Genomic DNA, 225,895 nt, shown 5'->3' on the forward strand with positions numbered 1-225,895 from the left:
GCCGGGGTCCCCTCGCCCAGCCGCCGCGCCCTTGCACAAGGGCGCTGGCCGGAGTTCCCGCGCGCTGCTACGACCCGTTCGGCCAGATTGGAGCCATAGGCGGGAGAGGCAGAACGTGGCGATTGACGAGAGCCGGGCATTCAAGCCGATCAACATCGCCGTTCTGACCGTTTCCGACACGCGCACGCCAGAGACTGATACCTCGGGCGATATCCTCGCGGGCCGAGTGACCGGCGCAGGCCACATCCTGGCCGCGCGCACCATCGTGAAAGACGACGCCCACCTGCTTGCCGCCCAGTTCGAGGCGTGGATCGACGATCCGCAGATCGATGCTGTGGTCAGCACCGGAGGCACCGGCCTGACCGGGCGCGATGTCACGCCTGAGGCACTGGCGATGATCAATGGCGCGCGCGACATTCCGGGCTTTGGCGAGCTGTTCCGCTGGCTCAGTTTCAAGAGCATCGGCACCAGCACGGTACAATCGCGCGCCTGTGCGGTGGTGGCGCGCGGCACCTACATCTTCGCGCTCCCCGGCTCGAACGGCGCGGTCAAGGATGGCTGGGACGGCATCCTTGCCGAACAGCTCGACAGCCGCAACCGCCCCTGCAACTTTGTCGAACTGATGCCGCGCCTCAGGGAAATCTAGGCCGCGTTACCCGAAACCCTCCCCCGCCTCGCCGGGTGCAAATCGCACCAACCGGCTGTCGACGAGTGCGGCGGTGCGATTAACCACCGCGATCTGGTAATCGGGGTCCTTGATCATGGCGAAGAAGGCGCCGGCATTGGGGTACTGGGCGATGAAGGCATCGTGCCAGCGTTCGCCTTCCGGCCCCGTCACCATCGTCTCGAACCGTCCGCGCCACAGGATCTGCCCGCCGAGCTTGCGGAAGATCGGGCCGCTCGTGACGCCGTATTCCTCATAGGCGCGCCGCCCGCTCCAGCCTTTGCCCGCGTGTTCATGACCCTCCGGGTATTCGGCCTGATCACGATAGAGCAGCAGATTCAGCATGTTGATCGGGGTATCGCGCGGCAGGTCCTTGAACGCCTGAAAATTGTCCGGCGAGGGGTCGATATAGGTCTGGCAGGTCATGGGCTGGGGTCCTCCTCCCTCAAGTCGCGTTGCATGTAGACGGTATCGAGCAGCCGCCCGAACTTGAAGCCGACATTGCGCATCCGCCCGGCGTGAGCAAAGCCGCACTTGCCGTGGAGTGCGACCGAGGCCGGCTCGCCCCCGCCGATCACCGCGATCATCTGCTGGAAACCGCTCGCACGCGCCGCCGCGATCAGGGCGAGGAGCAGCGCCGTTCCGATCCCGCCCCCGCGCGCATCACGGGTGACATAGATGCTGTCCTCGCAAGTGTGCGCGTAAGCGGCGCGGTCACGGAAGCGGGCGGCATAAGCATAGGCGACCACGTCACCCTCACGCTCGGCGACGAGAAAGGGAAATCCGCGGGTGGCGAAATCGGCAATCTTTGCCGCCCATGTCGCTTCATCAGGCGCGACGGTATCGAAGGTCGCCGTGCCATTGGCCACGTGCCATGCGTAGATCGCGGCGATGGCCTGCGCGTCGGCGGGACACGCAGGCCGGACGCCCGCATCAGGCAAGCTTGTAATCCGCAAACCGGTCGCGCAGATCCTTCTTGCTGATCTTGCCGGTGGCGGTGTGCGGAATGTCGTCGACGAATTCGACCGCATCGGGCAGCCACCACTTGGCGATCAGCGGCTTCAAATGCTCGATGATTTCGCCGCCGGTCACCTCGGCCCCGGCCTTCTTGACCACGAACAGCACCGGGCGCTCGTCCCACTTGGGGTGATAGATGCCGATACAGGCGGCCTCGGCCACTGCCGGATGCCCGCAGGCGGCGTTTTCGAGCTCGACCGAGCTGATCCATTCGCCGCCGGACTTGATCACGTCCTTGGTGCGGTCGGTCAGTTGCAGCGTGCCGTCGGGATGCAGGATGCCGACATCGCCGGTGTCGAACCAGCCTTCGTTGTTCACCGCGTCCTGTTCCGCCTTGAAGTAGCGCTTGATGATCCACGGACCCCGGATCTGGAGCGCGCCCGAGGTCTTGCCGTCGCGCGGCAATTCGGTGGTCATGTCGTCGAGATCGACGGTGCGCAGCTGCACGCCGAAGATCGGACGGCCCTGCATTGCGGTCTTCTCGATCTTTTCCTCAAGCGTGAGCTGGTCCCAGTCCCAGGTCGGCCCGCCAACCGTGCCGATGGGCGAGGTTTCGGTCATCCCCCAGGCGTGCTGGACGCGGGTGCCGTTCTTCATCAGCCGCTCGATCATGAACTTGGGCGCCGCCGAGCCGCCGATAGTGGCGGCTTTCAAAGGCGGCAGGTCGAGGCCGTTGGCGTCGCAATACTGGAAATGCGCCAGCCAAACGGTCGGCACGCCCGCGCTGTCGGTTACCCCTTCGCGCAGCATCAGATCGTGCAGCACGGCCGGGTCATTGACCGCCGAGAACACGAACTTGATCCCCGCCATCGCGCCCGCATAGGGCAGGCCCCAGCTTGCCGCATGGAACATCGGCACGACAGGCAGCATCACCGAAGCCGCGCTGAAATTGAACGCCGCCGGTTGCAGTCCGCTCATGGCGTGCATCACCGTCGAGCGGTGTTCGTATTGCACGCCCTTGGGATTGCCGGTGGTGCCGCTGGTGTAGCAGATCATGCAGGGGTCGGTTTCCGGCCCGGTGACCCATTCGAAATCACCGTCCTCTGCGCCGATCCAGTCCTCGAAGGCCGGGGCGTTAGCGCCAGAATCATAGCAGATGTAATGCTCGACCGTGGTCCAGCGCGCCTTCATCCGGTCAACGATAGGCTGGAACGCCGCGTCATAGCACAGCACCCGGTCCTCGGCGTGGTTTACGATATATTCGAGCTGATCGTCGAACAGCCGAGGGTTCACGGTGTGGAGCACCCCGCCCATGCCCGCCACGCCATACCAGCTCACCAGATGGCGCGCATGGTTCATGGCGAGGCTTGCCACTTTGTCGCCAGGCTTGATGCCGAGCCGCTGGAGCGCCTGCGCCATCTTGAGCGCATCGGCGCGGATGCCCGCCCAGTTGGTACGCGTCTCGCTGCCATCGGCCCAACGGCTGACAATCTCGCGATCACCCGCCTCGCGCGCGGCGTGATCGATCACTGCGGTGACCCGCATCGTCCAGTCCTGCATTGCTCCGAGCCGAGCCATGTCCGTCATCCTCTCTCGTTAAAGCGCATTGGGCTGCGCATGTTGTAGGTGAATCAGAGCGATTGAATGCCCGCAGCCACCGCGCTTGGCAATCGGGCAGCATGACCTGATATCAGGCAACCAGCCGCAGATTGCCGCGTTTCTTGAGCGGGACAAGCGCCACGCGGGAAATACCTTCGACCGCCGCCAGCCGTTCGGCCAGTTCGCCGGTCAGCACGAAATTGCGCCCAAGCCGTACCTCGGCCTCGCCCCCGCCCGTCAGCATCAGGCGCACCACCACCTCGCCCGCCCCGGTCGGGCGGTCGCCCTTGGCCGCCTCCAATTCGATCTGGAGTTCGCGCAAGGCCTCGACCGAGGCGATTGCAGCGGTCAGCTCCATCGCCGTCGCCCCGCTCACCGCTGCCAGCGGCCGCGCCCCGCGCACGGTAAGGCGGGGTGGCTCATCGGGGTTGGGGCTGTCGAGTTCGACCGTGAGCAGCAGGCACTCACCATCCGCTGCCCAGCGCTCGAAATCGGGCACCAGCGCCTCTTCGAAGCAGGCGGCCGAAAACTGCCCTGAAGCGTCCGAAAAGTCCGCCCGCACGAAGGTTCCGCCCTTGCGGGTGCGCGCCTTGGTGATGCCTTCAACCAGCACCGCCATGACCGCAGAGCCCCGCCCGCCCGCAGGCGCGCCGGCTTCCATCAGGCTTTGATACGTCCGCGCACCATTGGCCGAGGCGACTTCGCGGTATTGCTGAACCGGATGAGCGGAGAAATAGAACCCGAAATTCTCGCGCTCCTTGGCCATGCGATCATTGCGGCTCCAGGCCTCCGTCGGCTGGAGCCGGAGCTCTTCGGCCGGCCCCGCATCACCGCCAAACAGCCCCGCCTGCCCACTCGACCTCTCGCGGATCGCTGCATCGGCCACCGCCATCAGAAGATCGGCATTGGCAAACAGCAGCGCGCGATTGGGCTCCAGAGCATCAAAGGCACCGGCACAGATCAGCCCTTCCAGCTGACGGCGGTTCATGGTGCCTTGCGGCAATCGTTCAAACAGGTCCTTGAGGCTGTCGAAAGGCCCGTTCTCGCGCCGCTCGGCCACGATCGCATCCATCGCCTTTTCGCCGACATTCCTGATCCCGGCGAGCGCATAGCGCACGGCATAGCCGGTATCGGTCTGTTCGACGGTAAATTCAGCCTCGGAGGCGTTGATGCAGGGCGCGAGCACCTGCACACCCCCTGCGCCATTGGGGTAACGCCGCGCATCATCGACAAACACGTTCAGCTTTTCCGACTGGTGCATGTCGAAGCACATCGAGGCGGCGTAGAATTCTTCCGGGTAATGCGCCTTCATCCACGCGGTCTGGTAAGCGAGCAGCGCATAGGCAGCGGCGTGCGACTTGTTGAAGCCATAGCCTGCAAACTTGTCGATCAAGTCGAACAGCTCGTTGGCCTGCTTGGCCTCGATATCCGATACAGCCTTGCAGCCTTCGACGAACCGCCCGCGCTGGGCGTCCATCTCGGCCTGCACCTTCTTGCCCATCGCGCGGCGCAAGAGGTCTGCGTCCCCCAGCGAATAGCCCGCCAGCACCTGCGCGGCCTGCATCACCTGTTCCTGATAGACGAAGATGCCGTAGGTTTCCGCCAGAATGCCTTCGAGCTTGGGGTGCGGATATTCGATCGGCACCTGCCCGGCCTTGCGCTGGCCGAACAGCGGGATGTTGTCCATCGGGCCGGGACGGTAGAGCGAGACGAGCGCAATGATGTCGCCGAAATTGGTCGGCTTGACCGCCTTGAGCGTGCGCCGCATCCCTTCGGATTCCAACTGGAACACGCCCACGGTATTACCCGCTTGCATCAGCGCATAGACCTGAGGATCATCAAGCGCGAGCGCGCCGAGATCGATGGTGATGCCGCGAGCCGCAAGCAGGTCGACGGCCTTCCTCAACACCGACAGGGTCTTAAGGCCAAGGAAGTCGAACTTCACAAGGCCGCTGGATTCGACATATTTCATGTCGAACTGCGTTACCGGCATGTCCGAACGCGGATCGCGATAGAGCGGCACCAGCTTGGCCAGAGGCCGGTCACCGATCACCACACCCGCTGCGTGGGTCGAGGAATTGCGCGGCAGGCCTTCGAGCTGCATCGCCAGATCGACAAGGCGCTTCACTTCCTTGTCGTTGTCATATTCGCGCTTGAACTCGGCCACCCCGTTGAGCGCGCGCGGCAGCGGCCAGGGGTCGGTCGGGTGGTTTGGCACCATCTTGCACAACCGGTCGACCTGGCCATAGCTCATCTGCAGGATCCGCCCGCAATCGCGCAGCACCGCGCGGGCCTTCATCTTGCCGAAGGTGATGATCTGCGCGACGTGATCCGCGCCATATTTCTGCTGGACGTAGCGGATCACTTCGCCGCGGCGCGTTTCGCAGAAGTCGATATCGAAGTCAGGCATCGACACGCGTTCGGGGTTCAAAAAGCGTTCGAACAGCAGCCCCAGCCTGATCGGATCGAGATCGGTGATGGTCAGCGCCCATGCGACTGCCGAGCCTGCCCCTGACCCACGCCCCGGCCCAACCGGAATCCCCTGCTCCTTGGCCCACTTGATGAAGTCGGCAACGATCAGGAAGTAACCGGGAAAGCCCATCTTCACGATCACGTCGATCTCGAATTCGAGGCGGTCGAAATAGGCTTTGCGCTCCTCCTCGGTCAGATCGGGATAGGCGGCGAGACGCGCCTCAAGACCCGAACGCGAATCCTCCGCCAGCATCCGCGCCTCGCCCGCCAGATCGCCCGCAAGGCTGGGAAGGATCGGCTTGCGATAGGGCGGCGCGAAGGCGCAGCGCTGGGCGATCACGAGGGTGTTGGCGGTCGCCTCGGGCAGATCGACGAAGGCCTCATCCATCATGCTCGCTGATTTGACGAAGGCCTGAGGGTTGGAACGCGGGCGCTCTTCCGCCTCGATCTGGGTCGAATGGGCAATGCACAGCATCGCATCATGCGCCTTGTGCATATGCGGTTCGGCAAAGTTGGCCGGGTTGGTCGCAACCAGTGGCAGGCCTCTGGCATAGGCGAGATCGATCAGTGCATCCTCGGCGCGTTCGCACACCGGATCGCCGTGGCGCGCGATCTCGACATAGAGCCGCCCCGGAAACAGCGCCTCCAGCCGGTCAGCGAGCCGCTCGGCAGCGTCAAACTGCTCCTCTGCCAGCAGCCGCGTCAGCCCGCCCTCGCCCGCACCGGTGAGCGCGATGAGGCCATCGGTGCGCCCTTCGAGATCGGTCAGCGTGACATGGGGATCACGTTCCAGCGGGCGATCGAGATGCGCCGCCGATACCAGGTGGCACAGGTTGTCATAGCCCGCGTCATCCTGCGCAAACAGCGGCAGGTGGTCGATGGTGCTGCGGCTATCGTCCCGCGCCACACCCAGCAGCGCGCCGATGATCGGCTGCACGCCTTCGCTCTTGCAGGCGGCTGCGAAGGCCATGATGCCGTAAAGCCCGTTACGGTCGCAGATCGCCACCGCCGGAAAGCCGCGTTCCTTCGCCAGCTTGGCAATATCCTTGGGATCGACCGCCCCTTCGAGCATCGAATAGGACGACAGCACGCGCAGCGGGACGAAGGGGGCAAACGGCATTCGCGCAGTTTAGGAATTCGGCGCGATTCTCAAAGCGGGCAGAGCGATTAATTCTCCACAGGCCGCCCTCTTACAGCAGGGCTTCGATGTCCTTGGCAATCGCTTCGGGCTTGTCGGTCGGGCCATAGCGCCTCACGACCTTGCCATCGCGTCCGATCAGGAACTTGGTGAAGTTCCATTTGATCGAGGTCGACCCCATCAGCCCCTTCTTTTCCGACTTCATCCAGTCGTAGAGCGGCGAGGCATTGGCGCCGTTCACATCGATCTTGGCCATCAGCGGAAAGGTGACGCCGAAATTGACCTTGCAGAACTGGTCGATTTCCTCGGCAGAACCGGGCTCCTGCGCGCCGAACTGGTTGCACGGGAAACCCAGCACCTCGAACCCGCGATCCTTGTATTGCTGGTAGAGTTTCTCCAGCCCGTCATACTGGGGGGTAAAGCCGCACTTGGAGGCGGTGTTGACCACCAGCAGCACCGTGCCGAGCTTGCTCGACAGGTCGAGCGGCTCGCCCCGGTTGGTCGTGACGGTGAAATCGGCAATCGTCGTCATGGCTTGCAATCCCCTGTCAAAGCCCTTCGATGAGCACGCCTTCCTTCAGACGCACCACGCGGTCCATTCTGGCCGCAAGGCGTTCATTGTGCGTGGCAACCAGCGCCGCGCTACCCTCGCCCCGCACCAGCGCCAGGAACTGCGCCAGCACCGCGTCGGAGGTGTGTTCATCAAGATTGCCGGTCGGCTCGTCCGCCAGCACCAGCGTCGGCTGATTGGCGAGCGCGCGGGCGACGGCGACGCGCTGCTGTTCGCCGCCGGAAAGCTGGCTTGGGCGATGAGACAGGCGGGCGCCCAGGCCAAGGCTCGTCAGCAAGCTGTCAGCCCGCGCTGCGGCATCCTCGCGCGACTGCCCACGGATCATCTGCGGCATCACCACATTCTCGCGCGCGTCGAAGTCGGGCAGCAGATGGTGGAACTGGTAGACAAACCCCAGATGGTCGCGCCGAAGCTGGGTGCGTTCATCGCCGGACAGATGCTCCGCCCGGCTTCCGGCAATCGTGATCGATCCTTCGAACCCGCCTTCGAGCAGGCCCACGGCCTGAAGCATGGTCGACTTCCCCGACCCCGAAGGCCCAAGCAGCGCAACGATCTCACCCGGCATGATGTCGAGATTGACGCCGCGCAGCACGTCGATCCGCTCCCCGCCCTGCTCGAACGAGCGTCTGAGATCGCGCAACGCGACGATGGGCTGGATGCTATTCATAGCGCAGCACCTGCACAGGATCGGTATTGGCCGCCTTGAAGGCCGGATAGAGCGTTGCCAGGAAGCTCATCCCCAGCGCCAGCGTGACAATGCCCAGAATCTCCCACGGATCGGTGCGCGAAGGCAGGGTGGAGAGGAACCGCACCTCAGGATCCCATATCTCCTGCCCCGTGGCAAAGGCGATGAAGTCGACAATCGGCTCACGGAAGAACAGCACGGTTGCGCCCAGCATTAGCCCGGCCAGCGTCCCGATCGCGCCGACCGTGGTGCCGGTGGTCACGAAAATCTTGAGCATGGAACGCCGCGTCGCGCCCATCGTCCGCATGATCGCAATGTCACGTGTCTTGGCACGCACCAGCATGACAAGGCTCGACAGGATGTTGAAGGCCGCGACCAGCACCATGAAGGACAGCGCGAAGAACATCGCCACCCGTTCGACCTGCAAGGCTTCGAACAGGGCCGAGTTGATGGTCTTCCAGTCGGCCACCACCGCGCGACCGGTCAGCGCATCGGCGACGGGGCGAAGGATCTCTCCCACCTTGTCGGGATCTTGTACGGTAACTTCGATCATTCCGACCGAATCTCCCATCAGAAGCAGGGTCTGCGCCTCCTTCATCGGCAGGACGACAAATTTCTCGTCATAGTCATAGATGCCGACCTCGAAGATCGCCGCGACTTCATAGCCAACCTGGCGGATCGAGGTGCCAAAGGGCGTGGCGCGGCCCTGCGGGTTGATGATGGTGATGGTATCGCCCACCCTAACGCCGATGTTCTGCGCCAGACGGCTGCCGATCGCGACCCTGTTCGCCCCGGCCCGTAGCGCGCCGATATCACCGAGCAGCACTTTCTCGCCAAGTTCGGCAATGTCCTTGTCGGTCTGCCCCCGCACGAACACCGCCTCGGTGCGGCCTTCGTACTGGACCAGCAACGGCCGTTCGATCAGCGGGGAGGCATCGGTCACACCCGGGGTCGCCTTGACCCTGGCGAGCACATCCTCCCAGTTGTCGAGCCGCCCGCCATAGGCCTGCACCACGGCATGGCCGTTCAATCCCACGATCTTGTCGAGCAGTTCGGCGCGAAAGCCGTTCATCACGCTCATCACGATCACCAGCATGGCAACCGACAGCATCACCACGCCCACCGAAATCCCTGCGACAAGCGCAATGAATGCCTCGCCCTTGCCGGGCCAGAGGTAGCGTTTGGCGATCATCCATTCGAACGGGGAAAGCATGAGTGGTAAGATCTGCCCTGTCTGCGCTGAACCAAGCCTGTAGTGGCAGGGCGCCAGCGCCGCAATCCCGCGACGGGGCAATCTCCCCGGCTTGCACCCGCTTGCGGTCCGCGCGTGTCACACGCCGGTCAGCAAAAAGACCGGGTCCACAGACGTGCTTTGACTTGTAATTGATCCGTCACATCGCCATTGGGGGCCTGCCCACTCCGCGGCAGGCTTGCGGACAGGTCTGGTGATGCCGATGACACCCCTCAATGTGACCCATCCCTTTCTTGATGCAGATGGCGACAAGCTGCGCGAGGAATGCGGAATTTTCGGCGCGATCAATGCTGCCGATGCTGCTGCGGCGACTGCGCTCGGCTTGCACGCGCTCCAGCACCGCGGACAGGAAGCCGCCGGGATCGTCAGCTTCGATGGCAAGGAATTCTACGCCAGCCGCGGGCTTGGCCATGTGGCCGAGAATTTTTCCAGCTCCGAAGCCATCGCTGCCCTGCCCGGCCACATGGCGGCAGGCCATGTGCGCTATTCGACAACCGGCGGATCGGGGCTCAGAAACGTCCAGCCGCTCTATGCCGATCTGGCCAGCGGCGGTTTCGCCGTGGCGCATAATGGCAACATTTCCAATGCGATGATGCTGCGCGCCGATCTGGTGGGCAAGGGTTCGATCTTCCAGTCGACCTCCGATACCGAAGTCATCATCCACCTCGTCGCCACAAGCCGCTACCCCACCATAGCCGACCGGCTGGTGGACGCGCTGCGGCTGGTCGAGGGCGCCTATGCGCTGATCGTGATGACGCCCGAAGGCATGATCGCCTGCCGCGATCCGCTGGGCATTCGCCCGCTGGTGATGGGCCGCCTGGGCGAATCGATATTGTTCGCCTCCGAAACCGTGGCCTTCGATGTGGTCGGGGCCGAAGTGATCCGCGAAGTCGAACCGGGCGAACTGGTGCTGGTCGATTTCTCGGGCGAGATCCGTTCGGTGCGCCCCTTCGGCAGCCCCGCCGCGCGGCCCTGCATTTTCGAACACGTCTATTTCAGCCGCCCCGACAGCGTGTTCGCGGGCCGCTCGGTTTATGAAGCGCGCAAGGCGATCGGGATGCAGCTTGCGCTCGAAGCTCCGTGCGAGGCCGATCTGGTCGTGCCTGTCCCTGACAGCGGGGTACCCGCCGCGCTCGGCTTTGCGCAGCAGTCGGGCATCCCCTTCGAACTTGGCATCATCCGGTCGCACTATGTCGGGCGCACTTTCATCCAGCCGGGCGATGGAGCGCGCCATTCTTCGGTCAAGCGCAAGCACAATGCCAACCGCGCCCTCGTCGAAGGCAAGCGCATCGTGCTGATCGACGATTCTATCGTGCGCGGCACGACCTCTCTCAAGATCGTCGAGATGATGCGCGAGGCAGGCGCGGCCGAAGTGCATTTCCGTGTCGCCAGCCCGCCGACCGCGCATTCCTGCTTCTATGGCGTCGACACGCCCGAACGCTCCAAGCTGCTCGCGGCGCGCATGGAGCTAGAACCGATGCGCGAATTCATCAAGGCCGACAGCCTCGCCTTCATCTCGATTGACGGCCTCTACCGCGCCGTCGGCAAGCAGGGGCGCGACAAGGCCTGCCCGCAGTTCTGCGATGCCTGCTTTACCGGCGACTACCCCACCTCGCTCACCGACCTCGCGCTGGCCGAGGCCAAGAGCGCCGAACTCCCCTTTGCCGATCCGAAAGCAGCCTGATCCCATGACCGACACTTCGAAACCGCTCGCCGGGAAGACCGCGCTCGTCACCGGTGCAAGTCGCGGGATCGGTGCCGCCACCGCCAAGGCTCTTGCCGCAGCGGGCGCACACGTCATCCTCGTCGCGCGCAAGGTCAAAGCGCTGGAAGAGGTCGAGGATGCGATCCATGCCGCCGGCGGCACCTCGACCATCGCGCCCGTCGATCTGACCGAGCCTGATGCCGTCACCCGGCTTGCCAATGCCATTGCCGGGCGCTGGCAGACGCTCGACATCATGTTGCTCGCCGCCGCCTATCTGCCCGAGCTGACCCCTGCCTCGCAGATGGAGCCCAAGCAGTTCAATCAGGCGTTGCTGACCAATGTGGTCGCCACCCAGGCGCTGATTGCCGGGTTCGACCCGCTGTTGCGCCGCGCCGAGGCGGGCCGCATCATTGGCCTCACCAGCAGCGTCGGCAGCGCGCCGCGCCCCTATTGGGCCGCTTACAGTTCGACCAAGGCAGCCTTCGAGAACCTGCTCGAAACCTACGCAGCCGAAGTCGAACGGCTGAGCCCCTTGCGCGTCGCGATCATCGATCCCGGCGCCACCCGCACTGAAATGCGCGCGCGGGCCTATCCCGGCGAAGACCCCGAAACGGTCAAGCCGCCCGAGGCGGTGGCCGACCGGCTGGTCGCGCTGCTGGCCGAGGGATTCGATACGCTTCACCGCGAACGCATTGGCTGATTTCCGGACTACTTACCCACGCGTTAACCCTTTCTTGTGACCTGCCCTTAGGGATTTTCGGCCATCAACGGTGCCGGACCAATCCGCCAGAGAGACCGCAGGCACGAGACAAGGTTAGCAAAAATGCCGCTCAGTTCAGATCCCTACCGCACGGCAGCACAGGAAGATCGCTGCGGGCCGCGCACGCGTCTGACCATCCCGGCGACTCTCAGGGCCTCGGGCGGCCGCGCGTTCCAGAGCGTTGTGCATGATCTTTCGATTTCGGGCTTTTCGGCGGCTTCGATCAACCGGATGCACGAAGGCCAGATGTGCTGGCTGACCCTGCCCGGCCTCGAATCGCTGCAGGCCGAGGTCGTGTGGTGGGACAATTGCATCGTCGGCTGCGCCTTCAGCGAACTGCTCAGCCCGATCGTCCATGACAATATCCTGCAACGCTACAGCAATATCGGGGCTTACCGTCAGGTGATCTGATCCAGCCCCGGCCCGGACTGTTTCACGTGAAACCGTGCCGCAAACCCGCCGCAAGCAGGGGCCGAATTCCGGTCAAACATCCCGCAAAACGGGGCTAGAGGGGGTCTGGCCCCAGGTAAGACCCCCTCAAGCGCGCGCCTGTCATTCCACGCTGGCCGCGATCTTGCGGGCGAGATCGAGAAACTGGCCACGCTCCGGCCCGCCGCTCGCCTGCGCCCAGTTGCCGACATAAGCGAACACCACGCGCTCCTTAGGGAAGATCGTGATCGCCTGCCCGAAGATCCCCTGCGCGCCATAGGTGGCTTGCGGATAGGTCCACCACTGGTAGCCATAGCCAAACCCGCTGTCGCCGAAATCGACCGCGCTATCGGTCGCCTCGGCGAACCAGCCCTCCGGCACGACGCCCTTTCCGCCTTCGAGCGCGAACTGGCCCATGCGCGCATAGTCGGCGAGCCGGATCGAAAGGCAGCACCCGCCGATATTCCCGCCGCGCGGATCGACCATCCAGAACAGCCCGCCTTCAAACCCCGCCGGATCGACGATCCTGGTCTTGGCATATTCGGCAAGCGGCATGCCGACCGCGTTTTCCACCAGCAGGCCGATGAGGTTGGTCTCACCGGTCTTGTAGACCCACTTGGCCCCCGGCTCCGCCTCGCGCGGCAGCGCCTTCATCTGCGCGACGATGGCATCGGGGCCATATTCGATGGTGAAGCGGTTCATCTGTGCGACGTCGGAATTGGGATCGGTATAGTCCTCGTTCCATTTCACGCCGCTCGTCATGGTCGCGATCTGCCGCACCGTGACGCCTTCATAGGCGGAGCCTGCAAGGCCCGGGATATACTTCGTCACCGGATCATCGAGGCTGGCGATATGCCCGTCCTTCACCGCCGCGCCGAGCAGGGTGGAGGTGAAGCTCTTGGCGACCGAGAAGCTCGTCCAGCGGTCCTGCGGACCAAGGCCAAGACCATACCCCTCGTAACGCACCTTGCCATCGACCAGCACCATCACGCCTGCGGTGCCGGTTTTGGCCATCAAGGCGGCGATTTCGGTCTGGAGCGCCTCGGACAGCGGATCGCCGTCGATCAGAGTGCGGGGCATGGCTGCACCGCTTACTTCGTGACCGGCGAACCATTCCTCCATCGCGCGGAAACGCTGGCTGCGCTGTTCATCGTTCCAGAACAGCACCTGAAGTTCGGACGGATCGCGCGGTGGGGGTTGCGTGAGGGTCGCGGTCGGTGCGGCGGGGCCTTGCTCCTGCGCCTGCGCACCTGCGCCCACCAGCAATGCCGCCAGCGCCAAGCCCGAAACCGCGCTTCTGATCATGCCCATAATGTCACCCTCTCGCCGTGTTGTTGGCAGGGGCATAGGCGGTGCGGAGGCCTGCGGGCAAGCCCTGCCTATCCGGTCTTCAGCGTCTTCAAAGCCGCCAATGCCCGCTCGCGCGCGGCCTTGTGGGGGACGATCTTGCGCGGATAGCCGGATGGCCTGCGCCCGAATTCCTCGGGATCGTGGACGTAGGGTTCCTCCAGCCCTTTGAGTTCAGGGACATAGGTGCGGATATAGCGCGCGGCGTCGAATTTCTCAGACTGGCTGAGCGGCGCCATGATCCGGCTGAACATGTTGCTGTCCACCCCTGTCCCCGCGGTCCACTGCCAATTGGTCGCGTTCGACGCATAGTCGGCATCGCACAAAGTGTCCCAGAACCACTTCTCGCCCTCGCGCCAGTCGATCAGCAGGTGCTTGATGAGGAAGCTGGCGGTGATCATCCGCACGCGGTTGTGCATCCAGCCGGTCTGCCACAGCTGGCGCATCCCGGCATCGACGATGGGGTAGCCGGTTCGGCCCTCTTGCCATGCCTTGAGGTCACGCGCGGCGGCGGAATCGGTAGCGGGATCGCGCCACGGGAAACGGTCGAAATCCTCGCGGTAGTTCTGGGTGGCATAGGCGGGGAATTGCAGGATCGCGTTGGCGGAGTAGTCGCGCCAGATCAGCTCACCCTCGAAGGTTTCCCAGCCTTTCGAGCGCCTGTCCTTGAAGCGGTGCCAGATCTGGATCGGGGAAATCTCGCCGAAGTGCAGATGCGGGGAGAGGCGCGAGACCTTGTCGACGCTGGGGAAGTTCCGCTTGTCGTCATAGTCGTCGACGTCGGCCTCCCATGCGGCGAGGCGGGCATGGGCGGCGTCTTCGCCGACCTGCCAGAAATCGCGCATCCCGCCTGCCCAGTCGGGCTTAGTGGGGAGGAGGTTCCACGCGGCGAGATCGTCCGAAGCAGGCCATTGGGCGGGGGCTTCGAGCTTCTCGGGCGCGGGGAGTTCGGCGCGTGGCGGGAATTCGGCCCGCACCGCGCGGGAGAACGGAGTGTAGATCTTGTACTGCCCGCCGGTGCCGGTGGTGATCGAGCCGGGCGGCATCAGGTAGTTGCCGTGGTGGAGTTTCAGGTCGAGGCTCTTGCCCAGCTTGCGCTCGGCATTGAGCCACCAGGGTTCATAGTGGCAATTGGCGTGGATTGTCGTCGCGCCGGTTTCCTGCGCCAGCTTGGTGAGCTCTGCCACCGCTTCGCCGCGCCGGAGGATCAGGCGGCTGCCCTTGGCTTCTAGGCTCCGCGCAAGGTTCGCCAGCGAGTGATGCAGCCACCAGCGCGAGGCCCCGCCATAGGCGTGGTGCTTCGGGCTCTCGTCGTCGAGGACGTAGACGGCGACGACGGGGCCAGCCTTGGCGGCATGATAAAGCGCGGGATTATCGGCCAGGCGCAGATCGCGCCGCAGCCATACGATTTGAGGGGAACTCAAGAAAAACCTCCGTTCGCCCTGAGCTTGTCGAAGGGCTGTCCTTGTTCTTCACCCGTGGCTCAAAGAGAAGTGCGGGGCTTCGACAAGCTCAGCCCGAACGGGTGTGGGGAGGTAATGCGCTTACCTGCCCGGTAGTTCCTCGCACTTCACATCCGGCAGCGCGACCGAGAACCGGTCCCGCGCGCGCGGATCGTAGAAGCGGGCGTCGTAGAGGATCACTGATCCGTCCGCCGCGCGGGTCGCAAAGGGTGCGCGCGACCAGAACAGGAAAGCGTCGAGCTGGGAATTGGTGCGGCGGGCGGCGGTGAGGTCGGGGAGGCGGCACATATCAGAAGCGATCGGCTTCAGAGTGTAGGACAGAACCACAGGTTTCTTCGGTTTGCCGCCGGGCCCAAAGACGGGAAGCACCTGATCCTCGTCGGACTCGATACTCCAACTTCCGTCGCCACCCCCGCGGACCAAGACCTCCCGCTTCCAAAACTCGAGTGGCACTGGGTTCGCGATGGTATGCGTTTCCCAGTTCATGCCAGAAAAACCGTTCGTCATGGTGATGAGGCCATTCACCCCGATATACGCCAACCCCACCGCGATCCCCACCCGCGCAGGCCTCGTCCAATCGCCGCCAGCCTTCTCCCGCCGCCGTGACCACCACACACTGCCGATCAACATCGCCCACAGCCACGGGTCGATGATGAACAGCGTATCGCCGTAGAACCATTGCGAGGAGAACGGCTCCAGCAGCCGGATGCCGTAGACGTTGAGCCAGTCGAGCGCGGGGTGGCTGAGGCAGCCGATGAACGCCATCGCATAAAGCCAGCCAAACCGCACCGGCAGCCGCCCCTCGGGCCGGGTGCCGCGCTTCGCCTGCCAACGGTCCCAACCCCACAACAGACCCGCCAAGATCAACGGCAGCAGCACCAGCGCGGGCGGGCCGTGGGTGATGCCTCTGCGGAAAGCGAGATGCTCGGTGCCCTCCAGCCAGAAGAAGCACGCCGCGTCCACGTCCGGCAGGTTCGCGCCGATGATGAGCGCGGGCATGGCGAGGCCGGTGGTGCGCTTCAGCCCCGCCTGCCCCAGCACCGCGCCGACAAGGCTATGTGTCAGATTGTCCATATGTTTGAGGGTCTAGCGCGCCGGATTGGCCCATGCGAGCGGAAATGCGCTTGGAAATCCGACCTTCTCTCGCCTATCGCACCGCCAAACACACCGGAGAGAACCACGATGACCGACGCGCCCTTTATCCGCCCCGACATGAAGGCCTTCCTCGACATGATGGCGCAGGTGAACGGGCCGAAGCTGGTCGACATGACGCTGGAGGAAGCACGCGCCTCCTATATCGCGATGCATAACCTCGCTGATCGGCCCGCGCGTGATCTGGCGGTGATCCGCGATCTTGTTTGCCCCGGCCCGGCAGGCGAAATTCCCCTGCGCCTTTATGACGCGCGCGAGAGCCGCGACGAGGCCTCGCCGGTGATCACCTTCTACCACGGCGGCGGGTTTGTGATCGGCGATCTCGACACGCACCATGCGCTCTGCACCGAAATTGCGGCGCTGATGGATCTGCCGCTGGTTGCCGTCCACTATGCCCGCGCGCCTGAAGCACCCTTCCCCGCCGCGATCCTCGATTGCGAGGCGGCGACGCGCTGGGTGGCCTCCAGCCCTGCGGAACTGGGCCTGACCGCCTCCGGCATTATCACCATCGGCGATTCTGCGGGCGGCAATGCCACGGTGGTTGTCAGCCAGATGCTTGGGCAGCGCCCCGCCGAAGTCCCCGTGGTGCTGCAAGTGCCGATATTCCCGCTGGTTGCCGACGCCGTGGGATCAGCCAGCATGGCCGCCTTCAGCGAGGGCTTCCTGCTCACCGCCGACACCATGGGCTTCTTCGATGCGGCCTACGGCGCCGACCGCGCCGACCCGCGCGGCTTCCCGATCCTGGGGGACCACAGCAACGCGCCCCCCACCATCGTCGTCACCGCCAGCCTCGATCCGATCCGCGATTCGGGCCGCGCCTATGCCAAGGCGCTGGTCGATGCCGGGCGTGACTGCGTGTTCCTTGAAATGCGCGGCGTCACTCACTCCTTCACGAACCTCAGGCAGATGGTGCCGAGCACGCAAACCGATCTCGAACGCGTCATCGCGGCGATGCGCTTCATGCTGGCCAACCCCGCATGAGCTTCGACCACCTGCCCTATCGCCCCTGTGCCGGCTTCATGCTGGTGAACCATGCAGGCCTTGTCTTCGTCGGCCAGCGGATCGACCCGACTGCGCATGGCTATTGGCAGATGCCCCAAGGCGGGATCGACAAGGGCGAGGACGTGCGCGAAGCCGCCTTGCGCGAACTCCACGAGGAAGTCGGCGTTGCCGCCCACATGGTCGAGGTGATCGCAGGAACCTCCCGCCCAATCCGCTACGACCTCCCGCCCGAATTGCAGGGCCGCGTGTGGAAGGGCAAGTATCGCGGACAGGAACAGCACTGGTTCCTCGGCCGCTTTCTCGGCGAGGATGCCGATATCGACCTCGAAGCCCATGACCCGCCCGAATTCAACGCCTGGCGCTGGATCGAGCCGGGGTTGCTGCCCGAACTGATCATCCCGTTCAAACGGGCAGTCTATGAGGAAGTGCTGGCCGAGTTCCGCGACCTGATCTGAAGTCTCAGTTCGCCGCCGCGCTGTCGGCCTTGCTTTCGACCGCCAGCCTTGCAGGAACGCCGCGCGCGATGGTCGATTGCAGCGCAACGGTCTCCGGGCAGGCATCGCCGCACAGCGATTGCAGCTTGGCAAGATTGCGCTTGGCCTTTTCGAGCGCGCCCTTTTCCACCAGCGCCGCGCCTTCGCCCGAAATCGCGGCGAAATTGCCCGGATCACGCTCCAGCGCCTCACGGTAGTACCGGATCGCCTTGCCTTGTAGCCCGCTCTGACGCGCGGCTTCGGCAAGGTCGATGAAGATCGGGGTGTAACCCGGATCGACGGCCAGCGCCGCCTCGAAGGCGTCAATCGCGGCCTGAGTCTCGCCCGCCGACAATGCGGCCTGCCCCTGCGCGATCAGCACCTCGGCGCGCGGATCGGGCGTGCCGGGGCCACCGGCGCTGGTGATGCTCGCGGTGATCGCAAGACACAGCGAGAGAGCAGCGGCGGCAGGCGCAAAACGCATCAGAAGCTCCTTCAGGGCTTGGTTCCGGGAACCGTCAGGCTCGTCCATACCATGCTAAGCTATCATGGTGAACGCAAGCAGGCGATGAAAAAACCATCCGTGCCGTCGCGGTGCGGATCCATCCGCCATCCTTGCCCGCGCTGCCGTCCGAGCGGGAGCTTCAGCGCCTCGCTGCGCCAGCCGGGATGGCGGGTCAGGAAGGCGGCGATGCGGTCCGCCCCTTCGGCATCAAGCACCGAACAGGTGACGAAGCTGATACTGCCACCGGCACGCACCAGCTTCGCGGCCGTATCAAGCACGTGATCCTGAAGCCCGCTCAGCCGCGCCAGTTCGCCCTTGTCGAGTCGCCAGCGTCCCTCCGGGCTCCTGCGCCACGTCCCGCTGCCCGAACAGGGCGCGTCGACCAGCACGTGATCGGCCTTGCCCGCCCATGGCCCAAGCGCCGCCATCTCCCGGCCCGGATCGAGCAGCACGGTGTGATCGATGGCCGCCCCGGCGCGGGCAGCACGCGGCGCGAGATTGCCGAGGCGGCGCTTGTCGGTATCGGCAGCGACAAGGCTCGCCGCATTGCCGAGCCTTGCGGCGAGCGCCAAGGTCTTGCCCCCGCCGCCGGCGCACAGATCAATGATGGTGTCGCCGGGGCTGACGGGCAGGGCCTCGACGATCAGCTGGCTGCCGAGATCCTGAATTTCGATCAGGCCATCAGCGTAAGCCTCCCACTGTTCAACGGGCGTGCCGGTTTCGAACCGCAGTCCTTGCGCGCTCGCGAGCGGCTCGCCCGGTTCGGGGAGCGCCAGCCCCGCGCGGTCGGCTTTCAGCGCATTGACCCGCACATCAAGCGGAGCGCGGTCCAGCAGCGCGGCGATTTCGCGCCCGCCGAGGTCCGATGCGCGCAAGGCCGCAGCGAGCCACTTGGGCGCAAGACCGGTGCTGGCGGCCTCCTCGCCCTCGGCACGCGGCGCAGGGCCGTGGGGGGAGCCATCGAACAGCGCGGCAAGGCTTGCGTCCTGCCCCGCCACCGCCAGCATCGCCGCGCGCCCGCTGGCCGGCACCGGCCCGCACAGGCGGATCGCGCGATAGACCAGATCGCGCACCGCCCGGCGGTCCTTGGAACCGGCATAGCGGCGGGCGCGGAAATAGTCCGCAATGATGCGGTCGGCCGGCGCACCCTTGGCGCGTGCGGACGTGATGATGGTATCGAGCAGCTCGATCGCCGCCTGGACTCTAGCGGCGGGTGTCATGTCGAGGCCTCAGCGCGTCGGATAATTCGGCGCCTCACGGGTGATGGCGACGTCGTGAACGTGGCTTTCCGAAAGGCCCGCATTGGTGATCCGCACGAACTGGGCGCGCTTCTGAAGATCGGTGATCGTGGCCGAGCCGGTATAGCCCATCGCCGCCTTGATCCCGCCGACCAGCTGGTGGACCACGTCCGCCGCCGGCCCCTTGAACGGCACCTGGCCCTCGATGCCTTCCGGCACCAGCTTCATCGCCGAAACATCCTGCTGGAAATAGCGATCCGCCGAGCCGCGCGCCATCGCGCCGACGCTGCCCATGCCGCGATACGCCTTGTAGGAGCGCCCCTGATAGAGGAACACCTCGCCCGGGCTTTCGGTGGTGCCTGCGAGCATCGAACCGATCATTACGGAGGAAGCACCTGCCGCCAGCGCCTTGGCCGCATCACCGCTCGTGCGCAGGCCGCCATCGGCAATCACCGGGACGCCGGACTTGGCGGCTTCGGCGGCGCTTTCCATGATCGCGGTCAGCTGCGGCACGCCCACGCCTGCCACGACGCGGGTGGTGCAGATCGAGCCCGGCCCGATCCCGACCTTGACCGCGTCCGCTCCGGCATCGACCAGCGAACGGGTCGCCTCGGCGGTGGCGACATTGCCCGCGATCACCTGCACCGCGTTCGAGAGCTTCTTCACCCGCTCAACGGCGCGGGCGACTTCGATATTGTGGCCGTGGGCGGTGTCGATCACGATCACGTCGACCTCGGCATCGACCAGCGCCTCGGTGCGGGCGAAGCCGGCATCGCCAACGGTGGTCGCGGCGGCGACACGCAGGCGCCCGGCGGCGTCCTTGGTCGCGTCGGGATAGTTCACCGCCTTTTCGATATCCTTGACCGTGATGAGCCCGATGCACTTGTAGGCATCGTCGACCACCAGCAGCTTTTCGATCCGGCGGGCGTGGAGCAACCGGCGTGCTTCTTCCTGCCCGGTGCCGAGCGGCACGGTGGCAAGGTTATCGGTGGTCATCAGCTCGCGCACCGGCTGGAGCGGGTTTTCCGCAAAGCGCACATCGCGGTTGGTGAGAATGCCGACCAGCTTGCCGGTCGCGTCGGTCACGGGAATGCCGCTGATGCGGTGCTGGTTCATCAGCACCTGCGCCTCGCCCAGCGTGGCATCGGGGGTAATGGTGATGGGGTTCACCACCATCCCGCTTTCGTACCGCTTCACCGCGCGCACTGCGGCGCATTGTTCGGCGATATCGAGATTGCGGTGCAGCACGCCGATCCCGCCCAGTTGCGCCATGGCGATCGCCATGTCGGCCTCGGTCACGGTGTCCATCGCGGAGGAGAGCACCGGGATGTTGAGCGCAATGTCGCGGGTCAGCCGGGTGGAGGTATCGGCCATGCTCGGCAGGACGCTGCTTTCCGCCGGGCGGAGCAGCACATCGTCAAAGGTCAAACCGAGCGGGATATCCATGCTTGCCACTTTCTGCATCGAGAGGAGGAGGTTCTCCTTTTGGCGGAGAATCGTGGCGGCCCATGTAACCGCACATTCCCGATTGCGCTAGGGTGCCTCAGCGGCGGGTGGCTGATAGCGCGCCGGATCGGCGATTTGGCGGATCAGGGCCTCGTGCAGCAGCAGATCGTCGATCGCTCCACCGAGCTCAAGCGCTCCGGCCTCGTCCGAGGGGCGATGGTAGCGGGAGGAGAGAAAGGGGTTGAGCACCCCACGGCTGCCATAGGTGCTCGACAGCAGCACCGTCGGCACACCGGCTTGCAGCAGCGCCCAGCCGTCCTGCCGCCGCAGGAAACTGTCGGCCAGCGCCTGATCGCCGAGCGCGCGGCCGCTGCGCGCGACGTGATCGAGGATCATGCCGTCGAGCGGTGTTTCGCCGCCTCCGATGAAGCCTAACGGACTGCCCGCCGGGGCCAGCGCGACCATGTCGAAGTTGAATGCCGCAACGATGCTTTCCAGCGGCACGGGCGAATCCCTCACAAAGGCGCGCGCGCCCAGCAGACCGGCTTCTTCGGCAGTGGTCGCCAGCACATAGATATCGCGGCCCATGGCCGGGCCACCCTTCAGCCGCCGCGCCAGTTCCAGCATCGCCGCAATCCCGCTGGCATTGTCGGCAGCGCCGTTGCAGATCCTATCGACCGAGGCAGGCGGGCCGCATTCGCCAAGGTGATCCCAATGCCCCAGCAACAGCACCGCGCCCGATCCCGGCACAGCGCCGGGAATGCGGCCGAGGATGTTCTGGCTGGTGAACTCGCGCCGCTCGGCGCTTGCTTCGATATTGACCGCCAGATTGAGTTCGAGCGGAGCGAAGTCTGGCGCACCCGCATCGCGTTTCAGCCCTTCCCAGCGCCGCGCGCCCAGCACCCCGGCAATGGCACCATCAGTGATATAGGCCGACAGCGTATCCTGTTCCTCGCTCGCGAGGGCCACCCTCTCGCGGTCTCCCGTACGGCGCACCACCGCCAGCGCCGCGGCATCGGGCAGCACCGTCACCACCGCCGTCGCGCGCTGGGCGAACAGCGCCTCGCGCCGGGCGGCATCCTTGCCCGGATCGGCCAGCATCACCGCCACAGCGCCTGCCATCGCATCGCCAAGGACAGAGCCATCGCCAAAGCCCACGAACACGACCGGAACGCCAGTGCCGGGGCCGCCGATCGCCAGTGCGCGGCGGCGCGGCGTATAAACGACGGCATCATTGTCAGGCACGGTCACTGCCTGGCGCCCCTGCCCCAGCGTCAGCCGCCCGCCCAGCGGCATGGTCGCCACCAGATCGACCGGCATCCGCCAATAGGCACCGGGATCATTGGTGCCGGTGACAAGGCCGATCTCGCCCATGCGCCTTTCGAGATATTCGTACGTCGCCTGCCCGCCCGGCGTGCCGGGCTTGCGCCCCTGAAAGTCGTCGCTCGCCAGCACCCGTATATCGGCCATCATCCGTTCGGCAATGGCGCTGCGGGTGACATCGGGCGCGCTGGCAACCGGGGTGCGGGCGCAGGCGGCGAGCGTCAGGCTCGCCAGTACCAACACCAGCATCCGGGCGCGGGCAAGGATCATTCGGCGGTCCAGCCCCCATCGATGGTATAGTTGGCTCCGGTGATCCCCCGCGCCGCATCGCCGCACAGGAACAGCGCCAGCGCGGCGACATCATCGGGCTGGATGAACTGCTTGGTCGGCTGCTTGGCGAGCAGCACGTCGTTCATCACCTGCTCGCGCGTCATCCCGCGCGCGGCCATGGTATCGGGGATCTGGTTTTCGACCAGCGGCGTCCAGACATAGCCGGGCGAAATGCAGTTGGCGGTGATCCCATGCGTCGCCAGTTCCAGCGCGATGGTCTTGGTGAAGCCCGCCAGCCCGTGCTTGGCCGCGACATAGGCGCTCTTGAACGGCGATGCGGCGAGCGAGTGGGCGCTGGCGGTGTTGATGATCCGGCCCCAGCCCTTCGCCTTCATCCCCGGGACCGCTGCCCGCGTGGTGTGGAACGCCGCCGACAGGTTCAGCGCCAGAATCGCATCCCATTTCTCCGCCGGAAACTCCTCCACCGGCGCAACGTGCTGCATCCCGGCATTATTGACGAGAACATCGACCGGGCCGACTTCCTCCATCATCGCCGCAATGGCGCGCGCATCCATCAGGTTTGCCGCATGATGGCTCGCCCCCAGCTCATCGCACAGGGCAGCAATGCTATCGGGGTCGCCAAAGCCGTTGAGGATCACATCGGCCCCTGCCCCGGCCAGCGCGCGGGCTATCGCCAGTCCGATTCCCGAAGTCGAGCCGGTGACGAGAGCACGCTTGTCCTTGAGCATTCAGCCTATCTCCTGCAGGTTCGCCCTGTTTGTGCATCGCTTTTGCCTTGCGATGTGCGGCTGTCCAGCAAATTGCTGTCGGGGACAGCGCGGGAGGGAGGATTATCCATGCGGTTAGGCCCGTTCGACACATCCAGCATCAAGGTTCGCTCCAGCGACGGCGGCGGGGGCGGCGGCGGGGGCGGCGGCGGGGTTGGCCGTGCCGGGGGGATCGGCTGCGGGACACTGCTGATCGCTTTGGTCGGTGCGCTGGTGTTCGGGATCGACCCGATGGCAACCATCGGTCTGGTCGAGAATGTCCAACAACAGACCGCACCGGCAGGCTCAGTAACAGGCGGCAGCGGCGCAAGCGCCCTCAGCGAGACCGAGGTCTGCACCAGCAGCCCCTATGCGACCGAAGCCTGCAACGCGCTCACCAGCCTCAATGCCACATGGGAGGCCAGCTTTGCGCGCGCCGGGATCCCCTTCCAGCAACCGGTGCTCGATCTCTATCGCGGCGGGCGAGTGACCACCGATGGCTGCGGCAGCGCGACATCGGCGGTGGGGCCGTTCTACTGTCCGGCGGACATGGGCATCTATATCGATACCAGCTTCTATGACGAGCTGGCGCGGATGGCTGGCACGGGCGGTGACTTCGCGCGGCTTTACGTGATTGCCCATGAATATGGCCACCATATCCAGAACATCACCGGCCTTGCCCGCGAAGTGCGCGCCGCGCAGCAGCGCAACCCGGCCATCGCCAACCGCCTGCAGGTGGCGATGGAGTTGCAGGCCGATTGCTATGCCGGGATGTGGGCGGGCAAGAACCGCGAACGGATCGAGCCGGGTGATCTGGAGGAAGGCCTCAAGGCTGCCAGCGCCATCGGCGACGACACGCTCCAACGCAATGCCGGACGCGCGATCAATCCCGAAAACTTTACCCACGGCACCAGCCGCCAGCGCATGGCCGCGCTCAGGCTGGGGCTCGACGCGCGCAGCGACCGGGCGTGCGATGTGTTCTTCGAAGGAGGCTGAAGCCGCCATGCGCCCCGCACCCCTTGCTTTCGCTTTGCCCTTTGCACTGATGGCCGCGCCGCTTGCCGCACAGGTCATGCCCGAACCCGATGCCGAAGAAGTAGCCAAAACCCCCTTGCGCGATCTCAACGTTGCCCGCCGCGACATTCCCGACGTGCTGCGCGCCGCTGCACGCGATCCCTACAGCATGGCGGGCCTTGGCGATTGCGATGCGATGGTCACCGCCATCGCGGCGCTCGATCAGGTGCTGGGCGCCGATTACGACATTGCCGATGATGACGGCAATGACCGCTTCAGCGAAGGGCGGATCGGGCAGAGCGTGGTTGGCTCGATCCTCCCCTTCCGCGGCATCGTGCGCGAGGTGACAGGGGCAGCGGGCAATGACCGCGCGCTGCGGGCAGCCTATACGGCGGGCATGGTGCGGCGCGCCTTCCTGAAAGGCTGGGGGCTTGGCAAGGGCTGCGCCTACCCCGCCCGGCCCAAGGCGGTGGGCGCAGGCGGGAACTGACGCAGGCGCGCCCCGCCCGCGCTTTCAAGCAGGTCAGCCTCCCTTTTCCTTCCAGCGCGCAATCTGCCGGTCGAGCGTTTCCAGAACCTGCTTGCGGGTGTCTTCGGGGATGGACTTGTCGCTCGCGATTTCGGCGCGGGCCTGTTCCAGCCCGAGCCGCGCGGCCATGGGCATGCGCGGCTGGCAGATCATGATGGTCTTTTTGCCATCCTTGCCATTGATGATCTGCGCCTGGCCTTCGAAGGCAGACGTGCATTCCTTCATCACCATCACGTTGGGCGCAGCGCGCAAGGTCAGCACGTCGGCGCGGGCTTCGGCGAGCGCACGCGGCAGGTCGGGCGGCAGGCGCACGCCTTCGGCCAGTTCGGCGCGCAGTTCGGCGATCATCGCATCGCGCTGCGCCGGATCGAGCGCGCCCGCGCCATCGCCGCTGGAGCGCAAGACCATCCTGAAACGGCGTTCCTTGCCGTCCTTCTCGCGCCAGACCTGTTCGGTAACCTGCTCCTGATCGCGGCCTTCCTCGCCCGCCTCGGCAGCGGCATCGTCGTCTGGACGCGCCATCCGCTTGATCACGAAGACGGCCACATCGTCTTCGGCCTCCGGTGCCTCGGGCGCTTCGGGGGGCTGCGGCGGCGTGGGAGCATCGGGCGCAGCAGGGGCCGCCGGAGCCTCGGGCGGCGCAGGGGGTTCGGGTGCTTCGACCTGCGCTTCGGACGCTGCGTAGCTGATCGACGCGGTCAGCGGCAACGCCAGCAGGCCCGCGCCAAGCAGGGCGCGGCCCGCCAGACGGCGAGGCGGGGTGGGATCGGACATGGACAGGCTCCTCAGACGGTGAATGATCGATGTTTCCCCCAGCACCGGACAGGCCATCGGCGCGGCAAGCGCGGCATGGCCCGTCGCGCCGGGGGCTGCCGCGAAACCGGCGATAAGCGTGGCGTAGGTCGCGCGTTCCTGCGGGGTGCGCCGGGCCATCACCCGCGCATCGCAGGCCGCCTCCTGATCGCGGCGCAGCGCCAGCCAGCCATAACGCCCGAGCGGATTGAACCAGTGCAGCGCGAACAGCGGCTGGACGATCATGTTGACCAGCAGATCGCCGCCCCGGTGATGCGCCAGTTCATGCGCCAGCGCGAGATCGCGCGCCGTGCGGTCAGGCAGCGCCATGAAGCCGGGCGGCAGCGCGATCACCGGATCGAGCACACCCATTGCCAGCGGCGCGGCCGTGGCCGGGGTCTCGACCAGCCGAACCTTGCCCAGCAATCCGCCAAAACCGCCCTCAGCGCGGCCGACCTCGCGCCCCTCTGCCAGCACATCATCACGCAGCGTGAAATAGGCACCAAAGCGCAAGGCAAGGGTCAGCATCGCCCCGCCCAGCCAGATCAACAGCAGTGTTTCAAGGATCGGCCAATCGGCCAGCGTCGCCAGCAGATCGAAGCCGCCGGGATCGGCAGCGGCAGAAGGCGCTGGCACAGGCTCCAGCACCAGCACATCGGCTGCGACCGAGTCCGGCACGGCATCAGGGCGGGAGGGCGCCATCCATGCCGGCAGCGTCAGCGGCGGCAGGATCAGACGGGCAAGCGGCAAGGCCCACAGCGCATAGGCCACCTGCGGGCCGAAATGCCGCGTCACCGGGCGGCGCAGGATCAGCACAGCGGCGATCAGCACGCCGGTCCACACCAGCGTGTGCAACAACGCGGCGGTCATGGCCGCAGCTCCTTGAGCAGCTTCTCGATTTCGGCGAGGTCATCCTCGGTGAGCGCCTCGGTCTCGGCCAGATGCGCCACGAGCGAGACCGCACTGCCCCCGAACAGCCGCTCGACCAGTCGCCGACTCTCCCCGCCGACATAGGCCGCGCGGGCGATCAGCGGGCTGTAGAGAAACCGGCGCCCGTCAGGCTCGGCGGCCAGCGCACCCTTCTGAACGAGACGCGAAAGCAGGGTCTTGACCGTGGCGAGGCTCCAGCCGCGCTGCGAGCCGACTTCCTCGCAGACCTCGGCCGCGGTCTGGCGCGGACGATCCCACAGCACGTCCATCACCGCCAGTTCGGCCTCGGTGATGCGTTCGCCCGGCCCTTCGCCGGGATGGTCGCCTGAAGGGTTCACGCAGCGTCTCCCTCGCTTTCGATTACGCCTGTAGTCATTACGATTACAGATGTAAACCTTGCCCCTGCCTGAACAGCCCCCTTGCCCGCTTGCGCCTCGACAAAGCGCCGATATGCTGCGGCGAATGTCAATCCGCGCTGCCTTTTCCGCTCTGTTCCTCGCCCTTTCCGCCCCCGCGCTGGCGCAGACGGAGGAATTCCTGCCGCTGACCGAGCCGGTGGAACTGACCGCTGGCGAACCCGATCGCGCGGTGGGCGATCTGATTTTTCGCGGCGGCGTGGCGATTGCGCCCGACAAGGCCACAATCGGCGGCGTTTCGGGGCTGGAATGGCAGGACGGCGCCTTGTTTGCTGTCACGGATGATGGTCGCTGGCTGGAAATCATCCCGGACGAGAGGGGTCTGCGCCTGGTCGATGTTGCGCAGGTCGTGATTGGCCCGATGGCTGACGAGCGCGGGCGCGACCTCAAGGACAAGGCGCGCGGGGATGCCGAAGCGCTGACCCGCCTGCCGACCGGCGAATGGCTGGTCGCGTTCGAGCAGGAGCACCGGCTGTGGCGCTATGCCGATGCGGTGCCTGGCGCGCTGGTGACTGGCGTTGATCCGCGCGCTGCCCCGCTGATCGCCGCAATCGCCCAAGCCAATAGCGGGATCGAGACCCTCGCCGCCTATGGCGAGGCCTTGCTGGCCTGCGGCGAGTGGGTCGATGCGGCGCGCCCCAACTGCCTCAGGGTGACCGAAGCGGGGGCGCAGGCCTTCCACCTCCCCGCGCCCGAAGGCATCGCCGAGGCCGGCGGCGTGCCGACCGATGCGGCCTGCAAGTCCGATGGCACCTGTTTCGTGCTGTTTCGCAGTTACCGGCAAGGCGAAGGCAACCGCGCTGCGATTGTCGAACTGGCTGCCGACAACACCGCAAGAACCCTTGCCGTCCTTGCCCCGCCGCTCATGCTCGACAATTTCGAAGGGCTGGCCCTGCGCGAGGAGACCGGGCGGCAGTTCCTCTATCTCGTTTCGGACGACAACTTCCGCAATTGCGACACCAGGCCAGGGGTCGGCTGCCAGCGCACCTTGCTGATGAAGTTCGAAATCGCCGCAGTACCCGCCACCGGGCCGCAGCCGGTTACGCCCGCAGATTTTGCCCCCACTCCCGCCGCGCGCCCCGGCACGCGCCCCTTCCCCGATGCCGCAATTGTCAAGGTGGTGCTGGAAACCAGCCTCGGCCCGGTCACCATCGCGCTGGAGACAGAGCGCGCGCCTGTCACCGCCGGCAATTTCCTGCGCTACGTCGAGGAAGGGCGGCTGAATGGCACGACCTTCTACCGCGCGATGGACATGGCGGGCGATCGCCAGCCGGCCGGGATCGTGCAGGGCGGCACGCGCAACGACGCCAAGCGCGTGCTGCCGCCGATCCCGCATGAGCCGACCGACCAGACCGGCCTGCCTCACAGCCACGGCGCCCTGTCGATGGCGATGAACGCGCCTGGTCTGGCCGACGGCGATTTCTTCGTGATGATCGAAGATCAGCCCGGCTTTGACGCCGATCCTTCCGCCACCGAACCGGCCTGGCGCGCAGGCTTTGCTGTGTTTGGCTATGTCACCGACGGCATGGCAGTGATCGCCAGCATCCACGCCGCCGCGCGCGATGCCGATGCGGGCGAAGGCGTGATGAAAGGCCAGATGCTGGCCGAGCCGGTGCGGATCATTTCCGCCCGGCGGGTTGTGGCGGAGTGACCTGAGCCGGATCGAAAGCGGGCCGCCCCACCGGCGCGCTGGCAATGCGCGGTGCCTTCGCCTCCAGCGCAGGCAGCCAGCCGCCGACCTCCGGCCCAATGCTGACCTGCGGCAGCGAGGCGAGGAACTGCGCCTTGGCCTCCCACTCCGCGACCGAACGCCCCGCCATCCGCGCCGCCTCGTCCAGCGCCACGGGCTGACGCAGCGCGCGGTTGATCAGCGCATCGCCAAAGAAGGTCCAGTCATTTTCCGCCACGCAGCCGAAGGACGACCGGTTCCCGGCAGCAGCGGTAAGGATCGCCGTGTCGGCACTTGCGAGCACCGGCACAAACACGCCCGAATAGCAGGCTGACAGGATCAGCACCCGCCGCCGGATGCCTGCATCCTCAAGCGCCGACTTGAGGGTTGCCGGGCTCAGGATGCCATAGCCGCTATCGCCGTAGTGATAGGCCAGCCCCAGATCGAGCCCATGGCTGGTGGTATAGAGCACCAGCACGTCCTCTTCGCCATCCATCAGCGTGCCAAGATGCGCAATCGCCAGCAGCAGCGCGGTGATCGAACCGCGTGGGGCATCGTCGCGGGTGCCATCCGGCCCTGCCAGCGTCAGCGTGCGCCCCTCCGCCCCGTACCGCGCGCCCAGCACCCGCGCGGCCTCACGTGCCTCCCGCGCGAAGACGGGATCGCTGTCCAATGCGACGGTAAGGACATAGGCCTCGCTCGTCCCCGGCGTGTGCGGCGGCAGGGCAGCAAGCGCTGCATCGAGCCTGCGCTGCTGGGCGCGCACCTCGGCGGCGGACAGGCCGCGGTGCAATTCCGGCGAGGCATCATAGGATGCACGCCGCTCGGCCCGGCTCTCGCCATTGCCGAGATCGGGCCAGGGCGCGGTGTGCGGCGGCGGCTGAAAGGGATTGGGGGCGGAGGACTGGGAAAGCGCGGGGGCAGCAAGCAATGCCGCCAGCACCCCTGCGATGATCCTGCCCCTGTTCATCGGAGAGCAAGGTGGCGGCGCACAGCCCTAGCGTCAAGCGCGCTCTTGTCAGCGCCGCGCTGTGCGCCACGCCGCCAGATCGAGCGCCATCTTTGCCGGGCGCAGGCCCTTGCCGGTGATCAGCCGCTTGAAGTCCGGCCAGTTGTCGAAATGCTGGAGCTGGCGGTGGTAGTAATTCACATATTCAGCCAGCGCGAGCAGCGCCGCCCCCAGCGATGCCCAACGATTGGCCGCATCGCTTCCCGATATCGGGACGAAGAAGCCGCCCACGCCTAGCACCAGCACGATCGCGGTCAGCACAAGCAGGGGCCGCTGCGCGCGGTCGGCGAGCGCCAGCACTGTGTCCAGCGCACGCCCGTCACCGCGCAACGCGTGCAGCTTGCCGCGCCAATAGAGCCCCCCGATCACCAGCAGGCCGATAACCGGCAGCAGCGTCACCAGCGTCGCCCAGCCTGCACCTTCGCCATAGACCCGGGTAATGAACAGCACGAAGGCAGGGACAAGCACGGCATTGCCCAGCTCGACCTGCCAATACCATGACAGCCGACGCTCGACCCGTCCGCCGGTCTGCATCAGCAACACCTGCGGACGGGTCGGCAAACGATCAGTACACCCGCGCCTTGGGCTCGATGTACTTGATGTCGTCGGTCAGCGTGTATTCGTGGACCGGACGGTAATCGATCCGGCTGTTCGAACCGCGCCCGCCCCAGCCGTCGAACCAGGCGATGGTGTGCTTCATCCATTCCTTGTCGTTGCGATCGGGGAAGTCCTCGTGCGCGTGGGCGCCCCGGCTTTCCTTGCGGTTGGCCGCGCTCGCCATGGTCACATTGGCCTGCGCCATGAGGTTGTCGAGCTCGAGCGTCTCGATCAGGTCAGAGTTCCAGATCAGCGACTTGTCGGTGACGTGGATGTCTTCCATCCGCTTGTTCTGCTCGGCCAGCTTGGCGACGCCCTCGTCCATCAGCTTCTGGTCGCGGAACACGGCGCAGTGCTTCTGCATCGCCTTCTGCATTTCCGCGCGGATCTGCGCGGTGGGCGAGCCGCCCTGCGCGTAGCGGAAGTGATCCAGACGGGTCAGCGCGAAGTCGGCACTGTCGGCCGGGAGTTCGGGCTGCTTGGCATTGGGCTTCAGGTTGTCGCGCAGGTGGTGGCCGGTTGCCCGGCCGAACACCACGAGATCGATCAGCGAGTTCGAGCCCAAACGGTTCGCCCCGTGCACCGACACGCAGGCCGCCTCGCCCACGGCATAAAGCCCGGGGATGACGGTATCCGGATTGCCGTCCGGGCCGAGAGTGACGACCTGCCCGTGATAGTTACACGGAATGCCGCCCATGTTGTAATGCACCGTCGGGGTAACCGGCAGCGGCTGGCGGGTCAGGTCGACACCGGCGAAGATCTTGCCGCTCTCGGTGATCCCCGGCAGACGCTCGGCCAGCACCTTGGGATCGATGTGATCCAAGTGCAGGTAGATGTGATCGCCCTCCGGCCCGACGCCGCGCCCTTCGCGCATTTCCAGCGCCATCGAGCGGCTCACCACGTCGCGCGAGGCGAGGTCCTTTGCGGACGGGGCGTAACGCTCCATGAAGCGTTCGCCTTCGGAGTTGGTGAGATAGCCACCCTCCCCGCGCGCGCCTTCGGTGATCAGCACACCCGCGCCGTAGATGCCGGTGGGGTGGAACTGGACGAATTCCATGTCCTGCAGCGGCAGGCCGGCGCGCAGCACCATCCCGCCCCCGTCGCCGGTGCAGGTGTGGGCCGAAGTGGCGGTGTAGTAGCAGCGGCCATAGCCGCCGGTCGCCAGCACCACGGACTGCGCGCGGAAGCGGTGGATCGTGCCATCATCGAGGCACATCGCCATCACGCCGACGCACTGCTTCACGCCGTCGCGTTCGTCCATGATGAGATCGAGCGCGAAATATTCGATGAAGAAGTCCGCGTCATACTTCAGGCTCTGCTGATACAGGGCGTGGAGCATGGCGTGGCCGGTGCGGTCAGCCGCAGCGCAGGTGCGCTGCACCGGCGGGCCGGCACCCATGTTCTGCATGTGGCCACCAAAGGGGCGCTGATAGATCGTGCCATCGGCATTGCGGCTGAACGGCACACCGGCGTGCTCCAGTTCATAGACCGCCGCCGGAGCTTCGCGCGCGAGATATTCGATCGCGTCCTGATCGCCCAGCCAGTCCGACCCCTTGACGGTGTCGTACATGTGCCAGGTCCAGTGATCGGGCGAATTATTGCCGAGCGACGCGGCGATCCCGCCCTGCGCCGCGACGGTGTGCGAGCGGGTCGGGAAGACCTTCGAGATGTTCGCGGTGCGCAGGCCCGCCTCGGCCGCGCCCATCGTGGCACGGAGGCCCGATCCGCCCGCGCCCACCACCACCACGTCATAGGTGTGATCGACGATGGTGTAGGCGCCCTTCAGATGCGCGCCCCCCACATCATTGGCCGTTCCCTTGGGTGCTGCGGTTGCCATCAGGCGTTACCTCCGAATGCGAGCGCGGCGACGCTGAAAATCCCGAAGGCGCCGCCGCCAATGGTTGCAAGATTAAGCGCGGCAATGGCCGCAAACTTGGTGCCGGCATCGTGGAGATAGTCCTCGATCAGCACCTGAAGGCCGAGCCGCGCGTGCCAGAACAGGCTGACGACCAGCAGGATCATCGCGGTCGCGTTGAGCGGGTGCGTCAGCCACTTGGCGACATTGGCGTGGCCGTAATCACCAAGCAGCACGAGGCTGACCAGCAGCCAGCTCATCAGCACCAGATTGCCGATCGCGGTGAAACGCTGCACCAGCCAGTGATGCGCGCCTTCATGCGCCGGGCCGAGCCCGCGCACGCGTCCGATGGAAGTTCCGTTACCCATGTCTCGCCCTCCCTCAGCGCAGCATGATCAGGGCCCAGAAGGCCGCGGTGAGCAGAACAGCGATGATCGGCGCAGCGATCGACCACATGCGGTTGGTATCGAGTTCATAACCCGCACCAATATCGAGCACGAAGTGACGAAGCCCGCTCATCATGTGGGTGAAGAAGGCCCATGACAGGCCCACCAGCACGATCATGCCGAGCGGCGATCCCATCACGCTCTGAAAGCTGGCATAGGCCTCAGGCCCGCTCGCCAGCGCGCCCAGCCACCACAGCAGCACGCCAAGGCCCACCAGCGCCATGCCGTCGCCGGTTGCGCGGTGGAGGATCGATATCAGCATATGCGGCCCCCAGCGCCACACCTGCAAATGGGGAGAAAGCGGTCTTTGGTTCATGGTGATCCCGTCTGGTCCCTGTTATGTGCCCCCCACTTAGCGCGGCTGTCGCCTGAGGCAAGCGGCCAGCGGTGGACAGGACTTGCAAAGTTTCGGATAGGCAATTGCATGGGACACATTCTGGTCACGGGATCAAGCCGCGGAATTGGCAGGGCGGCACTTGTCGCACTCGCCGAGCGGGGGCGAAAATCATCGGCCACGCCTCGCGTGCGCCAGCATCGGCGGGCGCGGTGCCGATCATTGCCGCCGATTTCGGCGATCCGCTGAGTGTCCAATCGCTGTGGGAACAGGCGCTTGAGATCGCAGGCGGCGAAATCGACGTCGTGGTCAACAATGCCGGGCGCTTCGAAGCCAACCGGCTCGACCGTTCCGATATCGAATGGCTCGATGCGTGGGAGGATACCTTGCGGGTCAATCTCACCAGCGCCGCGCAGCTTTCGCGCTTTGCGGTGCTGCACTGGCAGGAGCGTGGATTCGCCGGACGGCTGGTCCATGTCGCCAGTCGCGCCGCCTATCGCGGAGATTCGCCCCAGCACTGGCATTATGCCGCTGCCAAGAGCGGGATGGTGGGGATGCACAAGACCATTGCCCGTGCCTATGCCAAGGACGGGATCCTGAGCTTTGCCGTCACCCCCGGCTTTACCGACACCAGCATGGCGGGCGATTACCTCGCCAGCCGCGGCGGGCCGGGGCTGCTCGCCGACATTCCGCTGGGCCGCGTCGCCACGCCCGAGGAGATCGCCGCGATCATCACCTTCTGCGCCCTCGACGCGCCCCCGAGCATGACCGGCGCAGTGATTGACGCGAATGGAGCAAGCTTTGTCCGCTAGGCTATTTGCAGCGCTCGTGCTCGCCCTGCCCCTGCTCGGTGCGCGGGAGCCGACGACCGGCCCCCTGACGACCCATCCCTGGGTTACCGCCTGCAAGGACCGGGATGATCGGGACAAGCCGGGCCCCGCCTTTCAGGTCTATCGGAACACCTATTACGTGGGGACTTGCGGAGTCTCCGCAATCCTCGTCACCTCGCCAGAGGGCCATCTCCTGATCGACAGCGGAACCGAGGCGGGCGCGGAGGTGGTGCTCGCCAATATCCGCGCGCTCGGTTTCGATCCCAAGGACATCAAGCTGTTGCTGGGCAGCCATGAGCATTCCGACCATATCGGCGGATTGCTCACCATTCAGGAGATAACCCGCGCCCCGATCGTCACGTCATTCGAAGGGCTGAACGTCATTGCCTCGGGTCAGGCAACCAAAGACGATCCCCGCTATGGCACGCTCGAACCGATGCGGAGCCTGCCGGAATCAAGCTACACCATCGAGCCATCGCCGATCCTGCGCTATAATGAACCGAAGGCACAGTTCCTTCTCGACAAGTTCGGCGTATGGCCCATTCCCACTCCCGGCTACAGTCCGGCAGCGATGAGCTGGACCTGGCGCGATTGCGAGGGCGATGAATGCCTCACCATCATCTATGCCGCCAATCTCCTGCCCGTCAGCCGGGACGACTACAAATTCACCGATAACCCGCGCTACGTTCATGAATTCCTTGCATCACTGCAACGGATTGCCGATGCACCCTGCGACATTCTGCTGACCCCGCTCCCCTCGGCCAGCAAAATGCGCGACACGCTGCGGGCCGGTAGTTTGAACGCATCCTATGCCTATCGCTGCGACAGCTACACACGGTTCCAGCGCTCGTTGCTTATCGACCGCCTTCTTCAAGAAGATCCCGAATGGATGAAGAAGAACTTCCCGCAAGGTATCAAGTGAATACGTGGAAACTGTCCGCCCTCGCCCCCAAGCCCATCGTGCAGGCGGCGCTGCTGGCGCATGACCTCATCGAGGACTGGGACCCCGACCTCGTCATCGCCGGCCGCGAGGTGGCTGAAGACCGACCCGAGGACTGGGTGCTGGAAGGCTGGTATCCGAAGAAGCCCGGCAAAGCCGAAAAGCGGGCGCTCGCCGGACTGTTCGAGGGCAAGGCCCCGCTGATCACGGTCGAGGAATTGCCGCCCGAAGACTGGGTGACATTGAGCCAGCAGAACGCCCAGCCGATCCGCGCCGGGCGCTTCCACGTCCACACGCCGGAATTCCCCGCCGATCCCGATCTGATCGACTTCGTGATTCCTGCCAGCCAAGCCTTCGGCACCGGCCAGCACCGCACCACCGCCGGGTGTCTCGAAATGCTGGGCGACATGAAGGCGAGCGGCGTGATCGCCCGCAATATCGCCGATATCGGCACCGGCACCGGCCTGCTCGGCTTTGCGGCGCTCCGCCTGTGGCCGCGCGCCTTTTGCACCCTCACCGATATCGATCCGGTCTGCGTCCCCGTGGTCGAGGAGAACGCCGCCACCAACGGGATTCCCCTCGGCCCGCGCGCGGGCGAGGCGGTGATGATCGTCGCCGACGGGATGGATGATCCCTTGCTCCGCCTTCGCGGGCCTTATGATCTGCTGATTGCCAATATCCTCGCCGGGCCACTCGTCAGCCTCGCCCCCGATTTCGCCCGTGCGGTCAGTCCGGGCGGGAGCCTGCTGCTGGCGGGGCTCCTCGCAGGCGAACAGGAAGCGGCGGTCAGGCGCGCCATGCAGCGCGCCGGTTTCCGCATGGCCAAAAGGCTCCAGCGCGGCGACTGGGCGATCCTGTGGCTGCGGAGAAGGCGCGTGCGCTAGGCAGCAAGCGCGTCTTCAAGCAGCGCCAGCGCGTTGCGGGTGAAGGCGGCCATGTTGGCGATGCGGTCATCCGAGGCGGTTTCGATCAAGCGGGTGAACTCCTCATCCGGCCCGGCCAGCGCGGCGACAGAGCGACCTGCGGGCGCGCCGCTGGGGTGCGACGATCCGCCGACTGATCCGCTTTCGGCCAGCCCCCATTCCGCGCCGAAATTGTCCCTGATCGCGCGGGCCTGAAGCAGGGCATAGTCCTCGCTCGCCCCGCGCATCCCCTTGTAGGCCTCACGCGGGAGAGCGAACAGCACATCACGCGCGCGGAAGGAATAGACCACCCCGCCGCCGACGAAGAAATCAAGCGCGCCGGGGACGGTCAGCAGGCTCGCCGCGATCAGGCCGCCAGTCGCGCCATCGGCCACGGCCACCTTCTCGCCGCGGGCGCGCAACAGGGCCGCAATGCGCAGCGCCTGCGGCTGAAGCTCGGTCAGCAGGTCCATCAGCCGCCACCTCCCAGAGCTTCAGCGACAATCGCCGCCCAGCCGGCCTCGTCCACCACCTCGATCCCGAGTTCGGCGGCCTTCTTGAGCTTCGATCCCGCGCCTGGCCCTGCGACCAGCAGATCGGTCTTGGCGCTGACGGAACCAGCGGCCTTGGCGCCCAACCGTTCGGCCTGTGCCTTGGCTTCATCGCGGCTCATGGTTTCAAGCTTGCCGGTGAACACCACGGTCTTGCCCGCGACGCGGGATGCGACGGTCTGGACTTCATAGCGCGGCGGGGTGACCTGCGAGAGAAGGTCTTCCCACACCGCGACATTGTGCGGCTCGTGGAAGAAATCACCCAGTGCCTCGACCACCGAGGGGCCGATGCCGTCGATGGCGGTGAGTTCGGCCAGCGCCTGCGCCGCCACATCCGCGTTCGTGTCGAGCGCAGTCGAGACACTCTCACGCATTTGCCTCTCGACTTCGCTCGAGGCGAACGGCAGGCGCGGCGCATTCGCGAGCATTGCCATGGCCCTGAGAACGGGAAGCTCGTGCAGGTGCTTCATCAGATCGCGCGCCGTCACTTCGCCCACGTGCCGGATGCCGAGCGCGAACAGCAGCCGCGCGGCATCAGGCGCGCGCTTGGCCTCGATCGCGGCGATGAGGTTGTCGACCGACTTCTCCTGCCAGCCCTCCAGCGCGAGAATCTCGCTGCGCCGCTGCTTCAGCCGGAAGATATCCGCCGGGCTTTCGAGCCACCCCAGCGCAAAGAACTGGGCAATCGTCTTCTCGCCCAGCCCCTCGATATCAAGCGCCTTGCGGCTGACGAAATGTTCCAATCGCTGGGTGCGCTGCGCCGGGCAGATGAGGCCGCCGGTGCAACGCACATCGACTTCGCCTTCCTCGGCCACAGCCTCGGACTGACATTCGGGGCAGTGATCGGGGAACGGGAAGGCCGGGCGCGCCTCCTCGCGGGTGAGGTTCTCGACCACCTGCGGGATCACATCGCCCGCGCGCTGGATCACCACGCGGTCACCGACGCGAAGGCCCAGCCGCGCAATCTCGTCGCGGTTGTGGAGCGTCACGTTGGTGACTGTCACCCCGCCGACCAGCACCGGGGCGAGGCGGCCCACCGGGGTCAGCTTGCCGGTGCGCCCGACCTGAATGTCGATGTCTTCCACGATGGTCTCCGCCCGTTCGGCCGGGAACTTGTGCGCCAGCGCCCAGCGCGGGGCCTTGGCGACAAAGCCGAGCCGCTCCTGCCAGTCGAGCCGGTCAAGCTTGTAGACCACCCCGTCGATATCATAGGGCAGCGTCGGGCGCGCTTTCCCGATGGCGTCGAAATGCGCCACCAATTCGTCCGCTCCGCCTTCAACGCGGGTGAACAGCGGCGAGACCGGAAAGCCCCATGCCTTTAGCTGCGCCACGACCTCAGCCTGTGTCGCCCCCGGCACCGCCGAGGCCGCGCCCCAGCCATGCGCCCAGAACCGCAAGGGGCGCTTGGCCGTGACGTTCGCGTCCTTCTGCCTGAGGCTTCCCGCAGCCGCATTGCGCGGGTTGGCAAACAGCTTCCCGCCCGCTTCATGCTGCGCAGCATTGAGCGCGGTAAAGGCCTGTTTTTCCATATAGACCTCCCCGCGCACTTCGAAGATGGCGGGGCCATCCCAAACCCCGTTCGCGTCGAGCCCCTCGGCAGGCTCAGGGCAGGCTGCCGACATTCTGTGGTCAGTCGAGACGCCGTCCTGCCCCAAGTCTCTCGACTTCGCTCGAGACGAACGGAGGTCTTTGGGAATATCGTCGATGAACTGGACATTGGCGGTCACATCCTCGCCCACCTGCCCGTCGCCGCGCGTCGCGGCGCGCACCAGCACGCCGTTTTCGTAACGCAAAGAGCAGGACAGCCCGTCGATCTTGTCCTCCGCCGTCAGCGCCAGCGGCGCGTCTTCAGGCAGGTTCAAAAAGCGCCGCATCCGCGCGAGCCACTCGCCCACTTCCTGCGGCGAAAAGGCATTGTCGAGGCTCATCATGCGAACCTCGTGGGTCACCTTGCCGAGCGGCGAGGCGGCAATCGCATGGCCCACCTTGCGCGAGGGAGAATCCTTGCGGATCAGATGCGGGAAGGCCGCTTCCAGCTCGGCATTGCGGCGTACCAGCGCGTCATATTCGGCGTCGGAAATCTCCGGGCTGTCCTCGGCGTGATACAGCCGGTCATGCTTCGCGATCGCCCGTGCAAGGCGCATCAGCTCGTTGGCGGCATCCGCCTCGTTCAAGCCTTCGATTCCCATGGACGCAGCCTTTTCAGCGCCCGCCGGCAATGTCCAGCAGCGCCGGACCGATGGCAGCGAAATCCTTGGTTCCCGGCACCAGATGGTTGAAGTGCTGGTCCTGCGCCACGCGGATCACTTCGACCGCGATGCCCTGTGCGCGCAAGGCCTCGATCAGCGCCGGATCGGGATCCGGCAACGCACCGTCGACCACCAGCAGCTGCTTCACCAGCGGCTTGTTCACCAGCGGATCGAGCATCGCGTAACGCTCCGGCTGTTCGGCCGGGGTGCCGCCCATCATGGTGGCGATCACAGGCGCGCCGCACACCGCCTGATCGATCCCGACGAAATCGGCAATCCGCAACGGCCCGTCGAGCGCGACTGCGGCCTGGACGGCCGGCAGCTCAGCGGCGAGCGCCTCGTCGCCCTTGGCGCCCGTCGGCAGCCACATCACAGGCGTCACCCCGGCGGAATGCCCCATCACCGTAATCCGGGTGAGATCGAGTGGATAGGATTTGGCCAGCCTGGTGACATGCATCAGCCCTTGCGCCCAGTCGGCAAAGGTGTTGGGCCAGCCACCGTCAGACCCGATCTCGCGATAGCTCGGCGTCCAGGTCGCCACGCCGTTCTTCGCCAGAAAGCTGGCGAGCGGGCCGAGGTTGGCCGTGCCGCCCATCCCGGCCCAGCACCCGCCATGATAAAGCACCGCAAGCGGGAACGGGCCTTTGCCGGATGGGACACGCAGTTCGCCATATTGCCGTTCTGACGCGGTGCCATAGGCGATGCGCGCGGTCGGCGGATCGGCAGGGAGCGTGTTGACGCTGAAGGGATCATAGTCCGCGGCGTCGGTCACCGCGAAGCGCGCATCGGGCGCGGCCGAGGGCGCGGCCGAGGGCGCGGGCGGTGCCTTGGCAACCGGTTCCGCAGGTGCGCAGGCGGCCAGGCTAGCGGCGATCGCGGCAATTGCCGCAAACCGGTTCTTGGTCATGATCTCTCCCCTCATTCGTCCCCCCTCAGCACCGCCAGCATTGCGGCCTCGTTGGCTTCGTAGACCGGATTGCCGGGGGTGATAATCGCGAAGTGGCTCTGCCCGATGTTTTCGCGGACGCTTACCTGCGCCCCGCCCGCTGCCAGCGCGGCCTGCGTCGCGGCGGAGGGTGCGGGGAGCTTGGCCTGCACGAACAGCACTTCGGCGAGCTGGGGGGCAGCGGTCGCGGGGGAAATGGCGGTGTAGCGCGCAGGCGCAGCGGCGGGAGCATCGCCCATGAACGGCGCCACAGCCGAGAACTGGCACAGCGCATCGAAGGCGGGCTGTTCAGGGCCGACATCGCCCGGCCCGTCGAGCACGATCGCGGCGCGGGCCGCGAGCGCGGCGCGCTTGCCGACCGGGCCATCCTCGCCGCTCGCGCTCGCCAGCCACAGCGCCGGAAGTCCGCCCGCCGAATGGCCGACGAGAGTGATGCGCCCGCGGTCGATGGGGTATTTGCCTGCAACCGCGTCGATCAGTTTTTCGGACGCCGCCCAGTCTGCGAAAGACCCCGGCCACCCGCCGCCATCCCCCACCTCGCGGTAATCGACATTGAGCGTGGCGATGCCCTCTTGCTGCCAGCGTGTGGCGAGCGGGGCCATGTAGGCTTGGCTGGCAATGCCGGTCTTCCAGCACCCGCCATGATAGATCACCGCAAGCGGGAACGGGCCTTCCCCGGTGGGAAGCCGCAGTTCGGCAAACCCGCGCGGATGATCGGCATAGCGCAGGATCGCATCAGGCTTCGAGGCGGCGAGGTTGGCGTCGGTGCCATAGGTGGCGTTGTTGGGCTGCACGGTAGGCGGGGCCTCCTCAGGCGCGGGGGTGGCGGGGGCGCAGGCGGCGAGAAGGATGGGGAGCGGAAGAAAAGCTCTCACACCCCCTCCAGCAGCCGGTCCGCCTGCGCGCGTGCCTCGGGCGTCACTTCCGCGCCCGACAGCATCCGCGCGATCTCCTCCTGTCGCCCGGCGTGGTCGAGCAGCACCACGCTGGTGCGCGTCACCGTGCCGCTGGAGGCCTTGGCGATGAAATAGTGCTGCCCCCCGCGCGCGGCGACCTGCGGGGAGTGCGTCACCGCCAGCAATTGGCCTTCATTGGCCGCCAGCCGCGCCAGCCGCTCACCAATCGCGGAGGCCACAGCCCCGCCCACGCCGCGGTCGATTTCGTCGAAGATGATCGTCGCCGCCCCGCCCTTCTCCGCCAGCGCGACCTTGAGCGCGAGGATGAAGCGCGACAATTCGCCTCCGCTCGCAATCTTGCCCAAGGGCGCAAAATCCGCGCCGGGGTTGGTGGAGATCAGGAACTCCACCGCGTCCATGCCGCCTGCGCCCCAGCGGTCTTCGGGCAGCATCGCGACCTGCGTGCGGAACCGTGCGGAATCGAGCTTCAGGGGCGCCAGCTCCGCCGCCACAGCTTCATCGAGCCGCGCCGCGCCCGCGACCCGCGCGGCATGCGCGGCCTCGGCCTTTGCCACATAGGCGGCGCGCGCTTCCTTGGCGGCGGCTTCGAGCGCATCCAATTGCGCCTCCCCGCCCTCGATCGCGTCGAGCCGCGCGCGCATGGTGCGCATCAGTTCGGGCAGGTCATCGACCTCGCAGCGGTGCTTGCGCGCGGCGGCGCGCAGTTCGAACAGGCGGGTTTCGGCGCGCTCCAATTCATGAGGATCATGCACCAGCGCCTCGGCGGCGAGGCGCAGCTTGTCCTCGGCCTCGCTCGCCTCGATCACCGCGCGATCCAGCGCGGCCAAGGCCTCGGTCAGCAGGGGGTGCTGATCGGCGATCCGGTCCAGCTTGCGCGCCGCCACGCGCAGGGATGCGAGCGGCGAGTCCGATCCATCCCACACATGGCGCAGCGCCTCCAGCTCGCCAGAGAGCTTCTCGCCCTTCTGCATATCGGCCCGCGCCAGCGCGAGGCGGTTTTCCTCGCCCGCGACCGGCTCCAGCGCCGACAATTCCGCAAGGTGCGCGATCAGCAAATCCTGATCGGCCCTAGCCTGCTCGACCGCATCGCGCGCTTCGGCCAGTTGCGCCTCGGCCCGCGCCCACGCGGCATAGGCACGCTCCAGCCCGGCCACATCGGTCCCGGCATAGCGATCAAGCAGCGTGCGATGCCCGCGCGGGTTCACGAGGCCGCGGTCGTCATGCTGGCCGTGGAGTTCCACCAGCGCAGGCGCGAGTTCGCGCAGCAGGGCGACGCTGGCGGGCTGATCATTGATGAAGGCCTTGGAGCCGCCATCGGCCTTGACCTGCCGCCGGATCAGCAGCGGCTCGCCCGGTTCGATGGCGATCTCCGCCTCGTCGAGCGCAGCGGCGATACCGGCGGGCAGAGCGGCGAATTCGAAGCTGGCGGTGACGCTCGCCTTGTCCTCTCCGCTCCGCACCAGACTCGTCTCGGCGCGGTCGCCCAGCACCAGCCCCAGCGCATCGAGCAGGATCGACTTGCCCGCCCCGGTCTCCCCCGTAAGCACGCCCAGCCCTCGCGCGAAATCGAGATCGAGCGCTTCGATAAGGACGATGTTGCGGATCGAGAGGCGGGTCAGCATCGGCGGAACAGATAGCGCACAGCCTCGGGCGCGTCACCTGCGCAAGGCGCGCAAATCCCCAAGCCCGCCTGAATTGCGCAAAGTGCAACAAAGTGCGCGCAACCCGCGAGCCAATGCACATGACAAGCCGCCGCCCTGAAGCTAAAGCCGCCGCGCAAATGGGACAGGTGCGAACCCTTTTTCCGGCACATGGTCGCAGGCTGCTGAGTCTGGTGCTGGCCGCGCTGGCGATGCAGGCGCTGATGCCGGCCGGGCTGATGGTCGCGCCTGTCGCCGGGCATGGCGCGCAGATCACACTTTGCCCCCAGACCCATCCGCTGGCCCGCGCAGCAGCGACACAGGCGTCCGAAGCGCAGGCTGCCATGGCCGCAATGCACGCGGCGATGGGCCACGCCATGCCAGATCATGGCGCGCCCGATCATGCCGCGATGGGCCATGGGCCGGCCTCGGAGGATGACGAGGCGCCTGCCTCTGCCGCTGGTTCACCGGCACAGTCCTGTGCCTTTGCCGGGGCGGGTGCGCTTGCCGCGCTGCTGCCGGATGATCTTGCAATGGGCGCGGCGCGGCAGGCCAAGCCGCCTGCGCCCGCGCTCCCTTTGCAACCGCTGCGTCTTGCTGAGCCGCAGCGCCTGCGCCCACCGCTGCGCGCGCCTCCCGTTCTGATCTGACCCACAACGACAATCCGGCCGCCCGTCGCTGGCAGAGGCATACGTGCCTCTGCGCGTGACTGCGTGGCGGGCATCATATGCAGATACAGGACTGAAATATAATGACTATCACCCGATTGCTCCGGGCAAGCCTGCTTGCCGGATGCACCCTTGCGGCTGCGCCCCCGGCGCTGGCCGAACACGCCGCCACGCCTGCAACCCGCGAGGATGCGCTCACCGACACGATCATCGTCACCGCCCAGCGGCGCGAGACGATCGCCAGCGATGCTGTCGCCGCGCCGCGCCAGATTGCGCTCCCCGCCGATGCCGCCGCGATTGCCGCGCGCGTTGCCGGGGGCGACATCTTCGGCAATGGCGCGCTATCTGGCCAGCTCAGCTATCGCGGGCTGGCGGGCGAGCGCGTGCTGGGGCGCGTCAACGGGCAACGCTTCGCCACCGGCGGCCCCAATGCGATGGACCCGCCGCTGCATTACGCGCCCTCGATCCTGGTCGAACGCATCGACATCGCCCGCGGGGTCGCACCCGTGGCCGAAGGGCCTTCGCTCGGCGGCGCGATCAATGCCCAATTGGTACAGGCGCAATTTTCAGACAGCGCCAGCCTCACCCCGCAAGTGCGCATGGCGAGCCAGTACCGCAGCGTTGACGACAGCTATGCCGTCGGCGGCCTCGCCGCGCTGGCGAGCGAGCGCTGGCGCTTCGGCCTGATCGCCAGCCGCGAACAGGGCGAGGATTACCGCTTTCCCGGCGGCACCGCGGTCGGCACGTCATTCGAACGCAACCTCTACGGCGTCCATGCGGGCTTCCAGACGGGCGCGGGCGAGCTGTTCGTCGAATATCGCCGCTCCGAGACCGATCCTTCGGGCAATCCGCCCTTCGCGCTCGACATGGTCTATTTCAACACCGACTTCGTGCAGGGCGGCTTTCGCGGCCAGATCACCGAGGATCTCGGGCTGACGCTGCGATTGGGCCATGTCGCGGTGCGGCACCTGATGGACAACCAGACGCTGCGCCAACCGGCCGCCGCGCCGATGCAGGCACGCGCGACCTTTGCCGATGCCGACACTGTCACGGCCGAAGCAGCACTGCGTTTCGGCGGAAGCCGCGCCTATGTCGAAGTGGGCGCGGATGCGGAACTGACCGATCGCTTTGTCACCATCACCAACCCCACCAACCCGGCTTTCTTCATCCAGTCGCAGCCCAATGTGCGCGCCGAACGGATGGGGGCCTATCTGCAATGGCGTGGGCAGCTGGGCGCGGCGCAGTTCGAGCTCGGCGGACGGATCGACCGGACCGCGCAATCAGCAGGTATCCCGCAACTGGGCGCCGCCGTGCCGATGGGGCCGCGCGGGCTGGCAGCGGGCTTCATCGCCTCGGGGCGCGAGGCCGATGACACCACGGTCGATGCGGTCGCGCGGGTGTGGATCGAGGGCGGCGCTTTCGTCCCGCGCCTCACCCTCGCCCGCAAGACCCGCGTGCCGAGCGTGCTCGAACGCTTCGCCTGGCTGCCGACCGAAGCGAGCTTCGGGCTGGCCGATGGCAATATCTATGTCGGCAATCAGGCCCTCAAGCCGGAAGTCGCGTGGATTGCCGAGGCCGGGTTCGACTTTGCCAATGACTGGCTGACGCTGCGCCCGACGCTCTATTACCGCCGGGTCGACGACTTCATTCAAGGCACGCCTTTCGATGCCACGCCGGGCGTGATCAACAGCCCCGTCGAGATGGTGGCGAACATGAACGGCGATCCCACGCCGCTGATGTTCCGCAACACCGATGCCGAGCTTTACGGCGCGGATCTCGACTTTGTGGTCCGCCCGCTGACGAACCTCGAACTGGCAGGGACAGCGAGTATCGTGCGCGGGCAGCGGCGCGACATCGTCGATGATCTCTACCGCATCCCGCCGGCCAATCTCAGGCTTTCGGCCACCTGGGCCACCGGCGACCTGTCGCTGGGGGCCGAATTGTTCGCCGCAGCCGATCAGAACCGGGTCTCGCTCACCAATAGCGAGCTTCCCGGCGATGGCTATGCCACGCTGGGCCTGTTCGCGCGTTACGCCTTTGCCGAAGGGCTGGCGATCGAGGCCGGGGTCGAGAACCTGCTCGACGAGCAATACGCCCCGCACCTTGCCGGACGCAGCCGGGTGGCGGCATCGGACGTGCCGCTGCTCGAACGCCTGCCCGGTCCGGGCCGCGGCGTCTGGGCGCGGCTGACAGCGCAGTTCTGAGGCTGACACCGCAAGCGGCTTTCCTGTGTGCTGCGGCATGCAGGAAAGCCCGCTGGTGGCCTTACCTATGTCCGGATCAGGGCTGTTTTACGCCGCGCAGTTTCTGCGCCTTGATCAGGTAGGCATTGGCCTGCGCAAGATCGGGCTTGGGATTGCGGTCGGAGCGCAGCAGGTCGCTCGCCTTGGCGCAGGCGTCGGCGAGCGAATGCGTGTCGCAGGCCCGGCGATAGGCGGCGATGGCAGCCGGGAAATCCTTGGCTGACGCAAGCATCTCCGCCGGGTCGTGATGCTTGCCAAGCATGACGCAGCCCTCCCCGTCGCCAAGATCGCAGGCCCGGGCAAGCGCGAAGCCTTCCTCGCGAATGGCATCGGCGGCACCGAAGAAGCTGCTCATGCCCTGCGCTTCACGATAGCGGATACAGGCCTGTGCAAGGCCAAGGCGGCAGGCGGAATGGAGGGCCGAAAGCACGGCCTCCTTTTTCTCGCCGGAGAGAGTTTTGTTCTTCAGCTTCTCTGCCTTGGCGAGCGCCTCGGCCTCGGCGAGCAGGCGCTCGGCGGTGCCGGGTTCGGCCTGCGGTACGAAACCTTCCGCGTCCTCGACCCACCTGCCGCAGGCTCTGAGATCGTTGTTGTAGCGACCAGCCCCGGCAGTGCTTGCTCCCGCAGCGATCCAGCGCTTATCCGTCTGTATAGCGGCCTCGAGCTTTTCCTTGTCGGCAGCGGACTTGCCGGAGAGAAACTTGCGACCAAGGAAGCGGGCCTTGGCGAGCCAGGCCTCCGCCTCACGGGGCCGCGCCTCCGCCGCCCACAGGAAGGTCGCAAGGCACAGCTGATCGGAGATTTGGCCCGGCTTCAATCTGGCCGTGGTCGCGGGCTTCGGCTGGGCATTCGCCCCTTGCGCCTGCGCGGCCAGCGGCTGCACCAGCAATGTCGCCGCGAGCGCCGCAGCGAGCGTGATCCCCGAACGAAATTTCCTTGCCGTCATTCCAGTCCCCTCCTGCATGCGCTGCCTTTGGCGCGCCTCTGCCATCCCATCGGCTTTGGCAAAGCGCGTCGGCGGCGATGCGAGCACGCAGATGATGCCGCGCGAAATGCGGGGAAACCATACCCTGAACAGGGTAGGCGATGCCTGGCTGGCCTGGAACGCGCCGGGCGCGCGGCGCAGGTGCGATTACGACGCGGTGACGCCCTCGGCGTGCTTGTTCACCAGCTTGAAGGCGCGCTCGTACCAGTCGCTGCCGGGATAGTTTGCGCCCAGCACCGCGGCATACTTCACCGCCTCCTGCGGCACGCCAAGGGCAAGGCTGCTTTCGGTGAGGCGATACAGCGCCTCGGCGGTGTGGCTGGTGGTATCGAACTTCTCGACCACATTGCGGAACCGCATATCCGCCGCGAGCCACAGGCCCATGCGCTGGTAGTGGCGGCCGATCTCCATCTCCTTGCCCGCAAGGTGATCCGCCACCAGATCGAGCTTCAGCCGCGCGTCGGCGGCATATTCGGTCTGGGGAAAGCGCCGGTTGACCTCGCGCAGCGCGGTCTGCGCCTGCTCGGTGATCTTCTGGTCGCGGTTCACGTCGCTGATCTGCTCGTAATAGCTGAGCGCGATCAGGTAGTAGGCGTAAGGCGCATCCTTGTTCCCCGGGTGGATCGACAGGAACCGCTGCGCGTTCTGGATCGCCTTGTTGTAATCGCGCGCGATGTAATAGCTGAAGGCGCTCATCAGCTGCGCGCGGCGCGCCCAGGGCGAATAGGGGTGCTGGCGCTCCACCTCGTCGAACAGCGCGGCGGCCTGCAACGTGTTCCCCCGATCCAGCCGCTTCTGCGCCTCGGTATAGAGCGATTCGACATCGCGCGCGACATAGGCGACGTCCTTGCCCTTGGTGCTGCCCGAACAGGCGGCAAGAGCGGCAATGCTGGCGGCGACAAGTGCGGCGCGGGCGAGACGAGTGGTGAGCTTGGCTTGCATGGCGCGCGATATAGCGAGAGGGGCGGTGAATGGGAAGTGAAGCCGCACCGCCCTCCCCGCGCGCGCCCACATTTTCCTACTCGCGCAAAATGTGATCCAGAACGCTTGCGCCAGCAAGGACTCCCCATGACCCGCAAGAAAGACCCCCGCACCGCCCGCCTCCCCGTCCCCTTGGGCGAGCTGCCCCCCTTCACCCCCGTCCCGCGCCGGTGCAACCGCCACGACGGCTGGACCCCGGAACGCCAGCGCGGCTTCATCGAGGCGCTGGCCGACACCGGCAGCGTCGAGGCCGCCTGCAAGGCCGTCGACATGAGCAGTGTCGGCGCCTACCACCTGCGCCGCCAGCCCGGCGCCGAGGAATTCCGCGCCGCATGGGAAGCCGCCCTCCAGCTCGGCGTCCAGCGGGTCGAGGACGTGGTGATGGACCGCGCCCTCAACGGCGTGGAGGAACCGCTCTACTCCTACGGCAAGCTGATCGGCACCCGCACCCGCTACAATGACCGGCTGCTGATGTTCATCCTCAGAAACCGCGCCCCCGAACGCTTTGCCGCGGGCGGCGGGCCGAGGGGCCTCAACGCGGTGAGCCAGATGCAGCTCGACCGCCTCAAGAAGCAATGGCGCAAGGAATGGGAGGCCGAACAGCCCAACGTCACCGCCGAAGAGGTGCGCGCCAGCATCGACCGCAAGATCGAGGACATCCGCCGCCGCATCCAGCGCGAACGCCCCGAACGCCGCGCCGTGCTCAGCGAAGAAACCCTCGCCGCCTTCGCCCGCTTCGCCCAGCTACGCGACCGCGACCTCGCCGCCGCCGGAGCGGACGACCGCACGCGCAAGATGGTCGGCGGCGGCCACAGCACCCCGACAGACTTTTACGACCCGCCCGCGCCCCCTGCGCTGCCCGCGCCCGAGCGGGACGACGAGCAGGAGCCACCCCGGCACCCGCCCGAGGGGTATTCCTACGGCAAGCCCAAGCCCGCGCCGCCGCCTAAGACGGTGTGGACGCTCAAAGACGACAACTTCGACCCGTAGCGGCGAGGCCGCGCTGATCCTCCCCTGCAAGGGGAGGGGGACCACCAAAGGCGCTGGAGGGACTGGTGCGGTTGCTCCGTGTACGGCCTAACTTGATGGCAATCCGCCCGGCGCGTAGCTTGCGAGGTATGACAACGCCGAATCCGGATAACACACTCGATCCTGACGCTGCCGCGTGGCTGGGAGACAATCGCGAAGCGATCTCTTCGGCCAACGCATGGGTCGAAGCCCAAGGTCTACCTCTGCGCGATCTGCGGCTGTTCTGACCGCCTCCATCCCCCTCCCGCTTGCGGGAGGGGTTAGGGGTGGGAGCGAGCGATGCGAGCCTTATCACTGGCCCATCCCCAGCCCCTCCCGCAAGCGGGAGGGGAGTTATGCGTCCCGATGGCGCAGCTGCTCTCGGCGGTTGAGGTGCGGGAGTTGGAGGATTGTGTGGGGTCACTTGGGGGTCAGGGCGAGGCGGTGCTGGGGGCGCTGGATTTTCTGGTGACGGGAGTTGAGGCGGCGGAGGCGCCCAACACGGGCGATTGCTCAGCAATTGGCAACCTAGAAGCCGGTGGACGCCAGCTAGGGAGTTAACCCGCCAACCTCATGGCCGGGGCGTTCCAGTGGCTGGCTTACAATTTCCTTCTCTAGGGAGAAGGAACATAACGAACATCTGCAAGATGGCGAAACAAGGGAAGATCAAGGCATTGCTTGTGCACTTATTCCATCAGTAAGCATGTTTAAAATACGGACAAGCTCTTTTGCCATTTCCTTGTTCGCTTTAAATATAGTCACGTATTCTATCCCATCAGACCGATGACGATAAAGCAAAACCTCCTCACCTCTCCTGTAAACAAGAGAAAATTTCGGCTTCCCTGGTAGATTGAATTGCATTTTCTTTGCGTCAATCAATTGACTTATTAAGCAGGGATTTTGGCCTCTTGTACGCGCCGAACTGGCAAGAACAGCTTCTCTCGACTTATAGGATAGTAGCGTTAATTCATCCCTCTGCGCTAAATCAAACATCACCTTTGTGAGAGGCGGATGTTGGTAGATATAACTAAAATCTCCTGAATAAATTACAACTTTATCCGCTGACTTCATGTATTTTGCCATCTCACGCATGTCTTGATCCATCGTGACCACAACATTAATGAGATGCCCGTCGTCAGCAGCCATTTGCCAAAGTGGCCGAACAACGATCAAAAGTACCCCGGATATTGTACCTAGGGTCGCCATAAATTTTGACCATTCTGAAGTAAAAAATCCACCTGCGGTTGGATCAAATATCGTTAAATATGAACTGAATAAAAACAATATGATGCCAAATACGAGTACAACTAGAGAGGCGCCACGCACCATGACATTAGCCCGCGCCCTAAAAATGTGAAATTTGTTAACAACCCACGTCCAAATAGATTGCCCTATTGCCGTCAACATAAGCGCGACCTACCCTGTCAAAAAAGAGCTTATTTTGGTCCCGAAGAATGAAAATAAGCGAACCTGCCACCACCCCCTTCAATCAGATGGGATATTTCCTCTCCGGCATAGAATTCGATAACTCCAGACACAACGCGCAAGTCCATTTCCTTGGCAATAGGCTCCAACAACGAGATCAAAAAAGGGGTATCAATCAACGTGAACGTCTTTGATTTTCTAATAAGCTGAAGAACATCAAATTTCTCACAGACCGATTCCCCGAGCGCATATGAACAAATTACATCAAGGCCAGTTGTGTCTAACGATGAGAAATCGCCAACTTGATATTCAATATGCGATGGAAAATTCAATCTTTCGAATATTATCTTTGCGTTCTCGATCTGCCGATATGACCTATCGATCATCGTCATCGACTCGAGACGACAGATCATTGACAAAGCAATGCCAAACACCCCGGTACCTGCTCCTAAATCAGTGACCTGACTTATTCCAGCAAGGTGATGTTTCAGCAAATGCGATGCAATCAAACACTTGTATAGATTTTTGTAGAAATACGATCTTGTAAAAGCCTCAGAGTAATTCTCGTAAAAAAAATTCTCGGGAGCTCTTGGTATTTCTATCGGATTGATCACCTTGGGTTGCCAAAGGCCGCTCAAAATGCGCTCGACCGACAATAGATCAAATTCGGCTGTTTGAGCAATTTGAGGGGGGAGAGCCATTCTTATGGATTTGTTTGACGAGTTAACTGGTCGCCGAAACGCCTCAGACTCAAGGGACAACTTATCGCCCCGTGGCAGATGATGGGTGTGGGGAGCCATTCGTGTCACTTCGCGAAGCTGTGCATTGTCGTTTCCCTTTGAGAATCCGGTTCCAATTATGAAGCCGCTATTCAAGAGTTTATCGACTTTCCATAACCATAGGCCCAATTGGATCGTCCCGTTGATCCGGACATTAGTGCTAAGGTCAACGCATAGACAAGCCTAGAGTTCGTCAGGTACATGAAAATGTCGGCCTCCTCGCACATCATGAGTATGCGCATTCGATCGTCGCAAGGTAGCCGGGTCGAGCAGGCTTCACTCCTCCCCCATCCGCAGCGCAGCGATAAACGCTTCCTGCGGGATGGACACATTCCCATACTCCCGCATCCGCGCCTTCCCTTTCTTCTGCTTCTCCAGCAGCTTCTTCTTCCGGGTGATGTCGCCGCCATAGCACTTCGCGGTCACGTCCTTGCGCAGGGCGGCGATCGTCTCGCGGGCGATCACCTTGCCGCCGATGGCGGCCTGGATCGGGATCTTGAACAGGTGGCGGGGGATCAGGTCTTTCAGGCGCTCGCACATCCCGCGGCCGCGTTCTTCGGCGTTGGCGCGGTGGACGATCAGGGACAGGGCGTCGACCGGCTCGTTGTTGACGAGGATGTTCATCTTCACGAGGTCGCCCTCGCGCGTGCCGATCTGTTCGTAGTCGAAGCTGGCATAGCCGCGGCTGATCGACTTCAGGCGGTCGTAGAAATCGAACACGACCTCGTTGAGCGGCAATTCATAAGACACCTGCGCGCGGCCGCCCACATAGGTGAGTTCGGTCTGGATGCCGCGACGGTCCTGGCACAGCTTGAGGATCGCGCCGAGGTATTCGTCGGGGGTATAGATCACCGCCTTGATCCACGGCTCCTCGATCGACTCGATCCGGTTGGTGTCCGGCCAGTCGGCGGGGTTGTCGATGTCGATGGTCTTGGCGTCCTCGGTCTTGGAATGGCCGAGGTGGATGCGGTAGACGACGCTGGGCGCGGTGGTGATGAGGTCGAGGTCGTATTCGCGGCTGAGGCGTTCCTGGATGATCTCGAGGTGCAACAGCCCGAGGAAGCCGCAGCGGAAGCCGAAGCCCAAGGCTGCGCTGCTCTCCATCTCGAAGGAGAAGCTCGCGTCGTTGAGACGCAGCTTGGCGATGCTTTCGCGCAGTTTTTCGAAATCGGCGGCGTCGACCGGGAAGAGGCCGCAGAAGACCACCGGCTGGACTTCCTTGTAGCCCGGCAGCGCTTGCGCCGCGCCGTTCTTGACCGTGGTGATGGTGTCACCGACGCGGGCCTGTTCGACTTCCTTGATCTGGGCGGTGATGAAGCCGATTTCGCCGGGGCCGAGTTCAGCGAGGTCGGTGCGCTTGGGGGTGAAGCAGCCCACGCGGTCGACGAGGTGTTGCGTCCCCCCTTGCATGAACTTGATGTTGAGGCCCTTGGTGAGCTTCCCGTCGATCACGCGCACGAGGATGACGACGCCAAGGTACGGGTCGTACCAGGAATCGACGAGGCTGGCCTTGAGCGGTGCTTCGGTGGTGCCTTTGGGCGGGGGGATGCGCTCGACCACGGCTTCGAGCACTTCCTCGATCCCGATGCCGGACTTGGCGCTGGCGAGGACGGCGTTGGAAGCGTCGAGCCCGATGATATCCTCGATCTCGGCCTTGACCTTTTCGGGTTCGGCGGCGGGGAGGTCGATCTTGTTGATGACGGGGACGATTTCGTGATCGTGCTCGATCGACTGGTAGACGTTGGCGAGGGTCTGGGCCTCGACGCCCTGCGCCGCGTCGACCACCAGCAGCGCGCCCTCGCAGGCGGCGAGGCTGCGGGAGACTTCATAGGCGAAGTCGACGTGGCCGGGGGTGTCCATCAGGTTGAGCTGGTAAGTTTCGCCGTTCTTGGCGGTGTAGTTGAGGCGGACGGTCTGGGCCTTGATGGTGATGCCGCGCTCTTTCTCAATGTCCATGTTATCAAGGACTTGCTCGGACATCTCACGCGCGGTGAGGCCTCCGGTGAACTGGATCAGCCGGTCAGCGAGGGTCGACTTGCCATGGTCGATATGGGCAATGATCGAGAAATTGCGGATCTTGGAAAGGTCAGTCATCGCCGCGCGATGTAGCGCCCGGCCAAGGCATTGTCATTCGCCAAAAACGCAACACCTAGGCAGGCTGCATCGCATAGCCGAACTTGGGTACGGCCCCGCCCTGATCCATGCCGATGAACTTGCCCGGCGCCAGCGGTGCAAGCGGCGTTCCAGCCGCAGCAAGCGCATAGGGTGACACGCGGTTCCTAGTGCACAGCCCACCGGAGCCATCCTCGATCAGCGATTGCTCGAACTCCAGTCCCTGCACATCGCCGTTGGAGCGCGTTACCGTTGCCACGGCAAGCTGCCCGCCACCCAGATCGACCACGAATTGCGTACCTTTTGGCACATCGGCCAGCCCTTGAATCAGCGCGCCCGACTTCGACAGGTTGCGCAAAGTGACTTCGTAGGCATAGTCGTCGTGGATCACCTGTATCTTGCGGAACACCGTCCGGCGGCGAGCGCGGCGGGTTCGTTCAGAGCCGGGCTCGATTTTCCAGGAGCCTTGCGAGAGCTCCTGTTCCAAGGTCGCTTCGTCAAGCGGTTCGCTGAAGATCGGCCCTTCAAGATAGCGCACCCCGCAGCCCTTCAGCGCGGCGAGCAGATCAGCGCTTTCGATGCCGTTGGCGATCGTGTCCATCTCCAGCGCACCGGCCAGCGCCACGATCGCGCGCACCAGCCCCAGTTCGCGGCTGTCATGGCGTTCGGCTTCAGCCACCAGCTTTTCGTCGATCTTGATGCTGTCGAACGGCGCCCGGCGCAGATAGGCGAGCGAGGAAAAGCCGCTACCGAATTCATCAAGCGTCAAGCGCACCCCAAGCTTGAACAGCGCCGCCAGGGTCCTGTCGACCACGCTGGAATCGCCAAAGAACACCGCCTCGCTGATTTCGAGCTCAAGCCGTGAGGGCGCAATCCCAGCGGCCTCTATTGCAGCGGCAACGAGTTCCACGAAGTCATCAGCAAGGAACAACGGCACCGGAACATTGACAGCCACCCGCACGCTGTCAGGCCACATGGCGGCCCGCAAAGAGGCTGCACCGATCGCCCAGCGCCCCACGTCGCCGAGCAAGGCCGAGCCTTCCACGATCTGGGCAAATTCTTCCTCGTCAATCATCCCGCGATCAGAATGGTTCCAGCACACGTGCGCCTCAAGCGCGCAGACCGAACCGGCGACCGCCTCCACAATCGGCTCGAACCGCAGGAATAGCTGCTCATCGCGCAGCGCACTTCCCAGATCCTGTTCGAGCCTACGGCGGAAGATCGTCTCGTTCTCCAGCTCGCCCGAGAAAAAGCGATATTGCCCGCGCCCACCGTTTTTAGAGGCATAGAGCGCAAGGTCGGCCGCGCGCACGATCTCTTCGCGGGTCACGCCGTCATGCGGGGCAATGGCAATTCCCACCGACGCACCGATCACACAGCGCCCCTCGTCAAGCGAATAGGGCTGACGCAGCATGGTGATGATCTTCATCGCCATATCGCCCAGCACCCCGCGATCGTCGATATCGGGCAGCAGCACCTGAAATTCGTCACCGCCCAACCGACCAATTTCGCATTCACGATCAATCGCGCGGCTCAGCCGGTCAGCAACCTGCTTGAGCAGATCATCACCCGCAGCATGGCCCAGCGTGTCATTGACGTGCTTGAAGCGATCAAGATCGATCATCATCACGGCGCAGTTGCGGCGCGCCGCCTTGAAGGCCGTCAGCGTCGCTTCGATCTGATGCGCCATGCGGTGCCGGTTGGAGAGGCCCGTCAGCGAATCATAGCGCGCCAGCCGTTCGGTTTCTTCCTCGCGGTGATATTCGTCGGTGATGTCGGCGCCGGTTCCCCGAAATCCCGCAAACCGACCATCAGGCGTCGTCACCGGCTGGCCTGCAAGCCGCAACACCGCCCCATCGGAACGCCGTGCAGCGCGCACAGCAAGCCCGGCAAAGGCCTTGTGCGCACCAAGCATCAGTGCAAGCGATTTACCCCGCCCTTCACGGTCGGCGGCCGCAAAGATCGTGGTCAGCGGCTGGCCAAGCAACTCGTCCAGCGGCACGTCAAGTCGCGCCGCGATGGCTCCGGAAAGATAGGTCAGCTGGCCATGTGCATCCGATGCCCAGAACCAGCCAAGGCCGGACTGTTCAAGATCGTCGAGCATGGCAAGCCGCTCGCCATCGGACATGGCCGAAGCCACCTGCGTTCGCAGGTGCCGTGCGGCTGAGCCGCTGCGTGGGGACAAGAGACCCTTAAGGGACATCTCGTGGGGTGACCTCCAGACTTCAGGCGCAGCTCGGATCGCATCGCCGCGCCGCCCTGTTGTCCTAGACGTAAAGCCCGATGGTTATTTTTCCGCTAACTGAAAGTCCTTAGAGGTGTAGCTAAAGGCCTGCTAACCAACCCTTCGCTGTTACCACGCACCGCCGCTGCTGGCCTGAGCAGGCTGGCCTTTCAGCACAGTGAAGGCGCCATCGGCCCGGCGCTTGAGTGGCGCATGGAATTCAACCCCGACCCGGTTCTCGCGTGACCAGCGCACCTGTGCTGTCACGGTCTTGTCGGCGGCAAATTCGATCCGGATCGCGCTGCCGGCGGGCATGTTCCACAGGCCCTCAATCATCGCTCCGCTTTCCGAGATGTTGCGCAGCGTGGCATTGAGGCGATTGCCATTATGCACCACCACCACCTTGCGCAGCAGGTTCTGGCGCGGGGCGCGGGCGCATTGCGGGCCATCAGCTTCGGCCACCAGATCGCCCGACACCAGCGCGGTCGCATCCGATGCGTTCATCGGTTTGAAATAGATGTAGCCCTGAATGTGACTGCACCCCAGCAGGCGCACCAGTTCCAGCTCGTCGAGCGTCTCCACGCCCTCTGCCGTGGTGTCCATGTGCAGCGCTTCGGCGAGCGAAGTGATCGAGGCGATGATCGCGCCGTTGCGGCTGCCTTCCTCGGTCGCACCCTGCACGAAGCTGCGGTCGATCTTGATCTTGTCGAACGGCGCTTTCTTCAGATAGCCCAAGGAGGAATAGCCGGTGCCGAAGTCATCAAGCGCAAGCCGCACCCCGACCCGCTTGAGTGCATTGAACATGGCATCTGTGCCAGAGCTGTCGTTGAGGAACACGCTTTCGGTGATCTCCAGCTCGAGCCGCGAGGGCGCGACGCCGCTATGCGCAAGGGCATTGGCGACGATGGTCGGCAGGTCGGGATTGGCGAATTGCAGCGCCGACACGTTGACCGCACAGCGCACCCCGCGCGGCCAGCGGGCAAGATCGGCGCAGGCGGTGCGCAGCGCCCATTGACCGATCCGGTCGATCAGACCGGCATCCTCGGCAATCGGCACGAACTTGGCGGGGCTTACCCAGCCGCGCTTGGGGTGGTTCCAGCGCATCAGCGCTTCGAAGCCGACGATCTTTTCGTCTGCCGCATAGACCACTGGCTGATAGTAGAGTTCGAGCTCGCCCTTGGCGATTGCATCGCGCAGATCCTGTTCGAGCTCGGCGCGTTCTTCGGCTGCTGCGTGGAGGTCTTCGGCATAGAAGCGGAACACCCCGCGCCCTGCGTCCTTGGCCGCATAAAGCGCAAGGTCGACGTTGCGGATCAGCTCATCGCTGGTGGTGCCATGCTCCGGGGCCAGCGCAATTCCGACCGAGGCGCCAATCACAACGCTCTGCCCCTCGATGGAATAGGGCTGGGACAGCGAGTTGATGATCTCCTGCGCCATGTGGCCGAGTGTGTTGCGGTTCTGATTGCCTGGCACGATGACCTGGAATTCATCGCCGCCCAGACGGCCACAGCGTCCCGCCTGACCAATCGCGCGCTCAAGGCGCTGCGCCACCTGCTTGAGAAGCGCGTCACCTGCCGGGTGGCCGAGCGTATCATTGACATGCTTGAAGCGATCGAGATCGAGCATCAGCACCGCGCAGCTGCGTTCTCGCCCGCTAGGCGCAGCAAGGATCTGTTCGAGCGCCTGGCTCATCTGTACCCGGTTGGCGAGGCCCGTCAGCGAGTCGTAATGCGCAAGGCGCGAGACCTGCTGTTCGGAGCGGCGCTTTTCGGTCAGGTCGGTGCCGTGGCCACGAAAGCCGCAGAAATTCTTATAGCTGTCATAGACCGGGCGGCCCGCCAGCGCCCACCAGCGTTCATCGCCGCTGGTCGCCGCACGCACTTCCACATCCTGAAAGGCGGAACGCGCCGAAAGGTGGAAGGCTAGCGTGCGTTCGGCATCGGCAGCGCCCTGTGTGGGATCGACGATTTCACTCAAGGGCTGGCCGCACACTTCGTCAGAGGACTTGCCCAGCACCATCGCCGCCTTGGGCGAGATATAGGTGATGAGCCCGCGTCGGTCAGTTTCCCAGAACCAGCCCTGCCCGGTCTCCTCGAAGCTGCGCAGGATATCTTCGGCACGCGCCGCAACCCGTTCACGCGCTTCGCGGGCAAGGCGTCGCTTGGACGCGGCCCTGAGCTCAAGCCGCGCAATCAGGGCAAGGGTGATAATCGCCCCCACGATACCGGCGAGGGTCAAGGCATCTGGTGCCAGAACAGCAAAGCCGACCCAGCTGGCGATCTTGGCGCAGAACAACGAAATGATGCGCGTATCGAACAGAGCTGCCGCAGCAGCATTGATGCACACCAGCGTCGCCACGGCCCACTGCCACGGCAGACCTTCTTGCACCCAGCCGGCCAACGCATAACCGGCGAGCGCCATTGGCAGAATGATGGCCAGAACCACCGTCACGAGCCGCACCAGCCGAGAAGCCTGCGCGCTGCGCTCTGTCGCGGCGAAAAGCGATCCGCACGCAAACAGCGCGGCAGAAGCCAATGCGGCTGCCGCAGTGTTGAGAGACGGGAGCGCGTTTGCGACCAGTGCCCCAAGAGCATAGGCAAGCAGCAGGAAAACGGTCATGCCACCGGCTTGCCGGGGCAGGAGGAAATTCTGCTCGCTGGCGGGCTCGTCGCCGGTTTGCCTCAGGCCACCGGCATCTTCGATGTGATGGCGATCAGAACCGCGCCGCTCGCCGCGATTGCGCGCTTCGATCCCGCCTGTCTTGGCGCTCCCCAAAGGCCGGAACTCCCGCCCGCCGTTCAGCGGGCGCGGATTGGGTGTCGCAAACTTTCGTACAGGTTCCCCAGCCATTGCACCGCCATGCCGGAAACTGCTGAGAGAAGCGTTAATCGGTAGCCTTAATTCTTTTATGAATGCAGCCGTAAGGGCCAGTGCGCCGATGCTTGCAACTTGGCGCGGGGCGCTGCATTCTGGCTGTCAAGAACCGTAAACTGACCGGCATTGAAGCAGGCGGCGGCATAGCTGAATAAAAGGGGATCCTAATGGCCAGCAGGAAAGTAACGCTCGAAAACGAGGCAGCCCAGTCGACCAACGCATTGGGACCGCTGATCGGGGTGGCGCGGGAGGATTTCGTCAGCGCAGTCGCCCTGCTGCTGCGCGAGACCGCGTCCGATCCCTCGCGCTTCATTCGTCACAGCACGGCGATGGCGCAGGACATGGTCAAGATCATGACCGGCAAGAGCGAGCTTGCGCCCGATCCCAAGGACAAGCGGTTCATGGATCCCGCCTGGCAGTACAACCCCTTTTTCCGCGCCGGGGCGCAGTATTATCTCGCCGTCCAGAAGGGCATGAAGAACTGGCTGGAGGAACTGGAGCTCGACGAGCTTGAACGCAACCGCGCCAATTTCATTGCCAACATCATCCTGGATGGCCTTGCGCCCACCAACACGCTGGCGGGCAACCCCACGGCGCAGAAGCAGATCATCAATTCAGGCGGCCTGTCTCTCATCAAGGGATTGCAGAACGCCTATAACGACATCGTCCACAACAAGGGCATGGTCAGCCAAGTCGACAAGCGCCCCTTCAAGCTCGGCGAGAATATTGCGACGTCCAAGGGCGCAGTGGTCTATCGCGATGAGATCATGGAGCTGATCCAGTATGCCCCCACCACCGAGGACGTCTACGAAACTCCCCAGCTGACCATCCCGCCTCAAATTAACAAGATGTATATCAACGACTTGTCGCCAGACAAGTCAGTGGTCAAGTGGCAGGTCGACAATGGCATCCAGACCTTCGTGATCTCCTGGCGCAATCCGTCGAAGGAACAGGGCCACTGGGGCATGGCCGATTACATCGCCGCCTGCGAAAAGGCGCTGGAAGTGGTATCCGCGATCACCGGTTCCAAGACAGTCAATGTCTCGGCCGGGTGTTCGGGCGGGCAGACCGCTTCGGTGCTCGCCTCCAAGCTCGCCGCCACCGGCAACCCCATCCTCGGCACGCTGACCCTGATGGTCTGCGTGCTGCACCCCAAGCCGACCGATATCGAAGCCGGATCGCTGGTCAGTGAGAACGGGATGCAACTCGCCCGTCAACGCGCGATGAAGCAGGGTGTGATCAAGGCCGACGATCTGGCCCGCGGCTTTGCCTGGCTGCGCCCCAACGACCTGATCTGGAACTACGTCATCAACAATTACCTGCTCGGGCAAGACCCGCCAGCCTTTGATGTGCTGTTCTGGAACGCCGACGCCACCAACCTGTCGTCCAGCCTGATGGGCGATTTCCTGACCCTGTTCGAAACGCTCGCCTTCACCAAGCAGGGCGAGGTCGAGATGGCCGGGCACAAGGTCGATCTCAGCAAGGTGACGGCTGATCTGTTCATCCTCGGCGGGGTGACCGATCACATCACGCCGTGGAAGGCGACCTACCGTTCGACCCAGCTGTTCGGATCGAAGGACGTGACCTACGTCCTTTCCCAGAGCGGCCACATGCAGGCGATCCTCAACCCGCCGGGCAATCCCAAGGCCAAGTATTTCGTGCAGGCCAAGAAGGGCAAGCTGCCCGAGACCGCCGACGAATGGCTGCAAGGCACCGAAGAGGTCAAGGGCAGCTGGTGGCCGCTTTGGATGGAGTGGGTGCAAAAGCGTTCGGGCAAGAAGAAACCCGCACCTGCCACACTCGGCAATGACACCTATCAGGCGGGCGATGCAGCACCGGGACTCTACGTCGTCGAAGAAGTCTGATACAGCGAGCCCGCGTCGCGCCGGTTCCGCCTGCGGAACGGGCCAGCGCAAAATTTGTGGGCGCGCGCGCTTAGGGATCGGTGTGCGCGCCCAACCCGCCCCCTTCGCGGGGGCGCCTGAAAGGACGTGAATACGTGACCAATCCCATGGACGACGCGGTCGTTTCGATGGAGCAAGTGGGCGGTCGGACGCTACGGACTGCGGCCTGGCGGCTCGATATGCCTTCTGATCACCTGCCGGTTCTGTTCTTCAACGGCATAGGCGCGAATATCGAGGCGGTGGCCCCGCTGGCAGCTGCTTTGCCCGAACGCGGCTTCCTGATGTTCGACATGCCGGGAACGGGCGAATCACCCGACCCGCTGGTGCCCTACAATCCCTTCACCATGAGCTGGACTGCCGCTCAGTTGCTGGGGAGATACGGGCTCGATGAGGTCGACGTGATGGGCGTTTCGTGGGGCGGCGCGATGGCGCAGCACTTCGCGCTTCAGCATCCCGGCCGCACCCGCCGCCTTACCCTGATCGCGACCACGCCGGGGATGGTGATGGTGCCGGGCAATCCGGCCGCCTTCACCAAGATGGCCGACCCGCGCCGCTACATCGACCCGGAATTCATGAACGAGCATTTCGCCACGCTTTACGGCGGGATCGACCGTGACGGGGCAGAACACCAGAAGGACAGCCACATCGGCCGCCTCAAGCCCCCAAGCCCGCGCGGGTACATGTACCAACTGATGTGCATGCTTGGCTGGACGAGCCTGCCTGCCCTGCCCTTCATGAAGAAGGAAACGCTGATCATGATGGGCGAGGACGATCAGATCGTCCCGCTCGCCAATGGCAAGATCCTGAAGGCGATGATCCCCAATTCGCGGCTGGTGACCTTCGAGGGCGGTGGTCACCTGTTCCTGCTCACGCATTCCGATGAAAGCGTGGCCGCAATCCGCGAGTTTCTCGACGCGCCGGAGACCGACATCGAAACGCGGCGCTCGGCAGCATAAGGGCGGCTGGACAGCCCGCTCTGATTGCGACATCCTCCCGAAAAACGGGAGAGAGAGCATGGCGCAATACGACCTCATCATCCGGGGCGGCACGATCGTCGACGGCACCGGCGCGGCCGCCTTTACCGGCGATGTCGCGGTAAAGGACGGGCTGATCGCGGCCGTCGGCACGATCACCGGCAGCGCGGCGAAGGAAATCGACGCTGCCGGAAAGGTTATCGCCCCTGGCTTTGTCGACATCCACACCCATTATGACGGGCAGGCAACCTGGGATCAGGAGATGGCCCCGTCGAGCTGGCATGGCGTCACCACCGTCATCATGGGCAATTGCGGGGTCGGCTTCGCGCCCGCCAAGCCTGACCGCCACGAATGGCTGATCAGCCTGATGGAAGGGGTGGAGGACATCCCCGGCACGGCGCTCGCCGAAGGGATGACGTGGGACTGGGAGACCTTCCCCGAATATCTCGACGCGCTGGATAAACTCCCGCGCACCGTCGATGTCGGCACCCACGTCCCGCACGGCGCGGTGCGTGCCTACGTACTGGGCGACCGCGAAAAGCCGGGGGCGGTGCCGACCGAGGCAGACATCGCCGAGATGAGCCGGATCGTCGAGGAAGGCGTGCGCGCGGGCGCTCTGGGCTTCTCGACCTCGCGCACCGTGCTACACAAGTCGGTCGACGGCGAACTCGTCCCCGGCACCACGGCCACAGCCGAGGAGCTGGTCGCGATCGGCAAGGCGATGGGCCGCGCCAAGGCCGCTGGCGGCCATGCAGTGTTCGAAATGGCGAGCGACCTGAAGCGCGAATGGAACGAGTTTGAGTGGATGGGCAAGCTGAGCCGCGAGGCCGGCATTCCTGTAACCTTCGCCGCGCTGCAATCCATCGCCAAGGAGCTCTCGCTCGACGAGCAGATCGCCCAGATGCGCGCCGAGAATGACAATGGCGCGAACATCGTCGCCCAGATCGCGCTGCGCGGCAACGGGATCATCATGGCGTGGCAGGGCACCGTCCACCCCTTCCGCTTCCGCCCAAGCTGGATGGCGATTGCCGATCTGCCGTGGGAGGAACAGCGCGCCAAGCTGCTCGACCCCGCGTTCAAGGCGCAGATGCTGGCCGAACCCAACGACTACACCGATGCCCCCAAGGATATCGGTGGGGTGGTGATGGCGATCAGCATGGGCTGGACGCTGCAATACGAGATGGACCCCGATTTCGACTACGAGCCTGCGGCCGATGCCAGCATCAACGCCCGCGCCGCGGCAGCAGGCGTCGCCCCGCAGGAATATGCCTATGACCTGCTGTGCCGCGACGAGGGGCGCGGGTTCATCTACCTGCCGATCCTCAACTACGCCGACGGCAACCTCGATTTCCTCCATCCGCTCCAGCACGCCGAGGATACGGTGAACTCGCTCAGCGATGGCGGCGCGCATTGCGGGACGATCTGCGATGCGGCCTCGCCCACCTTCATGCTCGAACACTGGGTCAAGTCCCGCCGTCGCGGCGCGCGCATTAGTCTGGAGCAGGCGATCAAGCGCCAGTGCCGCGATACCGCGATGCTCTACGGTCTGGAGGATCGCGGGCTGATCGCGCCGGGCTATCTGGCCGATCTCAATGTGATCGACATGGAGCGCCTCAAGCTCGGCAAGCCGTGGCTCGCCTTCGACCTGCCCGCAGGCGGCAAGCGGCTGCTGCAGAAGGCCGATGGCTATGTCGCCACGATCAAGAGCGGCGTCGTCACCTTCCGCGACGGGCAATGGACGGGCGAGACACCCGGTGGCCTGATCCGCGGGCCGCAGCGGGTGGAGCTGGCCGAAGCGGCGGAGTAATCCTCCGCCGCGCGGCTCACGGCTCGATCACGATCCCCTTGGCCGGGTCGATCTGGCCGGCGACCATGGCGGCAAAGGTGTCGCGCGCCGCGGCGAGGCCGGGAAGGCGCTCGATGGCGACAGTACCATCGGCGGCCTTGAGGAATTCGTGCCACGCCGCCGCGACCAGCCTGCCGCCTTCCTCCGGGCCATGCGCCTTGAAGAAGGCGACCGCATGATCGGGCGCAAAGAACAGCGCAGGCTTGGGGCCGGGCAAGGCCTCGCCCCCGCCGCCCATCGTGGAGCGCGCTTCGATATGGGTCATGCCCACGAGCGCCGAATGGACCAGCGCGTCGTCGAAATGGCGGTGGATGCCCGCCAGCAACTCGGCATTGCCGGCAAAGTCGACGCTGACCGAGCGCAGCACTGGCACACGCTCCAGATCGTCATAGGCGACGACCTCATCATAAAGCCCGGTCGCCGTGACGAAGGCGACATTGCCCCGCGATGTCAGGCCGATGCGCTTCACCCCCGGCGAGGTCTGCCGCGCAACGCTGGCAAGGCCCAGCGCGGTCTTGGACGAGGCGCTGGTGACGATCAGCTGCTCCGCCCCGAACCAGTCGGCCCCGCGCAGGAAACATTCGATCAGGAAGCCGGTGCGGAACAGCGGGCCGAAGATCATCCGCTCCGCCTCGCGCGCGGGATCATGCTCCGGATCGGCGGCGAGGCGCGTGTAACTGTTGTAGACCGGGCTCATCGGCTGGCGATGGGCGGCGGTGTCCATGAAGCCGGAGGGCGTGACCTTGCCGGGGATCACATCCAGATGGCTCGCCATCGGCAGATAGCCATAGACCCGCTCGCCCACCGCGATCTCGGGGTGGTTGCTCTCGATCACCCGCGCATGGCCCCACATCGGCACGATGCCGTGGCCTTCTGGGGCCGGGAAGAAGTCCCAATAGCGGAAGCTGTCCCCCGCCACCGCGTAGGTGACGTTGTTGGCAGTGACCGAGAAACTCTCGACCGCAAGCCGCACGGCGCCTTCGGGGAGCTGAGCGAGCGGCACCTCGGCCAGCGTGGCCTCGGTCAGCGCGTCCTTGCGGACGTGCACCTGTACGGCATTCATCGGCATTCCCCTCCTTATCGGGCGGGGATCACACCCGCATCGGCATCAGCACATAGAGCGCGCGGCTGGCCTCGTTCTCGCGGATCAGGGTCGGCGCACCGGCATCGGCGAGGTGCAGTTCGACCGTGTCGGCATCAACCTGATCGAGAATGTCCTTCAAGTAATTGGCATTGAAGCCGATTTCCATGCCCTCGGCACGGTATTCGGCCGCCAGTTCCTCGGTCGCGGTGCCATTGTCGGGCGAGGTCACCGACAGCGTCACCCGGTCGCCATCCAACCCGATCTTGACCGCGCGGGTCTTCTCCGTGGCGATGGTTGCCACGCGGTCCACGCCCGAACGGAACAGCTTGGGATCGACCTTCAGGAGCTTGTCGTTGGCGGTCGGGATCACGCGGCTGTAATCGGGGAAGGTGCCGTCAATCAGCTTGGAAGTCAGCACCACCCCGCCCTCGCCGCCCAAGGTGAAACGGATCTTGCTGGCGGAAAGGTCGATCAGCACATTGCCGTCGAGTGCTTCGTCGAGAAGCTTGCGCAGCTCGCCCACGGCCTTCCGTGGGACGATCACGTCGGGCATTCCGGCCGCGCCTTCGGGACGCGGCAGGGTGAAGCGCGCAAGCCGGTGACCATCCGTGGCGGCGGCCTTGAGCAGCGGCTCGTCCTCGTCGGTGACGTGCAGGAAGATGCCGTTGAGGTAGTAGCGGGTTTCTTCCGTGGAGATGGCGAAGCGGGTACGATCAATCAGTTCGGCCAGCATCCTGGCTGGCAGTTCGAAGCTGGTCGGCAGGTCGCCTTCAACGATCACCGGGAAATCATCGCGCGGCAGCGTCGGCAGCTTGAAGTTGGAGCGCCCCGCCTTGACTTCCAGACGGTTGTCGTTGGTGGTGAGGCTGACCTGACTGCCTTCAGGCAGCTTCCTCGCGATATCGAACAGCAGGTGCGCCGAAACAGTGATCGCGCCCGGCTGATCGACCGAGGAGGCGCTCATCGTCTCGACTACCTGCAGATCAAGGTCGGTCGCCATCACCCGCACGCTGCCGCCGCCATCGGCGTCGATCAGCACGTTCGAGAGGATGGGGATGGTGTTGCGGCGCTCCACCACGGATTGCACATGGGAAAGGCACCGCAGCAGCGTCGCGCGTTCGATCGTGGCCTTCATCGCTTGTCCCTATCGTACCTGTGTGTGGCAGAGAGCCGAAGGAATCGCCCTCAAGCGCCGGAAAGTCCGCAAAACCTTAGCGCGCCCAACAATACGGGCAAGCAGGCGGCTTTGCGAGCGGCGACTCTATTGGGGATAAGGCAGCGAACTTGGCCCCGCCCTACCCCAGCATGGCCATTCCGCCGTTTACATGGAGGGTCTCGCCCGTCACGTAAGCGGCCTCGCGGCTGGCGAGAAAGGCGACCGCTGCGCCAATCTCTGCGCCTTCGCCCATCCGGCCCATCGGGATCCGGGCATTGATCGCAGCCTGCTGCTTTTCATCGAGCGCGGCGGTCATCGCGGTGCGGATGAAGCCGGGTGCTACGCAGTTGGCGGTAATCCCGCGGCTGGCGACTTCCTGCGCAAAGGCCTTGGTCATGCCGGTCAGTCCCGCCTTGGCAGCGCAATAGTTCATCTGGCCCGGATTGCCGGTCGCGCCGACGACGCTGGTGATGTTGATGATGCGCCCGAAACGCGCCTTCATCATCGGCTTGGCCGCTGCGCGCATCAGGCGGAAGCTGGCTTCAAGGTTGATGCGGATCACCTGATCCCACTCCTCGTCCTTCATCCGCATCCCCAGATTATCGCGGGTGATACCGGCATTGTTGACGAGGATGTCCATCGTGCCGAGCGTATCGAGCATCGCCGGGATCAGCTCCTCGACCTGGGTGGTGTTGCCCAGATCGCAGGTGATCTCGACATGCCCGTCATGATCGTGGTGGGGATAGGTCGCGTTCAGCTCATCGCGGAAGGCCCGCAGCTTGGCCGCGTTGGAGCCTGACAGGGCGAGACGCGCCCCCTGCGAGGCGAGCGCATGCGCAATGCTCGACCCGATCCCGCCACTTGCGCCGGTGACCAGCGCGTTCATGCCCTTGAGGGAAAACATGATCTGGCGTTCCTCTTACTGCTCGGCAAAGGCGCGACGGCTTGACCGCTGCATCGCCATTGCACCTAGAAAAGCGCCCACCTGCTCGCCCTTGGCCTCGTCGGTTCCAATCCCGAGTTCGAGCATGAAAGCGCCGAACAGGATCGCATTGCGCGGGCTGACCTCATCGGTCTGACCAGCAACGCCAAGTGCAACCTGTTCTTCGAGAGCCGTCCAGAGCGACGAACGATCGCCCTTGGCGAGCGCGGCGTCCACCTTTGCAACTTCATCGCGGGACAGCGGCCCATGGCGACGAATGGCCTGCTCCATCAGTCGGCCCAGTTCGAAGAAGATTGCAGGCTCGAAATCGGCTTCGCCCCATTGATGCGTCGCGGCACAGGTCAGAACCGCAGTGCCAGCCACCATGCCGAGCGCCTCCATAGCCGGGCTCTCAGCCTCAGACAGCATGTCGATCTGGGGCAGGAGCCCGTCGATCTGCCCGGTCTGTTCGTCAGTATAGCTGTTTGCCATGCAATCGAGCTGGGCCGGATCGGCCGCTTGCGCGCCCGAAGCCATCATCAGTGCCGCGCCCGCCAACCAGTATGCCCGCATCATCCAATCTCCTTCGCAAAGGCCTCGAGATCCTGCATGGTCACAAGGCTCGTCACCTGCGCATCGCGATCCGTCCGGCTGACCATCGGCCCGACCACCTTTCCGCCCAGTTCGACAAAGCTTTCCACGCCATCGGCCCGCATGGCAAGCACGCTTTCACGCCAACGCACGCGGCCGGTCACCTGTTCGACCAGAAGCGCGCGTTCTTCGTCGGGGTCGGTGACAGGGGCGGCGGTAACATTGGCGTAGATCGGCAGGGCCAGCGCGCCCGGCGGGGTTGCCGCAAGCGCGTGAGCCATCTTCTCCGCCGCCGGCGCCATCAGCGAGGAATGGAACGGGGCGGAGACATTGAGGACCATGCCCCGCTTGATCCCGAAGTCCTTCACCAGCTCCACCGCGCGCTGGATCGCGCCCGTGTGGCCAGAAAGCACGACCTGCGAGGGGTCGTTATCATTGGCGACTTCGCAGACTTCGCCTTGCGCAGCGGCTTCGGCCAGAGCCTTGGCCTGATCGATGTCCGCGCCCAGCAGCACCGCCATCGTACCCTCGCCAACCGGAACGGCTGCCTGCATCGCCCATCCGCGCAGCTTCAGCAGGCGCGCGGTGCTGGGCACCGTGAAGGCGCCGATCGCGGCCAGCGCGGTGTATTCCCCGAGCGAATGGCCCGCGACGCAGTTTGCCGTTTCGAGCAGCTTCACCCCGAAATCCCGCTCCAGCACACGCAGCGTGGCGATGGAATTGGCCATGATCGCGGGTTGGGCATTCTCGGTCAGAGTCAGGCGGTCCTCAGGCCCGTCTCGCATCAACGCAGTGAGGTTCTGGCGCAAGGCCTCGTCAACCTCGCCGAACACGTCGCGCGCTGCTTCGCTTGCGGCGGCGAGTTCGCTTCCCATGCCGACCTTCTGGCTGCCCTGCCCCGGAAAAAGAAATGCGCGCATCTGTGACCCTCGTTATCTCATCATTTTGGCGCGCGCCGTTACGTCCGCGCGGGCGGACTGGCAAGGCCGAAGGGCACAACCCTGTTGGCAGAGGTATGCCCGATCAGCGCCCGGCCGAGATAAGGGATGCCCGCCCGCGCGCACCAGTATTGCGCGATTTCCTCTTCGGTCTGGCCGAAATCGACATAGTTTTCCGGCACGTCGGTGACCGCCCCAAGCCTGAGGCCGGCAAGCCGCGGCAGCGTTCCGGCCAGGTGGAAGAACATCCGGTCGATGGCATAGAGGTGTTCGGACACTTCCTCTACCATCACCACATGGCCGGTAAGATCGGGCATCATCGGTGTGCCCGCCAGCATTGCCAGCGTGATGAGGTTGAAGGCAGCAGCGGGCGTGGTGCCATCAAGGCTCGGTTCGACCCCGCTGGTATCGCCTTCAAGCCAGCGCAGCACCCGCCGGATCGCCTCACGCCCGCCTTCAGAACGTGCGCTGACGGGCATATGGCCATGCACGCTTTGCCCGATGCCATGGCGATAGAGCGCCGCAAGCAGATAACCGGCATCGGAAAAGCCGACATAGGTCTTGGCCCGTGCGGCGGCGTTCATCCGCGCGACGGCGGCCTCGGCGATCCGGTTCGATCCGTAGCCACCCTTGGCGAACCACACGACATCGAAGGCCGGGTCATTGGCGCATTCGACAAACGCGGTCAGCCGCCGAAGATCATCGCCCGCAAAATGGCCCTGTCGCTCAAAGCATTGATCATGGAACATCACCCGATGCGACGGGAACTCGGCTGCAACCAGTTCCTCGAAGGCAGCCTGCTGCTCGCGCGTGATCGGGGTCGCAGGGGCGCAGATGGCGATATTCGTCATGCGTAACAGCCTATGGCGCTTGTCAGGCGCGCGCGCAAGCCAATAACCAAGCGAGGATATGGATAACGGGGTCATGTCCGGCTCGCTCGCAGGGCGACCGCTCTTCTTTTGCGGCATCGGCGGGTCCGGGATGCTGCCTCTGGCGCAGATTGCGCAAGGGCTCGGCTCGCCTGTCGCAGGCTCAGACCGGAGCCGTGACCAAGGCCGCACGCCTGAGAAATTCGCCTGGCTCGAGAGCCATGGCTTCACGCTGTTCCCGCAGGATGGCAGCGGCGTGACTTCGCCCGATCAGGTGCTGATTGCTTCGGCCGCGATTGAGGATACCGTTCCCGAAGTCGCCCGCGCTCGCGAATTGGGATGCGAACGTCTGAGCCGCGCCGAACTCCTCTCGACCCTGTTCAACGCCGCTGATTTCTCGATCGCGGTGGGCGGCACATCGGGCAAGTCGACAGTCACAGGCATGATCGCATGGATTCTCGCCGAAGCCGGTCACGAACCAACGGTGATGAACGGCGCGGTGATGAAGAACTTCGTCACGCCCGCCAACCCCTTTGCCTCCGCCCGGATCGGATCGCGCGACCTGTTCGTGAGCGAAGTCGACGAGAGCGACGGCTCCATCGCACTTTACCGGCCGACCGTCGGCGTGCTGCTGAATGTCAGCCTTGACCACAAGAGCATCGAGGAACTGCGCGTCCTGTTCGGCAATTTCGTCGCTACAGCAGGGACGGCGGTGATCAATCTCGACAGTCCAGAGGCCGGATATCTTGTCCCGCGGGCAGAGGCGAGCGTGACCTTCGGGGTCCGCAGCACCGCGGCTGACATCACGATTGATCCTGAATCCATCGACCAGAGCGAGCTCGGGATCCGGGCTGCGGTCATCGACAACCGGCGGCGCGAAGTATTCCCGCTGATCCTGCCGATGCCGGGACTGCACAACCTGTCGAATGCCCTCGCAGCCATTGCGGCAGCCAGCGCGGCGGGGATCGCGGTGGGCCATGCCGCCTATGCGCTGCGCAGCTTTGAAGGCTTGGCGCGACGTTTCGACGTGATCGGCACCAGCCCGTCGGGCATCTCTGTCATCGACGATTTCGGCCACAACCCCGAAAAATGCGCCGCCACGCTGCGTACCCTGAAGGCGACGCCCGGCCGCGTAATCGCCTTTTTCCAGCCCCATGGCTACGGCCCCTTGCGCCAGATGGGCGAGGAACTGGCCAAGACCTTTGCGCGCGAGCTTGACTCGGACGATATCGCGGTAATGTGCGACCCGGTCTATTTTGGCGGCACGGTCGACCGCAGCGTGGGTTCGGAACGGATCGTCGCGCAGATCAAGGTTTCGGGCGGGCAGGCCGAACACATTCCTGCCCGCGAAGCCTGCGCGGATCGCATCGCCGACCTTGCCCGCGCAGGCGACAGGATCGTGGTGATGGGCGCGCGAGACGACACCCTGACGGAGTTCGCCCGATCGATCCTCGCCCGCCTGCCCTGACCCTTTACGCCCGCGCCCTGCGCCATTCCCGGCGGATGCTGGGTGTGCTGACACTGGCCGTGCTGCTGGTGCTGACGGTTGACCGCCTTTACGGCCATTCGACCATCGCCTTTGCCACAGCGATCATCCTGCTGCTTGTCGCCAACGCCCCGATGCTGCGGTTCAACTGTCCGCGCTGCGGCAAGAACGCTTTCTTCCGGGGGGTCTTCGTGGTGCCTTGGCCGAACCGCATCTGCACGCGGTGCGCAGAGGATCTGGACAGCGTGCTTCCCAAAAACGCGGGTGGTTGAAGCGGACGCCTTTGGCTAGCCCTACTGTCATGAACCCGCGCGACTTTTCTCTCGACACGCTGCTGGCAAACTGCGCCCAGCGCCATGCCCATCGTCTTGCCACGGTTGACGGCACGCAGCGCCTGACGTGGTCAGAGCTTGATAACCGCGTCACCAGCCTTGCACGCTGGCTGCTGGCGAGAGGCATAGCGCCCGGAGACCGTATCGCGCTCCTGCTGACTGACGGCGCACCGTTCCTTACCACCCTGCTCGCCTGCGGGCGGATCGGTGCCATCGCAGTGCTGCTGAACTGGCGTCTCGCCCCGGCTGAAATCGCCTGGATTTGCGGCAATGCCGAGCCCGCTCTGACTTTCGTCAACCCCCGCTTTGCCAGCTTGCTGGCCGAAGCCGATGCGGGCGAGGTGCATGGGATCGACGAGGCCCACGCCGCCGACGGTTTCTTCGAAACCATTGTGACCACCCTTCATGGCCCCTTTGGCCACGCCTATGACCTCGGCCTCGGCCTTGCTCCTGAACGGCCGCTCTACATGATGTATACCAGCGGCACGACCGGCAGGCCCAAGGGTTGCCTGCAAGCGGGCAGCGCGGTTGCCGCCTCGGCGCTTGGCTTTGCTCAGCATCGGCGCTTCACCCCCGAGGAGGTGCTGCTCTCGGTCAACCCGCTGTTCCATGTGGTGGGGATGCAACAGGTCGCGGCGATGCTCGCCTGCGGGGGTACCAGCGTGTTTGCAGGGCGCGATGATGACAGCGCGGCGATCCTCGATCTGCTTCACCGCGAAGGCTGCACCACCACCAGCGCCTTCCCCACCATCAGCTTTCCGTGGCAGGGCATGAATCCCGTGCGCGATGGCCGGATGCCGCTTACCAATTACACTGGCGGCGCGGGCATGGGCCGCCCGCAGATCTACGAATTCATCGAGCAGGAGTGGGATGCGCGCGTGGTCGGCGGCTACGGCCAGACCGAAATCTGCGGCTTTGCCACCTTCATCGACTATGCCGATATGCTGGAAGCCCCGCGCTCGATCGGCTGGACATTGCCGCATGTGACCATGACCGTGCTCGATCCCGAAGGCCAGCACCTGCCACCGGGCGAGGAGGGCGAACTGTGCCTGCGCGGCCCTTCGGTGATGCTCGGCTACTGGCGCAACCCGGAGGCGTCCGAGGCGGCGCTGGGCCACGGCTGGCTGCGCACCGGCGATCTCGGCACCATGGACGCACGCGGGCGCGGCTATCTGCTGGGGCGCGCCAAGGAGCTGATCAAGACCGGGGGCGAGAATGTCTATCCCGCTGAAGTCGACGCGATCTTCGCCGCCATGCCCGAAGTCGCGGACGCCGGCTGTTGCGGGGTGCCGGACAGGCAATGGGGCGAGGCGGTCAAGGCCTTCGTGGTGCTGAAGCCCGGTCACACCCTCACCCGCGCCGAGATCACGGCGCGCTTCAAGGACCGGATCGCTGGGTACAAACGCCCGCGCTACATCGAATTCGTGGACAGCCTGCCGCGCGACCCGATCGGCAAGCTGCTGCGGCGCGAGCTTTCGGCACGGCCTGTGACGCCCGATCAGGCGGCCTGACTTCAGGCGCGCGAACGATCGTCACTCATTTCACAGCGTGCCTGCCACAGCTTGGCGGAGCCGCGCCGACCACGCGTCTTGCAATCCTTGCAAAGCGGCCGCGGAATTGCGATCTGTCTGGATCTTGGGCCTCATCTCCGGGGTGCAGCAAAGGGTGTTGATCCAGCGTGACAGGTTACGAGCTTTCGCAGCAACGCAGGCTCTCGCGCTGGAAGCGCAAGCTGCGGCAGTTCTTTGGGCCGTGGGGCGTGTTCATACAGGGTTTCATCGAACATCCTGTAATGGTCGGTTCGATCATCCCGTCATCGCGCTTCACGATCCGCAGGATGCTCGCGCCGGTGGATTGGGAGCACTGCCGCCTTTTCGTTGAATATGGCCCCGGCGTCGGTACTTTCTGTCGCCCGGTGCTCGACAAGCTGCGGCGTGACGGGACGCTGATCGTGATCGACACCAACCCGTTGTTCATCGACTATCTCAGGCGCACCATCGGGGACAGCCGCTTCATCGCAGTCCATGGCTCGGCAGAGGATGTCGAGGCAATCATCAGCGCCCATGGCTTCGAACACGCCGATTACGTGCTGTCGGGCCTGCCGTTCTCGACTCTGCCCGAAGGCGTCGGCCCGCGCATCGCAGCGGCCACGCACAGGGCAGTCCGCCCGGGCGGCGCGTTCCTGACCTACCAGTTCAGCAAGGTCGCGCGCGATCTGACGGCGCAATATTTCAGCCGGGTCGACGATGGCTTCGAATGGCTCAACATCCTGCCATGCCGCCTTGCATGGGGCTGGAAAAGCGAGGAACAGGCCTAGCTTTCAAGCGCCTTGCGGCCCGCTTCCTCCCGCGCAAAGGCCCGAATAAAGGCGGGGCGCGCGCTGAGACGGGCGCGGTAGGCCTTGAGGCTGTCCGGCACGCCCTCATCCAACCCGACGCTTTCCGCCAGGATCAGCGCATAACCGACGCAGATGTCGGCGACGGTGAAGCGGTCGGCACACAGGTATTCGCGAGATTGAAGGCGCTGCTCAATCTTCACCAACCGCTTGTGGAACCACTTGGCATAGGCCTGCCCTGCTTCCTGCAACCCCTTGTCCTTCTCGAACAGGCAGAAGCGCATATAGACCGTCTGGGGGAAGGTGATCGTCGCGTCGGCGTGGTAGGTGAAGTCGCAATACTCGCCGTAATCCCGCTCCCCGGGCGCTACCGCCAACGGGGTGAACCCCTCGCGCGTGGCGAGGTAATGCGCGATGGCGCAGCTCTCGGTCATCCGGGTGTCGCCATCCACCAGCAGCGGCACCGTGCCGAGCGGGTTCAGTTCCATGTAGTCCGGCGCAAGATAGCGGGGCGGAAACGGCAGGATCCTGAGGTCGATATCGACGCCCGCTTCCTCCGCCGCCCAGGTGGCGCGCAGGCCGCGCGAACGGGCGCAGGTGTAAAGGACAGGTTTGCTCATGGGCGCAGCCTTAATGCCCCTCGCCCGCGCCCACACCCAGCACTTTGTGCAGGACAAAGGCGATAATCGCGCCCAGCACAAGCCCGACAATCCCCGAAAGCGCCGCATAGGTCACCCAGCCCGCCACACCGCCCAGCGCACCGGTCGCCGCCATCACCGCGCCCTCGGCGCCGTGGATCAGGTCGTAAAGCGCGTGGAAGCCCACCTCGTGGGTGCCATGGACGATGATCCCGCCGCCGACCCACAGCATCGCAATCGTGCCGATGATCGACAACGCCACCAGCAGCTTTGGCACAAAGGCCAGCAGCAGGTGCCCGAAACGCTGCTTCCACGCCTCGCCCTGCTGGGTCAGATGGAGCCCGATATCGTCGATCTTCACGATCACCGCGACTGTGCCGTAGACCGCCACCGTCACCACGATTGCCACCAGCGCCAGCGCCAGCCCGCGCTCCCACCAGCTCGGCAGTTCGAGCGCGGCGAGCGTGATCGCCATGATCTCGGCCGAGAGGATGAAATCGGTGCGGATCGCCCCGCCCACGCGTTCGTTCTCGAAGGCGACCGGATCGGTAATCTCGTCCTCTAGCGTCGTGCCATGCTTGGCCGCGCCGAGCTTCTCCATCACCTTTTCCGCGCCTTCGTAGCACAGAAAGGCCCCGCCCAGCATCAGCAGCCAGATGATTGCGCCGGGCAGGAATTCGGACAACAGCAGCGCGCCAGGCAGCAGGAACAGGAGTTTGTTCCTGAGACTTCCCTTGGTGATCTTCCAGATGATCGGCAGCTCGCGCGCTGGCGAGAGCCCGGTGACATAGCTCGGCGTCACGGCCGCATCGTCGATCACCACGCCGGCAGTCTTCGTCCCCGCCTTGCCCGCGGCCACGGCCACATCGTCGATCGAGGCCGAAGCAGCCTTGGCGATCACGGCAATATCATCGAGCAATGCTACAAGACCTGACGGCACGGCAAACCCCCTTGCGAATCATGCAGGTCGGACAACCCGCTGATGCGCGCCTGCCCTTACGCTTGCGCACCGACAAGACTTGCAATTCACCCGCAAAGCTGTAAGGGGCCGCGCTTCGCATGGGAACCGCCCGGCGATGTATCGAAGAAAGCCGGAGGGGCCCCATCCATATGCGGACGGATCAGCCAGCGATCGGCAGGTAGTGAAAGGACGCAAGATGGCGCTCTACGAGCACGTCTTTCTTGCGCGTCAGGATCTGAGCCAGGCTCAGGTTGACGCGCTGGCGGCGCAAGCCACCGAAATTGTCGAAGCCGGCAACGGCAAGGTCACCAAGACCGAGACCTGGGGCCTCAAGTCCCTCGCCTACAAGATCGAGCGCAACCGCAAGGCACACTTCGTGCTGCTCAACATCGATGCCCCCGGCTCGGTGGTTGCCGAACTCGAGCGCCAGACCCGTATCAACGAAGACATCATCCGTTACATGACCATCCGCGTGGACGCCCACGAGGAAGGCCCCAGCGTGATGATGCGCAAGAACGAACGCGAGCGGAAGCGCCGCGAAACCCGTGAGGAGCGCGACTGATGGCCCGCCCGTTTTTCCGCCGCCGCAAGTCCTGCCCGTTCGCGGCCAAGGACGCCCCCAAGATCGATTACAAGGACGTGCGCCTGCTGCAGGGCTTCATGTCCGAGCGTGGCAAGATCGTGCCTTCGCGCATCACCGCCGTCTCGGCGAAGAAGCAGCGTGAACTGGCTCAGGCGATCAAGCGCGCGCGCCAGATCGGCCTGCTGCCCTTCATCGTGAAGTAAGAGGAGAAGGACACATGGATATCATTCTCCTTGAGCGCATCGAAAAGCTCGGCGCGATCGGCGACATTGTCACCGTGAAGGATGGCTATGCGCGCAACTTCCTGCTGCCGCAGAAGAAGGCTCTCCGCGCCAACGAAGCCAACAAGAAGGTCTTCGAAGCCAACCGTGAGCGTCTGGTGGCCGAGAACGCCGCCCGCCGCACTGATGCCGAAGCCATGGGCGAAAAGGTTGCAGGCGCAGAAGTGGTGCTGATCCGCGCCGCCTCGAACGCCGGCCAGCTCTACGGCTCGGTCAGCGTCCGCGACATCGTCGCCGGTCTCGCCGAACAGGGCCACAGCGTCGACAAGCGCATGGTCATCCTTGGCGCGCCGATCAAGAACATCGGGATGCACAACGTCACCGTTGCCCTGCACCCCGAAGTGCGCGTCACGGTGAAGGCCAACGTTGCCCGTTCTGACGACGAAGCCAAGCTGCAGAGCGAAGGCGTCGACGTGCTCGCGCAGATGTTCGAAGACGAACAGCGCGCGATCGAGGAACAGGCCGATGCCACCCGCATCGACACCAGCCTCGAACCCGGCGAGATCCCGGCCGAACTGCTCGAAGGCGGCGAGGACGCGTAAGCCTCCCGGCCTCCCGGCTGACACACAAGAAGGGCGCGAAGGTCATCTCGATCTTCGCGCCCTTCTTGTAAACAGCACCCGCAAACGCCAAGGTGCTGACACGCAACGATAACAACAAAGGAGCAGAGCAACTGCCATGATCGATATTCCCGGGATTCTCGCCCAGCTGCAGCAGCATTACGACGAGGCGGTGCGCACCTTGCGCGATGATGTGATCGCCTTTGGCAAGGATGGCACGATTCCCCCCGCTCGCAAGCGCGAAGACGGCTCCTACGCCTATCCCCTGATCACCCTGCGCTATGCCGGGGTCGGCGCGCCGCGTGATCGCAGCCGCGCCTTTGGACGGCTGGAGATGCCCGGTACCTATACCACCACGGTCACCCGCCCCGATCTTTTCGCGCATTACCTGACTGAGCAGCTCCAGCTGATCGCCGCTGAATATGAAATCGACGTCAGCGTCAGCCGGTCGCGGCAGGAGATCCCCTTCCCCTATGTGCTCGATGGCGAGGCGGGCGCAGCGATGGTCGGCATTTCCCCGCAGGACATCGCGGCGCACTTCCCCTCAACCGATCTGGCCCTGATCGGCGATGAACTGGCCGACGGAATCGAAATCGACGGCACCAGCGACATTCCCCTCTCGCTGTTCGACGGGCTTCGCACCGATTATTCACTGGCGCGGCTGAAGCACTACACCGGCAGCGAAGTCAGCGATTTTCAGGACTTCATTCTGTTCACCAACTATCACCGCTATGTCGATGAATTCGTGAACTGGGGCGCCGCACAGATCGGCCAGAATGGCTATGTCGCGCTGACCGGCGCGGCCGGGCTCGACATCCGTGAGCCGACCGTCCACGCGCAGGATCAGCTGAACGACACGGCATGGCGCCGCCACCAGATGCCCGCCTATCACCTGATCCGCGAGGACGGGCGCGGGATTACCCTCGTCAACATCGGCGTCGGCCCGTCCAACGCGAAGACGATCTGCGATCACCTGGCGGTGCTGCGCCCCCACGCCTGGCTGATGATCGGCCACTGCGGCGGCCTTCGTTCCACCCAAAAGATCGGTGACTTCGTACTCGCCCACGCATACCTGCGCGATGATCACGTGCTCGATCCCGTCCTGCCCCCCGAAGTGCCGATCCCGCCGATTGCCGAAGTGCAGCAGGCGATGGCACTGGCAGCAGAGGAAGTCAGCGGCGTGCAGGGCGCGAACCTGAAACAGCGGATGCGCACCGGCACGGTCGTGACCACCGATGATCGCAACTGGGAGCTGCGCTATTCTTCGTCAGCCAAGCGTTTCTCCCAGAGCCGCGCCATCGCCATCGACATGGAAAGCGCGACCATCGCCACGCAGGGCTACCGCTTCCGCGTCCCCTACGGCACGCTGCTGTGCGTCTCGGACAAGCCGCTGCACGGCGAGATCAAGCTGCCCGGGCAGGCCAACAAGTTCTACGAGGAGGCCATCGCCGCGCACCTGCAAATGGGCATCGTCGCCTGCGCCAAGCTGCGCGACGAGGGCGACCGACTGCACTCGCGCAAACTGCGCGCCTTTAACGAGCCGCCGTTCAGATGAGCCTCTCGCGCTCCATCGCGGGCCGGGTCGCCATCGTGACCGGCGCGGCCAGCGGCATGGGCCGGGCAACCGCGCGGCTGTTTGCCGCCGAGGGCGCGCGGGTGGCGGTGGTCGACCTTGAGGCCAAAGCAGCGCAAGCGGTTGCGACCGAATGCGGGGAAGGCGCGCGAGCCTATGCGCTCGATGTGGCGGACGGGGCGGCTATCACCAGCACCGTGGAGCAGATCGGCGCGGATTTTGGAGCGGTGGACATTCTGGTGAACAATGCCGGGGTCTCCAGCTTCTGCGCACTGGATGACCCGGCCTATGAGGACATCTGGCACCGCGCCATCGCCGTGATGCTGACCGCACATCAACGCATGGTGCGCGCCGCCTTGCCGTGGTTGCGGCAGAGCGATGCGCCGCGGATCGTCAACATCGCCTCGACCGAAGGATTGGGCGCGACCCCGGGGGATACGCCATATGTGGCAGCCAAGACCGGCGTTGTGGGCCTGACGCGCGGGCTGGCGGTCGATCTCGGTCCGGAAGGGATCACGGTCAACTGCATCTGCCCCGGCCCCATCCGCACCGCAATGACCGATGCCGTGGCCGAGGAGCACAAGGCAATCTTCGCCAAGCGGCGCACCGCTCTGAGACGCTATGGCGAGCCGGAGGAAGTCGCCCACATCACCCTGTCGCTGGTGCTCCCTGCGGCAAGCTACATCACCGGGGTCGCGATCCCGGTGGATGGCGGGCTGATGGCGCGCAATGCGTGATGCGCGCCAGCCCCCTTCAGCGCCAGCCAGACCCGGGTCAGACCCTGGTCAGACCCACCTCAGACCTCGCTCAGACCCCTCCCAGAGCAGCGTTTTTCAAGCGTTTTCACGTGAAACATCGCCCGGACGAGGGGTAAGCAGCGGCTAGCCTTTGCCCTTGGTCTTGGTCGCGCCGCCCTTCGCATTCGCCACGATGAACTCGATGATCTGGCCGGCAATATCCTTGCCCGTCGCGCTTTCGATGCCTTCGAGGCCGGGGGAGGAATTGACCTCCATGATGACGGGGCCATGATTGCTGCGCAGCATGTCCACCCCGCACACGTTCAGCCCCATGCGCTTGGCCGCCCGCACGGCGGTAGAGCGTTCTTCCGGTGTGATTTTAATGACTTGCGCGCTGCCACCGCGATGGAGGTTCGATCGGAATTCGTCCGGCGCACCGGTGCGTTGCATCGCGGCGACGACCTTGCCGCCCACCACCAGCGCGCGAATATCGGTGCCGCCGGCTTCCTTGATGAATTCCTGCACCAGAATGTTGACGTTCGCGCCGCGAAACGCCTCGATCACCGACTTGGCGCTGCTCATGGTTTCGGCCAGCACCACGCCGATGCCCTGCGTGCCCTCGATCAGCTTGATCACCACCGGCGGGCCTTTGACAGCGCGGATAATCTCCTCGGCTTGCTTGGGATCATTGGCATAGGCGGTCAGCGGCAGACCGAGGCCGTGCTTGGCGAGAATCTGGAGCGAGCGCAGCTTGTCGCGGCTGCGGCCGATGGCGACGCTTTCGTTCAATGACCAAATCCCGCGCATCTCGAACTGGCGCAGGATCGCGAGACCGTAGTTCGTGATCGAAGCCCCGATACGCGGGATCACCGCATCGTAATTGGCAATTGGTGCGCCGTTGTAGAAGACCTGCGGGCGATGGCTGGCGATATGCACCGTGCAGCGCAACGTGTTGAGAATATCAAGCTCATGGCCACGCGCCTCAGCCGCCTCCTTCAGGCGCTGGTGCGAATAAAGGTTGGCGTTGCGCGCCAGCATCGCGATTTTCATGGGGTACCTTTCGAAGCCGGTCTTCTACCGGCGGCCCGGCCCCATATCCGCATTCACCGGCGATTGCAGCCACGAATAACCGCTATCAACGACGAAACGCCTCCTGAGCGCCGTGCGCCCGATCAGCATCGGGAATTGCATCTGGGACCGGTCCGCCAGGCTTATTTCTGCCCGGAACGTCATATTACCGATCGACAGCGGCGTCTTTATGACAAAGCGTTCCTGCCTCTCGCCATTGGAACTGGTGATGCCACGCAAATCGACATGCACCGCTTCGCAGGTGTGCCGCATCCCCCCCCAGTCGACCGCAAAACGGACATAGCGTCTTCCATCGCGCCGAAAATCATCAAGCACATGGGCATGGAGCGAAGATGTGCGCGCGCCGGTGTCGATCTTGGCGGGGATGCCGACAAGGCCGAGTTCGGGCAGGCCGACAAGCTCGCGCCAACCGACGACAGTCAGGGGCTTTGCGTCCGTCAAGGCAGGATCGCCATCCCGTCTCCGCCCGCGCCGCCGGGGAGACGACGCAGTACCTTGCCGGTGGCGTAATCGACTTCGGCGACAGTGTCCGATCCGGTTTCGGCGACATAGATACGGCTGCCGTCAGCCGACCACAGGATGGTGACCTGAAAACGCGTCTCAGCCTCGGCGGGGCTTGAGACGACAATGGTGCGGATCACCTTGGCGGTGGCCGTGTCGATGACGCTCAGGGTGCCGTCCTGCAGGTCTGACGTGATCGCAACATCGCCTTGCGGGCGGATTGCGATGCGCAGGGGAAAGCGCCCGGTCGCCACGGTCTCGCGCACCTCCATCTTATGCGGATCGAGCGCGAAGGCCTGGTTGGAGCCCCGCGCCGAGACCCACAGGGTTTCGCCATCGGGTGACAGGGAAATGCCCTCCGGCTCCTCCCCCACCGTGACCGAAAGCGGCGCGCGGCGGGTGACGAGATCGATCCGCGTCACCGTGCGCGACCCGAGATCAGTGGTCCACGCCACGCTTTCATCAGGTGCGACCACGATCATGTGGCTGCCTTGCTGGGCGGTGGCGAACTCGGTCAGGGCGGGCTTTTCAGACAGGGGATGTTCGATCCTGAAGATCGACTGCCGCGCCTCGGTGGTGACATAGATCGTTCCGCCGGGATGCCAGACAATGCCATGCGGACGGGCGTTGCGGCCCACGGTGATGCTGACGACCTTTTCGAGAGAATCGGTGCGGAAGATATCGACACTCCAGCCGCCATAGCAGGCGAGCGCGACATGACGGCCATCAGGCGAGGTGGCAAGCTCGTGCGGATTGGCGCAGCTTGGCACCCTGAGCACTTGCCTGCCGGTCGCCAGATCGACCTTGGCCAGACTGTTGCCGCGCTTGGCCGCGACAAACAGCGTCGGTGGCATAGTAGCTGCCCCCGCCCTGTCCGGCGCTTCAACCGGCGTGCAGGCGGCGAGCACCAGCAGCGCAGCCCCCACGATCCATCCGCGCCCGCGTCGCATCACCAGCCGGCCTTCTCGCCCTTGTTCTGCTGATCGAGCCACTTCTTGAGCGGAGCAAAGTATTCAGCCATCGCCTTGCCGCTCATCTGTCGCTCGCCGGTGAAGGCTTCCAGAGCATCGGGCCAGGGCTTGGAGGCGCCCATTTCCAGCATCGCGTTGAGCTTCGCGCCGACCTCCTTGTTGCCGTAGAACGAGCAGCGGTGGAGCGGCCCCTTCCACCCGGCGGTGTCGCAGGCGGCCTTGTAGAACTGGAACTGGAGCAGCCGCGCGAGGAAATAGCGGGTGTAGCTGACGTTGCCGGGAATGTGATATTTCGCCCCCGCATCAAAGCCCTCAGGATCACGCGGCACTGGCGGCACCACGCCCTGATAGTCGCGGCGCGGATCGTTCCATCCGGTGTTCATCGCAGCTTCCGGGATCGACCCATCGTAGAGCCCCCAGCGATAGCGATCGAGCAGCAATCCAAAAGGCAGGAACGCGACCTTGTCCATCGCCTGCCGCAACAACAGGCCAATGTCCTTGTCCGCGCTCGGCACGTCCTTGGGATCGAGCATGTCGATCTGGACCAGATATTCCGGCGTGATCGACAGCGCGATCATGTCGCCGATCGCCTCGTGGAACCCGTCATTGGCGCCAGTCAGGTGCAGGAAATCCTGCCCGTTATAGGCGCGCTGATAATAGTTGTGGCCCAGCTCGTGGTGGATGGTGATGAAGTCGTCCGCGTTGGGCTTGATGCACATCTTGATGCGTAGATCATCGACATTGTCGACGTTCCAGGCCGAGGCATGGCACACCACTTCGCGGTCGGCGGGCTTGGTGAACTGGCTGCGTTCCCAGAAGGTGGCAGGCAGTGGTGCAAAACCCAGCGACGAGAAAAACTGCTCACCCACCTTGACCATGCCGACCGCATCAAGGTTCTTCTTCGCGATAAGGTCGGTCAGATCATACCCAATATCGCCTGCGCCTGCAGGCGCGACCAGCGGGTAGATGTTGCCCCATTCCTGCGCCCACATATTGCCCAGCAGGTCGGCACGGATCGGGCCGGTGCGCGGCTGGACGGCGTCGCCATACTTCTCGTTGAGCTTGCGCCGGACATAGGTGTGCAGCGCGATATAGAGCGGCTTGACCTCCTGCCACATCCGCTCCGTCTCGGCGGCGAACTGTTCGGGCGGCATATCGTACCCCGAACGCCACATGGCGCCGAAATCGGCAAAGCCCAATTCCTTGGCGCCTTCATTGGCGAGCGCAGTCATGCGAGCATAATCCGAACGCATCGGCGCGCCGACATTGTCATGCCAGCTTGCCCACATTTCCTTCAATTCTTCAGGCGTGCGGTCGAGATTGCCCATCTCGGCCTCGATATCGCTGCCGTTGATAGGCTGGCCGTTGAGCGTCCCCTTGCCCCGGCCATAGGCCGAGCCGAGACGGGTGGCGATGTCATTGAGTTCCTCGGCCGCGCCGGGGCGGTTCGGAGCGGGCAGTGAAATGCCGTTGCGCAGCATGTCGAGCTTGCGGGTAGTCTCGGCATCCAGTCCGGCAATGCGGGCATAGCGCGCCGCTTCGTTGGCATAGGCGACCTGCTTCAGCGTCAACTCGGCTCCATACTTGGCCGCGAGTGTGTCGCTGTCGTGGTTGATATAGGTCGCATTGATCCAGGAAATGTGGGCATAGGCCTTAGAGAAATCTGCAAAATCGGCCTCGACCATGGCGATCCACGCCTTCGCCCCTTCAGGCGTTTCGGGATATTCGGCGACGGTTTGCGCAGGTGCATCCTGCGCCGCAAGAGGCGCGGCAACGGCAATAGCTAGCGCGGCTGCGGCACTCCGCAGAAGGGGGACGGCAAGATTCATGATGGCAGGTTCCCGTCAGTCATGTGACAATGCTGGAGGGTTTGAACCCCTCGGCAGCGGGAATCAAGCCGCCAGAAAGCCTGTGATTGCCTCGCCGAGTTCAGGCTTGGTCACACTGCTCATATGCGTTCCGGGAACGGCGATATAGCGCGCATCGGGCAGCAGCGCGGCAAGTTCCTCGGCCGAGCCATTGTCCTGATCCGCGTCACCGCAGATCACGGCAGTTGGCATCGTGATGGAGGCGAGGCGCGCGACGTCGAAATCATCCATCGCATCAAGCAGCAGGCGCGCCGCACTACGGTCGACACCCTGCGACCTGAGAAAGGTGCGCGCGGCGAAGGCAGGGTCGCCGGGACGAATCGTGTCGAATTCGTCGATCACCCGCTTGAAGAAACCCGCACGTCGCTGCCATTCGGAAAGGCCTGCCAACCCCATCCCGCACACACACAAACGGCGCGGTTCGAGAATTCCGTAGGCCACCGCGTGGATTGCTGTGCGTGCGCCGAGCGAGAAGCCGACCAAGTCGAAACTTCCCGGTGCCAATTCCATTTGCTCCGCCAGCGCGGCCACATCGCGCACAAGCACGCCGACCGGATAGGCCGCTGGATCGCGCGGCGCCGCGCTCTCGCCGTGAACACGGAAATCGAACATGATTGCGCGGCAGCCCGCCGCCGCTAGCCGAGCGCCGTGGCCCCACTTGATCCAGTTCATCTGGGCCGAGGAAAACAGCCCATGGAGCAGGATCACGGGGCGGCCCGCGCCTTCAGTATGCACGGCAAGTTCGGTGCCGTCGAAGCTGGCGAAGCGGAAGGTCTCGGTCACCGGAAGAAACATTGGGTTCCGGCGTAGAGCATCTCCACCTTGTCGCCCGCAATGAACCCGCCGATGCGCTCTCCAAGGGCGAATTCCTCACCCAGCGTGCTACCCTCGACCAGCGCAAAGCCGGGTGCAGCCTCGGCATCGGCACGGGGGCTGCCGACCTGCACCTTGCCTGCCAGCCGGACAGTGCCGCTGGCAGGCGTATCGCCGTCCTGTGTCAAATGCCAGTTCCAGCCCACCAGCCGCCCCTGCTGGAAGTGAGCGGTGAGGCCACCGGGGAAGTCCGTGAAGGTGATCGCACCGGCCCCGCATTCAGGATTCTCGCCCGTACGCAGCACTGGCCCCAGCGTCCGGACAAGCGAAGCCTCGACCTCCTTCTGGCCGGCCGCGAAATAGAACGCTTCAGGGCCCGCAGACAGGCCTTCGGCACGCAGCTCAACGACGTCAACCGCAAGCGCCCGGTCGGCAGTTTCACCTTGCTGACGTTCCGCCGGGCTCGGCACATCGCCGTTGTCACAGCCCGCCAGCGCGAGCGCGCCTGCCAACATCAAGAGACCCACTCCGCGCGTCATTCCTGCATCCCTTTCCACCACCCGGCCCTGCGTACCAGCGGGGCGACCAGAATTGCTCCCAAGGCCGCTAGCGCCATATCCTTCTGCGCGTCAAACATGTCGCCCTGTTCGCCATTATAGGCTCGGGCTGCCTCAGGGGCGAGCGCGAGGGTGAGGCTCCATTCGAAGATTTCGTAGAGCCCGCCCACCGCAAGCACGAATAGCACACCGAAAACGAGCGCCATTCGTCGCGAAAGGCCCCAGTATCGCACACCTGCCTCCACCATGGGCGGCATGGCGAGCAGGCCGAAGGCGAAATGTACCACCCGATCGAACATGTTGCGCTGAAACCCGAAAGCTTCGTTGATCCCCCCGCTTAACCACGCATCATAGGGCACGAAACTGTAAGACCAGCGCGCGGCAAAGAGATGCAGAAGGACAAACGCGGCCATGCATCCGGCGGATAGATTGCTGATCGGCCAGCGCCGCAATGCCCGCCAGCCCACCGGCAGCAGCAGCACCACCGGCCCGACCTGAAGCCACGTATTGGCCGGATAAAGCGCGCCCCAAGCGCTCAGCGGCACGCCCAGTGCCACTGCCGCGAGCATCCATGTCTGCGCCAGCGGTAACCGCGCCACGCGCGCAGTCAGCCCTTCTTCAGGTGCCGCCGCCCGAGCAGTTCGGCGATCTGCACCGCGTTGAGGGCGGCCCCTTTGCGCAGATTGTCCGAGACGCACCACAGCGTCAGGCCGTTCTCCACCGTCGGGTCTTCGCGCACCCGGCTGACAAAGGTCGCGGCATCGCCGACGCATTCGATCGGGGTGATGTAGCCCCCGTCCTCGCGCTTATCGACCAGCATCACGCCGGGGGCTTCGCGCAGGATGTCCATCGCCTGTTCGGCAGAGATTTCGTTCTCGAACTCGATATTGACGGCCTCCGAATGGCCGACAAACACTGGCACGCGCACGCAGGTCGCGGTCAGCTTGATCTTCGGATCGAGGATCTTCTTGGTCTCGACCACCATCTTCCATTCTTCCTTGGTCGAACCATCGTCGAGGAAGCTGTCGATATGGGGGATGACGTTGAAGGCGATCTGCTTGGTGAACTTCTGCGGTTCGACCGGATCGCCGACGAAGATCGCGCGGGACTGGGCGAACAGCTCGTCCATCCCGGCCTTCCCAGCGCCCGACGTCGACTGATAGGTGCTCACCACCACGCGCTTGATGGTTGCTGCATCGTGCAGCGGCTTCAGCGCCACCACCAGCTGTGCGGTCGAGCAGTTGGGGTTGGCGATAATGTTGCGGGCGGTGTAGCCGTCAATCGCGTCGGGGTTCACCTCGGGCACGATCAGCGGAACATCGGGATCCATGCGGTAGAGCGACGAGTTGTCAATCACGATGCAACCGGCAGCCGCTGCCTTGGGGGCATACTCCTTGGCCGGACCGGAGCCCGCCGCGAACAGGGCAATGTCCCAGCCGGCAAAATCGAAATGCTCGATGTTCTTGCACTTGAGCATCTTGCCGGTGTCGCCGAATTCGACTTCACTCCCCGTCGAGCGCGGCGAGGCAACCGCGGCGACTTCGTCGCACGGAAACTCACGCTCGGCGAGGACCTGCATCATTTCGCGTCCGACATTGCCGGTCGCGCCGACCACTGCCACCCGGTAACCCACTTGGCATTCTCCTGATATTTTGCAGGTGCGAAATAGCGGCACTTGGCCCAAGCGCAACTGCTAACAGCGCGGTGCAGACCTATTCCGCCCCCATGAATTACTGCGGCGGGGTCACCCCGTGGCGTTCAAGGAAGCGGAAGATCGAATTCCACACATGCGGGCCGATCTTGGGGCCGGAGACGCGGTGGGTGTAGCCGGGGTAGAGCATCATCTCGAACGGCGTGTTGCTTTCCTGCAGCACAGAAATGAGTTCCGAGGCGTTCTCGAACACCACGTTATCGTCTGCCATGCCGTGGATCAGCAACAGCGGATCGGCGATTTTCGTCGCGTCGGGAATGGCGCTGGCTGTCTCGTAGGCCTCCGGCACCTCGCGGGGATCTCCCATATAGCGTTCGGTATAGTGGGTGTCGTAAAGCTCCCAGCGGGTCACCGGTGCGCCGGAAATGCCCGCCGCATAGAGACCGGGGTCTGCCTCCAGCATCTTCAGCGTCATGTAGCCGCCATAGGACCAACCATAGGTCGCGATCTTGTCGGGATCGACGAAGTCGAGCGCCTTCAGGAACTGCGCCCCTGCCTTCTGGTCGCGCACTTCGGCCCCGCCCATCGCGCGGTAGAGCGGCTGTTCGAAATCCACGCCCCGGTTGGCCGAGCCGCGATTGTCGAGTTCGAAGAAGATATAGCCCTTGTCGACAATCGCCTGCGCCAGCGCCCCGCCCCAGCCCTTGGTCACGGTCTGCGGCCCCGGCCCGCCATAGTGCTGGAAGAATACAGGGTAACGCTTACCAGGTTCTATCTCGGGCTTCATCATCATCCAGTGGAGCGGTGTGCCGTCCTCGGCGGCAATAGTGCCGAATTCGGGCATCACGTGGCTGGCCAGGAAGGGGGCGTAGGGGTGGTCGCCCTCGATGCGGTTCTCCTCAATCCACGCCACTCGCGCGCCATCCGGCGTCGCCAGATAGGATTGCGGCGGCTGGTTCGGGCCGGAGCGCGAAACGTAGAGCAGCCGCCCCGCCCCATCCATGCTCGCGGAATTGGTGAAGGCGGGATCGGTAAGCAACTCGGGCTCCCCGGTGCCATCCAGCCGCGCGCGATATATCTGCTGGGTCAGCACATCTGCCGTCGCCTGATAGGTAAAGGTGCCCGCTGCCTCGTCGACGCCGACCAGCGAAGTCGTGGGCGAGGTACCGTTGGTGAGCTGCTGCCATGCCCCGCCATCGTAGCGGTAGAAATGGCCGTAACCATCTCGCTCCGACCACCACAGCAGGCTGCCGTCCTTGAGGAAGCGGTAATTGTCCGAGAGGTTGACCCAGTAATCGGGCCGCGCTGCGTTCTCGGTGAACCAGACGGTGCTCGCACCCGTGACAGGATCGACCCGAAGCATGTCGATTTTCGTCTGCGCGCGATCCTGGCGCTGGACGTAGATCGCGCTCGCATCCGGCGCCCAGTCGACGCGGGCGACATAGATGTCGATGTTGAGCCCGAGATCGACCTTGACGCTGTTTCCGCCGTCCGGGTCCATCATGTAGAGTTCGACCACGGCATTGTCGGTGCCCGCGGCCGGATAGCGCTGGTCAAACACCTTGGTGCCCTTGGCCCCGATTGCCGCACGGGTGACGATGCCGACCGGGCTTTCATCGGTGCGCTGGACGACGATGCGGCTGTCATCGGGCGACCACCAGTAGCCCTGAAGGCGCGCCATTTCCTCCTGCGCGACGAATTCTGCCTCGCCCCAGCGGATCGTCTCGGCCTCGTCGGCGGGGGTAATCGGCGCAGCCTCGCCGCCCACCGGCCCGGTCCACAGCCGCCGGTCGCGCACGAAGGAGACATAGCCGCCCTTGCTCGACAGCTTGGGGTTGAGTTCTGTTTCTTCGGTGTCGGTCAGACGCGTGACGGTGCCATCGAGCTTTGCCAGAAACAGATCGCCGTCGAGCGGCACCAGCACTCCGCTACCGTCGCTCGACCATTGATAGGTAATGATGCCCTTGAGCCCGGCGACGCGGGCGCGCTCGCGCTGCATCTTTTCGTCCTCGGAAAGCTCCTTGCCGCTGCCGAGCTTGGCCGAATCGACCAGCATCCGCCATTCGCGGGTTTCGATGTCATAGCCCCACAGGTCATAGCGCTCGCGTTCGTCAGCGCGGTTCCTGAGCAGGGTGAGATAGCGGCCATCAGGCGACAGCTTCACCTGTCGCGGCGCAGGGCCATCAAGGCCGGGGGAGGCAAAGACGCGTTCGAAGGACAGAGTGGGCGCTTCGGCCTCAGACATGGCTGGCGTCTCCGCAAGGACGGGCGTTGTCAGACAGGTGGAGAGGGAAAGGGCAACCGCAGCAAGAACCGAACGCATTCAAAGCTCACCTCGTCGTGGCAGACCGCACAAGCTGCGGCGCGCCACGTTCCTCGCAACCGCGCAGCCCAAAGGCAAGAGGTACAAACGAAAAGGGCGGCACCTTGCGGCACCGCCCTTCGTGTTTCGGTGGCTGAGACGCCTTACGCCTTGGGCGCGGTCGCCTTGCGCTCGACGATACGTGCGCTCTTGCCGGTGCGGCCGCGCAGGTAATAGAGCTTGGCGCGGCGCACCACGCCGCGGCGGACCACGGTGATGCTCTCGACGATCGGCGAGTAGAGCGGGAAAACGCGCTCGACGCCTTCGCCAAAGCTCATCTTGCGCACAGTGAAGTTCGAACCCATGCCGCGGTTCGAACGGGCGATCACGACGCCTTCATAGTTCTGAATACGCTCGCGGTTGCCTTCCTTCACCTTCACGCCGACGCGGACGGTGTCGCCTGCGCGGAATTCGGGGATGTCCTTGCCGGACTTGGCGATTTCTTCGGCTTCAATCTGCTGGATCAGGTTCACTGGTCCGGTTCCTTCGTTTTTGCCGCGCGCCAGAGGCAGACTGGACCCGAGCACCCTCATGGCGCTCCCACAAGTCCGGCCTGCGTGACCGTGTGTCGTCCTCGCTCCTTGCCTTGCGCCAAGCAGCGATCTTCGCATGATCCCCCGATCGCAGCACTTCGGGGATCGTGCGCCCTTCCCATTCCTGAGGTCGGGTATAGTGCGGGTATTCGAGAAGGCCGTTTTCGTACGACTCTTCCGCCCCGCTCAAGGTGGCGCCCATTACGCCGGGAATTAGGCGAATGCAAGCGTCAAGGATGGTGAGCGCCGCCATCTCGCCGCCCGATAACACGATGTCGGCGAGGCTGACCTGCTCGATTGCGGGCCGGGCTTCGAACAGGCGTTCATCGAACCCCTCGAACCGCCCGCACAGGATGATGACGCCGGGGCCTGCCGCAAGCTCCCGGATGCGGGCTTGCGTGATGGGTTTGCCGCGCGGGGTCATGGCGAGGACGGGGCGCGTTACACCTTCCCCGTTCGTGTCGAGCGAAGTCGAGACACCTTTCTGTGTGTCACTGTCTCTCGACTGCGCTCGAGACGAACGGAGTTTTTCCGGCTCCTGCACGCTATCCAAAGCCCGCGCCAGCACATCGCACTTGAGCACCATCCCCGCCCCGCCGCCTGCGGGGGTATCGTCGACGGTGCGGTGCTTGTCGGTGGCAAAGTCGCGGATCTGCACCGTCTCGCAGGCCCACTTGGCCTCCGCCAGCGCGCGCCCCGCGATGGAATGCCCGAGCGGCCCGGGGAACATCTCCGGGTAGAGCGTGAGGATGGTGGCGGTGAAGGTCATTCGAAATTCTTGTCTTTCGTCTTCGATCCGATTTTGGAAGTCCGAGACAACAACCACGCAATTGCAAAGGCAACAGGAACGAGGAAAAACAGCAGCGTAGCTACTTCCAAGGTCGGCACTTCAACAGGCCTACTGCAACCATCAAGACAAGAAAATTCGTTGGCGGGCGCATCTCGAGCTGAAGTTCGAGCAAATGCCATCAAATGATGGATGGTCAATTCAGCCAATTAACCCCCTCCTTCGCCCGCGTATCAACTGTCAGCTCGAAAATATCCGGCCGCGCATAATGCCCATCGGTATCGAGGTTCGCCAGCCCCTCGGCGACCTCAGCCAAATCTAGTTCGGCGAAGAGCGTCTCCTCCCCCTCGCCCGCTTGCGCGATCACGCGGGTGTCGGGCGCGGCGATCAGGGAGCCGCCGCGGTTGAGCACCTCGCCGGGGATGGCTTCGAGCAGTTCGCGGGCATCATCAGGCCCGCCCACCCGCTCCAGCCCCACAAGCAGATCGTCCTTCGTCTGCACCAGCCCCGCCGCCAGCACGAAGCAGCGCCCCTCCATCGCATAATGCCGCGAGGCAATCGCATGGCTCTCCCGCACCGTCGGCCACGCCGCGATATGCACATCCTCGCCGAGATTGTGCATCGCCGCGCGCGCCAAGGGCATCCAGTGCTCCCAGCAGATCAGCGTGCCGAGGCGGCCCCACTCGGCCTGATGCACCCCCAGCGTTGAACCATCACCGCGCGCCCAGATCAGGCGCTCCCCGTGGGTGGGCACCAGCTTGCGATGGTCGAGCACCGGCAGGCCCGGGCGGAAGGTCAGCTGGTTGTTGACGAGGCTGCGCCGCACCCGCTCATGCGCGCCGATGGAGATGATCGCTCCGCTCGCGTCAGCCAGTTCCTGCAAGGGCAAAAGGCGCTCGTCATTGGCGACCACCGCCTGTTCCAGCATGATCGCATGCAGCGCCCGCGTGCCGGGATGATCCCACAGCGCCGCGCCGGGGGCTTCATCAAGCCACAGCGGATAGCCGCCCAGAAAGGTCTCGCCGAAGGCCACCACCTTCGCGCCATTATCAATGGCTTCGCGGGCGAGCCCAAGGGCCTTGTCGATCCCCGCCTGAAAATCGAGCGGGATCGGCGCGGCTTGGACAACAGCAACGTAAAGACTGGTCATGCCCTTGCGCTTAGTCGCGCAAATCAGCCCCCGCAACCGCCGCAGCCACCGCCACCATCGCCGCCGCCGTCGCTGCTGCCATCGGCTCCGCCACCGTCGCCGTTCTGCTGGCGCATGGTGTGAACTGCCTCCCATGGTGTACCGACCAGCACTCCGGTGCCGAACAGGGCAACGGCCATCGCAGCCTCCTCAGCCTGCGGCGCGCGGGCGATGCGATTGTTTCGTGCACGCAGTTCGCGCAAGGTCGCAACTCCAGCTGCCGTGCGAGGATCGCTGCGGACGAGACGGAATAAAGCCAATCCTGCCGTCAGCACGAGCAGGGCGACAAGATAGCCCGTCGGCTCGCCCAGAACGCTCCCGGCGCGTTGGCGGTAGAGGCCGATCATCAACAAGACGGCAAAGGGCGTGATCGACAGCCAGCGCAGGCGCGCATGTTCCTCGGGCCGGAGCAGCAGGCCAGCACGCTGCAGCCGCGCGGCAACACTATCGGCGTGGGGAGCCAGCAGCTTGGCGGCATCACCCGGTGAAATCGGCGTTCTGGTACCGAGCAGCGCCTTGCCCGCAGGGCTCGTCGACAAGGAGGTATCGGCCACGGTGAGTTTGCCCTTGTCCGCTGCCACCAACCCTCCGCGCACATAAAGATCGGCCAGCAGCGAATCAGCGAATCGGGACCGTCCGCCTGACAGCAGGGCCATGGCTTCTAGATCTTTTGGGGCACCGCGCCGACCTGGTTGGCGCAGGTTTGCAGGGATCCACCATGCTGCGGCCGTCGCAAGGCCCAGCATTATCACATAAAACAGCACGAAGTCGCTGCCCGTCCAGGACGAGAACAGCTGCATCACATTATCCTTCCCGCGAGCCAGCCTCCCACAACAAGAAGCAGACCCAACGCCAGCGCGACCCGGCGAGGAAGAATGATAACATCGAAAAAGTTAACGCGAACCGCCTTCGGATCGATGGTGAAGCGCCTATAGGCGGCCGGCCAGATATCGGCAGGAGGGGATTCTCCGAAGATCGTTTCATAGGAGGCAAGAGTGGCGGCATACTGGCGATAGTACCGCTGATGCTCGGCCACGCCGCCCTGTGTCGGACCGTGATGGAGGTTCGTGCCTAGGACCTGAGGGCAGAACACTTCCCAATAATCACGGCTATAGGTGAGGTGGAGATGCCAGGCCTGATCGACCGCATCAGAAGGTGTCACCGGATGCCCGGCGGTGACGGCGAGATAACAGAGACGGCGGTATTCCCCGATTACCCTTTCGGCATAGGCCGCTTCCCAACGGTTCTCGCGGGCTAGACGGGCAGCGAAAGTCAGTGATGCGTCAGCAGGGCCGATTTCGTGATCGGCGATGCGTTGCCAGAGGACGGTACCAGGCGGGCTCACGCCCTATTCTTCAGCGAATTCCGCTGCGATCACAAGTCGGCGATCATCCCACTCGCGCACCGCTGCGGGAATCAACGGCACCATGAAGGTCTTCGGTCCCTTTTCGGGGACGGGATTGCGGGTGATCTCGATAATATCGGTCGCGCCATAGTTCTCGATGGCGAGCACGGAGCCGATGGCGTCACCACTATCGGTAACGACCGGCAGCCCGAGCAGGTCGGCGTGGTAGAATTCGCCCTCGCCCAAGGGAGGCAGGGCGTCGCGAGGGACGTTCAGCGCGGTGCCGCGCAAGCGTTCGGCATCGGCACGGGAGGTGCTTTCGGCAAAGCGGGCGATGGCCCCGCCCTTGCCGTCGTCGCGCACCTTGATGAGGGTCAGCGCACCATCATTGAAGCACTTGTGCCGTGAGAGCGCCGCGACGCCTTCACCGAACAGCTTCAGGCGCACCTCGCCCGTCACCCCATGCGCGCCGGCAATGGCAGCGAGGGTGACGGGCCTGGTCATGTGCGAGTTCAGCCTTCGGCCTGCTCTTCAGCAGCGGCTTCTTCAGCAGGAGCTTCTTCGGCAGCCGGCGCTTCCTCGGCGGGTGCTTCTTCCACAGCCGGGGCAGCGGCAGCGGCCTTGGCTTCTTCCTCGGCAGCGCGTGCGGCTTCTTCGGCCTCGGCGATCTTGGCGGCACGTTCTTCGGCACGCTCCTTGGCCTTCTCGCCCGGTTCGCCCTTCTTGGGGTTGTTGCGGGCCGCACGCTCCTTGATGCCGGCGGCGTCGAGGAAGCGGGCGACGCGATCGGTCGGCTGCGCGCCGACGCCCAGCCAGTAGCGGGCGCGGTCTTCGACCAGCTTCACGCGCTCCGGCGAATCCTTGGCGAGCAGCGGATTATAGGTCCCGATCTGCTCAAGATACTTGCCATCGCGGGGCGAACGGCTGTTGGCGACGACGATGCGGTAATAAGGACGCTTCTTGGCACCGCCGCGCGAGAGCCGGATGGAGATCGACATGTGAGTTACCTTTCGATTGAATTTGAACTGCTGAACTTAAAGAACTGACTTGAAATTATTTCTTGCGCGGCGGCCCGCCAAGACCGGGCAGACCGCCCATCGGGCCACCGGGACCGCCAAGGCCGGGGAGACCACCACCGCCGCCGCCCATACCGGGCATCCCGCCCATCGGACCGCCCCCGCCGCCGAACATCGCAGCAAGGCCCTTCAGCCCGCCCATCTTCTTGATCTGCTTCATCGCGCGGGCCATTTCCTGGTGCATCTTCAGCACCTTGTTGACCGTCTGCACATCGGTCCCGCTGCCTGCGGCCACACGCTTCTTGCGCTTGGCGTTCATCAGATCGGGATTCGCGCGCTCCTTTGGGGTCATGGAGGAGATGATCGCCTCCATATGGACGAGCACCTTGTCGTCCATGCCCGAATTGGCCATCGCGGCCTTGGCCTTTTTCATGCCGGGCATCATGCCAGCGAGCATGCCCAGCCCGCCCATATTGCGCATCTGCTTCAGCTGCATGGCCAGATCGTCGAGGTCGAACTTGCCCTTCTCAAGGTTGCGCGCCATCTTTTCGGCGTCGGCTTCCTTGATCGTGGCAGCCGCCTTTTCGACGAGGCTGACGACGTCGCCCATGCCGAGGATACGATCGGCGACGGAGCCAGGGCGGAAGGGTTCGATCGCGTCGAGCTTTTCGCCGGTCCCGGCGAACTTGATCGGCTTGCCCGTCACAGCACGCATCGAGAGTGCCGCACCGCCGCGTGCATCGCCGTCCATGCGAGTCAGCACCACGCCGGTCAGAGGCACTTCACCACTGAACGACTGGGCGACATTGACCGCGTCCTGACCGGTGAGCGAATCGACCACCAGCAGCACTTCATTGGGGGCCGAGACGCTGGCGACGGCCTTCATTTCGGCCATCAACGCATCATCGACATGCAGGCGGCCCGCCGTATCGAGCAGCAGCACGTCGAAGTTCTGCAAGCGCGCCGCTTCCATCGCCCGGCGCGCGATATCGACCGGCTGCTGGCCCGCCACGATCGGCAGGGTCGCGACATCGACCTGCCCGCCCAGCACGGCCAGCTGTTCCTGCGCAGCCGGACGGTTGACGTCGAGCGAGGCCATCAAGGCCTTCTTCCCGTGGCGTTCGCGGATCAGCTTGGCAAGCTTGGCGGTGGTGGTGGTTTTCCCTGAGCCCTGAAGGCCCACCATCATGATCACGACCGGGGGCTTGGCGTCCAGCTTGAGGCCCTCGACCTCCATCCCGCCCAGCGTCTCGACCAGTTCGTCATGGACGATCTTGATGACCATCTGCCCCGGCGTGACCGACTTCAGGACATCCTGACCGACAGCCTTTTCGGTGACGGCATCGATGAAGCGCCGGGCGACGGGGAGCGCCACGTCGGCTTCGAGGAGAGCGATGCGCACTTCGCGCATGGCGTCGCGCACGTCCTGCTCGCGCAGCGCGCCGCGGCCCTTGAGCTTGTCGAATACGCCGCCAAGCCGGTCGGACAGGGTATCGAACATCGCCTGCTTCTCCTGCCGGACACCGAGGCACCCGGAAAATGCGAAAAACGCCGGCGGACGAAACCTCGTCGGCCAGCGTTGCGATAATGCGCCCCTAAGGGGGAACGACATAATCGTCTTTGATCAGTGGTGACTGGTGGAGCCTAGCGGGATCGAACCGCTGACCTCAACACTGCCAGTGTTGCGCTCTCCCAGCTGAGCTAAGGCCCCGAGCCAGTCATCATGCGAAGCAGAGCATTGCACCCTGCCTGCGGGAGGCGGCCATTAGTGGGGCCGCCCCCGGCTTGCAAGCGAAAAATCAGGATTCGTCGTCGTCGTCGTCGCCCGAAGTGGCAACGCCAAGATCGTCGTCACCGCCGAGGTCGACATCATTGTCGGGCGAATCGCCGTCTTCGTCGATGTCCTCGATGTCTTCCAGATCATCGATATCGTCATCGCCGCCCAGATCGGCATCGGCTTCGACGTCCTTCTTCTTCTCGGCTTCCTCGAAGGGAATCGGCTGCTTGGACTTGAGCACCGGTTCAGGCGTCCACGTCTCACCGCATTCGATGCAGGTAACCGGATCTTCCTTGCCGAGATCGTAGAAACGCTCGCCGCATTTCGGGCAGGTACGCTTGGTACCCCATTCGGGCTTGGCCATTGTAGTTCCTCAAATCGGGCCGACCCTTCAGCAAGGGCGGGCCGGGCAGCTTTAAAAATCGTGGGTGGCTTTTTCGAAAAATTTGGCTCCCGGCAAGCTCTTTATCAAGAGCCAGGCGGGCAAACGCGGCGCGCCTTGCCAGAACCGCGGGGCGCTGTCAAAGACCGCGGCCTTATGACCAGCCACCGCTTCTCGCGCACCAACCCGCTCAAGGGCGCAATCCGCGTTCCGGGCGACAAGTCGATCAGCCACCGTTCGCTGATGTTCGCAGGCCTTGCCGTAGGGCGGAGCCGGATCACCGGACTGCTCGAAGGCGAGGACGTGCTGGCGACGGCGGCAGCCATGCGCGCCTTCGGAGCGCAGATTGCGCGCGGGGACGATGGGGCATGGACGGTCGACGGTGTGGGCGTGGGAACTCTGCTGGAGCCAAGGCAGGCGCTCGACATGGGCAATTCTGGCACCTCAACCCGCCTGCTGATGGGTCTGGTCGCCAGTCATGCGATCACCGCCACCTTTATCGGTGACGCCAGCCTTTCAGGTCGCCCGATGAAGCGCGTGATCGATCCACTAAGCCAGATGGGCGCCAGCATCGAAGCCTCGGCAGGCGGGACCCTTCCCCTGATGCTGCGCGGTGCATCGCCCGCAGTACCAATCACTTACCGCCTGCCAGTTGCGAGCGCGCAGGTCAAAAGCGCGGTGCTGCTCGCCGGGCTCAACACCCCCGGCATCACCCGCGTGATCGAGCCTGTCGCCACCCGCGATCATACCGAGCGGATGCTTACCGGCTTCGGCGCGAAGCTCGACGTGGGCGAGGAGAATGGCGAAACGGTGATCGCCATCCACGGCGAGGCTGATCTCAAGCCCTGCGACGTGGTCGTGCCGGGCGATCCTTCCTCAGCCGCCTTCTTCATGGTCGCGGCCAGCATCGTGCCGGGGAGCGATCTTACGATCATGAATGTCGGCCTCAACCCGACCCGCGCGGGGCTGGTCGAAGTGCTGCGCCAGATGGGTGCGGATATCACGGAAGAGAACCGCCGCGAGGTCGGCGGCGAGCCGGTGGCTGATTTGCGCGTGCGCCATGCCCCACTTTCGGGGGTGGATGTCGATCCGGCAATCGCACCTGCGATGATCGATGAGTTTCCGGTGCTGTTCGTCGCGGCAGCCCTCGCCAATGGTACCACCCGCACCTCGGGGCTTGAGGAGCTACGCGTCAAGGAAAGCGACCGGCTCGCCGCCATGGCCGCCGCTCTCCAGCTTGCCGGTGCGCGGGTGGAGGAGCACGAGGATGGTCTTACGATCCATGGAAGCCGCGGCGAACCGCTCCCCGGCACGCCCGAAGGTGCGAACGTGGCGACCCGGCTCGATCATCGCATCGCCATGAGCATGGCAGTGGCGGGCCTTGTCAGCCGCAATGGCGTGAGCGTCGATGACATTGCGCCGATCAACACGAGCTTCCCGACCTTCATGGGTCTGCTGGCCGAGGCGACCGCGTGAACACCCCGCTCGACTGGCCGAGCATCGTCGGACTTGTCGGCACGGCCTGCATCATCGGTGCCTACGCCTATCTGACGCTCGCCAGAGCGACCAATCCCTTCGTCCTGCACGGCACCAACCTTATAGGCGCGGCGCTGTTGACTGTCTCTCTGGTCTACCACACCAATTGGGCGAGCCTGGTGCTCGAGTTCTTCTGGGCCTCAATCGCCATTCTCGGACTGGTGCGGGCCTGGCGCAGCCGCAAGCAGGAGGCCGCATGATCATCGCCGTCGATGGCCCAACTGCCAGCGGAAAGGGTACCATTGCCAAGGCGCTCGCTGCCCATTTCGGACTGCCGCACCTCGACACCGGCCTGCTCTACCGGGCGGTCGGACGGCAGGTGCAGCTGAATGGTGGAGATCCCGAAAGTTCGGTCGATGCGCTGGCGGCCTGCGACTTTCCCGCAGCCTTGCTCGAAGACGAGAATCTTCGTTCCGAGGAAGTCGGCGGCTTCGCGAGCCGGGTTTCGGTGCATCCGGCGGTGCGCCGCGCGCTTTACGAACGCCAGCGCGCTTTTGCGACGCAAGCAGGCGGCGCGGTGCTCGACGGGCGCGATATCGGCACGGTCATCGCGCCTGAAGCCGAAGTGAAGCTGTTCGTCACCGCCAGTGTTGCCGAACGCGCCCGCCGCCGCTGGCTGGAGATGACCGGGCGCGGGATCGACGTTGCCCTCGCGGAAATCGAACGCGACATCGCCGCCCGCGACGCCCGCGACATGGGCCGCAAGGACGCACCACTGATCGCCGCGCCCGACGCTCTGGTGCTCGACACCACCTGCTTTAGCCGCGACGGCGCGATCGAAGCCGCGATCGAAGCCGTGCTGGCGCGGGTCGGGTAGACCCGGTTTTCCTTGCTTTTCGCGCATCCCTCCCCTAGGGGCCGCCGCGTTCTCACCGATCATCCGTGATTGATGGAACCTGCGCGTTCGGCATGGGGCCGCGCGCGGAAGTCTGCCTCTTGCCCCGCCAGCCCCGGCAATGGTGCCTGGGAAGCGGAGAAAGACCCCGGAAAAACCGGTGGCCGGTAGCACAACGAAACAGGACTGGTTCCACTATGGCAAGTCAAATGCCCACCCGCGCCGATTTCGAGGCGCTCCTCAATGAACAGCTCGGCGGCGCCGGCGAAGACGGCTTCGAAGGCCGCGTCGTCAAGGGCACCGTCACCGCGATCGAAAACGGCTATGCCGTGATCGACGTCGGCCTCAAGAGCGAAGGCCGCATCCCCCTCAAGGAATTCTCGCGTGGCGAGGACGACCACGGGTTGACCGTCGGCGGCGAAGTCGAAGTCTTCGTTGACCGCGTCGAGAACGCCGATGGCGAAGCCATGCTCTCGCGTGACCGCGCCCGCCGCGAAGCCGCGTGGGACAAGCTGGAAAGCGAGTTCGGCGAAGGCAAGCGCGTCGAAGGCCGCATCTTCGGCCGCGTCAAGGGCGGCTTCACTGTCGACCTCGATGGCGCCGTGGCGTTCCTCCCCGGCTCGCAGGTCGACATCCGCCCGGTGCGCGACGTCACCCCGCTGATGGACGTGCCGCAGCCCTTCCAGATCCTCAAGATGGACCGTCGCCGCGGCAATATCGTCGTCTCGCGCCGTGCCGTCCTCGAAGAAACCCGCGCCGAACAGCGCAGCGAGCTCATCAATGACCTGGTCGAAGGCCAGATCATCGACGGCGTGGTCAAGAACATCACCGATTACGGTGCCTTCGTCGATCTCGGCGGCATCGACGGCCTGCTGCATGTCACCGACATGAGCTACAAGCGCGTCAACCACCCGAGCGAAGTGATCGCCATCGGCGATACCGTGACCGTGCAGATCGTGCGCATCAACGCCGAAACGCAGCGCATCAGCCTCGGCATGAAGCAGCTCGAAAGCGATCCGTGGGATGGCGTCGCCGCCAAGTACCCGGTCGGCATGAAGCTGTCGGGTCAGGTCACCAACATCACCGAATACGGCGCCTTCGTCGAACTGGAGCCGGGCATCGAAGGCCTCGTCCACGTTTCGGAAATGAGCTGGACCAAAAAGAACGTTCACCCGGGCAAGATCGTCTCGACCTCGCAGGAAGTCGAAGTGATGGTGCTCGAAGTCGACAGCGACAAGCGCCGCATCAGCCTCGGCCTCAAGCAGGCCCAGCGCAATCCGTGGGACGAGTTCGCCGAAAAGCACCCGGTCGGATCGCAGGTCGAAGGCGAAGTCAAGAACGCGACCGAATTCGGCCTGTTCATCGGCCTCGATGGCGACGTCGACGGCATGGTGCACATGTCGGACATTGCCTGGGGCATCTCGGGCGAGGACGCGCTGGCGCTCCACCGCAAGGGCGAGATGGTCAAGGCCGTGGTGCTCGATGTGGATGTCGAGAAGGAGCGCATCAGCCTCGGCATGAAGCAGCTTGAAAAGGGTGCGCCTTCGGCAGAAGCAGCGACCAGCGGTTCGAGCCTGCGCAAGAACCAGACCGTTACTGTCACCGTGCTCGAAGTGCGCGACGGTGGGCTGGAAGTGCAGGTTGGCGAAGACGGCGCGACCGGCTTCATCAAGCGCAGCGACCTTGGCCGCGACCGCGACGAACAGCGCCCCGACCGCTTCCAGGTCGGCAGCAAGGTCGATGCGATGGTGATCGGCTTCGACCGTTCGAAGAAGCCCAACTTCTCGATCAAGGCGCGTCAGATCGCCGAAGAAAAGGAAGCCGTGGCACAGTTCGGTTCGTCGGATTCGGGCGCTTCGCTCGGCGACATCCTCGGCGCTGCCCTCAAGAAGGGCGCTGAGTAATTTGAGTGCGCCCGCCCCTCAAGGCGGGCGTCCTCGGTGAGTCCTTGTTGCCCTACCGCTCCGCTACTTGAGGGCGGAAGGGGAGCAATCAATCTACCGTAAGCTGGTAAAGGCCCGTCTGCTCTAACTGAGCAGGCGGGCCTTTTCCTTTGGCGGCGGCGGCTGTAGGGTGCCGGGCATGATCCATGTTCACCAGTTCCCCTGCCTCAGCGACAACTACGGCTATCTCGTCCACGACACCGACAGCCATGAAACTGCCGCGATCGACACCCCCGACGGCACCGAATACCTGCGCCAGGCCGAGCTAAAAGGCTGGCGCATCACTCAGATCTGGAACACCCACTGGCACCCTGATCACGCGGGCGGCAATGAAGCCATCAAGGCTGCGACCGGCTGCACGATCACAGGCCCGGCGGAAGTCGAAGGCAGGTTCCCGATCGACCGGATCGTTGGCCATGGCGACACGGTGATGCTTGGCGAGACGCAAGCCGCGGTGCTCGACGTTTCGGGCCACACCAATGGCCATATCGCCTTCCACCTCGCCAGCGCCGGGGTCGCCTTCGTCGGCGATTCGGTGTTCGCGCTGGGCTGCGGGCGGATGTTCGAGGGTGAGCCGAAGCAGTTCTGGACGAGCCTCAGCCGCATCAAGGCTCTGCCGCCCCAGACGCTGCTTTACTGCGCGCACGAATACACCGCATCGAACGCGAAGTTCGCGCTCCATGCCGATCCTGACAATGCCGCCTTGCAGGCCTATGCTGACGAAATCGCCGCCAAGCGCGCTCGGAACGAATGGACGGTGCCGACCACGCTCGAACGCGAGCTTGCCACCAACCCGTTCCTGCGCGCCGACGATCCGGCGATTATGACGAAATGGGGCGGCGCCGTGCCGCATGAGACCTTCGCAGCGCTTCGGGCGGCCAAGGACAATTTCTAGAGCGATGCAGGCCCTCCGGGTCGAACGTCTGTCGGACGATCTGTCCGGGATGATATTGGCTGACCTGCCGCCGCCTGTTCGGGCGCCCGGCGAGGTGCTGGTGCAGATGGGCGCGGCTTCGCTCAACTTCCCTGACCTGCTGATGACGCAGGGGGGCTACCAGTTCAAACCCGAACTGCCCTTCACAAGCGGTCTCGAATTCGCGGGCGAGGTTCTGGAGGCCGATCCTGAAAGCGGCTTTGCACCCGGCGACCGGGTGATGGGCGGCAACAAGACCGGGGCCTTTGCCGAACTAGCAAGCGTTCCGGCAGGCAAACTTGCTCCGATGCCCAAGGGCATGGATTTCCCGCAGGCGGCGGCCATGGGCGCGGCCTATTCGACTGCTTACACCGGACTGGTCGAACTCGGCGGATTGCAGGCTGGCCAATGGGTACTAGTCCACGGCGCGAGCGGCGGCGTTGGTCTTGCTGCTTGCGATCTGGCGCGGGCGCTAGGCGCGCGGGTGATCGCCACCACCGGCAGCGCCGACAAGGCCGAGCGCATCGCTGCCCTCGCCCAGCCCGACGCAGTGATCCTCGCCGAAGGCCGCTTCCGCGAACAGGTCGCTGACGTGACCGGCGGCGCTCTGTGCGACATCGTCTTTGATCCCGTCGGCGGAGACGTGTTCGACGAATCGACCCGCTGCGTCGCCTTCGGCGGCAAGCTGGTGGTGGTGGGCTTCACGAGCGGAAGGATTGCAGACATCTCCACCAACATCCCGCTGATCAAGGGCTTCAGCATCGTCGGCCTGCGCGCCGGCGAATACGCCCGCCGCTTTCCCGAGCGGGGCCGTGCCATCAGCGCCGCGATCAACGCTCTGGCCGAAGAAAGCCGCATCACTCCCGCGATCGACCGCACTCTGCCCCTCTCCCGCTGGCGCGAGGGTTCGAGGCGATGGCGCAGCGCCAGCTGGTGGGTAAAGTGGTGTTCGTGCCGGGCGGCTAGGCGCGCCTCTTCAATAGAGGTATTTGTCCTCGCGCACAGTGAAGATCAGATTGTAGCCATTGCCGGGCGTCTTGATCAGCTTGGTCTTCTTCTCGCCTTCGCGCCAGATCAGGGCCACGCCCGGCGAAGTCGTATCCAGCACCCCGCCACCGCCATAGCCGATGACGCTGCCGAAGGTGACCTGATCCGTTTCGGGCTCGCCCAGATCAGCGCGAAACTGGCGAAGCAGGCGCGCGTGGCAATCGGCATCGCCGTCCTGCGCGGCAAAGATGATGGTGACCAACGCCTTCTTCTCGGTGCGATAACCAATCGGAGCCTCGCAGCCGGGCAGCACCTCGACCCGCTTCTTCTCAAGCGAGGCCTTGAACGCCTTGACGTCCGCCGATGTGCTCTCGGTCGTGAATTGGCCCCACAGCGCAATGGGCGCGTGCGTTCCGTCGGTCTTGGCAGCGAGCAATGCCGAAATGCCGAGGGCCGGCATGATCAACCACAGGGCGGAAGGATTTCGCATGATTGTCTCCCGTTCTGCCAACGCATAAACTGCGACGGACAAAAGAAAAAGGGCGGCCTCGCTGGACCGCCCCCCTCTCCGTAACCGGAAAAATGCGTGGCTCAGAGCGAGGAGATGACCTCGTCGGCGAGCTTCTTGTCGGCCTTCTTGTCATGGGCCTTGACGATCAGCACCTTGGAGGCAGCGGCTGCGGCGGTGACTGCCTTGGCCTTGACTTCGGCCACGGCAGCACGCTCGGCAGCAGCAATCTTGTCTTCGGCCATGCGCTGGCGGCGGGCGACCATCACTTCGCTGTCCGCCTCGGCCTTGGCCAGGATCGCATCGGCTTCCTCTCGGGCACCGGCGAGCATCGCTTCGGCGTCCTTTTCGGCACCGGCAATCTTGGCCGCATACTCAGCGCGCAAGGCTTCGGCTTCCGCGCGCAGGGCCTTGGCCTCGTCCAGCGCCCGGCGGATCTCGGCGATCTTGGCGTCGAGCCCACCGGTGATGATGCCGGGAACCTTCTTCCAGATGAACACCGCGATCAGCACGGTCATCGCGAGCGCGACCCACTGATAGGAATCCATGCCCAGGACACCCGGTTCGGCGTGGCCATCAGCCCCGCTGGCGAGCAGCAGCAGAATATCAGCCATGCGCCATCACCTCCTTGACTGCGGCTTCTGCCGCAGCGAGTTCGACTTCGGCCCCGGCGACACGGGCGACGATGTCACGCGCTGCGTCAGCAGCCACGCCCTCGACTTCAGCCATCGCACTGGCGCGGGCAGCTTCAATCGCGGTTTCGGCTTCCGCAAGCCGAGCATCAAGCCGGCCCTGCGCATCGGCCAGCTTGGCCGCACTGGCCGCTGCCGCCTTCGCCTTGGCTTCGCCGATGAGCGCCTGAGCCGCAGCCCGGTTTGCATTTTCACGGGTGCGCCAAGCTGCTTCTTCGCTATCGGCCGCGTCACGGGCAGCCTGAGCCGCGGCAAGGTCGCCCGCGATCTGCTGGTCTCGCAGGTCCACAGTCCCCATGATCTTGGGAACCATCCCGAGACCAACGACGAAGAACGTGAGACCGAAGAACACGAGCAGCCAGAACACCTGGCTCGACAGCGTATCGGCGATTTGATCGATCTGAGGCATTGTTGACCTTTAGCCGGAAAGCGCCTGTGGAACGGCCATCCGGGCGCTTGGGGCAAACCCAGCAAGCACCCGAAGGGCCGTATGCCGTCTTAGCGGAAGATCAGCAGAACGGCGATCACGAAGGCGAGCAGGCCGAGCAGTTCGGCAGCCGCAAAGCCGATGAACAGGCGGCCCTGCTGGCCGTCGGCAGCACCCGGATTGCGCAGCGCGCCTTCGAGGAACGAGGCGAACACGTTACCCACGCCGAGCGCGGCGAGACCGGCACCGATCGCCGCGAGACCGGCACCGAGAAGAGCTGCAGCAGTAGCGTCCATGATACTAAACTCCTTGATAAAAATCTGTGTGTTGATGAGGGGTGTTAAGAGAGCCTCACAGCCCTCAGTGAAGGTTTTCCGCGTCGTTGATGTAGAGCGAGGTCAGCAGCGCGAAGACATAGGCCTGAATGCCTGCGACAAGAATTTCGAGCGCGCTGATTGCGACCATCAGGATGAAGCTCGGAATACCGACCATCACGCCGGTACCAATGCCGCCGCTACCGCCCGCGATCACGAAGCTCGCCAGCACCTTCAGCAACACGTGGCCGGCCATCATCGCGACGAAGAGACGCAGCGCGAGGCTGAAGGGACGCACCATGAAGGAAACAAGCTCGATCAGGCTGATAGGCAGCGCCAGAAATGCCGGCGTCCCCGAGGGCCAGAACAGCGAGAAAAAGTGCAGACCATGCTTCCAGAAACCGACGATCAGGACGATCGAGAAGCTGATGATCGCCAGCACCCCGGTGACGGTGAAGTGGCTGGTAAAGGTGAAGGCATGCACCCCGGGGATCAGACCGACCGGCACAAGGCCGAGCAGGTTCCCGAACAGGATGAACATGAAAAGCGTAAAGATGTAAGGCACATACTTGCGCCCGGCCTTGCCGACATTGGCTTCGAGCAGATCGTCGATGAAGCCGGTCATGCTCTCGACCGCCATCTGCCAGCGCCCCGGCACCAGTTCGCGCTTCATACCGCCTGCGACGAACACCCAGACGAGGATGGCGGTCAGAGCCATCCACAGCGCGGAATTGGTGAACGCGATGTTGATCCCGTCAGCCAGTTGCCAATCGGACCCCAGCAGGGGTTCGATGGTGAACTGCTTCATCGGATCGACCTTGCCTTCTTCGGCTGCCACGATCGAAAGATCCCCAAATGTTTCACATGAAACACGCCCCAAGAGGGGACCTGAAGGTGGGCAAGCAGGGGTCTAACCCTCGCTATCCCGGCCCTGGGCCTCATCTGCGGGGCGCGAATTCGCGCTGAGAATAATGCTTCTGAAGGCTGATGCCGTTCCAAGGAACAGCCCCGCCAACAGACCCCAGGGCTGGATCCCGAGCAATGCGTCCACCGCAAAGCCGATCACCAGGCCGCCGATGATCCCTCCCAGAAGGTTGGCCAGAGCGCGGTTGCCGCTGCGGTAATTCGCATCGACACCCTTCACCTGCGGCCGGTTGCGCTGTTCTTCACGCTCGCGTGCGGCCTTGAGCCGCGCTTCGAGCGCGTCAATCCGCGCATCCTCGTGAATGGGTTCTCGGGCGGGTTTCTCATCATTCATGCCATGATCCCCAAAAAGGTTGTTCAAGGCACGCGCGACGAGGTGCCCGCCGAGGGCGCCGCCCCCTTAGAAGGGGGGCACATATGTGTCAACATGGCCAAAGGCACAGATTGTGCAGGTGCGAACTTGTTTTTCGCAGCCGCATCCGCAGCTGCGTCCTCGGCGAGCTTCAGGCCCTGTGGGCCTGATCGCCTGCGGGCGGGCGGCCGCCCTTGCGGTCGCTGCGCGCCCGGAACCGGCATCTTCATCGGGTCTTGCGATGGTCCGGCCCGCCAACGGACGGGCCGCCAGGCCGGGGTCGAAGGCGCAGACGTGCGAAGCACACCTGCAAGGCCGCCCGCAAGTGCGCGAGCCAGAAAGGCTCGAAACGCACCAAGACTATGCCCGCGCAGGCGGGCGCACAAACCTCAGGGACAGCGCGGATCGCGAATCGGAGCATCACCGGTGCGGGTTTTCCAGGTGCCGTCGGGCGCCATGTATTTCTCGCCTGCCACGGTAGCGGCAATCGCGATGCAGCCGGAGGTGAAGGCGTATTCCTCAGGCGTTGCCTTCTTTTCTACCGCCTTTTGCGAATAGACCGCCTTGCGCTTGATATTGATGTCATTGACCAGCCGCTGGAGCGCTGGATCGGCATCGCCGACAATGCCGAGGTAACCATCCGGCTTCTCGCCGACCTTGCCCGCTGCACGCGCGGCCGCATAGGCAGGGTCACGCTGCGCCAGCGCCGGAGCGGCGACAAGCGCTGACAAGGCTAGCCCGGCACCTGCGGCGATAAGCAAACTGCGCATCATTCTTCCTCCCATCCGACCCGATGCCAGCCTCACCTCTTCAGAAGATATCGGCATTTTCATCGATCGTGTTCTTCGCGTCCTCCGCCAGACGCAGGATCACCTCCTGCTGGATCGTGATGTTGAGCTCGATCACGATCGGCTTGTCGGGGGCGGCGATGTTGATGCATCCCCCAAGACCTGCCGAAAGGATCAAGCCTGCCGCCATCACGGCCCGGCGCCTGTTCCTGACGTACCGCTCCATGGCTGCTGCCCTTGTCCCGATCATTACCGGGGATGTGGCAGCGCGCCGCAGCGCGGTCAATTCGTGGTCTGTCATGGCTGACTTTCGCTTTCAGGAGGTTGAACGGAATTGCGAGGCACGAGGCGGCCGTTCTCGACCCGGAACCGGTCTTCGAAACTGCCGAGATAGTTCACATCCCAGAACGAACGCACCATCGTGGCGAGTTCGTGGAAGTTTTCCGAACGGACATTGATCTTGAACCGGATCGGCAGCTTCGCAAGGCGGCGGGTGATGAAGTTCTGGCTCGTGCCCTGGCCCTGCCGCACCCCGTCGAAATCGAAATTGGTGATGATCTCGCCTGCAAGGTCGCCGTTGAGGCCGACGCTCATCTGCCGGTAATCCAGCGAACGCAGCGCCTGAAAGGCGTAATTGCCCATCGCACCCAGATCCTCGTAGGTCAGCTCGCCGATATAGGCGACATTGCCTCCCGGCGCGCGGGCGATCAGCACCCCGCCTTCGATCCGGCCATTGCCATTGGCGTCGAACACGACCGGCACGGTGCCGTCGAAGGTGCCGGACGCGCCCAGATTGGTGAGTTCCATCTGCGCCACGAAAGTCGCAGCATCCAGCCCGGTGATCTCGAACACATACCGCCGTTCCTCAGGCTGGCTGAAGTCCATTACCAGCGGCCGCATCCTCAGATCGCCGCCCATGAACGGGAAATGGGCATCCCGCAAAGACAGCAGGGTGCCTTCGCGGACATCGAAGCGCACCATGCCGTCCAGCACCTCGATCCCCGGATTGATCGCGGCAATGCGCAAGACCTGATCCGGCGCTGTCGTGAGATTGACGAGATCGGAGAAGGCGACCTTGCCGGACAGGCCGCGCACCGGGCCGAAGGCGGCCGCAAAATCAAGGCCGTCGCTGGCGAAGGAACCGGAACTGGTGATGCTCTCGCCGCTCCAGTCGATCCGCCCTTCGCCGGTCAGTGTGCCGTCGGCAAAGGCGATCACGCCCTTGGCAAGCATCGAGAGGTCTTCGGGCTGAAGGTCCCTGTCAAACCTGATCCCCGGCACCTTGAGCCGCGCGCCCCCTTGCGCGCGATCGAGATCGTGGGTGATCGTGACATCGGCGATCCGGGCGCCAGCGCGCGGCTGACGCAGGCTCGCCTCGGCGGTGATGCGGTTGTCGGCCAGCGTGAGGGAGGCGCCCTGTGCCTCCAGAGGGTTGAAGCGTGCCTCACCCGTTTCCGGCCGGTCCGACAGGAGGAAGCTGGCCTCCTCCACCTGCAATGTGCCATCGGCAAACCGCCAGCGCCCCGTCATCGCGTCAAGATCAAACGGCACCGCGCCCAGCCGCGCGCTGGCGCCGTCGAACCGACCCTGCACTTCGCCATCAAGGCTGCCGGTGAGGCTGGCGGCGGCAAGGCGCATTTCGTTCGCACCACTGCCGATCCGCGCATCGAGACCATCCAGCGCGAATGGCTGGGGATAGCGCAGCCGAACGGCGCTGGCGGCCAGCGTTGCGGGGCCATCGGCCATCCGTCCGGCAAGGCTGATCGGGCCGCTGCGCGCCGCCAGTGTCAGCGTTTCGCCATAAGCGAGCATCGGCCCCGGCCCATCAGGACACAGGGTGAGGCTCTGGCGCGCAAATGAGAGCCCGGACAATTCAAGCCCGGCAAAGCGAAGCGGCAGGCAGCGCGTTCCGAGGGCGAGACCACGCGCAGGCGTCCAGCTTCCGTCAATCGGGACGACGAGATCGCGCATCGTTCCTCCCGGCAGGTCGCCGCTCGCCCCCAGCAAACCGTCAAAGGCAAGGCTGCCATCCGCGCCCGCTCGCAATGTCAGCCGCGGGATCGCGAGCCGGTTTGCCCCATGGGCATACTCAGCCATCACCAGCCGCAGCGCCCAGCCGTCACCCCGTTGCTGTTCCATCCGGCCATTGATGTTCGGCAGACCTTCGCCGCCTGCAAGGATATTGCCCTTGAGGCCGGTGAGCCCCTCCCGGCCGATCCCGGCGCTGGCCTGCGATATCGCCAGAACCGGAGTGCCGCGGCGGCTGGTCAGGGCGGCTTGGGGCAGAATGAAGGCGATATTGTCGTCCTTGTGCCGGATCATGGCCTTCGCGCCGAAACGCGCCCCGCCGAGCGCGCGGCCCGTGGCGGTGCGCGCTTTGGCGATGAGCGGGGACAGCATGGTGCCGCGCGTCCCCTCCGCAGCAGCAGCAAGCGCGGCATCAATCTGCTGCCCCGGTTGCAAGCCCGTGCCGGCGAGTTCGCCCTCCCACTGACCCTGCGTCAGTCCAGGCGCGCCGCGCCACGCGCCCTCGGCCGACAGGCGCGCAAGGCGGCCCTGCGGCATTGCCGCGTCCATCACTGCGATGTCATGGGCAACCGCCAGACGATCCCTGGTCCAGCTGACGTCTGCCGTCCCCGAAAGGCTGGCGCCACTTGCCGCGGCAAACGCCGCGCCGCGCCCCTCGATACGCAGATCGCCCTCGGCAGAGGAGAAATCGCGCGAGAGGCTGAGAACCGTTCCGATATCAGCCCGTGCGAGCCGCGCCCCGCCGCAATCCAGCCCGCCCAGCCGCATCGGCCCTGCAAGCCGAGGCGCACCGGCCTTGGTGACAAGCTTGCCGAACAAGGTTGCCTTCTCGGCCCGGCAGCTCTGCGTGCCGATCCCCGGCGCGACCGCCGCCAGCGATCCGGCGAACCCGTCATCGAGCCTGCCCCTCCCCTCAAGCTTGATTCCGACCGGGCCGTAATCGCTTTCCAGCAAGGCGCGGCCATCGCGGATCGTCATGTCGATTGCAGGCAGGCTGGGGGGCGCGTCGCTTCCGGTGAACACCAGCGGGTCGAGCGAACCGAGGCTGAAGCTGCCATCGCGAAAGCGCGCATGAACCCGCGCGCCTTCGATCACCACGCCGCGCACCTCCGGCCCCGACCAGCCCACACCCAGCGAAACCGCGAGGCGTTGTGCGGTGAAATCGGGCTTTGCCGGATCGCCCACCACCAGATTTGCAATCACCTGCTCGCGCGGGGAGAGGGAAATGATGTCGTAGGTCGCCGCGATGCCGCGCGCGGCGAGATAATCGTCGATGGCATCTGTCGCGATGCGTTCGCGGTCGATCCATGCCGCGCTGCCGCCGACCAGCAGGCACAGCGCAAGGCCTGCCGCGATTCGCCCGCGCCAACGCTTCCGCTTGCGGCCGTCTTGCGGCCCGTCGATATGCTCATCGTCTGCCATCGGCATCGTCCCCGACCCTTGCGCGCATCATCGCGCAAAGGCAATGAGGCATAAGGAACAACGCTTTCCCGGAGGTCGCATTGCCGGAAGCTGAAGAGAGTTTCCCGTTTCTCGACAACGCCGTGCCCGATTGGGATGCGGGCAAGGCGGCTGGCGACGGGCATCGTGCGCGCCTGCGTGCGCGGTTGCTGACGGGCGGTGCAGAGGCGCTCGCGGATTACGAGGTGCTTGAATATCTGCTGTTCGCCGCGATCCCGCGGGGCAATACCAAGCCGATGGCCAAGGCCCTGCTGGCTCAGTTCGGCAGCCTTGCAGGCGTGATGAACGCCGATCCCAAGGCGCTCCAGCGGGTCAAGGGCGTGGGCGAGAACTCGGCGGCTGCGCTCAAGGCTGTGGCAACCGCAGCCCGGCGCATGGCGCGCGGAGAGATCATGGGCAAGCCAGTGCTCGGTTCATGGCAGGCACTGATCGATTACCTTACCACCGACATGGCGCACCTGACCGTCGAGCGTGTCCGGGTGCTCTATCTCGACACCAAGAACCGCCTGATCGAGGATCATCACGTGGGCGACGGTTCGATCGACGAAGCCGCGATCCACCCGCGCGAAGTGATCCGCCGGGCGATGGATGTGGGCGCCTCTGCCATGATCCTCGTCCATAATCACCCCTCGGGCAGCCCCGAGCCGAGCCGCGCCGACATCCAGATCACCCAGCGCATCGCCGAGGCCGGACGGCACATGGGCGTCACCGTCCACGATCACGTCATCATCGGGCGCGAGGGACATACAAGCCTCAGGGCCAAGGGTCTTATCTAGCGCTCTTGCCATCCGCGCCCCGCCCGCCTAGCCCGCGCGGCGAGAATCCAGCCCCAAATGGAGCCGCCCGATGGTCCCCCGCTATGCCCGCCCTGCCATGACCGCCCTGTGGGAGCCGGAGGCGAAATATCGCATCTGGTTCGAGATCGAAGCGCACGCCACCCAGAAACTCGCCGATCTCGGCGTTGTGCCGCAATCCGCCGCCAAGGCGCTGTGGGACTGGTGGGCGACCAATCCGACGATCGACGTGGACGCCATCGACGCGATCGAGGCCGTAACCAAGCACGACGTCATCGCCTTCCTTGACTGGGTGGCGCAGCAGGTGGGCGAGGAAGCGCGCTTCATGCACCAGGGCATGACCAGCTCCGACGTGCTCGACACCACCCTGTCGGTACAGCTGGCGCGCGCCAGCGACATCCTGCTGGCCGATCTCGACGGGCTGCTCGCCGCAATCAAGACCCGCGCCGAGGAGCACAAATACACCCCCACCATCGGCCGCAGCCATGGCATCCATGCCGAGCCGGTCACCTTCGGGCTGAAGCTGGCGCAGGCCTATGCCGAATTCGACCGCTGCCGCGCGCGGCTGGTGGCAGCGCGGGCGGAGATCGCCACCTGCGCCATATCCGGCGCGGTCGGCACTTTTGCCAATGTCGATCCGGCGGTGGAGGAATATGTCGCCGAGCAGCTTGGCCTCGCCATCGAACCTGTCTCCACCCAGGTGATCCCGCGTGATCGCCATGCCATGTTCTTTGCCACGCTGGGCGTGATCGCCAGCTCGATCGAGCGGCTCGCGGTGGAAATCCGCCACTTGCAACGCACCGAAGTGCTGGAGGCCGAGGAATATTTCTCGCCCGGCCAGAAGGGTTCAAGCGCCATGCCGCACAAGCGCAACCCGATCCTCACCGAAAACCTCACTGGCCTCGCCCGCGTGGTGCGCTCTGCCGTCACCCCGGCGCTGGAGAACGTGGCGCTGTGGCACGAACGCGATATCTCGCATTCCTCGGTCGAGCGTTACATCGGCCCGGATGCCACCATCACGCTCGATTTCGCGCTGGCGCGGCTGACTGGCGTGGTCGAAAAGCTGCTGGTCTACCCTGCGCGCATGGAGAAGAACCTCAATCGCATGGGCGGCCTCATCCATTCGCAGCGCGTGCTGCTGGCGCTCACGCAGGCAGGGCTGACCCGCGACGATGCCTACCGGCTGGTGCAGCGCAACGCGATGAAGGTGTGGGAATCGGATGGCGCGCTGTCGCTGCTTGATCTGCTCAAGGCCGACGCCGACGTCACCGCCGCGCTCTCTGCCCAGCAGCTCGAAGAGAAGTTCGACCTCGGCTACCACTTCAAGCACGTCGACACGATCTTCGCGCGGGTGTTCGGTTGACTTCGGCGGTGCTGGACATGCCCTGCAAATCGCCTAGTTTCGCCGCGGCTGTCGGGCAATGGGAGAGGGGCCGCTCGTGAAGATCCTGCGCACAATCATCTGGGTTCTGGCAGCGGTCGGCTTCCTGATCTTCGCGATCTATAACTGGCAGCCGGTCGAGCTGAAGCTGTGGCAGAACCTGGTGCTGGAAACCAAGGTGCCGGTGGTGGTGATGCTGGCCTTCCTGCTCGGCCTTCTGCCGATGTGGGCTCTGCATCGCAGCGTAGTGTGGGGTCTCAATCGCCGGGTGCGGGCGCTGGAGACCTCACTCAAGAACACCGCGCTGGCGCGCCAAGCCGATCTCACCGCAGCCACAGGCGCAGCGCAGACGGCGGATATGTCTGTGGACAAGTCCGGGACAAGCGCGGGAGAGACAAGCACGCCGCTCGGCCCGGTGGACAGCAATACCGAAGGAGGCAGTGGCAAGTGAGCAACCCGGTCTATCTCGCGCTCGACGTGCCGCAGCTGGAACCGGCCAGAGCCTTGGTCGAGAAGGTGAAGGCGCATATCGGCGGGGTGAAGCTCGGCCTCGAATTCTTCTGCGCTCACGGCGCACACGGCGTGCATGAAATCGCCCATTGCGGTCTGCCGATCTTCCTTGACCTCAAGTTCCACGACATCCCCAATACCGTCGCCCGCGCGATGCAGGCGATCCATGTCTATGAACCGGCAATCGTGACGGTCCATGCCAGCGGCGGGCGGGCGATGATGGAGGATGCCAAGGCTGCCGCTGCCGAAGGCTGCAAGGTGGTGGCAGTCACCATGCTCACCAGCCTCGATGCGGCCGATCTGACCGCAACCGGCGTCTATGGCAGCGCCGAAACGCAGGTCATGCGCCTTGCCGAACTGGCGCATGAAGCCGGGCTCGACGGGATCGTGTGCTCGGGTCAGGAAGTCGGGATGGTGCGCAAGGCGTGGCGCGACGGGTTCTTCGTCGTCCCCGGCCTGCGCCCAGCGGGGAATGGCACCGGCGACCAGAAGCGCGTCGTCACCCCTCGTCAGGCACGCGATAACGGCGCAAGCGTGCTGGTCATCGGCCGGCCCATCGCGCGGGCGGAAGACCCGGTCGCGGCGGCGCGGGCGATCGAGGCGACGCTTTAGGCAGACCGGCCATGGCGGACGAGGCCACCCCAAACCTGCCCTCGCGCGATTTCGCAGCGACGGCGGCGTTCTACGCCAGGCTCGGGTTCGAGGAGGACTACCGCTCGAACGGGTGGATGATCCTCTCGCGCGGGGCGTGACGCTGGAATTCTTCCCCTATCCCGATCTCGACCCCTACCAGTCCTCGTTCAGCTGCTGCCTCAGGCTCGACGATCTGGGCGCGATGATGGCGCAGGTGGAAGCGAGCGGCGTGTCCGATGCGCGCCACGGCATCCCGCGCTATCACCCCGCCGCGCTTGATCCGGCCGGACTGACGATTGCCTATCTGATCGACCCGGACGGCACCCTGCTTCGCCTGATCCAAAACCTCTGACCCGCATGGCCACCATCACCCCCGCCACCGCCGCTGATGCCCCGGCGCTGAAAGACCTGCTCGAAGCCGCCTATCGCGGGGATTCGGCCCGGGCCGGGTGGAACCACGAGGCGGACATTCTAGACGATGAACGCATCGAGCGCGCCGAACTCGACGCTATGCTGGCCGATCCGGCGGTGACGGTCCTGACCGCACGCGACGGGGACAGTCTGACCGGCTGCGTAGCGGTCACCCGCATAGACTCTCGGCTCGGCTATCTCGGGATGCTGTGCGTCTTGCCGACCCTGCAATCGGCAGGCCTCGGGCGCCGCCTGCTTGACGCTGCCGAAGACCTCGCCCGCGCGCTCGGCATCGCGGCGATGGAGATGACCGTGATCGACAGCCGCGCCAGCCTCATCGCGTGGTACGAACGGCGCGGCTATGCCTTAACCGGCGAGCGCCGCCCCTTCCCCATACGGCGCGATCCGCCCATCACCTTTGTGGTGCTGGAAAAGCCGCTCGGCCGCGCGTAATGCCCCAGCGATGACCGGCGCCTTCGTCAAGATTTGTGGGATTTCCACGCCCGAGGCCCTGGCCGCCGCGGTGGGTGCGGGGGCGAGCCATGTGGGCTTTGTCCACTTCGCCAAAAGCCCACGCCACCTGAGCCTTGCCGACGCCGGGGTTTTGCGGCGTCAGGTGCCTTCGCATGTCAAGGCGGTGCTGCTGGTGGTGAACCCCGATCCCGCGCTGCTGGCCGAGGCGGTGCGCACTGTCGCGCCCGATGTGGTGCAGTTCCACGGGGCCGAGCCGCCCGAAGCCCTCGCCCGCTTCCGCGCGGAAACGGAAATCGAGGCATGGCGGGCCATGGCGGTGAAGGATGCCGCCAGCCTTGCCAACGTCGCGCAGTTTCGCAGTGCGGCCGACCGCGTGCTGCTCGATGCCCCCGCCACGGCTCTCCCCGGCGGCAATGGCACGGCGTTCGACTGGAGCCTGCTCGCCGGGTGGCAAGCGCCGCTTGCCTGGGGGCTGGCGGGCGGGCTGACCCCCGCGAACGTCGCCGAAGCAATCCGCCTCACCGGCGCGCCGCTGGTGGATACTTCTTCTGGGGTCGAGCGTTCTCCCGGTATCAAGGACGTGGACAAGATCGCGGCCTTCTGCAAAGCGGCACGACAAGCATAACCTCCGTTCGCCTCGAGCGAAGTCGAGAGGCCTTCACCCCGGCGCAACAAGTGTCTCGACTGCGCTCGACACGAACGGCATTAATGGACTGATGAACACACCTCTCAATTCCTTCCGCAACCTGCCGGACGAGCGCGGCCATTTCGGCCAGTTCGGCGGGCGCTATGTCGCAGAGACGCTGATGCCGCTGGTGCTCGATCTTGAGCGCGAATACCGCAAGGCGCAGGCAGACCCGGCGTTTCAGGCGGAATTCGACGACCTGCTCGAACACTACGTCGGTCGCCCATCGCCGCTCTATTTCGCGCCGCGTCTCACGGAAGAACTCGGCGGCGCACAGGTGTGGTTCAAGCGCGACGAGCTCAATCACACCGGCGCGCACAAGATCAACAATTGCATCGGCCAGATCCTGCTCGCGATCCGCATGGGCAAGAAGCGCATCATCGCCGAGACCGGCGCGGGGCAGCACGGGGTGGCTACCGCGACGGTCTGCGCGCGCTTCGGCCTGCCTTGCGTGATCTACATGGGCGCCGAGGACGTGAAACGGCAATCGCCCAACGTGTTCCGCATGAAGCTGCTGGGGGCAGAAGTCGTGCCCGTCACCAGCGGCGGCGCGACGCTCAAGGACGCAATGAACGAAGGGCTGCGCGACTGGGTCGCCAACGTCCACGACACCTTCTACATCATCGGCACCGCGGCAGGCCCGCACCCCTATCCGGAAATGGTGCGCAACTTCCAGAGCGTGATCGGCAAGGAAGCCCGCGCCCAGATGCTCGACCGCGTGGGCCGCCTGCCCGACCTGCTGGTCGCGGCGATCGGCGGCGGATCGAACGCGCTGGGGCTGTTCCATCCCTTCCTCGATGATCCGTCGGTCAAGATGCTCGGCGTGGAAGCCGCAGGCCACGGCCTCGACGGGGACGAACACGCCGCCAGCCTGCTCGGCGGATCGCCCGGCGTGCTCCACGGCAACCGCACCTACCTGCTGCAGGACGAGGACGGCCAGATCACCGAAGGCCACTCGATCAGCGCCGGGCTCGATTACCCCGGCATCGGGCCAGAACACGCGTGGCTGAAGGAAAGCGGCCGCGTCGATTACACCGCCGTCACCGACGAGGAGGCGCTCGACGCCTTCCAGCTGCTGTGCGCGACCGAGGGGATCATCCCGGCCTTGGAACCCTCGCACGCGATTGCAGCGGTGAAGAAGGTCGCGCCGACGATGCCGAAGGACGCGATCATCCTCGCCAACCTGTGCGGCCGCGGCGACAAGGACATCTTCACCGTGGCGGAGCGTCTGGGGGTGGAGCTTTGAGCTTTCGTCTGATTGCTATGGCCATAGCGTGGATCTGCGTGATCGCTTATCCTGCCGTGTTATTGTGGGGCCTTAAGTTCGAAAACCCCTTGCTAGAGCTTCCGCTTGTTTTTGTTTGGTTCGCAGCGGTTCTCTTCATTTACAGAGACTGGAAAAAGGGAAACTGGCGTGCTTAACCGCCTCTCCGCCACCTTCGCAGCCCCCCGCCCTTCGCTCGTCTGCTTCATCACCGCAGGCGATGGCGACACCGCGGCCAATCTCGATGCGCTGGTCGAAGCCGGGGCGGACGTGATCGAACTGGGGATGCCCTTCACCGATCCCATGGCCGATGGCCCCGCGATCCAGAGCGCCAATCTGCGCAGCCTCGGCGCGGGCACCACCACGGCGGACGTGCTCCGCTATGCGACCGACTTCCGCGCCCGGCACCCCGATGTGCCGCTGGTGCTGATGGGCTATGCCAACCCGATGGTGCGCCGCGGCCCCGAGTGGTTTGCCGATGCGGCGGCGCAGGCGGGCGTTGACGGCGTGATCTGCGTCGACATTCCGCCCGAGGAGGACGACGCGCTCGGTCCGGCACTGCGCGCCAAGGGCATCGCCCCGATCCGCCTTGCCACGCCAACGACCGATGCGGCGCGCCTGCCGCAGGTGCTCGAAGGGTCGGAAGGCTTCCTCTACTACGTCTCGGTCGCCGGGATCACCGGCAAGCAGCAAGCGCAGATCGAGAGCATCGAGGCCAATGTCGCGCGTATCAAGCAATCCTCTGATCTCCCCGTCGCGGTCGGCTTCGGCGTGCGCACCCCCGAACAGGCCGCAGCCATCGCCAAGGTCGCGGACGGCGTGGTGGTCGGCTCTGCGCTGGTGGAGATTTGCGGGGCCTATGGCGCGCAGGCTCCGGCCAAGCTAAAGGAGCTGACCTCCGCCCTCGCCCACGCGGTCCACACCGCCCGTCAGGAGCAACTGGCATGAACTGGTTCACCCGCGTCCGCAACTCGCTGGGCTTCGCGCCCGAGAAAAAGTCCACCGAGAAGGACCTGTGGATCAAGTGTCCCTCGTGTCAGGAGATGCTGTTCGTCGCCGATTACGAGGCGAACCTCTCGGTCTGCCCCAAGTGCGACCATCACGGGCGGATCGGGGCCGATGCGCGCCTCGCGCTGCTGCTCGATCCGGGGTTCGAGGTGCTGCCGCTGCCCAAGGTCACCGAAGACCCGCTCCAGTTCAAGGACACCAAGAAATACACCGACCGCCTCAAGGCGGCGCGCGCTGCCAACCCGCATGAAGACGCCTTCGTGGTCGGATCGGGCTTCATTGCCACCCGCCCGGCGGTGGTCGGCGTGCAGGATTTCGGCTTCATGGGCGGCTCGATGGGGATGGCCGTGGGGCAGGCCTTCTGCGACGGCGCGCAGAAGGCGCTGGATCGCGGCTGCGCCTATGTCGTGGTGACCGCGGCGGGCGGTGCGCGGATGCAGGAAGGCATTCTCAGCCTCATGCAGATGCCGCGCGCGACTGTGATGACCCGGCGGCTGAAGGCGGCCGGGCTGCCCTATATTGTGGTGCTGTCAGACCCCACCACCGGCGGGGTGACCGCCAGCTACGCCATGCTCGGCGATATCCATATTGCCGAGCCGGGCGCGCTCATCGGCTTTGCCGGTCAGCGCGTCATTCAGGACACGATCCGCGAACAGCTGCCCGAGGGCTTCCAGCGCGCCGAGTACCTGCACAAGCACGGCATGGTCGACATGGTCGTGCCGCGCCGGGAGTTGAAGGCGACACTGGGTCAGGTGCTGGACTATCTGACACCGGTGAAGGCGGCGTAATACGAAAACGTCATCCCAGCGAAAGCTGGGACCTAGGGCGTCAAATGCGGCGCTTGCCGCTTGAGGCCCCAGCTTTCGCTGGGGTGACGAGGTAGGCATGAAAGATTTCGGCACATCCGACGATCCGCGCGTGCAGGCGCAGCTTGATCGCTTGGCCCGCCTGAGCCTGCCGCAGGGGCGGCTCGGCCTCGACACCATCCGCGCCCTGATGGAGCGCCTCGGCAATCCGCACCGCAAGCTGCCGCCGGTGTTCCATGTCGCGGGGACCAACGGCAAGGGCTCGACCTGCGCCTTCCTGCGGGCGATGCTGGAGGCCGAGGGCTACCGCGTCCATGTCACCACCAGCCCCCATCTGGTGCGCTACAACGAGCGCATCCGCCTCGCAGGAGAGCTGATTTCCGACGCAATGCTCGCCGAGGTGCTGGCCGAGGTGCTGGATGCCAGTGAACAGGGGGGCGAGGACCTGGGACCGAGCTTCTTCGAAGTCACCATCGCCGCCGCCTTCCTGGCCTTCAGCCGCACGCCTGCCGATGCCTGCGTGGTCGAAGTCGGCATGGGCGGGCGCTTTGACGCCACCAACGTCCTCGAACCCGAGGCGCTGGCCGCCTGCGGCATCGCCGCACTCGGCCTCGATCACGAACGCTTCTTGCTGGCACCCGAAGAGGGCGTGCCGACCGAGCCGATGGCACGGATTGCCTTCGAGAAGGCGGGGATCGCGAAGAAGGGCGTTCCGCTGGTGACGCTGAGCTATCGCCCCGAATCCAACCACGAGGTGATCGCCGCTGCCCGGCGCGCAGGTGCGCCGCTGGCGATGCAGGGCGATGCATGGGACTGCCGCCCCGGCGCGATGATGACCTACCGCGATCAGATGGGCGCGTTCACCCTACCCCACCCGGCCCTCGCGGGCGCGCATCAGGTGCTCAACGCCGGGCTCGCGCTCGCCATGCTCCAGCATCAGGACAAGGTCCGGGTTGGCCCGATGGCGATGTCACTGGGGCTGCGGCATGCCCGCTGGCCTGCGCGGATGCAGCGCCTTTCGCCCGGTCCGCTGGTGGGCGCACGCGAGGTGTGGCTCGACGGCGGGCACAATCCGCAGGCGGGCGCGATGCTGGGTGCGCACTTTGCGGGTCAACGCCTTCACCTCGTCATCGGCATGATCGAGGGCAAGGACCCGGCCTCGCTTATTGGCCCGCTCGGGGACGCGCTCGTCACCATCACCGCCGTGCCGGTGCCGGGGCACGAATGGCATCCGGCGAGCGCCTTCGGCCCTGAGGCGCACCCCGCCCCCGATGTGCCAAGCGCGCTGGCGATAATCCCCGACGACGGCCTGCCGATCCTCATCGCCGGATCGCTCTATCTCGCGGGCGAGGTGCTGCGGCTGAACGATGAACTGCCGGACTAGCTCTCCGGCTCGGGCGGCTGGACTACCTCAGGTGTGACCACGCCCGACGCGCGGCCCTTTCGCGCCTGCCGCGCCCATTCGATAAGACACAGCACCACCGCGAAACCGCCGATCCCGGTCGTCAGGATGAAGACGTCGTAATAGCCCTGCTCCTCGATCATCTGGCCCAATGCCCCGCGCCCCAGAGTCCCCACGAGCATGGTAAGCGAGGACAGCAGCGCGTACTGGACCGCGCTGAAGCGGGTGTTCACGATCGAGGAAAGATAAGCGACGAACGCCGCTCCGGCGATCCCCACTGCAAGGTTTTCGAACATGATCACGAAAGCCAGCTTTGCGAGCCCCGGCGAGGGCGGAGCTGTGACGAACAGAAACGAGAATACGAAGGTCAACCAATCGATCGCCTGCGTGAAGCCGACCGCATCGCTCGCCGCCTGCATCATTGTCCCGCCAATAGCGAGTTCTGCGTACAGCAGGTTGGTCAGCGCTGCGAGCAGCGCCCCGATCGTCAGCGTCTGCATCCTGCCGAGCGCGGATAGCATCACGCCTCCGATCCCCAGCCCGCCAATAATCGCGAAAACGCCAAAGATCTTAGAGGCAAATGCCACATCCTCGTTGGTGTATTGCAGTTCGCCCAGATAGAACGGGTAGGCGAAGGTTCCCCAGATTGCATCACAGATGCGATAGATGAGGACCAGCGCGAAGATCAGAATCAGGCTCCAGCCCATACGCCCCACGAATTCAACCAGCGGAACCAGCAGCGCACGATAGAGGTGGTCGAGCGCAAGATTGCCCGCCGCAACGCTCTCCCCCTCGCCGATCAGGTCATTGCCATTGGCCTTGCGGTTGAACAGCAAGGCGGCGATGACCGACGGCAGCACGATTGTGGCAAGGATGATGAACGGCCCCATGTTGGCGGTGAACTCGGTTGGGTCGGGTCTTCCCTCGGGTCCGAGCGGGAACATCCCCAGCAGCCAGTTGAAATCGAAGTAGCGCTGCGCGCCAAACAGCGAAAACTCCAGAACCGGCAGGAACATCTCCACATAGCCGCCCAGCGCGCGCACCATGAAAATGCCAAGCGTCAGAAGGCTCCAGCCCCAAAGCGCCAGAACCCAGAAAAGATATCTGTTGCGCACCGGATAGCGCACCTCACCCGGCATATAGAGCCGCGCCAGCGCATCCTCTCCCGCCGGCTGGCCTGGCGTGTCGCCATGTCGCGCATCCGGCGCAAAAAGGCCGATTGTCCCGATGAACAGAAGGATGGCACCCATGACCATGTAGGTCTCCGGCCAGCCGATCTGCGCGGCGATGATCAACCCGAAGGCACCGCCCACCAGTGCCGCCAGCCGGTAGCCCATCTGATAGACCGCGGAGAGGATATCGAGAGGCGCCTTCTCATCCGCCACCTCAATCCGCCAGGCGTTGATGGCGATATCCTGCGTGGAACTGGCAAGCGCGCCAATCCCCGCAAGCAGCGAAAACCAGCCCAGTTGCGACTTTGGCTCGAGCAGGCTCAGAGTAACGAGGATCGTGCCGAGCAAGACCTGCATCAGCACGATCCACTGCTTGCGCTTGCCCAGCCGCATGAAGGCGGGAATGTTCACGCGGTCGACAACCGGTGACCAGATGAACTGGAAGGAATAGGCCAGCCCGATCAGGGAAAAGACGCCCATCGTCTTCAGATCGACCTTGGCCTCGTCCAGCCACGCATAAAGGGTGCCGAGGAACAGGGCGTAGGGCAATCCGCTCGCAAAACCGAACAGCGCCATATAGCCCGTCTTGCGCTGCGCCATGGAACGCAAGACCACGCTCCACCCGGGCTTGCCGGCGCGCGCTTCAGCCATCGATATGCATCCTTGTTCTCGATCCCATTTGAATGCACCATTAGGCCGGGACGAGAGGATGAGAAAAGAGCGATGAGCGCCTTGGCAACAGATTACCCCCGATCGTCGCCGACGCGGGGCCAGCTTGCCCTCGCCGAAGCGATCCGGACAGGAGAGGGGCGGCAGGCGGGCGGGATCCAGACCGTGCCGGCAAGCAACTACACCTGCCCCGATCACTTCGCGCGCGAAAGGGCGGCGCTGTTCGATCGGCTGCCGCAGGTCATCGCGCCGAGCGCGCTGTTGCCCGAGCCCGGCATGGCCGTACCGCATGATGCGACCGGCCGCCCGCTGCTGCTGACCCGCGACAATGAGGGGCGCGCGCATGTCTTCCTCAATGTCTGCCGCCACCGCGGAACCCGGCTGGTAGAGGGAAATGAGGTGCAATGCGCCAAGCGGCTCGTATGCCCCTATCACGCCTGGACTTACCGGCTCGACGGCGGGCTGATGGCCCTGCCCCGGCCAGAGACCTTCCCGGGGCTCGACAAGGCGGATTTCGGCCTCGTCGAACTGCCCAGCATCGAGGCAGGCGGCCTGATCTGGTTTGCGCCTGAGGAGGGTGCGGACTTCGCCCATGCACAGGAATTGGGCAGTGATCTCGATGCCTTTGGGCTGGGCCAAGCGCACCTGTTCCGCCGCAAGCTGCACACGGTCAAGGGCAACTGGAAGCTGATCATGGATGCTTTCCTCGAAAGCTACCATGTCACCCGCCTGCACGCCGCCACCATCGGCCCGTTCTTCAAGGACGGGATTACCGCCGGCGACCAGATCGGCCCGCACCAGCGGTCAGCCGTGGGCCGGCTGGAAGAGATGGAGGGGGTCGATCTGACTGACATGGCGCAGCTGCGCCGGGTGGTGACTTTCGCCTACCAGCTTCTGCCCGCCACGATCATCGTCCCCAGCCCCGATTATGTGAACGTGATGGTGCTGATGCCGCAGGCCGCCGACCTGACGCTGGTCGAGGATTTCATGCTCATCCCCGAGGCTCCGCAAACCGAAAAGGCGCTGGCGCATTGGGAAAAGAGCTGGAACCTGCTCGACGGGGGGGTGTTCGCCTCCGAGGATTTCCGCGCGGCGGAGCTCGGCCAGCAGGGGCTTTCGAGCGGCGCGGTCAGCCATGTGACGCTCGGCACGCTGGAAGGCGGGATCGCGCGGTTTGACCAGATCGTGAGCGAGGCCTTGCGGGCGGCGGGCTGAACGCCTACCCGCCCGCCTATGCCCACCCAGCCCCCTCGCTCCGAAGGTCGCCCCGAAGGGGACCGTATCGCCAAGCTGCTCGCCCGCGCCGGCATCGCCAGCCGCCGCGAGATTGAGCGCATGATCACCGAAGGCCGCGTGGCGATTGACGGCAAGGTGCTCGACACCCCTGCCACGATCCTTACCAGCCTTAAGGGCGTGACCGTCGACGGCCAGCCCGTCACTGCAGCCGAGCCGACGCGGCTGTTCGCCTTCCACAAGCCCACCGGCCTCATCACCGCCGAGCGCGATCCGAAGGGCCGGCCGACGATCTACACCGCGCTGCGCAATGCCCTGCCCAAGGGCGCGGGGCGGGTGATGCCGATCGGGCGCCTCGACCTCAACACCGAAGGCCTGCTACTGCTCACCAATGACGGCGAAGTGAAGCGCAAGCTTGAACTGCCAGCATCGGGCATTCCGCGCACCTATCGCGCGCGCGCCTTCGGCGCGGTGTCACAGGAGCAGCTCGAAGACCTGATCGAAGGCGTCGAGATCGACGGCGTTCGCTACGGCTCGATCGATGCCAATCTCGAGCGTTCCTCAGGGCGCAACCTGTGGATCGAGATGACCATCACCGAAGGCAAGAACCGCGAGGTGCGGCGCGTGCTCGAACATCTCGGGCTTCAGGTGAACCGCCTGATCCGCGTCGGCTATGGCCCGTTCGCCCTCGGCGATCTGCCGCGTGGGCAGGCAGTGGAGCTCAAGGGCAAGCCGGTCGACCGTTTCCTTGCCGATCTTGCGAAGGGCAACAGGAAGTGAGAATCATTGCCGGGGAATGGCGGGGCAGGAAACTTGTCGCTCCCAAGGGCGAGGCGACCCGTCCCACCGCCGACCGCGCGCGCGAGACCCTGTTTGCGATGCTCACCAGTCGCCTTGGTAGTTTCGAGGGTCTGCAAGTTGCCGATCTGTTTGCAGGCTCGGGCGCATTGGGGCTTGAGGCGATCTCGCGCGGGGCCGCGCATTGCCTGTTCGTCGAGCAGGACCGCGCAGCGCTCGATTCGATCCGCACCAATATCGCCGCGCTCGGCGCGCAGGCACGCACGCGGGTCGAGGCCGGTTCGGTGATGGGCCTCCGCACTGCCCTTGCCCCGCTCGATCTGATCCTCGCCGATCCGCCCTATCAGTCGGGCGCTGGCGAAGTCGCGCTCGACCGGCTGCTCAGGCTCGGATGGATCGGGCCGGAAACATGGATCGCGCTGGAAACCGGCGCGAAGGAGCACGTGGCGGTCAAGGGCCTTGTCGCCGACACCACGCGAAAGGTCGGCAAGGGGATGCTGCACCTGCTGCGTCTCGACGCGGCCGACGTCTGAAGCCCGCCGTCGACAAGCCCGCTCTCGCGGCTTGCCCAGACGGCGATTGTTCTCTACCTGTTCGCATGAGACAATGAGCAGCAACCTGCCCTCCCCCGCGCCCGGACGCGATGCGGTTCCCGCCTATGCCGCGCGGCTGAACCCGCCGCAGCGCGCAGCAGTGCTAGCGACCGAGGGCCCGGTGCTGATGCTGGCGGGCGCGGGAACGGGCAAGACGGCGGCGCTCACCGCCCGCCTTGCGCATCTGGTGGCGACGGGCCGCGCCTACCCTTCGCAGATTCTGTGCGTCACCTTCACCAACAAGGCGGCGCGGGAAATGAAGGAACGCGTGGCGCACCATCTCGGCCCGCAGGCGGAAGGCCTGCCGTGGCTCGGCACTTTTCATTCGATCTGCGCCAAGATGCTGCGCCGTCATGCCGAACTGGTGGGCTTACAGCACAATTTCACCATCATCGACACCGACGATCAGTTGCGCCTGCTTAAGCAACTCATCACCGAGGCCGAGCTGGACGAGAAGCGCTGGCCCGCGCGCCAGCTGGCCGGACTGATCGACCGCTGGAAGAACCGCGGCATGAGCCCTGCCGACTTGGACGCGGTGGAGAACGAGGCCTACGCCAACGGGCGCGGCACAGCGCTCTATGCCCGCTATCAGGAGCGTCTGAAGCAATTGAACGCCTGCGATTTTGGCGATCTGATGCTGCACATCCTGACCATCCTGCGCGGCCATCCGGACATCCTCGCCGACTACCAGCGCCGGTTCCGCTACATCATGGTGGACGAATATCAGGACACCAATGCGGTGCAGTATTTGTGGCTGCGCCTGCTGGCGCAGGGCCACAGGAACATCTGCGTCGTGGGTGACGACGACCAGTCGATCTATTCCTGGCGCGGGGCGGAGGTCGCCAACATCCTCAGGTTCGAGAAGGATTTTCCCGGCGCGGAAGTGATCCGGCTCGAACAGAACTACCGCTCCACGCCGCATATCCTCGGCGCGGCTTCAGGGCTGATCCGCGCCAACAGCCAGCGCCATGACAAGACCCTGTGGACCGAGGTCAACGGCGGCGACAAGGTCAAGGTGATCGGCGTGTGGGACGCGCCCGAGGAAGCGCGCCGGGTAGGCGAGGCGATCGAGCGGCTGGAGCGTGAGGGCGCCGGGCTCGACAGCATCGCCATTCTCGTGCGCGCGCAGTACCAGACCCGCGAGTTCGAGGACCGCTTCATCCAGATCGGGGTGAATTACCGCATCATCGGCGGTTTCCGCTTCTACGAACGCGCCGAAATCCGCGATGCGTTGGCCTATCTGCGCCTGATCGCCCAGCCTCAGGACGATCTGGCATTTGAACGCATCCACAATCAGCCCAAGCGCGGGCTCGGTGCCAAGGCGCTCGAACAGATGCACGCCCACGCCCGCCGCACCGGCCTGCCGCTCGCCGCCGCCGCGCTGCAACTGGCCGATAGTGACGAGCTGCCCAAGCGCGCCGCTGCCACCATCGGCGGGTTGATGCGGCAGTTCCTGCATTGGCGCGAACAGGCCGAGACGCTGTCCCCTGCCGATCTGCTGCGGTTGGTGCTGGAGGAATCAGGCTACAACGCCATGCTTTCTGCCGACCATTCGCCCGAAAGCGCCGGCCGAGCGGAAAACCTTTCCGAACTTGCCCGGGCGATGGAGGAATACGCGACGCTCGGCGATTTCCTTGAACACGTCAGCCTGGTGATGGATAACGAGCGCGCCGATCAGGGCGAGACAGTCACGATCATGACGATCCACGCCGCCAAGGGCCTGGAATTCGACAACGTCTTCTGCGTCGGCTGGGAAGAAGGCGTGTTCCCCTCGCAGCGTGCCATCGACGAGGGCGGACTTGCCTCGCTGGAGGAGGAGCGCCGCCTCGCCTATGTCGCGATCACCCGCGCGAAGCGACATTGCACCATCCTGCACGCCGCCAACCGCAGGATCTACGGCCAGTGGGTGAGTTCGATCCCCTCACGCTTCATCGAGGAGCTGCCGGGCGAACATATTGATCAGGAAAGCACGCTTAGCGGCGGTGCGAGCCTGTGGCGGGCCAACTGGCGCGAGCAGGAAGACCCCTTCGCCCACGTCGCCCGCGATAACCCCGCCAAGGCACAGCAACGCGGCCCCGGCTGGCAGCGGGCTTTGACATCGGGCTACGAAACCAAGCCCGCCCGCGTGCGCGAGAACACCCGCTCAGCCGCCAACTTCGCCGCCCCGGCGCGCAGCGACATCGCCATCGGGGCGATGGTGACCCACGCCAAATTCGGCACCGGCTGCGTGATCGATCAGGAAGGCAACAAGCTCACCATCCTGTTCGAGGATGCAGGTGAGAAACGGGTGCTCGACAGTTTCGTGACGGTCGTGGGTTAGGCTTCAGCCAAAACCAACATCGAGAAAACTCGGTCGCGGGCCGTTCCATTCGCCAGCAGGAACCGGTTCGTCATCCTCGTGATAACGGCGGCGCGGTTTGCGGTCGTCGCTGGCGGTAACACGATCGGTGCGCGGGGCCGATTTTTCGCGGCGCGGGCGTTCCTCGCGCACAGAGCGCTCTTCGCGGGCGCGACGCGGCTTACGTTCGGCGCGTACCTCGCTAGCTTCATCGGCGGGAGCCTCGTCCTTCGCGGCTTCGGCCCTGGCGATCACTTCGCTCAGATCAACGCGCACGTCTTCCTTGCCGAACACCTTGATCGCCGCGCCGGTCAGTTTTTCGACATTGGCGATGGCTTCAGCGTCTTCTTCCGAGACGAAGGTGAAGGCGCGCCCCTTGGCTCCGGCGCGGCCCGTGCGACCGATGCGGTGGACGTAATCGTCCGGGTGCCACGGAGTATCGAAATTGAAGACGTGGGAGACCCCCTTGATGTCCAGCCCGCGCGCTGCGACGTCGGAGGCGACGAGGATGTTGACTTCGCCCTTCTTGAACCGGTCAAGCTCCTTCAGGCGTGAAGACTGGTCCATGTCGCCGTGAATTTCGCTCGAACGGAAACCATGGCGGTTGAGGCTCTGGTTCAACTCGCGCACCGTGGTCTTGCGGTTGGCGAAGATGATCGCGGTTTCGACCAGATCATTCTCAAGGAACCAGCGCAGCGTTTCGCGCTTCGAACGCGCCTTGACCGGCACCTTGAAGGCGGTGATGTCGGCATTGGTGGTTGCTGCGCGGGCGGTTTCGATCCGCTTCGGATTGCTCAGAAACTTCTTCGCCAGCTTCTCGATCGGCGCGGGCATGGTCGCCGAAAACAGCATGGTCTGGCGGGTTTCGGGGAGCTTGGAGCAGATGAACTCGATATCGGGGATGAACCCCATGTCGAGCATCCGGTCCGCCTCGTCGATCACCAGCAATTCGCAGCCGTTGAGCATGATCTTGCCGCGCTCGAACAGGTCCATAAGGCGACCCGGCGTGGCGATCAGCACGTCGACCCCGTCGCTAAGCGCCTTCAGCTGATCTCCCATCTGCACGCCGCCGATAAGCAGCGCCATCTTGAGATCGTGGTTCTTGCCGTATTTCTCGAAATTCTCGGCCACCTGCGCTGCGAGCTCACGCGTCGGCTCAAGGATCAGCGATCGCGGCATCAGCGCGCGGCGGCGACCGGCGGCCATCACGTCGATCATCGGCAACACGAAGCTCGCCGTTTTGCCGGTCCCGGTCTGAGCAATGCCGATCAGATCCTTCATCATCAGGATCGTCGGGATCGCCTGCGCCTGGATCGCGGTCGGCGTCGTGTAGCCCGCGTCCTCGACGGCTTGGAGCAATTCGGGCGAAAGGCCGAGATCGGCGAAAGTCATGCGGTGTGTGGTTTCCGAGAATTGCGGGCATGGTTGCTGCCGGGATTGCTGGCCTTGCGCGCGCGCAACGCTCGTCCAAGCCGCCGCGCCTTTCCCGCAATTGCTCGCAAAAGTCAAGGAATCACGCCGTGTCGGGCGGGATGATCAGTTACCTGCTGCGACCAGATGACGCATCACTTCCACGTCGCAACGCACGCCGGTACGCGAATGAAGCTTGTCACGTTCGGCACACAGCCGACCATCCTTGTTCTTTTCGACATAGAAACCCGAATAGAAGTCACGGGCGTGGCACGATTTTTCAAGATTGACCGAGATCATCCGCTGATCGCGCAGGAACAGCACCAGCCGGTTGCCGCTGCCGGTCTGCACCCCGGCAATTCTGTCCAGCGGCACGCACTTTTCCTTGCGCGCTTCCTCGAAACGCGAAGGCAAGGCCCGCTGAGGCAATTCGGCCAGCATGTTCTGGCGCGCAGCGGGCGCAGCCGGCGCGATCCGTACGACAACGCGTTGTTCGATGCGCACCTGCCTTGCGGTGGCACTTCCGCGCAGAGCGGACAGCGGGTTCACGAGCGGTGGCTCCTCCGGTGCTGCCGATGCTGCTTCGAACTGCACAGCCGACTCCGCTGACGACGGTTCGATGCTCGGCGCAGGCACGGCTTTTGGCACATCGGCACCTTCCGCTACCAAAGGCAGCATAAGGGCAAGCGGTGCAGCAAAGGCGAGCAGACTGTCCATGGCAACGAACGAGAACTCTTCAGGCAGATGTGCCGCGATTGCGACAAGTGCATTTGCCGCGCAAGCAGCACGGTCTGGCCTAGCAGCGGCAATTGAACCGTGGCTTAACTGCGAAGCGGCTGCAACGGAAACGGGTGGCATTATCACGCAAGAGTGTGGCATTGACGCCACAATGAATCACCCCACCCCACCTCCTTGCCCTGCGACCAGTGCCGAAGCCTTTCTTGCCGCAGCGACAGAGCTTTTGGGGCCACGCGGCCTTACCACCGATCCTGACCGGATGGACGCATGGCTGACGGACTGGCGGGGCCGCTACACCGGACGGGCGCTGGCGCTCGCGTCCCCAGCCTCGACGACGGAAGTCGCGGCGCTGGTGAGGCTGTGCGCGGCACATAGCGTGCCGATCGTGCCGCAGGGCGGCAATAGCGGAATGGCGGGCGGCGCAACCCCAGACACCACCGGTACCGCGATCATCCTCTCACTCAGACGGATGAACGCGCTTCGTGACCTCTGCGCAGAAACGGGCCAGGTGGTGTGCGAGGCTGGCGTTGTCCTGCAGTCTTTGCATGAAGCGGCTGACACAGTCGGCATGCGCTTCCCGCTTACGCTCGGCGGCAAGGGATCGGCGACCATCGGCGGCCTGATTGCGACCAATGCGGGCGGGACACAAGTGTTGCGTCACGGCACCATGCGCGCGCAGGTTCTGGGGCTGGAGGCGGTGCTGGCCTCGGGCGAAGTCCTTGATCTCATGACCCCGCTCAAGAAGGACAACCGCGGCTTCGACCTCAAACAACTGCTGATCGGGTCGGAAGGCACGCTCGGCATCGTCACCGCAGCGCGGCTGCGCCTGCTGCCGGCTCCTGTCGGCCGTGCAACCGCGTGGGTGGGTCTTGGCAGCATTGTCGAGGCGCGCACGCTTCTTAGGCGCATGGAACGCGCTCTGGGCGAGACGCTCGAGGGCTTCGAAGTCGTTCCTGCCCATTGCCTCGCCAGCGTCCTCGCGCACCAGCCCGGCGCCCGAGCACCGCTCGCCGAGCGTCATGCGTGGAACGCTTTGATCGAATGCGTGTCCCCCTCGAAGGACAGTACCGCTCTCGCAGCGACGCTGGAGGCCGGGCTCGCTGCCGCGCTAGATGATGGATTGATCGCCGACGCCGTGCTCGCTGCCAACGACACCCAGGCCGAAGCCTTCTGGGCCCTGCGTGACGGGATTTCTGCCGCCGAACGCGCCATTGGCCCGGCAATGCAGCACGATATCTCAGTTCCGGTGGAGGCAATGCCCGAGTTCATCCTTGCCGCCACCCCGGCGATCGAGGAAGCTCATCCCGGCACCCGCGCAGTCGCTTTCGGGCATTTGGGTGACGGCAATGTCCACTTTCACGTCCTCGCCCCGGCAGGTGCCGTGCGCGGCGTGTGGGAAGAAGCCGATGGCAAGACGGTAAGTGCGCAGGTCTATGACCTCGTCACCAAGTGGGGCGGTTCGATCAGCGCCGAACATGGGATCGGGCAGATGAAAGTGGACGAACTCGCCCGCCTTCATGATCCGGTCGCGCTGGCGGTGATGCGGCAGGTCAAGCAGGCGCTTGATCCTGGTAACCTGCTCAATCCGGGGAAACTCCTGCCCGCGCTTCCGGTCGCCTGACCCTCGCGGCTTGCGCGGCCTTGCGCAAACGCCTAAGGGCCGCGCTTTCGGCGGGGCGCTCGCTTTTCCGCTGAGGGGACCCATCACCAGGCTTTTTTGGAGACACGCCATGGCCAGCGCGCCGCAACCGCAACTTCCGTTGTTCTACAACGACCTCCTGCCGCTTAACAGCCGTGACCACGCCGACTGGAAGGCCGGCACGCTGGAGAACGCAGCCTACATCGCATCGACCCACGCGATGCCGCTGACGACCGACGAATTCGTGGACGCCCAGCGTGATTTCCCAATCGTGTTCACGGCCGGCGAGAACCCGCTGCCAATCGTGCTGTTCGGCCTTAACGAAGGGGTCAACACCTTCGTTGGCGAAGACATGAAGATCAACGCTCCGGTCTACCTGCCGGCCTATGCGCGGCGTTACCCCTTCATCCTCGCCAAGCTGCAGCCGACCAGCGACGATATGTCGCTGTGCTTCGATCCGACCTCGGGCCTGCTCGGCAAGCGTGAAGACGGCCTTGCGCTGTTCGATGAACAGGGTCAGCCGACTGAATACACTCAGGGTGTGCTCGAGTTCTGCCGCCGCTTCGAGGAAGCTGGCCATCGCACCAAGCTGTTCATGGATGAGCTGGCCAAGCTCGACATCATGATGGACGGCGAAATTGCCATCACCCGTAACGACATGCCCGACAAGCCTTTCGTCTATCGCGGTTTCCGGATGGTGGACGAAAACAAGCTGCGTGAACTGCCTGCTGCAAAGCTGGAAGAGCTGTCGAAGAACGGCATGCTGATGCTGATCTATGCCCACCTGTTCTCGCTCAACCTGATGCGCGCTCTGTTTGAACGCCAGATGGCGCAGGGCAAGGTTCCGATGACGAGCGAGGGCGCTCCCGCACCGGCCATCAACTGACCGCTTGGCCGGCGCGCGTCGGCCCCGGTTCATGAACAAACCTCGGCGGGCAGGCTGGCCTTCAGGTCGCCTGCCCGCTTTCCATTGGATCTTGCGTGCTCATTCGGCCGCTTGCCGCATTCCATTGTCCTCACCGCCGGCCAGCAATGCGGCTTCCGCGCCAAGTTCGCGCACCAGACCGGCAAGCATCGCGGCGACAGCAGGCAGTCCGGCACCCGGCTCGGTCAAATGACGATCAAGGTAGGTCGCGCGGCATACCTCGATCTGCATCGCATGGACGCTGTCCTGCGGCGCGCCATGGCGATCAAGCACATAGCCGCCCGAATAGGGCCGGTTCTGCGCCGCCGCCGCACCGCGCCCTTCGAGATAGGTCAGCGCTCGCCCCATCAGCACGTTGTCGCAGGACGCCCCAAAGCGGTCGCCCAGCACGAAGATCGGCGCGCGCATTTCACCCTCGGCAGGACGCAGTGGCGGCATCGAATGGAGGTCGATCAGTAGCGCGACGCCCCACTGCGCGCGGATCCGTGCCAGTTGTGCCGCAAGCGTTTGATGATAGGCGCGGTGGATGCCTTCAATCCGCGCCGCAAGCTCAGCCGGTCCGAGCCGCCCGCGCCAGATCTCGCCGGACCCTGGAAGGCGGCGGGGCACAAGCCCCAACCCACTGCGCGCACGGGCATTGCCTCGCTGGCCCGGATCGGCAGAGGGAAAATCCCTGGGCTTGCCACCTTCGACCATGTCCCAATCAATATCGTCTTCCGCCCGGTTAAGGTCGAGCAGCGCACGCGGTGCGTGGGCGACCAGAAGCGCCGCGCCGGTTTCACGCGCAATTGCCACGCCGAGCCGGTCAACATGACGATCCTCCAGCCGCAACTGGGCAAGGTCGGGATCGCGCATCCGTGCCGTCACCGCCGGCGGATAGGTCCGTCCTGCGTGCGGCACTGCGACAAGGACAGGAAGGCTAAGCCGGGGCGGCACTGTCAACGTGAAGGCCGGGGCGCTGCCCAACCCCGGCACTTGTCCGCCGCTTACTGCAGTGCGGACATTGGCGGCAGAATCCGGCAGGGAGCGATTGACTGGAGGCATCGGAGGCCCCTTGCTGCCGCCTTTGCGAACCTCTGTCAAAGCCTTATCCTCGCAAGTCACTCCTGCAAGCCAGACCGCTCCGGGTGCATTTCACCGCAGGGACAGGGATTTCTTAAGCCGCGCCTGCTAAAGCCGGGGCCATGACAGCGACACGCACTCCCCGAATTCTGCTCGCCGAAGACGAAGACGCCATGCGCGCTTATCTTGAGCGCGCGCTCGTGAATGCCGGCTACGAAGTGAGCGCGGTCGACCGCGGGACGGACGCCGTGCCGCTGCTTGAAGAAGGCGACTTCGATCTCCTGCTTTCGGATATCGTGATGCCCGAAATGGACGGGATCGAGTTGGCCCAGCGCTGCGCCGAAATCTCGCCGCGCACCAAGGTGATGTTCATCACCGGCTTCGCTGCGGTGTCCCTGCGGGCCAGCCGCGAACAGCCGGCTGCGCGGGTGCTGTCGAAACCGTTCCACCTGCGCGACCTTGTCCTTGAAGTGGAGCGGGTGTTCGAGGAAGCCGGCGAAGCGCGGGCCTGAGCCATCACAGGACGGCGCGAATCGCTTGCACCTTTTGCGGTGCTGCGTTAAGGGCCGCCTCCGCCCCGCTTGGGGCGCCGATCCGATGGTGTGGGCGTATAGCTCAGTGGTAGAGCACTATGTTGACATCGTAGGGGTCGCAAGTTCAATCCTTGCTACGCCCACCATTGGATGATTGACGGTCGTTGAGCCGTCCCAGCCCGCTGGTTTCAGCGGGCTTTTTCGTGCCTGCATCCAGCGCAATGGCTGTTGCGTTTCATTCGCAGCCCTGCGCGCTTGCAAGCCTGCCCTCCTCTGCTAAAGCCCCCGCGGGATCTTACACAGCTTCCTGTCGATCACGCACAGCCTCGCAAGAGACGGGGCAAGAAGGATAGGGCAACACACATGGACAAAATCAAAGTCGCCAACCCCGTCGTCGAACTTGATGGCGACGAGATGACCCGCATCATCTGGCAGTGGATCCGCGAAAGGCTGATCCTGCCCTATCTCGACATCGATCTGAAGTATTACGACCTGTCGATCGAGAACCGTGATGCGACCGACGATCAGGTGACGATCGATTCCGCCAACGCGATCAAGCAGTATGGCGTGGGCGTAAAGTGCGCGACCATCACCCCCGACGAACAGCGCGTCGAGGAATTCAGCCTCAAGAAGATGTGGAAGAGCCCCAACGGCACGATCCGCAACATCTTGGGCGGCGTCGTCTTCCGCGAGCCGATCGTGATCGACAACGTGCCGCGCCTCGTTCCGGGCTGGACCGATCCTATCGTGGTCGGCCGTCATGCCTTTGGCGACCAGTACCGCGCCACCGACACCCTGATCCCTGGCCCCGGTAAGCTGCGGCTCGTGTTCGACGGTGAGGATGGCACCAAGATCGACCTCGACGTGTTCGATTTCCCCAGCGCCGGTGTGGCGATGGCGATGTACAACCTCGACGATTCGATCCGCGATTTCGCCCGCGCCAGCTTCAACTACGGCCTCAACCTCGGCTGGCCGGTCTACCTCTCCACCAAGAACACGATCATGAAGGCCTATGACGGGCGCTTCAAGGACCTGTTCCAGGAAGTGTTCGACACCGAGGGCTTCGCCGAGAAGTTCAAGGAAAAGGGCATCGTCTACGAACACCGCCTGATCGACGACATGGTCGCTTCGGCCCTGAAGTGGAGCGGCAAGTTCGTGTGGGCGTGCAAGAACTACGACGGCGACGTGCAGTCCGACACCGTGGCGCAAGGGTTCGGCTCATTGGGCCTTATGACCTCGGTGCTGATGACCCCGGACGGCAAGACCGTGGAGGCCGAAGCCGCCCACGGCACCGTCACCCGCCACTACCGCCAGCACCAGCAAGGCAAGGCGACCTCGACCAACCCGATCGCCTCGATCTTCGCCTGGACCCGTGGGCTGATGTATCGCGGCAAGTTCGACGGCACGCCCGATGTGGTGAAGTTCGCCGAAACGCTTGAGCGCGTCTGCATCGAGACCGTGGAAAAGGGCTACATGACCAAGGACCTCGCCCTGCTCATCGGCCCGGGGCAAGCATGGCAGACCACCGAGCAGTTCTTCGAGACCATCGTCCAGAACCTAGAAAAGGAAATGGCCAGCTGGGCCTGATCTCTTTCTGACAGCATCAAAAGCCGGGTGGGTCAAACGGTCCGCCCGGCTTTTTTTGTTGTGCAAGCTGTTGGTGACAGTGCGTCCTTCGCGCGTTAAGCCCGCTAAGTGGCTGGCGAACTGACCCTCTCTCCGTTCCTGTCCGATGCGCTGGTGATCCTGGGTGCCGCCGGGATCGTCATTCCTGTCTTCGCGCGTTTCCGGATTACGCCCATCATCGGCTTCATCCTGATCGGTGTGCTTGTCGGCCCCTATGGCCTCGGCTCACTGGTCGAACGAATACCTTGGCTTTACTTCGTAACGATCAGCGACCCGGAATCGCTTACCCCATTTGCCGATTTCGGCATCGTGCTGCTGCTGTTCGCGATCGGGCTTGAGCTGTCGTTCAACCGCCTCTGGCAGATGCGCAAGCTGGTGTTTGGCCTTGGCGCGCTTGAAGTGCTGATCATCGGCGCCTCGCTTGCAGCCTTCGTCGGATTTGCAGGCAGCATGACCTTCACAGGGGCGCTGGCACTGGGGTTTGCGCTGGCATTTTCGTCAACTGCGATCGTGCTGCCGATCTCTGGTACCCGCACACCGGTAGGGCGCGCGGCGCTGTCGATGCTGTTGTTCGAGGACATCATGATCGTCCCGATCATCTTCATCCTCGGCGCGCTGGCCCCCAATGCGCAGGGCGATGGCTGGGAAGGCCTGGTCACGACCCTGTGGCAGGGCGGCCTTGTGATTGCGGTGCTGCTGGTGGTGGGCCGCGTTGCCCTTCCCCGCCTGTTCGCACAGGCCGCGCGCACCAAGAGCCCGGAACTGTTCCTTGCCGCCTCGCTGCTGGTGGTGATCGGCGCGAGCCTTGCGACCGCGCTGGTGGGCCTTTCCCCGATCGTGGGCGCGTTGATTGCCGGGCTCCTGATTGCCGAGACCGAATATCACACGGAAGTCGAGCTCATCATGGAGCCGTTCAAGGGGCTGGCTCTGGGGGTATTCCTGATCACGGTCGGCATGAGTATCAACCTCGTGGCAATCGGCGCGCAGATTGGCGCTCTGACCCTGGCAGTGGTTGGCGTTCTGGTATTCAAGGCGCTGGTCACGGGCGTTCTGCTGCGGCTGATGGGGGCAAGGCGCGGGACTGCGGCGGAAACCGGTGTGCTCATGGCCTCGCCATCCGAAACTACGCTGATCATCCTTGCCGCAGCCACCAGCGCACTGGTGCTCGACATCGAGACCGCGCGGTTCTGGCAGACGGTAACCGCCATCGGCCTGACCATCACGCCATTGCTCGCCAAGCTTGGCGCAGTGCTCGCCCGCCGTGTCGATGGGGCGCCGCAGGTACCGGGTGGAGACGACAGCGACGAGCCGCGAACCATCATTGTCGGAGGAGGGCGCGTCGGGCGACTGGTTGCCGAGATGATGCACACTCATGGCAAGCCCTACGTAATGATCGATTCGAACCCCGATCTGATCGACAATGCCAAGCGCGAAGGTTACCGCGCCACCTTCGGCGATGCGGCACGCGGGGATGCGCTGACGAGGCTGGGCGTGTCTGATGCGCCCGCAGTGGTGCTGACGATGGACGAACCGGTGCTTGCCCAGCGCCTGGTGAGCAAGCTGAGGCGGGAGCATCCCGAGCTTCTGATCGTCGCCCGCGCGCGCGATACCGATCACGCCGCCGCGCTCTACCGTGCAGGCGCCAGCCATGCCGTGCCGGAAACACTCGAAAGCTCACTCCAGCTCTCCGAGGCCGTGCTGGTCGATATTGGCGTCGCCATGGGCCCCGTGATCGCCAGCATCCACGAAAAGCGCGACGAATTCCGCGAACAGCTCGAACGGGACGGTGGCCTCAGCGAAAAGCCGAAGCTGCGCACGTCAAACCTGTCAGCAGGCTAAGGATTGTCCGCAAGTACCCATTGAGCGACCCAGACATAGGGTCGGGCATCGGGCGGATTGCGCAAGGCGAAGGCGCGCTGCGCCGCAATGCAGGTATCATAGGCAATCCGCGCCGTATTGCTCGACCGCACCGGACGACAGCTTGCCACAGCGCCTTGCGCATCGAAGCTTATGGCAACCACCACACGTGCCTCGATCGCATTTTCGAGGGCTTCGCGCGGATAACTCATCGAGCGATGATCGAGATCGGCAAGGTTCAATCGCTCGTTTTCCGGCGGGGTCGGATAGGTGCCGAACAGCACCTGCTGTCGTTCCAGCGGATAGCCGATCGACGCCCGAAACGTCGCCTCGCCTTTGGTGGGCTTATCCTTGCGACTGCGAATGCTCAACCGATAGGTGGCCCGCGTGTAATCGAGAACAAGACCCGGATATTGCCGGAACCGCCCAAGCCGCAGCGCCTGTTCGCACAGCGCCCTGCCTGCCGCCTGAAGGGTGGAAAGGGCATCGAACCGGCATCCCTGCACGACACCGTCGGCACCGATCGTCAGGTCTACGCCAAGCCGTTCGCGACCCTGACGAAAGGCGCTGCGATGGGGCATGAGAACATCGTCTAGAATTCCGAGATCGAGAACACCTGCGCCGGTGACATCGAAAGTCTCGCCTTCAAAGATGACTTCACGCGGTTCCTGCGCTGCAACCTGACATCCCGCCGCCAAAGTGGCGATTGCTGCCAGACCGCGCAGGATCGCGATCATTCGGCAGGCTGCGCCACCAGCGCGGCCTTTACCGCCGCCAGTGCATCGGAAGCCTTGCTACCGTCCGGCCCGCCGCCCTGCGCCATGTCGGGCCTTCCACCGCCCCCCTTGCCACCGAGCGCCTCGACCCCGGCGCGAACCAGATCGACAGCACTGAAGCGGCCGGTCAGATCATCGGTCACTGCCGCGGCGATGCTCGCCTTGCCGTCATTCACCGCGATAAGCACAGCGATGCCGCTGCCCATGCGCTGCTTGGCCGCATCGAGCAGGGGGCGCAATTCCTTCGGATCGAGCCCTTCGAGCACCTGCCCGCTGAAGGTGACGCCCGCGACGGTCTCGTCAGCGCTCGCGGCTGCTCCGCCTGTGCCGCCCCCGCTCAGCGCCAGCGCCTTCTTTGCCTCGGCCAGTTCCCTTTCGAGCCGCTTGCGCTCGTCCATCAATGCAGCGAGACGGGCCGGGACTTCCTCGGGAGTCGCGCGGATCACGCCAGCGGCAGTCTTGAGCGCCTCTTCGCGGCCAACAAGCCACTGGCGCGCACCCTCCCCTGTCATCGCTTCGATCCGGCGCACGCCCGATGAGACGGCGCTTTCAGAGACGATGCGGAAGATGCCGATATCGCCTGTGGCGCGCACATGGGTCCCGCCGCACAGCTCGACCGAGTAGTTGCGCCCTTCCTTGCCCGCGCGGCCCATGGCGAGCACCCGAACCTCGTCACCATACTTCTCGCCGAACAGCGCCAGCGCGCCCGCGGCGACGGCATCGTCAGGGGTCATAAGCCGGGTCGAAACCGCTTCATTGGCGCGAATTTCGGCATTCACCTCAGATTCGATCGCTGCGATATCCTCGGGCGTAAGCGCGACCGGGTGCGAGAAATCGAACCGGAGGCGATCAGCCGCAACCATCGAGCCCTTCTGCGTCACATGGCCGCCGAGACGGTTCCTGAGCGCGGCATGGACCAGGTGTGTCGCCGAATGGTTTGCGCGGATCCGGTCACGCCGCTCGGCATCGACCTTGAGCTCGACCGTGTCACCCACCGCCACCGCACCCGCATCGATACGCACATGATGCGCGTGCAGCCGCCCAAGCGGCTTGGCGGTATCGGTGACAGTCGCCTTCAACCCGGCTTGGCTCGCCATCGTTCCAGCATCGCCAGTCTGGCCGCCGCTTTCACCGTAGAAGGGCGTCTGGTTGGTCAGGATCACGACCTCATCACCCGCAGCTGCGCTGGCAACTTCGGCCCCGGCCTTTACGATGGCAACAATCCGCCCCTCACCGCTGGTCGATGCATAACCGGTGAATTCGGTCGCGCCTTCGCGCTCAGCGATGTCGAACCAGACTTCGCCCGAAGCCGCCTCGCCACTGCCCTTCCAGGCAGCGCGGGCGGCGGCCTTCTGGCGGGCCATCGCGGCGTCAAAGCCGGTTTTGTCGACCCCGATGCCGCGGGCGCGCAGCGCGTCCTCGGTAAGGTCATAGGGGAAGCCGTAAGTGTCGTAGAGGCGGAACGCGATTTCCCCGTCAAGTTCGGCACCGTCGCTCAGATCGCCCGTCGCCTCGTCCAGCAACTTCAAACCCTTGTCGAGTGTGCGGCGGAACTGGGTTTCCTCGCGTTCGAGCACTTCCTGGATCAGAGCCTGGCCACGCACGAGCTCGGGATAGGCCGACCCCATCTCGGTGACGAGCGCGGGGACGAGGCGGTGCATCAAAGGCTCCGAGGCCCCCAGCAGGTGCGCATGACGCATGGCGCGGCGCATGATCCGCCGCAGCACATAACCGCGCCCTTCGTTGGAGGGCAGAACCCCGTCAGCCATCAGGAAGCTGGTCGAACGCAGGTGATCAGCAATCACGCGGTGCGAGGCGGCAGAATCGCCTTGCGCGGCGACACCGGTCAGACCCTCCGACGCAGCAATCAGTGCCTTGAAGGTGTCAGTATCGTAGTTGTCATGCACGCCCTGCAGCACAGCCGCGATGCGTTCGATGCCCATGCCGGTATCGATCGAGGGCTTGGGCAAGTCGCGGCGGGTGCCGTCGGCCTGTTGCTCGTATTGCATGAACACGAGATTCCAGATCTCGACGAAGCGATCCCCATCTTCATCCGGGCTGCCGGGAGGGCCGCCGAAGATGTGATCGCCATGATCGTAGAAGATCTCCGAGCAAGGCCCGCACGGGCCGGTGTCGCCCATCGACCAGAAATTGTCCGAGGTGGGAATGCGGATGATGCGGTCGTCAGGCAACCCCGCGATACGCTTCCAGAGGCCAGCGGCTTCGTCATCCGTATGGTAGACCGTAATGGTGAGCTTGTCCTTGGGCAGGCCCCACTCCTTGGTCAGCAGGGTCCAGGCATGGGTAATCGCTTCTTCCTTGAAATAGTCGCCGAAGGAAAAATTCCCCAGCATTTCAAAGAATGTATGATGCCGTGCAGTATAGCCGACATTATCGAGATCATTGTGCTTGCCCCCGGCACGCACGCATTTCTGCGAGGATGCGGCACGCGGCGAGACCGGGGTTTCGAGCCCGGTAAAGACGTTCTTGAACGGCACCATCCCGGCGTTGACGAACATCAGCGTCGGATCGTTGTACGGCACGAGCGGCGCGCTCGGCGTGGCGGTGTGGCCGGCCTTGCTGAAGTAATCGAGGAAGGAGCGGCGGATTTCGTTCGTCGAAGTCATGGCCGTGCAGTTAGGCAAAGCGCGCGGGTTTCGCAATGCGCCGCGCAAAAAGGGCATTTTAGCCGGGGTCTGGTGGGGGTCTAACCGGGGGCAGACGCTGGCAAGGCCACCTCAGGTTCCGGGCAATCCGCCCCGAACCACCCCCTGAAAACGCGAAAGGCCGGCGCGCGCTATGGGGAGAAGCACACGCCGGCGTTCCGGGTTTCCGGGCATCGGTGGGACAGCTGCGGGAACGGGACATTCCAGCAGCGATGACGCCCGCTTGAGGATCAGTCGTCCGAGTCCGCGTCCGGCCCGGTCATCATCTCCCCGGCGACCTCGTCGGTGCGGCTGCGGATTGCAGCTTCCAACCGGTCACAAACTTCAGGATTTTCCTTGAGGTAGGTCTTGGCGTTTTCACGTCCCTGCCCGATGCGGATCGAATCATAGGAGAACCAGCTTCCCGACTTTTCGACCAGCCCGGCTTTGACCCCGAGATCGAGGATCTCGCCGATCTTGGAAATGCCCTCGCCATACATGATGTCGAATTCGACCTGCTTGAACGGCGGGGCGACCTTGTTCTTGACCACCTTCACGCGGGTTGCGTTACCGATGATCTCGTCACGATCCTTGATCTGCCCGGTGCGGCGGATGTCGAGCCGAACCGAGGCATAGAACTTGAGCGCATTGCCGCCGGTGGTGGTTTCCGGGTTGCCGTACATCACCCCGATCTTCATGCGCAGCTGGTTGATGAAAATCACCATGCAGCGCGAGCGGCTGATCGAACCGGTCAGCTTGCGAAGGGACTGGCTCATCAGGCGGGCTTGCAGGCCCACATGCGAATCGCCCATCTCGCCTTCGATCTCCGCACGCGGCACCAGCGCTGCGACCGAATCGACCACCAGCACATCGATCGCGTTCGATCGCACCAGCGTATCGGTGATTTCCAGCGCCTGTTCGCCGGTATCGGGCTGCGAGACGATCAGTTCGTCAATGTCGACGCCAAGCTTCTTGGCATAGACCGGATCAAGCGCGTGTTCGGCGTCCACGAAAGCCGCCGTGCCGCCCATCTTCTGCGCTTCGGCAATGACATGCAGCGCCAGCGTGGTTTTCCCTGAGCTTTCCGGGCCGTAGACTTCAATCACCCGGCCGCGCGGCAGGCCACCGATCCCGAGGGCAATGTCCAGCCCCAGCGAGCCCGTCGAAATGGCTTCGACCTGCATCGCTTCCTTCGAGCCCAGCTTCATTGCCGAACCCTTTCCGAACGCACGGTCAATCTGTGCAAGCGCGGCTTCAAGAGCCTTCTGACGATCCACGGCTTTCCTGTCCTCTTCGACCAATTTCAATTGGGTAGCCATCGCATGCGCTCCTTCGCTTGCCTAGGGGCAACACGGAGTTTTCCGCCGCCCATGGCAGCCATGTATCGCATTTGTTCTCATGGAACAAGTAGGGAACGAAAAATTTCTTCAGGCGGACTAGCGAGGGGTCCCTACCCGCCTGTTGCTTCGCGCAGGCGCCAGTCGATGCTGCGCGTGCCATTAGCGGGGATGATGACTTCGACTGTCTGATAGCCGTTCTTCACGTCGACCTTGGCACCCGGAAAGCGGATGTCGTATCGGCCGGCCCAGCCCAGTTGCAGGCGCAGGGTGACCGGGTGCGGGTTGGCGTTGGTGAGGCTCGCACGCATTGGTGTCCACGCGCCCTTTGCTTTCCCGGGTTCGCCCTCGCCCAAGGTGCCGCAGCGGACGAAGACCTGCGCGCTGGCTCCCAGATCAAGCTCGACATCCTGCCCACGCGCATAATCGCGCAAGGTCGTGCGCGCGGCGAATTGCGGGCCGCGCCCAACTGACCCGGACCTCGGCTCGTAAACTGTCATCGCGCCTTGCGGCATGGCGATGCCGAGGCCTTTCCTGTCTTCGTTCTTGGTCACCAGCAGCAGGCTGGCAGGCAGGGGCTCCTCATCCTGCTGATCGACGCTCGACCAAGGATTGCATCCCGCCTGATAAAGATAGCGCGCCTTGACTGCGTCCTTATCGAGAAAGGCGACCTGCTTCATCCCCTTGGCCGAGACATCGACGCGGCCGGGCACGCGGAACAGCTTCAGATCGCCGAGGTCTTCCTCCTCGGCGGTTATCACGGCTGGTGCCGATTCCATCATGTCGGCCGCCTTCATGCGCGCGCCGGTGACCGTGATCATCTCGGCGGGCGCAGGCGCATAGGCCATCGGCGGGGGCGGCGGTGGCACGGGAAGATAATCCTGCACTTCGGAACCTGCCGCCGTGCTGCCGATCGGATAGCAGTTGAGATAGAGCCCGCGCGCCTCGGGCGGATCGGCCAGACTCTCGTAATCGCTTTCAAGATTGAGCTGCCCGGCGATGACCTGCAGCCGGGCGTTGTCGAAACTCTGCCCGTTGTCGTTGACCAGCGAAAGCCAGCTCATCAATCCCAGCTCGAATTCCCCGCCGCTGCGCTTGTCTGTCATCGTGGCGACGTAGTCGGCCTGCCAGTCGAAGCCCCATGCAAGGTAGGTGAGTGTTACCTCATGGGTGCCGCCTTCGGCTGAACGGGTGTCGACCGAGAACACCGGGCTTGCCGATAGCCCGGCAGGGACGCGGTCGAAGGTCAGGGTTTCGGGCAGTCCGGCGCAGCGCACCGCTTCGAAGCCCTGACTGGTCTGGAGCACCAAGCCGCGATTGGCGCCGGTGCGCACCACTGCGCTTTCGCTAACCCGCTCGCCGGTGGCGGGATTGGTTCGCGTGATCGTCACCCGGTTGCCGAGCGTGCCGTCAACCAGCGCAGCGGGTGAGAGGATCTGTGCGTTGCGGTTTTTCTCGATCGTCCCGCCGGGAAGGCCGGTGACGATCGCCGAAACGCCGATCATGCCTTCGGCCACGCCTTCGAAACGGATGGTCGATTCGCCCTTGGGCAGGGTGACCCGGCGGGTTTCGGAAATCATCGCAAGGCCGCGCGGGTTATCCGCATCGAGGGCCACGTCCGCACTGCGATCAGGATCGCGGTAGATCGTGACAGCAAGATCGACAGGGGGCGAGGCATCCACCACCTCGCGCGCGGCGAGCGGCGTTGCGAGCATAGCCGCACCCGACAGCAAGATTGCGGCGCACCGCATCACTCCAGCCCCTCAGTAGCGGGTTTCGAAGGTCACGCGGATCACCCGCTCTCCTTCGGCGGGGACGGGGATGGTATAGCGCCGCCGGTCGGCATTCATCTGTTCGCCCTTGATGTCCTCGGCAGTGACGCGGAAATCGTCGGCCCACCAGCTGCGATTGAGCCCCGACTGGATGAGCTGCACGTCTACCGGCGCGCTCTTCGCATTGGTGAGGGTGTAGCGCATCGTGGTGCGGTAATAGGTCTTGGGCCGCTCGATGGTGACCTCGCGCGTCTTGCCGCCTTCGACCACGCGGTAACGGGCGCTCTTTTCCCATTCGGTGGCAGTGATGGTCTCGCGCTTCTCGACCTCGGCCTTGATCGTGATGTCGAAGGCCTCGCCCGTCACCAGCGAAAGGTCGCTGCCCATCGGGGTGTGGCCGATGGACTTCTCACCGATGAACTGCGGCGTGCCTTCGCTGTCGCGCTGATAGAAACGCACCGTGCCAGCCGGGAGCGCATCGCCGAGGCCCTGATCGCGCGCGGTCGAGAAGGCGATGCGGCTTTCAACATTCTGCGGTTCGCGGTCATTCTGCTGCCAATAGACTTCGCGCGCATAGATCTTGCGCGCGGCAACGCCCTGCACATCGAGGAAGCTGACCTGCTTCATCTGATTGTCGGCGATCGTCGTGCGCCCGCTGATCGGGTAGAGATAGAAATCGCCGAGCCGCTCCCGGTCAGAAGCCTCGGTTCCGGCGCGGGTCATGCCGCGCTGGCTGTAACTGCCGCGTCCGCCATTATTGGGATTGCCTGCAACCAGCACGGTGTCGGCATTTTGGAAAGTGGTGCCGGTGGAATTTTCGAGCGTCACCCAGCCCTGCATGTCGATGGTGCCGGCGCTTTCATTGTAGAGCGCGACGTAATCCGCGCTCCAGCTCAGACCGCGGGTGAGATAGCGCAGGTTGACCGGACGGGTGCCACCGCGCGCGGAATCGAGATTGACCGACAGCGTCGGCCGGGCGCGCAGGCCCGGCGGCACACGGTCAAAGATGACGCGCACCGGCAGGCCATCGTCGCGCAGCACCTCGATCCGCTCGCCGATCTGGATCACCACGCCGCCCGCGACAGACAGAACCTTGGCGCGTTCGCGGGTTTCAGCGCCGGTCGCAGGGTTGGTGCGCAGCAGGGTGACAGTCTGCCCTACCGCCTTTTCCATCAGCTTTTCAGGCGTGAGCAGATCGTAATCGAAATTCTGTTCGATGATGGTGGTGTTGGCCGCAGCAAAGCTCAGGGTTTCGGGCTGAATACGGGCCGAGACATCGGGAAACTCGACGCGGCTGCGTCCCTGGGCAATGGCGATCTGGCGCACATCCTGCACGAGGGCGAGATCGCTGTTGTAGATCGTCAGCGCAACATCGCCCTGCGCGGATTGGGACGCGCTCGCATCGGAAGCGGGCGCGCTCTGGGCCATTGCGGCTGCCGCCAGTCCCATCGCAGTCAACGCCGCTGTCGATACCCCGCACCCGGTGGCTATTGCGTGCAATCGCATATCGTCCCCTCCACTTGACCTGAAGCAGGATGAACGACCGTACGGCTTTATCCAAGGTGAATAAGGCCGTTTTCACGCCAAAAATGCGACCGCCTACGTCCCCGCGCCCTGCTCGCTGCGGGCCTGTCGCAGCACCGCACCGACCTTGTCGCCGATCGCCGCGACGCTGAAAGGTTTGGCGATGAAGTGCATGTCCGGAATGTCGATGTCCCGGCGCAGCTGTTCCTCGGCATAGCCCGACATGAACAGCACCGGCATGCTCGGTATCTGGGCGCGGATCGCGCGCACCATCGCGGGGCCGTCCATCCCCGGCATCACGACGTCGGACACGACGATATCGAACGCGCCGCCATCGGTTATTGCGGCCAACCCTTCCTCACCGTTGGCACAGGCCGTGACGGTATAGCCTGCCCGGCTCAGCGCCCGCTCGGCCACGGTCCGCACCATGTCCTCGTCCTCAACCAGCAGCACCTTGCCGCCCGCCGACCAGTCCGACGAGACAATCGGTGCAGGTGCGCGCTTCTTGGGAACCTCGCCGCGATGCACCGGGAAATAGACCGTAAAGCGCGCGCCGGTGGGATGGCCGGTCTTGTCGGTGATATTGTCAGCGAAAATGAAACCACCCGACTGCTTGACGATCCCATAGGCCGTTGAAAGGCCAAGCCCCGTGCCCTTGCCCTGTTCCTTGGTGGTGAAGAATGGCTCGAACAGTTTGGGCAACACGTGGGGCGGAATACCGCCTCCGGTGTCCTGCACAATCAGAACGGTATAGTCGGCCGGCGGCAGCACCTCGGAGCCGAGCTGGATCACCTGCTTGGCGTGCAATGTCCGGGTAAAGAGCGAAATCCGTCCCGTTCCGTTACCGCGCGACTGGATCGCATCGCGGGCGTTGACGGCGAGATTCATGATCACCTGCTCCAGCTGCTGCGGATCGGCGCGAACGGGCCCAAGATTGCGGTCGTGCTGGACATAATAGGTGATCTTCTCGCCCAGCAGGCGCTTGATCAGCGGGCTGACCTCGCTCACCACGTCGGGCAGCTGGATGATCTCAGGCCGAAGGGTCTGCTGGCGCGAGAAGGCGAGCAACTGGCGGGTGAGCGATGCTGCCCGGTTCGAGTTGGCGCGGATCTGCTGGATGTCGTCATAGTCGCTGTCGCCGGGAATGTGGCGCAGCAGCATCAGATCGCAGGTGCCGATGATTGCGGTCAGGACATTGTTGAAATCATGCGCGACCCCGCCCGCCAGCTGGCCCACGGCCTGCATCTTGGTCGCCTGTGCGACCTGCCGCCTGAGCTGGTTTTCCTGACTGGTGTCGGCAAGGCTGAGGAGCACCGCAGCCTCGCCCAGCCCGCGCACCCCGGCAAGTCCAAGCGAGACCGGTTCTTCCGGGCTGTTCGCCAGCCGCACTGCGACATCCCCGCTGGTCGAAGGCCCGCGCCCATGGCGACGCACCGCATCAGACAATGCCGCCTTGTCCTCACGCACCACCAGATCGGTAGGGAATGGCGGAAGCCCTCGCCCCTCTCGCCCTACAGAGCGCAGAAAGGCCTCATTGGCGAACAGGAAACGCCCGTCGCGGTCCGTCATGGCGAGACCGAGCGGCAATTGGGCAAGCAGCGCATCGAGTTGGGCCACGCCCGCCTGCGAGGCGCCGTCCCAGCCGCTGCCAATACCCACCCCGCTGTCGATCAGCAGCATCAGCGAGGTCGCCTCGTCCGGCCCGGCAGGCGTCACCCGCGCCTCGGGATCGACGAGCGGCACATCAACCAGCGTTTGCGGCGTGCCACCGCGCCCCTCGCGGGCGAAGAAGATCCGGTCGCGCTCATCGGAGCGCAGGAAGCTGACAAAATCCTGTCCGACCAGCGTCGCACGATCATCGCCCGATGCACGCTCGGCAAAGCCGGCACTGACCGCGCGGATCACGCCATCGGCCGTGGTGATCGCAGTCTCGATCCCGGCACGGCTCAGCATCTTGCCGAAAGGCCCCGTCAGATCGAGCGCACCGAGGCTTTCGCCGCTGGGACGCACGATCGGTCGCAGCCGCCAGATCAGATGATCCTCGCCCCGCCCCGCACGTGAGGCGCTGACCTGCCACTGGCGCTCATCCTCGGCCTCGACCATTTCGAGTGCGTCTGCACCATCGCGCCAGGCATTGCGCGCGAGCAGTGTCACCGCTTCCAGCCCCGCACGCGGCAAGGGCAATGCAGGCGGCGCGGCGCCGACCCCGAAATGTTCGAGATAGAGGCTGTTGGCGCAGACCATCCGGTTGGCACGATCAGTGATGGCAATGGCCTCACCGCTGCGTTCTATCGCGGCGACCGTGACACTCCAGTCGGGCGCAGCGATGCTGTCAGCGGCAGGCGAGTCACGCATCCGGTCGAGCACCACAAACCCGCCCAGCAGGACACTCGCCGCCAGCACAAAGGCGAGGGCCACCAACCAGCTCGACGTGGCAACCCACAGGATCGCCGCGCTCGCCAGCACAGCACCTGCAAGGCCGGCAAGGAGCTGCATCGGCGGCGCATCAGATGCCGCACCACCACCGACGAGCGGCGCGGGGATCGAGGGGCTGCGGGTATCGGGGCCGGGGCGGCGGGACAAGCGGGCAGGCTCCTGTTGCAGTTCAGCGGCACGGGGCAGCGCCGCTTGCGCTTCCTACTGTGTGCCGAGCCGCTGGTCGAGCCGTGCTTCCATCGCCTTCAACCGTCTTGCGCGCTTGCGCGACACCACGGCGCGCCACACCCAGCCGGACAGCAGATAGCCGAGCGAGGGTGCCACAACAGCCAGCACTGCAAAGCCGAAAGCGGTCGCACCGGCCATCTGGAAGAAATCGACGACGGTCGTCCAGGCTCCGGACTTCACCGCGACGTGTTCAACCGTCGTTCCGCCCGCATCGAGCCGCAGCGTGAAGTTGCCGACCTTGTTGGCCACCACCAGCCAGAACGGCAAGGTGAAGGGGTTGGTCACGAAGGTCACCAGCGCAGCCAGCGGCACATTGGCGCGCGAGGGCAACGCCAGAAAGGCGGCAAGGAAGATCTGGCCGACCGGAATGATGAAGGCTGCAAACAGCCCCAGCGCCACGCCGCGGGGAACCGACCGGCGGGTGAAGCGCCACAGCTCCGGCGACATGAAACGGTGCGCGATCGGAGCGAGATACTTGTTGCGCGCCATCTCCTCGCGCGTCGGCGTATGCTTGCGGATCAGGTCCATCGCCCAGGTCTTCGAGCGTCCAGCCATCTTCGCCTTCTTGTCAGGCACGGTCATGCAGCGCCCCCGCAAAAAGCACGAGCGCAGTCACGAAAAAGCGGCAGAATCGCGCAAGAGGCGGTCGGGATCACCATGGTCACGGCCCATATGGGTAGCACCGGGTGACTGACCAGTAGGTGAATCGCGTGCCTGTGATTTTTTTGCGGCAGGCTGTCGTCGTCAGCCGACGGTCATCCCTTTTCGCGCATCAGGCGGGCCTTGTCGCGCTTCCAGTCGCGTTCCTTGATGCTGGCGCGCTTGTCGTGGGTCTGCTTGCCCTTGGCCAGAGCAAGTTCCACCTTCGCCCGGCCTGTGCGGTTGAAATAGATCGACAGCGGCACCAGCGTCATGCCCTTGCGCTCCACCGCGCCGAACAGCTTGTCGATCTCGCGTTCGTGAAGCAGCAATTTGCGGGGGCGGCGCGGTTCGTGGTTCAATCGGTTGCCGTGGGAGTATTCCGGAATGTTGGCATTGATCAGCCACACCTGCCCGTCCTTCACCTCGGCGTAGGATTCTGCGATGCTTGCCTCACCTGCACGCAGCGCCTTCACCTCGGTACCCTGCAAGGCGAGCCCGGCCTCGAAGGTGTCCTCGATCGAATAGTCGAACCGCGCGCGGCGGTTTTCGGCGACGATCTTGAGCTTGTCGAAGGTAACGGGTTTCGGGCGTGCCATAAGGCCGGGCGATGTAGGGGCTGGCGCGCAAAAAAGCGAGGGGCTTTAGCCGGGGATCACCCCCGCGCTCACCAGCGCCTCGTCCACCGCGCGCTTGGCTTCGTCCGAGCATTCCACCAGCGGCAGGCGCACTTCGGGCTCGATCCAGTCATGGACGCGGCTCAAGGCATACTTCACCGGCGCAGGCGAAGCGTCGGAGAACATCGCGTAGTGCAGCGGGAACAGGCGGTCGTTCAGCTGGCGCGCCTTCTTCAGCTCGTTGGCGGCGATGGCTTCGTGGAATTCGGCGCACAGCCTGGGCGCAACGTTGGCGGTCACCGAAATGCAGCCGCGCCCACCCGCTGCCGCGTGGGGCAGCCACAGCTCGTCATTGCCCGACAGCTGGCAGAACTCGCGCCCGATGCCCATGCGGTGATCGGCCACGCGTGAAAGGTCACCCGACGCGTCCTTGATGGCGATGATCCGGTCGGGATATTTGGTCACGAGCTCCACCACCGTATCATCAAGGATATCGGTGACGGTGCGCGCCGGCACGTTGTAGAGCACGATCGGCAGTTCGCAGTTTTCCGCGAGATAGCTGAAGTGGGCGATCAACCCGCGCTGGCTCGGGCGGTTGTAATAGGGCGCGACGCAAAGCCCGGCTGCCGCGCCTGCCTTCTTGGCGAAGTTCATGTGCAACTGGGCATTGCGCGTATCATTCGACCCGCAGCCCGCGATTACCGGCACGCGGCCTGCCGCCTGTTCGATGCAGACCTCGATCACGCGGTGATGCTCGGCGTTGGACAGGGTCGAGGCCTCCCCCGTCGTGCCGCAAGGCACCAGCGCGGCGCTACCGTTTTCGATCTGCCAGTCGACCAGGCGCCGGAATGCCGCCTCGTCGAACGTCCCACCGCGAAAAGGAGTCACCAGAGCGGGTATCGATCCGCTGAACATTGCCTTTGTCCTGCCTTCATCTCTAGATAATGATTGCGGCGGGGTTCCTCCGCCTCTTTCGTTCACCGCCTGATAAGGAGCCGATTGGCACTATGTCCAGCATGGTCCGCAATTCCCTGTTTTCACGACGGATATATGCTGCACTTGGCCTGATCGCTGCGGGACTTGCCCCAGTGCCGCTGGCAGCGCAGGGCTTTGCCGGCTCCGACAATCTGGTGGCGCGCCAGCCGGGCGCGATGGATGCGGCCATCGCCCGGTGGGAGGCGCTGCAGTCCAGCCGTGAACATGGCTTTGCCGATTATGCAGGCTTTGCCCTCGCCTATCCTACATTCCCGCGAACCGATGTTCTGCGCCTGCGCGCCGAAGCAAAACTCGACGGCGAGGCCCCGTCGCAGGCTGACCTGCTGCGCTTTTTCGACGCGCATCCCCCGCTCACCAATCCGGCCCGTGCGCGCTATGCGCTCGCTCTGGCAGGCGTGCAACGCCCCGAAGCCCTGGCAGAGGCGCGCAAGGCATGGCGCGGGGGCGACATGAGCGATCCGGCGGAACTCTATCTGGCAGGGCTTTACGGCGCACAGTTCACGCCCGAGGATCACGCGGCACGGATGGACGCGCTGCTGTGGCAGGGCAAGGCCGATGCCGCGAGCCGCCAGTTGATGAACCTGGCCGAGGCGGATCGTCCGCTGGCGATCGCGCGCCTCGCCCTGCTGCGCGGCGCGCGGCCCGAAGGTGCCGGGCTGGCTGTCCCCGCCGGGGCTGAAGCTGATCCGGGCTATGTCTTCAACCTCGTCAGGTTCCTGCGCTCCGCTGGACAGGGCGGCGAGGCGGCGCGCGTCTTCGTCAGCCGTCCGGTCTTTACCCGCCCTGCGCGCGACGCGGAGGCCTTCGTGGGCGAATTGCTCGCGCTCGCAAAGGCGTCAGGCGCGAACGATGCGGCGCTGATCGCGGGCCGCACCGACGATCTGTTCCCCCCCGGTGCCGATCTTTCGGCCATGAGCTTTACCTTGCGTGATCGCTACACCGATCTGATGTGGCTGGGCGGCACCCGGGCCTTGTGGCACCTCGGCGACGGGATGACTGCGGCGCCGCTGTTCCAGCGCTATGGCGATGCGGCCAAGACCCCGCTGACCAAAGCGAAGGGCTATTACTGGGCAGGCCGGGCCGCGCGTCAGGCGGGCAATAATGACGAGGCAAGCCGCTACTTCGAAATGGCCGCAAGGTGGCCGGATTACTATTATGGCCAGCTTGCCCTGTCGGCGCTGGGTAGGCCCATGCCTGCTTTTGCCGGACTGCCGCAGCCTGCGATTGATGCCGGCGACCGTGCCGATTTCGAGAGCCGCCCGGTGGTCAAGGCGATCCGGGCGCTTGCCCAGAACCGCCGCGACTGGCGCACCGAGCGCCGCTTCTTCGAGGCGCTGGGTGACGAGGCCGACACCCCTGAAGAAATGCTGATGGCAGCCATGCTTGCGCGCGAGACTGGGCTCGACGAGATGGCCGTGGTGCTCGGCATGAAAGCAGGAGAGAACGGGCTTGCAGGGCTTGAACGGATCGGTTTCCCGACGGTCTCCACCCCCTCCTTTGTCAATGACTGGACCATGGTCCACGCCATCAGTCGCCAGGAAAGCGAATTCGACCGCACTCGCGTCAGCCATGCGGGCGCACGGGGCGTAATGCAGCTGATGCCCGGTACTGCGCGCGAACAGGCGGGCAAGCTTGGCATGAACTACCTTTCTGCCGACCTGACCGGGTCGCCGCATTACAACATCCAGCTGGGCGATGCCTATTTCGCGCGGATGATGAGCTATTACGGCGGCGCCTATCCGTTGGCCGTGGGGGCCTATAATGCCGGGCCAGGGCGGGTGAACCAGTGGCTCAAGCTCAACGGCGACCCGCGCCGGGGCGAGATCGACTGGGTGACCTGGGTCGAGAAGATCCCCGCCAATTTCGAGACGCGGTATTACATCATGCGCGTGATCGGCAATGCCGTGACCTATTCGCACATGTATCCTGATGCGGCCGGCCTTCCGCGCCCGGTCGATGCATTCCTGCGCTGAGCCACACCCATGAAACCGCAGGGGCCACCGATTACGCCAGCGGGCATGGCGGCGATGAAGGCGCGCTATGACCATCTGCTCGGCACTGAACGTCCGGCGATTGTCGAGATCGTCAGCTGGGCGGCAGGAAATGGCGACCGCAGCGAGAATGGCGATTACCTCTATGGCCGCAAGAAGATGCGCGAAATCGACCGCGAGCTTGCCCACCTCGTCCGGCGGATGAAGGCAGTGCGGGTGGTCGATCCGGCCGCACAGGTCGACCGTGCCCGCGTGTTCTTCGGTGCGCGGGTGGAGATAGCTGACGAGGACGACAACCGTCAGATCGTCCAGCTGGTGGGCGATGACGAACAGGATGCAGGCGCAGGCCGGATCGGCTGGAATTCACCGCTGGCACGCGCACTGCGAGGCGCGAGCGTCGGGGATGTGCGGGTGGTCAGCCTGCCATCGGGAACGCGCGAGTGGGAAGTCATGGCGATCGCCTATGACTAGGCTTCTGGCCCTGACCCTCCTGCTGCTCGCAACGCCCTTGGCCGCGCGTGAGAGCCTCGGGGTGTATGACAGCTGGGCTGCTTTCAAGGATACGACCCCTTTGCGCTGCTATGCCATTGCCAAGGCGCAGGGCACGCCCCCTGCTCCGGCCTATGCAACTGTCTCCAACTGGCCGGACAAGAAGGTGCGCGGTGCAGTGCATATCGTCCTCTCCCGCGAGGTTGCTGCGAAAGCCAAGGTGCGGCTGGCGGTAGGCGAGAAGCGCTTCGAACTGGTCGCCAAGGGCCGCAATGCCTGGGCCGCCGATACGCGGCAGGACGCGGCGATCGTTGCGGCGATGCGTGCAGGCACCCGAATGACCGTATCCGGCGTTGCGTTCACCGACCGTTACAGCCTTGCAGGCGCCGCCACGGCGATGGATGCCGCCACGGTCGGATGTGCTAAGCGCTGACTCGCCAAACCGCGCAAGTCGCACTATATGGCCGCGCACCCATGGCCGATACCGCACTCATGACCATTCCGGGCCACGTCGACCCGGTCCCCGCTTCGCGCGACATCACGCCGCGCGCCGATGGCCGCATCGACCTGATCGGCCTGCCCCGCCCGCGCATACGCGAGCTGTTCGAGGAAGCCGGGCTCGATGCCAAGGCGGCCAAGCTGCGCGCCAAGCAGGTGTTCCACTGGCTCTACCACCGCGGGGTAACCGATTTCGCGGCGATGACCGACATCGCCAAGCCGATGCGCCCCTGGCTGGCGGAACGCTTCGTGATCGGTCGCCCCGATGTGGTCGAGGCGCAGCACTCGGTCGACGGCACCCGCAAATGGCTGCTGCGCACCGCCGACGGCCACGATTTCGAGATGGTCTTCATCCCCGACGAAACGCGCGGCACGCTGTGCGTGTCCTCGCAGGTCGGCTGCACCCTCACCTGCTCGTTCTGCCACACCGGCACGATGAAGCTGGTGAGGAACCTCACCCCCGGCGAGATCGTCGGTCAGGTGATGCTCGCCCGCGACGCGCTGGGCGAATGGCCGCGCGGGACGATGGTGTCCGACGCCGACGCAATCGACGAGGATGACGAGGCGGGCCATTACACGGCAGATGGCCGGTTGCTCACCAACATCGTGATGATGGGCATGGGCGAGCCGCTCTACAATTTCGATCACGTGCGCGATGCATTGAAGCTGGTGATGGACGGTGACGGCCTCGCCCTCTCCAAGCGCCGCATCACGCTGTCCACCAGCGGCGTCATCCCGATGATGGAGCGCTGCGGCGAAGAGATCGGGGTGAACCTCGCGGTGTCCTTGCACGGCGTGCGCAAGGACGTGCGCGACGAGCTGGTGCCGCTCAACAAGAAATACGGCATCGACGACCTGCTTCAGGCCTGCGCCGACTATCCGGGCGCGTCGAACGCGCGGCGCATCACCTTCGAATATGTGATGATCAAGGACAAGAATGACAGCGACGATGACGCGCGCGAGCTTGTCCGGCTGCTCAAGGCCTATAACCTGCCCGCCAAGGTCAACCTGATCCCCTTCAACCCCTGGCCGGGCGCGGGTTACGAGACCTCGACGCCCGAGCGTATCCGGCGCTTTTCCGAAATCATCTTCGAAGGCGGCTTCTCTGCCCCGGTGCGCACGCCCCGTGGCCGCGACATTGACGCAGCCTGCGGCCAGCTCAAGACCGCTGCCGAGAAGAAATCCCGCGCCCAAAGAGATCGAGAGGCAGCGGCGGCGATAGCTCCAACCGCGTAATCCGGTCGCGGCCCCCTCACTGCCCCAAAGAGTGAGCGTCGCAATCGGCAAGGTCTTGCTTCATCGCCTTCACGGCAGAAACGATCGCCTGCAGGTTTTCCTCGGTCTTTTCCTGTTGGTAACGCGCAAAAAGGCCGCTGATGAACTCCGACGTTCGCACGTTCAGAGCCTTGAATTCGTCGACCACCCGCTGTTCCTGCCAGTCGGACGGACGCGAATCGATGGCGTGCTGAAGCCAGATTTTGGCGCGCGGCGTGTAATCGATCGACCCGCCGAAATCGTAGCCTTTGCCGGTCATCGAACTGTGCAGCACGCCCAGCGCAGCGCAGGAGATTGCCTGCTCGTGTGAGAGCCGCTTGGGAGCAGGATCGGCTGCGGCAATCGCGCTCGCCGTCATAGTCACCATCGCCAGTGCGACGAAGCCGTACTGAAATGCCCTCATTCCTTCCCCCTTGCTCATCCCGCTTGTCCGTGACCATTGCAGCTGCAAATCCCGTTGCACACGGGGCTGACGATCCCAACAACGAGGTGATAAAGACTGGCAGGCGGGATGAGAAGCGTGACCACAACCGGGAACCAAGGCCAAGGCGACTGCAGCAGGGATTATCATGCAGGACAAGGACACATTGCCGTCAGGCCAAGAGGCCACACAGCCCGGCAGCGCCGATCCCGATACCATGGCCTTCTATCAGGCCCGCGCGCCCCATTATGTGCTGAAATTCGGACAACAGCACAGCTACCAGCTCGATCCTTTCCTTGATCGCCTCACGCCCGGTGCGCGGGTTCTGGAACTTGGCTGCGGCGGCGGGCAGGATGCTGCGCGGATGAAGGCGCGCGGCTTTGCCGTCGATGCAACCGATGGCACCCCGGCAATGGTCGCCAAGGCCAATGAACGCTGGAACGTTGGCGCGCGGGTGATGGCCTTTGACGAACTCGACGCCGAGGCCGCCTATGACGGCGTCTGGGCGCACGCCAGCCTGCTCCACTGTCCCCGTGACGCCCTACCCGGCGTGCTCGCCCGGATTCACCGTGCCTTGGCACCGAACGGCTGGTTCTTCGCCAGCTACAAGCTGGGCGAGGAAGAGGGCCGCGATGCGCTGGGTCGGTTCTACAATTTCCCCTCGGTTGAATGGCTCGCGGCGCAATATGGCCTGCCCGGCTGGGAGATCGTCGAGACCCGCCGCTATCAGGCGGGCGGGTTCGACAATGTGGAGCGTGACTGGATCGACATCATCGTGAGCAAGCCGTGAAGCATATTGTGACCGCAGTCTGCACCGGCACCGCGCGCCCCTTCCACGGAGCTGAGCTGAGTGCCTTTGCCAAGCGCCCCCGCGACGGGCGGGTGCAGGTGCTGGATCATGGTCTTGCTCCCGACGAGCAGGCCGACCGCTCGGTGCATGGGGGGCCGGAACAGGCGCTGCATCTCTATCCGCTCGATCATCATGCCTTCTGGCGCGGGATAATCGGGGATCATCCGGTGCTCGATGAACCGGGGGGATTCGGATCCAACCTCGCCGTGACCGGGCTGACCGAACAGGATGTCCACATCGGCGACCGCTTCCGTCTGGGTAGCGCGCTTGTCGAAGTCAGCCGCCCGCGCAGCCCATGCTGGAAGATCGAGCACCGCTTCGGCCACAGGGGCATGGTCGCTCGGATCATCGAAACCGGCCGCTGTGGCTGGTATTTTCGGGTGATCGAAACCGGCGACGTGGCGGCGGGCGATGTGCTTGAGCGGGTGACGATCGGCGCCGGGAAATGGAGCGTTGCCCGGGTCTTTGCCGCACTGGTGGCAGGCAAGGCGAGCCCGGAAGACCTCGCCGAGCTTGCCCACCTTCCTGCCCTCAGCCCGCAGCTGCGCGCCAAGGCCGCAGCCCGGCGCACATAGGCCACGGTTCATCCTGAAGCCCGGCCACCTGAACGAATCCTGCTGCTTCCTGAAAGTCTCATTCATCCTGCGTTCGAGTAGTCTGAACGAAAACAGGGGGGCTCCATCGGGGAGCCGCCACTAGGGATAAGACCATGAAACACCTCGCCCTGATCGCCGCCGCCGGTTCGCTGGCGGCCTTTGCCGCCCCGGCTCACGCGGCCAGCCTATCGGTCGCCCCCCTCGCTCCGGCACCTGCCGTCGCGATGTTCGACCACAGCTTTGTCCCCGTCACGGCTGTGGCCGAATATGATCGCGACCGCTGGGATGACCGCCGCCGGTGGCGCGGGCGTGACCGTGATCGGTGGGACGATGACCGCCGCTGGCGCGACAACCGTCGCTGGCGCGACGAGCGCGGCGGGTACTGGCGCGGCAATGACGGTCGCTGGCGCTGCCGCCGGGACGACGGCACGGTCGGCTTGCTGATCGGCGCGGGTGTCGGTGCGCTGGTGGGCCGCCAGATCGATCAGCGCGGTGACCGGACGCTCGGCACGGTTCTGGGTGCAGTCGGCGGCGGCCTGCTCGGCCGCGAGATCGACCGCGGCGACGTTCGCTGTCGCTGAGGGATGATGCGCCCAGCGTAGCAGGCGTGGCGCTCAGAGCAATTGATGCGCGACGCTTGCCCTGTTAGCGCAGGGCGATGCCCGCAGACCAGATCTTTCCCGCATGACCCGCCCCGCCGTGCTTGTGACCGGCGGGGCGACCCGTATCGGGGCCGCGATCACCCGCCGCTTTGCCGATGCCGGCTGGCACGTGGTGATCCACTACCGTTCCTCCGCTGTGCAGGCAGAGGCGCTTGCTGCCACGCTGCCTTCGGCTGACACGATCGCCTTTGATCTCGAAGACGACGAAGCCGCCGTCGCTGCCATCCGGCAATTGGCCAACCACCTCCCCGACTGGCGCTGCCTCGTGAACTCGGCCTCGGTTTTCAACTACGACCCTGTAACCGCGCTCGATCCGGGGACGTATCGTGAAGCAATGCAGGTCAATGCTCTTGCTCCGGCCCGGATGGCCCAGACCTACCTTGCCCATGCGGCAAGCGCCGCCACGCGCACGGTGATCCAGATCACCGACATGAAGATCGCCAACACCAATCCCGATTTCTTCAGCTACACCATGTCCAAGCACGCGCTGGCGTCCACCATCGGGATGCTCGCCAAAGGCGCGCGCAGCTCGCAAGACAGGGTCTATGGCATTGCCCCCGGTGCGATCCTCGCCAGCCATGACCAGCGCGAGGAAGAGACCGAACTCTCGCACCGCATGAACCTGCTCGGACGCAAGACCGGTGCAGATGAAATCGCGAATGCCGCGCTGTTCCTTGCCGGCGGTGCGTTGAAAAGCGGCCAGAGTCTGTTCATCGACAGCGGCCAGCACCTGCTCGACCAGCCGCGCGACGTTATCTGGCTGGCGCGCGAGCTCGCTGCGGCTGAGCGGAACGGATGATCCGGCACGCCCTCTCGACCCGGGCATGGCACTGGGTGAACGCCGCAGCCTTCATCGTGCTGTTCATGAGCGGGCTGAACATCTCCAACGCCCACCGCTACCTCTATTGGGGCGATTACGGCTATGATCCGGCCGATGCGTGGCTGAAGGTGATGCGCTTTCCCGGCTGGGCGACGCTGCCGCAGCATTATAACCTTGCCGCCGCTCGCGACTGGCACATTCTGGCCGCATGGCCTTTTGCACTGGGTTTGCTGTTCATCTGGGCCGCGATGCTGGCGAACGGCCATTTCCGCCGCGATCTGATGACGCGGCGCTCGGACTGGACGCCCGCTGGGGTGCTTGCCTCGCTCAGGTCCCATTCGCCGGGCGGCACGGCCAACACGGGCCATGGCTACAACCCGGCCCAGCGCATTCTCTACGGCCTGGTGTTGGGTGTGCTGCTACCTGTGATGGTCTTCACCGGCCTTGCCATCAGCCCGGGCTTCGAGCCTGCTGCCCCTTGGCTGGTCGATCTGCTCGGCGGACGGCAGAGCGCGCGTTCGCTCCACTTCCTTGCCGCCTGGGGCATCTTCGGCTTTTTCGTGATCCATGCCGTTCTGGCGCTGGTGCAGTGGCGCCTGATCGAGGGGATGGTTTTCGGCGCGCGCAGGCAGGAAGGACAGGCCGATGGCTGAAATCGGACGCCGCTCACTGATCGCCGGGATTGCCGCGCTGGGCGCAGGTGGCTGCGCGAAATTCGCTTCGAGCGAGACCGGGCAGAGCCTGTTCGATGCCGCCGAAAACTGGCACCGCGCCAGCCACCGCGCGCTGGCCGGGCGACAGGCGCTCGCACCTGAATACGCCCCTGAGGATCGCTCGCCCACGGTCAAGGGCAATGGTTCCGTCACGGTCGATAGTGATTTCTACCGCGCTCAGCTGAAAACAGGCTTTGCCGAATGGCGGCTGACAGTCGGCGGGCTGGTCGATAATCCGCTCACCCTCAGCCTTGCCGATATCCGCGCTCTGCCCCAGCGCATTCAGATCACCCGGCACGACTGTGTCGAGGGTTGGAGCGCGATCGGCGAATGGGCCGGGCCGCAACTATCGGTGCTGCTCGATGCGGCAAGGATACGGCCTGAGGCGCGCTTCATCCTGTTCCGCTGCGCCGACGTGCTTTACAACCGGCCCTATTACGAGACCATCGACATGGTCGATGCCTATCACCCACAAACGATTATCGCCCATGCGCTGAACGGCGAACCCCTGCCCGAAAAGAACGGCGCCCCGTTGCGCGCGCGGATCGAGCGGCAATTGGGTTACAAGCACGCCAAATACCTGACCGCAATCGAAGCGGTGGCAAGCTTTGACGATGTGGCCGGCGGAAAAGGCGGCTTCTGGGAGGATCTTGCCGACTATCAATGGTATGCCGGTATCTAGTTCGCGCCCCATGGCCTTGCGATGGGCGCCCCTGACGGTAACATTCCCGGCCTGACCAACGAAAGGAGCTCCATGAGCAAGCCTCTCCTCGACCGGTTTCTCTCCCGTGCCGTCAAGCAGGGGCGACTTGGCGTGGTCTATGCCGATGGCAGCGCCGCGACCCACGGCACCCCGGCTCCGGGCTTTCCCGAAATCGTGCTGCGTTTCACTGACGACCGCGTACCGCGCGACATCCTGCTGGACCCGAGGCTAGGTGCAGCCGAAGCGTATATCGACGGTCGCCTGTTGATCGAGGAGGGCGACGTCATGGGTCTCGTCAGCCTGCTGCGTGCCAATAATGCGTGGGACAAGGGCGGCGACATTCGCAGCCCCAACCCGCTGAAACGCATCATCAACCGCGCCAGCTTTGCCGCCGAACAGATCAACAATCGCGTCGGCTCGAAGAAGAACGTCGCGCACCATTATGACATCGGCAATGATCTCTATGCGCTGATGCTCGACGACGCGCATTGGCAGTATTCCTGCGCCTATTGGCCACGCGACGACATGACACTGGCCGAGGCACAGGCGGCCAAGCTTGCGCATATCGCCAGAAAGCTCGCCCTCTCGCCCGGCCAGCACGTGCTCGATATCGGCTGTGGGTGGGGCGGTATGGCGATCCATCTGGCCCGGCATCACAATGTCCGGGTCACAGGCATCACCCTGTCGGAAGAACAGCTCGCCCTTGCTCGCCAGCGTGTGCAGGCGGCGGGCGTGGCGGACAAGGTGACGATCACACTCGAAGATTACCGGGACACCGCCGCCAGCGGACAGCGGTTCGACCGGATCGTCTCGGTCGGCATGTTCGAACATGTCGGCCGTGCGCAGTTCGACACCTTCTTTGCGGCCTGTGCGCAGATGCTGGCTGACGATGGCGTAATGCTGCTCCACACGATCGGTCGCTTCGGCGGCCCCGGCACCACAGATGCCTTCACCCGCAAATACATCTTCCCCGGCGGCTACATCCCGGCGCTGTCGGAAACGCTCGCTTCAAGCGAGAAGGTGCGCCTGATCGCCTCGGACGTGGAAACCCTGCGGCTGCATTACGCAAAGACGATCCGTGCATGGTACGCCAATTGCCTCGCGAACCGCGACGCGATCATCGCGTTGCACGATGAACGCTTTTTCCGGATGTGGACCTTCTATCTCGCTGGTGCTGCCACCGTCTTCGAGCATGGCGGGATGTGCAATTACCAGATCCAGTATGTGCGCAGCCGCCGTGCGCTGCCGATCACGCGCGATTACCTGATCGGGAGCTAACCCAGTTCGTGCGCGCCGGGGCGTTGCCTCGGGCGGTAGACCGGGCCGAAGCCCATCAGCGCCGCCCCGTCAGCGGCAGGGCGATCACCCACCAGCGGACCCCGGATAGGCCTTCCGGGCTGGCAATCGTCAGCCCCGCCGTCGCCCCCAGCCCCGCACAGATCGCCACCACGCCCAGCACTGCGCGCAGGCGCGGCACGGTGCGCCCGCCGCGGATCGGGCCAAAGCTGCGTTCATGCCGCGCGAAGACCGCGATCATCGGCAGCAAGGCCAGCACATAGATGACAATCCACAAGGGCCGCGTGATCCACCATTCGCCGGTGCCGGGGACGGGTTCAAGGCCCAGCCCGCCCAGCACTAGCCAGTCGAAGGTCATCACCAGCACGAAAGCCGTGAGATGCCACAGGTAGACCGTCATGATCATCCCGTTCATCAGCACCGTCGCCGTCCATACACTCACCCGGTCCAGCATCCGCCGTCCGGCAGGTTCCAGCGCCAGCACCAGCCCCACCTGCACCGCCCCCAGCGCAAACAGCGCGAGCGTCGGCGGGAGCGAATTGGAAAAGCCTCCCGGTGCGCTGACCATCGAGACCGGGTAGAAGCCATAGACCGTGATGGAGACAAGGATCGCCAGCGACACTGCGAACCATCCCCAAGCAAACCAGCTCTTGCCAAACTTGCCTGCTCGCCATGCAAAGCCAAGCTGATGAATGGCGAGGAACACCCACAGGAAATTGGTGAAGTTCACCCACGGCACCTTGTGCGTGAAGGTCAGCCAGTCGGTCAGCATGGCAATCGGCACATAGACGGCAAAACTCAGCCAGCCCCAGCGTTGCCATGCGCGGTAGGCGATGGGGGTGAAGGCGGTGACGAGCAGATAGACCGCGAGGAACCACACCGGGATCAGGGCCGCCTCGGTCGCCATGCGGATCTGGTCGCGCGGCAGGCCCAGCTGGGTCAGGATCAATGCCAGCCCCGCCCACAACAGCAGGACGGGGAAAGTCGGCGTGATCAGACGCTGCACCCGGTTTGCCAGCCAGTCGCGGTAGACCCCCTCATGATCCCGCGGATACTTCGCCGTCGCCGCCGCCCAGCTGACCGAGTTCGAATAACCGCCGACCAGAAAAAACACCGGCATCACCTGAAAACCCCAGGTCAGCCAATGGGTCCACTGGGCAATCGACAGCAGGTCGCCGCGCCGCAGTTCGCCCGAGGCATCGACATAGAGCCCGGCCATCAGCCAGTGGCCCACGACCACCGCGAGGATCGAAACCGCACGCAGGAAATCGACCCAGCGATTGCGTTCGGACGGCGTAAGTTCCGCCAGTTCGCGCGCCTTGTTCCACATTATCAGCATCGGATCCCCTATGCGCCGCAAGACAGCGCGGCGCGTCAAGGGTTTAGCACCGAATTCTGAAAAGAGCATTGCACACAGCGGCACATTCCCTCGCCGCGAAAGGCCGATTGCCCCCGCCCGCGCGCGCTGTTAGGGGCGCGGCGCAAACAGTCCCCAAGGAACCTGCCCCATGGCCCAGCCCCAGAAAGTCGTCCTCGCCTATTCGGGCGGTCTCGATACCAGCGTCATCGCCAAGTGGCTGAGCGTGGAGCGCGGGCTGGAGGTGGTGACCTTCACCGCCGACCTTGGACAAGGCGAGGAAATCGAACCCGCCCGTGCCAAGGCTCGCGCCATGGGCATCCCCGACAATCACATCTTCATCGAAGACCTGCGGGAGGAATTCGTGCGCGATTTCGTCTTCCCGATGATGCGCGCCAATGCCCGCTATGAAGGCGATTATCTGCTTGGCACCTCGATCGCCCGCCCGCTGATTTCCAAGCGTCTGGTCGAGATCGCGCACCAGACCGGGGCGGACTTCATCGCCCACGGCGCGACCGGCAAGGGCAATGATCAGGTGCGCTTCGAACTCAGCGCCTATGCGCTCGATCCCGACATCAAGGTGATCGCCCCCTGGCGCGAGTGGGATTTGACCAGCCGCACCGCGCTGATCGCCTGGGCCGAGGCGCACCAGATTCAGGTCCCCAAGGACAAGCGCGGCGACAGCCCGTTTTCGACCGATGCGAACCTCTTGCACACCTCGTCCGAGGGCAAGGTGCTGGAAGACCCGTGGGAGGAAACCCCGGACTACGTCTACAGCCGCACCGTTAACCCCGAGGACGCGCCCGATACGCCCGAATACATCACGGTCGATTTCGAGAAGGGGGACGGCGTGGCGCTGAACGGCGAAGCCATGTCGCCTGCCACCCTGCTGGCCGCGCTCAACGATCTGGGCCGCAAGCACGGCATCGGCCGGCTTGATCTGGTCGAGAACCGCTTCGTCGGGATGAAATCACGCGGAATGTATGAGACTCCTGGTGGCGAGATCTACGCCCGCGCTCACCGCGGGATTGAACAGATCACGCTGGATCGTGGCGCGGCGCATCTCAAGGACGAGCTCATGCCGCGCTATGCCGAGCTGATCTACAACGGCTTCTGGTTCAGCCCCGAGCGCGAAATGCTGCAAGCCGCCATAGACCATTCGCAGGACAAGGTGACCGGCACCGTTCGGCTGAAGCTCTACAAGGGGCTGGCGAGTGTGGTGGGGAGGAAATCACCCTACTCGCTCTATTCCGAAGCGCACGTCACCTTCGAGGATGACGCCGGGGCCTACGACCAGAAGGACGCGGAAGGCTTCATCAAGCTGAACGGTCTGCGACTGCGGCTGCTGGCCCGCCGCTCCCGGGACGCCTGATCAGCCTCAGCACCGTGGAAAACCGAGTCGCCGCGCTCGCTGGGGCGGCAGCTGGTCTGTAACGTGACAATTCGGGGGCGGTTTCGTTCCCGCTTTTTGTCCGGTTCGCGATAAATGCGACGAACCGTTGACTTATCCACTCGTGTCCACAGGCCAAATCGCCCGAAGTGGAAAACTCGCCCGCCGGAATGTTGCCAGAACGCCGATTCAGGCGCACTTTGAACCTGTCTTCGGGAAACAAGACAACCGGAACGGAAGGCCGCAAGGCTCTGACAAACCGGAGGTTTTTATCCCAAGGATGGCGGTGGCATCTGTCCACGCGCCGATCTGGAGACGGCATGCAGGAGGCTTCGGCCAAAGGCAAGTCGGCTCAATTCAAGGATCGGAGCGACGCGGTGTTGCCGGACAGGCCATGAACCTGGCTGGACGTGAGGAGCAGCGGAAACGGCGAAAGCCCCCAACCCGTTGCCAACGCGGAAGGTAAAGGGACACGGTCTCGGTCAAGCGAATGTGCAAGGCCGCGGAATGCAGAGACTTCGGGCTCGGTCAGGACGCAGTAGCGCAGGAGCAAGGCCGGATGCCGGCGCGAGCGCCGGTGACAAATCTCTGGCAAGGCCGGTCGCAAGACAGGTCAGCGAGAGGCTAGACATCGGGCGCCAAGCATGGCTCCAAGCAGATGACGCGGAAGGTTCGCCGGACGCATCACGAGCAAGGGTCATCCACACGCCGGTGAGAGTGGGGTCGGCAGCAATGCCGGCCCCATTTGCATTGCCGCTTACCCCCTTGCTTAGTCCTCCGGGAAATCAGGACAAGCCGAGTCGGACTCAGGGAAAACCGCAATTTCCTCCCGATGCGCCGCTGTCGCATACCATCACTTCGTCGCGTTTGCAGGGCAGTTCATGCCTTTGAGGAAGGCTTGCGGCGATGAAATGCCCGTCCGGTTTGCCTTTTTCCCGCGCACCGCAGTATCCGCCCGCCTCATGCGGACGGGAAATCGCGCACTGGGCCAAGATGCCCGCAGCTTCGGCAGCCGGAGCATCCACGCCATCGCCGTGGCCGGGGTGCTGGCAATGACGCCGCTCGCCGCATCCACCGCTGCTGCGCCCGATCCTTCCGCAGCCAGCTTTGAACCGGCGACCAGCGCTGCCCTTATCGAGCTCGTCCCGATCCAGCCCGACGCCAGCGTGACCGCACCTGCCACGGAGGCAGGCGATGCGCCGGCCTCGGCCCCTCAGGAAACCGTGCTCGGTCAGGGCAGTGCTTCCTATTACGCCGCCAAGTTTCATGGCCGCCGCACTGCCAGCGGTGAGACTTTCGACAACCGGGCCATGACCGCCGCCCATCGCTCGCTTCCTTTCGGCAGCCTTGTGCGCGTGACCAATCCAGCCAATGGTCAGAGCGTCGTGGTCCGCATCAATGATCGCGGCCCCTTCACCCGCGGCCGCGTGATCGACGTCAGCCGCGCTGCTGCCGAAGAACTCGGCATGGTCGCCCGCGGTCACGCCCAAGTCGAGCTCGCTCTGATCGAAGACTGACCCGCGCCGCGCTTTCCCTTGCGCAGGCATCACGCCCACTTTGCCCCTTGCGCTAGCCCCCCTCGGGGCTAAGAGACCGCGCTTTCGACAGCATCGCGCAGCAAGGGGGCTTCCGGCGCGCTTTCGGGGGGCATTCGCTATTACGCTCACGCTGATCCTTGCCTATGTCGCAGCGCAGCTGGCACTTGCCATATGGGCCGGCCGCGGAGCGCGATCCGATGCCGATTACCTCGTAGCTGGCCGCTCGCTCGGTCCGTTCGCCGTCGGCATGAGCCTGTTTGCGACCTGGTTCGCATCCGAAAGCCTGATCGCCACCTCGGGCGAAGTCGCCCGCGACGGGCTCGCAGGCGCCCGGGCCGAGCCCTTCGCCTATGCCATCGGCATCCTCGCCATCGCGTTGTTCTTTGCCCACCGGCTGAGGAGCGGCGGCTTCATCACCATCGCCGATTTCCTGCGCGCCCGCTTCGGCGCGGGGACCGAGGCGCTTTCCGCCATCGTCATCGCACTCAGCGCCACCACCTGGTCGGCCGCCCAGCTGTTCGCCTTCGCCACCATCATCGCGGGCGCATCGGGGCTCGATTTCACCACAGCCCTGATCAGCGCAACCCTGCTGGTGATGACCTACACCATGTTCGGCGGCCTGGCCGGAGACGTCCTAACCGACATCGTGCAGGGCCTCATCATCATCGTCGCCATCCTGATCCTCTTCGCCTTGATGGCGAGCGCATTCGGCGGCGTGGGCGCGATGTGGGCCGCCGCGCCGCCCACCGTGTGGAGCTTCACTGCCCCCGGCGAAAGCTGGATCGACCGCGTCGAGCTATGGCTCATCCCCATTGCCGGGACGATGGTGAGCCAGGAGGCGCTCGCCCGCACGCTTGCCGCCCGCTCGCCCGCGGTCGCGCGCAGGGGCGCATTGCTCGGCGCGGGGATCTACCTCGCCGCCGGCCTCATCCCGGTCAGCCTCGGCCTGTTCGGCCCCCAGCTTGCCCCGCTCCTCGGCGTCACCCTGGGCGCGGACGAGGCCTATCTCCCCAGCCTTGCCGCCGCGCTGTTTCCCGAATGGCTGCTGATCATCTTCACCGGCGCACTGGTCTCCGCGATCCTGTCCTCGGTCGACAGCGCCCTGCTCGCGGTGTCGGCGGTGGTGACCGAGAGCGGGTACAAGCGCCTCAATCCCAAGGCCTCCCCCCTCGCCCTGCTGCGCGCTGCACGGGCGGCGACGGTGGGCGCGGCGGCCATCGCGGCGGTGCTGGCGGCGCAGGGGGAGTCCTTGCGCAACCTCGTGCTCGATGCCGGAGCGATTGCCGCAGTGCTGGCGGTGCCGATCATCGCCGGGCTGGCCGGAGCGCGCAGCGGCCGTGCGGCACTGGGGGCGATCGTGGTGCAGATGGGGGTGCTGGGCCTGCTCGACTACGCGCTGGGCATCCCCGGCGCCTTCCTGTGGATGATCGCGAGCGGGATCGTCACCTTCGCCGCCCTCACCCGGTTCGCGCGCCCCGCCCCCCCGCAAAGCCCCGCGCGGGAGCCGAGCGAAGCGGGGTCTGAGGCAGGCCAAAGCGGAGCTGAGGGGGGTCTGGAGGGGGCCTAAGCGGGGTCAGGACGGGGCAAACCGGGATCTGGCGCGGGCAGAAATTCAGATGTTTCCCTTGTTTTTCAATCTTTTGAACTCCGCACTACCCCGAAACTCGCGCAATGCGCGCGCTGCGCCCACCGCCTGACGCGCCGCGCTCACCCGATCGGCGAGCGCCCCTCCCCGCAGATCAACCGCTCCTTGAGCAAGAGGGGGACGCGCGCGGCCCGGAGCGCAGGAATGCACCAAGAGCGCGCGCGCCGGGGCGGAGGGTAGAGGGGCTGTGGGGGTGTAGGAAAGTGGCAGCACCGCCGAGGTGCTTATTTCCGACTGAGTTCCTCAATCTAGGAAATTGGCCTACGCTGCGCGATAACTCTCTAGGACCACGCTATTTTCAAGCGTGTCACCAAACAATCGCATTAACGCGATCGTTTCACTAGAAACTTGATGCAAGTCCTGCATCTCGATCAATGTTCCCTCCCCATGCGCAATCGAGTTTCGCCTCTTCAAGAGAACTACGTCTATGAAGGTCGACTTTTCCGAAAACGGCTCGCTATCAATTCCGCAAACTAAGCAAATATCTTTAAATACTTCAAAGTTTAAATTTGACCTCGTGCTAACGAGATCAGCGTTTACCCGGGTGAACCTGACATCGGACGATGATAAAACATCGTCTATAATCTGACAGCGTTCAGCAAACGATTTACTACTACTTTCGAGGCGCGGCAAAAAATAATTTCTTAAAAATTGACGATCCAAATCTTTATATGGAAATTTCCTAAGTGAAATGTGCTCAAGGTACCTTTTTGCAGCAAAACGTACATATCCTTCCCAATGGGCGTAACATATAGTCACAAGCGCACGCAGAAGAACTCTTTTTTCCAGAGCGTCTGCGCGCTGGATGGCCGCAACGAGGTCAGATACTTCCCTGATGCGCCAATTTCTGTCCTCAACAATCTGACGTCCAAAATCAGCTGCGGTGTAGGGCTTACTCATGGTTTGAACCACTCAGTCCCAAACGGGACTGTCCGCTGAATGCGGGCAGTTCCCCGCAATCCGGGCGACGTAAAGTTCGCCACCGTGGGTTGGGACCAAAATGCCTCAATCCTATCTTTTACAAACGCCGCGGCATCGCCGTCGCCCAAAGCCAAAATCGCGTCGACATTTCGAGCAATGCCGACCGCAATCGCTTCAAGCGCAACCAAACCGACCCGGCCTGAATGAGTCCCGTTTTCATATCGCCTGAGCGCATCTGGGCCAAAAGCAGAATGCAAAAGGCCGAAGGTCTTATTGATCAAATTGACCGAGGCCTGCTCGTCACCGCCCCTTGCGAGTCTGATTGTACCCTCGTCGATATATTCCTCGACATCGAGCTTCCCGTCATAAGGGACGAACGAATGGACCAAGAAGCGAACAGCCAGTTCCATATGTCGCTGCTTCTCAGCTTGATCAGGGGTGACAGACACAACGTCCTGAAATTGTACACTTTCCGCAACCCCGCGAATCGCGCGGAAGTAATCGCCGTTCACCATCAACATTATGCAGTTTCTTAATTCTTGCGGATTTGCCTGCGTTCCCCCCGCGTTCAACCTTTGGAAAAGATCGCATTTTGTTTGATCATCACTAGGACGTTTCAATATTTCTACTGCAATCCGACTACGCCTAATTGCCAATTGCAAACTCTTGTCTATCGGAACCTATTCGGCCTCGCCTATCCCTTCAACGAGAGCAGACCTTTCCCAAACAGCATTATGCAGCGACGGTAGATATTTAGTAGCCTCCAGCACCGAGGGTGGCTTTAATTGATTGCCAACTCGCAATTTTCCCATAAATTCCAATATAGTCGATACTCTCTGCAAGCCATCTATCAGTTCCCAAGTTCCGTCTTCGCGTTCGAAAACAAAAATCGATGGTATCGGAATACCAAGGAGCAGCGACTCAATCAGTTTTGATTTCTGGCTAATATCCCACCTGAAAAGGCGTTGGAATTCAGGATCGATAATCACTTCGAGATCATCATACATCGTGACAATCTCGCCAAGGGACATTTGGTAAGCGTCGGTCTTAACCTGCCGCTGTGCTACTTCAATTTCATTCAAGAGCATTTGGCTCACCTCCCGCAAAGCGCCCAAGTTACCTTACATAATCTGCGAGACTTGTGAAGAAGTCATTGAATCTTAGATGGTCCTGCCAAAAACCCACGAAAGCCGTAGGCTGCCTACCTCCCCAACAGCCCCGCCAGATACTGCCCCGTAAACGAGCGCGGCTCCTTCACCACCTGTTCCGGCCCCGGCCTACGCCGGGGCAGGCTCGTTCCCGAGTCAGTCCCTCAAGAGCGGCGCAAGGTATTTGCCGGTGAAACTGCGCTCTACCTTGATGACGTCCTCGGGAACGCCCACCGCAACCACCTCCCCGCCGCGCACCCCGCCCTCCGGCCCCAGATCAATGATCCAGTCCGCGGTCTTGATCACGTCGAGGTTGTGCTCGATCACGACAACCGAATTCCCGCCCTCCACCAGCCGGTGCAGCACTTCGAGCAGTTTGCGCACGTCCTCGAAATGCAGGCCGGTGGTCGGCTCGTCGAGGATGTAGAGCGTCTGTCCGGTGCTGCGCCGCGCGAGTTCCTTGGCGAGTTTCACCCGCTGCGCCTCGCCGCCCGATAGCGTGGTGGCCTGCTGGCCGACCTTGACGTAGCCGAGGCCGACCTCGTTCAGCATCCGCATCTTCTCGCGGATCGGGGGGACGGCCTTGAAGAATTCCTCGGCATCCTCGATCGTCATGTCGAGCACGTCGGCGATCGAGTGGCCCTTGAATTTCACTTCGAGGGTTTCGCGGTTGTAGCGCTTGCCGTGGCATTCCTCGCAGGTGACGTAGACGTCGGGGAGGAAGTGCATTTCGATCTTGATGAGGCCGTCGCCCTGGCACTTCTCGCAGCGGCCGCCCTTGACGTTGAAGGAGAAGCGGCCGGGCTTGTAACCGCGGGCGAGGCTTTCGGGGAGGCCGGCGAACCAGTCGCGGATCTGAGTGAACGCGCCGGTGTAGGTGGCGGGGTTGGAGCGCGGGGTGCGGCCGATGGGGGACTGGTCGATCTCGATCACCTTGTCGCAATGCTGGAGGCCGGTGATCTCGTCGTGCGCCCCCGCGATCACCCGCGCACCGTTGAGGACGCGGGAGGCGCCCGCTTGCAGGGTGTCGATGGTGAGGCTGGATTTGCCTGACCCGCTGACCCCGGTGATGCAGGTGAAGGTGCCGAGCGGGATCTTGGCGGTGACGCCCTTGAGGTTGTTGGCGCGGGCGTTCTTGACCTCGATGTGATGCCCGTTGCCCTTGCGGCGCTTGGCCGGGACATCGATCTTGCGCTTGCCGGTGAGGTAGTCGGCGGTGAGGCTGCCCTTGGCCTTGAGGATGTCCTTGAGGCTCCCCTGCGCCACCACCTCGCCGCCATGCACGCCCGCGCCGGGGCCAAGATCGACGATATGGTCGGCGGCGCGGATGGCGTCCTCGTCATGCTCGACGACGATCACGGTGTTGCCGAGATCGCGCAGGCGTTTCAATGTTTCGAGCAGCCGGTCATTGTCGCGCTGGTGGAGGCCGATGCTCGGCTCGTCGAGGACGTAGAGCACGCCTGAGAGGCCGGAGCCGATCTGGGAGGCAAGGCGGATGCGCTGGCTCTCCCCGCCTGACAAGGTGCCGGAGGTGCGGTCAAGGTTGAGGTAGTCGAGCCCGACATTGTCGAGGAAGCCGAGCCGCTCGTTGATCTCCTTGAGGATGGCCTTGGCGATCTGGCTCTGCTGCGCGGTGAGCTGCGCGTCCAATGCGAGGAACCACGCCTTGGCGTCCGCCACGCTCATCTGGACGGGCGTGGCGATGTCGGTGCCCGCGACCTTCACGCTGAGCGCCTTCTCATTGAGGCGCTTGCCGCGGCAGGTCTCGCAGGGCTGCGCGGTCTGGTACTTGGCCAGTTCCTCCTGCATCCACGCGCTTTCGGTCTGCATCATCCGGCGGTTGAGGTTGCCGATCACGCCCTCGAAGGGCTTGTGGACGGTGTATTCGCGGCGGCCGTCCTTGAAGGTCAGCGGTACCGGCAGCCCGCCCGTGCCGTGGAGGATGATGAGTTTCTGTTCGGGCGCGAGGTCTTTCCACGGGGTCGTAAGATCGAAGCCATAGGCCTTGGCGAGGCTGGCGAGCACCTGCATGTAATAGGGCGAGGGCGGGTTGGACTTGGCCCAGGGCACCACTGCGCCCTGCTTGAGGCTGAGCGCCTCGTTGGGCACCACCAGCTGCGGGTCGAACAGCATCTTCTCGCCGATCCCGTCGCAGGCCGGGCAGGCACCCTGAGGGGCGTTGAAGGAGAACAGTCGGGGTTCGATTTCCTCGATGGTGAAGCCGCTCACCGGGCAGGCGAATTTTTCGCTGAAGACGATGCGGTTGGCGGGGAGACCTGCGCCCTTCATCTTGCCGCCCTTGTCCCCCTCCCCGTTCGTGTCGAGCGCTGTCGAGACACCGCGCGAAGGCCTCTCGACTTCGCTCGAGGCGAACGGGGACTTTCCGAGCGCCTCGGCCACGGTCGTATCGGCGAGGTCGACATAGGCCAGCCCCTCGGCCAGCTTGAGCGCGGTCTCGAAACTTTCGGCGAGGCGGGTCTGGAGGCCGTCCTTCACCGCGATGCGGTCAACCACCACTTCGATGTCATGCTTGAACTTCTTGTCGAGCGCGGGGGCATCCTCGATGGCGTAGATCTCCCCGTCGATCCGCACGCGGGTGAAGCCGGAGCGCTGCCATTCGGCCAGCTCCTTGCGATATTCACCCTTGCGCCCGCGCACCACCGGCGCGAGCAGATACGCCCTCGTACCTTCGGGCAGCGCCATCACCCGGTCGACCATCTGGCTGACGGTCTGGGCGCTGATCGGCTCGCCGGTCGCAGGCGAGTAAGGCACGCCCACCCGCGCCCACAGCAGGCGCATATAGTCGTAGATTTCCGTGACGGTCGCCACAGTCGAGCGCGGGTTGCGGCTGGTGGTCTTCTGCTCGATCGAAATGGCAGGCGAGAGCCCGTCGATATGCTCGACATCGGGCTTCTGCATCATTTCGAGGAACTGACGCGCATAGGCGCTGAGCGACTCCACATAGCGCCGCTGCCCCTCGGCATAGATCGTGTCGAAGGCGAGGCTCGACTTGCCCGACCCGGACAGCCCGGTGACCACGATCAGCGCATCGCGCGGCAGATCGATGTCGATGCCCTTGAGATTATGTTCGCGCGCACCGCGCACGGAAATGGTGGTGAGGCTCATGGGCGTGACGTGTTCCGGAAATGTTCGTATGGGTCAAGGCAGGTCGGCGCAGCCAGGCGCTTTATCCGCTGCAAGATGGCTTCTTGCGGCGACGGATCAACGGGCGGCCGTCAAGATGGTTTCGCCCAACCTTACCGCATCGCGCCTTTCAGCGTTCCAGCACGGCGATCGTATCCAGCACCTGCTGCGCCACGGCTGCCTGTTGTCGAAGATTGTCGCGACCGGCAAAGTAATCGAGCGCGGCGCGCGCGTCGGTCTTCGCCTCCTCCAGCAGCGCGCTGTGCCGTTCCGTCGGCGCCATGGCCGCTTCCGCAGCGCCGAGACTGGCAAGAACGAGGCGCCCAAAGGCGTGCAACGACGGGTGGCTATCGGCGGTCAGATAATCGAGCGCAGCGCGGCAGTGCCCGCGCGCTTCGCCGAACAGGGTGAGCGACTGCTCCGCGCGTTCAGGGTCGCCGCGGTCGATCCCGGCGCGATCCTGCATCGCGCTGCACAGATTGAGCCGGATCATGGCCAGACCTTGGTCCGGCTCACCCATTTCCAGCCGATCAAGCGCCATCCGCCCGAGCGTCAAAGCCCCGTCCAGTGCCTCGCCGCGCTGCGACGGCGGAACGATACGAGCGAGCGTGTGCAGCGCAACTGCGGCATCACCAAGCACCTGCCCCGCCTCGCGCATCTGCCCCGCATCGTCATACATCTGCCGCGCCCCGGCAAGATACTGAACCGCCGCCTCAAGCAATTCGCGCGCGGCCTCCGGATCGTCCTTGCGCCCGGCGAGCATCACCAGCATCCGCGCCGCGCCCGCCTGCACCTCGGCGTAATCGAGCGGGTGCTGCGCCCGGTCGATCGCATCCAGCGCGGCGGCGTAAAGGTCGAAGGCGCGATTGAAATGCCCGCTCGCCGTAGCCCCATCGGTGAATTCGGCGCGCTGCACCGCCAGCCGTGCCGCGAGCGCCTTGCCGAGCCCCCATTCGCGCGGTCGGCCTGCGCGGTCGACAATGCCAAGTACATCTTCCTCAACCACGATATCGGCCCGGTCGAGCGCGGTGACATCACCGAACAGCGCATAGGTATCGAGATCCGCCTCGACCTGATCGACGCCGAGCTGCCAGATTTCGAGTGCGGCCTGTTCCTGTCGCTGGCGTCGCCGGGCAATAGCGTCCAGCCGGGTCCCGCTTGCCCGTTCCCGGTCTGCGCGCGTGCCGAGCAATTCGGCGCTGAGAGCGCGCGCCCGCTCGACGTCGAACAAAAGGGCCAGATCCTCGCCGCTCAGCGCGGCCAGCGTATCGGCGAGACTGCCGAAGATCGCTTCCGCGCGGGCGAAATCGCCCTCGTCGAAGGCCCGACGGGCATCGCGTAGCAGCGCCTGCGAGCGCGCCAGTTCGCCTTCACCAATACCGTTGTCGGCCAGCACCAGAACCCCGCGCGCGCCATTGCGCAGCCGGTTCTGCAACTGATCGATATCCTTCTGCATCGCCGCCAGCCGCACATCGAGCAGCACCGCCCGTTCGACCAGCGCATCCAGCTCGGCGAGCAGCCGCGCCTCGCTGAGCCCCGGATAGGCCAGATCGAGCCGCTGTGCGATCCCGGCAATGGTCGCGGCCTGCAGACCGGTGCTCCTTTCGAGCGATGCGATGCGGCTCTCGTACCATCGCTTCTGCGCGGCCGATGCGCCCACCGCCTCACCGGGACGCGTGCCTTGCGCAACCGCCATGCCGGGTACCAGCGCAGCAGCAAGAACCGCCAGGATCAGCCTGCCGGACATCGCTTGTAGACTTCCATGCCGTTGGCCGCTGTCTTGTCGTCCCATGCCAGCCGCTCGATCGCGGGATCGAGGCGGAAGCTGGCGGCCCTGCCCTTGGCGCTTGCCGGTTCGACGCCGACCACTTCCATGCTCCAGCCCTCGGCCTTCACGATTTGAGCCAGCAGCCGGAAAGGCTCGACGCCGGGAGGCCGCTTGACCATTTCCGCCACGAGTGCAGCGTCCCCGCCCTGTTCGATCAGCGCAATTTCCCAGACCAGTCCACATTCAGGGTCCTGTTCGCCCCACCGGCCCTCGATCTTGCCGAAGATCGGTGGCCGGGCAGGAAACCGCCGGGCGAGGATCTGCTCGATCCGGCTAACGCCTTCCTCCATTGGCGCAATATCCTGCGTGGTAACCGCGCGCGGCTCGAACAGGCTGAGCGCGCTCGTCATGGTGCCGAAAGCACCGAACACCGCGATCAGGATCAGTCCGGCGCCGAAAGGCGAAAATATCCGCTGAAGCGTGGAGCACTCGCCCGGCTGCCAGCTCACCGCAAGCGTTGCAAAGGCGGTCAGCAGGCCGATGCCGAACAGGAAAGCCTTGCCCCACAGCGCCGTCTCCTTGGCGAGCGAGGTGTCGTAGATCAGCCAAGCCAGCACCACTGCACAGGCGGCAGTCATGATGTTGAGGGTGATGCCCACCCATTGCGGTGCATGCATCGCTGCCGCCAAGCCTTGGATACGGCGCGCCAGCAGCTTCATCTTGATCGTAATCTGCAAGCAAGCCCCCCCTTCCCGGCGCGATCCCTCAGCAAAGCTATGTGATCGCCACTGGTTTGCAAACCGTCAATTACCGGATGGAGGCTGCACGGGGACCGCCTGCTTGCAGAACCCATGCGCACGAGGCCTGTGAGGAGGTTGAAGTTCCGATATTTATATATTTATATCATGCACTTGGATCGCCCTATAGAAAATCTGAAGGCGTCAGACCAGCCCAACCGCGTCAATAGAAAGCTGTCGTTGACGGTCTCTGGCCGGGGCCATTCAGGGTCGCAACCTGGCTAGCCCAAAAAGAGAGCGTGCAAGCGCCGGAACATGGCAGAAGCAGCTACCCCCCATTGCTTTCCGCCTGTTCCGGCCACGATTTTGCCATCAGCGCCAGGCTGCCGGGTTCGCCCAGCCAGCGGGCGGAAACGCCCCAGACCTGTGCGATGACCTCAGGCGCCAATGCCTGCTGCGGCGGGCCATCGGCGATCAACTGTCCGCGATCGAGCACAAGCACGCGGTCGGCATGGTTCATCGCCAGCGCGAGATCGTGGAGCACCACCACGACCCCCTGCCCCCTGGCGGCACAGGCCTTGAGATGGGCGATCAGATGGAGTTGATGCGCCAGATCGAGCGCGGCGAGCGGCTCGTCGGCGAGGATCCAGCGGGGCTCTCCGGCCAAGACCCGCGCCAGCAGCGCCCGCGCGCGCTCGCCGCCCGAAAGCTGGCTGACCGGCCGATGGCGCAGCGCCTCCAGATCAAGCGCGGCGAGCGCCTCTTCAACCGCCGTGATGCCGCGGTCGCGCCACGGGAGACGGCCAAGCGCCACCAGCGCCTCGACCGCGACGTCCCATGCAATGTCCGGGCTTTGCGGAAGGTAGCCGATCGCCTGCGCACGCGCTCGGGGCGGGAATGTGGCAAGGCTCCTTCCATCCAGCGTCATCTCCCCGCCAACCGGGCCAAGCAAGCCCGCGAGCCCCAGCAACGCCGATGATTTCCCCGCGCCATTGGGGCCGGTGATCGCCGTGATGCGACCCGGCTCGAGCATGGCGGAAAGGCGTTCCACCACCCGCACACCGCCGCGAACGAGGCTGAGGTTGCGCGCGGCGAGGGTCACAGCTGCCCCCTTCTCATGCGCAGCAGCAGCCAGCCGAAGAACGGCGCACCGATCAGCGACAGCGCAATGCCAAGCCGCAGTTCGGTCACCAGCGGCAGAATCCGCACGATGCTGTCGGCCACGAGCACAAGGCAGGCGCCTGCGATCGCGCTCGGCAGGATCAGGCTGGATGGCAGGCGATCGGTCAAGGGACGCACCAGATGCGGCACAACAAGGCCGACAAAGCCGATGATCCCCGCCACGGCCACGCCCGCGCCGACCGTCAGCCCTACACCGGCAACCAGCAGCAGCAGCAGACGTGCAGGGTCCACCCCAAGCGAGCGCGCCGCATCCTCGCCCAGCGTCAGCGCGTCGAGGCTTCTGGCTGCCATCGCCAGCAGCGCGATACCGGCGATGGTGAGCGGCGCGGCAATGGCGACCTCGCGCCATGATCGGTCGGTCAGCGCGCCGTTGAGCCACATGACGATTTCCGACATGGCAAAGGGATTGGGCGCCAGCGTTATGGCAAGAGCGGTCAGCGCGCCAGCAAGGCTCGCCAGCATCAAGCCGGCCAGAGTGAAAAGGGCAATCCCTCCGCCCGCGCCGCCTGCCGCATCGTTCGACGTACGCCCGGCGATCAGCGCGAGCAGCGCCATGCCGAGGCCCGCTCCGGTCAGCGCCAGGAGCGGCAGGCTTACCGCCGCAAGGGCAGGTGGGATCGCCGCTCCCAGCCAGAAGCTCGTCACCGCGCCCAGCGCCGCCATCGGGGCAATGCCGAACAGGCCGGGATCGGCCAGCGGGTTCCTGAGATAGCCCTGCATCGCAGCGCCCGCCGCCCCCAGGCCTGCGCCGATCACGATGGCGAGCACGGCCCTGGGCAGACGCAGTTCGGCCAGGATCAGTGCAGCGTTCTGCGGCGCGTCCCCGAAAGGCGGGATCCACACCCGCCCCGCCAGCAATGAGAGCGGAACGATTACCGCCAGCAGCGCAGTGAAGACAACGCTGGCGCGGTTCATCGCCGCGCCTCCACCTCGGCCCGGATGGCGCGCAGCCGGGCGCGCGCCTTGGGAATGGTCGGCCCGCCGCAATAGATGAGCGACGGATCGAAGGCGGCAATGTGCGTTGCCTGCAACTGCCCTGCCAGCAACGGATGACGCTGCCCCGGCGCGTCACCTGCCACCAGCAAAACGCGCGGCGGATCGGCGAGCAGACCTTCAAGGCTCACCCGGTCAGCCTGCCTCAACCCGCGCGCGGCAGCGTGGCTGACAAATCCCTCATCGCGCAAAAGCTCCGCGATCAGCGTCGCCTCACCCGCCACGATCTCGCCCGGTTGCCACAGCAAGGCATTGATCGGCGGGCCGGAAGACGCTGAAGGCGGCGCGGCGATGCGCGCGGCGAGCGCCTCGCCTTCGCTTTCGCGCCCTGCGAGCGCTGCCACCTCGCGCACCTGCGCAATGCTGGCAGCGATGCTGGTTGGGCTGCCGAAGGTCGCCACCGTCAACCCCGCGCGTTCCAATGCGGCCCGCGTCGGCTGGGGCAAAAAGGTCGAAGCGAGCACAAGATCCGGCTTTGCCGCGATCACCTCCTCTGCCGTGCCGCCCGTCACGCCATAGCGTGCGGCGACATCTGCCGGGATCGAGCTTGCACCGGCGTCGCGGCTGTAGTGCGACAGGGCCAGCACCTGATCAGGCGGCGCGATCTCGACCAGAATGGCATCGAGGCAGGGGTTGAGGCTGACAATAGTGGGCGCAGCGCTCTCAGGCTGCTCCCGAGGCGTCGCCGGAGCACAGCCTGCGGCCAACAGCGCCCCCGCCAGCAGCGCAATCCGGCCTTCTGGCCTGATGTCTGATGTGATGCGATCCCGCGCCATGTCCGGCCCCGGCGATAGGGCCGCATGGCCGGAGGCGCAACGGCTTAACACGCTTTCGCCAGTCGTCCCGGTTCGGGACGCAGGGGCGCGCAGCCCTCGCCCGGATGGTCCCGCGCGCGTAAGGCGGCGGGCAGATCATGAACACGCCGCGCGCACCCTTCCTCGTCAATCCCTCTACCCGAAGCGGTGCGTTATGGAAGGCTGTCCCGCTGATGTGGCGCAAGCGTCTGGCAGTGCTTTTCGCCGCGATTACCGTCCCGGCGATGGCCGCGCCCGGCCTGACCTCTCTGCCCGGCCCCGCTGTCGAAAGCACCGCTGCACTCGCCACCCGCCAGGCCGCCGAGGCTGCCCTGCCGTTCGAACGACCCGGCATGAGCTTTCCCGGCTCTGCCTTCTACTACATGGCAGACCCTGCCGGTTCGGCGCTGGTGGCGCTGCCCACGGATGATCCGCTGGGTCAGGGCGCTGCCGAAAGCGGACGCGAGCTGGGCGCGCTGATCGATGTCGGCGCGGCGGCCAAGCCGTTCTTCTCGCCCGGCACCGGGATCGCCCACGCCCGCGCGCAGGAATGCCTGGCGCAGGCCGTGTGGTACGAAGCCGCCAGCGAAAGCGAGGCAGGCCAGCGCGCCGTCGCACAGGTGGTGCTCAACCGCGTGGCGCACCCCGGCTGGCCCGCCAGCGTGTGCGGCGTGGTCTATCAGGGATCGGAGCGCAACACTGGTTGCCAGTTCACCTTCACCTGCGACGGCAGCCTTGCGCGGCGTCCCGGCGGCGCAAGCTGGGCGCGGGCGCAGCGCATCGCGTCAGAGGCGCTGTCGGGCAAGGTCTACGCACCGGTCGGCCTTGCGACCCATTACCACACCCTCTGGGTCAATCCCTATTGGGCCGGCACGCTCGACCATATCGGCACGATCGGCGCGCACCGTTTCTACCGCAATCGCGGGGCAGGCGGACAGGCCGGGGCGTTCAGCGCGGGCTATGCCGGGCTGGAACCGGCAGTAAGCGGTCGCACCGCGCCGCCCCCGACTGTGGCAGAGCCCGAGCCGAGCCGTCCGGTCATCGCTTATGATTTCGCTCCGGTTCCGGCGCGCAAGCAGGGGGCCGCAGCAAGCAGCGGCACATCCGCTGTCCCGGCCCAGCCTGCACCCGCCGCGCCGACCGAAACCTATAGCGGCACCGGCGCGGTCAAGCCCGAATTCGCGCGGGCCGGTCAATGGAAAGCCCAGCCCGGCGCCGCGCCCTCCCCTGCCGCGCCTGCTGCCCCGTCCCCCGCAAAGGATTGACCGAGCCCCACGTAAAACAGGGTTAAGGGCATCGTTACCCTGTTGTCACACCAAGCCTTAGAGGCGCAGCGGTAAGAGAGCCCTGCACGCCCGGTCTTGCTGCGGCGTGCCTGCGATAACACGGGAACCGCCGCCACAATGTCAGTCCGCTTTGCCTCCGCCAATCACCCTGCCCGCCGGATCGGGTGGCGCGCCGCCGGGCGCGGCCTGATCGCCCCGGCGCTGGCACGGGCGGCGAACGACAACCGGCTGACGGGCGAGGTCGATCAACCCGGCTCGGCGCGCTTCGATCCCCTGCTGACCGATGCCTTGCGCCACTTCGCCGTCCACGGCCTTGCCTCGGCTGAGGCGGCGGTTGAATTGGCGGCAGAGGCGAGCGCGCGCGGGGATGGCGAAACCTGCGATCACTGGCTGGCGATCACCCGGATGTTCGACCGACGGCTGGCAGCGCGCACCGCCCGCGACCAGATCCCTGCCTGATCCCTTCAGCCAGAAACCCCGACGCACGCCTTTGCCCGGTGCCGTTACGGCGCTGCGCTACGGCGTTTGCCTGATGCGGCGGGCTGAGAGCATTATTGCAATTGCGAACTGATTGCAAAGATAGTTGGCGATCAAGCCTTTTTGGCGGTTGCAATCGCGTTTTGAGGGGCCTACCGCGCCTTTTGTAACGGGTGCCTGGCCGCTTGGGACGGGAGGCTGGCACCGGCGCCACGCTTGTTCATGCGCGCTTCATCGCTTCGTCCCGAAGGATCAGGGAAGGAAGTCCTCAGCAATGGCCCGCAAGAAAATCGCCCTCGTCGGCGCCGGTAATATCGGCGGCACGCTCGCTCACCTCGCCGCGCTGAAGGGCCTTGGCGACATCGTCCTGTTCGACGTGGCCGAGGGCATTCCGCAGGGCAAGGCGCTGGACCTCAGCCAGTGCGGCCCGGTCGAAGGCTTCGACGCCAGCATCACCGGCTCGAACGACTATGCCGATATTGCAGGCGCTGACGTCGTGATCGTCACCGCGGGCGTGGCGCGCAAGCCCGGCATGAGCCGCGACGACCTGCTCGGGATCAACCTGAAGGTGATGAAGGCGGTCGGCGAAGGCATCCGCGACAACTGCCCCGATGCCTTCGTGATCTGCATCACCAACCCGCTCGATGCGATGGTGTGGGCGCTGCGCGAGTTTTCGGGCCTGCCCGCCAACAAGGTCGTCGGCATGGCCGGCGTCTTGGACTCGGCGCGCTTCGCCACCTTCCTCGCGTGGGAATTCGGCGTGTCGGTGAAGGACGTGAACGCCTTCGTGCTCGGCGGCCACGGGGACACGATGGTGCCGGTGCTGAGCTACTCGACCATCAACGGCATCCCCGTGAAGGACATGGCGAAGATCAAGGGCATTTCCGAAGACCGCCTCGGCGAGATCGTCCAGCGCACCCGCTCGGGCGGCGGCGAGATCGTCGCGCTGCTCAAGACCGGCTCGGCCTTCTACGCGCCCGCCACCAGCGCCATCTCGATGGCGGAGGCCTACCTCTACGACCAGAAGCGCATCCTGCCCTGCGCGGTCGAGGTCAACGGCCAGTATGGCGTCGATGGCCTCTATGTCGGCGTGCCGGTGGTGATCGGCGCGGGCGGCGCGGAAGAGGTGATCGAGATCAACCTCACCGACGAGGAAAAGGCCAACCTCCAGGTCAGCGTCGATGCGGTCAAGGAACTGCTCGAAGCGTGCAAGGCGCTGGATAGCTCGCTGGCGTAATGGAATTCGTCGCAATCTTTCTCTTAGCCTACTTCGCGGCCCTGCTTTGGCTGGGTCTGAAAGGCTATTGGAGGATTGCGGCGGCCCTTCTTGCTCCGACGGGAATTTTGGCCGTCTGGATCATGGTTGATCAGTATGGCTTCGAGCGTCTGGTGGATCCCGGCTATCCCGGCATCAGCGTGCTCCTCATAGTCCCGTTTGTGATCGGCGCTTTGGGGTTCTTTCCGGCATTGGCATTTCGCCTTCTGGCCAAACGAAAAATTGAACTGAATTAATCGGAGACTGCAATGTCCATCCTCGTAAACAAAGACACCAAGGTCATCACGCAAGGCATGACCGGCAACACCGGCACCTTCCACACCCAGGCCGCGCTCGATTACGGGACGCAGATGGTCGCGGGCGTGACGCCGGGCAAGGGCGGCACCACCCATATCGGCCTGCCGCAGTTCGACACCGTGCGCGAAGCCAAGGCCGCGACCGGCGCGACCGCCTCGTGCATCTACGTCCCGCCGCCGTTCGCCGCCGATGCGATCTGCGAGGCGATCGATGCCGAGATCGAGCTCATCATCTGCATCACCGAAGGCATCCCGGTGCTCGACATGGTGCGTGCCAAGCGCGCGCTCGCGGGTTCGAAGTCGCGCCTCATCGGCCCCAACTGCCCCGGCGTGCTGACCCCCAACGAGTGCAAGATCGGCATCATGCCGGCCAACATCTTCAAGAAGGGCAGCGTCGGCATCGTCTCGCGTTCGGGCACGCTCACCTATGAAGCCGTGCACCAGACCACCATGGCGGGCCTCGGCCAGACCACCGCGGTGGGCATCGGCGGCGATCCGGTCAACGGCACCAACTTCATCGACGTGCTCGACCTGTTCCTCGACGATCCCGAGACCGAAAGCATCATCATGATCGGCGAAATCGGCGGTTCGGCCGAAGAAGAAGCCGCTGCCTTCATCAAGGCGGAAGCTGCCAAGGGCCGCAAGAAGCCGATGGTCGGCTTCATCGCCGGGCGCACCGCCCCTCCGGGCCGCCGCATGGGCCACGCCGGCGCGATCGTCTCGGGCGGCCAGGGCGGCGCCGAGGACAAGATCGCGGCGATGGAAGATGCGGGCATCCGCGTCTCGCCTTCGCCCTCGCTGCTCGGCGAAACGCTGGCCGCGATGCTGAAAGAGAACGCCTAAGCTTCTGAATACCGGCCCCTCGCACCCTTAGCGAGGGGTCACCCTTTCTCCTCCCCAGGAACCCCCGACATGGGCAACGAACCGCAGAACTTCATCCCCGCCTTCACCGATCAGGAAGGCCCGCAGCCCGGCCCTTCATGGGCGAAGCGCGGCTGGCTCGACACGCTGGCAGACAGCGCCGCTGATCTTACCGCCGCGATGGACCCGACCGAGATGAAGCTTGCGGTCGCCAAGGCGGCGAAGGATTCCGGCAAGGCGATGGACCCGAAGGCGGTCGAGAAGGCCGCCGCTCTGTCCATCGCGGCGATGACGCTGGTGCGCCTCTATCGTGTGCGCGGCCACATGGCGGCAGACCTCGATCCGCTCGGGCTCAGCAACCGCGAAGGCCCGGCGGACCTCACGCTCGAATGGCACGGCCTTGCGGGCAAGGAGAACGAGGACGTCTATGTCGGCGGCGTGCTCGGCATGGAGTGGACCACGGTCGGCAAGCTCCACCAGCGCCTGCGCGAAGTCTATTGCGGCAAGGTCGGCCTCGAATACATGCACATCGCCGACACCGAGGAACGCCGCTTCCTGCAGGACAAGTTCGAAAGCCCGGGCGAGACGATCCAGTTCACCCCCGAAGGCAAGAAGGCGATCCTCGCCGCGGTGCTGCGCGGGGAAGGCTATGAGGAATTCCTCGCCAAGAAGTATGTCGGCACCAAGCGCTTCGGGCTCGACGGAGGCGAAGCGATGATCCCGGCGCTGGAAGCCGTGATCAAGCACGGCGGCAGCGCGGGCGTGCGCGAGATCATCTACGGCATGGCCCACCGCGGGCGTCTCAACGTGCTCGCCAACGTGATGGCCAAGCCCTATCGCGTGATCTTCCACGAATTCTCGGGCGGCTCGGCCAACCCCGATGACGTGGGCGGATCGGGCGACGTGAAGTATCACCTCGGCACCTCGACCGACCGCGAGTTCGACGGGATTTCGGTGCACATGAGCCTTGTGCCGAACCCCTCGCACCTCGAAGCGGTGAACCCGGTGGTGCTCGGCAAGGCGCGCGCGCAGCAGGCGATCCGCGACGATCTCAAGAAGAAGGATCAGGTGCTGCCCGTTCTGATCCACGGCGATGCCGCCTTCGCAGGTCAGGGCGTGGTGTGGGAGAGCCTCTCGCTCTCAGGCGTCCCCGGCTACGACACCGGCGGCTGCATCCATTTCATCATCAACAACCAGATCGGCTTCACCACCTCGCCGAAGTTCGCGCGCTCCTCGCCCTATCCGAGCGATGTGGCCAAGGGCGTGATGGCGCCGATCCTCCACGTCAACGGCGATGATCCCGAAGCCGTGACCTTCGCCTGCAAGCTGGCGGTCGAATATCGCCAGACCTTCCACCGCGACGTGGTGATCGACATGTGGTGCTATCGCCGCTTCGGCCACAACGAGGGTGACGAGCCCAAGTTCACGCAGCCTCTGATGTATGACAAGATTCGCCAGCACCCCAAGGTCAGCGTGGCCTACGAAGCACGGCTGGTGCGTGAAGGCGTGGTCGAACCCGGCACGCGCGAACAGATCGCCGCTGAATTCACGGCGCTGCTCGAAGAGGAGTTCGAAGCGGGCAAGAGCTACAAGGCCAATGAGGCCGACTGGTTCGGCGGGCGCTGGGCGGGCCTCAACAAGCCCGCTGATCCGGAAACCGCGCGCCGCAGCGTCGAGACCGCGATCGAGCCCAAGACCTTCGATGCGCTGGGCCGCGTGCTGACCGAAGTGCCGGGTGATCTCGACATCCACAAGACCCTCGACCGCGTTCTCGTCGCCAAGCGCGAGATGTTCAGCTCCGGCGAGGGCTTCGACTGGGCGACCGCCGAGGCGCTGGCTTTCGGCAGCCTCGTTATGGAAGGCTACGGTGTGCGCCTGTCGGGTCAGGATTCCGGGCGCGGCACCTTCTCGCAGCGCCATGCGGTGTGGGTCGATCAGAAGTCCGAACGCAAATATGTGCCGCTCTCCACCCTGCCCCACGGCAAGTTCGAGGTGCACGATTCCACCCTGTCGGAATATGGCGTGCTTGGCTTTGAATATGGCTTTGCGATGGCCGATCCCAAGAGCCTGGTTCTGTGGGAAGGCCAGTTCGGCGACTTCGCCAACGGCGCGCAGATCATGATCGACCAGTTTGTGGCCAGCGGCGAGGCCAAGTGGCTGCGTGCCAACGGCCTCGTGATGCTGCTGCCGCACGGTTACGAGGGCCAGGGGCCGGAGCACTCTTCGGCGCGTCTGGAGCGTTTCCTCCAGCTGTGCGCCGACGACAATATGTGCGTGTGCAACATCACCACGCCGGCCAATTACTTCCACGTGCTGCGCCGCCAGATGCTGCGGTCCTTCCGCAAGCCGCTGATCATCATGAGCCCCAAGTCGCTGCTGCGTCACCCGCTGGCAAAGAGCACAAAGGCGGACTTCCTCGGCGAAAGGCAGTTCCGGCGCATCCTGTCGGACACCAAGGAAATCGCCGACGATAAGGTGCGGCGTCTGGTGCTGTGTTCGGGCAAGGTCGCCTATGACCTGATCGAAGCGCGCGATGCGGCGGGGATCGAGGATATCTCGATCGTCCGCATCGAACAGCTCTTCCCCTTCCCCGGCGACCCGCTCAGCCTCCGCCTGTCGCGCATGACGAACCTCAAGGAGGTGGTCTGGTGTCAGGAGGAGCCGCGCAACAATGGCGCATGGTTCTTCGTCAACGAGCGGATCGAGGATGCGCTGACCGCCGCCGGTCATGCCGGGATGCGTCCCACCTATGCCGGGCGCGATGCCGCCGCCTCGCCCGCCACGGGCCTCGCCAGCCGCCACAAGGCCCAGCAGGACGCCCTGATCGCCGCCGCCCTGGGGCTGTAGAAGCAGGAAATATCAACCGTTCGTGTCGAGCGAAGTCGAGACACCCCGCGCACGAATGGTTCTCGACTTCGCTCGAACCGAACGGAACAGAAGTTTAGGAACGCATTGCAATGGCCACCGAAATCAAAGTCCCCGTCCTTGGCGAATCCGTCACCGAAGGCACCATTGCCGAATGGCTCAAGCAGCCGGGCGAAGCGGTTGCCGCTGACGAGCCGATCTGTAGCCTCGAAACCGACAAGGTCGCGGTCGACGTCCCCTCGCCGGTCGCGGGTGTCATGTCGCAGCATGTCGTCGCAGTCGGTGACACGGTCGAAGTCGGTGCGGTGATCGCGATTGTCGAGGAAGGCGCGACGGCTGGTGCTGCCCCCGCTCCAGCAGCGGCCAAGGCTAACACCCCTGCCCCCGCCGCGGCCTCGGAAGAACTGCTCACCCCGGCGCAGACCATGTCGCCCGCGGTGCGCCGCGCGGTGCTCGAACACGGGGTCGATCCCTCGACCATCAAGGGCACCGGCAAGGATGGCCGGTTGACCAAGGAGGACGTGCTCGCCGCGGCCGAAGCCAAGGCCAAGGGCCCGGCCACCCCTGCCCCGGCTCCGGCCCCGGCTGCGGCGGCTCCGGCCCAAACCGGCGGCGCGCGCGGCACCGAGCGGGTCAAGATGACCCGCATGCGCCAGACCATCGCCAAGCGGCTGAAGGCGGCGCAAGACAATGCGGCCCTGCTGACGACCTTCAATGATTGCGACATGAGCGCCGTCATCGAAGCGCGCGACAAGTACAAGGATCTGTTCGCCAAGAAGCACGACATTCGCCTCGGCTTCATGGGCTTCTTCGCCAAGGCCGCCTGCCTCGCGCTGAAGGATGTCCCCGCCGTCAACGCCTATATCGAGGGCGATGAAATCATCTATCACGACTATGTCGATATCTCGGTGGCGGTCAGCGCCCCCAACGGCCTTGTCGTCCCCGTCATCCGCGATGCCGACAAGAAGGGCTTTGCCCGGATCGAACAGGACATCGCCGATTTCGGCGCGCGGGCGAAGGCCGGCACGCTGACCATGGAAGACATGACTGGCGGCACCTTCACCATCTCCAACGGCGGCGTGTTCGGAAGTCTGATGTCGACCCCGATCATCAACCCCCCGCAGAGCGCCGTGCTGGGCCTCCACCGCATCGAGGACCGCCCGGTGGTCCGCAACGGCGAGATCGTGATCCGCCCGATGATGTATCTTGCGCTTTCGTATGACCACCGCCTGATCGACGGGCGCGAGGCGGTGACGGCATTGAAGATCATCAAGGAAGCGATCGAAGATCCCACCCGGATGCTGATCGACCTCTAAAGCCTGCCTTCCCCTCTTCTCAGAGAAGAACCATGAGCCATTCCTACGATTACGACGTCCTCATCATCGGTGCCGGCCCCGGCGGCTATGTCGCGGCGATCCGCGCGGCGCAGCTCGGGCTGAAGACCGCCTGCGTCGAAAGCCGCGCCACGCTCGGCGGCACGTGTCTGAATGTCGGGTGCATTCCGTCGAAGGCGCTGCTCCACGGCTCGGAGCTGTTCGAAGAAGCCGCGGGCGGCCACTTCGCCACCTGGGGCATCACCGCGACGCCGACGCTCGATTTGGCCAAGATGATGGGCGAGAAGACCAAGGCCGTGGGCGAGCTGACCGGCGGGATCGAGTTCCTGTTCAAGAAGAACAAGGTCACCTGGCTCAAGGGCCATGCCGCCTTCGAGGACGCGCACACCGTCGTCGTGGCAGGCGAGAAGGTCACCGCCAAGGATATCGTGATCGCCACCGGCTCCAGCGTCACCCCGCTCCCCGGCGTCACCGTGGACAATACGGGCAAGCGCATCGTCGATTCCACCGGCGCGCTCGATCTGGATGAAGTGCCCGAACACCTCGTGGTGATCGGCGGCGGCGTGATCGGGCTTGAACTGGGCTCGGTGTGGCGGCGCCTCGGTGCCAAGGTCACCGTGATCGAGTTCCTCGACCAGCTGCTCCCCGGCATGGACGGCGAAGTGCGCAAGGAAGCCCAGAAGATCTTCAAGAAGCAGGGCATGGACATGATGCTCGGCCACAAGGTCACCGGCGCCGAGGTGAAGGGCAAGACCGTGACCCTCACGGTCGAACCCGCCGCTGGCGGCGAGGCCAAGACCGTCACGGCCAGCCACGTCCTCGTCGCCATCGGCCGCCGCCCGAACACCGAAGGGCTGGCGCTCGAGAAGGCGGGGCTCACCACCAACCAGCGCGGCCAGATCGCAATCGACCATGATTTCCGCACTTCGGTGGACGGCATCTGGGCGATCGGCGACGTCGTGCCCGGCCCGATGCTCGCGCACAAGGCCGAGGATGAAGGCATCGCGGTCGCCGAGAATATCGCCGGGCTGACCGGCATCGTGAACCACGATGTCATCCCCAGCGTCGTCTACACCGCGCCCGAAATCGCGGGCGTGGGCCTGACCGAGGAACAGGCCAAGGAGCGCGGCATCGCCGTCAAGGTCGGCAAGTTCCCGATGATGGCCAACTCCCGTGCCAAGGCGAACCGCGACACCGATGGCTTCGTCAAGGTGATCGCCGATGCCGCCAACGATCGCGTTATCGGCGTGTGGATGATCAACTCGCTCGCCGGCACGATGATCGCGCAGGCTGCGCAGGCGATGGAATTCGGCGCCACGAGCGAGGACATCGCCTATACCTGCCACGCCCACCCCACCCACGCCGAAGCCTTCAAGGAAGCGGCGATGGCTGTGCAGGGGAAACCGATCCATATGTGAATTGCCCCTCCCCTCGGCTTTGCCTAGACCGCAAGACCGAGGGGAGAATTCAACGCATGGCCTATCCGCAGCTGACCGACAAACCCGGCGCGCTCGAAACAAGTGCTGCCGTACTGGCGGGCAAGATCAGCGTCGCCGAAGCGGTCGATGCGGCGATCGTACGAATCGAGCATCTTGACGACACCATCGACGCGCTCGCCACGCCCAATTTCGAGCAGGCCTACAAGCTGGCCGAAGCGCTGGACGAATGGCTGATCGAAAACCAGCCGGGGCCGCAGATGCCGCTGTTCGGCGTGCCGATGACCATCAAGGAGAGCTTCGACGTCGCAGGCCTGCCGACCACTTTTGGCCATCCGCAATATCGCGATGCCCTGGCCCCCCGTGACGCGCTGCTCGTGAAGCGGCTGAAGGCCGCGGGCGCGATTATCATCGGCAAGACCAACGTGCCGGTCGATCTCACCGACTGGCAGAGTTTCAACCCGGTCTATGGCCGCACCCGCAACCCGCATGATCCCGCGCGCTCACCCGGCGGCTCGTCGGGCGGCAGCGCGGCCGCGGTCGCCAGCGGAATGGTGCCGTGCGACTATGGCACCGATATCGGCGGATCGGTGCGTGTTCCGGCGCATTTCTGCGGGGTTTGGGGCCACAAGACCACCTGGGGCCTTGTCCCCAAGCAGGGCCACGACTTCCCCGGCAAATCGCGTAGTCCCGGTTTCATCGCTGCGCATGACAGCCCGCTCTCGATTGCCGGGCCGCTGGCGCGCAACCCGCAGGACCTTGCCGTTCTGGTCGAAGTCGGTGCGGATTTCCCGCTACGCCGCCGGGCAAAGCCGCTCAAGGACTGCCGCCTGCTGGCAATCACAGACCTGCCCGGCGCGCCCATCGACAGCAGCGTTGCGACGGCAACCGAAGCCGCGCTCGAAACCCTTGCGCGCGCAGGCGTGCGGATCGACCGGGCGAGCGACCTCCTCCCGGATCAGGCGCGGCATTATCGCAGCTACCTGAAGATGATGAACATCGTCATGGCCCGCGGCGCGCCGGCCCCCGACGGCAAGCGGGCATCGGCGACCGACTGGTTCGATCTGCTGGACGCACAGGCCGCCTGCATGGCGGAATGGGAAGCCCTGTTTGCCGCCTATGACTTCGTTCTCGCTCCGCCCGCGCCGGTGCTGGCGGTGCCGCACAGTGAAAAGGCCGTGTTCCGCGGCACGATCACGGTCAACGGCGCGGAAGAACCCGGTGGCAGCGGGCTGATCTGGTCCGGCATGGCGACTTTCCCCGGCCTGCCCTCCACAGTGCTGCCGATCGGCAGCGGAACCGATCTCGGCGCGGATCTGCCTTGCGGGATGCAGGTGATCGGGCCGCGCTGGGCCGATCTTGATTGCATCGCCGCAGCCGAGGCCATTGGTCACATTCTCCACGACTGACGTGAACCCTACCGTCCTCACCCCGATCCTCGATTGGCTCGATATCGCCGGGATCGCGCTGTTTGCCCTGTCAGGCGCGGTGCTGGCGGCACGTCTTCAGCAAACCTTCGTGACGATGGGATTCTTCGCGCTGGTGACGGGTGTCGGCGGCGGCACGGTGCGCGATCTGCTGATCGGAGCGCCGGTGTTCTGGATCACCGACCCATGGGTTGCAGCGGTTTGCCTCGGCACGGCGCTGATCGCCTGGTTCACGCCGGTCAGTTGGTGGGAAGGCAAGGGTTTCGCCTATGCCGATGGCGCCGGGCTGGCGGCCTATGCCGTGCTCGGCAGCGCCAAGGCGCTCGCCTATGGCATACCGCCAGTGCCGGCTGCCTTGATGGGGGTCATTACCGGCTGCGTGGGCGGGATCATCCGCGATGTGGTGGCAGGACGCCCCTCGATCATCATGAGCCCCGAGCTTTACGTCACCCCTGCTGCCCTGACGGCAGTGCTGACTGTTGCCGGGATGATCGCTGCGCCGTGGCTGGGGGTCGGCAAGGAATGGGCCTGGGCAGCGGGCTTTGCCTGCGGCTTTGCCCTGCGCACGGCAGCGATCCGGTGGGAATGGGGCCTGCCGAGTTACGGCGGCAGGCCCGAGAATTAGAGCGCGGGCCTAGCCCCCGGTCGCCTCTTCCAGCGTTTCAGGGATAGCCTCACCCGGGATCGGGCCGCCGGGATAGGCCGGCATGGCCGCAACCGTCGCCGTTGTTACCGCGCGCATGGGCGCCTGCGCACCGGCAGGGGTGAAGCGCGCCTCCTGCACGGCCATGTCAGGCCGCACGGCGCCGCCAACGGCCTGGCGCGCCGCGATGTAGCGATCATCCTGCCACTGGCGGTCATTGCCCGGAGCGATGCTACCATCAGCCGAACCGGTGAACCCAATTCCGGAAAAGCCCGCCGAATAATCGATCCCGTCGATCTGGCCGCCATTGCCGATCCGGCACTGGAACGGCGCGCCGTTGAACAGCACCCCGCTCACCTGCCAGCCTGCACCATTGCGCTCGACATTGTCGACACTGTCCACCCGGACATCGCGCTCGATCCGGTCGAGGCACTGGTTCACCGCATTATCCAGACCAGAGGCCCCGGTCCCGCGCGGGCCAGCCCTGCGGTCGGTGCGGCGATCATCAAAGCGCCGGTCATCCCAGTCGCGCTGATCACGCTCGACGATGACCACGTCCCGGTCACGCTGACGGCGATTGTTGGAATTGGCAATCGCGACCGCTCCGCCGATGATCGCGGCACCGATCAGCACATCGCCGGCGTCGATCCGGTTGCGACGCCAGCCGCCTCCCCAGCCGCCACCCCATCTTCCGCCCCAGCCGCAGCGACGTCCCCAGCCGCAACGACGCCAGTCGGCGACGCTGTCAGCCGCGTTGTACCGGCTGGCATCGAAGCTCGCCGAGGCAGTGGGCATGACAGGGGTCTCGGGAAGGGCCGCCGCCGATGCGGGGGCCGCGAGGATGGTGGTGCCGAAAAGCGCACTGGCGAGCGCCAGAACGCGGGTATTCAGAGCCATAATGCTCCCTCCTGCTACTATGCGAGCGGCCACCAATCGCCCAGATGATCGCAAGATTAACGCGTAGAGGCTTGCGCGCGGCTGAATGAAGGGCCTTTGTCCCACACCCCAGAGACCCAACGAAAGACCGCCCCGCCATCCGGTGCCGGATAGCGGAGCGGCAGAAGTGGGCGCGCCAAAGGGGAGAGGGAGCGCGCCGAGGAGAGCACTCAACGCAGGCCGCGGATGCCGTCAAAATCGATCCGCGGTGCGCCGCGACCGTCAATCCGGCAGGTAAAGCGCCCGCGATCATTACGGTTCCAGCCGCCACCAACCTCGATCCGGCCGCGAACACGGAAACCATTGCGCGTGCGGTCGATGTCGCGCACGTCGATCACGTCGGCAAAACGATAGCCACCAAAGCGCCGCGCCTGGTTTTCCGCGCCACGCACACAGCGATCCACCGCTGCACGCGGGCCAAAGCCGAACCCGCCGCGATCCCAGCCGCCCCGGCGATCCCAGCGGTCGCGGCCGCGGTCACCATCAAAGGCACCCGCAAGCGCAGCAATGCCGCCGATCACCACCGCGCCGGCGATGATCTCGCCCGCGCTGATCCCGCCGCGATCGCGGTGGTCGTCAGCCAGAGCAGGGGTGGCAGAGGCTACCGTCAGCGCAGTCGCAGCGACCGCGCCGAGCATGAGCCTGGCCGATTTGCCGGAGGCCAGCCGGTTGGTCATGGTGGTCATCGAATTGATCCTCGTCTGGCACCGCGGGCGGGATTGCCTTGCGGTGTCGAGGACAGTTCTGACCGATTCGGCGTGAGACTTTCCTGAATCGGGATGTCAGGCGCCGTTAATTTTCAGAGCGATTCTGATGAACAATTATCCGCTCGGTAGCGCGGCCAGCACATCGCGCGTGAAGGCGGCGATATCGAACCGCGCGCCAACCGGATCTTCGCCCCGGCGCACGATCACCACCTGCCGCGAAGGGACGATGACGACATATTGCCCGCGATTGCCGAAAGCGGCGAAGGTATCGGGCGGCACGCCCTCGGACTTGTTCATCAGCCAGAAGCCCGCGCCATATCCGAACTCACCTCCGGGCTGCGGGCCGCTCGGGGTGGTGACGTAGCGGACCCAGCCTTCCGGCAGCACCCGCTCACCCGTGGGCAGCACCCCGTCGTTAAGATAGAGCTGACCGAAGCGGATCAGGTCCATGGTGCTGGCCCAGACCTGACTGGAAAGGACATAATCGCCCTGCCAGTCGGTCTCGGCGATGGTGTCCTGCATCCCGATCTTCGCGAACAGCTCTGCCGGAGGATGCTCTACGAAGGTGTGGGCGATGGCCGCGACCGCCGCCAGCGTGTCATTATTGGCATAGCGGAAAACGCTGCCCGGCTGGTGAACGACTGGCCAGTGCAGCGCCGTCTCCCGCACAGTCGATCCGCCGAAATAGAGCGCGTCGGTGCGATTGCCGGGGGTATCGGAATAGCGGCCCGATGCCATGCGCAGCAGATGATCCATCGTGACATCGCGGCGCGGGTCGCGCAGATCGCCGCCGTACCAGTTGAAGATCGCCAGCGGCGGCGCAGAAGCGGCGTGGGTGTCCCCCGAAACCACCAGCCCCGCCCCGCGATGCTCGTTCGCGCCCACCAGCGTTGCGGCAAGGCTCTTGGCGACCGACCAGGTGCGCTGCGGCGTGAACGGCGTGAACCCCTCGGCAAAGCGCCAGTCCCAGCCATTCTCGCCCCAATTGACTGAAACCGCCGTGGTGCGCGCCTTTGCGCCATAGGCTCCGCTCATCGCGGCCTCCAGCACCGGTGTGACCTTCCCGGGTATGCGCATATGCCAGGTGGTGATCATCTCGGGGCGCGCTGGCGGCGGGGAATGGATGAGAGCACCCGCCTTCATCCCTATTGGGGCGAGCGAGCACCCGCCGCCGCTGCGCTGGAAGGCGATCCGTGGCGGCATGTCGTCAGCCCAGTCAACCGTGACATGGCGGATCGGCTTGTCCCCGTCCGACCAGCGGGTGATCCGGTAAGGCAGCCCTGCAACAATTTCGTCGAGCGGCGCCTGAATTCCAGCCAGCTCCCACTGATGCACGCTGTCAGGCGTCCGGGTGGCCGCGCCGGAATTGCGCTCCGCATTGGCGATGGCGCTGCACAGGAACAGCGCCTTGTAGCCCGCCGCGAGTGCGCGGTTGTAGCGGGCGTCGAGCGCCTCCTGCTGGCTCTGGGCGGTGGCAGGAATGGCGGCGAGGAGCAGCGTTGCGGCTGCGATGGACTGGCGGATCATGTGGCGCACCCTAGCCCGCAAGCATCAAAAGGAAAGGGCCGGAAAGCGTCTCCGCCCCGGCCCCTGCCCTGTTCATGCGAAGCGCGGCTTACGCGTCTTCGTATTCTTCTTCCGACTGCACCGGGCCGCTGTCCTGGCCCTTGGCGTCTTCGTCGCGGTCGACGAGCTCGATGATCGCCATCTGCACCGCGTCGCCCGCACGCACACCGGCGCGCAGCACGCGGGTGTAGCCGCCATCACGATCAGCATAACGCTCCGCCAGAACGTCGAACAGCTTCTTGAGCTGCGCTTCATCACCCAGACGAGCCATCGCCAGACGACGGTTCGACAGGCCGCCACGCTTGGCCAGCGTGATCAGCTTTTCGACATAGGGGCGCAGTTCCTTGGCCTTGGGCAGCGTGGTGGTGATCTGCTCGTGCTTGATCAGCGCAGCGGCCATGTTGCGGAACAGGGCGTTGCGATGACCCGTCTTGCGGCCGAGCTTACGGCCGGAAATACCATGACGCATTATAATCTTCCTTTGCTTTGCTGACCCTTCCGGGCGGGAAACCGGTTCCCACTTTCCCTGAAGGGATCAGCGGTTCGAAAAGGGGCCGTTTCAGGTACCCCAGTGCTGGTTCGGATCAGGGCTCCGAACCTTCGCCCATCTCTTTGGCAAGGCCGACACGGGAGTAAATCCCGTGTCGTCAGACGAGCTTCGCTCGCTGGCCGGCAGGCCGCCGTCCGTCGGCAACCTGCGGTTGCCTCTGGCGGCTGCTTTTGGGCTTAGCCCAAAAGCTCCTGCTCGAGCTTCTTGGCCATTTCCTCGATGTTCTCGGGCGGCCAGCCCGGGATGTCCATGCCAAGACGCAGACCCATGCTGGAGAGCACTTCCTTGATCTCGTTCAAGGACTTGCGGCCGAAGTTCGGCGTGCGCAGCATCTCGGCTTCGGTCTTCTGAACCAGGTCGCCAATGTAGATAATGTTGTCGTTCTTGAGGCAGTTGGCCGAACGCACCGACAGTTCCAGCTCGTCCACCTTCTTGAGGAGGTAGCGGTTGAGCTGGTTGGCGTCGCTTTCTTCCGGCTGCACGGCGTGGCCGATCATCTGGCCGACCGGCTGCGGGATGCCGTCTTCGAAGTGGACGAACAGCGTCAGCTGGTCCTGCAGGATGCGCGCGGCATAGGCCACGGCGTCTTCCGGGGTTACGGTGCCATCGGTCTCGACGGTCAGCGAGAGCTTGTCATAGTCAAGCTCCTGCCCGACGCGGGCGTTCTCGACCTTGTAGCTCACCTGACGCACGGGCGAGTAGAGCGAGTCGACCGGGATCAGCCCGATCGGCGCATCGGCCGGACGGTTCGAGACCGCCGGGCTGTAACCCTTGCCGGTGTCTGCGGTCAGCTCCATATTGAGCGTCGCGCCTTCGTCGAGGTGGCAGATCACCAGATCCTTGTTCATCACCTCGATGTCGCCGGTAACAGCGATGTCGCCCGCGCGCACTTCACCCGGGCCGGTGGCCGAGAGCTGGAGCCGCTTGGGGCCTTCGCCTTCCATCTTCAGCGCGATCTGCTTCACGTTGAGGACGATGTCGGTGACGTCTTCACGCACGCCCGCGAGCGAGGAGAATTCGTGCAGCACGTTCTCGATCTTGATCGAGGTGATAGCTGCGCCCTGAAGGCTGGACAGCAGCACCCGGCGAAGCGCGTTGCCGAGCGTCAGACCAAAGCCGCGCTCGAGCGGTTCGGCCACGAAGGTCGCCTTGCGCTGACGATCGCCGCCATCCTTGATTTCGAGGGAGTTGGGTTTCTTGAGTTCCTGCCAGTTCTTCGTGTTGACGGACATGGATTTCCCCTAATTCGCCCTTGGCGGGCGGTTCAAATTCTGGGTGGGCCGGAAGCTCTGCGAGGCGGCGCTGCTTCTGGCCCCTTCGGGCGGCGACGGCACGGATTGCCGCCGCCATCCCGGCGGATCAGACGCGGCGACGCTTGGACGGACGGACCCCGTTGTGCGGGATCGGAGTCACGTCGCGGATCGAGGTGATGTTGAAGCCCACCGCAGCAAGGCCGCGCAGCGCACTTTCACGGCCCGAGCCCGGACCCTTCACTTCGACTTCGAGCGTGCGCACGCCGTGTTCGGCGGCCTTCTTGCCGGCATCGTCCGCAGCCACCTGAGCGGCATAGGGGGTCGACTTGCGGCTGCCCTTGAAGCCCATCATCCCGGCGGACGACCACGAAATGGCGTTGCCCTGCGCATCGGTGATGGTGATCATGGTATTGTTGAAGCTGGCGTTGATATGCGCAACGCCGCTGGTGATATTCTTCTTGTCACGACGCCGGATACGGCCTGGTTCGCGTGCCATTTTTTGAATTCCTCTAGCTCGTCAGAAGGAAAAAGCGTGGAAGCCTGAGCCGCCAGCTTACTTCTTCTTGCCCGCAATGGGCTTGGCCTTGCCCTTGCGGGTGCGGGCGTTGGTGTGAGTGCGCTGGCCGCGAACGGGCAGACCGGCACGATGACGCAGACCGCGATAGGCGCGCAGATCCATCAGGCGCTTGATATTCATCGCAGTGTTGCGACGCAGGTCGCCTTCCACGGTGAAATCGGCGTCGATCGTCTCGCGGATCCGCAGCACTTCCTCGTCGGTGAGGTCCTGCACACGCGCAGTATGAGGAATGCCAAGCTTGTCAGCGATCTGGACAGCCGTGGTGCGGCCAATCCCGTGAATATAGGTCAGCGCGATGATCACGCGCTTGTTGGTGGGGATATTGACCCCGGCAATACGAGCCACTTATTTCTCCATGCTCCACAGGGATCTGGCACCCGAAGGGATACCGCCCCTATCTCAACGCTCATTCATTCGGACGTTCCAAGCCGCTGGACCCGCACCATGACGGGAACGCAAACGGCAAAAAGTCCGGTCGGCATCCGCAGAGGAATGCCTGCCGAACGAGGTTCGAACGTGTCGAATGAGCCGCGCGCATAGGCTGATTCGCACAAGGCGTCAACCGCAAGCCGCGCGAGCGGCTTTATCCCCGGAACATCACCCGATGGAAACCCTCGGAACGCGCATCGCGCGGCGCTCCCACCCTTTCATGCAGCAACCTAACGCCGCGCTCCGTCCTCAAGATCGCTGAAGGCATCGTCAACGCTTGTCGGCTTGGGTGCCGGCTCCGGAGCGGGTCTGGCCGCGGGCTTGGCAGCAGGCGGGGTGGTCGCCTTAGGCGCATCTTTCGGCGCGGGGGCGGCTGGTGGCTTGGGGGCAGACGCAGGCTTCGGGTCAGGTCTATCACCAGAAGGCTCTGCCTCTGCGGCGCGCGGCGGTGCTGCGACCGGCCCGAGCGGCTTGGCAAGCGCGTCAAGTTGCGCGCCCATCACCCCATCCACCACCTTGGCAATGACCGGCACTTCGTAGCGCATCGGCCCGCCGACATTATACTCCCACACGATCCGGGTACCCGCCTCAACCTTCGAGATCGCGATGGTGAGGATGCCCGTCACGGGTTCGCTCTGGAGTGGTCCGAGCGAACCGATCATTCGCAGCGCCGCCTCGGGATAGGCTTGCACCACGCGCATATGCTCGACGCTCCCCTGCAAGGTGAAGCGCCCCGGTTCATCGACTTCAGGGATGGTCTCGCAGAAACAGCCACCTGCCTGCGGCATGAGGGTCAGGTTCTTCGCATCCCCCGACCAGGTGTGCTCGGAACGCCACCATCCTCCGGGCGAGATCAAGGCCAGCCAGACGTCCTTGGGTGTGGCCTCGACGATCACTTCATGGCGAGAGACAAAGCTGCTGTCGGTGGTGCGGGTAAGCTCGGCGGCGGCCGGAGCCGTGCTGACGATGGCAACCAGTCCCGCCAGGACAACGGGGGCGCTCACACGAAGCTTCATGCCAGGAATCTCCCATGCAGACATGACACGAGGCTGAGGCAATTTGGCCGGGCGCACAAGCCCAAGCAGACTCAGCCCTTGAGGATGGCGTCGATCTGCCCGGCGACCGTGTCGATTGCGCCCATGCCGTCGATGCGGGTAACGATCCCGCGCGCTTCATAGCCGGGCAGGATCGGCGCGGTCTTGGCGCGATATTCCTGCATGCGGGTGCGCACGGTGTCCTCGTTGTCATCCGGGCGGCGCTTGAATTCGGTGCTGCCGCAAGCATCGCACACGCCGTCCTGCTCGGGCGGATTGGCGGTGTCGTGATAAAGCGCCCCGCAATTGCCGCAGGAAAAGCGGCCGGTGATGCGCTCGACGAGGGCATCCTCGTCCACTTCGAGCTCGATCACATGGTCAAGCACGCGGCCATTCTTGGCGAGGATCGCATCCAGCGCATCGGCCTGAGCGGCGGTACGCGGATAGCCATCGAAGATCGCGCCGGTTTCAGCGGACATTCCGGCGAGTTCCGCATCAATCAGGTCGGACACGATTTCGTCGGAGACGAGCTCGCCCCGCGCCATAACTTCCTTGGCGCGCAGGCCCACGGGCGTCCCCGCCTTGACCGCCGCACGCAGCATGTCCCCGGTCGAAAGCTGGCGCATGCCATGCCGCTCTACCAGGCCAGCGCTTTGGGTACCCTTGCCTGCTCCGGGAGGGCCAAGAAGAATGATGTTCACGAACCGTCCCCCATTACACCGCCGGATCCACGCCCGGGGCTTTGTTCAGATATGCGGGTTCAACCATGCGCGCAGCGGCGTCAAGTGTACTTGCGAAGGAGTTCAGCGCAGGCGGCCCTTGAGCTTCGCCTTCTTGATCAGATCGCCATACTGGTGCGCCAGCAAGTGCGACTGGATCTGGCTGATCGTGTCAACCGTGACGTTGACCACAATCAGCAAGCTGGTGCCGCCAAGGAACAGCGGAATACCTGTCTGCGCGATCATGTATTCAGGCACGACGCAAACCACCGTCAGATAGATCGCACCAACCACCGTGATGCGCGTCAGCACATATTCCAGATAGTCCGCCGTCCGCTTGCCCGGCCGGATGCCCGGCACAAAACCGCCATTCTTCTTGAGGTTGTCCGCGGTCTCCTCGGGGTTGAACACAACCGCCGTGTAGAAGAAGCAGAAGAAGATGATCCCGATGGCGTAAAGCGTCATGTAGACCGGCTGGCCATGCGCGAGATACTGGTTGAGCGTCACAATCGCCGAGCCGAAGCCGCTGTCGGTATCGACAGAACTGCCCGCGAACTGGGAAATCGTGAGCGGCAGCAGCAGCAGCGAGCTGGCAAAGATCGGCGGGATGACGCCTGCAGTATTGATCTTCAGCGGCAGGTGCGAACGCTCTGCCTGCATCATGCCACGCTGCGTCGCGCGCTTGGGATACTGGATCGGCAAACGGCGCTGGGCGCGCTCGAAGAAGCTGATGCCGAGGATCAGCACCACCACCATCACGATGAAGCCAATGATCACCAGCGACGAGATCGAACCCGTGCGGCCGCCCTCGAACAGGTTGCCGGCAAAGCTCGGGAACTGGGCAACAATCCCCGCCATGATGATCAGCGAAATGCCGTTGCCGATGCCGCGGCTGGTGATCTGCTCACCGAGCCACAGCAGGAACATGGTCCCGCCGACAAGGTTGATGACGGCCACGATGCGGAACATGTAGCCCGGATCGACCACCGCCTGAAGACCGCTTTGCGCCGCAAAGCTTTCGAGGCCCACGGCGAGGAAGTAGCCCTGGATGGCGCACAGGAGAACCGCACCATAGCGCGTGTACTGGTTGATCTTCTGCCGCCCGCTCGCGCCTTCCTTCTTCAGCGCGGCAAGCGAAGGATGCAGTGCCGAGGCCATCTGCACGACGATCGATGAGGTGATGTAGGGCATCACGCCGAGCGCAATCAGGCTCATGCGCTCAAGGCTGCCGCCCGAAAAGGCGTTGAACAGGTCGAGGATCCCGCCGCGGGTCTGGTCGTAAAGCTCGCTCAGGATAAGCGGGTTGACGCCCGGCAGCGGCACGAAGCTCAGGAAGCGGAAGACAATCAGCGCTCCGATCGTGAACCAGATCCGCTGCTTGAGCTCGGTTGCCTTGGCAAAATTGCCGAGGTTGAGATTGCTCGCGATATTGTCGGCGCGTGATGCCATGGGGATTGGTCGATCCTAGCTCTTGGTCCGGGCGCGCCCTACCCTTCGCAAAGGGTCGCTCTGGCGCGCGAGAGCGTAAATAGGGAGCGCGGAGGCTCTTGTCGAACCCCCGCGCGTCACCTTTTGTCGATTAGTTCGCCTTTGCCGCCTTGTTGGCGTCGCGGCGGGCAAGCTTCTTCTCATGCTCGGGGGTCGGGGCCGGAGCCACCTCCACCTTGCCGCCAGCCTTTTCGACCGCAGCGATCGCGCCCTTGGTCGCGCCGGTCACAGCGAAGGTCACCTTGGCAGTGATCTCACCCTTGCCCAGCAGACGCACACCGTCCTTGCCACCGCGAACGAGGCCAGCAGCGCGCAGCACTTCCTCGGTGATGGTGGCCTTGGCGTCGAGCTTGCCGGCGTCGATGAACTTCTGGACCATGCCAGTGTTCACTTCGGCATAGTCCTTGCCGAACGGGTTGTTGAAGCCGCGCTTCGGCAGGCGCATGTGGAGCGGCATCTGGCCGCCTTCGAAGCCCTTGATGGCCACGCCCGAACGGGCCTTCTGGCCCTTCTGGCCGCGTGCCGAGGTCTTGCCCTTGCCCGAGCCGATACCACGGCCGACACGGACGCGGCCCTTGCGGGCACCGGCGTTGTCGCGGATGTCATTCAGTTTCATAGTTCTGCACTCGCTTTCGCTTTTGTCGCGCTGATAGAAAGGAAGGCCCCGACGATGCGGGGCCTGCCTGGATTTAGTCGATCACCTGCACCAGATGCGGGATCTTGGCGATTGCGCCGCGCACCTCGGGGGTGTCCTGACGCTCGACGATCTTGTGCATCTTGTTCAGCCCCAGACCGATGAGGATCTGGCGCTGACTGGCGGGGCGACGAATCGGCGAGCCGATCTGCTTGATCTTGATGGTAGCCATCTCGGATTACTCCACAATCGCGGCAGCGTCGGCTTCCGCCTCGGCTGCGCTGGCCCCGCCCCGACCCAGCAGGTCGGCAACCTTCTTGCCGCGACGCTGGGCGACCGACTTCGGCGAAGTCTGGTCAGCGAGCGCGTCGAAGGTGGCGCGGATCATGTTGTAGGGGTTCGAGGTGCCGACCGACTTGGTCACCACGTCGGCAACGCCGAGGCTCTCGAACACGGCGCGCATCGGACCGCCGGCGATAATGCCGGTCCCCGGAGGCGCGGTGCGGACGGTGACCTTGCCCGCGCCGAAACGACCATTGCCGTCATGGTGCAGGGTGCGGCCTTCCTTGAGCGGCACGCGGATCATCTTCTTGCGCGCGGCAGCGGTTGCCTTGGTGATGGCTTCCGGCACTTCGCGGGCCTTGCCGTGGCCAAAGCCGACGCGGCCCTGACCGTCGCCAACAACCACGAGCGCCGCAAAACCGAAGCGCTTGCCGCCCTTAACCGTCTTGGAGACGCGGTTGATGTGAACCAGCTTTTCGATGATGCCGTCGTCTTCTTCCGGCTTGGCGCCGCGACGGTCGTCACGACCGCCCCGCCCGCGACCGCGTTCACCGCCTTCACGGTTGCCGCCACGGCCACGGCCACGACGGCCCTGGGTCTCACCGGCATCGCCGCCGATGTCGCCCGCCACTTCCGGCGTTTCGATGGTGTTTTCGTCAGCCATGATCAGAACTCCAGCCCGCCTTCACGGGCGGCATCGGCCAGCGCCTTGACGCGGCCATGGAACAGGAACCCGCCGCGATCGAACACGACAGTCGTCACGCCAGCCTTCTTGGCGGCCTCGGCGATCGCCTTGCCGACTTCGGCAGCGGCGTCGACATTCGCGCCGCTCGTCTTGGCGCCGAGGGTCGAAGCAGCAGCCACGGTCTTGCCAGCCGCATCGTCGATGATCTGGGCATAGATGTGACGGCCGGTGCGATGCACCGACAGACGGGGCTTGCCACCGGCACGCGCACGAAGCGCAGTACGAACCCGGCGACGGCGACGTTCGAAAAGGGAAAGCTTTGCCATCTTATCTCTTCTTCCCTTCCTTGCGGAAGATGTACTCGCCGCGATAGGCGATCCCCTTGCCCTTGTAGGGCTCGGGCTTGCGCCAGCGGCGGATTTCGGCAGCAAACTGGCCAACGGCCTGCTTGTCGGTGCCGGAAATCTCGATCGTGGTCTGGTCCGGGGTCTTCACTTCGAGACCTTCGGGAACGGCCAGGTCGACATCGTGGCTGTAGCCGAGCTGCAGCTTCAGATTGCGACCCTGAGCATTGGCACGGTAGCCCACGCCCTTGATGTCGAGGATCTTGGTGAAGCCGGCGCTGACGCCTTCCACCAGGTTCGACACCAGCGTGCGCTGCATGCCCCAGAAGGCGCGTGCCTGCTTGCTGTCATTGGCCGGCTTGACCGAAATCGCACCATCCTCAAGCGAGTAGGTGATGAGGTCGGACAGGCCCATGGTGAGGGTGCCCTTCGGCCCCTTCACGCTGAGCGTGCCGTTTTCGATGGTGGCCGTCACCCCGCCAGGGATCGCCACCGGCTTCTTGCCGATGCGGCTCATCAGAACACCTCCGCCAGCACTTCGCCGCCGACGTTGTGGCTGCGTGCTTCGGCATCCGAGAGCACGCCCTTGGGCGTCGAGACGATGGTGATGCCGAGACCATTGCGGACAGTCGGAAGCTCCTTCGAGCCCGAATAGATCCGGCGGCCAGGCTTCGAGACGCGGGCCACGTGCTTGATCGCGGGTTCGCCTTCGAAATACTTCAGTTCGATCCGCAGCGCCTTGTGCTTGCCCGAATTGTCTTCGCTGAAGCCACGAATGTAGCCTTCACGCTGAAGCACTTCGAGCACGCTCGCACGCAGGTTGCTCGCCGGAGTCAGGACAGAGTCCTTCTTGGCGCGCTGGCCGTTGCGGATACGGGTGAGCATGTCACCCAGAGGATCGGTCATTGCCATTGCTTAAGTCCTCACCAGCTCGACTTGGTCAGGCCCGGAATCAGGCCCTTGTTGCCAAGGTCGCGCAGTTCGATACGGTTGATGCCGAACTTGCGGTAATAGCCGCGGGGGCGGCCGGTGGTGGCGCAACGGTTGCGCACCCGGGTCGGGTTCGCGTTGCGCGGAAGCTCCGCCATCTTCAGCCGGGCCATCAGGCGCTCGGTTTCGTCAAGCGATTCATCGGCAGCGATCGCCTTCAGCTTCTCGTACTTCGCAGCGTACTGCTTGACGAGCTTCTTGCGACGCTCATTCTTGTTGATGGAACTCAGTTTCGCCATGGACTTAAGCTCTCTGCTTTCGTGTCTCTAACGGGAAGCAGCTCACGCCGCCTCCTTCTGTTCGGTCTTGGCCTCACCTGCGAAGGGGAAGCCGAACAGGCGCAGCAGTTCGCGCGCCTCTTCGTCGGTCTTGGCGGTGGTGGTGACGATAATGTCCATCCCACGCACCTTCTCGATCTTGTCGTAGCTGATTTCGGGGAACACGATCTGTTCCTTCAGCCCCATCGCGTAATTGCCGCGACCGTCGAACGACTTGGGGTTCAGCCCGCGGAAGTCACGGATGCGCGGCATGGCCACGGTCACCAGACGATCGAGGAATTCGTACATGCGTTCGCGGCGCAGGGTCACCTTGCAACCGATCGGCATGCCTTCACGCAGCTTGAACTGCGCGATCGACTTCTTGGCGATGGTGATAACCGGCTTCTGGCCGGCGATCAGCGCCATTTCCTCAGCGGCAGTCTGAACCTTCTTCTTGTCCTGGCTTGCTTCGCCCACGCCCATGTTGAGCGTGATCTTTTCGAGCTTCGGCACTTCGAGACGGTTCTTGTAGCCGAACTTCTCGGTCATGGCCTTGACGATCTCGTTGTCGTACTTGGCCTTCAGACGAGCGGTATAATCAGCCATCGATGGTCTCCCCACTCTTGACGGCGACGCGCACCTTCTTGCCGTCCTTCACTTCGAAGCGGACGCGGGTGGCCTTGCCGGTCTTGGGATCAGCGAGCGCAACCTTGGAAATGGCCATCGGCGCCGCGAAACGGTCGATGCCACCCTGCGGGTTCTGCTGGCTGGGCTTGCGGTGACGGGCGACGACATTCACGCCTTCAACGACAACCTTGCCGTCCTTGGGAAGAACCTGCGCAACCGTACCGGTGCGGCCCTTGTCCTTGCCCGACAGCACGACGACGCTGTCACCCTTCTTGATCTTCGCGGCAGCCATTACAGCACCTCCGGAGCGAGCGAGATGATCTTCATGAAGCCCTTGCCGCGCAGTTCGCGCACCACCGGGCCAAAGATACGGGTGCCGATCGGCTCCTCGTTCTTGTTCACGAGCACCGCCGCGTTGCTGTCGAAGCGGATGACGGTGCCATCCGGACGACGCACGTCCTTCTTGGTGCGCACGATCACCGCGCGGTGAACGTCGCCCTTCTTGACCTTGGTGCGCGGCTGCGCCTCCTTGATGGAGACGACGATCACATCGCCGACGCCTGCGGTACGACGCTTCGACCCGCCCAGCACCTTGATGCACTGGACGCGCTTGGCGCCGCTGTTGTCCGCGACGTCGAGATTGGATTGCATCTGGATCATTGATCCGTTTTCCTTCTCATTGGCTTACCGGGACACCCGATCCGACCGGGGCCCGGCAGTTCCGTCCACGTTTCAGTTACCCGCAGCCGCCACGTCGAGGTCGGCTTCCACCGCCTGCACGCCGCCTGCCACGACCCGGTCCTTGACGATCCAGGTCTTGGTCTTGGACATCGGGCGGGTCTCTTCGATCCGCACCACGTCACCCACGGTGTATTCATTCGCTTCGTCGTGAGCATGATACTTCTTCGAACGACGGATGATCTTCCCGTAGAGCGGGTGCTTCACCTTGCGTTCGACCAGCACGGTCACGGTCTTGTCAGTCTTGTCGGAGGTCACAGTCCCGACGAGGATACGCTTGGGCATTGTGCTTACTCCTTACGCCTTCGCGGCGGCGGCCTTTGCCGCACGCTCGCTTTGCAGCGTCTTGATCTGCGCGATGGTCCGGCGCACCTGACGGATGCGCGACGGGGCTTCGAGCTGGTTGGTCGCAGCCTGGAACCGCAGATTGAACTGTTCGCGCTTGAGCTCGGTGAGCTCTGCGGTCAGCTGATCATCGGTCTTGGTGCGAAGGTCCGCGATATCGGCCATTATTCGCCTCCCAGGTGGCTGGTGTCGCCAAGACGGGCAACAACCTTGGTCTTGATCGGCAGCTTCATCGCTGCGCGCTCGAACGCTTCAGCGGCCAGCGGACCGGCAACGCCATCGAGTTCGAACAGGATGCGGCCCGGCTTCACGCGCGCCGCCCAGTATTCGACCGAACCCTTGCCCTTACCCTGACGGACTTCGGCAGGCTTCTTCGACACCGGCACATCCGGGAACACGCGGATCCACAGACGACCCTGGCGCTTGATGTGACGGGTAATGGCACGACGCGCCGCTTCGATCTGGCGCGCGGTGACCCGCTCGGGTTCCAGAGCCTTCAGCCCGTAGGAGCCGAAGTTGAGGGTGGTGCCGCCCTTGGCGTCGCCCTTGATCCGGCCCTTGAACTGCTTGCGGAACTTGGTCTTTTTCGGTTGCAACATGGCTATCTACCTCAGCGAGCCGGACGGACACCGGAAGTCTGCGCTTCCATCATCAGGCGGTCCTGCGCGGTCGGATCATGAGCGAGAATCTCGCCCTTGAAGATCCACACCTTGATCCCGATGATCCCGTAGGCGGTGAGCGCCTCGGTCTCGGCGTAATCGATGTTCGCACGCAGGGTGTGGAGCGGCACGCGGCCTTCGCGGTACCACTCGACGCGGGCGATTTCCGCCCCACCGAGACGGCCGCCGCACACGATCTTGATGCCCTCGGCACCCAGACGCAGCGCCGACTGCACCGCGCGCTTCATCGCCCGGCGGAACGCCACGCGGCGCACCAGCTGATCGGCGATGCCCTGCGCGACGAGCTTCGCGTCGATTTCCGGCTTGCGGATCTCGACGATGTTCAGCTTCACGTCGCTGTCGGTCATGGTCGCCAGCTTCGAGCGCAGCTTTTCGATGTCCGCGCCCTTCTTACCGATGATGACACCGGGACGCGCCGCATAGATCGACACCCGGCACAGCTTGGCCGGACGCTCGATCACCACCTTGGAAACCGCCGCCTGGGGCAGGTTCGTCATGATGTACTTGCGGATCGCGATGTCTTCCTTGAGCAGCTGCGCATAGTCACGCCCTTCGGCGTACCAGCGGCTGTCCCAGGTGCGGTTGATCTGCAGGCGCAGACCGATCGGATTGCTCTTCTGACCCATCTTACGCCTCCTCTGCTTCGCGAACGACGATCCGCAGACGCGAGAACGGCTTGAGGATCCGGGTCGACTTGCCGCGGCCACGGGTGTGGAAGCGCTTCATCGTCACCGACTTGCCCACGCTCGCTTCAGCGACGACCAGCGCGTCGACATCGAGGTTGTGGTTGTTTTCCGCATTGGCGATCGCCGAAGCGAGCACCTTGCTCGCATCGCGCGCCATCGCCCGCTTCGAAAAGGCGAGGATATTCATCGCCTCTTCGGCCTTCTTGCCGCGGATCAGGGCCGCGACGAGGTTGAGCTTCTGCGCCGAACCACGGATCGTGGTGCCGACGGCCAGCGCCTCGTTATCGCCCACGCGGCGGGGTGCCTTTGCCTTGCCCATTAGCGCTTGCCCTTCTTGTCGGCAGCGTGGCCCGGGAAGGTGCGCGTGGGCGCAAATTCACCAAGCTTGTGGCCGACCATTTCTTCCGAAACCGAAACGGGAATGAACTTGTGCCCGTTGTAGACATTGAAGGTGAGCCCGACGAACTGCGGCAGGATCGTCGAACGCCGCGACCAGGTCTTGATCGGCTTGGCGTTGCTCGCTTCCTGCGCGCTTTCAGCCTTCTTCAGCAGGCTCAGCTCGACAAACGGACCTTTCCAGACGGAACGTGCCATCGTCTCTTACCTCTTCTTCTTCGCGTGACGCGAACGGATGATCATCTTGTCCGTCTGCTTGTTGTGGCGCGTGCGAGCACCCTTGGTCGGCTTGCCCCACGGGGTCACCGGATGGCGACCACCGGAGGTCCGGCCTTCACCACCACCGTGCGGGTGGTCGACCGGGTTCTTCGCAACGCCGCGGGTCAGCGGACGCTTGCCCATCCAGCGCGAACGGCCGGCCTTGGCAAAGTTCTGGTTGGCGTTGTCGGGGTTCGACACCGCACCCACCGTGCCCATGCAATCGGCGCGCAGGTAACGCTGCTCACCCGAATTGAGGCGGACGATGACCATCGCGCGGTCACGACCGACGACCTGCACATAGGTGCCGGCCGAACGGGCGATCTGACCGCCCTTGCCCGGCTTCATCTCGACGTTGTGGCAGATCGTGCCGACCGGCATCTGACCGAGCAGCATCGCGTTGCCCGGCTTGGTGTCGGTCTTCTCACCGGCCACCACCGTGTCGCCGACAGCAAGACGCTGCGGAGCAATGATGTAGGCCTGCTCGCCGTCCTCGTACTTCACCAGCGCGATGAAGGCGGTACGGTTCGGGTCATACTCCAGACGCTCGACGGTCGCCGGCATGTCCCACTTGCGACGCTTGAAGTCGATGAAGCGGTACTTCTGCTTGTGACCACCGGCGATGCCACGCGAGGTGACATGGCCCTTGTTGTTGCGGCCACCGGTCTTGCGCTTGCCTTCGGTAAGCACCTTGACCGGCTTGCCCTTGTAGAGCGCCGACTTGTCGACCAGAATCAGACCGCGGCGCGCGGGACTGGTCGGCTTGTAGTTCTTGAGTGCCATTGTTCGTGTCCTGTCCCTTGGCCTCAGATACCGCTGGTGATGTCGATCATTTCACCCTCGGCGAGGGTGACAATGGCCTTCTTCACGTCGCTGCGCTGATAGGCCTTGCCCTTCCAGCGCTTGGTCTTGCCCTTCTGCACCAGGGTGTTCACGGCGACGACCTTCTTGTCGTAGATCGCCTCGATCGCTTCCTTGATCTGGGGCTTGGTCGCGTCCTTGGCGACCTTGAAGACCACGGCGTTCTGTTCCGACGCGAGGGTCGACTTTTCCGTGATGTGCGGCGCGATGATCACGTCATAGTGACGCGCATCGACAGTCTGCTTCTTAGCCATTGAAGCGCGCCTCCAGCTTTTCGACAGCGGCCTTGGTCAGCACCAGCGTGTCGTGGTTGAGGATGTCGTAGACATTGGCGCCGATCGCCGGGAGCACGTTGATGCCCGGCAGGTTGCCAGCGGCCTTTTTGAAGCCTGCATCGACCTGCTCGCCATCAATCACCAGCACCTTGCCGGTCAGGCCAGCCTTGGTCAGGTGACCCTTGAGCGCCTTGGTCTTGGCGTCCTTCAGCTCAAGGCTGTCGACAACGATCAGGCCATCCTTGGCCTTGCTCGAAAGCGCCATCTTCAGACCGAGCGCGCGAACCTTCTTGTTGAGCGACTGCTCGAAATCACGCTTGCGCGCACCGTGAGCCTTGCCGCCGCCGATGAAGATCGGAGCCGCACGGTCGCCGTGACGGGCGGTACCACCACCCTTCTGACGACCGAACTTCTTGCCGGTGCGGGCCACGTCCGAACGCTCACGCGTCGGGCGGGCGGTGCCGCGGCGGTTTTCGAGCTGCCAGGTCACGACGCGGTGGAGGATGTCGGCGCGCGGCTCGATGCCGAACACGTCATTCGACAGCTCGACTTCGCCCGAGGCCTTGCCGCCTGCGATGTTCTGAACCTTGATCTTCATGGCTCAGCCTTCCTTGTTTTCTTCAGTGGCCTCGGCGCCGGCTTCGGCACCTTCGGTCACGATGGCGTCTTCGGCAGCGGCCTCGACGACCGAGGGAGTCTCGTCGGCAACCGGAGCGTGCTTCTGGAGCACGGCGCCGGGGAACGGCAGACCCTCGGGGAGCGGCAGCTTCACGGCATCGCGCACAAGGAGCCAGCCGTTCTTCGCGCCCGGGACCGAGCCCTTGACGAACAGCAGGCCGCGCTCGGCGTCGGTGCGGACGATTTCGAGGTTCTGCTGGGTGCGCTGACGGTCGCCCATGTGGCCGGCCATCTTCTTGCCCTTGAACACGCGTCCCGGATCCTGACGGTTACCCGTCGAACCATGGGCGCGGTGCGAGATCGACACGCCGTGGGTGGCGCGCATACCACCGAAGCCCCAGCGCTTCATGGCACCGGCAAAGCCCTTGCCCTGCGTGTGGCCGGTGATGTCGACCATCTGGCCAGCGACGAAATGCTCGGCACTGATCGTGGCGCCGACGGGGACGAGCGCATCTTCGCTGTCCACGCGGAATTCGGCGACCTTCTTCTTCAGCCCGACATCGGCCTTGGCGAAATGTTCACGCTGCGGCTTGGCAACGTTCTTCTGCTTGGCTTCGCCCGCGCCGAGCTGGACAGCGTAGTAGCCATCGCGGTCAGCAGTGCGGTGCGAGACCACCTGGCAATCTTCCAGCGCGAGAACGGTCACAGGCACGTGCCGTCCGTCCTCCTGGAAGAGGCGGGTCATCCCGACTTTCTTTGCGATAACGCCGGTGCGCATCGTCAGTTCACTCCTCGACAGAGGCACCCTACGGACCATCCGCAAGGTGCGTGTGAGACCGCGACACCGAAATGGCATCGCGGCCCCGTTCAGCCCGAATTTGATGCATCGCCCCGTCCGGGCTGAGTGCTCCTGCCAGCCATGTGGCTTCGGGAGCGAGACGGGGGACGCAGCCCGGAGAGTTCCTCCGGCGGTATCCACCCTATCGTCAGGCGGAGCTTTCAGAGCTCCAACGATAGAGGCCCCTCGCGCTAGCAAGGGGCATTTCGGCTAGCCTCAGGCCAGCTTGATCTCGACGTTCACGCCGGCAGCCAGATCGAGCTTCATCAGCGCGTCGACCGTCTGGGCGTTGGGCTGCACGATGTCGAGCAGCCGCTTGTAGGTGCGCACCTCGAACTGCTCGCGCGACTTCTTGTCGACGTGCGGACCGCGGTTCACAGTGAACTTCTCGATACGCGTCGGCAGCGGAATGGGGCCACGAATAAGAGCGCCAGTGCGGCGGGCCGTATCAGCGATCTCACCAGTGGCCTGGTCGAGAACGCGGTGGTCGAACGCCTTGAGGCGAATACGGATATTCTGAGCTTCCATGTCCTACTACCGATGCGAAAGAGCCAAGGAGCCGCCGGTTACCCGGCTTTTCCCAAAAACAAAGACCGCCCCGCGTCCTTCCGGTTTCCCGTGAGCGGGCGGCCTTCTTCAAAACTCGTGTCCCATAGAGACGAATCTCGTCCGGGGATGCGCGCCTATACGGGGCGTGCCGCCGTATGGCAAGGGGGTGGAGACCGAAAATTACATGACCGTGAAACGACCACGAACCCGGCAATACACCATTACCCTGCCCTCACAAAAAAGGCCCGGTAGCTCCCAGGAGCTCCGGGCCTTTTCGCGTTCAGTTTCGCTCCTTACCGGAGCAACACCTTACTTGGTGATCTTGGCAACGACGCCCGAACCCACGGTGCGGCCACCTTCGCGGATCGCGAAGCGCAGACCTTCGTCCATGGCGATCGGCGCGATCAGCTTGACGCCGATGGTCACGTTGTCGCCCGGCATCACCATTTCGGTGCCTTCGGGAAGGATCACTTCGCCGGTCACGTCAGTGGTGCGGAAGTAGAACTGCGGACGATAGTTGGCGAAGAACGGCGTGTGACGGCCGCCTTCATCCTTCGACAGCACGTAGACTTCGGCGCTGAATTCGGTGTGCGGCGTAACCGAACCCGGCTTGGCCAGAACCTGACCGCGCTCCACTTCTTCACGGGCAACGCCGCGGATCAGGGCGCCGACGTTGTCGCCAGCTTCACCGCGATCGAGCAGCTTGCGGAACATTTCCACGCCGGTGACGGTGGTCTTGCGGGTGTCCTTGATGCCGACGATTTCGACTTCGTCGCCAACGTTCACAACGCCGGTTTCGATACGGCCGGTCACAACCGTGCCGCGACCCGAGATCGAGAACACGTCTTCGATCGGCATCAGGAAGTTCTTGTCGATCGGACGATCCGGCTGCGGGATGTACTCGTCAACGGCTTCGATCAGCTTGATGACCGAGTCCTTGCCGATGGCGTCATCGCGACCTTCGAGAGCGGCCAGCGCCGAACCCTTGATGATCGGAATATTGTCGCCGTCGAAGTCGTACGAGCTCAGCAGTTCGCGGACTTCCAGTTCGACGAGCTCGAGGATTTCCTCGTCGTCAACCTGGTCGACCTTGTTCATGTACACGACCAGCGCCGGCACGCCGACCTGACGGGCGAGCAGGATGTGCTCGCGGGTCTGCGGCATCGGGCCGTCGGCAGCGTTCACCACCAGGATCGCGCCGTCCATCTGGGCGGCACCGGTGATCATGTTCTTCACGTAGTCGGCGTGACCCGGGCAGTCGACGTGCGCGTAGTGACGGTTGGCGCTTTCGTATTCGACGTGCGCGGTCGAGATGGTGATCCCGCGCTCACGCTCTTCCGGAGCCTTGTCGATGTTGGCGAAGTCCACGGCGCTGCCGCCATAGGTTTCAGCCATCACCTTGGTGATTGCGGCAGTCAGCGTGGTCTTGCCGTGGTCGACGTGACCGATGGTGCCGATGTTGCAGTGCGGCTTGTTCCGCTGGAATTTTTCCTTGGCCATTTCTCTGGTGTACCTTCTTGAATGAAACGATGTGTTCGCGGGAGAAAGGCAGCGCCCGCTGAATCAGGCGCCGCCCCTAGACCGATCGCTCGGCTTAGGCAAGTTTCTCCTTGACCTCGGCTGCGACGTTCGCCGGAACCTCGTCATAGTGCGAGAACTGCATGGTGTACTGCGCACGACCCTGGGTGAACGAGCGCAGTTCGTTGACGTAGCCGAACATGTTGGCGAGCGGCACGTTGGCCTCCACCGCCTGGGCATTGCCGCGGGTATCGGTGCCCTGGATCTGACCGCGCCGGCTGTTGAGGTCGCCGATGACGTCGCCCAGATAATCGTCCGGGGTGACAACTTCGACCTTCATGATCGGCTCGAGCAGCTTGATGCCCGACTTCTGAGCGACTTCGCGCATGGCACCGCGGGCGGCGATTTCGAACGCAATCGCGCTCGAGTCGACGTCGTGGTAGGCACCATCGACCAGCTTGATCGAGAAGTCGATGATCGGGAAGCCCACAAGGTGGCCGCTTTCGGCCTGCTCGCGGAAGCCCTTCTCGATCGCCGGGATGTATTCGCGCGGGATGTTCCCGCCCTTGATCTGGTCTTCGAAGACCACACCCTGGCCGCGTTCACCCGGAGTGACGACAACCTTGACGCGGCCGAACTGGCCCGAGCCGCCCGACTGCTTCTTGTGGGTGTAATCGACCTCGACTTCGCGGGCGAGGTATTCACGGTAAGCCACCTGCGGCGCACCGACATTGGCCTCGACCTTGAATTCGCGGCGCATGCGGTCGACGATGATGTCGAGGTGCAGTTCGCCCATGCCCTTGATGATGGTCTGGCCGCTCTCGTGATCGGTCGACACGCGGAAGGACGGATCCTCCTGCGCCAGACGATTGAGCGCGATGCCCATCTTTTCCTGGTCGGCCTTGGTCTTGGGTTCGACCGAGAGCTCAATCACCGGCTCGGGGAATTCCATGCGCTCAAGGATGATCGGCTTGGCGGCATCGCACAGGGTGTCACCGGTGGTGGTGTCCTTCATGCCCGCCAGCGCGACGATGTCGCCGGCAAATGCCTCATCGATGTCCTCGCGGTTGTTCGAGTGCATCAGCAGCATGCGGCCGATCTTTTCCTTCTTGTCCTTCACCGAGTTCAGGACCTGGCCCTTGGTGAGCTTGCCCGAATAGATGCGGGTGAAGGTCAGCGAGCCGACGAAGGGATCGTTCATGATCTTGAACGCCAGCGCGGCGAAGGGCGCATCGTCGCTCGACGGACGCTCGGCTTCTTCGTCGCTGTCGGGCAGCACGCCCTTGATCGCCGGAACGTCAAGCGGGGAAGGCATGTAGTCGACCACCGCGTCAAGCAGGGGCTGGACGCCCTTGTTCTTGAACGCCGAGCCGCACACGACCGGCACGAAATCGCGCGCCATGGTGCCCTTGCGGATCAGGCGCTTGAGCGTGGCTGCATCGGGGACGTTGCCTTCGAGATAGGCTTCCATCACCTCGTCGTCCTGCTCGACGACGGTTTCGATCAGCTGCTCGCGATATTCGGCGGCCTTGTCGGCAAGGTCGGCGGGGATTTCGATGAACTCGTACTTCGCGCCGAGGCTTTCATCCTTCCAGACGATGCCGCGGTTGTTGACGAGGTCGACCACGCCCTGCAGCTGGCTCTCGGCCCCGATCGGGATGTAGAGCACCAGCGGACGCGCGCCGAGCCGGTCGATGATCGACTGGACGCAGTAATAGAAGTCAGCGCCGGTGCGGTCGAGCTTGTTGATGAAGCACATCCGCGGCACGCCGTACTTGTCGGCCTGACGCCACACGGTTTCCGACTGCGGCTCCACACCGGCCACGCCGTCGAACACCGCCACGGCACCGTCGAGCACGCGCAGCGAGCGTTCGACTTCGATGGTGAAGTCCACGTGGCCCGGGGTGTCGATGATGTTGATGCGGTGCTTGGGCATGTTGGCCCGCAGCGCTTCCGGATCGCTCATCGGATCCATGGTCGCATCTTCGGCGGTCCAGAAGGTCGTGGTCGCGGCCGAGGTGATCGTGATCCCGCGCTCCTGCTCCTGCTCCATCCAGTCCATCGTCGCAGCGCCATCATGCACTTCGCCGATCTTGTAGGACTTGCCGGTGTAGTAGAGAATACGCTCGGTCGTGGTGGTCTTGCCGGCATCGATGTGCGCCATGATGCCGATATTGCGATAGCGCTCCAGCGGATACTCGCGGGCCATATCAGGTTCCTTAGCTGTGAGAGGGCCGCCGGGTCGCGGTCAGGGCCCCATATAGGGATGATTGTGACAGCCGGAAGACCAAACGCCCCGGCTGTCCCCAATCAGCGATTTTACCAGCGGTAATGCGAGAAGGCGCGGTTGGCGTCCGCCATGCGGTGCGTGTCTTCGCGCTTCTTGACGGCGTTGCCGCGGTTGTTGGCCGCATCGAGCAGCTCACCCGACAGACGCGCTGCCATGGTGGTTTCCGGACGACCGCGCGCGGCGGTGATCAGCCAGCGGATCGCGAGGGCCTGAGCACGCTCGGGGCGCACTTCCACCGGCACCTGATAGGTCGCACCACCCACACGGCGGCTGCGCACTTCGACCTGCGGCTTCACGTTGTTCAGCGCATCGTGGAACAGCTGGATGGGATCGGCCTTGGCCTTGGCTTCGACCGTGGCGAGCGCGCCATAGACGATCTTTTCGGCAACAGCCTTCTTACCGTCGAGCATGAGGTTGTTCATGAACTTCGACAGGATCTGATCCCCGTACTGGGGATCGGGCAGGATGACCCGCTTTTCGGGACGACGACGACGTGACATGTTTTCGAACTCCTTCGTCGTTGGGGGCCTTGCCAGCCCGCGCCCCCGCCCTTCCACCCGGAAGGATACCATCAAGGGCGGAAGGGCGGGGGCGCGGGCTGGCAAGGCACCAAGCCCCGGGCGGATGCCCGGGGCGCACCCAACAAAAACTTCTTACTTCGGACGCTTGGCGCCGTACTTCGAACGCGACTGCTTGCGGTCCTTCACGCCCTGCGTGTCGAGCACGCCGCGCAGCACGTGATAGCGCACGCCGGGAAGGTCGCGCACACGCCCGCCGCGGATCAGCACGACGCTGTGCTCCTGCAGGTTGTGGCCTTCGCCCGGGATGTAGCTGATGACTTCGCGCTGGTTGGTCAGGCGGACCTTGGCCACCTTGCGCAGCGCCGAGTTCGGCTTCTTCGGGGTCGTCGTGTAGACGCGGGTGCAGACGCCGCGCTTCTGCGGGTTCTGCTCCATCGCAGGGACCTTGCTCTTGGCCTTCTGCGGAACGCGGCCCTTGCGGACCAGCTGGTTGATCGTCGGCATTAAGTTCTCACTTCACCAGAACGACCCGTCAGCCAAAGTGGGCACCGGTTTGGCGCCCGGACGGGTCGAAGTTAAATGGTGAGCACGGGTGCCGGACGATGTGGGGAGGAAGGTCGAAAACCCGAGCCCGTCATCCCGGGCTTGACCCGGGACCGCTGGCAGCAAGCGCCACATCACGTAGCGCGAACACCCTTGCCTCGCGGCAAGGTCAGGCCGAAACGCTCCACCCAATCGACGCGGCCCTTCGGCCACCGGGTTACTTTGACGACTGCCCCTCGTGGAAGGGACGAGGCCGCCAATGTTCAGCTCTTTCCGAGGGGGATACCCCCGGAGGATGCGCGCCCTTAGGCGGGTTTGGTCGGGGGGTCAAGGGTGGAGGTTGGATGGCGAGCGATGCCCTGCCCGTCACCCCGGACTTGATCCGGGGTTGGGCTTTCTTCACTAGGCTGGCAGGAAGCCCAGTTCATAGACCATCGGGCGCAGCTTTTCGGTGAGCGCGGCGTAGGCGGATTTGAACGGATCGAAATCGGTGAGTTCGTTGTCGCCATAGGCTTCAAGCGCGCGGCGCACCTGATACCAGCCCGCATCCGCGCGGTTCAGCTTGTATTCCTGCCTGATCTTGTTGGGGAAACTGATGGCGTGGAAGCGCTGGAACAGCTTGCGGCCTTCATCGAGCACCGCTTGCGCCTCGGGCGAAAACGCCATGCCCTTCATGTAGCGCACCATGAAGTCGCTTTCGAACCGCGCCTTGGCCCCGACTTCTGCTTCGGTGTAGGGGATGAAGTGATTGGTGAGGCTCCAGTCGCGATCATTCCAATGCAGCCCGTCTGCGCCTGCGGTAAGGTTGCTGCCGTTGAACAGCATCCAGACGAGGCAATCGGATTTGAACTCGTCCGAGAGCGGCTGCGAGGGTTGCAGGAACTGGTCGCGGTCGTTTAGCCATGTGGGCTTGATGAGCAGGCGCACAGTGAAGACCACAGCGGCCTGCCACAGGTTGTCCGGGGTAACGAAGAAGCCTCTTGCACTGCTATAGCCAGATGAGAGGAGGAAGGTTTTCGCAACGGCGTTCTGGAAGTCGTTACCCGCGCAATTTAGCCATGCAATAGCGCCCTCAGACCAGCGTGTTCCTCGCAAGTCTGCGCTCGATGTTGCCGGAGTGATCGCACCCTTGAGCGGGATGACCTCTTGCTTGTTCGATGGTTGCCTAACGACCCAATCGGTCAGAAGCTTCCGGCCATCGTAATTCAGGAATGTCTTCTCGCCGATCTGATTGCCTGCCTTGTCGAGCGCAACCGAAGTGACGTGGTTGATCGGCGTGCTCCCCGCCGTGTCCCAGATGAAAAAGCTGATAGGGAAATTGCCCTTCAGGCCTTCGAATGTGCGGCTGTGAACAGCAAAACCACCAAGGAAATCTGCGCGCCAAACATTTCGGAACTCGTTCAGTGTCGGGGTGCAAATGTATTTAACCTTGCTAAAGATCGCCAGTTTTGCGGTTGGCATCTCTTGGTAGGCGCGAGCGATGAACTGCATGAACAATTCATTGGTGGCCTTTCCGTATTGGGCCATTGCCGTTCGCGCAAACTGGGTGTTGGCTACGCCTAGCTTGTTTTCTCCGCCCGCCATTGGAACGGCGAGACCGCCACCCGTTGCCTCGGCGTATGGTGGATTGATTAGCACCAAGATCGGCTTTGCGCCCTTCTTGCCCTCGCGCGCATCGGCAATCGCCTGTCGCAGCGCCTGCGGCACCTTGCCCGACAGATCGTAATCAATCTCGCCGAAATCGGTCACATCGTCGTTGAGGTAATCATACTGGAAAATCTCGGCCCCGGCGAAGGCGGGGTTGCTGCGCATGATCGTCACGTCCTCTTCATCGAGCGTGGACATGAACACATTGCGCAGGTTGGAATGCTTGGCCTCCAGATTGCCGACGCCAGCGCACATGTCCCAGACGATGTATTTCTCCTGCCAGTTCGCGCCCAAAGTGGCGTTCAGCTGGTCATAGGCTTTGTCGACGATGTGCAGCGGGGTGTAGAAGGCGCCCTTGAACTTCTGATCGTCCATCGGCAGCAGGCTGTCGCGCCGTTCGAGCAGGTAGTGCCGGTGCTTCTGTTCCGGCGGGCGGTGGTAGATGTTCCAGAAATTGCGATAGCCGCGCTCGCTGGCGAGTTCGTATTGCTCGGCCCCGATGATGAACACCGGCTTGTCGCCGCTGAACAGCAGGCGCGCGGGCAGGTTGCGCATCGCTTCGTTGCGGCCATCATGCATGATGTCGGCAAAGAACAGCACGGCGTAATCGGCCTCGCGCTTCACGCCCAATTCCACCCCCACCATGGCCACCCATTTATCGAACACCTGCCGCAAATTGTTCGGCGTGATCGGCGTGCGGATGATGCGCCCCTCGCGCACGGCATCCTTCGCAGCCTTGATGAATTCGTCCTCGTAACCGTCGATCTGATAGAGGATGAAGTGGGTTTCGATGGTGGGGGCAATCTGGGCGGCGAGCGCCTTGTCGGCGGCAGAGCCGGACTTGGGCCAGACAATCGACTTGTCATCTAGGATTGGCAGGGCGTGTTCGGTCGCCATCAGGGCGGCTTTTTCGCGGTCGATCACGCACAGGAAGCCGGGGATAGGCTCACCGCGCTTTCGTGCGGCGCGGACGTAGACCAGCAATTGCGCGAACATCAGCAATGGCGGTGTTGGAGCCTCCTTTGCTTCGAACCAGATCTCGGGGGTCTGGATATCGACCAGCCCCTTGAACACGCTCTTGAGGCCAAGCGCCTTGATGTAGGCGTCCTTGACGTCTTCTTCCGTGCGGGCGCGTTGCAGTTCTTCGAGCAGGCTCAAGACGATAACTCCGACGATTGAAGGTGAAACAGCAGGAAGCCTAGCCCCGGGTCAAGCCCGGGGTGACGAAAGGGGAAAAGAAATTTCCTACTCCCCCGCCCTGTGCCACCCTGCCCGGCATGACCCTCCCCGCCCGGCCTCACGCACCACGCGCTCAGGATCGCGCCGCAGCCGTTACCAGCGCAAAACAAGCCCCCCTTCCCCTGTCCGTCAAGCGCGGGGAATCCTCACGATTATCAATGCAAATCAGGAATTTATCAAAACTGCGCCAGCTTGACAGGGTGTCAAGTTTGTCAAGTGCGCCGCGCCTCAGGGGGCGAGGTAGCTTACCAGCGCGCGCACCTTCTTTGATCGCCATTGCGGCGCGGGGGCGAGCAGCCAGTAGCTGCGGATCGCGGGTTCAGGCTCGGTGAGGGCGATGAGGCTCCCGCGCGCAATCGCGCTCTCGGCAAGGGCCAGCGGCAGGATCGTGCGCCCCATTCCGGCGAGCGCCGAGGCGAGCGCCTGTCCGGGGCTGCCGGCCTTGATGCAGGGGTTCACGCCTTGCGGAAGCGGCATCCCCGGCCAGTCGATCCACGCGTCCCGATGCTCGGGCGCGGCGACGGTGACGCGCAAGGCGGGGGCGAGCTGGACGCCTTGCAGATCCCCCGGCCCGTCGACCAGCCGGATCGCGAGATCGAGATTGGCCTCGGTGAAATCGGCGTGTTCGTCAGGGGCGAGGATGTATTGCACGCCGCCCGAATCCCTGGTCGTTTCGGACTGGAACTTCGCGAGGCGGGGGGCGAGCCATTCGGCGTAGAATTCGCGGGGGGTCGCGATGGTGTAGCGGTCGGAGGCCTGGCCCGCCTGCATCGCCGCGACGCTCTCCTCGAAGCGGAGGAAGCCCTCGCGCAAGGGATCGAGCCCGGCCTCGCCCTCGGGGGTCAGCTCGAGGCCCTTGGAGGTGCGGCGGAACAGGACGACGCCGAGCACGTCCTCCAATGCGCGGATCTGCTGGCCGACGGCGGCGGGGGTGACGGCAAGCTCGTCCGCGGCGCGGGTGAAGGACAGGTGCCGGGCGGCGGCATCGAACACGCGCAGGGCGTTGAGGGGCAGATGGGTGCGCTTCACGCTCCCGCGATTAGGCGCGCCCGCCCCGCCCTGCAAGCCTCAACGGGGGCTGCGGCCTTCGGCGGTCTCGGGCGCGGCGAGGGGGAAGAAGGGGATGCGGACTTCGGCCGGAGAACCGTCGGCGCGTTCGAAGGTGTAGAAGCCCTCCATCGAGCCGAACGGCGTCGTCAGCGGGCAACCGGAGACATAGTCGTGGCTTTCTCCGGGCTGGAGCAAGGGTTGCTCACCCACCACGCCCTCGCCATCGACGTGGTTGACCATGCCGCGCCCATCGGTGATCCGCCAGTGCCGGGTGCGCAGGCGCAGGGCTTCGTGCGAGGCGTTCTCGATGCGGATGTGATAGACCCAGAACCACTTTCCCGCTTCCGGATGCGACTGCTCCGGCAGGTAGTTGACGGCGACCCTCACGGTGACCCCGTCGGTGGTGGCGGCGTGCTGGAAGAATTCTTTCATGTCGCCCCCAAACTAGCGATTCTCTGATGGCTCACAAGACCCTCAACGCGCTTAACCACGGCTGTATCCCGACAGCCCGGTCGATTTCCTGATGGGCGCGCCGGGTCGTTCAGCCTATGCGTCGTTCGGGCAAGAGAAGGCGCATGGCGATGAAGGTGGACGTGGTCGGGCAGCTTTCACGGCGGAAGGCGCTGCGGGCAGGAGGAGCGGGCGTGATCGCGGGCTGGCTGAATGCCTGTGCGCCGCGCGTGCTGACCGGAGCCCCTGCCTCGGTTGTCATGCCGGTCGATCCGGCAGCAACCGCTGCGCCCGATCTGGTCGATCTGGCCCGCTTCGATCCGCGCTTCCGGTTCGACATCCGCTATGCCACGAGCGCCAATTTCATGGGCCGGGTGCTCTACCCCGTGGCCCGCGCCGTCGCGCAGCGCCCGGTGGCCGAGGCGCTTTCGCGCGTCCAGACCCGCGCCGAGGCCGTCGGATATGGCCTCCTGATCTTCGACGCCTATCGCCCCTGGCGCATCACGAAAATGATGTGGGACGAGACCCCGCCCGAAAAGCGCGAATTCGTCGCCGACCCGCGCACCGGATCGCGCCACAATCGCGGCTGTTCGATCGACCTGTCGCTGCACCGCGACGGCGCGGAGGTGGCGATGCCCAGCCCCTATGACGATTTCACCGCGGCCGCCTATCGCAGCAACACCGATGCTTCGCTCGAGGCGCTGGCCGCCAGCCGATTGTTGGAGGAATGGATGGTGGCCGAAGGCTTCGTCCCGCTCGCCAATGAATGGTGGCACTACGACTGGAAGGACTGGCGACGCTACCCGATCATGGATGTGCCGCTGGAGGATGTGACGGCGCGGTAAGCGCCCTATGAAGGACATCCGCGCACAGTGGTATCCGAGCGAAGCCATGCCTGCGTTTGGCGCCAAGGGCATAGATATTGCCATGCAAGAATCGTCGCCATTTGCTACGCGAATAAATGCTTTTTCCATTTTTTTGACCAAAAAAGGCGTATTCGGCGGCGAAAAAATTACGCGAAATTCAAGCGAGCGTCTTTATCCATCGCGTCAGGCGCGTTATCAAGCGCGGCGCATTGGGAGATCGCGATGTTGAAGCTTGCTGTCATGTCCGCTGCCCTTTCGGGCGCGGCTCTGCCGCCTGAAAACCCATTCCTTTCGGAAGGCGCGCCATCGGTCACGCACAATGATTCCGGGGCATCGGATGCGGTCGTCTTCGAAGGCCCGCGCGAGATCGGAGTGGTCGAACCCAGTCGGGTCAAGCGCATCCCAACGGGCCTGCTGACCATAAATTATGCCGGCCTGCTGCGCTATCCCGACGGAACGCAGGCAACCTGGAACACCAACAACAACCGCGTCACCAAGATCCGTATCGACAACGGGCGCTGGGAAGAACTCGCTTCTCTCCCGCTGGAGGGGATGAACCTGCTTTCGGCATTGCAGGTCGAAGCCCATCTCGGCGCCTTCGATGCCGCGCGCAGCGAAGCCGAACTGCGCGAATATCTGGCCAAGAACCTGCCTTACTATGCCGAAACCCAGGCACGCGAGGCCGGGATTTATTCGCTCGCCGACAACCGCGGGCATTTCTACGTCCTGACCCGCAAGGACATCCAGGTCTTCGGCCAGGTCGATCTGGACGATCCGCGCTCGGCGATCGTGTTGCTTCGCAAATGGGAGATCCCCGCCTCGCTCAAGCGCGACGCGGAGGCCCAGGCGCTGATGATCAGGCGGCTGGAGGCTGCCAGCATTCCGGTGACGGAGGAATTCCGCAAGGGGCTGGCGATGCTGCGCGACTTTCCGCTCGGTATCAACATGACCTATGATGGCCATCTGGTGTTCTCGATGGTGGGCGGGACGGTCGCGGTGATCGACCGCGATTTCACCGCGCCCCCGCAGGTCATCAAAGTGGATGGCGAGCTCTTCACCAATTCGCTCTCGGTCGATCCGCAAGGCGGGATTTACGCGGTCGGCGACCGGGAGATGCACAAGTTCGTATGGAAGAACGGAAGGCTGTCTGACAAGGAAAGCGACGGGGCCTGGTCATCGCCCTACGACCTTACCCAGAACCCGCTTCCCGGCGTGCGCGGAGGCGGCACCGGGTCGGGCACCACCGCCACGCTGCTCGGCTTCGGGCCCGACGAGGATCAACTGGTGGTGATCGCCGACGGCATGGAGCAGATGAATCTGGTCGCGTTCTGGCGCAACGCCATCCCCGAGGATCACCAGCAGCAGCCCGGCACGAAGTCGCGCCGGATCGCGGGACAGATAGCGGTGCGGATGGGCGGGGTCGATGCACCCTACATCCAGACCGAAGCCTCGCTGGGCGTGGCTGGCCCCTATGTCTTCGTGGTCAACGGCATGGCACCGGAGAATATCAAGCCGGACCTCGACAATCTTTTGGTGCAAGGGCCGTTCCGCACGCCGCCCAACGGGATCGAGATGTTCCGTTGGGATCATCAGGCGCATCGTTTCGACAGCCTGTGGGCGCGCAGCGATCTGAGCACGCCGGCCGCGATCATTCCGGTGCTGAGCACCACCAGTCGCCAAGCCTATGTCATGACCTGGGACGCGCGCGGCTGGAACATCACGGGTCTCGACTTCGACAGCGGCAAGACCGAAACCCAGATGACGCTCGGCCGCAGTCAGCAGTTCAATGGTGCCTGGGGCATCCTGCAATTGCTGCCCAATGGCGACGTTTTCATTCCGGGGCTGGCAGGGCCCGTGCGTGTCAGCAAGCAGCCCGAGCCCTAGGGCGCCCGCGTGTCGCTGAACGGTGCCACCGCGCAAGGGGGCACTGAACAGGTGCACGGCTTGGCAATGGCTGGCTAGCGGCTGGCCTTAAGGATAATCGGGGGTAGCGGTCGCAACCTCGCCAACCGTCCGGCTCGGCCAGCCCTGCCCTTCGGCTTGCCGCCGACCTGCTGGCGTTCTCGACCGGAAGAATAGCGCGCCGAAGCTGCCCCGGCCTCTTGCCCCTCACCCCTTCGCCAGTTCTTCCTCGACCTGCCCCAGCCGTTCCTTGCCGAAGAACATCTCGTCGCCCACCCACATCGTCGGGATGCCGAAGGCGCCGCGTTCGACCACGGCGTCGGTGTTGGCGGCAAGGCCCTGCTTGACCGCGTCGGTCTGAGCGCGGGCGAAGAGGTCGGCGGCGTCGAAGCCCGCTGCTGCCAGCACCGCGCCGATTGCCTGCGGATCGAACACGTCGAGCCCGTCTTCCCAGATCGGGCGCAGCAGCGCCTCGACGAACTGTACCCCTCGCCCGTCCTCGCAGGCGGCCTGGAGCATCCGCTGCAACGTGATCGAATTGAACGGGAATTGCGGGTGGAGGCGGTATCTCGTCAGGCCGTGCTTGGCGATGAAGCGGTCCATCTCCAGCTGGGCATAGGCGTTCTTGCCCTTGACCTCGGCATCGCGGATCATCGGCGGGGCATTGCCGGTAAGCTTGTGCATCCCGGCAAGGAACACCGGAATGACGTCCAGTTCCGCCTCATACTGATCGACCAGCTCGCGCAGCGGCCACCACACAAGGTAGGCATTGGGGGATACGAAATCGAAGACGAGTTCCACGCGTTTGGTCATGTGTCGTTCCCCTCAGATCCCCGCCGCGGCCAACGCCTGATCCATGTCCTCGACGAGGTCTTCGATGTCCTCCAGTCCGACGTTGATCCGAAGCAGCCCCTCGGTCACGCCCATCGCCGCGCGCGCTTCGTCTGTGAGGCCCGCATGGGTGGTCGAGGCCGGGTGGCACATCAGGCTGCGCGCATCGCCGATATTGTTCGAGATGTCGATCAGCCTCAGCGCGTCGAGGATCGCGAAGGCACGCGCCCGCGTGCCGACATCGAGCGCGAAGATCGGGCCGGTCGCGTCCATCTGCGCTTTCGCCAGATCGTGGCGCGGATGGCTCGGCAGGCCAGGGTGGAGCAGGTGTCCGCCTGCCGCCGTCACCCGCGGTTCAAGAAATTCGCCCAACGCCACGGCCTGTTCGGATTGCTTGAAGGCGCGCAAGGGGAGTGTCTCGAGCCCTTTCATCACCACCCAGGCGTTGAAGGCGCTGAGCGTCGGGCCGGTGTTGCGCTGGAACGGCATCAGCACCTCGTCGATCCACTGCTTGCTCGCGCAGATCGCGCCCGCCAGCACGCGGCCCTGCCCGTCCATCAGCTTGGTCGCCGAATAGGCCACCACATCCGCGCCGAACGCCATCGGACGCTGCAAGACGGGCGAGGCGAAGGCATTGTCGACCATCGTGGTGATCCCGTGCGCGCGGGCAAGGCCGCAGACATGCTTGAGATCGACGATATCGAGAGTCGGATTGGCCGGAGTCTCGAAGAAGAACACCTTGGTATTGGGCCGGATCGCGGCTTCCCATGCGGCATTGTCGGCGCTGTCGATCACGGTGGTGGCGATGCCGAACTTGGGCAGCAGGTTGTCCACCAGCCAGCGGCAGCTCCCAAAGGCGGCGCGCGCCGCAACCACATGATCGCCCGCCGAAAGCTGGCACAGCAGCGCCGCTGTCATCGCCGCCATCCCGCTTGCCTGCGTACGGCAGGCCTCTGCCCCCTCCATCAGCGCGATGCGTTCTTCGAGCATGGCGACGGTGGGGTTCTGAAGCCGCGAATAGGTCATGCCCACCGCCTCGCCCGCGAAGCGGTCGGCGACAGTCTGGGCATCGTCGTAGGTATAGCCCGAGGTGAGGAACAGCGCCTCGCTGGTCTCCCCATGCTCGCTGCGCCAGGTGCCGCCGCGCAGCGCGCGGGTAGCGGGGCGCCATTTGGCCGTGGCGGCGCGGTCCATGCCGGTGGTCTTCTTCATGGCGCGGCTCTCTAGGACGGCATGAGGCCGCTCGCAAGCAGGCCGTCGCGCGCGGTGGCTTCATGGCCGATTGCGGCAAGCATCATCGCGCCCTCGATCATGGTCAGCAGATAGCGCGCGCCGCCCTCCGGATCGGGATCGCCTGCCGGCATCTGCCCTTCGAGCCAGCCGAGCAGCTCGTCCATCATCGTCTGCGCGGCGGGGAGATAACCCGGCACCCCGCGCGCAGAACCCGCCACGATCTCCCACCACAGCACCGCAAAGGGCCGCATCTCCGGTGCCTCACCCTGCGCGAGGATCCGCGCCAGCACCTCGCCGCGCGTGTTCGCTCTGGCCTCCCCCAGGGCTGCATCCAGCGCGCCGGCATAGGCCCGGGCGAGATAGGCCAGAAGATCCGATATCAACGCTTCCTTGGTGCCAAAATGGTAGAGCAGCATCCGATCGCTCGTTCCTGCCGCCTTGGCCAGTGGTCGCAGGCTTGCTCCGCCCAGACCGTGCGCGAGCACGTGGGAAGCAAGCAGCGGCAGCAGGGTGTCCTTTGACATTGGAGGCTTTTGGGCAGGCTTGACCATACCGCTCTTGTAGCGCCTGCTACAACTGGCTACAAGCAGACGTAGCAATCGCTACATGAGTCGGAGATACATCACCATGCCCGAAAGCCTGACCCCATTTCTCGCTCTCGCCGGCGGCGGCCTGATCTGTGCCGTGGCGGCAATCCTTGCGATCATGCTGCGTCCCACGGCTCCGGGCAGCGCCTTGTTGGCGGCCGCGCTGGCGGCAGGCTTGGCAGCCTTTTCGGCGGTCACGATTTTCGCAGAAGGTGTCGTTCCTGTGATCCTCAACCACACCAGCAACCTGTGGGGCGTGCAGGTGTGGTGGGACTTGCTGCTGTCGCTCTCGGTTGCCTTTTTTCTTATCGTCCCGCGCGCCCGGGCGCAGGGCATGAACCTGTTGCCATGGACGATCTTCATCCTCGCCACGGCGAGCATCGGGTTGCTGGCGATGTGCGCGCGGCTGTTCTGGCTGGAACGACAGGCCGCCGCTTCGACGTGATCGCGCTTGCCCTCGTGCGCAGCCCTGCCTAAGCGCCGGGCCATGGCCGAGGCGCAAGCACCCCTCTCCGCTCCCGCACAGCCGCCGCAGCACCCGAGCGAGCCGCTGGTTTGGGCCGCCGCCCTGACGGGGCTCTACGCGCTGCTTGCGGGCTGGCGGCTGACGACGCCTTCCATCCCGTATTTTGATGAGGTGCATTACCTGCCCGCCGCGCGCGAGATGCTGGCGGCATGGGAGACGGGACAAGGCCTCTATCTCAACCGCGAACACCCGCTGCTTGGCAAGGCGCTGATGGCAGCTGGCATGGCGCTGGCGGGCGACAACCCGCTGGGCTGGCGGATCATGCCGCTGCTGGCGGGGACGCTGGCCTTGTTCGCGAGCATGCGCGCGCTGTGGCACGCGAGCGGCGACCGGTTCGCCGCAATCGCCTTCGGCGTGCTGCTGGCAACCGGCTTTCATCTTTTCGTGCAATCGCGCATCGCCATGCTCGACATTTTCATGGCCGCCTTCCTTGCGGTTGCAGCGTGGCAGTTTGCCGGGGCCTGTGCCGAGCCGGAAAAGGGCCGCTGGCGACTGGCGCTGACCGGCATCGCGCTAGGCTGTGCGATGGGGGCGAAGTGGAACGCGATAACGCTGGCGATGTTGCCGGGGCTGGCGTTTCTTGCAGCCCGCCTGTCCGCCGGACGCCGCCGTCTGCTGCTCTCGCGCCGCGGTGCGCCGGTGCCGGGGATTCGGCTGATCGAGGCCTTCGTATGGCTCGGCATCTTGCCGCTTGGCGTCTACGCAGCGACCTTTGCGCCGGGATACTGGTTGGCCGACACGCTCGGCCCCTCGCCGCTCGCGCAAAATGGCCTGATCGCTCTGCACCGCGAAATCTTCGCCCTTCAGAGCCAGCTGATGACCCCGCACACCTATATGAGCACCTGGGATCAGTGGGTGCTGAACACGCGCGGGATCTGGTATCTTTATGAAGCGGTGGATGGGGCGCAGCGCGGCCTGCTGCTGATCGGAAATCCGTTGACGATGCTGCTGGGCCTGCCCGCGCTGGCATGGTGCCTGGCAAGCGGCGCGTGGCGCGGTGACTGGGCGAAGCTGGCCGTGGTGATCGGCTATGCCGCAAGCCTAGGCCTGTGGCTGATCGCCCCCAAGCCGGTGCAGTTCTATTATCATTATTTCGTGCCGAGTGCCTTTCTGTTGGCGGCGCTGGCACTGGCGCTGTCAGACCTGCGCCGTGCGGGATGGGGCGCGTGGCTGGCGTGGGGAACGCTGGCAGGCTCTGCGGCGCTGTTCGCTGTGTTCCACCCGATCCTCAGCGCCGCCCCGCTCGACGCCCCGGACAGCTTCGTCACATGGATGTGGATCGAAGGGTGGCGGTGATTTTTTCGTTTTCCGCACGCCATCCGGCGTGCGAAATCCTCGCTCATGCGGGCTGACACCCGCGTCGCTGCGGGCGGCCGGTCGGCCTTGCGGTCGCTATGCGACCGAAGTTCACAATCGGCCCCGCTCTTTCAGAACCTCCCCCAGACGAAGCGGCTGGACAGGGCGTAGTTCCACACGGATCCCACCACGATCCCCGCCAGCGCCGCGAATGCCCAGAATAGGCCCTGCCCTTCCAGAAAGGTCGCAATCGCAACATTGGCGAAGGCCCCCACCGCGCAGGTCGCGCAGAACCCCAGCCAGCCACGCAGCAGCGCACCCCAGCCCTTCAGCCGCTTGTCGCGATAGGTCAGCCAGTTGTTGAGCCAGAAGTTGAAGCTCATCGCTACCAGTACCGCCGCGGTTTGCGCCAGCGCAAACCGCTCGCCAAAGCTGAACAGCAGGCTGGTCAGCACCGCAAAATGTACCACCACGCCCAGCGCACCGACGGTGCCGAACAGGGCAAAGCGGGTGGGGATCACCCGGCCAAGGGTCTTGTCGTAAAGCCCGGCAAGGAAATCGAACAGCACGGCACGGTCCAGCTTGCTTTCTCCCTCACGGCGGGCGGCGAATTGCAGCGGGAGTTCCTTCACCCGCAGCGGCCTGTCCGATGTCGCCAGCAGGTCGAGCAGGATCTTGAACCCGATCCCTGACAGGCGCGGCACCAGCGCCCGGGCGTGGGCGGCAGAGAGCATGAAATAGCCGCTCATCGGATCGCTGAGCGCCACGCCCGTCAAGCGGCGCGCCACCCGGTTGGCGAAGGCCGACAGCCGCTCGCGTTCGGGCGCGGCCCAATTGGCTGTACTGGCCCCCTGCATGAAGCGGCTGGCGACGCAGACCTCGGCCTCGCCCGCCTTCAAACTCGCCAGCATCGCGGGGAGCAGCGCGGGATCGTGCTGGTGATCGGCGTCCATCACCGCCACGAAAGGCGCCGCCGTGGCGCAAAAGCCTTCAATCGCCGCACTGGCAAGGCCCCGCCGTCCGATACGCTGGATCACCCGCACGCGCGGGTCGCTGACCGCCAGCGCACGCGCCTCGTCGGCAGTCCCATCGCGGCTGTCATCATCGACAATGATGACTTCCCACGCGGTATCGCCCATCGCTGCATCAATCCGATCGACCAGCGGCGCGAGGTTCCCGCGCTCGTTGAGGGTCGGCAGGATGATTGCAAGGTCGAGCGGCATCCGCTTACAGGCGCGCGCGCACCGCCTCGCCGATTGCCGCCGTGCCGTGGCTGCCGCCGAGATCGCCGCCGAGAATTCCGTCGGCCAGAGCCATCGCCACCGCGTTCTCGATCCGTGCGGCCTCGGTCTCCATCCCGAAGGAATGGCGCAGCATCATTGCGGCGGAAAGGATCGTCGCCATCGGATTGGCCTTGCCCTGCCCGGCAATATCAGGCGCGCTGCCGTGGATCGGCTCGTAAAGGCCGAAGGTGCCGAACGCGGTCTCGCGCTCGCCCAGCGAGGCGCTCGGCAAAAGCCCGATGGAACCGACCGCCGCGCTGGCAAGGTCGGACAGAATGTCGCCGAACAGGTTGCCCGTCAGCACCACGCCGAAGCGGTCGGGGTGGCTCACGACCTGCATTGCGGCGTTATCGACATACATGTGATCAAGCGTCACATCCGGATATCCGGCAGCGACTTCCAGCACCACATCGCGCCACAGCTGGCTGGTTTCGAGCACATTGGCCTTGTCGACACTGGTGAGCGGCAGGCCTGCCGATTGCGCCGCGCGGAAGGCGACATGGGCGATGCGGCGCACCTCGCGTTCGGCATAGGACATCGCGTCCCACCCCTCACGCTCGCCCGCATCCGTGGTGCGCTGGCCCTTGGCGCCGAAATAGACATCGCCCGTCAGCTCGCGCACGATCAGCATGTCGAGCCCGGAGGCAATGTCGGCGCGCAGGGGCGAAAGACGCTCCAGCCCTGCGAACACCCGCGCCGGGCGCAGATTGGCGAACAGGCCCAGGTGTTTCCTCAGGCCAAGGATTGCCTGTTCCGGGCGCAGGTGGCGCTCCAACGCGTCGCAGGTCGGATCACCCACCGCACCGAACAGGATCGCGTCGGCCTCACGCGCCATCGCCAGCGTTTCTTCGGGCAGGGGGTGGCCATGGCGGTGGTACGCCGCGCCGCCGACATCGCCGGTGAACAGGGTCAGGCCGGGGAGCGCGAGGCTTTCGAGCACAGCGACCGCCTCAGCTGTCACTTCCGGGCCGATCCCGTCGCCGGGCAGGACTGCAATCTTCATGGGTGTTCCACTTTCACACAAGGCGCGCGAGCCGCTCGGTCAGCAGTCGCCGCGCGGCCATAACATCGCCTTTGCGCCCTGCAAGCAGGTAGTGTTCCAGCTGCCGCTCCAGCAACGCCAGTGCCTCAAGCTGCGCAGGCAGATCGGGCGCATCGGGCAAGGGACCGCCGCCATAGCCCAACTCGCGCAGCAGCATCGTTTCATAGGCGATCAGCCCGCTCACCCACCCGCGCGCCGACGGGGCAAGCGCAATCGCATCAAGCAGCGCATCGAGCGCGTCGACAAGTGCCGGGTAAGGCTGGCGTTCCGGCAGCGCGGCAGCGGCCAGCGCACAAACCCACTGGATCGCGGCAGCAGGCAGGGGCTCCGTCATCAGCGCGGCGCGCGAATGTTCCAGCTCCAGCCGTGCAAAGGGCAACTGGCTGGCCGAACGGGTCGTGAGTTCGCAAGCGACGCGGTTACCCGGCACCATTACCGCGCGCATCTGCCGTCCGCGCCCGCCTGCGACATAGGCGGCGACAAGGCCATGATCAGTGGTAAGCAGCCGTGCGATGGCGCCGGTCTCTCCCTGAGGGCGAGCCGCCAGCAGGATGGCAGAGGCGCGCAGGTTCATCGCCAGCCGCGCCTCTTACCTCTGCTCGCGCCGGGGCGTTACTTCTTGGCCGACTTGGCTTCCAGCGCAGCGAGGCGCGCTTCGAGCGCGTCGGCCTGTTCGCGCGCCTTCTGCGCCATGGCCTTGACCGTCTCGAACTCCTCGCGGGAGACGAAATCGATCCCGCCGAAGGCTTCGCGCAGCCGCTCACGCGCGCTTTCGCGGGCTTCGCGGCTCATGCCCGCCATGGTTCCGGCGGCCGAGTTGGCGAGTTTGACGAGGTCGGCGATGATCGGGTTCTGGCTTTGCATGGCTGCTCTTTGGAGATGGGCAGCGCGCTTGTCCAGTCCGCCAAAGTCACAATTCCACCCGGGTCTCCGCGCCGTTGCCGCCGCGCGGGCCGCCATCCGGGTTCGCCGTGATGAACTGGTAGTTCAGCACCCCGGCAAAGCACAGCCACGCCAGATAGGGCAGCAGCAGATACACCGCCCCGCGCCGCACCCGCCAGATCAGCGCCAGCGCGACCGCCAAGCTGGCAATGCCGAAGCCCAGCACCATCAGCCCGGCGATCATGTCCTGCATCCCGAAAAACACCGCCGTCCAGCTCTGTGTGCCGATGAAGTGGATGGCAAAGACGATCAGCGCCAGCCCACGGCCCTGCGCGCCCCAGGCGCTGGCGACCAAGGCCAGGGCAAGGCCGATGGCCACGAACAGGATGCTCCAGACGATCCCGAAGGCTGCCGGCGGGGGATAGATCCCCGGCTTTGTCAGCCCCGCAAACCATGCCGTGTTCGGCCCACCCAATTGCCCTGCGGCAAAGCCGATCAGCACGATCAGCGGCACCGTGAACAGCGCCCAGCGCAGGAAACTCGCACGCAATTGTTCTTTGGAAGCAAGGACGTTCATGGACCCTCCAGGTGTCCCGTCAGCGCCGCTGCGACAGCAAGCGCCCCGTGCCGGACGGCGCCGCGTTACCAGAGCCAGCGGCCAAGGCCAATCTCTTGCCGCATAATTGCCCCGCTCTGGGCCACCACCCGAGGCGCACTGCAAAAATTGTGGTGAAAATCGGGCAGAGGTGCAGGAAAGGCTTTGGGCAGCGCGAAAGTCTCTGCTAGAGCTTGCCACATTCCTGCCGCGATTCGAAAGCGCGGTGGCGGTGGGATGTGCAAGAATTCGCGCTTTTGCTCATTACGGCCCGCAAGGGTCTTAGGGGAAAATGACCATGAAGAAGATCGCTATCGTCGCCGTCGCCGGCCTCGCTCTCGCCACCGCCGCTTGCTCGCAGCCGGCTGAAGAAGCCGCCACCGAAGCTGACACCACCGCCGTCGCTGAAGAGCCCGCCGCTGAAGAAGCTGCTCCGGCTGAAGGCGATGCCATGGCTCCGGCCGCTGAAGGCGAAGCTGCTGCTGAAGCCGCTCCGGCTGAAGAAGCTCCGGCTGCCGAGTAATCCTTTACGGATTGCCGGTCCCGGCTTCGGCCGGGAAACGGACAGAAAGACCGGTAGCAATCTTCGGATTGCTGCCGGTTTTTTATTTTGTCCCTAGCCCCGACAGGCCGAGATCAGGAACTCGACATTGCCCTGCGGCCCGGTGATCGGGCTTTCCACGATCCCGGCGACACACCAGCCAAGCCCTTCAAGCCAGCCGCGCACTTCCTCGCACACGCGCTGATGCAGCGCCGGATCGCGCACTACCCCGCCCTTGCCCACCTCCTCGCGCCCCACTTCGAACTGCGGCTTGATCAGCGCGACCAGCTGGCACTGCGGCGCGGTGAGGCGGAGCGGCACTTCCAGCACCTTCGACAGGCTGATGAAGCTCGCATCGCACACCACCCAGTTGCAGGGACGGTTGATGTGGTCAGACGTGAGCAGCCGGGCGGAGAGCTGTTCGAGCACCGTCACCCGCGGGTCCTCGCGCAGCTTCCACGCGAGTTGGTTGGTGCCGCTGTCGACACAGAACACATGCGCCGCGCCGTGGGTCAGCAGGACATCGGTGAAACCGCCGGTGGAGGAGCCGATATCCATCGCACTCG

Annotated in this window: 223 protein-coding genes, 2 tRNA genes and 2 pseudogenes (2 of these 227 running past the window's edge); 86 read left to right on the plus strand and 141 right to left on the minus strand. The window is 64.6% G+C overall.

The features are described 5' to 3' along the window. Together CHX26_RS11675 and moaB are read left to right on the plus strand one after the other, a co-directional pair. Nucleotides 1-99: the 3' portion of a lytic transglycosylase domain-containing protein gene (locus tag CHX26_RS11675; protein WP_233997133.1), read on the plus strand. Its footprint begins 1,674 nt before the window's first position; only the last 99 of its 1,773 coding nucleotides appear in the window; its start codon lies beyond the left edge, outside the window; the stop codon is at nt 97-99. A gap of 16 nt (nt 100-115) precedes the next feature. Beyond that, nucleotides 116-646 (plus strand): molybdenum cofactor biosynthesis protein B, encoded by a 531-nt coding sequence (gene moaB / locus CHX26_RS11680; protein ID WP_104942511.1) that lies wholly within the window; start codon nt 116-118, stop codon nt 644-646. 6 nt (nt 647-652) lie between these two features. On the opposite strand, the gene CHX26_RS11685 is transcribed toward moaB, so the two are convergent. From CHX26_RS11685 to CHX26_RS11715, 7 genes are all read right to left on the minus strand, one after another. Beyond that, on the minus strand, nt 653-1,090 hold the full coding sequence (locus tag CHX26_RS11685) for a DUF1330 domain-containing protein (RefSeq protein WP_104942512.1): 438 nt from the start codon (nt 1,088-1,090) through the stop codon (nt 653-655). Further along, nucleotides 1,087-1,614 (minus strand): GNAT family N-acetyltransferase, encoded by a 528-nt coding sequence (locus CHX26_RS11690; protein ID WP_233997350.1) that lies wholly within the window; start codon nt 1,612-1,614, stop codon nt 1,087-1,089. Before CHX26_RS11690 ends, CHX26_RS11685 begins: the two co-directional genes overlap by 4 nt. Further along, nucleotides 1,598-3,199, minus strand: coding sequence for a long-chain fatty acid--CoA ligase (locus tag CHX26_RS11695; RefSeq protein WP_104943409.1), 1,602 nt, complete (start codon nt 3,197-3,199; stop codon nt 1,598-1,600). Before CHX26_RS11695 ends, CHX26_RS11690 begins: the two co-directional genes overlap by 17 nt. 112 nt (nt 3,200-3,311) lie before the next feature. After that, nucleotides 3,312-6,812, minus strand: coding sequence for a DNA polymerase III subunit alpha (gene dnaE / locus CHX26_RS11700; protein WP_104942514.1), 3,501 nt, complete (start codon nt 6,810-6,812; stop codon nt 3,312-3,314). Between the two features lie 70 nt (nt 6,813-6,882). After that, nucleotides 6,883-7,362 carry a glutathione peroxidase gene (locus CHX26_RS11705; RefSeq protein ID WP_172449820.1) on the minus strand — a complete coding sequence of 160 codons (480 nt, stop codon included), beginning with the start codon at nt 7,360-7,362 and terminating at the stop codon, nt 6,883-6,885. Between the two features lie 16 nt (nt 7,363-7,378). Beyond that, nucleotides 7,379-8,068, minus strand: coding sequence for an ABC transporter ATP-binding protein (locus tag CHX26_RS11710; RefSeq protein ID WP_104942516.1), 690 nt, complete (start codon nt 8,066-8,068; stop codon nt 7,379-7,381). Next, nucleotides 8,061-9,299, minus strand: coding sequence for a lipoprotein-releasing ABC transporter permease subunit (locus CHX26_RS11715; RefSeq protein WP_104942517.1), 1,239 nt, complete (start codon nt 9,297-9,299; stop codon nt 8,061-8,063). The genes CHX26_RS11710 and CHX26_RS11715 overlap by 8 nt, the downstream gene beginning before the upstream one ends. 235 nt (nt 9,300-9,534) lie before the next feature. Here CHX26_RS11715 and purF point away from each other — a divergent pair, with 235 nt between their 5' ends. From purF to CHX26_RS11730, 3 genes are all read left to right on the plus strand, one after another. After that, entirely contained in the window at nt 9,535-11,022 is a 1,488-nt protein-coding gene (gene purF / locus CHX26_RS11720) for an amidophosphoribosyltransferase (protein WP_104942518.1), read from the plus strand. Nucleotides 11,023-11,026: 4 nt separating this feature from the next. Next, nucleotides 11,027-11,743, plus strand: a complete 717-nt coding sequence (locus CHX26_RS11725; RefSeq protein ID WP_104942519.1) for an SDR family NAD(P)-dependent oxidoreductase — start codon at nt 11,027-11,029, stop codon at nt 11,741-11,743. A gap of 123 nt (nt 11,744-11,866) precedes the next feature. Then, nucleotides 11,867-12,214, plus strand: a complete 348-nt coding sequence (locus tag CHX26_RS11730) for a PilZ domain-containing protein (protein WP_104942520.1) — start codon at nt 11,867-11,869, stop codon at nt 12,212-12,214. A 141-nt stretch (nt 12,215-12,355) separates the two neighbouring features. Here the strand turns inward: CHX26_RS11730 and CHX26_RS11735 are convergent, their stop codons facing one another. The 3 genes from CHX26_RS11735 to CHX26_RS11745 all read right to left on the minus strand — a co-directional run bounded on the left by CHX26_RS11735 (nt 12,356) and on the right by CHX26_RS11745 (nt 16,116). Then, the gene (locus CHX26_RS11735; protein ID WP_335682301.1) at nt 12,356-13,537 is read right to left on the minus strand and encodes a serine hydrolase domain-containing protein; all 1,182 of its coding nucleotides are present in this window, start codon (nt 13,535-13,537) and stop codon (nt 12,356-12,358) included. Nucleotides 13,538-13,611: 74 nt separating this feature from the next. Next, the gene (locus CHX26_RS11740) at nt 13,612-15,003 is read right to left on the minus strand and encodes a cryptochrome/photolyase family protein (protein WP_104942522.1); all 1,392 of its coding nucleotides are present in this window, start codon (nt 15,001-15,003) and stop codon (nt 13,612-13,614) included. A 120-nt stretch (nt 15,004-15,123) separates the two neighbouring features. Next, a complete protein-coding gene (locus CHX26_RS11745; protein WP_104942523.1) occupies nt 15,124-16,116 on the minus strand; it encodes a metal-dependent hydrolase in 993 nt (330 codons plus the stop codon). 108 nt (nt 16,117-16,224) lie between these two features. Between CHX26_RS11745 and CHX26_RS11750 the strand changes: the two genes are divergently transcribed. Then, a complete protein-coding gene (locus tag CHX26_RS11750) occupies nt 16,225-17,175 on the plus strand; it encodes an alpha/beta hydrolase (protein WP_104942524.1) in 951 nt (316 codons plus the stop codon). Beyond that, the gene (locus CHX26_RS11755) at nt 17,172-17,651 is read left to right on the plus strand and encodes an RNA pyrophosphohydrolase (RefSeq protein WP_104942525.1); all 480 of its coding nucleotides are present in this window, start codon (nt 17,172-17,174) and stop codon (nt 17,649-17,651) included. Before CHX26_RS11750 ends, CHX26_RS11755 begins: the two co-directional genes overlap by 4 nt. A gap of 4 nt (nt 17,652-17,655) precedes the next feature. Here CHX26_RS11755 and CHX26_RS11760 read toward each other — a convergent pair whose 3' ends face one another. From CHX26_RS11760 to CHX26_RS11780, 5 genes are all read right to left on the minus strand, one after another. Then, on the minus strand, nt 17,656-18,153 hold the full coding sequence (locus tag CHX26_RS11760) for a tetratricopeptide repeat protein (RefSeq protein ID WP_233997135.1): 498 nt from the start codon (nt 18,151-18,153) through the stop codon (nt 17,656-17,658). Between the two features lie 62 nt (nt 18,154-18,215). Then, nucleotides 18,216-19,394 (minus strand): RsmB/NOP family class I SAM-dependent RNA methyltransferase, encoded by a 1,179-nt coding sequence (locus CHX26_RS11765; protein ID WP_104942527.1) that lies wholly within the window; start codon nt 19,392-19,394, stop codon nt 18,216-18,218. A gap of 9 nt (nt 19,395-19,403) precedes the next feature. Continuing rightward, nucleotides 19,404-20,858 (minus strand): IMP dehydrogenase, encoded by a 1,455-nt coding sequence (guaB, locus tag CHX26_RS11770; protein ID WP_104943410.1) that lies wholly within the window; start codon nt 20,856-20,858, stop codon nt 19,404-19,406. An 87-nt stretch (nt 20,859-20,945) separates the two neighbouring features. Then, the gene (locus CHX26_RS11775) at nt 20,946-22,451 is read right to left on the minus strand and encodes a M28 family peptidase (protein ID WP_104942528.1); all 1,506 of its coding nucleotides are present in this window, start codon (nt 22,449-22,451) and stop codon (nt 20,946-20,948) included. Further along, on the minus strand, nt 22,448-23,200 hold the full coding sequence (locus CHX26_RS11780; protein WP_104942529.1) for a 3-hydroxybutyrate dehydrogenase: 753 nt from the start codon (nt 23,198-23,200) through the stop codon (nt 22,448-22,450). The genes CHX26_RS11775 and CHX26_RS11780 overlap by 4 nt, the downstream gene beginning before the upstream one ends. Before the next feature lie 108 nt (nt 23,201-23,308). Between CHX26_RS11780 and ypfJ the strand changes: the two genes are divergently transcribed. Both ypfJ and CHX26_RS11790 read left to right on the plus strand, forming a co-directional pair. Beyond that, nucleotides 23,309-24,214: a KPN_02809 family neutral zinc metallopeptidase gene (ypfJ, locus tag CHX26_RS11785; protein WP_104942530.1), complete on the plus strand. Its 906-nt coding sequence runs from the start codon at nt 23,309-23,311 to the stop codon at nt 24,212-24,214. A gap of 7 nt (nt 24,215-24,221) precedes the next feature. Beyond that, the gene (locus CHX26_RS11790; protein WP_104942531.1) at nt 24,222-24,722 is read left to right on the plus strand and encodes a hypothetical protein; all 501 of its coding nucleotides are present in this window, start codon (nt 24,222-24,224) and stop codon (nt 24,720-24,722) included. Nucleotides 24,723-24,755: 33 nt separating this feature from the next. On the opposite strand, the gene CHX26_RS11795 is transcribed toward CHX26_RS11790, so the two are convergent. Continuing rightward, nucleotides 24,756-26,423 (minus strand): M56 family metallopeptidase, encoded by a 1,668-nt coding sequence (locus tag CHX26_RS11795; protein ID WP_104942532.1) that lies wholly within the window; start codon nt 26,421-26,423, stop codon nt 24,756-24,758. Continuing rightward, nucleotides 26,420-26,821 (minus strand): BlaI/MecI/CopY family transcriptional regulator, encoded by a 402-nt coding sequence (locus CHX26_RS11800; protein WP_104942533.1) that lies wholly within the window; start codon nt 26,819-26,821, stop codon nt 26,420-26,422. Before CHX26_RS11800 ends, CHX26_RS11795 begins: the two co-directional genes overlap by 4 nt. A gap of 124 nt (nt 26,822-26,945) precedes the next feature. Between CHX26_RS11800 and CHX26_RS11805 the strand changes: the two genes are divergently transcribed. Then, on the plus strand, nt 26,946-28,550 hold the full coding sequence (locus CHX26_RS11805) for an esterase-like activity of phytase family protein (RefSeq protein WP_172449821.1): 1,605 nt from the start codon (nt 26,946-26,948) through the stop codon (nt 28,548-28,550). Here CHX26_RS11805 and CHX26_RS11810 read toward each other — a convergent pair. The 5 genes from CHX26_RS11810 to sdhC are packed head-to-tail and all read right to left on the minus strand — an operon-like array spanning nt 28,519 to nt 32,791. Beyond that, nucleotides 28,519-29,538 carry a C13 family peptidase gene (locus CHX26_RS11810; protein ID WP_104942535.1) on the minus strand — a complete coding sequence of 340 codons (1,020 nt, stop codon included), beginning with the start codon at nt 29,536-29,538 and terminating at the stop codon, nt 28,519-28,521. The genes CHX26_RS11805 and CHX26_RS11810 overlap by 32 nt on opposite strands. A 48-nt stretch (nt 29,539-29,586) precedes the next feature. Continuing rightward, nucleotides 29,587-30,111, minus strand: coding sequence for a hypothetical protein (locus CHX26_RS11815; protein ID WP_172449823.1), 525 nt, complete (start codon nt 30,109-30,111; stop codon nt 29,587-29,589). A gap of 31 nt (nt 30,112-30,142) precedes the next feature. Beyond that, entirely contained in the window at nt 30,143-32,011 is a 1,869-nt protein-coding gene (sdhA, locus tag CHX26_RS11820) for a succinate dehydrogenase flavoprotein subunit (RefSeq protein WP_104942537.1), read from the minus strand. After that, a complete protein-coding gene (gene sdhD / locus CHX26_RS11825) occupies nt 32,011-32,397 on the minus strand; it encodes a succinate dehydrogenase, hydrophobic membrane anchor protein (protein ID WP_104942538.1) in 387 nt (128 codons plus the stop codon). The genes sdhA and sdhD overlap by 1 nt, the downstream gene beginning before the upstream one ends. Nucleotides 32,398-32,410: 13 nt before the next feature. Next, nucleotides 32,411-32,791 (minus strand): succinate dehydrogenase, cytochrome b556 subunit, encoded by a 381-nt coding sequence (gene sdhC / locus CHX26_RS11830; protein ID WP_104942539.1) that lies wholly within the window; start codon nt 32,789-32,791, stop codon nt 32,411-32,413. A 108-nt stretch (nt 32,792-32,899) separates the two neighbouring features. Between sdhC and CHX26_RS11835 the strand changes: the two are divergent. The 3 genes and pseudogenes from CHX26_RS11835 to CHX26_RS11845 all read left to right on the plus strand — a co-directional run bounded on the left by CHX26_RS11835 (nt 32,900) and on the right by CHX26_RS11845 (nt 35,463). Continuing rightward, a pseudogene (locus CHX26_RS11835) lies at nt 32,900-33,621 on the plus strand (SDR family NAD(P)-dependent oxidoreductase). Between the two features lie 16 nt (nt 33,622-33,637). Further along, nucleotides 33,638-34,561, plus strand: a complete 924-nt coding sequence (locus tag CHX26_RS11840; protein WP_172449824.1) for an MBL fold metallo-hydrolase — start codon at nt 33,638-33,640, stop codon at nt 34,559-34,561. Continuing rightward, on the plus strand, nt 34,525-35,463 hold the full coding sequence (locus tag CHX26_RS11845) for a 50S ribosomal protein L11 methyltransferase (protein WP_104942540.1): 939 nt from the start codon (nt 34,525-34,527) through the stop codon (nt 35,461-35,463). The genes CHX26_RS11840 and CHX26_RS11845 overlap by 37 nt, the downstream gene beginning before the upstream one ends. Here the strand turns inward: CHX26_RS11845 and CHX26_RS11850 are convergent. Genes CHX26_RS11850 through recN form a run of 5 tightly spaced genes read right to left on the minus strand, consistent with a single transcriptional unit; the run spans nt 35,460 to nt 41,766 of the window. Further along, complete coding sequence (locus CHX26_RS11850; protein ID WP_104942541.1) at nt 35,460-35,954, minus strand: CinA family protein; 495 nt, start codon at nt 35,952-35,954, stop codon at nt 35,460-35,462. The genes CHX26_RS11845 and CHX26_RS11850 overlap by 4 nt on opposite strands. After that, on the minus strand, nt 35,954-38,221 hold the full coding sequence (gene ligA, locus CHX26_RS11855; protein ID WP_104943412.1) for an NAD-dependent DNA ligase LigA: 2,268 nt from the start codon (nt 38,219-38,221) through the stop codon (nt 35,954-35,956). The genes CHX26_RS11850 and ligA overlap by 1 nt, the downstream gene beginning before the upstream one ends. 13 nt (nt 38,222-38,234) lie before the next feature. Next, the gene (locus CHX26_RS11860) at nt 38,235-39,188 is read right to left on the minus strand and encodes an alpha/beta hydrolase family protein (RefSeq protein WP_146107726.1); all 954 of its coding nucleotides are present in this window, start codon (nt 39,186-39,188) and stop codon (nt 38,235-38,237) included. 11 nt (nt 39,189-39,199) lie between these two features. Continuing rightward, a complete protein-coding gene (locus CHX26_RS11865) occupies nt 39,200-40,102 on the minus strand; it encodes an alpha/beta hydrolase (RefSeq protein WP_146107727.1) in 903 nt (300 codons plus the stop codon). After that, nucleotides 40,099-41,766 (minus strand): DNA repair protein RecN, encoded by a 1,668-nt coding sequence (gene recN, locus CHX26_RS11870; protein ID WP_104942544.1) that lies wholly within the window; start codon nt 41,764-41,766, stop codon nt 40,099-40,101. Before recN ends, CHX26_RS11865 begins: the two co-directional genes overlap by 4 nt. A gap of 158 nt (nt 41,767-41,924) precedes the next feature. On the opposite strand from recN, the gene CHX26_RS11875 reads away from it, so the two are divergent. Both CHX26_RS11875 and CHX26_RS11880 read left to right on the plus strand, forming a co-directional pair. After that, a complete protein-coding gene (locus CHX26_RS11875) occupies nt 41,925-42,434 on the plus strand; it encodes a hypothetical protein (RefSeq protein WP_146107728.1) in 510 nt (169 codons plus the stop codon). Nucleotides 42,435-42,535: 101 nt separating this feature from the next. Beyond that, nucleotides 42,536-44,656, plus strand: a complete 2,121-nt coding sequence (locus tag CHX26_RS11880) for a TonB-dependent receptor (RefSeq protein ID WP_104942546.1) — start codon at nt 42,536-42,538, stop codon at nt 44,654-44,656. Between the two features lie 76 nt (nt 44,657-44,732). On the opposite strand, the gene CHX26_RS11885 is transcribed toward CHX26_RS11880, so the two are convergent. Then, entirely contained in the window at nt 44,733-45,641 is a 909-nt protein-coding gene (locus CHX26_RS11885; RefSeq protein WP_146107729.1) for a hypothetical protein, read from the minus strand. A 186-nt stretch (nt 45,642-45,827) separates the two neighbouring features. Beyond that, on the minus strand, nt 45,828-46,622 hold the full coding sequence (locus CHX26_RS11890; protein ID WP_104942548.1) for an outer membrane protein assembly factor BamD: 795 nt from the start codon (nt 46,620-46,622) through the stop codon (nt 45,828-45,830). Between the two features lie 126 nt (nt 46,623-46,748). Between CHX26_RS11890 and CHX26_RS11895 the strand changes: the two genes are divergently transcribed. After that, nucleotides 46,749-47,651 (plus strand): hypothetical protein, encoded by a 903-nt coding sequence (locus tag CHX26_RS11895; protein WP_104942549.1) that lies wholly within the window; start codon nt 46,749-46,751, stop codon nt 47,649-47,651. A 128-nt stretch (nt 47,652-47,779) separates the two neighbouring features. Continuing rightward, nucleotides 47,780-47,917, plus strand: coding sequence for a type II toxin-antitoxin system CcdA family antitoxin (locus CHX26_RS15740; protein WP_199797830.1), 138 nt, complete (start codon nt 47,780-47,782; stop codon nt 47,915-47,917). A gap of 418 nt (nt 47,918-48,335) precedes the next feature. Here the strand turns inward: CHX26_RS15740 and CHX26_RS15745 are convergent, their stop codons facing one another. From CHX26_RS15745 to CHX26_RS11920, 5 genes are all read right to left on the minus strand, one after another. After that, nucleotides 48,336-48,998: a hypothetical protein gene (locus CHX26_RS15745; RefSeq protein ID WP_146107730.1), complete on the minus strand. Its 663-nt coding sequence runs from the start codon at nt 48,996-48,998 to the stop codon at nt 48,336-48,338. Nucleotides 48,999-49,105: 107 nt separating this feature from the next. Then, nucleotides 49,106-49,969, minus strand: a complete 864-nt coding sequence (locus CHX26_RS11905) for a methyltransferase domain-containing protein (RefSeq protein ID WP_146107731.1) — start codon at nt 49,967-49,969, stop codon at nt 49,106-49,108. Nucleotides 49,970-50,149: 180 nt separating this feature from the next. Beyond that, nucleotides 50,150-51,967, minus strand: coding sequence for a translation elongation factor 4 (lepA, locus tag CHX26_RS11910; protein ID WP_104942551.1), 1,818 nt, complete (start codon nt 51,965-51,967; stop codon nt 50,150-50,152). A gap of 55 nt (nt 51,968-52,022) precedes the next feature. Then, a complete protein-coding gene (locus CHX26_RS11915; RefSeq protein WP_233997136.1) occupies nt 52,023-54,113 on the minus strand; it encodes a putative bifunctional diguanylate cyclase/phosphodiesterase in 2,091 nt (696 codons plus the stop codon). A gap of 225 nt (nt 54,114-54,338) precedes the next feature. Then, on the minus strand, nt 54,339-57,059 hold the full coding sequence (locus CHX26_RS11920; protein ID WP_233997137.1) for an EAL domain-containing protein: 2,721 nt from the start codon (nt 57,057-57,059) through the stop codon (nt 54,339-54,341). 191 nt (nt 57,060-57,250) lie between these two features. Between CHX26_RS11920 and CHX26_RS11925 the strand changes: the two genes are divergently transcribed. From CHX26_RS11925 to CHX26_RS11935, 3 genes are all read left to right on the plus strand, one after another. Beyond that, a complete protein-coding gene (locus CHX26_RS11925; protein ID WP_104942552.1) occupies nt 57,251-58,948 on the plus strand; it encodes a PHA/PHB synthase family protein in 1,698 nt (565 codons plus the stop codon). Between the two features lie 134 nt (nt 58,949-59,082). Next, nucleotides 59,083-59,943, plus strand: a complete 861-nt coding sequence (locus CHX26_RS11930) for an alpha/beta fold hydrolase (RefSeq protein ID WP_233997138.1) — start codon at nt 59,083-59,085, stop codon at nt 59,941-59,943. A 58-nt stretch (nt 59,944-60,001) separates the two neighbouring features. Next, the gene (locus CHX26_RS11935; protein WP_104942554.1) at nt 60,002-61,768 is read left to right on the plus strand and encodes an N-acyl-D-amino-acid deacylase family protein; all 1,767 of its coding nucleotides are present in this window, start codon (nt 60,002-60,004) and stop codon (nt 61,766-61,768) included. Between the two features lie 16 nt (nt 61,769-61,784). Here CHX26_RS11935 and CHX26_RS11940 read toward each other — a convergent pair whose 3' ends face one another. The 6 genes from CHX26_RS11940 to CHX26_RS11965 all read right to left on the minus strand — a co-directional run bounded on the left by CHX26_RS11940 (nt 61,785) and on the right by CHX26_RS11965 (nt 67,349). Beyond that, a complete protein-coding gene (locus tag CHX26_RS11940) occupies nt 61,785-62,876 on the minus strand; it encodes a DUF2855 family protein (RefSeq protein ID WP_233997139.1) in 1,092 nt (363 codons plus the stop codon). 22 nt (nt 62,877-62,898) lie between these two features. Further along, on the minus strand, nt 62,899-64,026 hold the full coding sequence (dnaN, locus tag CHX26_RS11945) for a DNA polymerase III subunit beta (RefSeq protein WP_104942556.1): 1,128 nt from the start codon (nt 64,024-64,026) through the stop codon (nt 62,899-62,901). Between the two features lie 160 nt (nt 64,027-64,186). Next, nucleotides 64,187-64,951 carry a 3-oxoacyl-[acyl-carrier-protein] reductase gene (gene fabG / locus CHX26_RS11950; protein WP_104942557.1) on the minus strand — a complete coding sequence of 255 codons (765 nt, stop codon included), beginning with the start codon at nt 64,949-64,951 and terminating at the stop codon, nt 64,187-64,189. Between the two features lie 15 nt (nt 64,952-64,966). After that, nucleotides 64,967-65,545: a hypothetical protein gene (locus CHX26_RS11955; protein ID WP_104942558.1), complete on the minus strand. Its 579-nt coding sequence runs from the start codon at nt 65,543-65,545 to the stop codon at nt 64,967-64,969. Continuing rightward, nucleotides 65,542-66,480 (minus strand): ACP S-malonyltransferase, encoded by a 939-nt coding sequence (locus CHX26_RS11960; RefSeq protein WP_104942559.1) that lies wholly within the window; start codon nt 66,478-66,480, stop codon nt 65,542-65,544. The genes CHX26_RS11955 and CHX26_RS11960 overlap by 4 nt, the downstream gene beginning before the upstream one ends. Before the next feature lie 38 nt (nt 66,481-66,518). Next, a complete protein-coding gene (locus CHX26_RS11965) occupies nt 66,519-67,349 on the minus strand; it encodes an LD-carboxypeptidase (RefSeq protein WP_104942560.1) in 831 nt (276 codons plus the stop codon). Between the two features lie 73 nt (nt 67,350-67,422). On the opposite strand from CHX26_RS11965, the gene CHX26_RS11970 reads away from it, so the two are divergent. The 4 genes from CHX26_RS11970 (at nt 67,423) to CHX26_RS11985 (ending at nt 71,502) form a co-directional block, all read left to right on the plus strand. Then, nucleotides 67,423-68,835 carry a glutamate ligase domain-containing protein gene (locus tag CHX26_RS11970; protein ID WP_233997140.1) on the plus strand — a complete coding sequence of 471 codons (1,413 nt, stop codon included), beginning with the start codon at nt 67,423-67,425 and terminating at the stop codon, nt 68,833-68,835. Between the two features lie 35 nt (nt 68,836-68,870). After that, complete coding sequence (locus tag CHX26_RS11975) at nt 68,871-69,125, plus strand: hypothetical protein (RefSeq protein ID WP_104942562.1); 255 nt, start codon at nt 68,871-68,873, stop codon at nt 69,123-69,125. Nucleotides 69,126-69,154: 29 nt separating this feature from the next. After that, on the plus strand, nt 69,155-70,696 hold the full coding sequence (locus CHX26_RS11980; RefSeq protein ID WP_104942563.1) for a class I adenylate-forming enzyme family protein: 1,542 nt from the start codon (nt 69,155-69,157) through the stop codon (nt 70,694-70,696). 167 nt (nt 70,697-70,863) lie between these two features. Beyond that, on the plus strand, nt 70,864-71,502 hold the full coding sequence (locus CHX26_RS11985) for a class I SAM-dependent methyltransferase (protein ID WP_104942564.1): 639 nt from the start codon (nt 70,864-70,866) through the stop codon (nt 71,500-71,502). Here the strand turns inward: CHX26_RS11985 and CHX26_RS11990 are convergent. After that, nucleotides 71,499-72,140, minus strand: a complete 642-nt coding sequence (locus CHX26_RS11990) for a glutathione S-transferase family protein (protein ID WP_104942565.1) — start codon at nt 72,138-72,140, stop codon at nt 71,499-71,501. The genes CHX26_RS11985 and CHX26_RS11990 overlap by 4 nt on opposite strands. A gap of 10 nt (nt 72,141-72,150) precedes the next feature. Beyond that, a complete protein-coding gene (locus CHX26_RS11995; protein WP_104942566.1) occupies nt 72,151-73,098 on the minus strand; it encodes a DUF808 domain-containing protein in 948 nt (315 codons plus the stop codon). Nucleotides 73,099-73,315: 217 nt separating this feature from the next. On the opposite strand from CHX26_RS11995, the gene rpsF reads away from it, so the two are divergent. The 5 genes from rpsF to CHX26_RS12020 all read left to right on the plus strand — a co-directional run bounded on the left by rpsF (nt 73,316) and on the right by CHX26_RS12020 (nt 76,853). Continuing rightward, on the plus strand, nt 73,316-73,681 hold the full coding sequence (gene rpsF / locus CHX26_RS12000; RefSeq protein ID WP_104943415.1) for a 30S ribosomal protein S6: 366 nt from the start codon (nt 73,316-73,318) through the stop codon (nt 73,679-73,681). Then, entirely contained in the window at nt 73,681-73,905 is a 225-nt protein-coding gene (gene rpsR, locus CHX26_RS12005; protein WP_017665523.1) for a 30S ribosomal protein S18, read from the plus strand. Before rpsF ends, rpsR begins: the two co-directional genes overlap by 1 nt. A 14-nt stretch (nt 73,906-73,919) precedes the next feature. Beyond that, nucleotides 73,920-74,525, plus strand: a complete 606-nt coding sequence (rplI, locus tag CHX26_RS12010; RefSeq protein WP_104942567.1) for a 50S ribosomal protein L9 — start codon at nt 73,920-73,922, stop codon at nt 74,523-74,525. Nucleotides 74,526-74,661: 136 nt separating this feature from the next. Next, nucleotides 74,662-76,098 carry an AMP nucleosidase gene (locus CHX26_RS12015; RefSeq protein WP_104942568.1) on the plus strand — a complete coding sequence of 479 codons (1,437 nt, stop codon included), beginning with the start codon at nt 74,662-74,664 and terminating at the stop codon, nt 76,096-76,098. After that, nucleotides 76,095-76,853 (plus strand): SDR family NAD(P)-dependent oxidoreductase, encoded by a 759-nt coding sequence (locus tag CHX26_RS12020; protein ID WP_104942569.1) that lies wholly within the window; start codon nt 76,095-76,097, stop codon nt 76,851-76,853. The genes CHX26_RS12015 and CHX26_RS12020 overlap by 4 nt, the downstream gene beginning before the upstream one ends. 144 nt (nt 76,854-76,997) lie before the next feature. Here CHX26_RS12020 and rimK read toward each other — a convergent pair whose 3' ends face one another. The 20 genes from rimK to CHX26_RS12115 form a co-directional block, all read right to left on the minus strand. Then, complete coding sequence (gene rimK / locus CHX26_RS12025) at nt 76,998-77,903, minus strand: 30S ribosomal protein S6--L-glutamate ligase (protein ID WP_104942570.1); 906 nt, start codon at nt 77,901-77,903, stop codon at nt 76,998-77,000. Nucleotides 77,904-77,927: 24 nt separating this feature from the next. Then, a complete protein-coding gene (locus CHX26_RS12030; RefSeq protein WP_104942571.1) occupies nt 77,928-78,383 on the minus strand; it encodes an ATP-dependent zinc protease family protein in 456 nt (151 codons plus the stop codon). Continuing rightward, a complete protein-coding gene (locus CHX26_RS12035) occupies nt 78,380-79,393 on the minus strand; it encodes a YncE family protein (RefSeq protein ID WP_104942572.1) in 1,014 nt (337 codons plus the stop codon). The genes CHX26_RS12030 and CHX26_RS12035 overlap by 4 nt, the downstream gene beginning before the upstream one ends. Then, nucleotides 79,393-81,243 carry a M2 family metallopeptidase gene (locus CHX26_RS12040; protein ID WP_104942573.1) on the minus strand — a complete coding sequence of 617 codons (1,851 nt, stop codon included), beginning with the start codon at nt 81,241-81,243 and terminating at the stop codon, nt 79,393-79,395. The genes CHX26_RS12035 and CHX26_RS12040 overlap by 1 nt, the downstream gene beginning before the upstream one ends. 63 nt (nt 81,244-81,306) lie before the next feature. Continuing rightward, nucleotides 81,307-82,065: an alpha/beta fold hydrolase gene (locus tag CHX26_RS12045; protein ID WP_233997141.1), complete on the minus strand. Its 759-nt coding sequence runs from the start codon at nt 82,063-82,065 to the stop codon at nt 81,307-81,309. Further along, complete coding sequence (locus tag CHX26_RS12050; protein ID WP_233997142.1) at nt 82,062-82,634, minus strand: aspartate-semialdehyde dehydrogenase; 573 nt, start codon at nt 82,632-82,634, stop codon at nt 82,062-82,064. Before CHX26_RS12050 ends, CHX26_RS12045 begins: the two co-directional genes overlap by 4 nt. Further along, a complete protein-coding gene (locus CHX26_RS12055; RefSeq protein ID WP_146107732.1) occupies nt 82,631-83,251 on the minus strand; it encodes a DUF2238 domain-containing protein in 621 nt (206 codons plus the stop codon). The genes CHX26_RS12050 and CHX26_RS12055 overlap by 4 nt, the downstream gene beginning before the upstream one ends. A gap of 8 nt (nt 83,252-83,259) precedes the next feature. Beyond that, nucleotides 83,260-84,285: an aspartate-semialdehyde dehydrogenase gene (locus CHX26_RS12060; RefSeq protein WP_104942576.1), complete on the minus strand. Its 1,026-nt coding sequence runs from the start codon at nt 84,283-84,285 to the stop codon at nt 83,260-83,262. A gap of 97 nt (nt 84,286-84,382) precedes the next feature. Continuing rightward, nucleotides 84,383-86,626 carry a S9 family peptidase gene (locus CHX26_RS12065; protein ID WP_104942577.1) on the minus strand — a complete coding sequence of 748 codons (2,244 nt, stop codon included), beginning with the start codon at nt 86,624-86,626 and terminating at the stop codon, nt 84,383-84,385. Nucleotides 86,627-86,769: 143 nt separating this feature from the next. After that, a complete protein-coding gene (gene rplS / locus CHX26_RS12070; protein WP_104942578.1) occupies nt 86,770-87,138 on the minus strand; it encodes a 50S ribosomal protein L19 in 369 nt (122 codons plus the stop codon). Further along, nucleotides 87,116-87,967, minus strand: a complete 852-nt coding sequence (gene trmD, locus CHX26_RS12075; protein ID WP_104942579.1) for a tRNA (guanosine(37)-N1)-methyltransferase TrmD — start codon at nt 87,965-87,967, stop codon at nt 87,116-87,118. The genes rplS and trmD overlap by 23 nt, the downstream gene beginning before the upstream one ends. After that, a complete protein-coding gene (locus tag CHX26_RS15750; protein WP_146107733.1) occupies nt 87,964-88,194 on the minus strand; it encodes a hypothetical protein in 231 nt (76 codons plus the stop codon). The genes trmD and CHX26_RS15750 overlap by 4 nt, the downstream gene beginning before the upstream one ends. Then, nucleotides 88,182-89,135, minus strand: a complete 954-nt coding sequence (locus CHX26_RS12080) for a carbon-nitrogen hydrolase family protein (RefSeq protein WP_104942580.1) — start codon at nt 89,133-89,135, stop codon at nt 88,182-88,184. The genes CHX26_RS15750 and CHX26_RS12080 overlap by 13 nt, the downstream gene beginning before the upstream one ends. Nucleotides 89,136-89,158: 23 nt before the next feature. Further along, on the minus strand, nt 89,159-89,974 hold the full coding sequence (locus CHX26_RS12085) for a TIGR04222 domain-containing membrane protein (protein WP_104942581.1): 816 nt from the start codon (nt 89,972-89,974) through the stop codon (nt 89,159-89,161). Then, nucleotides 89,974-90,519 carry a glycine-rich domain-containing protein gene (locus CHX26_RS12090; RefSeq protein ID WP_104942582.1) on the minus strand — a complete coding sequence of 182 codons (546 nt, stop codon included), beginning with the start codon at nt 90,517-90,519 and terminating at the stop codon, nt 89,974-89,976. The genes CHX26_RS12085 and CHX26_RS12090 overlap by 1 nt, the downstream gene beginning before the upstream one ends. Before the next feature lie 3 nt (nt 90,520-90,522). Next, nucleotides 90,523-91,023 (minus strand): ribosome maturation factor RimM, encoded by a 501-nt coding sequence (gene rimM / locus CHX26_RS12095; protein ID WP_104942583.1) that lies wholly within the window; start codon nt 91,021-91,023, stop codon nt 90,523-90,525. Nucleotides 91,024-91,031: 8 nt separating this feature from the next. Further along, nucleotides 91,032-91,517 carry a 30S ribosomal protein S16 gene (rpsP, locus tag CHX26_RS12100; RefSeq protein ID WP_104942584.1) on the minus strand — a complete coding sequence of 162 codons (486 nt, stop codon included), beginning with the start codon at nt 91,515-91,517 and terminating at the stop codon, nt 91,032-91,034. 55 nt (nt 91,518-91,572) lie between these two features. Continuing rightward, entirely contained in the window at nt 91,573-93,036 is a 1,464-nt protein-coding gene (ffh, locus tag CHX26_RS12105; protein WP_104942585.1) for a signal recognition particle protein, read from the minus strand. Between the two features lie 134 nt (nt 93,037-93,170). Next, nucleotides 93,171-93,246 (minus strand) — tRNA-Ala (locus tag CHX26_RS12110). A gap of 88 nt (nt 93,247-93,334) precedes the next feature. Beyond that, nucleotides 93,335-93,676, minus strand: a complete 342-nt coding sequence (locus CHX26_RS12115) for a TIGR02300 family protein (protein WP_104942586.1) — start codon at nt 93,674-93,676, stop codon at nt 93,335-93,337. A gap of 174 nt (nt 93,677-93,850) precedes the next feature. Here CHX26_RS12115 and aroA point away from each other — a divergent pair, with 174 nt between their 5' ends. The 6 genes from aroA (at nt 93,851) to CHX26_RS16235 (ending at nt 100,482) form a co-directional block, all read left to right on the plus strand. Next, nucleotides 93,851-95,170 (plus strand): 3-phosphoshikimate 1-carboxyvinyltransferase, encoded by a 1,320-nt coding sequence (aroA, locus tag CHX26_RS12120; RefSeq protein WP_104942587.1) that lies wholly within the window; start codon nt 93,851-93,853, stop codon nt 95,168-95,170. Then, complete coding sequence (locus CHX26_RS12125) at nt 95,167-95,430, plus strand: CBU_0592 family membrane protein (protein WP_104942588.1); 264 nt, start codon at nt 95,167-95,169, stop codon at nt 95,428-95,430. The genes aroA and CHX26_RS12125 overlap by 4 nt, the downstream gene beginning before the upstream one ends. After that, nucleotides 95,427-96,047, plus strand: coding sequence for a (d)CMP kinase (locus CHX26_RS12130; protein WP_104942589.1), 621 nt, complete (start codon nt 95,427-95,429; stop codon nt 96,045-96,047). The genes CHX26_RS12125 and CHX26_RS12130 overlap by 4 nt, the downstream gene beginning before the upstream one ends. A gap of 215 nt (nt 96,048-96,262) precedes the next feature. Beyond that, on the plus strand, nt 96,263-97,969 hold the full coding sequence (gene rpsA, locus CHX26_RS12135; RefSeq protein ID WP_104942590.1) for a 30S ribosomal protein S1: 1,707 nt from the start codon (nt 96,263-96,265) through the stop codon (nt 97,967-97,969). A gap of 178 nt (nt 97,970-98,147) precedes the next feature. Next, on the plus strand, nt 98,148-98,903 hold the full coding sequence (gene gloB / locus CHX26_RS12140) for a hydroxyacylglutathione hydrolase (protein ID WP_104942591.1): 756 nt from the start codon (nt 98,148-98,150) through the stop codon (nt 98,901-98,903). Nucleotides 98,904-98,907: 4 nt separating this feature from the next. Next, nucleotides 98,908-100,482 (plus strand): NADPH:quinone oxidoreductase family protein, encoded by a 1,575-nt coding sequence (locus CHX26_RS16235; RefSeq protein ID WP_335682302.1) that lies wholly within the window; start codon nt 98,908-98,910, stop codon nt 100,480-100,482. Between the two features lie 17 nt (nt 100,483-100,499). Here CHX26_RS16235 and CHX26_RS12155 read toward each other — a convergent pair whose 3' ends face one another. The 8 genes from CHX26_RS12155 to CHX26_RS12190 form a co-directional block, all read right to left on the minus strand. After that, entirely contained in the window at nt 100,500-101,030 is a 531-nt protein-coding gene (locus CHX26_RS12155; protein ID WP_104942593.1) for a F0F1 ATP synthase subunit B family protein, read from the minus strand. After that, complete coding sequence (locus CHX26_RS12160) at nt 101,023-101,517, minus strand: F0F1 ATP synthase subunit B family protein (protein ID WP_104942594.1); 495 nt, start codon at nt 101,515-101,517, stop codon at nt 101,023-101,025. Before CHX26_RS12160 ends, CHX26_RS12155 begins: the two co-directional genes overlap by 8 nt. A gap of 89 nt (nt 101,518-101,606) precedes the next feature. Beyond that, nucleotides 101,607-101,831, minus strand: coding sequence for a F0F1 ATP synthase subunit C (locus tag CHX26_RS12165; RefSeq protein WP_054118254.1), 225 nt, complete (start codon nt 101,829-101,831; stop codon nt 101,607-101,609). A 64-nt stretch (nt 101,832-101,895) separates the two neighbouring features. Continuing rightward, on the minus strand, nt 101,896-102,657 hold the full coding sequence (locus tag CHX26_RS12170; RefSeq protein ID WP_104943417.1) for a F0F1 ATP synthase subunit A: 762 nt from the start codon (nt 102,655-102,657) through the stop codon (nt 101,896-101,898). Between the two features lie 102 nt (nt 102,658-102,759). Further along, entirely contained in the window at nt 102,760-103,107 is a 348-nt protein-coding gene (locus CHX26_RS12175; protein ID WP_104942595.1) for an AtpZ/AtpI family protein, read from the minus strand. 407 nt (nt 103,108-103,514) lie between these two features. Continuing rightward, on the minus strand, nt 103,515-103,898 hold the full coding sequence (locus CHX26_RS12180; protein WP_104942596.1) for a YdbL family protein: 384 nt from the start codon (nt 103,896-103,898) through the stop codon (nt 103,515-103,517). Nucleotides 103,899-103,935: 37 nt separating this feature from the next. Next, nucleotides 103,936-104,214 (minus strand): YnbE family lipoprotein, encoded by a 279-nt coding sequence (locus tag CHX26_RS12185; RefSeq protein WP_233997143.1) that lies wholly within the window; start codon nt 104,212-104,214, stop codon nt 103,936-103,938. Then, nucleotides 104,211-107,369 carry an intermembrane phospholipid transport protein YdbH family protein gene (locus tag CHX26_RS12190; RefSeq protein WP_104942597.1) on the minus strand — a complete coding sequence of 1,053 codons (3,159 nt, stop codon included), beginning with the start codon at nt 107,367-107,369 and terminating at the stop codon, nt 104,211-104,213. Before CHX26_RS12190 ends, CHX26_RS12185 begins: the two co-directional genes overlap by 4 nt. A gap of 74 nt (nt 107,370-107,443) precedes the next feature. Between CHX26_RS12190 and radC the strand changes: the two genes are divergently transcribed. The 11 genes and pseudogenes from radC to CHX26_RS12245 all read left to right on the plus strand — a co-directional run bounded on the left by radC (nt 107,444) and on the right by CHX26_RS12245 (nt 116,752). Continuing rightward, nucleotides 107,444-108,178 carry a RadC family protein gene (radC, locus tag CHX26_RS12195; protein ID WP_104942598.1) on the plus strand — a complete coding sequence of 245 codons (735 nt, stop codon included), beginning with the start codon at nt 107,444-107,446 and terminating at the stop codon, nt 108,176-108,178. A gap of 70 nt (nt 108,179-108,248) precedes the next feature. Next, nucleotides 108,249-109,559: an adenylosuccinate lyase gene (gene purB, locus CHX26_RS12200; protein ID WP_104942599.1), complete on the plus strand. Its 1,311-nt coding sequence runs from the start codon at nt 108,249-108,251 to the stop codon at nt 109,557-109,559. Nucleotides 109,560-109,617: 58 nt separating this feature from the next. After that, a complete protein-coding gene (locus tag CHX26_RS12205) occupies nt 109,618-110,028 on the plus strand; it encodes a hypothetical protein (RefSeq protein ID WP_104942600.1) in 411 nt (136 codons plus the stop codon). Next, the gene (gene pyrF / locus CHX26_RS12210) at nt 110,025-110,699 is read left to right on the plus strand and encodes an orotidine-5'-phosphate decarboxylase (RefSeq protein WP_104942601.1); all 675 of its coding nucleotides are present in this window, start codon (nt 110,025-110,027) and stop codon (nt 110,697-110,699) included. Before CHX26_RS12205 ends, pyrF begins: the two co-directional genes overlap by 4 nt. Before the next feature lie 11 nt (nt 110,700-110,710). Further along, nucleotides 110,711-111,072, plus strand: a pseudogene (locus CHX26_RS12215) (bleomycin resistance protein). 5 nt (nt 111,073-111,077) lie between these two features. Continuing rightward, nucleotides 111,078-111,584 carry a GNAT family N-acetyltransferase gene (locus tag CHX26_RS12220; protein WP_104942602.1) on the plus strand — a complete coding sequence of 169 codons (507 nt, stop codon included), beginning with the start codon at nt 111,078-111,080 and terminating at the stop codon, nt 111,582-111,584. Nucleotides 111,585-111,594: 10 nt separating this feature from the next. Continuing rightward, nucleotides 111,595-112,230 (plus strand): phosphoribosylanthranilate isomerase, encoded by a 636-nt coding sequence (locus CHX26_RS12225; RefSeq protein WP_104942603.1) that lies wholly within the window; start codon nt 111,595-111,597, stop codon nt 112,228-112,230. A gap of 91 nt (nt 112,231-112,321) precedes the next feature. Next, nucleotides 112,322-113,536, plus strand: coding sequence for a tryptophan synthase subunit beta (trpB, locus tag CHX26_RS12230; RefSeq protein WP_104942604.1), 1,215 nt, complete (start codon nt 112,322-112,324; stop codon nt 113,534-113,536). A gap of 168 nt (nt 113,537-113,704) precedes the next feature. Next, on the plus strand, nt 113,705-114,502 hold the full coding sequence (trpA, locus tag CHX26_RS12235; protein WP_104942605.1) for a tryptophan synthase subunit alpha: 798 nt from the start codon (nt 113,705-113,707) through the stop codon (nt 114,500-114,502). Continuing rightward, nucleotides 114,499-115,350: an acetyl-CoA carboxylase, carboxyltransferase subunit beta gene (gene accD, locus CHX26_RS12240; RefSeq protein ID WP_104942606.1), complete on the plus strand. Its 852-nt coding sequence runs from the start codon at nt 114,499-114,501 to the stop codon at nt 115,348-115,350. The genes trpA and accD overlap by 4 nt, the downstream gene beginning before the upstream one ends. 97 nt (nt 115,351-115,447) lie before the next feature. Next, a complete protein-coding gene (locus CHX26_RS12245) occupies nt 115,448-116,752 on the plus strand; it encodes a bifunctional folylpolyglutamate synthase/dihydrofolate synthase (protein ID WP_104942607.1) in 1,305 nt (434 codons plus the stop codon). On the opposite strand, the gene CHX26_RS12250 is transcribed toward CHX26_RS12245, so the two are convergent. Further along, the gene (locus tag CHX26_RS12250) at nt 116,749-118,593 is read right to left on the minus strand and encodes an MFS transporter (RefSeq protein ID WP_104942608.1); all 1,845 of its coding nucleotides are present in this window, start codon (nt 118,591-118,593) and stop codon (nt 116,749-116,751) included. The genes CHX26_RS12245 and CHX26_RS12250 overlap by 4 nt on opposite strands. Before the next feature lie 72 nt (nt 118,594-118,665). Here CHX26_RS12250 and CHX26_RS12255 point away from each other — a divergent pair, with 72 nt between their 5' ends. From CHX26_RS12255 to CHX26_RS12270, 4 genes are all read left to right on the plus strand, one after another. Beyond that, a complete protein-coding gene (locus CHX26_RS12255) occupies nt 118,666-119,826 on the plus strand; it encodes an aromatic ring-hydroxylating oxygenase subunit alpha (RefSeq protein ID WP_104942609.1) in 1,161 nt (386 codons plus the stop codon). An 18-nt stretch (nt 119,827-119,844) separates the two neighbouring features. Then, entirely contained in the window at nt 119,845-120,624 is a 780-nt protein-coding gene (locus tag CHX26_RS12260; protein ID WP_104942610.1) for a pseudouridine synthase, read from the plus strand. Continuing rightward, a complete protein-coding gene (rsmD, locus tag CHX26_RS12265; RefSeq protein ID WP_104942611.1) occupies nt 120,621-121,175 on the plus strand; it encodes a 16S rRNA (guanine(966)-N(2))-methyltransferase RsmD in 555 nt (184 codons plus the stop codon). The genes CHX26_RS12260 and rsmD overlap by 4 nt, the downstream gene beginning before the upstream one ends. A 73-nt stretch (nt 121,176-121,248) precedes the next feature. After that, entirely contained in the window at nt 121,249-123,555 is a 2,307-nt protein-coding gene (locus CHX26_RS12270) for an ATP-dependent helicase (RefSeq protein ID WP_104942612.1), read from the plus strand. A gap of 3 nt (nt 123,556-123,558) precedes the next feature. Here the strand turns inward: CHX26_RS12270 and CHX26_RS12275 are convergent, their stop codons facing one another. Continuing rightward, nucleotides 123,559-124,965: a DEAD/DEAH box helicase gene (locus tag CHX26_RS12275; RefSeq protein WP_104942613.1), complete on the minus strand. Its 1,407-nt coding sequence runs from the start codon at nt 124,963-124,965 to the stop codon at nt 123,559-123,561. Between the two features lie 144 nt (nt 124,966-125,109). Beyond that, complete coding sequence (locus CHX26_RS12280; RefSeq protein ID WP_104942614.1) at nt 125,110-125,700, minus strand: hypothetical protein; 591 nt, start codon at nt 125,698-125,700, stop codon at nt 125,110-125,112. Nucleotides 125,701-125,872: 172 nt separating this feature from the next. Here CHX26_RS12280 and CHX26_RS12285 point away from each other — a divergent pair, with 172 nt between their 5' ends. Both CHX26_RS12285 and CHX26_RS12290 read left to right on the plus strand, forming a co-directional pair. Next, on the plus strand, nt 125,873-127,342 hold the full coding sequence (locus tag CHX26_RS12285; RefSeq protein ID WP_104942615.1) for an FAD-binding oxidoreductase: 1,470 nt from the start codon (nt 125,873-125,875) through the stop codon (nt 127,340-127,342). Nucleotides 127,343-127,451: 109 nt separating this feature from the next. Beyond that, the gene (locus CHX26_RS12290; protein WP_104942616.1) at nt 127,452-128,246 is read left to right on the plus strand and encodes a SapC family protein; all 795 of its coding nucleotides are present in this window, start codon (nt 127,452-127,454) and stop codon (nt 128,244-128,246) included. 99 nt (nt 128,247-128,345) lie between these two features. On the opposite strand, the gene CHX26_RS12295 is transcribed toward CHX26_RS12290, so the two are convergent. Further along, on the minus strand, nt 128,346-129,329 hold the full coding sequence (locus CHX26_RS12295) for an N-formylglutamate amidohydrolase (protein WP_104942617.1): 984 nt from the start codon (nt 129,327-129,329) through the stop codon (nt 128,346-128,348). A gap of 140 nt (nt 129,330-129,469) precedes the next feature. Here CHX26_RS12295 and cpdR point away from each other — a divergent pair, with 140 nt between their 5' ends. The 4 genes from cpdR (at nt 129,470) to CHX26_RS12315 (ending at nt 133,345) form a co-directional block, all read left to right on the plus strand. After that, nucleotides 129,470-129,859 carry a cell cycle two-component system response regulator CpdR gene (cpdR, locus tag CHX26_RS12300; protein ID WP_104942618.1) on the plus strand — a complete coding sequence of 130 codons (390 nt, stop codon included), beginning with the start codon at nt 129,470-129,472 and terminating at the stop codon, nt 129,857-129,859. Between the two features lie 92 nt (nt 129,860-129,951). Further along, nucleotides 129,952-130,026: transfer RNA gene (locus tag CHX26_RS12305), tRNA-Val, on the plus strand. A 217-nt stretch (nt 130,027-130,243) separates the two neighbouring features. After that, on the plus strand, nt 130,244-131,467 hold the full coding sequence (locus tag CHX26_RS12310; RefSeq protein WP_104942619.1) for an NADP-dependent isocitrate dehydrogenase: 1,224 nt from the start codon (nt 130,244-130,246) through the stop codon (nt 131,465-131,467). A gap of 108 nt (nt 131,468-131,575) precedes the next feature. After that, a complete protein-coding gene (locus CHX26_RS12315) occupies nt 131,576-133,345 on the plus strand; it encodes a cation:proton antiporter domain-containing protein (protein WP_104942620.1) in 1,770 nt (589 codons plus the stop codon). Here the strand turns inward: CHX26_RS12315 and CHX26_RS12320 are convergent. The 9 genes from CHX26_RS12320 to dapA form a co-directional block, all read right to left on the minus strand. Beyond that, nucleotides 133,342-134,100, minus strand: a complete 759-nt coding sequence (locus CHX26_RS12320) for an energy transducer TonB (RefSeq protein WP_104942621.1) — start codon at nt 134,098-134,100, stop codon at nt 133,342-133,344. The genes CHX26_RS12315 and CHX26_RS12320 overlap by 4 nt on opposite strands. Beyond that, a complete protein-coding gene (gene alaS / locus CHX26_RS12325; protein WP_104942622.1) occupies nt 134,097-136,766 on the minus strand; it encodes an alanine--tRNA ligase in 2,670 nt (889 codons plus the stop codon). Before alaS ends, CHX26_RS12320 begins: the two co-directional genes overlap by 4 nt. Before the next feature lie 269 nt (nt 136,767-137,035). After that, entirely contained in the window at nt 137,036-138,103 is a 1,068-nt protein-coding gene (gene recA / locus CHX26_RS12330; RefSeq protein ID WP_104942623.1) for a recombinase RecA, read from the minus strand. Between the two features lie 131 nt (nt 138,104-138,234). Continuing rightward, nucleotides 138,235-139,872 (minus strand): DUF4139 domain-containing protein, encoded by a 1,638-nt coding sequence (locus tag CHX26_RS12335; RefSeq protein WP_146107734.1) that lies wholly within the window; start codon nt 139,870-139,872, stop codon nt 138,235-138,237. Between the two features lie 12 nt (nt 139,873-139,884). Continuing rightward, the gene (locus CHX26_RS12340; RefSeq protein ID WP_104942625.1) at nt 139,885-141,342 is read right to left on the minus strand and encodes a DUF4139 domain-containing protein; all 1,458 of its coding nucleotides are present in this window, start codon (nt 141,340-141,342) and stop codon (nt 139,885-139,887) included. Between the two features lie 150 nt (nt 141,343-141,492). Further along, nucleotides 141,493-143,913 carry a hybrid sensor histidine kinase/response regulator gene (locus CHX26_RS12345; protein ID WP_104943419.1) on the minus strand — a complete coding sequence of 807 codons (2,421 nt, stop codon included), beginning with the start codon at nt 143,911-143,913 and terminating at the stop codon, nt 141,493-141,495. A gap of 141 nt (nt 143,914-144,054) precedes the next feature. Then, the gene (locus CHX26_RS12350; RefSeq protein ID WP_104943420.1) at nt 144,055-144,609 is read right to left on the minus strand and encodes a DUF2062 domain-containing protein; all 555 of its coding nucleotides are present in this window, start codon (nt 144,607-144,609) and stop codon (nt 144,055-144,057) included. Nucleotides 144,610-144,836: 227 nt separating this feature from the next. Then, nucleotides 144,837-145,319, minus strand: a complete 483-nt coding sequence (gene smpB / locus CHX26_RS12355) for an SsrA-binding protein SmpB (RefSeq protein WP_104942626.1) — start codon at nt 145,317-145,319, stop codon at nt 144,837-144,839. A gap of 45 nt (nt 145,320-145,364) precedes the next feature. Further along, nucleotides 145,365-146,252 carry a 4-hydroxy-tetrahydrodipicolinate synthase gene (gene dapA / locus CHX26_RS12360; RefSeq protein ID WP_104942627.1) on the minus strand — a complete coding sequence of 296 codons (888 nt, stop codon included), beginning with the start codon at nt 146,250-146,252 and terminating at the stop codon, nt 145,365-145,367. 92 nt (nt 146,253-146,344) lie between these two features. Between dapA and CHX26_RS12365 the strand changes: the two genes are divergently transcribed. The 4 genes from CHX26_RS12365 to rlmN are packed head-to-tail and all read left to right on the plus strand — an operon-like array spanning nt 146,345 to nt 150,547. Then, nucleotides 146,345-148,306 carry a lytic transglycosylase domain-containing protein gene (locus CHX26_RS12365; protein WP_233997145.1) on the plus strand — a complete coding sequence of 654 codons (1,962 nt, stop codon included), beginning with the start codon at nt 146,345-146,347 and terminating at the stop codon, nt 148,304-148,306. A gap of 9 nt (nt 148,307-148,315) precedes the next feature. Beyond that, nucleotides 148,316-148,795, plus strand: coding sequence for a GreA/GreB family elongation factor (locus tag CHX26_RS12370; protein WP_104942628.1), 480 nt, complete (start codon nt 148,316-148,318; stop codon nt 148,793-148,795). Beyond that, complete coding sequence (locus CHX26_RS12375; protein WP_104942629.1) at nt 148,788-149,246, plus strand: invasion associated locus B family protein; 459 nt, start codon at nt 148,788-148,790, stop codon at nt 149,244-149,246. The genes CHX26_RS12370 and CHX26_RS12375 overlap by 8 nt, the downstream gene beginning before the upstream one ends. 41 nt (nt 149,247-149,287) lie before the next feature. Beyond that, nucleotides 149,288-150,547, plus strand: a complete 1,260-nt coding sequence (gene rlmN, locus CHX26_RS12380; RefSeq protein ID WP_104942630.1) for a 23S rRNA (adenine(2503)-C(2))-methyltransferase RlmN — start codon at nt 149,288-149,290, stop codon at nt 150,545-150,547. A gap of 16 nt (nt 150,548-150,563) precedes the next feature. Here the strand turns inward: rlmN and CHX26_RS12385 are convergent, their stop codons facing one another. Continuing rightward, a complete protein-coding gene (locus CHX26_RS12385) occupies nt 150,564-150,989 on the minus strand; it encodes a hypothetical protein (RefSeq protein WP_146107735.1) in 426 nt (141 codons plus the stop codon). Nucleotides 150,990-151,155: 166 nt separating this feature from the next. Between CHX26_RS12385 and CHX26_RS12390 the strand changes: the two genes are divergently transcribed. From CHX26_RS12390 to CHX26_RS12420, 7 genes are all read left to right on the plus strand, one after another. Further along, nucleotides 151,156-151,797 carry a class I SAM-dependent methyltransferase gene (locus CHX26_RS12390; protein ID WP_104942632.1) on the plus strand — a complete coding sequence of 214 codons (642 nt, stop codon included), beginning with the start codon at nt 151,156-151,158 and terminating at the stop codon, nt 151,795-151,797. After that, nucleotides 151,794-152,432, plus strand: coding sequence for an MOSC domain-containing protein (locus CHX26_RS12395; RefSeq protein ID WP_104942633.1), 639 nt, complete (start codon nt 151,794-151,796; stop codon nt 152,430-152,432). The genes CHX26_RS12390 and CHX26_RS12395 overlap by 4 nt, the downstream gene beginning before the upstream one ends. Nucleotides 152,433-152,566: 134 nt before the next feature. Continuing rightward, a complete protein-coding gene (locus tag CHX26_RS12400; protein ID WP_104942634.1) occupies nt 152,567-153,034 on the plus strand; it encodes a glycine zipper 2TM domain-containing protein in 468 nt (155 codons plus the stop codon). A 103-nt stretch (nt 153,035-153,137) separates the two neighbouring features. After that, nucleotides 153,138-153,914: an SDR family oxidoreductase gene (locus CHX26_RS12405; RefSeq protein ID WP_104942635.1), complete on the plus strand. Its 777-nt coding sequence runs from the start codon at nt 153,138-153,140 to the stop codon at nt 153,912-153,914. Beyond that, nucleotides 153,911-154,588 (plus strand): cytochrome b/b6 domain-containing protein, encoded by a 678-nt coding sequence (locus tag CHX26_RS12410; RefSeq protein ID WP_104942636.1) that lies wholly within the window; start codon nt 153,911-153,913, stop codon nt 154,586-154,588. The genes CHX26_RS12405 and CHX26_RS12410 overlap by 4 nt, the downstream gene beginning before the upstream one ends. Continuing rightward, the gene (locus CHX26_RS12415) at nt 154,581-155,330 is read left to right on the plus strand and encodes a molybdopterin-dependent oxidoreductase (RefSeq protein WP_104942637.1); all 750 of its coding nucleotides are present in this window, start codon (nt 154,581-154,583) and stop codon (nt 155,328-155,330) included. The genes CHX26_RS12410 and CHX26_RS12415 overlap by 8 nt, the downstream gene beginning before the upstream one ends. Before the next feature lie 72 nt (nt 155,331-155,402). Next, complete coding sequence (locus CHX26_RS12420; RefSeq protein WP_104943422.1) at nt 155,403-156,629, plus strand: SAM-dependent methyltransferase; 1,227 nt, start codon at nt 155,403-155,405, stop codon at nt 156,627-156,629. 55 nt (nt 156,630-156,684) lie between these two features. Here CHX26_RS12420 and CHX26_RS12425 read toward each other — a convergent pair whose 3' ends face one another. After that, entirely contained in the window at nt 156,685-157,986 is a 1,302-nt protein-coding gene (locus CHX26_RS12425) for an acyltransferase family protein (protein WP_172449825.1), read from the minus strand. Between the two features lie 169 nt (nt 157,987-158,155). On the opposite strand from CHX26_RS12425, the gene CHX26_RS12430 reads away from it, so the two are divergent. The 3 genes from CHX26_RS12430 to CHX26_RS12440 all read left to right on the plus strand — a co-directional run bounded on the left by CHX26_RS12430 (nt 158,156) and on the right by CHX26_RS12440 (nt 162,499). Beyond that, nucleotides 158,156-159,376: an argininosuccinate synthase gene (locus CHX26_RS12430; protein ID WP_104942639.1), complete on the plus strand. Its 1,221-nt coding sequence runs from the start codon at nt 158,156-158,158 to the stop codon at nt 159,374-159,376. 929 nt (nt 159,377-160,305) lie between these two features. Then, complete coding sequence (locus CHX26_RS12435) at nt 160,306-160,911, plus strand: septal ring lytic transglycosylase RlpA family protein (protein ID WP_233997147.1); 606 nt, start codon at nt 160,306-160,308, stop codon at nt 160,909-160,911. A 40-nt stretch (nt 160,912-160,951) separates the two neighbouring features. Continuing rightward, a complete protein-coding gene (locus tag CHX26_RS12440; RefSeq protein ID WP_172449826.1) occupies nt 160,952-162,499 on the plus strand; it encodes a sodium:solute symporter family transporter in 1,548 nt (515 codons plus the stop codon). 339 nt (nt 162,500-162,838) lie between these two features. Here the strand turns inward: CHX26_RS12440 and CHX26_RS12445 are convergent, their stop codons facing one another. The 9 genes from CHX26_RS12445 to CHX26_RS12480 form a co-directional block, all read right to left on the minus strand. Beyond that, entirely contained in the window at nt 162,839-163,477 is a 639-nt protein-coding gene (locus CHX26_RS12445) for an MAE_28990/MAE_18760 family HEPN-like nuclease (protein WP_104942641.1), read from the minus strand. After that, on the minus strand, nt 163,474-164,019 hold the full coding sequence (locus CHX26_RS15975; protein WP_199797831.1) for a hypothetical protein: 546 nt from the start codon (nt 164,017-164,019) through the stop codon (nt 163,474-163,476). Before CHX26_RS15975 ends, CHX26_RS12445 begins: the two co-directional genes overlap by 4 nt. 159 nt (nt 164,020-164,178) lie before the next feature. Next, a complete protein-coding gene (locus tag CHX26_RS15980; RefSeq protein ID WP_233997353.1) occupies nt 164,179-164,586 on the minus strand; it encodes a DUF262 domain-containing protein in 408 nt (135 codons plus the stop codon). 216 nt (nt 164,587-164,802) lie between these two features. Next, nucleotides 164,803-167,772 carry an excinuclease ABC subunit UvrA gene (gene uvrA / locus CHX26_RS12455; RefSeq protein WP_104942642.1) on the minus strand — a complete coding sequence of 990 codons (2,970 nt, stop codon included), beginning with the start codon at nt 167,770-167,772 and terminating at the stop codon, nt 164,803-164,805. Nucleotides 167,773-167,920: 148 nt separating this feature from the next. Then, nucleotides 167,921-169,537 (minus strand): hypothetical protein, encoded by a 1,617-nt coding sequence (locus tag CHX26_RS12460; protein WP_104942643.1) that lies wholly within the window; start codon nt 169,535-169,537, stop codon nt 167,921-167,923. Continuing rightward, a complete protein-coding gene (locus CHX26_RS12465; RefSeq protein ID WP_104942644.1) occupies nt 169,522-170,295 on the minus strand; it encodes a hypothetical protein in 774 nt (257 codons plus the stop codon). The genes CHX26_RS12460 and CHX26_RS12465 overlap by 16 nt, the downstream gene beginning before the upstream one ends. A 328-nt stretch (nt 170,296-170,623) precedes the next feature. Further along, nucleotides 170,624-171,397: an ABC transporter ATP-binding protein gene (locus CHX26_RS12470; protein ID WP_233997148.1), complete on the minus strand. Its 774-nt coding sequence runs from the start codon at nt 171,395-171,397 to the stop codon at nt 170,624-170,626. Then, entirely contained in the window at nt 171,394-172,392 is a 999-nt protein-coding gene (locus CHX26_RS12475) for a FecCD family ABC transporter permease (RefSeq protein WP_104942645.1), read from the minus strand. Before CHX26_RS12475 ends, CHX26_RS12470 begins: the two co-directional genes overlap by 4 nt. Continuing rightward, nucleotides 172,389-173,246: an ABC transporter substrate-binding protein gene (locus CHX26_RS12480; protein WP_104942646.1), complete on the minus strand. Its 858-nt coding sequence runs from the start codon at nt 173,244-173,246 to the stop codon at nt 172,389-172,391. The genes CHX26_RS12475 and CHX26_RS12480 overlap by 4 nt, the downstream gene beginning before the upstream one ends. Before the next feature lie 137 nt (nt 173,247-173,383). Here CHX26_RS12480 and CHX26_RS12485 point away from each other — a divergent pair, with 137 nt between their 5' ends. The 10 genes from CHX26_RS12485 (at nt 173,384) to CHX26_RS12530 (ending at nt 185,147) form a co-directional block, all read left to right on the plus strand. Beyond that, on the plus strand, nt 173,384-174,529 hold the full coding sequence (locus CHX26_RS12485; protein ID WP_233997150.1) for a cell wall hydrolase: 1,146 nt from the start codon (nt 173,384-173,386) through the stop codon (nt 174,527-174,529). Nucleotides 174,530-174,667: 138 nt separating this feature from the next. After that, on the plus strand, nt 174,668-175,009 hold the full coding sequence (locus tag CHX26_RS12490) for a hypothetical protein (RefSeq protein WP_104942648.1): 342 nt from the start codon (nt 174,668-174,670) through the stop codon (nt 175,007-175,009). Nucleotides 175,010-175,301: 292 nt separating this feature from the next. After that, nucleotides 175,302-176,264, plus strand: a complete 963-nt coding sequence (mdh, locus tag CHX26_RS12495) for a malate dehydrogenase (RefSeq protein WP_104942649.1) — start codon at nt 175,302-175,304, stop codon at nt 176,262-176,264. Next, the gene (locus tag CHX26_RS12500) at nt 176,264-176,539 is read left to right on the plus strand and encodes a hypothetical protein (RefSeq protein WP_104942650.1); all 276 of its coding nucleotides are present in this window, start codon (nt 176,264-176,266) and stop codon (nt 176,537-176,539) included. The genes mdh and CHX26_RS12500 overlap by 1 nt, the downstream gene beginning before the upstream one ends. A 12-nt stretch (nt 176,540-176,551) precedes the next feature. After that, a complete protein-coding gene (gene sucD, locus CHX26_RS12505) occupies nt 176,552-177,442 on the plus strand; it encodes a succinate--CoA ligase subunit alpha (protein WP_068862165.1) in 891 nt (296 codons plus the stop codon). A gap of 69 nt (nt 177,443-177,511) precedes the next feature. Next, a complete protein-coding gene (locus CHX26_RS12510) occupies nt 177,512-180,307 on the plus strand; it encodes a 2-oxoglutarate dehydrogenase E1 component (protein ID WP_104942651.1) in 2,796 nt (931 codons plus the stop codon). 110 nt (nt 180,308-180,417) lie between these two features. Beyond that, nucleotides 180,418-181,641 (plus strand): 2-oxoglutarate dehydrogenase complex dihydrolipoyllysine-residue succinyltransferase, encoded by a 1,224-nt coding sequence (gene odhB, locus CHX26_RS12515; RefSeq protein ID WP_104942652.1) that lies wholly within the window; start codon nt 180,418-180,420, stop codon nt 181,639-181,641. A gap of 32 nt (nt 181,642-181,673) precedes the next feature. Further along, a complete protein-coding gene (gene lpdA / locus CHX26_RS12520; RefSeq protein WP_104942653.1) occupies nt 181,674-183,077 on the plus strand; it encodes a dihydrolipoyl dehydrogenase in 1,404 nt (467 codons plus the stop codon). Nucleotides 183,078-183,133: 56 nt separating this feature from the next. Then, nucleotides 183,134-184,504: an amidase family protein gene (locus CHX26_RS12525; RefSeq protein WP_104942654.1), complete on the plus strand. Its 1,371-nt coding sequence runs from the start codon at nt 183,134-183,136 to the stop codon at nt 184,502-184,504. A gap of 1 nt (nt 184,505) precedes the next feature. After that, complete coding sequence (locus CHX26_RS12530) at nt 184,506-185,147, plus strand: trimeric intracellular cation channel family protein (protein WP_104942655.1); 642 nt, start codon at nt 184,506-184,508, stop codon at nt 185,145-185,147. Between the two features lie 9 nt (nt 185,148-185,156). Here CHX26_RS12530 and CHX26_RS12535 read toward each other — a convergent pair whose 3' ends face one another. From CHX26_RS12535 to apaG, 38 genes are all read right to left on the minus strand, one after another. Beyond that, on the minus strand, nt 185,157-186,062 hold the full coding sequence (locus tag CHX26_RS12535; RefSeq protein WP_104942656.1) for a hypothetical protein: 906 nt from the start codon (nt 186,060-186,062) through the stop codon (nt 185,157-185,159). A 209-nt stretch (nt 186,063-186,271) separates the two neighbouring features. Then, a complete protein-coding gene (locus tag CHX26_RS12540; protein WP_233997152.1) occupies nt 186,272-186,787 on the minus strand; it encodes a hypothetical protein in 516 nt (171 codons plus the stop codon). A 135-nt stretch (nt 186,788-186,922) separates the two neighbouring features. Then, nucleotides 186,923-188,335: a serine hydrolase domain-containing protein gene (locus tag CHX26_RS12545; protein WP_104942657.1), complete on the minus strand. Its 1,413-nt coding sequence runs from the start codon at nt 188,333-188,335 to the stop codon at nt 186,923-186,925. An 88-nt stretch (nt 188,336-188,423) separates the two neighbouring features. Beyond that, the gene (rplQ, locus tag CHX26_RS12550) at nt 188,424-188,843 is read right to left on the minus strand and encodes a 50S ribosomal protein L17 (protein ID WP_104942658.1); all 420 of its coding nucleotides are present in this window, start codon (nt 188,841-188,843) and stop codon (nt 188,424-188,426) included. Between the two features lie 257 nt (nt 188,844-189,100). Further along, nucleotides 189,101-190,156 (minus strand): DNA-directed RNA polymerase subunit alpha, encoded by a 1,056-nt coding sequence (locus tag CHX26_RS12555; RefSeq protein WP_104942659.1) that lies wholly within the window; start codon nt 190,154-190,156, stop codon nt 189,101-189,103. Between the two features lie 127 nt (nt 190,157-190,283). Further along, entirely contained in the window at nt 190,284-190,673 is a 390-nt protein-coding gene (rpsK, locus tag CHX26_RS12560) for a 30S ribosomal protein S11 (protein WP_017666383.1), read from the minus strand. Nucleotides 190,674-190,730: 57 nt separating this feature from the next. After that, on the minus strand, nt 190,731-191,099 hold the full coding sequence (gene rpsM, locus CHX26_RS12565; RefSeq protein ID WP_104942660.1) for a 30S ribosomal protein S13: 369 nt from the start codon (nt 191,097-191,099) through the stop codon (nt 190,731-190,733). Between the two features lie 314 nt (nt 191,100-191,413). Then, nucleotides 191,414-192,199, minus strand: a complete 786-nt coding sequence (locus tag CHX26_RS12570; protein ID WP_199797833.1) for an SRPBCC family protein — start codon at nt 192,197-192,199, stop codon at nt 191,414-191,416. A gap of 71 nt (nt 192,200-192,270) precedes the next feature. Further along, nucleotides 192,271-192,918: an adenylate kinase gene (locus CHX26_RS12575; protein WP_104942661.1), complete on the minus strand. Its 648-nt coding sequence runs from the start codon at nt 192,916-192,918 to the stop codon at nt 192,271-192,273. A gap of 102 nt (nt 192,919-193,020) precedes the next feature. Then, nucleotides 193,021-194,385, minus strand: a complete 1,365-nt coding sequence (gene secY / locus CHX26_RS12580) for a preprotein translocase subunit SecY (RefSeq protein WP_104942662.1) — start codon at nt 194,383-194,385, stop codon at nt 193,021-193,023. Nucleotides 194,386-194,515: 130 nt separating this feature from the next. Next, nucleotides 194,516-195,040 carry a 50S ribosomal protein L15 gene (gene rplO / locus CHX26_RS12585; protein ID WP_104942663.1) on the minus strand — a complete coding sequence of 175 codons (525 nt, stop codon included), beginning with the start codon at nt 195,038-195,040 and terminating at the stop codon, nt 194,516-194,518. A 73-nt stretch (nt 195,041-195,113) separates the two neighbouring features. Next, nucleotides 195,114-195,290 (minus strand): 50S ribosomal protein L30, encoded by a 177-nt coding sequence (gene rpmD / locus CHX26_RS12590; RefSeq protein ID WP_017665127.1) that lies wholly within the window; start codon nt 195,288-195,290, stop codon nt 195,114-195,116. A gap of 6 nt (nt 195,291-195,296) precedes the next feature. Further along, nucleotides 195,297-196,004: a 30S ribosomal protein S5 gene (rpsE, locus tag CHX26_RS12595; protein WP_104942664.1), complete on the minus strand. Its 708-nt coding sequence runs from the start codon at nt 196,002-196,004 to the stop codon at nt 195,297-195,299. 2 nt (nt 196,005-196,006) lie between these two features. Next, nucleotides 196,007-196,351, minus strand: a complete 345-nt coding sequence (gene rplR / locus CHX26_RS12600; protein ID WP_104942665.1) for a 50S ribosomal protein L18 — start codon at nt 196,349-196,351, stop codon at nt 196,007-196,009. 1 nt (nt 196,352) lies between these two features. Further along, nucleotides 196,353-196,886 (minus strand): 50S ribosomal protein L6, encoded by a 534-nt coding sequence (gene rplF, locus CHX26_RS12605; RefSeq protein WP_104942666.1) that lies wholly within the window; start codon nt 196,884-196,886, stop codon nt 196,353-196,355. Further along, entirely contained in the window at nt 196,886-197,281 is a 396-nt protein-coding gene (gene rpsH, locus CHX26_RS12610; RefSeq protein WP_104942667.1) for a 30S ribosomal protein S8, read from the minus strand. The genes rplF and rpsH overlap by 1 nt, the downstream gene beginning before the upstream one ends. Nucleotides 197,282-197,292: 11 nt before the next feature. Then, the gene (gene rpsN, locus CHX26_RS12615) at nt 197,293-197,598 is read right to left on the minus strand and encodes a 30S ribosomal protein S14 (RefSeq protein ID WP_104942668.1); all 306 of its coding nucleotides are present in this window, start codon (nt 197,596-197,598) and stop codon (nt 197,293-197,295) included. A gap of 42 nt (nt 197,599-197,640) precedes the next feature. Next, the gene (gene rplE, locus CHX26_RS12620) at nt 197,641-198,222 is read right to left on the minus strand and encodes a 50S ribosomal protein L5 (protein WP_104942669.1); all 582 of its coding nucleotides are present in this window, start codon (nt 198,220-198,222) and stop codon (nt 197,641-197,643) included. Further along, nucleotides 198,215-198,535 carry a 50S ribosomal protein L24 gene (gene rplX / locus CHX26_RS12625; protein WP_104942670.1) on the minus strand — a complete coding sequence of 107 codons (321 nt, stop codon included), beginning with the start codon at nt 198,533-198,535 and terminating at the stop codon, nt 198,215-198,217. The genes rplE and rplX overlap by 8 nt, the downstream gene beginning before the upstream one ends. Then, complete coding sequence (gene rplN / locus CHX26_RS12630; protein ID WP_088914644.1) at nt 198,535-198,903, minus strand: 50S ribosomal protein L14; 369 nt, start codon at nt 198,901-198,903, stop codon at nt 198,535-198,537. Before rplN ends, rplX begins: the two co-directional genes overlap by 1 nt. Nucleotides 198,904-198,975: 72 nt before the next feature. Next, the gene (rpsQ, locus tag CHX26_RS12635; protein ID WP_104942671.1) at nt 198,976-199,266 is read right to left on the minus strand and encodes a 30S ribosomal protein S17; all 291 of its coding nucleotides are present in this window, start codon (nt 199,264-199,266) and stop codon (nt 198,976-198,978) included. Nucleotides 199,267-199,278: 12 nt separating this feature from the next. Beyond that, a complete protein-coding gene (gene rpmC / locus CHX26_RS12640) occupies nt 199,279-199,491 on the minus strand; it encodes a 50S ribosomal protein L29 (RefSeq protein WP_069310547.1) in 213 nt (70 codons plus the stop codon). After that, entirely contained in the window at nt 199,491-199,925 is a 435-nt protein-coding gene (gene rplP / locus CHX26_RS12645) for a 50S ribosomal protein L16 (protein ID WP_104942672.1), read from the minus strand. Before rplP ends, rpmC begins: the two co-directional genes overlap by 1 nt. Before the next feature lie 11 nt (nt 199,926-199,936). Then, nucleotides 199,937-200,632 carry a 30S ribosomal protein S3 gene (rpsC, locus tag CHX26_RS12650; RefSeq protein WP_104942673.1) on the minus strand — a complete coding sequence of 232 codons (696 nt, stop codon included), beginning with the start codon at nt 200,630-200,632 and terminating at the stop codon, nt 199,937-199,939. A gap of 1 nt (nt 200,633) precedes the next feature. After that, nucleotides 200,634-201,011, minus strand: coding sequence for a 50S ribosomal protein L22 (gene rplV, locus CHX26_RS12655; RefSeq protein WP_017665140.1), 378 nt, complete (start codon nt 201,009-201,011; stop codon nt 200,634-200,636). After that, nucleotides 201,011-201,286 (minus strand): 30S ribosomal protein S19, encoded by a 276-nt coding sequence (gene rpsS, locus CHX26_RS12660; protein ID WP_069310551.1) that lies wholly within the window; start codon nt 201,284-201,286, stop codon nt 201,011-201,013. Before rpsS ends, rplV begins: the two co-directional genes overlap by 1 nt. Before the next feature lie 6 nt (nt 201,287-201,292). Further along, nucleotides 201,293-202,129 carry a 50S ribosomal protein L2 gene (rplB, locus tag CHX26_RS12665; protein ID WP_104942674.1) on the minus strand — a complete coding sequence of 279 codons (837 nt, stop codon included), beginning with the start codon at nt 202,127-202,129 and terminating at the stop codon, nt 201,293-201,295. Nucleotides 202,130-202,152: 23 nt separating this feature from the next. Further along, entirely contained in the window at nt 202,153-202,461 is a 309-nt protein-coding gene (locus tag CHX26_RS12670) for a 50S ribosomal protein L23 (RefSeq protein ID WP_088914649.1), read from the minus strand. Continuing rightward, entirely contained in the window at nt 202,454-203,080 is a 627-nt protein-coding gene (gene rplD / locus CHX26_RS12675) for a 50S ribosomal protein L4 (protein ID WP_104942675.1), read from the minus strand. The genes CHX26_RS12670 and rplD overlap by 8 nt, the downstream gene beginning before the upstream one ends. Before the next feature lie 3 nt (nt 203,081-203,083). After that, the gene (gene rplC, locus CHX26_RS12680) at nt 203,084-203,878 is read right to left on the minus strand and encodes a 50S ribosomal protein L3 (RefSeq protein WP_104942676.1); all 795 of its coding nucleotides are present in this window, start codon (nt 203,876-203,878) and stop codon (nt 203,084-203,086) included. A gap of 276 nt (nt 203,879-204,154) precedes the next feature. After that, nucleotides 204,155-204,466 carry a 30S ribosomal protein S10 gene (rpsJ, locus tag CHX26_RS12685; RefSeq protein ID WP_017665146.1) on the minus strand — a complete coding sequence of 104 codons (312 nt, stop codon included), beginning with the start codon at nt 204,464-204,466 and terminating at the stop codon, nt 204,155-204,157. A 330-nt stretch (nt 204,467-204,796) separates the two neighbouring features. Continuing rightward, entirely contained in the window at nt 204,797-205,987 is a 1,191-nt protein-coding gene (gene tuf, locus CHX26_RS12690) for an elongation factor Tu (RefSeq protein WP_104942677.1), read from the minus strand. A gap of 94 nt (nt 205,988-206,081) precedes the next feature. Continuing rightward, a complete protein-coding gene (gene fusA, locus CHX26_RS12695) occupies nt 206,082-208,214 on the minus strand; it encodes an elongation factor G (RefSeq protein WP_104942678.1) in 2,133 nt (710 codons plus the stop codon). A gap of 110 nt (nt 208,215-208,324) precedes the next feature. Beyond that, nucleotides 208,325-208,795, minus strand: coding sequence for a 30S ribosomal protein S7 (gene rpsG / locus CHX26_RS12700; RefSeq protein ID WP_069310558.1), 471 nt, complete (start codon nt 208,793-208,795; stop codon nt 208,325-208,327). Nucleotides 208,796-208,948: 153 nt separating this feature from the next. Further along, nucleotides 208,949-209,320 (minus strand): 30S ribosomal protein S12, encoded by a 372-nt coding sequence (gene rpsL, locus CHX26_RS12705; RefSeq protein ID WP_006831873.1) that lies wholly within the window; start codon nt 209,318-209,320, stop codon nt 208,949-208,951. Between the two features lie 441 nt (nt 209,321-209,761). Then, nucleotides 209,762-212,164, minus strand: a complete 2,403-nt coding sequence (locus CHX26_RS12710) for a hypothetical protein (protein WP_104942679.1) — start codon at nt 212,162-212,164, stop codon at nt 209,762-209,764. A 309-nt stretch (nt 212,165-212,473) separates the two neighbouring features. Continuing rightward, on the minus strand, nt 212,474-213,274 hold the full coding sequence (locus tag CHX26_RS12715) for a LysR family transcriptional regulator (protein ID WP_104942680.1): 801 nt from the start codon (nt 213,272-213,274) through the stop codon (nt 212,474-212,476). A gap of 39 nt (nt 213,275-213,313) precedes the next feature. Then, nucleotides 213,314-213,727, minus strand: a complete 414-nt coding sequence (apaG, locus tag CHX26_RS12720; RefSeq protein ID WP_104942681.1) for a Co2+/Mg2+ efflux protein ApaG — start codon at nt 213,725-213,727, stop codon at nt 213,314-213,316. A gap of 143 nt (nt 213,728-213,870) precedes the next feature. Between apaG and CHX26_RS12725 the strand changes: the two genes are divergently transcribed. The 3 genes from CHX26_RS12725 to CHX26_RS12730 are packed head-to-tail and all read left to right on the plus strand — an operon-like array spanning nt 213,871 to nt 216,495. Further along, nucleotides 213,871-214,590, plus strand: coding sequence for a M15 family metallopeptidase (locus tag CHX26_RS12725; protein WP_172449828.1), 720 nt, complete (start codon nt 213,871-213,873; stop codon nt 214,588-214,590). A gap of 7 nt (nt 214,591-214,597) precedes the next feature. Continuing rightward, complete coding sequence (locus CHX26_RS15755; protein ID WP_146107736.1) at nt 214,598-214,840, plus strand: hypothetical protein; 243 nt, start codon at nt 214,598-214,600, stop codon at nt 214,838-214,840. Continuing rightward, nucleotides 214,834-216,495, plus strand: a complete 1,662-nt coding sequence (locus tag CHX26_RS12730) for a hypothetical protein (RefSeq protein WP_172449830.1) — start codon at nt 214,834-214,836, stop codon at nt 216,493-216,495. Before CHX26_RS15755 ends, CHX26_RS12730 begins: the two co-directional genes overlap by 7 nt. A 225-nt stretch (nt 216,496-216,720) precedes the next feature. Here the strand turns inward: CHX26_RS12730 and CHX26_RS12735 are convergent, their stop codons facing one another. The 3 genes from CHX26_RS12735 to CHX26_RS12745 are packed head-to-tail and all read right to left on the minus strand — an operon-like array spanning nt 216,721 to nt 219,101. Further along, nucleotides 216,721-217,326, minus strand: coding sequence for a 2-hydroxychromene-2-carboxylate isomerase (locus CHX26_RS12735; protein ID WP_104942684.1), 606 nt, complete (start codon nt 217,324-217,326; stop codon nt 216,721-216,723). A 12-nt stretch (nt 217,327-217,338) separates the two neighbouring features. Continuing rightward, nucleotides 217,339-218,556 (minus strand): trans-sulfuration enzyme family protein, encoded by a 1,218-nt coding sequence (locus CHX26_RS12740; RefSeq protein WP_104942685.1) that lies wholly within the window; start codon nt 218,554-218,556, stop codon nt 217,339-217,341. An 11-nt stretch (nt 218,557-218,567) separates the two neighbouring features. Next, nucleotides 218,568-219,101, minus strand: a complete 534-nt coding sequence (locus CHX26_RS12745) for a TetR/AcrR family transcriptional regulator (RefSeq protein WP_104942686.1) — start codon at nt 219,099-219,101, stop codon at nt 218,568-218,570. An 82-nt stretch (nt 219,102-219,183) separates the two neighbouring features. Here CHX26_RS12745 and CHX26_RS12750 point away from each other — a divergent pair, with 82 nt between their 5' ends. Then, nucleotides 219,184-219,609: a hypothetical protein gene (locus CHX26_RS12750; protein WP_233997155.1), complete on the plus strand. Its 426-nt coding sequence runs from the start codon at nt 219,184-219,186 to the stop codon at nt 219,607-219,609. Between the two features lie 42 nt (nt 219,610-219,651). Further along, nucleotides 219,652-220,986, plus strand: a complete 1,335-nt coding sequence (locus CHX26_RS12755) for a phospholipid carrier-dependent glycosyltransferase (protein WP_104942688.1) — start codon at nt 219,652-219,654, stop codon at nt 220,984-220,986. Nucleotides 220,987-221,117: 131 nt separating this feature from the next. On the opposite strand, the gene CHX26_RS12760 is transcribed toward CHX26_RS12755, so the two are convergent. The 5 genes from CHX26_RS12760 to CHX26_RS12780 are packed head-to-tail and all read right to left on the minus strand — an operon-like array spanning nt 221,118 to nt 224,770. Beyond that, the gene (locus CHX26_RS12760) at nt 221,118-222,209 is read right to left on the minus strand and encodes a glycosyltransferase family 2 protein (protein WP_104942689.1); all 1,092 of its coding nucleotides are present in this window, start codon (nt 222,207-222,209) and stop codon (nt 221,118-221,120) included. Between the two features lie 4 nt (nt 222,210-222,213). Further along, nucleotides 222,214-223,272, minus strand: a complete 1,059-nt coding sequence (leuB, locus tag CHX26_RS12765) for a 3-isopropylmalate dehydrogenase (protein WP_104942690.1) — start codon at nt 223,270-223,272, stop codon at nt 222,214-222,216. A 13-nt stretch (nt 223,273-223,285) separates the two neighbouring features. Further along, the gene (gene recO, locus CHX26_RS12770) at nt 223,286-223,885 is read right to left on the minus strand and encodes a DNA repair protein RecO (protein WP_104942691.1); all 600 of its coding nucleotides are present in this window, start codon (nt 223,883-223,885) and stop codon (nt 223,286-223,288) included. A 38-nt stretch (nt 223,886-223,923) separates the two neighbouring features. After that, nucleotides 223,924-224,175, minus strand: coding sequence for an accessory factor UbiK family protein (locus CHX26_RS12775; protein WP_104942692.1), 252 nt, complete (start codon nt 224,173-224,175; stop codon nt 223,924-223,926). Nucleotides 224,176-224,221: 46 nt separating this feature from the next. Further along, nucleotides 224,222-224,770 (minus strand): TspO/MBR family protein, encoded by a 549-nt coding sequence (locus tag CHX26_RS12780; RefSeq protein WP_104942693.1) that lies wholly within the window; start codon nt 224,768-224,770, stop codon nt 224,222-224,224. A 316-nt stretch (nt 224,771-225,086) separates the two neighbouring features. Between CHX26_RS12780 and CHX26_RS12785 the strand changes: the two genes are divergently transcribed. Continuing rightward, nucleotides 225,087-225,311: a hypothetical protein gene (locus tag CHX26_RS12785; RefSeq protein ID WP_104943426.1), complete on the plus strand. Its 225-nt coding sequence runs from the start codon at nt 225,087-225,089 to the stop codon at nt 225,309-225,311. Nucleotides 225,312-225,404: 93 nt separating this feature from the next. Here CHX26_RS12785 and CHX26_RS12790 read toward each other — a convergent pair whose 3' ends face one another. Continuing rightward, on the minus strand, nt 225,405-225,895 hold the 3' portion of the coding sequence (locus CHX26_RS12790) for a TlyA family RNA methyltransferase (RefSeq protein ID WP_104942694.1). Its footprint extends 274 nt past the window's final position; the window shows 491 of its 765 coding nt (coding positions 275-765); its start codon lies off the right edge, out of view — the gene reads right to left on this strand; the stop codon is at nt 225,405-225,407.

Origin of the sequence: Porphyrobacter sp. HT-58-2, from assembly GCF_002952215.1 — a bacterium.
Taxonomy (GTDB): Bacteria; Pseudomonadota; Alphaproteobacteria; order Sphingomonadales; family Sphingomonadaceae; genus Erythrobacter.

Coding starts and splice junctions, on each gene's coding strand:
- CHX26_RS11685 (WP_104942512.1), bottom strand. CDS start 1,090: ATGACCTGCCAGACCTATATCGACCCCTCGCCGGACAATTTTCAGGCG.
- CHX26_RS11695 (WP_104943409.1), bottom strand. CDS start 3,199: ATGGCTCGGCTCGGAGCAATGCAGGACTGGACGATGCGGGTCACCGCA.
- dnaE (WP_104942514.1), bottom strand. CDS start 6,812: ATGCCGTTTGCCCCCTTCGTCCCGCTGCGCGTGCTGTCGTCCTATTCG.
- CHX26_RS11705 (WP_172449820.1), bottom strand. CDS start 7,362: ATGACGACGATTGCCGATTTCACCGTCACGACCAACCGGGGCGAGCCG.
- CHX26_RS11710 (WP_104942516.1), bottom strand. CDS start 8,068: ATGAATAGCATCCAGCCCATCGTCGCGTTGCGCGATCTCAGACGCTCG.
- CHX26_RS11715 (WP_104942517.1), bottom strand. CDS start 9,299: ATGCTTTCCCCGTTCGAATGGATGATCGCCAAACGCTACCTCTGGCCC.
- purF (WP_104942518.1), top strand. CDS start 9,535: ATGCCGATGACACCCCTCAATGTGACCCATCCCTTTCTTGATGCAGAT.
- CHX26_RS11725 (WP_104942519.1), top strand. CDS start 11,027: ATGACCGACACTTCGAAACCGCTCGCCGGGAAGACCGCGCTCGTCACC.
- CHX26_RS11730 (WP_104942520.1), top strand. CDS start 11,867: ATGCCGCTCAGTTCAGATCCCTACCGCACGGCAGCACAGGAAGATCGC.
- CHX26_RS11735 (WP_335682301.1), bottom strand. CDS start 13,537: ATGATCAGAAGCGCGGTTTCGGGCTTGGCGCTGGCGGCATTGCTGGTG.
- CHX26_RS11745 (WP_104942523.1), bottom strand. CDS start 16,116: ATGGACAATCTGACACATAGCCTTGTCGGCGCGGTGCTGGGGCAGGCG.
- CHX26_RS11750 (WP_104942524.1), top strand. CDS start 16,225: ATGACCGACGCGCCCTTTATCCGCCCCGACATGAAGGCCTTCCTCGAC.
- CHX26_RS11755 (WP_104942525.1), top strand. CDS start 17,172: ATGAGCTTCGACCACCTGCCCTATCGCCCCTGTGCCGGCTTCATGCTG.
- CHX26_RS11760 (WP_233997135.1), bottom strand. CDS start 18,153: ATGCGTTTTGCGCCTGCCGCCGCTGCTCTCTCGCTGTGTCTTGCGATC.
- CHX26_RS11765 (WP_104942527.1), bottom strand. CDS start 19,394: ATGACACCCGCCGCTAGAGTCCAGGCGGCGATCGAGCTGCTCGATACC.
- guaB (WP_104943410.1), bottom strand. CDS start 20,858: ATGGATATCCCGCTCGGTTTGACCTTTGACGATGTGCTGCTCCGCCCG.
- CHX26_RS11775 (WP_104942528.1), bottom strand. CDS start 22,451: ATGATCCTTGCCCGCGCCCGGATGCTGGTGTTGGTACTGGCGAGCCTG.
- CHX26_RS11780 (WP_104942529.1), bottom strand. CDS start 23,200: ATGCTCAAGGACAAGCGTGCTCTCGTCACCGGCTCGACTTCGGGAATC.
- ypfJ (WP_104942530.1), top strand. CDS start 23,309: ATGCGGTTAGGCCCGTTCGACACATCCAGCATCAAGGTTCGCTCCAGC.
- CHX26_RS11790 (WP_104942531.1), top strand. CDS start 24,222: ATGCGCCCCGCACCCCTTGCTTTCGCTTTGCCCTTTGCACTGATGGCC.
- CHX26_RS11795 (WP_104942532.1), bottom strand. CDS start 26,423: ATGACCGCCGCGTTGTTGCACACGCTGGTGTGGACCGGCGTGCTGATC.
- CHX26_RS11805 (WP_172449821.1), top strand. CDS start 26,946: ATGTCAATCCGCGCTGCCTTTTCCGCTCTGTTCCTCGCCCTTTCCGCC.
- CHX26_RS11810 (WP_104942535.1), bottom strand. CDS start 29,538: ATGAACAGGGGCAGGATCATCGCAGGGGTGCTGGCGGCATTGCTTGCT.
- CHX26_RS11815 (WP_172449823.1), bottom strand. CDS start 30,111: ATGCAGACCGGCGGACGGGTCGAGCGTCGGCTGTCATGGTATTGGCAG.
- sdhA (WP_104942537.1), bottom strand. CDS start 32,011: ATGGCAACCGCAGCACCCAAGGGAACGGCCAATGATGTGGGGGGCGCG.
- sdhD (WP_104942538.1), bottom strand. CDS start 32,397: ATGGGTAACGGAACTTCCATCGGACGCGTGCGCGGGCTCGGCCCGGCG.
- sdhC (WP_104942539.1), bottom strand. CDS start 32,791: ATGAACCAAAGACCGCTTTCTCCCCATTTGCAGGTGTGGCGCTGGGGG.
- CHX26_RS11845 (WP_104942540.1), top strand. CDS start 34,525: ATGGATGAAGAAGAACTTCCCGCAAGGTATCAAGTGAATACGTGGAAA.
- CHX26_RS11850 (WP_104942541.1), bottom strand. CDS start 35,954: ATGGACCTGCTGACCGAGCTTCAGCCGCAGGCGCTGCGCATTGCGGCC.
- ligA (WP_104943412.1), bottom strand. CDS start 38,221: ATGGGAATCGAAGGCTTGAACGAGGCGGATGCCGCCAACGAGCTGATG.
- CHX26_RS11860 (WP_146107726.1), bottom strand. CDS start 39,188: ATGACCAAGAACCGGTTTGCGGCAATTGCCGCGATCGCCGCTAGCCTG.
- recN (WP_104942544.1), bottom strand. CDS start 41,766: ATGCTGACCCGCCTCTCGATCCGCAACATCGTCCTTATCGAAGCGCTC.
- CHX26_RS11875 (WP_146107728.1), top strand. CDS start 41,925: ATGGGACAGGTGCGAACCCTTTTTCCGGCACATGGTCGCAGGCTGCTG.
- CHX26_RS11880 (WP_104942546.1), top strand. CDS start 42,536: ATGACTATCACCCGATTGCTCCGGGCAAGCCTGCTTGCCGGATGCACC.
- CHX26_RS11885 (WP_146107729.1), bottom strand. CDS start 45,641: ATGACGGCAAGGAAATTTCGTTCGGGGATCACGCTCGCTGCGGCGCTC.
- CHX26_RS11890 (WP_104942548.1), bottom strand. CDS start 46,622: ATGCAAGCCAAGCTCACCACTCGTCTCGCCCGCGCCGCACTTGTCGCC.
- CHX26_RS11895 (WP_104942549.1), top strand. CDS start 46,749: ATGACCCGCAAGAAAGACCCCCGCACCGCCCGCCTCCCCGTCCCCTTG.
- CHX26_RS15740 (WP_199797830.1), top strand. CDS start 47,780: ATGACAACGCCGAATCCGGATAACACACTCGATCCTGACGCTGCCGCG.
- CHX26_RS15745 (WP_146107730.1), bottom strand. CDS start 48,998: ATGGTGCGTGGCGCCTCTCTAGTTGTACTCGTATTTGGCATCATATTG.
- lepA (WP_104942551.1), bottom strand. CDS start 51,967: ATGACTGACCTTTCCAAGATCCGCAATTTCTCGATCATTGCCCATATC.
- CHX26_RS11915 (WP_233997136.1), bottom strand. CDS start 54,113: ATGTCCGATGGCGAGCGGCTTGCCATGCTCGACGATCTTGAACAGTCC.
- CHX26_RS11920 (WP_233997137.1), bottom strand. CDS start 57,059: ATGGCTGGGGAACCTGTACGAAAGTTTGCGACACCCAATCCGCGCCCG.
- CHX26_RS11925 (WP_104942552.1), top strand. CDS start 57,251: ATGGCCAGCAGGAAAGTAACGCTCGAAAACGAGGCAGCCCAGTCGACC.
- CHX26_RS11935 (WP_104942554.1), top strand. CDS start 60,002: ATGGCGCAATACGACCTCATCATCCGGGGCGGCACGATCGTCGACGGC.
- CHX26_RS11940 (WP_233997139.1), bottom strand. CDS start 62,876: ATGCCGATGAATGCCGTACAGGTGCACGTCCGCAAGGACGCGCTGACC.
- dnaN (WP_104942556.1), bottom strand. CDS start 64,026: ATGAAGGCCACGATCGAACGCGCGACGCTGCTGCGGTGCCTTTCCCAT.
- fabG (WP_104942557.1), bottom strand. CDS start 64,951: ATGTTTTCCCTCAAGGGCATGAACGCGCTGGTCACCGGCGCAAGTGGC.
- CHX26_RS11955 (WP_104942558.1), bottom strand. CDS start 65,545: ATGATGCGGGCATACTGGTTGGCGGGCGCGGCACTGATGATGGCTTCG.
- CHX26_RS11960 (WP_104942559.1), bottom strand. CDS start 66,480: ATGCGCGCATTTCTTTTTCCGGGGCAGGGCAGCCAGAAGGTCGGCATG.
- CHX26_RS11965 (WP_104942560.1), bottom strand. CDS start 67,349: ATGACGAATATCGCCATCTGCGCCCCTGCGACCCCGATCACGCGCGAG.
- CHX26_RS11970 (WP_233997140.1), top strand. CDS start 67,423: ATGTCCGGCTCGCTCGCAGGGCGACCGCTCTTCTTTTGCGGCATCGGC.
- CHX26_RS11975 (WP_104942562.1), top strand. CDS start 68,871: ATGCTGGGTGTGCTGACACTGGCCGTGCTGCTGGTGCTGACGGTTGAC.
- CHX26_RS11980 (WP_104942563.1), top strand. CDS start 69,155: ATGAACCCGCGCGACTTTTCTCTCGACACGCTGCTGGCAAACTGCGCC.
- CHX26_RS11990 (WP_104942565.1), bottom strand. CDS start 72,140: ATGAGCAAACCTGTCCTTTACACCTGCGCCCGTTCGCGCGGCCTGCGC.
- rpsF (WP_104943415.1), top strand. CDS start 73,316: ATGGCGCTCTACGAGCACGTCTTTCTTGCGCGTCAGGATCTGAGCCAG.
- rpsR (WP_017665523.1), top strand. CDS start 73,681: ATGGCCCGCCCGTTTTTCCGCCGCCGCAAGTCCTGCCCGTTCGCGGCC.
- rplI (WP_104942567.1), top strand. CDS start 73,920: ATGGATATCATTCTCCTTGAGCGCATCGAAAAGCTCGGCGCGATCGGC.
- CHX26_RS12015 (WP_104942568.1), top strand. CDS start 74,662: ATGATCGATATTCCCGGGATTCTCGCCCAGCTGCAGCAGCATTACGAC.
- CHX26_RS12020 (WP_104942569.1), top strand. CDS start 76,095: ATGAGCCTCTCGCGCTCCATCGCGGGCCGGGTCGCCATCGTGACCGGC.
- rimK (WP_104942570.1), bottom strand. CDS start 77,903: ATGAAAATCGCGATGCTGGCGCGCAACGCCAACCTTTATTCGCACCAG.
- CHX26_RS12035 (WP_104942572.1), bottom strand. CDS start 79,393: ATGCGACGCGGGCGCGGATGGATCGTGGGGGCTGCGCTGCTGGTGCTC.
- CHX26_RS12040 (WP_104942573.1), bottom strand. CDS start 81,243: ATGAATCTTGCCGTCCCCCTTCTGCGGAGTGCCGCAGCCGCGCTAGCT.
- CHX26_RS12050 (WP_233997142.1), bottom strand. CDS start 82,634: ATGACGCGCGGAGTGGGTCTCTTGATGTTGGCAGGCGCGCTCGCGCTG.
- CHX26_RS12065 (WP_104942577.1), bottom strand. CDS start 86,626: ATGCGTTCGGTTCTTGCTGCGGTTGCCCTTTCCCTCTCCACCTGTCTG.
- trmD (WP_104942579.1), bottom strand. CDS start 87,967: ATGACCTTCACCGCCACCATCCTCACGCTCTACCCGGAGATGTTCCCC.
- CHX26_RS12080 (WP_104942580.1), bottom strand. CDS start 89,135: ATGACCAGTCTTTACGTTGCTGTTGTCCAAGCCGCGCCGATCCCGCTC.
- CHX26_RS12085 (WP_104942581.1), bottom strand. CDS start 89,974: ATGCAGCTGTTCTCGTCCTGGACGGGCAGCGACTTCGTGCTGTTTTAT.
- rimM (WP_104942583.1), bottom strand. CDS start 91,023: ATGACCAGGCCCGTCACCCTCGCTGCCATTGCCGGCGCGCATGGGGTG.
- rpsP (WP_104942584.1), bottom strand. CDS start 91,517: ATGTCGATCTCCATCCGGCTCTCGCGCGGCGGTGCCAAGAAGCGTCCT.
- ffh (WP_104942585.1), bottom strand. CDS start 93,036: ATGTTCGATACCCTGTCCGACCGGCTTGGCGGCGTATTCGACAAGCTC.
- CHX26_RS12115 (WP_104942586.1), bottom strand. CDS start 93,676: ATGGCCAAGCCCGAATGGGGTACCAAGCGTACCTGCCCGAAATGCGGC.
- aroA (WP_104942587.1), top strand. CDS start 93,851: ATGACCAGCCACCGCTTCTCGCGCACCAACCCGCTCAAGGGCGCAATC.
- CHX26_RS12130 (WP_104942589.1), top strand. CDS start 95,427: ATGATCATCGCCGTCGATGGCCCAACTGCCAGCGGAAAGGGTACCATT.
- rpsA (WP_104942590.1), top strand. CDS start 96,263: ATGGCAAGTCAAATGCCCACCCGCGCCGATTTCGAGGCGCTCCTCAAT.
- gloB (WP_104942591.1), top strand. CDS start 98,148: ATGATCCATGTTCACCAGTTCCCCTGCCTCAGCGACAACTACGGCTAT.
- CHX26_RS16235 (WP_335682302.1), top strand. CDS start 98,908: ATGCAGGCCCTCCGGGTCGAACGTCTGTCGGACGATCTGTCCGGGATG.
- CHX26_RS12155 (WP_104942593.1), bottom strand. CDS start 101,030: ATGGCTGATATTCTGCTGCTGCTCGCCAGCGGGGCTGATGGCCACGCC.
- CHX26_RS12160 (WP_104942594.1), bottom strand. CDS start 101,517: ATGCCTCAGATCGATCAAATCGCCGATACGCTGTCGAGCCAGGTGTTC.
- CHX26_RS12165 (WP_054118254.1), bottom strand. CDS start 101,831: ATGGACGCTACTGCTGCAGCTCTTCTCGGTGCCGGTCTCGCGGCGATC.
- CHX26_RS12170 (WP_104943417.1), bottom strand. CDS start 102,657: ATGAAGCAGTTCACCATCGAACCCCTGCTGGGGTCCGATTGGCAACTG.
- CHX26_RS12175 (WP_104942595.1), bottom strand. CDS start 103,107: ATGAATGATGAGAAACCCGCCCGAGAACCCATTCACGAGGATGCGCGG.
- CHX26_RS12180 (WP_104942596.1), bottom strand. CDS start 103,898: ATGATGCGCAGTTTGCTTATCGCCGCAGGTGCCGGGCTAGCCTTGTCA.
- CHX26_RS12185 (WP_233997143.1), bottom strand. CDS start 104,214: ATGACAGACCACGAATTGACCGCGCTGCGGCGCGCTGCCACATCCCCG.
- CHX26_RS12190 (WP_104942597.1), bottom strand. CDS start 107,369: ATGCCGATGGCAGACGATGAGCATATCGACGGGCCGCAAGACGGCCGC.
- purB (WP_104942599.1), top strand. CDS start 108,249: ATGGTCCCCCGCTATGCCCGCCCTGCCATGACCGCCCTGTGGGAGCCG.
- CHX26_RS12205 (WP_104942600.1), top strand. CDS start 109,618: ATGGGAGAGGGGCCGCTCGTGAAGATCCTGCGCACAATCATCTGGGTT.
- CHX26_RS12220 (WP_104942602.1), top strand. CDS start 111,078: ATGGCCACCATCACCCCCGCCACCGCCGCTGATGCCCCGGCGCTGAAA.
- CHX26_RS12225 (WP_104942603.1), top strand. CDS start 111,595: ATGACCGGCGCCTTCGTCAAGATTTGTGGGATTTCCACGCCCGAGGCC.
- trpB (WP_104942604.1), top strand. CDS start 112,322: ATGAACACACCTCTCAATTCCTTCCGCAACCTGCCGGACGAGCGCGGC.
- accD (WP_104942606.1), top strand. CDS start 114,499: ATGAACTGGTTCACCCGCGTCCGCAACTCGCTGGGCTTCGCGCCCGAG.
- CHX26_RS12245 (WP_104942607.1), top strand. CDS start 115,448: ATGAAAGATTTCGGCACATCCGACGATCCGCGCGTGCAGGCGCAGCTT.
- CHX26_RS12250 (WP_104942608.1), bottom strand. CDS start 118,593: ATGGCTGAAGCGCGCGCCGGCAAGCCCGGGTGGAGCGTGGTCTTGCGT.
- CHX26_RS12255 (WP_104942609.1), top strand. CDS start 118,666: ATGAGCGCCTTGGCAACAGATTACCCCCGATCGTCGCCGACGCGGGGC.
- CHX26_RS12260 (WP_104942610.1), top strand. CDS start 119,845: ATGCCCACCCAGCCCCCTCGCTCCGAAGGTCGCCCCGAAGGGGACCGT.
- CHX26_RS12270 (WP_104942612.1), top strand. CDS start 121,249: ATGAGCAGCAACCTGCCCTCCCCCGCGCCCGGACGCGATGCGGTTCCC.
- CHX26_RS12275 (WP_104942613.1), bottom strand. CDS start 124,965: ATGACTTTCGCCGATCTCGGCCTTTCGCCCGAATTGCTCCAAGCCGTC.
- CHX26_RS12280 (WP_104942614.1), bottom strand. CDS start 125,700: ATGGACAGTCTGCTCGCCTTTGCTGCACCGCTTGCCCTTATGCTGCCT.
- CHX26_RS12285 (WP_104942615.1), top strand. CDS start 125,873: ATGAATCACCCCACCCCACCTCCTTGCCCTGCGACCAGTGCCGAAGCC.
- CHX26_RS12290 (WP_104942616.1), top strand. CDS start 127,452: ATGGCCAGCGCGCCGCAACCGCAACTTCCGTTGTTCTACAACGACCTC.
- CHX26_RS12295 (WP_104942617.1), bottom strand. CDS start 129,329: ATGCCTCCAGTCAATCGCTCCCTGCCGGATTCTGCCGCCAATGTCCGC.
- cpdR (WP_104942618.1), top strand. CDS start 129,470: ATGACAGCGACACGCACTCCCCGAATTCTGCTCGCCGAAGACGAAGAC.
- CHX26_RS12310 (WP_104942619.1), top strand. CDS start 130,244: ATGGACAAAATCAAAGTCGCCAACCCCGTCGTCGAACTTGATGGCGAC.
- CHX26_RS12320 (WP_104942621.1), bottom strand. CDS start 134,100: ATGATCGCGATCCTGCGCGGTCTGGCAGCAATCGCCACTTTGGCGGCG.
- alaS (WP_104942622.1), bottom strand. CDS start 136,766: ATGACTTCGACGAACGAAATCCGCCGCTCCTTCCTCGATTACTTCAGC.
- recA (WP_104942623.1), bottom strand. CDS start 138,103: ATGGCTACCCAATTGAAATTGGTCGAAGAGGACAGGAAAGCCGTGGAT.
- CHX26_RS12335 (WP_146107734.1), bottom strand. CDS start 139,872: ATGCGGTGCGCCGCAATCTTGCTGTCGGGTGCGGCTATGCTCGCAACG.
- CHX26_RS12340 (WP_104942625.1), bottom strand. CDS start 141,342: ATGGGACTGGCGGCAGCCGCAATGGCCCAGAGCGCGCCCGCTTCCGAT.
- CHX26_RS12345 (WP_104943419.1), bottom strand. CDS start 143,913: ATGCAGCTCCTTGCCGGCCTTGCAGGTGCTGTGCTGGCGAGCGCGGCG.
- CHX26_RS12350 (WP_104943420.1), bottom strand. CDS start 144,609: ATGGACCTGATCCGCAAGCATACGCCGACGCGCGAGGAGATGGCGCGC.
- smpB (WP_104942626.1), bottom strand. CDS start 145,319: ATGGCACGCCCGAAACCCGTTACCTTCGACAAGCTCAAGATCGTCGCC.
- dapA (WP_104942627.1), bottom strand. CDS start 146,252: ATGTTCAGCGGATCGATACCCGCTCTGGTGACTCCTTTTCGCGGTGGG.
- CHX26_RS12365 (WP_233997145.1), top strand. CDS start 146,345: ATGTCCAGCATGGTCCGCAATTCCCTGTTTTCACGACGGATATATGCT.
- CHX26_RS12370 (WP_104942628.1), top strand. CDS start 148,316: ATGAAACCGCAGGGGCCACCGATTACGCCAGCGGGCATGGCGGCGATG.
- CHX26_RS12375 (WP_104942629.1), top strand. CDS start 148,788: ATGACTAGGCTTCTGGCCCTGACCCTCCTGCTGCTCGCAACGCCCTTG.
- rlmN (WP_104942630.1), top strand. CDS start 149,288: ATGGCCGATACCGCACTCATGACCATTCCGGGCCACGTCGACCCGGTC.
- CHX26_RS12385 (WP_146107735.1), bottom strand. CDS start 150,989: ATGAGGGCATTTCAGTACGGCTTCGTCGCACTGGCGATGGTGACTATG.
- CHX26_RS12390 (WP_104942632.1), top strand. CDS start 151,156: ATGCAGGACAAGGACACATTGCCGTCAGGCCAAGAGGCCACACAGCCC.
- CHX26_RS12400 (WP_104942634.1), top strand. CDS start 152,567: ATGAAACACCTCGCCCTGATCGCCGCCGCCGGTTCGCTGGCGGCCTTT.
- CHX26_RS12405 (WP_104942635.1), top strand. CDS start 153,138: ATGACCCGCCCCGCCGTGCTTGTGACCGGCGGGGCGACCCGTATCGGG.
- CHX26_RS12410 (WP_104942636.1), top strand. CDS start 153,911: ATGATCCGGCACGCCCTCTCGACCCGGGCATGGCACTGGGTGAACGCC.
- CHX26_RS12415 (WP_104942637.1), top strand. CDS start 154,581: ATGGCTGAAATCGGACGCCGCTCACTGATCGCCGGGATTGCCGCGCTG.
- CHX26_RS12420 (WP_104943422.1), top strand. CDS start 155,403: ATGAGCAAGCCTCTCCTCGACCGGTTTCTCTCCCGTGCCGTCAAGCAG.
- CHX26_RS12425 (WP_172449825.1), bottom strand. CDS start 157,986: ATGCTGATAATGTGGAACAAGGCGCGCGAACTGGCGGAACTTACGCCG.
- CHX26_RS12430 (WP_104942639.1), top strand. CDS start 158,156: ATGGCCCAGCCCCAGAAAGTCGTCCTCGCCTATTCGGGCGGTCTCGAT.
- CHX26_RS12435 (WP_233997147.1), top strand. CDS start 160,306: ATGCCCGTCCGGTTTGCCTTTTTCCCGCGCACCGCAGTATCCGCCCGC.
- CHX26_RS12445 (WP_104942641.1), bottom strand. CDS start 163,477: ATGAGTAAGCCCTACACCGCAGCTGATTTTGGACGTCAGATTGTTGAG.
- CHX26_RS15975 (WP_199797831.1), bottom strand. CDS start 164,019: ATGTTGATGGTGAACGGCGATTACTTCCGCGCGATTCGCGGGGTTGCG.
- CHX26_RS15980 (WP_233997353.1), bottom strand. CDS start 164,586: ATGCTCTTGAATGAAATTGAAGTAGCACAGCGGCAGGTTAAGACCGAC.
- uvrA (WP_104942642.1), bottom strand. CDS start 167,772: ATGAGCCTCACCACCATTTCCGTGCGCGGTGCGCGCGAACATAATCTC.
- CHX26_RS12460 (WP_104942643.1), bottom strand. CDS start 169,537: ATGTCCGGCAGGCTGATCCTGGCGGTTCTTGCTGCTGCGCTGGTACCC.
- CHX26_RS12475 (WP_104942645.1), bottom strand. CDS start 172,392: ATGAACCGCGCCAGCGTTGTCTTCACTGCGCTGCTGGCGGTAATCGTT.
- CHX26_RS12480 (WP_104942646.1), bottom strand. CDS start 173,246: ATGGCGCGGGATCGCATCACATCAGACATCAGGCCAGAAGGCCGGATT.
- CHX26_RS12485 (WP_233997150.1), top strand. CDS start 173,384: ATGAACACGCCGCGCGCACCCTTCCTCGTCAATCCCTCTACCCGAAGC.
- CHX26_RS12490 (WP_104942648.1), top strand. CDS start 174,668: ATGTCAGTCCGCTTTGCCTCCGCCAATCACCCTGCCCGCCGGATCGGG.
- mdh (WP_104942649.1), top strand. CDS start 175,302: ATGGCCCGCAAGAAAATCGCCCTCGTCGGCGCCGGTAATATCGGCGGC.
- CHX26_RS12500 (WP_104942650.1), top strand. CDS start 176,264: ATGGAATTCGTCGCAATCTTTCTCTTAGCCTACTTCGCGGCCCTGCTT.
- sucD (WP_068862165.1), top strand. CDS start 176,552: ATGTCCATCCTCGTAAACAAAGACACCAAGGTCATCACGCAAGGCATG.
- CHX26_RS12510 (WP_104942651.1), top strand. CDS start 177,512: ATGGGCAACGAACCGCAGAACTTCATCCCCGCCTTCACCGATCAGGAA.
- odhB (WP_104942652.1), top strand. CDS start 180,418: ATGGCCACCGAAATCAAAGTCCCCGTCCTTGGCGAATCCGTCACCGAA.
- lpdA (WP_104942653.1), top strand. CDS start 181,674: ATGAGCCATTCCTACGATTACGACGTCCTCATCATCGGTGCCGGCCCC.
- CHX26_RS12525 (WP_104942654.1), top strand. CDS start 183,134: ATGGCCTATCCGCAGCTGACCGACAAACCCGGCGCGCTCGAAACAAGT.
- CHX26_RS12535 (WP_104942656.1), bottom strand. CDS start 186,062: ATGGCTCTGAATACCCGCGTTCTGGCGCTCGCCAGTGCGCTTTTCGGC.
- CHX26_RS12540 (WP_233997152.1), bottom strand. CDS start 186,787: ATGACCACCATGACCAACCGGCTGGCCTCCGGCAAATCGGCCAGGCTC.
- CHX26_RS12545 (WP_104942657.1), bottom strand. CDS start 188,335: ATGATCCGCCAGTCCATCGCAGCCGCAACGCTGCTCCTCGCCGCCATT.
- rplQ (WP_104942658.1), bottom strand. CDS start 188,843: ATGCGTCATGGTATTTCCGGCCGTAAGCTCGGCCGCAAGACGGGTCAT.
- CHX26_RS12555 (WP_104942659.1), bottom strand. CDS start 190,156: ATGTCCGTCAACACGAAGAACTGGCAGGAACTCAAGAAACCCAACTCC.
- rpsK (WP_017666383.1), bottom strand. CDS start 190,673: ATGGCACGCGAACCAGGCCGTATCCGGCGTCGTGACAAGAAGAATATC.
- CHX26_RS12570 (WP_199797833.1), bottom strand. CDS start 192,199: ATGAAGCTTCGTGTGAGCGCCCCCGTTGTCCTGGCGGGACTGGTTGCC.
- secY (WP_104942662.1), bottom strand. CDS start 194,385: ATGGCATCACGCGCCGACAATATCGCGAGCAATCTCAACCTCGGCAAT.
- rplO (WP_104942663.1), bottom strand. CDS start 195,040: ATGAAACTGAATGACATCCGCGACAACGCCGGTGCCCGCAAGGGCCGC.
- rpmD (WP_017665127.1), bottom strand. CDS start 195,290: ATGGCTACCATCAAGATCAAGCAGATCGGCTCGCCGATTCGTCGCCCC.
- rpsE (WP_104942664.1), bottom strand. CDS start 196,004: ATGGCTGACGAAAACACCATCGAAACGCCGGAAGTGGCGGGCGACATC.
- rplR (WP_104942665.1), bottom strand. CDS start 196,351: ATGGCAAAGCTTTCCCTTTTCGAACGTCGCCGTCGCCGGGTTCGTACT.
- rplF (WP_104942666.1), bottom strand. CDS start 196,886: ATGAGCCGCATCGGCAAGAAGCCGGTGGCGATCCCTGGCGGGGTGACG.
- rpsH (WP_104942667.1), bottom strand. CDS start 197,281: ATGGCAATGACCGATCCTCTGGGTGACATGCTCACCCGTATCCGCAAC.
- rpsN (WP_104942668.1), bottom strand. CDS start 197,598: ATGGCGAAACTGAGTTCCATCAACAAGAATGAGCGTCGCAAGAAGCTC.
- rplE (WP_104942669.1), bottom strand. CDS start 198,222: ATGGCTGATTATACCGCTCGTCTGAAGGCCAAGTACGACAACGAGATC.
- rplX (WP_104942670.1), bottom strand. CDS start 198,535: ATGGCTGCCGCGAAGATCAAGAAGGGTGACAGCGTCGTCGTGCTGTCG.
- rplN (WP_088914644.1), bottom strand. CDS start 198,903: ATGATCCAGATGCAATCCAATCTCGACGTCGCGGACAACAGCGGCGCC.
- rpsQ (WP_104942671.1), bottom strand. CDS start 199,266: ATGCCCAAGCGTATCCTCGTCGGGACTGTGACCTCCGACAAGACTGAC.
- rpmC (WP_069310547.1), bottom strand. CDS start 199,491: ATGGCCGATATCGCGGACCTTCGCACCAAGACCGATGATCAGCTGACC.
- rplP (WP_104942672.1), bottom strand. CDS start 199,925: ATGTTGCAACCGAAAAAGACCAAGTTCCGCAAGCAGTTCAAGGGCCGG.
- rpsC (WP_104942673.1), bottom strand. CDS start 200,632: ATGGGTCAGAAGAGCAATCCGATCGGTCTGCGCCTGCAGATCAACCGC.
- rplV (WP_017665140.1), bottom strand. CDS start 201,011: ATGGGCAAGGCAAAGGCACCCCGCCGCGTGGGCGATAACGAGGCGCTG.
- rpsS (WP_069310551.1), bottom strand. CDS start 201,286: ATGGCACGTTCCGTCTGGAAAGGTCCGTTTGTCGAGCTGAGCCTGCTG.
- rplB (WP_104942674.1), bottom strand. CDS start 202,129: ATGGCACTCAAGAACTACAAGCCGACCAGTCCCGCGCGCCGCGGTCTG.
- CHX26_RS12670 (WP_088914649.1), bottom strand. CDS start 202,461: ATGGCTAAGAAGCAGACTGTCGATGCGCGTCACTATGACGTGATCATC.
- rplD (WP_104942675.1), bottom strand. CDS start 203,080: ATGAAGATCAAGGTTCAGAACATCGCAGGCGGCAAGGCCTCGGGCGAA.
- rplC (WP_104942676.1), bottom strand. CDS start 203,878: ATGCGCACCGGCGTTATCGCAAAGAAAGTCGGGATGACCCGCCTCTTC.
- rpsJ (WP_017665146.1), bottom strand. CDS start 204,466: ATGGAAGCTCAGAATATCCGTATTCGCCTCAAGGCGTTCGACCACCGC.
- tuf (WP_104942677.1), bottom strand. CDS start 205,987: ATGGCCAAGGAAAAATTCCAGCGGAACAAGCCGCACTGCAACATCGGC.
- fusA (WP_104942678.1), bottom strand. CDS start 208,214: ATGGCCCGCGAGTATCCGCTGGAGCGCTATCGCAATATCGGCATCATG.
- rpsG (WP_069310558.1), bottom strand. CDS start 208,795: ATGTCACGTCGTCGTCGTCCCGAAAAGCGGGTCATCCTGCCCGATCCC.
- rpsL (WP_006831873.1), bottom strand. CDS start 209,320: ATGCCGACGATCAACCAGCTGGTCCGCAAGGGCCGCGTTCCGCAGAAG.
- apaG (WP_104942681.1), bottom strand. CDS start 213,727: ATGAAAGAATTCTTCCAGCACGCCGCCACCACCGACGGGGTCACCGTG.
- CHX26_RS12725 (WP_172449828.1), top strand. CDS start 213,871: ATGGCGATGAAGGTGGACGTGGTCGGGCAGCTTTCACGGCGGAAGGCG.
- CHX26_RS15755 (WP_146107736.1), top strand. CDS start 214,598: ATGAAGGACATCCGCGCACAGTGGTATCCGAGCGAAGCCATGCCTGCG.
- CHX26_RS12730 (WP_172449830.1), top strand. CDS start 214,834: ATGTTGAAGCTTGCTGTCATGTCCGCTGCCCTTTCGGGCGCGGCTCTG.
- CHX26_RS12735 (WP_104942684.1), bottom strand. CDS start 217,326: ATGACCAAACGCGTGGAACTCGTCTTCGATTTCGTATCCCCCAATGCC.
- CHX26_RS12740 (WP_104942685.1), bottom strand. CDS start 218,556: ATGAAGAAGACCACCGGCATGGACCGCGCCGCCACGGCCAAATGGCGC.
- CHX26_RS12745 (WP_104942686.1), bottom strand. CDS start 219,101: ATGTCAAAGGACACCCTGCTGCCGCTGCTTGCTTCCCACGTGCTCGCG.
- CHX26_RS12750 (WP_233997155.1), top strand. CDS start 219,184: ATGAGTCGGAGATACATCACCATGCCCGAAAGCCTGACCCCATTTCTC.
- CHX26_RS12755 (WP_104942688.1), top strand. CDS start 219,652: ATGGCCGAGGCGCAAGCACCCCTCTCCGCTCCCGCACAGCCGCCGCAG.
- CHX26_RS12760 (WP_104942689.1), bottom strand. CDS start 222,209: ATGCCGCTCGACCTTGCAATCATCCTGCCGACCCTCAACGAGCGCGGG.
- leuB (WP_104942690.1), bottom strand. CDS start 223,272: ATGAAGATTGCAGTCCTGCCCGGCGACGGGATCGGCCCGGAAGTGACA.
- recO (WP_104942691.1), bottom strand. CDS start 223,885: ATGAACCTGCGCGCCTCTGCCATCCTGCTGGCGGCTCGCCCTCAGGGA.
- CHX26_RS12775 (WP_104942692.1), bottom strand. CDS start 224,175: ATGCAAAGCCAGAACCCGATCATCGCCGACCTCGTCAAACTCGCCAAC.
- CHX26_RS12780 (WP_104942693.1), bottom strand. CDS start 224,770: ATGAACGTCCTTGCTTCCAAAGAACAATTGCGTGCGAGTTTCCTGCGC.
- CHX26_RS12785 (WP_104943426.1), top strand. CDS start 225,087: ATGAAGAAGATCGCTATCGTCGCCGTCGCCGGCCTCGCTCTCGCCACC.